243 protein-coding genes, 1 tRNA gene, 1 other RNA gene, 3 pseudogenes and 2 riboswitches (2 of these 250 running past the window's edge) are annotated in these 230,686 nt (G+C 35.3%); of the genes and pseudogenes, 29 read left to right on the top strand and 219 right to left on the bottom strand.

Translation table 11 applies throughout. The features are described from left to right. From COB47_RS06465 to COB47_RS06555, 19 genes are all read right to left on the bottom strand, one after another. On the bottom strand, positions 1-90 hold the 5' portion of the coding sequence (locus tag COB47_RS06465) for a diacylglycerol kinase (protein WP_013290573.1). 609 nt of this gene lie to the left of the window's left edge; 90 of the gene's 699 nt are visible here — the first part of the coding sequence; it begins with the start codon at positions 88-90; its stop codon lies off the left edge, out of view. Beyond that, complete coding sequence (gene ybeY, locus COB47_RS06470) at positions 87-503, bottom strand: rRNA maturation RNase YbeY (protein WP_408605200.1); 417 nt, start codon at positions 501-503, stop codon at positions 87-89. The genes COB47_RS06465 and ybeY overlap by 4 nt, the downstream gene beginning before the upstream one ends. A gap of 28 nt (positions 504-531) precedes the next feature. Further along, positions 532-2,043, bottom strand: coding sequence for an HD family phosphohydrolase (locus COB47_RS06475; protein ID WP_013290575.1), 1,512 nt, complete (start codon positions 2,041-2,043; stop codon positions 532-534). Between the two features lie 2 nt (positions 2,044-2,045). Further along, the gene (locus tag COB47_RS06480; RefSeq protein ID WP_013290576.1) at positions 2,046-3,023 is read right to left on the bottom strand and encodes a PhoH family protein; all 978 of its coding nucleotides are present in this window, start codon (positions 3,021-3,023) and stop codon (positions 2,046-2,048) included. A 22-nt stretch (positions 3,024-3,045) separates the two neighbouring features. After that, complete coding sequence (locus tag COB47_RS06485) at positions 3,046-4,191, bottom strand: sporulation protein YqfD (protein ID WP_013290577.1); 1,146 nt, start codon at positions 4,189-4,191, stop codon at positions 3,046-3,048. A gap of 7 nt (positions 4,192-4,198) precedes the next feature. Further along, on the bottom strand, positions 4,199-4,495 hold the full coding sequence (gene yqfC, locus COB47_RS06490) for a sporulation protein YqfC (RefSeq protein ID WP_041742467.1): 297 nt from the start codon (positions 4,493-4,495) through the stop codon (positions 4,199-4,201). 139 nt (positions 4,496-4,634) lie between these two features. After that, entirely contained in the window at positions 4,635-5,075 is a 441-nt protein-coding gene (locus tag COB47_RS06495) for a GatB/YqeY domain-containing protein (protein WP_013290579.1), read from the bottom strand. A gap of 19 nt (positions 5,076-5,094) precedes the next feature. Then, on the bottom strand, positions 5,095-5,271 hold the full coding sequence (gene rpsU / locus COB47_RS06500) for a 30S ribosomal protein S21 (protein ID WP_011917352.1): 177 nt from the start codon (positions 5,269-5,271) through the stop codon (positions 5,095-5,097). A gap of 98 nt (positions 5,272-5,369) precedes the next feature. Next, a complete protein-coding gene (locus COB47_RS06505) occupies positions 5,370-5,789 on the bottom strand; it encodes an acyl-CoA thioesterase (RefSeq protein ID WP_013290580.1) in 420 nt (139 codons plus the stop codon). A gap of 28 nt (positions 5,790-5,817) precedes the next feature. After that, positions 5,818-7,569, bottom strand: coding sequence for a pyruvate kinase (pyk, locus tag COB47_RS06510; RefSeq protein WP_013290581.1), 1,752 nt, complete (start codon positions 7,567-7,569; stop codon positions 5,818-5,820). Positions 7,570-7,590: 21 nt separating this feature from the next. Beyond that, on the bottom strand, positions 7,591-8,559 hold the full coding sequence (pfkA, locus tag COB47_RS06515) for a 6-phosphofructokinase (protein WP_013290582.1): 969 nt from the start codon (positions 8,557-8,559) through the stop codon (positions 7,591-7,593). Between the two features lie 24 nt (positions 8,560-8,583). Next, positions 8,584-8,775, bottom strand: coding sequence for a hypothetical protein (locus COB47_RS06520; RefSeq protein WP_013290583.1), 192 nt, complete (start codon positions 8,773-8,775; stop codon positions 8,584-8,586). Between the two features lie 19 nt (positions 8,776-8,794). Then, positions 8,795-9,043: a trp RNA-binding attenuation protein MtrB gene (mtrB, locus tag COB47_RS06525; protein WP_013290584.1), complete on the bottom strand. Its 249-nt coding sequence runs from the start codon at positions 9,041-9,043 to the stop codon at positions 8,795-8,797. A gap of 47 nt (positions 9,044-9,090) precedes the next feature. Next, positions 9,091-12,513: a DNA polymerase III subunit alpha gene (locus COB47_RS06530; protein WP_013290585.1), complete on the bottom strand. Its 3,423-nt coding sequence runs from the start codon at positions 12,511-12,513 to the stop codon at positions 9,091-9,093. A 31-nt stretch (positions 12,514-12,544) separates the two neighbouring features. After that, the gene (locus COB47_RS06535) at positions 12,545-13,615 is read right to left on the bottom strand and encodes an HD-GYP domain-containing protein (protein WP_013290586.1); all 1,071 of its coding nucleotides are present in this window, start codon (positions 13,613-13,615) and stop codon (positions 12,545-12,547) included. Next, entirely contained in the window at positions 13,596-14,195 is a 600-nt protein-coding gene (locus COB47_RS06540; protein WP_013290587.1) for a 5-formyltetrahydrofolate cyclo-ligase, read from the bottom strand. The genes COB47_RS06535 and COB47_RS06540 overlap by 20 nt, the downstream gene beginning before the upstream one ends. Before the next feature lie 105 nt (positions 14,196-14,300). Continuing rightward, entirely contained in the window at positions 14,301-14,477 is a 177-nt protein-coding gene (rpmF, locus tag COB47_RS06545; RefSeq protein WP_013290588.1) for a 50S ribosomal protein L32, read from the bottom strand. A 6-nt stretch (positions 14,478-14,483) separates the two neighbouring features. Next, entirely contained in the window at positions 14,484-15,005 is a 522-nt protein-coding gene (locus tag COB47_RS06550; protein ID WP_013290589.1) for a YceD family protein, read from the bottom strand. Positions 15,006-15,070: 65 nt separating this feature from the next. Then, complete coding sequence (locus tag COB47_RS06555; RefSeq protein WP_013290590.1) at positions 15,071-15,730, bottom strand: helix-hairpin-helix domain-containing protein; 660 nt, start codon at positions 15,728-15,730, stop codon at positions 15,071-15,073. A gap of 148 nt (positions 15,731-15,878) precedes the next feature. Between COB47_RS06555 and COB47_RS06560 the strand changes: the two genes are divergently transcribed. Further along, entirely contained in the window at positions 15,879-17,234 is a 1,356-nt protein-coding gene (locus COB47_RS06560) for a D-alanyl-D-alanine carboxypeptidase family protein (RefSeq protein ID WP_013290591.1), read from the top strand. 33 nt (positions 17,235-17,267) lie between these two features. On the opposite strand, the gene leuS is transcribed toward COB47_RS06560, so the two are convergent. The 5 genes from leuS to nadD are packed head-to-tail and all read right to left on the bottom strand — an operon-like array spanning position 17,268 to position 22,496. Then, entirely contained in the window at positions 17,268-19,721 is a 2,454-nt protein-coding gene (gene leuS / locus COB47_RS06565) for a leucine--tRNA ligase (RefSeq protein WP_013290592.1), read from the bottom strand. 46 nt (positions 19,722-19,767) lie between these two features. Continuing rightward, complete coding sequence (rsfS, locus tag COB47_RS06570; protein ID WP_013290593.1) at positions 19,768-20,100, bottom strand: ribosome silencing factor; 333 nt, start codon at positions 20,098-20,100, stop codon at positions 19,768-19,770. 22 nt (positions 20,101-20,122) lie between these two features. After that, complete coding sequence (locus COB47_RS06575) at positions 20,123-21,334, bottom strand: LCP family protein (RefSeq protein ID WP_013290594.1); 1,212 nt, start codon at positions 21,332-21,334, stop codon at positions 20,123-20,125. Continuing rightward, positions 21,331-21,909: a bis(5'-nucleosyl)-tetraphosphatase (symmetrical) YqeK gene (yqeK, locus tag COB47_RS06580; RefSeq protein ID WP_013290595.1), complete on the bottom strand. Its 579-nt coding sequence runs from the start codon at positions 21,907-21,909 to the stop codon at positions 21,331-21,333. Before yqeK ends, COB47_RS06575 begins: the two co-directional genes overlap by 4 nt. Then, on the bottom strand, positions 21,906-22,496 hold the full coding sequence (gene nadD / locus COB47_RS06585) for a nicotinate (nicotinamide) nucleotide adenylyltransferase (protein WP_013290596.1): 591 nt from the start codon (positions 22,494-22,496) through the stop codon (positions 21,906-21,908). Before nadD ends, yqeK begins: the two co-directional genes overlap by 4 nt. 149 nt (positions 22,497-22,645) lie before the next feature. Between nadD and COB47_RS06590 the strand changes: the two genes are divergently transcribed. Both COB47_RS06590 and argH read left to right on the top strand, forming a co-directional pair. Further along, positions 22,646-23,857: an argininosuccinate synthase gene (locus tag COB47_RS06590; protein ID WP_013290597.1), complete on the top strand. Its 1,212-nt coding sequence runs from the start codon at positions 22,646-22,648 to the stop codon at positions 23,855-23,857. 1 nt (position 23,858) lies between these two features. Further along, positions 23,859-25,235, top strand: coding sequence for an argininosuccinate lyase (argH, locus tag COB47_RS06595; RefSeq protein WP_041742751.1), 1,377 nt, complete (start codon positions 23,859-23,861; stop codon positions 25,233-25,235). A 111-nt stretch (positions 25,236-25,346) separates the two neighbouring features. On the opposite strand, the gene COB47_RS06600 is transcribed toward argH, so the two are convergent. From COB47_RS06600 to COB47_RS06675, 16 genes are all read right to left on the bottom strand, one after another. Beyond that, complete coding sequence (locus COB47_RS06600; RefSeq protein WP_013290599.1) at positions 25,347-25,949, bottom strand: 50S ribosomal protein L25/general stress protein Ctc; 603 nt, start codon at positions 25,947-25,949, stop codon at positions 25,347-25,349. A 49-nt stretch (positions 25,950-25,998) separates the two neighbouring features. Further along, a complete protein-coding gene (locus COB47_RS06605; protein ID WP_013290600.1) occupies positions 25,999-26,937 on the bottom strand; it encodes a YesL family protein in 939 nt (312 codons plus the stop codon). A gap of 14 nt (positions 26,938-26,951) precedes the next feature. After that, positions 26,952-27,458, bottom strand: a complete 507-nt coding sequence (locus COB47_RS06610) for a CarD family transcriptional regulator (RefSeq protein WP_013290601.1) — start codon at positions 27,456-27,458, stop codon at positions 26,952-26,954. A gap of 82 nt (positions 27,459-27,540) precedes the next feature. Beyond that, positions 27,541-28,878 (bottom strand): LCP family protein, encoded by a 1,338-nt coding sequence (locus COB47_RS06615; protein WP_013290602.1) that lies wholly within the window; start codon positions 28,876-28,878, stop codon positions 27,541-27,543. A 31-nt stretch (positions 28,879-28,909) separates the two neighbouring features. Then, a complete protein-coding gene (locus COB47_RS06620; protein WP_013290603.1) occupies positions 28,910-30,010 on the bottom strand; it encodes a glycosyltransferase family 4 protein in 1,101 nt (366 codons plus the stop codon). Positions 30,011-30,012: 2 nt separating this feature from the next. Next, on the bottom strand, positions 30,013-31,296 hold the full coding sequence (locus tag COB47_RS06625) for an O-antigen ligase family protein (protein ID WP_013290604.1): 1,284 nt from the start codon (positions 31,294-31,296) through the stop codon (positions 30,013-30,015). Then, on the bottom strand, positions 31,280-32,470 hold the full coding sequence (locus COB47_RS06630) for an O-antigen ligase family protein (protein ID WP_013290605.1): 1,191 nt from the start codon (positions 32,468-32,470) through the stop codon (positions 31,280-31,282). Before COB47_RS06630 ends, COB47_RS06625 begins: the two co-directional genes overlap by 17 nt. Then, positions 32,436-33,176 carry an acyltransferase gene (locus tag COB47_RS06635; protein ID WP_013290606.1) on the bottom strand — a complete coding sequence of 247 codons (741 nt, stop codon included), beginning with the start codon at positions 33,174-33,176 and terminating at the stop codon, positions 32,436-32,438. The genes COB47_RS06630 and COB47_RS06635 overlap by 35 nt, the downstream gene beginning before the upstream one ends. Further along, positions 33,173-34,297: a Gfo/Idh/MocA family protein gene (locus tag COB47_RS06640; RefSeq protein ID WP_013290607.1), complete on the bottom strand. Its 1,125-nt coding sequence runs from the start codon at positions 34,295-34,297 to the stop codon at positions 33,173-33,175. Before COB47_RS06640 ends, COB47_RS06635 begins: the two co-directional genes overlap by 4 nt. 29 nt (positions 34,298-34,326) lie before the next feature. Further along, positions 34,327-35,640 carry a nucleotide sugar dehydrogenase gene (locus COB47_RS06645; RefSeq protein WP_013290608.1) on the bottom strand — a complete coding sequence of 438 codons (1,314 nt, stop codon included), beginning with the start codon at positions 35,638-35,640 and terminating at the stop codon, positions 34,327-34,329. Next, positions 35,640-36,749: a DegT/DnrJ/EryC1/StrS family aminotransferase gene (locus tag COB47_RS06650; protein WP_013290609.1), complete on the bottom strand. Its 1,110-nt coding sequence runs from the start codon at positions 36,747-36,749 to the stop codon at positions 35,640-35,642. The genes COB47_RS06645 and COB47_RS06650 overlap by 1 nt, the downstream gene beginning before the upstream one ends. A gap of 43 nt (positions 36,750-36,792) precedes the next feature. Further along, positions 36,793-37,578 carry a hypothetical protein gene (locus tag COB47_RS06655; protein ID WP_013290610.1) on the bottom strand — a complete coding sequence of 262 codons (786 nt, stop codon included), beginning with the start codon at positions 37,576-37,578 and terminating at the stop codon, positions 36,793-36,795. Between the two features lie 18 nt (positions 37,579-37,596). Beyond that, positions 37,597-38,484 (bottom strand): ComEC/Rec2 family competence protein, encoded by an 888-nt coding sequence (locus tag COB47_RS06660; protein WP_013290611.1) that lies wholly within the window; start codon positions 38,482-38,484, stop codon positions 37,597-37,599. A 32-nt stretch (positions 38,485-38,516) separates the two neighbouring features. After that, positions 38,517-39,521, bottom strand: a complete 1,005-nt coding sequence (locus COB47_RS06665; RefSeq protein ID WP_013290612.1) for an electron transfer flavoprotein subunit alpha/FixB family protein — start codon at positions 39,519-39,521, stop codon at positions 38,517-38,519. A 35-nt stretch (positions 39,522-39,556) separates the two neighbouring features. After that, positions 39,557-40,345 (bottom strand): electron transfer flavoprotein subunit beta/FixA family protein, encoded by a 789-nt coding sequence (locus COB47_RS06670; RefSeq protein ID WP_013290613.1) that lies wholly within the window; start codon positions 40,343-40,345, stop codon positions 39,557-39,559. Between the two features lie 32 nt (positions 40,346-40,377). After that, complete coding sequence (locus COB47_RS06675) at positions 40,378-41,523, bottom strand: acyl-CoA dehydrogenase family protein (RefSeq protein ID WP_013290614.1); 1,146 nt, start codon at positions 41,521-41,523, stop codon at positions 40,378-40,380. Between the two features lie 189 nt (positions 41,524-41,712). Here COB47_RS06675 and COB47_RS06680 point away from each other — a divergent pair, with 189 nt between their 5' ends. Beyond that, complete coding sequence (locus COB47_RS06680) at positions 41,713-42,915, top strand: nucleotidyltransferase (RefSeq protein ID WP_013290615.1); 1,203 nt, start codon at positions 41,713-41,715, stop codon at positions 42,913-42,915. Here the strand turns inward: COB47_RS06680 and COB47_RS06685 are convergent. Then, positions 42,904-43,662 (bottom strand): patatin-like phospholipase family protein, encoded by a 759-nt coding sequence (locus tag COB47_RS06685; RefSeq protein ID WP_013290616.1) that lies wholly within the window; start codon positions 43,660-43,662, stop codon positions 42,904-42,906. The two genes, COB47_RS06680 and COB47_RS06685, sit on opposite strands and share 12 nt — an antisense overlap. A 67-nt stretch (positions 43,663-43,729) precedes the next feature. On the opposite strand from COB47_RS06685, the gene COB47_RS06690 reads away from it, so the two are divergent. Further along, on the top strand, positions 43,730-44,707 hold the full coding sequence (locus COB47_RS06690; protein WP_013290617.1) for a nucleoside recognition protein: 978 nt from the start codon (positions 43,730-43,732) through the stop codon (positions 44,705-44,707). Here the strand turns inward: COB47_RS06690 and COB47_RS06695 are convergent. The 26 genes and pseudogenes from COB47_RS06695 to COB47_RS12305 all read right to left on the bottom strand — a co-directional run bounded on the left by COB47_RS06695 (position 44,702) and on the right by COB47_RS12305 (position 67,993). Further along, positions 44,702-45,160: an ATPase gene (locus COB47_RS06695; protein ID WP_013290618.1), complete on the bottom strand. Its 459-nt coding sequence runs from the start codon at positions 45,158-45,160 to the stop codon at positions 44,702-44,704. The two genes, COB47_RS06690 and COB47_RS06695, sit on opposite strands and share 6 nt — an antisense overlap. Continuing rightward, positions 45,160-45,666, bottom strand: coding sequence for a pantetheine-phosphate adenylyltransferase (gene coaD / locus COB47_RS06700; protein ID WP_013290619.1), 507 nt, complete (start codon positions 45,664-45,666; stop codon positions 45,160-45,162). Before coaD ends, COB47_RS06695 begins: the two co-directional genes overlap by 1 nt. Next, on the bottom strand, positions 45,663-46,217 hold the full coding sequence (rsmD, locus tag COB47_RS06705; protein WP_013290620.1) for a 16S rRNA (guanine(966)-N(2))-methyltransferase RsmD: 555 nt from the start codon (positions 46,215-46,217) through the stop codon (positions 45,663-45,665). Before rsmD ends, coaD begins: the two co-directional genes overlap by 4 nt. Positions 46,218-46,340: 123 nt before the next feature. Then, entirely contained in the window at positions 46,341-46,538 is a 198-nt protein-coding gene (locus COB47_RS06710; RefSeq protein ID WP_013290621.1) for an alpha/beta-type small acid-soluble spore protein, read from the bottom strand. A 98-nt stretch (positions 46,539-46,636) separates the two neighbouring features. Continuing rightward, positions 46,637-48,676 (bottom strand): ATP-dependent DNA helicase RecG, encoded by a 2,040-nt coding sequence (gene recG, locus COB47_RS06715; RefSeq protein ID WP_013290622.1) that lies wholly within the window; start codon positions 48,674-48,676, stop codon positions 46,637-46,639. A gap of 7 nt (positions 48,677-48,683) precedes the next feature. Continuing rightward, complete coding sequence (locus tag COB47_RS06720; RefSeq protein ID WP_013290623.1) at positions 48,684-50,324, bottom strand: DAK2 domain-containing protein; 1,641 nt, start codon at positions 50,322-50,324, stop codon at positions 48,684-48,686. 21 nt (positions 50,325-50,345) lie between these two features. Beyond that, the gene (locus tag COB47_RS06725; RefSeq protein WP_013290624.1) at positions 50,346-50,696 is read right to left on the bottom strand and encodes an Asp23/Gls24 family envelope stress response protein; all 351 of its coding nucleotides are present in this window, start codon (positions 50,694-50,696) and stop codon (positions 50,346-50,348) included. A 12-nt stretch (positions 50,697-50,708) separates the two neighbouring features. Beyond that, the gene (locus COB47_RS06730; protein WP_013290625.1) at positions 50,709-51,293 is read right to left on the bottom strand and encodes an ECF transporter S component; all 585 of its coding nucleotides are present in this window, start codon (positions 51,291-51,293) and stop codon (positions 50,709-50,711) included. Between the two features lie 24 nt (positions 51,294-51,317). Further along, the gene (locus COB47_RS06735) at positions 51,318-52,019 is read right to left on the bottom strand and encodes a pseudouridine synthase (protein ID WP_013290626.1); all 702 of its coding nucleotides are present in this window, start codon (positions 52,017-52,019) and stop codon (positions 51,318-51,320) included. 2 nt (positions 52,020-52,021) lie between these two features. Further along, positions 52,022-53,389: an RsmB/NOP family class I SAM-dependent RNA methyltransferase gene (locus COB47_RS06740; RefSeq protein WP_013290627.1), complete on the bottom strand. Its 1,368-nt coding sequence runs from the start codon at positions 53,387-53,389 to the stop codon at positions 52,022-52,024. A gap of 26 nt (positions 53,390-53,415) precedes the next feature. Beyond that, positions 53,416-54,585: a class I SAM-dependent rRNA methyltransferase gene (locus COB47_RS06745; protein WP_013290628.1), complete on the bottom strand. Its 1,170-nt coding sequence runs from the start codon at positions 54,583-54,585 to the stop codon at positions 53,416-53,418. A 21-nt stretch (positions 54,586-54,606) separates the two neighbouring features. Continuing rightward, a complete protein-coding gene (locus COB47_RS06750) occupies positions 54,607-55,203 on the bottom strand; it encodes an NUDIX hydrolase (RefSeq protein ID WP_013290629.1) in 597 nt (198 codons plus the stop codon). Then, positions 55,166-55,762, bottom strand: coding sequence for a molybdenum cofactor guanylyltransferase (locus COB47_RS06755; RefSeq protein WP_013290630.1), 597 nt, complete (start codon positions 55,760-55,762; stop codon positions 55,166-55,168). The genes COB47_RS06750 and COB47_RS06755 overlap by 38 nt, the downstream gene beginning before the upstream one ends. After that, positions 55,759-57,690: a molybdopterin-dependent oxidoreductase gene (locus COB47_RS06760; protein ID WP_013290631.1), complete on the bottom strand. Its 1,932-nt coding sequence runs from the start codon at positions 57,688-57,690 to the stop codon at positions 55,759-55,761. Before COB47_RS06760 ends, COB47_RS06755 begins: the two co-directional genes overlap by 4 nt. Positions 57,691-57,713: 23 nt before the next feature. Continuing rightward, positions 57,714-58,550, bottom strand: coding sequence for a carboxylating nicotinate-nucleotide diphosphorylase (nadC, locus tag COB47_RS06765; RefSeq protein ID WP_013290632.1), 837 nt, complete (start codon positions 58,548-58,550; stop codon positions 57,714-57,716). Then, entirely contained in the window at positions 58,551-60,167 is a 1,617-nt protein-coding gene (gene nadB, locus COB47_RS06770; protein ID WP_013290633.1) for an L-aspartate oxidase, read from the bottom strand. It lies immediately after the preceding gene. A gap of 23 nt (positions 60,168-60,190) precedes the next feature. After that, the gene (nadA, locus tag COB47_RS06775) at positions 60,191-61,102 is read right to left on the bottom strand and encodes a quinolinate synthase NadA (RefSeq protein WP_013290634.1); all 912 of its coding nucleotides are present in this window, start codon (positions 61,100-61,102) and stop codon (positions 60,191-60,193) included. Between the two features lie 83 nt (positions 61,103-61,185). Further along, a pseudogene (ruvX, locus tag COB47_RS06780) lies at positions 61,186-61,601 on the bottom strand (Holliday junction resolvase RuvX). A 33-nt stretch (positions 61,602-61,634) separates the two neighbouring features. Then, entirely contained in the window at positions 61,635-62,582 is a 948-nt protein-coding gene (locus COB47_RS06785; RefSeq protein ID WP_013290636.1) for an aldo/keto reductase, read from the bottom strand. Continuing rightward, positions 62,569-64,080: a hypothetical protein gene (locus tag COB47_RS06790; RefSeq protein WP_013290637.1), complete on the bottom strand. Its 1,512-nt coding sequence runs from the start codon at positions 64,078-64,080 to the stop codon at positions 62,569-62,571. The genes COB47_RS06785 and COB47_RS06790 overlap by 14 nt, the downstream gene beginning before the upstream one ends. Then, a complete protein-coding gene (locus COB47_RS06795) occupies positions 64,028-64,282 on the bottom strand; it encodes an IreB family regulatory phosphoprotein (protein WP_013290638.1) in 255 nt (84 codons plus the stop codon). Before COB47_RS06795 ends, COB47_RS06790 begins: the two co-directional genes overlap by 53 nt. Positions 64,283-64,353: 71 nt before the next feature. Next, on the bottom strand, positions 64,354-65,166 hold the full coding sequence (locus tag COB47_RS06800; protein ID WP_013290639.1) for a TrmH family RNA methyltransferase: 813 nt from the start codon (positions 65,164-65,166) through the stop codon (positions 64,354-64,356). 43 nt (positions 65,167-65,209) lie between these two features. Further along, a complete protein-coding gene (gene rplT, locus COB47_RS06805) occupies positions 65,210-65,569 on the bottom strand; it encodes a 50S ribosomal protein L20 (protein ID WP_013290640.1) in 360 nt (119 codons plus the stop codon). A 34-nt stretch (positions 65,570-65,603) separates the two neighbouring features. Further along, positions 65,604-65,801 (bottom strand): 50S ribosomal protein L35, encoded by a 198-nt coding sequence (rpmI, locus tag COB47_RS06810; RefSeq protein ID WP_013290641.1) that lies wholly within the window; start codon positions 65,799-65,801, stop codon positions 65,604-65,606. Between the two features lie 27 nt (positions 65,802-65,828). Beyond that, positions 65,829-66,329 (bottom strand): translation initiation factor IF-3, encoded by a 501-nt coding sequence (gene infC, locus COB47_RS06815; protein WP_013290642.1) that lies wholly within the window; start codon positions 66,327-66,329, stop codon positions 65,829-65,831. Positions 66,330-66,613: 284 nt separating this feature from the next. Then, positions 66,614-67,993 carry a transposase gene (locus COB47_RS12305; protein ID WP_013290643.1) on the bottom strand — a complete coding sequence of 460 codons (1,380 nt, stop codon included), beginning with the start codon at positions 67,991-67,993 and terminating at the stop codon, positions 66,614-66,616. Positions 67,994-68,261: 268 nt separating this feature from the next. On the opposite strand from COB47_RS12305, the gene COB47_RS06825 reads away from it, so the two are divergent. Further along, the gene (locus COB47_RS06825; RefSeq protein ID WP_013290644.1) at positions 68,262-69,101 is read left to right on the top strand and encodes a 5'-methylthioadenosine/S-adenosylhomocysteine nucleosidase family protein; all 840 of its coding nucleotides are present in this window, start codon (positions 68,262-68,264) and stop codon (positions 69,099-69,101) included. Beyond that, positions 69,070-70,080 carry an SPL family radical SAM protein gene (locus COB47_RS06830; RefSeq protein WP_013290645.1) on the top strand — a complete coding sequence of 337 codons (1,011 nt, stop codon included), beginning with the start codon at positions 69,070-69,072 and terminating at the stop codon, positions 70,078-70,080. The genes COB47_RS06825 and COB47_RS06830 overlap by 32 nt, the downstream gene beginning before the upstream one ends. 34 nt (positions 70,081-70,114) lie before the next feature. Here COB47_RS06830 and COB47_RS06835 read toward each other — a convergent pair whose 3' ends face one another. From COB47_RS06835 to COB47_RS06870, 8 genes and pseudogenes are all read right to left on the bottom strand, one after another. Next, positions 70,115-71,362 carry an L-lactate MFS transporter gene (locus COB47_RS06835; protein WP_013290646.1) on the bottom strand — a complete coding sequence of 416 codons (1,248 nt, stop codon included), beginning with the start codon at positions 71,360-71,362 and terminating at the stop codon, positions 70,115-70,117. Then, positions 71,362-71,889, bottom strand: a complete 528-nt coding sequence (gene purE, locus COB47_RS06840; protein ID WP_013290647.1) for a 5-(carboxyamino)imidazole ribonucleotide mutase — start codon at positions 71,887-71,889, stop codon at positions 71,362-71,364. Before purE ends, COB47_RS06835 begins: the two co-directional genes overlap by 1 nt. Before the next feature lie 5 nt (positions 71,890-71,894). Continuing rightward, a complete protein-coding gene (locus COB47_RS06845) occupies positions 71,895-73,106 on the bottom strand; it encodes a 5-(carboxyamino)imidazole ribonucleotide synthase (protein ID WP_013290648.1) in 1,212 nt (403 codons plus the stop codon). 49 nt (positions 73,107-73,155) lie between these two features. Continuing rightward, the gene (locus COB47_RS06850; protein WP_013290649.1) at positions 73,156-75,024 is read right to left on the bottom strand and encodes a DUF4914 family protein; all 1,869 of its coding nucleotides are present in this window, start codon (positions 75,022-75,024) and stop codon (positions 73,156-73,158) included. A gap of 32 nt (positions 75,025-75,056) precedes the next feature. After that, positions 75,057-75,482: a hypothetical protein gene (locus tag COB47_RS06855; RefSeq protein ID WP_013290650.1), complete on the bottom strand. Its 426-nt coding sequence runs from the start codon at positions 75,480-75,482 to the stop codon at positions 75,057-75,059. A gap of 143 nt (positions 75,483-75,625) precedes the next feature. After that, positions 75,626-75,983, bottom strand: a pseudogene (locus COB47_RS06860) (DUF2294 domain-containing protein). Positions 75,984-76,229: 246 nt separating this feature from the next. Beyond that, positions 76,230-77,880: pseudogene (hcp, locus tag COB47_RS06865) on the bottom strand (hydroxylamine reductase). Positions 77,881-77,929: 49 nt separating this feature from the next. Next, a complete protein-coding gene (locus COB47_RS06870) occupies positions 77,930-78,658 on the bottom strand; it encodes an ATP-binding protein (RefSeq protein WP_013290651.1) in 729 nt (242 codons plus the stop codon). A 111-nt stretch (positions 78,659-78,769) separates the two neighbouring features. On the opposite strand from COB47_RS06870, the gene COB47_RS06875 reads away from it, so the two are divergent. Beyond that, positions 78,770-79,450, top strand: coding sequence for a Crp/Fnr family transcriptional regulator (locus COB47_RS06875; RefSeq protein WP_013290652.1), 681 nt, complete (start codon positions 78,770-78,772; stop codon positions 79,448-79,450). 36 nt (positions 79,451-79,486) lie between these two features. On the opposite strand, the gene ftsY is transcribed toward COB47_RS06875, so the two are convergent. The 20 genes from ftsY to COB47_RS06975 all read right to left on the bottom strand — a co-directional run bounded on the left by ftsY (position 79,487) and on the right by COB47_RS06975 (position 98,663). Next, on the bottom strand, positions 79,487-80,392 hold the full coding sequence (gene ftsY, locus COB47_RS12125; RefSeq protein WP_013290653.1) for a signal recognition particle-docking protein FtsY: 906 nt from the start codon (positions 80,390-80,392) through the stop codon (positions 79,487-79,489). 6 nt (positions 80,393-80,398) lie between these two features. Next, positions 80,399-83,932 (bottom strand): chromosome segregation protein SMC, encoded by a 3,534-nt coding sequence (gene smc / locus COB47_RS06885; RefSeq protein ID WP_013290654.1) that lies wholly within the window; start codon positions 83,930-83,932, stop codon positions 80,399-80,401. A 174-nt stretch (positions 83,933-84,106) separates the two neighbouring features. Then, positions 84,107-84,808, bottom strand: a complete 702-nt coding sequence (locus COB47_RS06890) for a hypothetical protein (protein ID WP_013290655.1) — start codon at positions 84,806-84,808, stop codon at positions 84,107-84,109. Between the two features lie 259 nt (positions 84,809-85,067). Further along, entirely contained in the window at positions 85,068-85,328 is a 261-nt protein-coding gene (locus COB47_RS06895; RefSeq protein WP_013290656.1) for a stage V sporulation protein S, read from the bottom strand. Positions 85,329-85,432: 104 nt separating this feature from the next. After that, positions 85,433-86,275, bottom strand: a complete 843-nt coding sequence (gene pstA, locus COB47_RS06900; protein ID WP_013290657.1) for a phosphate ABC transporter permease PstA — start codon at positions 86,273-86,275, stop codon at positions 85,433-85,435. Beyond that, on the bottom strand, positions 86,272-87,126 hold the full coding sequence (gene pstC / locus COB47_RS06905) for a phosphate ABC transporter permease subunit PstC (RefSeq protein WP_013290658.1): 855 nt from the start codon (positions 87,124-87,126) through the stop codon (positions 86,272-86,274). Before pstC ends, pstA begins: the two co-directional genes overlap by 4 nt. Positions 87,127-87,157: 31 nt before the next feature. Further along, positions 87,158-87,976: a phosphate ABC transporter substrate-binding protein gene (locus COB47_RS06910; RefSeq protein ID WP_013290659.1), complete on the bottom strand. Its 819-nt coding sequence runs from the start codon at positions 87,974-87,976 to the stop codon at positions 87,158-87,160. A gap of 124 nt (positions 87,977-88,100) precedes the next feature. Further along, complete coding sequence (locus COB47_RS06915; RefSeq protein ID WP_013290660.1) at positions 88,101-89,126, bottom strand: elongator complex protein 3; 1,026 nt, start codon at positions 89,124-89,126, stop codon at positions 88,101-88,103. Next, positions 89,123-89,791, bottom strand: a complete 669-nt coding sequence (gene rnc, locus COB47_RS06920; protein WP_013290661.1) for a ribonuclease III — start codon at positions 89,789-89,791, stop codon at positions 89,123-89,125. The genes COB47_RS06915 and rnc overlap by 4 nt, the downstream gene beginning before the upstream one ends. A gap of 95 nt (positions 89,792-89,886) precedes the next feature. Continuing rightward, on the bottom strand, positions 89,887-91,125 hold the full coding sequence (gene fabF, locus COB47_RS06925) for a beta-ketoacyl-ACP synthase II (RefSeq protein WP_013290662.1): 1,239 nt from the start codon (positions 91,123-91,125) through the stop codon (positions 89,887-89,889). An 81-nt stretch (positions 91,126-91,206) separates the two neighbouring features. After that, positions 91,207-91,443 (bottom strand): acyl carrier protein, encoded by a 237-nt coding sequence (locus COB47_RS06930; RefSeq protein WP_013290663.1) that lies wholly within the window; start codon positions 91,441-91,443, stop codon positions 91,207-91,209. A 56-nt stretch (positions 91,444-91,499) separates the two neighbouring features. Then, positions 91,500-92,246, bottom strand: coding sequence for a 3-oxoacyl-[acyl-carrier-protein] reductase (fabG, locus tag COB47_RS06935; RefSeq protein WP_013290664.1), 747 nt, complete (start codon positions 92,244-92,246; stop codon positions 91,500-91,502). 41 nt (positions 92,247-92,287) lie between these two features. Then, positions 92,288-93,199 carry an ACP S-malonyltransferase gene (fabD, locus tag COB47_RS06940; protein WP_013290665.1) on the bottom strand — a complete coding sequence of 304 codons (912 nt, stop codon included), beginning with the start codon at positions 93,197-93,199 and terminating at the stop codon, positions 92,288-92,290. Between the two features lie 18 nt (positions 93,200-93,217). Further along, positions 93,218-94,204: a beta-ketoacyl-ACP synthase III gene (locus COB47_RS06945; protein ID WP_013290666.1), complete on the bottom strand. Its 987-nt coding sequence runs from the start codon at positions 94,202-94,204 to the stop codon at positions 93,218-93,220. Positions 94,205-94,207: 3 nt separating this feature from the next. Continuing rightward, complete coding sequence (gene plsX, locus COB47_RS06950; RefSeq protein WP_013290667.1) at positions 94,208-95,212, bottom strand: phosphate acyltransferase PlsX; 1,005 nt, start codon at positions 95,210-95,212, stop codon at positions 94,208-94,210. A 21-nt stretch (positions 95,213-95,233) separates the two neighbouring features. After that, positions 95,234-95,812: a transcription factor FapR gene (gene fapR / locus COB47_RS06955; RefSeq protein ID WP_167317450.1), complete on the bottom strand. Its 579-nt coding sequence runs from the start codon at positions 95,810-95,812 to the stop codon at positions 95,234-95,236. 128 nt (positions 95,813-95,940) lie between these two features. Then, positions 95,941-96,849 (bottom strand): UTP--glucose-1-phosphate uridylyltransferase GalU, encoded by a 909-nt coding sequence (gene galU / locus COB47_RS06960; RefSeq protein WP_013290669.1) that lies wholly within the window; start codon positions 96,847-96,849, stop codon positions 95,941-95,943. A gap of 113 nt (positions 96,850-96,962) precedes the next feature. Then, complete coding sequence (locus COB47_RS06965; RefSeq protein ID WP_013290670.1) at positions 96,963-97,262, bottom strand: DUF1292 domain-containing protein; 300 nt, start codon at positions 97,260-97,262, stop codon at positions 96,963-96,965. An 84-nt stretch (positions 97,263-97,346) separates the two neighbouring features. After that, positions 97,347-97,664, bottom strand: coding sequence for a hypothetical protein (locus COB47_RS06970; protein WP_013290671.1), 318 nt, complete (start codon positions 97,662-97,664; stop codon positions 97,347-97,349). Positions 97,665-97,745: 81 nt separating this feature from the next. Then, positions 97,746-98,663 carry an NAD-dependent epimerase/dehydratase family protein gene (locus COB47_RS06975; protein ID WP_013290672.1) on the bottom strand — a complete coding sequence of 306 codons (918 nt, stop codon included), beginning with the start codon at positions 98,661-98,663 and terminating at the stop codon, positions 97,746-97,748. Between the two features lie 128 nt (positions 98,664-98,791). Here COB47_RS06975 and COB47_RS06980 point away from each other — a divergent pair, with 128 nt between their 5' ends. Further along, complete coding sequence (locus tag COB47_RS06980) at positions 98,792-99,382, top strand: hypothetical protein (protein ID WP_013290673.1); 591 nt, start codon at positions 98,792-98,794, stop codon at positions 99,380-99,382. On the opposite strand, the gene COB47_RS11970 is transcribed toward COB47_RS06980, so the two are convergent. The 11 genes from COB47_RS11970 to COB47_RS12260 all read right to left on the bottom strand — a co-directional run bounded on the left by COB47_RS11970 (position 99,326) and on the right by COB47_RS12260 (position 108,970). After that, entirely contained in the window at positions 99,326-99,508 is a 183-nt protein-coding gene (locus COB47_RS11970; protein ID WP_013290674.1) for a pro-sigmaK processing inhibitor BofA family protein, read from the bottom strand. The two genes, COB47_RS06980 and COB47_RS11970, sit on opposite strands and share 57 nt — an antisense overlap. A 73-nt stretch (positions 99,509-99,581) precedes the next feature. Continuing rightward, positions 99,582-99,830 carry a hypothetical protein gene (locus COB47_RS06985; RefSeq protein ID WP_013290675.1) on the bottom strand — a complete coding sequence of 83 codons (249 nt, stop codon included), beginning with the start codon at positions 99,828-99,830 and terminating at the stop codon, positions 99,582-99,584. A gap of 72 nt (positions 99,831-99,902) precedes the next feature. Next, the gene (recR, locus tag COB47_RS06990) at positions 99,903-100,502 is read right to left on the bottom strand and encodes a recombination mediator RecR (protein WP_013290676.1); all 600 of its coding nucleotides are present in this window, start codon (positions 100,500-100,502) and stop codon (positions 99,903-99,905) included. An 18-nt stretch (positions 100,503-100,520) separates the two neighbouring features. After that, entirely contained in the window at positions 100,521-100,862 is a 342-nt protein-coding gene (locus tag COB47_RS06995; protein WP_013290677.1) for a YbaB/EbfC family nucleoid-associated protein, read from the bottom strand. Positions 100,863-100,911: 49 nt separating this feature from the next. Next, the gene (locus COB47_RS07000; protein ID WP_013290678.1) at positions 100,912-103,485 is read right to left on the bottom strand and encodes an AAA family ATPase; all 2,574 of its coding nucleotides are present in this window, start codon (positions 103,483-103,485) and stop codon (positions 100,912-100,914) included. Positions 103,486-103,512: 27 nt separating this feature from the next. After that, the gene (locus tag COB47_RS07005) at positions 103,513-104,775 is read right to left on the bottom strand and encodes a metallophosphoesterase family protein (protein ID WP_013290679.1); all 1,263 of its coding nucleotides are present in this window, start codon (positions 104,773-104,775) and stop codon (positions 103,513-103,515) included. Positions 104,776-104,801: 26 nt separating this feature from the next. Next, entirely contained in the window at positions 104,802-106,466 is a 1,665-nt protein-coding gene (locus COB47_RS07010) for an ATP-binding protein (RefSeq protein WP_013290680.1), read from the bottom strand. A gap of 7 nt (positions 106,467-106,473) precedes the next feature. After that, the gene (locus COB47_RS07015; RefSeq protein ID WP_013290681.1) at positions 106,474-107,067 is read right to left on the bottom strand and encodes a hypothetical protein; all 594 of its coding nucleotides are present in this window, start codon (positions 107,065-107,067) and stop codon (positions 106,474-106,476) included. 17 nt (positions 107,068-107,084) lie between these two features. Then, complete coding sequence (locus COB47_RS07020; protein WP_013290682.1) at positions 107,085-108,257, bottom strand: DNA double-strand break repair nuclease NurA; 1,173 nt, start codon at positions 108,255-108,257, stop codon at positions 107,085-107,087. 70 nt (positions 108,258-108,327) lie between these two features. Then, entirely contained in the window at positions 108,328-108,801 is a 474-nt protein-coding gene (ispF, locus tag COB47_RS07025; RefSeq protein ID WP_013290683.1) for a 2-C-methyl-D-erythritol 2,4-cyclodiphosphate synthase, read from the bottom strand. Beyond that, positions 108,794-108,970 (bottom strand): Nucleotidyltransferase substrate binding protein, encoded by a 177-nt coding sequence (locus tag COB47_RS12260; RefSeq protein WP_013290684.1) that lies wholly within the window; start codon positions 108,968-108,970, stop codon positions 108,794-108,796. Before COB47_RS12260 ends, ispF begins: the two co-directional genes overlap by 8 nt. Positions 108,971-109,113: 143 nt before the next feature. Then, positions 109,114-109,297: riboswitch (Lysine riboswitch) on the top strand. 137 nt (positions 109,298-109,434) lie between these two features. Between COB47_RS12260 and COB47_RS07030 the strand changes: the two genes are divergently transcribed. From COB47_RS07030 to COB47_RS07060, 7 genes are all read left to right on the top strand, one after another. After that, the gene (locus COB47_RS07030; RefSeq protein ID WP_041742755.1) at positions 109,435-110,418 is read left to right on the top strand and encodes an aspartate-semialdehyde dehydrogenase; all 984 of its coding nucleotides are present in this window, start codon (positions 109,435-109,437) and stop codon (positions 110,416-110,418) included. Between the two features lie 54 nt (positions 110,419-110,472). Continuing rightward, positions 110,473-111,360: a 4-hydroxy-tetrahydrodipicolinate synthase gene (gene dapA, locus COB47_RS07035; protein ID WP_013290686.1), complete on the top strand. Its 888-nt coding sequence runs from the start codon at positions 110,473-110,475 to the stop codon at positions 111,358-111,360. Positions 111,361-111,397: 37 nt separating this feature from the next. Beyond that, the gene (dapB, locus tag COB47_RS07040) at positions 111,398-112,156 is read left to right on the top strand and encodes a 4-hydroxy-tetrahydrodipicolinate reductase (protein ID WP_013290687.1); all 759 of its coding nucleotides are present in this window, start codon (positions 111,398-111,400) and stop codon (positions 112,154-112,156) included. Positions 112,157-112,168: 12 nt separating this feature from the next. Continuing rightward, positions 112,169-112,636, top strand: a complete 468-nt coding sequence (locus COB47_RS07045) for an ACT domain-containing protein (RefSeq protein WP_013290688.1) — start codon at positions 112,169-112,171, stop codon at positions 112,634-112,636. Between the two features lie 239 nt (positions 112,637-112,875). After that, complete coding sequence (locus COB47_RS07050; protein WP_013290689.1) at positions 112,876-114,450, top strand: IS200/IS605 family accessory protein TnpB-related protein; 1,575 nt, start codon at positions 112,876-112,878, stop codon at positions 114,448-114,450. 42 nt (positions 114,451-114,492) lie between these two features. Further along, positions 114,493-117,858 (top strand): reverse gyrase, encoded by a 3,366-nt coding sequence (gene rgy, locus COB47_RS07055; RefSeq protein WP_013290690.1) that lies wholly within the window; start codon positions 114,493-114,495, stop codon positions 117,856-117,858. 92 nt (positions 117,859-117,950) lie between these two features. Continuing rightward, positions 117,951-119,666, top strand: coding sequence for a methyl-accepting chemotaxis protein (locus tag COB47_RS07060; protein ID WP_013290691.1), 1,716 nt, complete (start codon positions 117,951-117,953; stop codon positions 119,664-119,666). Positions 119,667-119,728: 62 nt separating this feature from the next. Here COB47_RS07060 and purB read toward each other — a convergent pair whose 3' ends face one another. From purB to ruvC, 16 genes are all read right to left on the bottom strand, one after another. Next, a complete protein-coding gene (purB, locus tag COB47_RS07065) occupies positions 119,729-121,159 on the bottom strand; it encodes an adenylosuccinate lyase (RefSeq protein ID WP_013290692.1) in 1,431 nt (476 codons plus the stop codon). Between the two features lie 60 nt (positions 121,160-121,219). Continuing rightward, positions 121,220-122,413, bottom strand: coding sequence for a pyridoxal phosphate-dependent aminotransferase (locus COB47_RS07070; RefSeq protein ID WP_013290693.1), 1,194 nt, complete (start codon positions 122,411-122,413; stop codon positions 121,220-121,222). 129 nt (positions 122,414-122,542) lie between these two features. Continuing rightward, positions 122,543-123,436, bottom strand: a complete 894-nt coding sequence (locus tag COB47_RS07075) for a dipeptidase (protein WP_013290694.1) — start codon at positions 123,434-123,436, stop codon at positions 122,543-122,545. 30 nt (positions 123,437-123,466) lie between these two features. Beyond that, on the bottom strand, positions 123,467-124,189 hold the full coding sequence (locus tag COB47_RS07080; protein ID WP_013290695.1) for an MBL fold metallo-hydrolase: 723 nt from the start codon (positions 124,187-124,189) through the stop codon (positions 123,467-123,469). Further along, the gene (gene metX, locus COB47_RS07085) at positions 124,186-125,331 is read right to left on the bottom strand and encodes a homoserine O-acetyltransferase MetX (protein ID WP_013290696.1); all 1,146 of its coding nucleotides are present in this window, start codon (positions 125,329-125,331) and stop codon (positions 124,186-124,188) included. The genes COB47_RS07080 and metX overlap by 4 nt, the downstream gene beginning before the upstream one ends. Before the next feature lie 122 nt (positions 125,332-125,453). After that, positions 125,454-126,731, bottom strand: a complete 1,278-nt coding sequence (locus tag COB47_RS07090) for an O-acetylhomoserine aminocarboxypropyltransferase/cysteine synthase family protein (protein ID WP_013290697.1) — start codon at positions 126,729-126,731, stop codon at positions 125,454-125,456. Between the two features lie 111 nt (positions 126,732-126,842). After that, a riboswitch (SAM riboswitch) is annotated at positions 126,843-126,968 on the bottom strand. A gap of 72 nt (positions 126,969-127,040) precedes the next feature. Next, entirely contained in the window at positions 127,041-127,328 is a 288-nt protein-coding gene (locus COB47_RS07095) for a YhbY family RNA-binding protein (protein WP_013290698.1), read from the bottom strand. A gap of 105 nt (positions 127,329-127,433) precedes the next feature. After that, positions 127,434-127,619 carry a hypothetical protein gene (locus COB47_RS07100; protein WP_013290699.1) on the bottom strand — a complete coding sequence of 62 codons (186 nt, stop codon included), beginning with the start codon at positions 127,617-127,619 and terminating at the stop codon, positions 127,434-127,436. Positions 127,620-127,727: 108 nt separating this feature from the next. Next, a complete protein-coding gene (obgE, locus tag COB47_RS07105; RefSeq protein WP_013290700.1) occupies positions 127,728-129,011 on the bottom strand; it encodes a GTPase ObgE in 1,284 nt (427 codons plus the stop codon). A 106-nt stretch (positions 129,012-129,117) separates the two neighbouring features. Further along, entirely contained in the window at positions 129,118-129,417 is a 300-nt protein-coding gene (gene rpmA / locus COB47_RS07110; protein WP_013290701.1) for a 50S ribosomal protein L27, read from the bottom strand. Next, positions 129,401-129,742 (bottom strand): ribosomal-processing cysteine protease Prp, encoded by a 342-nt coding sequence (locus COB47_RS07115; RefSeq protein ID WP_013290702.1) that lies wholly within the window; start codon positions 129,740-129,742, stop codon positions 129,401-129,403. The genes rpmA and COB47_RS07115 overlap by 17 nt, the downstream gene beginning before the upstream one ends. Positions 129,743-129,757: 15 nt before the next feature. Beyond that, a complete protein-coding gene (gene rplU, locus COB47_RS07120) occupies positions 129,758-130,069 on the bottom strand; it encodes a 50S ribosomal protein L21 (RefSeq protein ID WP_013290703.1) in 312 nt (103 codons plus the stop codon). 127 nt (positions 130,070-130,196) lie between these two features. Next, positions 130,197-130,772: an epoxyqueuosine reductase QueH gene (locus tag COB47_RS07125; protein ID WP_041742476.1), complete on the bottom strand. Its 576-nt coding sequence runs from the start codon at positions 130,770-130,772 to the stop codon at positions 130,197-130,199. Continuing rightward, positions 130,769-131,785 carry a Holliday junction branch migration DNA helicase RuvB gene (ruvB, locus tag COB47_RS07130; RefSeq protein ID WP_013290705.1) on the bottom strand — a complete coding sequence of 339 codons (1,017 nt, stop codon included), beginning with the start codon at positions 131,783-131,785 and terminating at the stop codon, positions 130,769-130,771. Before ruvB ends, COB47_RS07125 begins: the two co-directional genes overlap by 4 nt. A 31-nt stretch (positions 131,786-131,816) precedes the next feature. Continuing rightward, positions 131,817-132,410 (bottom strand): Holliday junction branch migration protein RuvA, encoded by a 594-nt coding sequence (ruvA, locus tag COB47_RS07135; RefSeq protein ID WP_013290706.1) that lies wholly within the window; start codon positions 132,408-132,410, stop codon positions 131,817-131,819. Further along, the gene (gene ruvC, locus COB47_RS07140) at positions 132,407-132,907 is read right to left on the bottom strand and encodes a crossover junction endodeoxyribonuclease RuvC (protein ID WP_013290707.1); all 501 of its coding nucleotides are present in this window, start codon (positions 132,905-132,907) and stop codon (positions 132,407-132,409) included. The genes ruvA and ruvC overlap by 4 nt, the downstream gene beginning before the upstream one ends. Positions 132,908-133,065: 158 nt before the next feature. On the opposite strand from ruvC, the gene COB47_RS07145 reads away from it, so the two are divergent. Further along, a complete protein-coding gene (locus tag COB47_RS07145; protein WP_013290708.1) occupies positions 133,066-133,548 on the top strand; it encodes a GNAT family N-acetyltransferase in 483 nt (160 codons plus the stop codon). A gap of 93 nt (positions 133,549-133,641) precedes the next feature. Here COB47_RS07145 and melA read toward each other — a convergent pair whose 3' ends face one another. Both melA and arfA read right to left on the bottom strand, forming a co-directional pair. Continuing rightward, positions 133,642-134,958 (bottom strand): alpha-glucosidase/alpha-galactosidase, encoded by a 1,317-nt coding sequence (gene melA / locus COB47_RS07150; protein ID WP_013290709.1) that lies wholly within the window; start codon positions 134,956-134,958, stop codon positions 133,642-133,644. A gap of 164 nt (positions 134,959-135,122) precedes the next feature. Beyond that, a complete protein-coding gene (gene arfA / locus COB47_RS07155) occupies positions 135,123-136,640 on the bottom strand; it encodes an arabinosylfuranosidase ArfA (RefSeq protein WP_013290710.1) in 1,518 nt (505 codons plus the stop codon). A gap of 477 nt (positions 136,641-137,117) precedes the next feature. On the opposite strand from arfA, the gene COB47_RS07160 reads away from it, so the two are divergent. Beyond that, positions 137,118-138,032: an ArsR/SmtB family transcription factor gene (locus COB47_RS07160; RefSeq protein ID WP_013290711.1), complete on the top strand. Its 915-nt coding sequence runs from the start codon at positions 137,118-137,120 to the stop codon at positions 138,030-138,032. A 62-nt stretch (positions 138,033-138,094) separates the two neighbouring features. On the opposite strand, the gene COB47_RS07165 is transcribed toward COB47_RS07160, so the two are convergent. The 20 genes from COB47_RS07165 to COB47_RS07260 all read right to left on the bottom strand — a co-directional run bounded on the left by COB47_RS07165 (position 138,095) and on the right by COB47_RS07260 (position 154,805). Continuing rightward, entirely contained in the window at positions 138,095-138,610 is a 516-nt protein-coding gene (locus tag COB47_RS07165) for a coiled-coil domain-containing protein (RefSeq protein WP_013290712.1), read from the bottom strand. Between the two features lie 70 nt (positions 138,611-138,680). Beyond that, the gene (locus COB47_RS07170) at positions 138,681-139,346 is read right to left on the bottom strand and encodes a DUF2225 domain-containing protein (RefSeq protein WP_013290713.1); all 666 of its coding nucleotides are present in this window, start codon (positions 139,344-139,346) and stop codon (positions 138,681-138,683) included. 18 nt (positions 139,347-139,364) lie between these two features. Then, positions 139,365-140,741 (bottom strand): VanW family protein, encoded by a 1,377-nt coding sequence (locus COB47_RS07175; RefSeq protein WP_013290714.1) that lies wholly within the window; start codon positions 140,739-140,741, stop codon positions 139,365-139,367. Between the two features lie 8 nt (positions 140,742-140,749). Beyond that, positions 140,750-141,289, bottom strand: a complete 540-nt coding sequence (locus COB47_RS07180; protein ID WP_013290715.1) for a 2-oxoacid:acceptor oxidoreductase family protein — start codon at positions 141,287-141,289, stop codon at positions 140,750-140,752. 2 nt (positions 141,290-141,291) lie between these two features. Beyond that, entirely contained in the window at positions 141,292-142,032 is a 741-nt protein-coding gene (locus tag COB47_RS07185; RefSeq protein WP_013290716.1) for a thiamine pyrophosphate-dependent enzyme, read from the bottom strand. A gap of 39 nt (positions 142,033-142,071) precedes the next feature. After that, positions 142,072-143,124 (bottom strand): 3-methyl-2-oxobutanoate dehydrogenase subunit VorB, encoded by a 1,053-nt coding sequence (locus tag COB47_RS07190; RefSeq protein WP_013290717.1) that lies wholly within the window; start codon positions 143,122-143,124, stop codon positions 142,072-142,074. A 3-nt stretch (positions 143,125-143,127) separates the two neighbouring features. Beyond that, positions 143,128-143,331, bottom strand: a complete 204-nt coding sequence (locus tag COB47_RS07195) for a 4Fe-4S dicluster domain-containing protein (RefSeq protein ID WP_013290718.1) — start codon at positions 143,329-143,331, stop codon at positions 143,128-143,130. Between the two features lie 24 nt (positions 143,332-143,355). After that, on the bottom strand, positions 143,356-144,045 hold the full coding sequence (locus tag COB47_RS07200) for a hypothetical protein (protein WP_013290719.1): 690 nt from the start codon (positions 144,043-144,045) through the stop codon (positions 143,356-143,358). A 33-nt stretch (positions 144,046-144,078) separates the two neighbouring features. Beyond that, a complete protein-coding gene (hypE, locus tag COB47_RS07205; protein WP_237698868.1) occupies positions 144,079-145,077 on the bottom strand; it encodes a hydrogenase expression/formation protein HypE in 999 nt (332 codons plus the stop codon). Beyond that, positions 145,077-146,132, bottom strand: coding sequence for a hydrogenase formation protein HypD (gene hypD, locus COB47_RS07210; RefSeq protein WP_013290721.1), 1,056 nt, complete (start codon positions 146,130-146,132; stop codon positions 145,077-145,079). Before hypD ends, hypE begins: the two co-directional genes overlap by 1 nt. After that, positions 146,119-146,346, bottom strand: coding sequence for a HypC/HybG/HupF family hydrogenase formation chaperone (locus tag COB47_RS07215; RefSeq protein ID WP_013290722.1), 228 nt, complete (start codon positions 146,344-146,346; stop codon positions 146,119-146,121). Before COB47_RS07215 ends, hypD begins: the two co-directional genes overlap by 14 nt. A 15-nt stretch (positions 146,347-146,361) precedes the next feature. Further along, positions 146,362-148,629, bottom strand: a complete 2,268-nt coding sequence (gene hypF / locus COB47_RS07220) for a carbamoyltransferase HypF (protein ID WP_013290723.1) — start codon at positions 148,627-148,629, stop codon at positions 146,362-146,364. A gap of 12 nt (positions 148,630-148,641) precedes the next feature. Further along, positions 148,642-149,304: a hydrogenase nickel incorporation protein HypB gene (gene hypB, locus COB47_RS07225; RefSeq protein ID WP_013290724.1), complete on the bottom strand. Its 663-nt coding sequence runs from the start codon at positions 149,302-149,304 to the stop codon at positions 148,642-148,644. Between the two features lies 1 nt (position 149,305). Next, complete coding sequence (gene hypA / locus COB47_RS07230) at positions 149,306-149,647, bottom strand: hydrogenase maturation nickel metallochaperone HypA (RefSeq protein ID WP_013290725.1); 342 nt, start codon at positions 149,645-149,647, stop codon at positions 149,306-149,308. A gap of 51 nt (positions 149,648-149,698) precedes the next feature. Further along, complete coding sequence (locus COB47_RS07235; protein WP_013290726.1) at positions 149,699-150,079, bottom strand: 4Fe-4S binding protein; 381 nt, start codon at positions 150,077-150,079, stop codon at positions 149,699-149,701. Between the two features lie 29 nt (positions 150,080-150,108). Next, complete coding sequence (locus COB47_RS07240) at positions 150,109-151,188, bottom strand: hydrogenase large subunit (protein ID WP_013290727.1); 1,080 nt, start codon at positions 151,186-151,188, stop codon at positions 150,109-150,111. A 7-nt stretch (positions 151,189-151,195) separates the two neighbouring features. After that, positions 151,196-151,567, bottom strand: a complete 372-nt coding sequence (locus COB47_RS07245) for an NADH-quinone oxidoreductase subunit C (RefSeq protein ID WP_013290728.1) — start codon at positions 151,565-151,567, stop codon at positions 151,196-151,198. Then, the gene (locus tag COB47_RS07250) at positions 151,551-152,015 is read right to left on the bottom strand and encodes an NADH-quinone oxidoreductase subunit B family protein (RefSeq protein ID WP_013290729.1); all 465 of its coding nucleotides are present in this window, start codon (positions 152,013-152,015) and stop codon (positions 151,551-151,553) included. Before COB47_RS07250 ends, COB47_RS07245 begins: the two co-directional genes overlap by 17 nt. Positions 152,016-152,037: 22 nt before the next feature. Continuing rightward, on the bottom strand, positions 152,038-152,898 hold the full coding sequence (locus COB47_RS07255; RefSeq protein ID WP_013290730.1) for a respiratory chain complex I subunit 1 family protein: 861 nt from the start codon (positions 152,896-152,898) through the stop codon (positions 152,038-152,040). After that, positions 152,895-154,805: an NADH-quinone oxidoreductase subunit 5 family protein gene (locus COB47_RS07260; RefSeq protein ID WP_013290731.1), complete on the bottom strand. Its 1,911-nt coding sequence runs from the start codon at positions 154,803-154,805 to the stop codon at positions 152,895-152,897. The genes COB47_RS07255 and COB47_RS07260 overlap by 4 nt, the downstream gene beginning before the upstream one ends. A 175-nt stretch (positions 154,806-154,980) precedes the next feature. Between COB47_RS07260 and COB47_RS07265 the strand changes: the two genes are divergently transcribed. Beyond that, complete coding sequence (locus COB47_RS07265) at positions 154,981-155,835, top strand: Cof-type HAD-IIB family hydrolase (RefSeq protein ID WP_013290732.1); 855 nt, start codon at positions 154,981-154,983, stop codon at positions 155,833-155,835. A gap of 47 nt (positions 155,836-155,882) precedes the next feature. On the opposite strand, the gene COB47_RS07270 is transcribed toward COB47_RS07265, so the two are convergent. Then, entirely contained in the window at positions 155,883-157,991 is a 2,109-nt protein-coding gene (locus COB47_RS07270; RefSeq protein WP_013290733.1) for an N-acetylmuramoyl-L-alanine amidase, read from the bottom strand. Between the two features lie 168 nt (positions 157,992-158,159). Between COB47_RS07270 and argC the strand changes: the two genes are divergently transcribed. Next, positions 158,160-159,191, top strand: coding sequence for an N-acetyl-gamma-glutamyl-phosphate reductase (argC, locus tag COB47_RS07275; RefSeq protein ID WP_013290734.1), 1,032 nt, complete (start codon positions 158,160-158,162; stop codon positions 159,189-159,191). A gap of 28 nt (positions 159,192-159,219) precedes the next feature. Next, positions 159,220-160,101, top strand: coding sequence for an acetylglutamate kinase (gene argB / locus COB47_RS07280; RefSeq protein ID WP_013290735.1), 882 nt, complete (start codon positions 159,220-159,222; stop codon positions 160,099-160,101). 60 nt (positions 160,102-160,161) lie between these two features. Here argB and rlmH read toward each other — a convergent pair whose 3' ends face one another. The 19 genes from rlmH to COB47_RS07370 form a co-directional block, all read right to left on the bottom strand. After that, positions 160,162-160,626: a 23S rRNA (pseudouridine(1915)-N(3))-methyltransferase RlmH gene (gene rlmH, locus COB47_RS07285; protein ID WP_013290736.1), complete on the bottom strand. Its 465-nt coding sequence runs from the start codon at positions 160,624-160,626 to the stop codon at positions 160,162-160,164. Further along, positions 160,623-161,087 (bottom strand): low molecular weight protein arginine phosphatase, encoded by a 465-nt coding sequence (locus COB47_RS07290; protein WP_013290737.1) that lies wholly within the window; start codon positions 161,085-161,087, stop codon positions 160,623-160,625. The genes rlmH and COB47_RS07290 overlap by 4 nt, the downstream gene beginning before the upstream one ends. A 2-nt stretch (positions 161,088-161,089) precedes the next feature. Further along, on the bottom strand, positions 161,090-162,136 hold the full coding sequence (locus tag COB47_RS07295; protein WP_013290738.1) for an L-threonylcarbamoyladenylate synthase: 1,047 nt from the start codon (positions 162,134-162,136) through the stop codon (positions 161,090-161,092). Beyond that, complete coding sequence (locus tag COB47_RS07300) at positions 162,133-162,900, bottom strand: ZIP family metal transporter (RefSeq protein WP_013290739.1); 768 nt, start codon at positions 162,898-162,900, stop codon at positions 162,133-162,135. Before COB47_RS07300 ends, COB47_RS07295 begins: the two co-directional genes overlap by 4 nt. 64 nt (positions 162,901-162,964) lie before the next feature. Further along, positions 162,965-163,738, bottom strand: a complete 774-nt coding sequence (locus tag COB47_RS07305) for an OmpA family protein (RefSeq protein ID WP_013290740.1) — start codon at positions 163,736-163,738, stop codon at positions 162,965-162,967. A 7-nt stretch (positions 163,739-163,745) separates the two neighbouring features. After that, positions 163,746-164,543 carry a flagellar motor protein gene (locus COB47_RS07310; RefSeq protein ID WP_013290741.1) on the bottom strand — a complete coding sequence of 266 codons (798 nt, stop codon included), beginning with the start codon at positions 164,541-164,543 and terminating at the stop codon, positions 163,746-163,748. A 65-nt stretch (positions 164,544-164,608) separates the two neighbouring features. Next, on the bottom strand, positions 164,609-165,676 hold the full coding sequence (prfA, locus tag COB47_RS07315; protein ID WP_013290742.1) for a peptide chain release factor 1: 1,068 nt from the start codon (positions 165,674-165,676) through the stop codon (positions 164,609-164,611). A gap of 24 nt (positions 165,677-165,700) precedes the next feature. Further along, on the bottom strand, positions 165,701-166,567 hold the full coding sequence (gene prmC / locus COB47_RS07320; RefSeq protein ID WP_013290743.1) for a peptide chain release factor N(5)-glutamine methyltransferase: 867 nt from the start codon (positions 166,565-166,567) through the stop codon (positions 165,701-165,703). Next, positions 166,557-167,498, bottom strand: coding sequence for a DUF1385 domain-containing protein (locus COB47_RS07325; RefSeq protein WP_013290744.1), 942 nt, complete (start codon positions 167,496-167,498; stop codon positions 166,557-166,559). The genes prmC and COB47_RS07325 overlap by 11 nt, the downstream gene beginning before the upstream one ends. 81 nt (positions 167,499-167,579) lie before the next feature. Next, positions 167,580-167,789 carry a 50S ribosomal protein L31 gene (rpmE, locus tag COB47_RS07330; protein ID WP_013290745.1) on the bottom strand — a complete coding sequence of 70 codons (210 nt, stop codon included), beginning with the start codon at positions 167,787-167,789 and terminating at the stop codon, positions 167,580-167,582. A gap of 140 nt (positions 167,790-167,929) precedes the next feature. Next, positions 167,930-169,000 (bottom strand): MFS transporter, encoded by a 1,071-nt coding sequence (locus COB47_RS07335; RefSeq protein WP_237698872.1) that lies wholly within the window; start codon positions 168,998-169,000, stop codon positions 167,930-167,932. Next, complete coding sequence (locus COB47_RS12615; RefSeq protein ID WP_237698873.1) at positions 168,957-169,199, bottom strand: hypothetical protein; 243 nt, start codon at positions 169,197-169,199, stop codon at positions 168,957-168,959. Before COB47_RS12615 ends, COB47_RS07335 begins: the two co-directional genes overlap by 44 nt. A gap of 35 nt (positions 169,200-169,234) precedes the next feature. Further along, the gene (locus tag COB47_RS07340) at positions 169,235-169,939 is read right to left on the bottom strand and encodes a PrsW family intramembrane metalloprotease (RefSeq protein ID WP_013290746.1); all 705 of its coding nucleotides are present in this window, start codon (positions 169,937-169,939) and stop codon (positions 169,235-169,237) included. 30 nt (positions 169,940-169,969) lie between these two features. Further along, entirely contained in the window at positions 169,970-170,824 is an 855-nt protein-coding gene (locus COB47_RS07345; protein ID WP_013290747.1) for a DNA-3-methyladenine glycosylase family protein, read from the bottom strand. A gap of 93 nt (positions 170,825-170,917) precedes the next feature. After that, positions 170,918-171,490, bottom strand: coding sequence for an N-acetylmuramoyl-L-alanine amidase family protein (locus COB47_RS07350; protein ID WP_041742759.1), 573 nt, complete (start codon positions 171,488-171,490; stop codon positions 170,918-170,920). Positions 171,491-171,664: 174 nt separating this feature from the next. Next, complete coding sequence (gene rho / locus COB47_RS07355; RefSeq protein ID WP_013290749.1) at positions 171,665-173,332, bottom strand: transcription termination factor Rho; 1,668 nt, start codon at positions 173,330-173,332, stop codon at positions 171,665-171,667. Between the two features lie 246 nt (positions 173,333-173,578). Continuing rightward, complete coding sequence (locus COB47_RS07360; RefSeq protein ID WP_013290750.1) at positions 173,579-174,802, bottom strand: NAD(P)-dependent malic enzyme; 1,224 nt, start codon at positions 174,800-174,802, stop codon at positions 173,579-173,581. Positions 174,803-174,851: 49 nt separating this feature from the next. Then, complete coding sequence (locus COB47_RS07365) at positions 174,852-176,177, bottom strand: replication-associated recombination protein A (protein ID WP_013290751.1); 1,326 nt, start codon at positions 176,175-176,177, stop codon at positions 174,852-174,854. 11 nt (positions 176,178-176,188) lie between these two features. Continuing rightward, positions 176,189-177,442: a serine hydroxymethyltransferase gene (locus COB47_RS07370; RefSeq protein WP_013290752.1), complete on the bottom strand. Its 1,254-nt coding sequence runs from the start codon at positions 177,440-177,442 to the stop codon at positions 176,189-176,191. Positions 177,443-177,664: 222 nt separating this feature from the next. On the opposite strand from COB47_RS07370, the gene COB47_RS07375 reads away from it, so the two are divergent. Further along, a complete protein-coding gene (locus tag COB47_RS07375) occupies positions 177,665-178,417 on the top strand; it encodes a threonine/serine exporter family protein (protein ID WP_013290753.1) in 753 nt (250 codons plus the stop codon). An 18-nt stretch (positions 178,418-178,435) separates the two neighbouring features. After that, positions 178,436-178,891, top strand: coding sequence for a threonine/serine exporter family protein (locus COB47_RS11975; protein ID WP_013290754.1), 456 nt, complete (start codon positions 178,436-178,438; stop codon positions 178,889-178,891). A 40-nt stretch (positions 178,892-178,931) separates the two neighbouring features. Here COB47_RS11975 and COB47_RS07385 read toward each other — a convergent pair whose 3' ends face one another. The 25 genes from COB47_RS07385 to COB47_RS07505 form a co-directional block, all read right to left on the bottom strand. Next, complete coding sequence (locus COB47_RS07385) at positions 178,932-181,037, bottom strand: polyribonucleotide nucleotidyltransferase (protein ID WP_013290755.1); 2,106 nt, start codon at positions 181,035-181,037, stop codon at positions 178,932-178,934. Between the two features lie 60 nt (positions 181,038-181,097). After that, on the bottom strand, positions 181,098-181,364 hold the full coding sequence (gene rpsO, locus COB47_RS07390) for a 30S ribosomal protein S15 (RefSeq protein ID WP_013290756.1): 267 nt from the start codon (positions 181,362-181,364) through the stop codon (positions 181,098-181,100). A 118-nt stretch (positions 181,365-181,482) separates the two neighbouring features. Continuing rightward, positions 181,483-182,400 (bottom strand): bifunctional riboflavin kinase/FAD synthetase, encoded by a 918-nt coding sequence (locus tag COB47_RS07395; RefSeq protein ID WP_013290757.1) that lies wholly within the window; start codon positions 182,398-182,400, stop codon positions 181,483-181,485. After that, positions 182,387-183,259 (bottom strand): tRNA pseudouridine(55) synthase TruB, encoded by an 873-nt coding sequence (gene truB, locus COB47_RS07400; RefSeq protein WP_013290758.1) that lies wholly within the window; start codon positions 183,257-183,259, stop codon positions 182,387-182,389. Before truB ends, COB47_RS07395 begins: the two co-directional genes overlap by 14 nt. Next, complete coding sequence (locus COB47_RS07405; protein ID WP_013290759.1) at positions 183,256-184,212, bottom strand: DHH family phosphoesterase; 957 nt, start codon at positions 184,210-184,212, stop codon at positions 183,256-183,258. The genes truB and COB47_RS07405 overlap by 4 nt, the downstream gene beginning before the upstream one ends. Beyond that, positions 184,209-184,607: a 30S ribosome-binding factor RbfA gene (gene rbfA / locus COB47_RS07410; protein ID WP_013290760.1), complete on the bottom strand. Its 399-nt coding sequence runs from the start codon at positions 184,605-184,607 to the stop codon at positions 184,209-184,211. The genes COB47_RS07405 and rbfA overlap by 4 nt, the downstream gene beginning before the upstream one ends. A 27-nt stretch (positions 184,608-184,634) precedes the next feature. Then, a complete protein-coding gene (gene infB, locus COB47_RS07415; protein ID WP_013290761.1) occupies positions 184,635-187,139 on the bottom strand; it encodes a translation initiation factor IF-2 in 2,505 nt (834 codons plus the stop codon). Between the two features lie 25 nt (positions 187,140-187,164). Then, entirely contained in the window at positions 187,165-187,428 is a 264-nt protein-coding gene (gene rnpM, locus COB47_RS07420; RefSeq protein ID WP_237698874.1) for an RNase P modulator RnpM, read from the bottom strand. 17 nt (positions 187,429-187,445) lie between these two features. Beyond that, positions 187,446-188,516: a transcription termination factor NusA gene (gene nusA / locus COB47_RS07425; protein ID WP_013290763.1), complete on the bottom strand. Its 1,071-nt coding sequence runs from the start codon at positions 188,514-188,516 to the stop codon at positions 187,446-187,448. A 27-nt stretch (positions 188,517-188,543) separates the two neighbouring features. Beyond that, positions 188,544-188,999, bottom strand: a complete 456-nt coding sequence (locus COB47_RS07430) for a ribosome maturation factor RimP (RefSeq protein WP_013290764.1) — start codon at positions 188,997-188,999, stop codon at positions 188,544-188,546. 166 nt (positions 189,000-189,165) lie between these two features. Continuing rightward, on the bottom strand, positions 189,166-189,831 hold the full coding sequence (rpe, locus tag COB47_RS07435; protein WP_013290765.1) for a ribulose-phosphate 3-epimerase: 666 nt from the start codon (positions 189,829-189,831) through the stop codon (positions 189,166-189,168). A 16-nt stretch (positions 189,832-189,847) separates the two neighbouring features. Continuing rightward, positions 189,848-190,720 carry a ribosome small subunit-dependent GTPase A gene (gene rsgA, locus COB47_RS07440; RefSeq protein ID WP_013290766.1) on the bottom strand — a complete coding sequence of 291 codons (873 nt, stop codon included), beginning with the start codon at positions 190,718-190,720 and terminating at the stop codon, positions 189,848-189,850. A gap of 2 nt (positions 190,721-190,722) precedes the next feature. Next, positions 190,723-192,606, bottom strand: coding sequence for a Stk1 family PASTA domain-containing Ser/Thr kinase (pknB, locus tag COB47_RS07445; protein WP_013290767.1), 1,884 nt, complete (start codon positions 192,604-192,606; stop codon positions 190,723-190,725). A 34-nt stretch (positions 192,607-192,640) separates the two neighbouring features. Next, complete coding sequence (locus COB47_RS07450) at positions 192,641-193,378, bottom strand: Stp1/IreP family PP2C-type Ser/Thr phosphatase (RefSeq protein ID WP_013290768.1); 738 nt, start codon at positions 193,376-193,378, stop codon at positions 192,641-192,643. A 3-nt stretch (positions 193,379-193,381) separates the two neighbouring features. After that, positions 193,382-194,416, bottom strand: coding sequence for a 23S rRNA (adenine(2503)-C(2))-methyltransferase RlmN (rlmN, locus tag COB47_RS07455; RefSeq protein WP_013290769.1), 1,035 nt, complete (start codon positions 194,414-194,416; stop codon positions 193,382-193,384). A gap of 5 nt (positions 194,417-194,421) precedes the next feature. Next, on the bottom strand, positions 194,422-195,717 hold the full coding sequence (rsmB, locus tag COB47_RS07460; protein WP_083771538.1) for a 16S rRNA (cytosine(967)-C(5))-methyltransferase RsmB: 1,296 nt from the start codon (positions 195,715-195,717) through the stop codon (positions 194,422-194,424). A gap of 2 nt (positions 195,718-195,719) precedes the next feature. Next, complete coding sequence (locus COB47_RS07465; RefSeq protein ID WP_013290771.1) at positions 195,720-196,415, bottom strand: zinc metallopeptidase; 696 nt, start codon at positions 196,413-196,415, stop codon at positions 195,720-195,722. A gap of 21 nt (positions 196,416-196,436) precedes the next feature. Then, positions 196,437-197,357: a methionyl-tRNA formyltransferase gene (fmt, locus tag COB47_RS07470; protein ID WP_013290772.1), complete on the bottom strand. Its 921-nt coding sequence runs from the start codon at positions 197,355-197,357 to the stop codon at positions 196,437-196,439. Between the two features lie 46 nt (positions 197,358-197,403). Next, complete coding sequence (def, locus tag COB47_RS07475) at positions 197,404-197,904, bottom strand: peptide deformylase (RefSeq protein WP_013290773.1); 501 nt, start codon at positions 197,902-197,904, stop codon at positions 197,404-197,406. 27 nt (positions 197,905-197,931) lie between these two features. Then, on the bottom strand, positions 197,932-200,106 hold the full coding sequence (priA, locus tag COB47_RS07480) for a replication restart helicase PriA (RefSeq protein WP_013290774.1): 2,175 nt from the start codon (positions 200,104-200,106) through the stop codon (positions 197,932-197,934). A gap of 41 nt (positions 200,107-200,147) precedes the next feature. Further along, on the bottom strand, positions 200,148-201,350 hold the full coding sequence (coaBC, locus tag COB47_RS07485; protein WP_013290775.1) for a bifunctional phosphopantothenoylcysteine decarboxylase/phosphopantothenate--cysteine ligase CoaBC: 1,203 nt from the start codon (positions 201,348-201,350) through the stop codon (positions 200,148-200,150). Further along, positions 201,334-201,567: a DNA-directed RNA polymerase subunit omega gene (gene rpoZ / locus COB47_RS07490; RefSeq protein WP_013290776.1), complete on the bottom strand. Its 234-nt coding sequence runs from the start codon at positions 201,565-201,567 to the stop codon at positions 201,334-201,336. The genes coaBC and rpoZ overlap by 17 nt, the downstream gene beginning before the upstream one ends. A 7-nt stretch (positions 201,568-201,574) precedes the next feature. After that, positions 201,575-202,174 carry a guanylate kinase gene (gene gmk, locus COB47_RS07495; RefSeq protein ID WP_013290777.1) on the bottom strand — a complete coding sequence of 200 codons (600 nt, stop codon included), beginning with the start codon at positions 202,172-202,174 and terminating at the stop codon, positions 201,575-201,577. Further along, on the bottom strand, positions 202,171-202,461 hold the full coding sequence (gene remA, locus COB47_RS07500; RefSeq protein ID WP_041723413.1) for an extracellular matrix/biofilm regulator RemA: 291 nt from the start codon (positions 202,459-202,461) through the stop codon (positions 202,171-202,173). Before remA ends, gmk begins: the two co-directional genes overlap by 4 nt. Positions 202,462-202,492: 31 nt before the next feature. Further along, positions 202,493-203,374: a YicC/YloC family endoribonuclease gene (locus COB47_RS07505; RefSeq protein WP_013290779.1), complete on the bottom strand. Its 882-nt coding sequence runs from the start codon at positions 203,372-203,374 to the stop codon at positions 202,493-202,495. 177 nt (positions 203,375-203,551) lie between these two features. Here COB47_RS07505 and COB47_RS07510 point away from each other — a divergent pair, with 177 nt between their 5' ends. Continuing rightward, complete coding sequence (locus COB47_RS07510; RefSeq protein ID WP_013290780.1) at positions 203,552-205,192, top strand: hydantoinase/oxoprolinase family protein; 1,641 nt, start codon at positions 203,552-203,554, stop codon at positions 205,190-205,192. A 21-nt stretch (positions 205,193-205,213) separates the two neighbouring features. After that, positions 205,214-206,530: a histone deacetylase family protein gene (locus COB47_RS07515; RefSeq protein ID WP_013290781.1), complete on the top strand. Its 1,317-nt coding sequence runs from the start codon at positions 205,214-205,216 to the stop codon at positions 206,528-206,530. 17 nt (positions 206,531-206,547) lie between these two features. Here the strand turns inward: COB47_RS07515 and COB47_RS07520 are convergent, their stop codons facing one another. Beyond that, positions 206,548-207,435: a damage-control phosphatase ARMT1 family protein gene (locus COB47_RS07520; protein ID WP_013290782.1), complete on the bottom strand. Its 888-nt coding sequence runs from the start codon at positions 207,433-207,435 to the stop codon at positions 206,548-206,550. A gap of 119 nt (positions 207,436-207,554) precedes the next feature. On the opposite strand from COB47_RS07520, the gene COB47_RS07525 reads away from it, so the two are divergent. Next, positions 207,555-207,629 (top strand) — tRNA-Thr (locus tag COB47_RS07525). Between the two features lie 153 nt (positions 207,630-207,782). Here COB47_RS07525 and COB47_RS11980 read toward each other — a convergent pair. The 10 genes from COB47_RS11980 to iorA form a co-directional block, all read right to left on the bottom strand. Continuing rightward, positions 207,783-207,977: an N-terminal phage integrase SAM-like domain-containing protein gene (locus COB47_RS11980; RefSeq protein WP_237698875.1), complete on the bottom strand. Its 195-nt coding sequence runs from the start codon at positions 207,975-207,977 to the stop codon at positions 207,783-207,785. 32 nt (positions 207,978-208,009) lie between these two features. Then, positions 208,010-208,594 carry a Uma2 family endonuclease gene (locus COB47_RS07530; protein ID WP_013290783.1) on the bottom strand — a complete coding sequence of 195 codons (585 nt, stop codon included), beginning with the start codon at positions 208,592-208,594 and terminating at the stop codon, positions 208,010-208,012. A gap of 204 nt (positions 208,595-208,798) precedes the next feature. Beyond that, a complete protein-coding gene (locus COB47_RS07535) occupies positions 208,799-209,194 on the bottom strand; it encodes a CoA-binding protein (protein ID WP_013290784.1) in 396 nt (131 codons plus the stop codon). A gap of 11 nt (positions 209,195-209,205) precedes the next feature. Beyond that, positions 209,206-209,850 (bottom strand): hypothetical protein, encoded by a 645-nt coding sequence (locus COB47_RS07540; protein WP_013290785.1) that lies wholly within the window; start codon positions 209,848-209,850, stop codon positions 209,206-209,208. A gap of 75 nt (positions 209,851-209,925) precedes the next feature. Next, the gene (locus COB47_RS07545; RefSeq protein ID WP_013290786.1) at positions 209,926-210,306 is read right to left on the bottom strand and encodes a DUF4363 family protein; all 381 of its coding nucleotides are present in this window, start codon (positions 210,304-210,306) and stop codon (positions 209,926-209,928) included. A gap of 7 nt (positions 210,307-210,313) precedes the next feature. Further along, positions 210,314-210,988: a YetF domain-containing protein gene (locus COB47_RS07550; RefSeq protein WP_013290787.1), complete on the bottom strand. Its 675-nt coding sequence runs from the start codon at positions 210,986-210,988 to the stop codon at positions 210,314-210,316. Between the two features lie 63 nt (positions 210,989-211,051). Further along, positions 211,052-212,029, bottom strand: a complete 978-nt coding sequence (locus COB47_RS07555) for a hypothetical protein (RefSeq protein ID WP_013290788.1) — start codon at positions 212,027-212,029, stop codon at positions 211,052-211,054. Positions 212,030-212,036: 7 nt separating this feature from the next. After that, positions 212,037-213,284 (bottom strand): phenylacetate--CoA ligase family protein, encoded by a 1,248-nt coding sequence (locus COB47_RS07560; protein WP_013290789.1) that lies wholly within the window; start codon positions 213,282-213,284, stop codon positions 212,037-212,039. Between the two features lie 61 nt (positions 213,285-213,345). Further along, on the bottom strand, positions 213,346-213,906 hold the full coding sequence (locus COB47_RS07565; RefSeq protein WP_013290790.1) for a 2-oxoacid:acceptor oxidoreductase family protein: 561 nt from the start codon (positions 213,904-213,906) through the stop codon (positions 213,346-213,348). Further along, a complete protein-coding gene (gene iorA / locus COB47_RS07570) occupies positions 213,899-215,695 on the bottom strand; it encodes an indolepyruvate ferredoxin oxidoreductase subunit alpha (protein WP_013290791.1) in 1,797 nt (598 codons plus the stop codon). The genes COB47_RS07565 and iorA overlap by 8 nt, the downstream gene beginning before the upstream one ends. Positions 215,696-215,844: 149 nt before the next feature. Between iorA and COB47_RS07575 the strand changes: the two genes are divergently transcribed. From COB47_RS07575 to COB47_RS07585, 3 genes are all read left to right on the top strand, one after another. Beyond that, a complete protein-coding gene (locus COB47_RS07575; protein WP_013290792.1) occupies positions 215,845-216,216 on the top strand; it encodes a hypothetical protein in 372 nt (123 codons plus the stop codon). Positions 216,217-216,282: 66 nt separating this feature from the next. Then, positions 216,283-216,834: a stage V sporulation protein T gene (gene spoVT / locus COB47_RS07580; RefSeq protein WP_013290793.1), complete on the top strand. Its 552-nt coding sequence runs from the start codon at positions 216,283-216,285 to the stop codon at positions 216,832-216,834. Positions 216,835-216,978: 144 nt separating this feature from the next. After that, positions 216,979-218,319, top strand: coding sequence for an MFS transporter (locus COB47_RS07585; protein ID WP_013290794.1), 1,341 nt, complete (start codon positions 216,979-216,981; stop codon positions 218,317-218,319). Positions 218,320-218,370: 51 nt separating this feature from the next. Here COB47_RS07585 and rnpB read toward each other — a convergent pair. The 19 genes from rnpB to COB47_RS07675 form a co-directional block, all read right to left on the bottom strand. After that, positions 218,371-218,722: RNase P RNA component class A (rnpB, locus tag COB47_RS11840), an RNA gene on the bottom strand. Between the two features lie 39 nt (positions 218,723-218,761). Next, positions 218,762-219,661 (bottom strand): polyprenyl synthetase family protein, encoded by a 900-nt coding sequence (locus tag COB47_RS07590; RefSeq protein WP_013290795.1) that lies wholly within the window; start codon positions 219,659-219,661, stop codon positions 218,762-218,764. Further along, a complete protein-coding gene (locus COB47_RS07595; protein ID WP_013290796.1) occupies positions 219,658-219,918 on the bottom strand; it encodes an exodeoxyribonuclease VII small subunit in 261 nt (86 codons plus the stop codon). The genes COB47_RS07590 and COB47_RS07595 overlap by 4 nt, the downstream gene beginning before the upstream one ends. Beyond that, positions 219,911-221,275 carry an exodeoxyribonuclease VII large subunit gene (gene xseA, locus COB47_RS07600; protein WP_013290797.1) on the bottom strand — a complete coding sequence of 455 codons (1,365 nt, stop codon included), beginning with the start codon at positions 221,273-221,275 and terminating at the stop codon, positions 219,911-219,913. Before xseA ends, COB47_RS07595 begins: the two co-directional genes overlap by 8 nt. Then, positions 221,265-221,708, bottom strand: coding sequence for a transcription antitermination factor NusB (gene nusB, locus COB47_RS07605; protein WP_083771539.1), 444 nt, complete (start codon positions 221,706-221,708; stop codon positions 221,265-221,267). Before nusB ends, xseA begins: the two co-directional genes overlap by 11 nt. A 24-nt stretch (positions 221,709-221,732) precedes the next feature. Further along, positions 221,733-221,942, bottom strand: a complete 210-nt coding sequence (locus COB47_RS07610; protein WP_013290799.1) for a DUF2273 domain-containing protein — start codon at positions 221,940-221,942, stop codon at positions 221,733-221,735. A 10-nt stretch (positions 221,943-221,952) separates the two neighbouring features. Next, entirely contained in the window at positions 221,953-222,492 is a 540-nt protein-coding gene (amaP, locus tag COB47_RS07615; protein WP_013290800.1) for an alkaline shock response membrane anchor protein AmaP, read from the bottom strand. Between the two features lie 52 nt (positions 222,493-222,544). Further along, the gene (locus tag COB47_RS07620; RefSeq protein ID WP_013290801.1) at positions 222,545-222,931 is read right to left on the bottom strand and encodes an Asp23/Gls24 family envelope stress response protein; all 387 of its coding nucleotides are present in this window, start codon (positions 222,929-222,931) and stop codon (positions 222,545-222,547) included. 86 nt (positions 222,932-223,017) lie between these two features. Beyond that, positions 223,018-223,554 carry a SpoIIIAH-like family protein gene (locus tag COB47_RS07625; protein WP_013290802.1) on the bottom strand — a complete coding sequence of 179 codons (537 nt, stop codon included), beginning with the start codon at positions 223,552-223,554 and terminating at the stop codon, positions 223,018-223,020. Beyond that, a complete protein-coding gene (locus COB47_RS07630) occupies positions 223,551-224,105 on the bottom strand; it encodes a hypothetical protein (protein WP_013290803.1) in 555 nt (184 codons plus the stop codon). Before COB47_RS07630 ends, COB47_RS07625 begins: the two co-directional genes overlap by 4 nt. 5 nt (positions 224,106-224,110) lie before the next feature. Then, complete coding sequence (locus COB47_RS07635) at positions 224,111-224,605, bottom strand: stage III sporulation protein AF (protein ID WP_013290804.1); 495 nt, start codon at positions 224,603-224,605, stop codon at positions 224,111-224,113. Between the two features lie 4 nt (positions 224,606-224,609). After that, complete coding sequence (locus COB47_RS07640) at positions 224,610-225,719, bottom strand: stage III sporulation protein AE (protein ID WP_013290805.1); 1,110 nt, start codon at positions 225,717-225,719, stop codon at positions 224,610-224,612. Positions 225,720-225,731: 12 nt separating this feature from the next. Beyond that, the gene (locus COB47_RS07645; RefSeq protein ID WP_013290806.1) at positions 225,732-226,118 is read right to left on the bottom strand and encodes a SpoIIIAC/SpoIIIAD family protein; all 387 of its coding nucleotides are present in this window, start codon (positions 226,116-226,118) and stop codon (positions 225,732-225,734) included. 21 nt (positions 226,119-226,139) lie between these two features. Continuing rightward, a complete protein-coding gene (spoIIIAC, locus tag COB47_RS07650) occupies positions 226,140-226,340 on the bottom strand; it encodes a stage III sporulation protein AC (protein ID WP_013290807.1) in 201 nt (66 codons plus the stop codon). A gap of 22 nt (positions 226,341-226,362) precedes the next feature. Beyond that, positions 226,363-226,845 (bottom strand): stage III sporulation protein AB, encoded by a 483-nt coding sequence (locus COB47_RS07655; RefSeq protein ID WP_013290808.1) that lies wholly within the window; start codon positions 226,843-226,845, stop codon positions 226,363-226,365. Continuing rightward, positions 226,838-227,779 carry an AAA family ATPase gene (locus COB47_RS07660; protein WP_013290809.1) on the bottom strand — a complete coding sequence of 314 codons (942 nt, stop codon included), beginning with the start codon at positions 227,777-227,779 and terminating at the stop codon, positions 226,838-226,840. Before COB47_RS07660 ends, COB47_RS07655 begins: the two co-directional genes overlap by 8 nt. A 129-nt stretch (positions 227,780-227,908) precedes the next feature. Continuing rightward, positions 227,909-228,688 (bottom strand): TIGR00282 family metallophosphoesterase, encoded by a 780-nt coding sequence (locus COB47_RS07665; protein ID WP_013290810.1) that lies wholly within the window; start codon positions 228,686-228,688, stop codon positions 227,909-227,911. A 92-nt stretch (positions 228,689-228,780) separates the two neighbouring features. Further along, positions 228,781-230,346: a ribonuclease Y gene (gene rny, locus COB47_RS07670; RefSeq protein ID WP_013290811.1), complete on the bottom strand. Its 1,566-nt coding sequence runs from the start codon at positions 230,344-230,346 to the stop codon at positions 228,781-228,783. Positions 230,347-230,441: 95 nt separating this feature from the next. Beyond that, positions 230,442-230,686, bottom strand: the 3' portion of a protein-coding gene (locus tag COB47_RS07675) for a regulatory protein RecX (RefSeq protein ID WP_013290812.1). The gene runs 358 nt beyond the window's last position; only the last 245 of its 603 coding nucleotides appear in the window; the start codon falls outside the window, past its right edge; it ends in the stop codon at positions 230,442-230,444.

A 230,686-nucleotide genomic window follows, 5' to 3' on the forward strand; every position in this document is an offset into this window, starting at 1 on the left:
AATCTTCATGTTTCTTTGGGTTTTAAATGCAATTATTATGCCGTTTATTGCATTGTCAAAGCTCTCCAGCAAGGTTCTTCTTTTGTTCATCTTGTCAACCCCATACTATCTAAAATCTGTTCTTCATATTTTCTCATTACTTTTCTATCATCTTCTTCTATGTGGTCAAAACCTAAAAGATGCAAAACAGAATGCACAGTTAAATATGCAACTTCTCTTTCCAATGAGTGACCAAATTCTTTCGCCTGCTGCAGTGCCTTTTCGATAGAAATTACAATATCGCCAAGAGGAATCTCATCCTCCACAACTACTATATCTTCCTGCAATTGACCATTTTTGAATTCAAATATAGGAAATGATAGTACATCTGTCTCTTTGTTGACATTTCTATAATTTCTATTTAGCTCCTTTATGAAGTTGTTGTCAACTATGAGCACGCTGACTTCAAAGTTCTCTTCTTGCAAGAAAATCTTAAGGGTATTTGCAACCGAATCCTCAATTATCTTTGAGATGTGTTCATCAACATCAACCTTATCCTGCTGATTTTGAATGAATATTTTCACTTCTTACCATCACCTCATCTGCTTTGTTTGAAGAGTCTTCAAAGATATTATAACTAACCCTCTTGTGAAAAACACCAGTTAAAACTTTAATAAAACTTTCAGATATAATTTCCAGTTCTCTAAAGGTCAAATCACTGCTATTTAGCTGCCCATCCAGAAGCTTTTCTTGTATGACATTTCTTATGGTAGCCTCAATTAGTTGAGGTGTTGGAGAAGAAAGAGCCCTAACAGCTGCTTCAACAGAGTCAGCCAGCATCACAATTGCAGCTTCTTTATTTTGAGGAATAGGTCCATCATGCCTAAATTTTTCTTCGCTCACTTGTTGATTTTGGTTGAGTGCCTTTCCATAAAAAAACGCTACTTTAGTAGTCCCATGATGTTGTTTTATAATGTCAAGAACCTGCCTCGGCAGCCTATATTCTTTTCCAATCTCTACACCATCTTTTGTATGCGAAATTATTATAAGAGCTGAGAGGGTAGGAGTTATTTTGTTATGGGGGTCTTCTTCAATAATCTGGTTTTCTTTAAAATAAAAAGGCCTTTTTAGTTTTCCTATGTCGTGATAATAAGCACCTATGCGGGCAAGGAGGTAATTGCCACCAACCGCCTCACAAGCAATCTCAGCTAAATTACCCACTATTAAACTGTGATGATAAGTTCCTGGTGCTTCAAGTAAAAGTCTTTTCAACAGCGGATGGTTAGGATTAGATAGTTCCATAAGTCTAATCGGTGTTGTAAAATCAAATAAGTATTCCCACAAAGGTAAAGTTCCATATGCAATAACAAAAGAGAGTGCTGTTCCGATAAAAGAGTTTACTGAAGTGTTCAACACCTCAGTGTCGTTTATTTTAAATACCAATTCGGCTGATAAAACAAAAAGTGAGGACATTAAGCTCGCCAAAAATCCGTGAGATATAAATTGCAATCTGTTATGAATACTGTGTGATACAATTGCACACAAACTTCCTGCTACAAAAAGATAAAGAGCGAAACTGAGATTATCTGTCCCCACAATTAGCAGTGATACTATTGAGAGTACCATATTAAAAATAATTGAAACCCTAACGTCAATCAAAAGAGAAATCAAAATAACCCCTACAAACACTGGTAAAGCAAATGTTGGTATGGGAAGAAGAAATTTTATTAATAGCAGATTTAAAACTATAATAGCACTTGCTGCTGCCATATCCCTGCAGCTGTCTATAAATTTTCTTTCAAAAAGATAAAAGTACACTCCCATTATGAGAGAAAGTATTAAAATCAATAAAATAGCTGCTGACAAATCGCTTGCTGTTTTAAAATTAGAGTATTTGCCCTCAAAATTAAAAGACCGAAAAACTTTATCTAAAATTATGGGCGTTTCTCTTTTCTTTGACAGTGCTATAAGGAGCAATGAGGTTACAAAAAACGAGCAGAAAAGAACAAATCGGTACAAATATATTCTCTTTCTTTCTTGCCATCGTCCAAAGTTTTTAAACATATCTATACCTTTTGTTTCTCCTTTCGTTTTTCTTCGTACCTGTTGTAAGCATTTATAATTTTCTGAACCAGCTGATGACGAACAACATCCTGATATGTTAAAAATACAAATTCTATTCCTTCAATATCCCTGAGTATCTTTGTTACTTGAACAAGACCTGATTCTACACCACTTGGCAAATCAATTTGAGTAATATCACCAGTCACCACTGCTTTTGAACCAAAACCAAGCCTTGTTAAAAACATCTTCATCTGCTCTGAAGTTGTATTTTGGGCTTCGTCCAGGATGATAAAAGCATCATCTAATGTTCTTCCTCGCATGTACGCAAGTGGTGCAACTTCAATTACTCCTCTTTCCATATATCTTTGATACGTTTCTGTGCCGATTAGGTCGTGCAGCGCATCATAAATTGGCCTTAAATAAGGGTCCACTTTTGTTTGCAAATCTCCCGGCAAAAAACCTAATTTTTCTCCTGCCTCAACAGCTGGTCTTGTGAGAATAATCTTGCTTACCTCCTTCTTTTTAAGGTAGTGAACAGCCATTGCCATAGCCAAATAAGTCTTTCCGGTACCAGCAGGTCCAATGCCAAAAACAATAGTGTTGTTCATAATTGCACTTATATATCGTTTTTGTCCAAGGGTTTTAGGTTTTACCTGTTTGCCTCTATGAGTTATAAAGATAACATCGTTTTCTAAGCTTCTTATCTCTTCATCTTCTAAGGTCTCCACTATATAACGGATAGTATGCTCGTCAATATCTAACTTCTTCCTTTCCATGTCATGTAATATTTTTATTGTTTTTTCAGCCTTATTTATATTTTCTGGACTGCTGCCTATAATTTTTATGCTGTTGTCTCTAAAAACAATATTTACGTTCAAAAGTTCTTCTAATGTTTTCACTTTAGAATCAAACTCTCCAAAGATATTCCAAAATTCTTGAGTATCTTCAATATTTACAGTTGAAACAAGTCTTTCCTCCAAATATTTCTGACCTCCTACGATTTTATTTTTTTATAGCAATCTCCTCCAAGCATTCGTAATCTCTTTTGCATTCAATCAGTCTTATCTCATTTTTTTCTTTTTTGACTTTAATATATGTTCGTATTGACAAAACATTCAATATTTTCTTGCTTTTTGTAATGGCTGCAAACTTCACATCACACTCTTTCTGAGCCTTCTCTTTTATCTGTTCTAATGTAGGAACAAATTTTTTTAATTTATATCTTTTGATTTCAAATATTTCCACCTTAATGGGCAAAGGAGAAAGTTTATACTCTTTTATTTTAATTTTATCACAATTCTCGTTTTTAGTAACCACATTTTTGAGTTTAATTTCACGGTCTCCTAACACTATATACGGAAGTGTAGTTTTTGAAATGTACTCTTTCTGATATAAAGGAATGGAAAAAGCTGTAGAAACATTGTAAAATGTAATTGCTTCAATCTGAGCGTTGGCATCCTCATAATATTCAATTCCATCTTTAGAAGTTACTTTATTGTCTACAAGAAGCTGACCAAAAACCACCGTGTCACCTTCTTTAACAAGTAAGTTTCCTGATTTTAGTACTATTCTTTTAATAATTCCACTACTTGCTGCGAATATCCTTCCTTTCTTGTTCTCAATTTGCACTGTTTCTCTCTCTACGTATTCCACAAACAGACGAGCACCTTCCCTTTTCACCTTCACCCACATCAAATCGTTCAAATCAGCAAGAAGTTTGGTTTCAAGCTTTTTCTCGTCAATTTTATTTTTCAGCATAAAAGGCTTTACATCATACTGGTAAAGTTTTTCTTTTATCTTTTTATTTAACAATACGTCTGTGGATCCATGATTTATAAAAACTATGTCAAAAATAAATTGATTAAAAATTATCAAAAAAAGTATACATAGTACAACTGTTATCATTTTACATAGCGTTATCTGTTTTAAATAAAAATATATTCCCTTTTTCTCTACAATACTTACCTTGCATTTTGTCCTCTTTGCTATCTTTGTTACTTTTCTAAAATATCTAGTCGAAATGCTTATAATAACAGAGTTGTCTTGCTTAGAGTGTAGTTTCAACAAAATTTTGTTGAAAATGAGTATGTTTAGAAATTTGCTAAGATTTTCTCCATCTACTTTTAAAATGAGTTTGCCACTGCACATTCTTTAATCACTTCTCCTTGCCTGCTTCCAGAAAATATTTAAGTGATCTTACCTCTCCTCTTACAACAATTGTTTCATTGTCCATCCTCTCAATTACAAGTTTATGCCCCTCAATTAAAAGAGGAGAAACCTTTGTGTTTATCTTAACAAAAGTATCCTCATACCCAATAACTCCTTTATGGTTTTCAACAACAATTTCATAATCGCCTATAATAGTAATCCTTGGCTGGTCTGTTATCACTTCTGGTGGAAGCTGAGACAACAAAGCAAGCTGTTTTAGATCTTTCTTCGACCTCTTTAGCATAAAGGCTTTATCACAAAAATTAGGGTTCACATCTATTTTATTTTTCTTGAAATTTTTTTATAACTTATCCAAAACAAAAAAGTGACCCTCTCATTTATTTTCAGAAGGTCACTTTCTATCTTTAATTATTCTATTCCCTTTACAAATATTTTTTAACAATCTCACTTACAACTTTTCCTTCTGCCCTTCCACTCACCTTTTTTATAACCTCTTGCATAACCTTACCCATATCTTTCATTCCATTAGGTTTTATAATTTCTATAGTTTCCTTTACAAGCTGCTCTATTTCTTCTTCGCTGAGCATGGGTGGAAGGTAAGAAGTCAAAATCTCAATCTCTCTATTTAACTCATCAATCAAATCCTGTCTGCCACTTTTTATATATTCAGGTAAACTGTCTTTTCTCTTCTTAATCTCCTTCGCAATGACACTCAGCACACCATTGTCGTCAAGAACCACCTTGTTGTCCTTTTCAAACTGCAATATAGCAGCTCTCACCATACCAACAACATTTTTTCTGACAACATCCTTTTCTTTCATAGCAGTTTTATAATCTTCAAGGAGCTTATCTTTGAGACTCAACAAAAACGCCTCCTACTCCTTATCTGCGCTTTCTCCTACGTGCAGCTTCTGATTTTTTCTTTCTTCTAACGCTTGGACTTTCATAGTGCTCTCTTTTTCTGAGCTCAGCTAAAACCCCAGCTTCTGCACATTTCTTTTTAAATCTTCTGAGGGCACTATCGAGTGATTCGTTCTCACCTACTCTTACTTCTGACATCAATTTCCCTCCCCTCAAACCAGGCTCAAAAACACTATCTCAGGATTATGGTATTATTATAACTCACTTATTTAAGATATGTCAAACAGTTTTAAATATTACAATTTGTCTTCCACCCACAGCTTTTCAAAATTCAAAAACAAATCCCTGTTTTTTTTCTGCAGATTTATTGGTTTAAAATTTTTATCTACAAAGGCATGTTCTGTAAAACCTGTTGCACACAAAACTCCATCTTTTTTAACTTCATAGTAAAATTTTATTCTCGTAGGTGTTAAATTATTAACCCTTGCACTCACCGTTATTCTGTCTTCGTAAAAGCAAGCTCTCTTAAAATCGCAAGAACAGCTTATAAGTGGCAGATACACTCCAAATTCTTTTTCAATCTGAGAATAAGAAATTCCCACCTTTTTTATAAGCTCTGTACGAGCTGCTTCAAACCACACAAAATAATTTGAGTGATGTGCAATACCCATTCTGTCTGTTTCAACATATCTGACTGTTATTTCTATTTCTGCCATTATTTATTACCCCTAACGTCTTTTATTCTTATACCTTCTGTTCTCCACTAAATACAATGCCTTTTTGAGTATCAATTGTAACCACAATCCCTGTTTTTAATATCTCTAATGCATTTTTAGCATCTGTAATTACAGGGATATCAAGTGCAGCACCTACAATTACAGCATGAGAGTTCTGTCCACCTTCTTCTGTGATAATTCCAGATGCTCTTTTCATATATGGTATAAACTCGTTATTTGTTTGATTTGTAACAATAATATCTCCATCTTCAAAATTCAGCTTTAAATCATTAATGGTTTTTACAACACAGACCCTGCTTGTTACCTTTCCACTTCCCCAGCCACGTCCTTCAACCAGAACATGTCCTACAACATGAACTTTAAGTATATTTGTTGTTCCACTCACACCAACAGGAACTCCGGCAGTGATAACAACTAAATCTCCATTTTTTACAATCTTGGATTTCACAGCTATCTCAACAGCATGGTCAAATATATCATCGGTTGAACTCTTGTACTCTGCCAGAAATGGATATACACCCCATGACAAATTCAACTGTCTTCTTACCTTCTCACAAGGTGTGGTTGCAATAATCGGACAAGCAGGTCTGAATTTTGACACCATTCTTGCAGTGTTACCTGACTTTGTCACTGTTATAATAGCCTTTGCGCCAAGGTCATGTGCGGTTGTACAAGTTGCGTGCGAAATAGCATTTGTCACATTAACAGGCATATCAAATACCTGAGATTGAAATCTCTTGATATAATCAATCTGATTTTCTACTCTCTCGGCAATCTTTGCCATTGTAGCAACACTTTCAACGGGGTACTTGCCCATTGCCGTCTCGCCAGAGAGCATTATTGCAGAAGTGCCATCAAATATGGCATTGGCAATATCGCTAACCTCTGCCCTGGTAGGTCTTGGATTTCGTATCATAGATTCAAGCATCTGGGTTGCTGTTATGACAGGCTTTCCTGCTTTGTAACACTTCTCAATCAGCATCTTTTGAACAAGGGGAACTTCCTCAAAAGGAAGTTCTACCCCTAAATCTCCTCTTGCAACCATAATCCCATCTGCAACCCTTATTATTTCGTCGCAGTTGGCAACACCTTCTTGAGTTTCTATCTTGGCAACTATTAAAACATCTTTTCCACCATTTTTGTTCAGAAACTCTCTGATTTCAACAACGTCACTTGCCTTTCTTATAAATGAGGCTGCAATAAAATCTACATCGTTTTCTATTCCAAACAGAATATCCTCTTTATCCTTCTGGGTAAGTGCAGGAAGTCTTATGGGTATACCCGGTACATTTACCCCTTTCTGGTTGGTTAAAACTCCTCCATTTTTTACCTTGCAGATTATATTCTTTTCTGTCTTGTCCTCAACAATAAGCTCAATAAGTCCATCATCTATCAGGATTTTATCACCTGGTTTTACATCCTCAATAAGTTCTTTATAAGTTATACTCACAATCTCTTCATTTCCCAAGATTTCTTCTGTAGTCAGCACAAATTTCTGGCCCTCTTTTAGTTCTACTTTGCCATCCTTAAAAAAGCCTATTCTTATCTCTGGACCCTTGGTATCAAGCAAAATGGGAATAGGCTTGTCAAGTTCTTCTCTTATTTTTTTTACCATGTCAATCTTTTTCTTATGCTCTTCATGAGTACCATGAGAAAAATTTAATCTCACAACATCCATTCCATTTTCAACAAGCTTTCTTATTATCTCCTCTGAGTCGCTCGCTGGACCCAATGTACAAATTATTTTTGTTTTTCTCAAACTCAAACCCTCCAAAAAAAGTTATAAAGAAAGGATAGTAGCTAAGTTGTACATGTATTCATCAATTGACTTTTGCATAGAAAGTGCTTCGTCAATATCATAATCAACAATCTTACCATCCTTCATTGCAATTATCCTATTCTGCTTCCCTTCTTTAATCACCTCAACAGCTTTTGCCCCCATCAAACTCGCAACAACTCTGTCATATGCAGTTGGTGAACCACCTCTCTGGATATATCCAAGGATGGTCGCTCTTGTCTCTATTCCCGTTGCTTCTTCAATCTCTTTTGCAAGCTCTGTTGCTCCACCGATTCCTTCAGCTAATATAATCAAGTTGTGGAGCTTTCCTTTGTTTTTGCCATCAATTATTCTTCTGATTATCTCATCCTTATCAAGACCTTTTTCAGGAATTACTATTGACTCTGCTCCTCCTGCAATCCCACTGTAAAGTGCTATATATCCAGCATGACGCCCCATTACTTCAAGGATACTAACTCTTTCATGGGAGGTTGCTGTATCTCTTATCTTGTTAATTGCATCCTGTACAGTATTCAATGCTGTGTCAAACCCTATGGTGTAATCTGTACATGCAATATCATTGTCGATGGTTCCAGGAATTCCAACAACATTTATGCCAAATTTACTCAGGTCTCTTGCACCCCTGAAAGACCCGTCTCCGCCAATTACAACAAGAGCATCAATCTTGAATATCTTGCACATTGAAGCAGCTTTTTTGAGCCCATTTTCTGTCATAAACTCAGGAGACCTTGCAGTCAAAAGTATTGTTCCACCGCGTTGGATTATATCTGAAACAGACCTCAGGTTCATCTCAAAAATGTCGCCTTCAATAAGACCATTATACCCGCGTCTTATGCCCATCACTCTAAATCCATAGTATATACCCGTTCTTACAACAGCACGTATAGCAGCGTTCATTCCTGGTGCGTCTCCACCACTTGTCAAAACACCAATAGTTCTCACTTCTGGCATACTTTGTACTCCTTTCTTTTGAGTTTAAAATCCTTTTTCGATTATTATATTGTGTGCTTCATTGACGTCTGTTTCTGGCACTATTATTTCAAAATAACCTTCTTTGCCTTCCTGAGAAATAGATTTGACCTTTGCAAGAATCCCTACCTTCTCAAGCTCCTCTTTGATTCTGTTGGCAATCTCACTATTGGAGGTTATATAAACCACTTCCCACATAAAAACACCTTCTACACTATCATTTATTCTGGGACTCTGAAACAATAAGCCCAAACTTTGTATAGATCTCTGCCTTACCTCTTACCTTAATTGCCGACGTAACTTCAGTAAATTGAGCAAGTAAAACTTCACCACTGTCAAGTTTTTCTGTGTGATGAAGTTTTGTGTCCTTGCCTCTTGTAAGCCCTATTACATTTACTCCATTTTCAAGTGCCTTGACTACTATATAGTCACCATTTTTGTATTCGTATACATTTTCATTTTCCATATTTCATCTCACCTCTTTTCAAATATTATAACAAAACAGTCTAAAAATCAAGAATCTATATCTTCTATCCAAACATTTTCCTCGCCAAACCATTCTTTGAGTTGTTCAATCACCGTAGGATTTATTTCTATACACAAACTTGACTTGGAAATTAGCCTTTTTTGATTATAATAAAGAACTATTTTAGACTTTCCTGCAAAGAATTTTAAAAACGCTAAGAATTTCTTTGACTTTAATATTGTATCATCACTTACCCTTATTGCAATGGCTTTTTCTCTGCTGTTTTGAGTTTCTTCAGGTCTATCGCTGCCAAGCCTATCTACTTTTTTAGCAATAACCTTTACCCCCTCGTCCTCTCTGAAAGTTGCCTTTGCCTCAATTAATACAATCATATCTTCTTTTATTAGATGAGAATACTTTTCATAAACGCTTGGAAAAAACAATATCTCAACCGAATCTGTTAAATCTTCTAACTTTGCAAATGCCATTGTCTGGTTGCTCTTTGTAAGTTTTACTTTTACCTCTTTTAATATCCCGCACACAAGTATTTGCTCAAACTTGTATTCATCTTCTTCAGACATAGTAGATATCTCAGAAAGAGGAGTTACATTGTATCTTGAAATTTCCTCTGTGTACCTTTCAAGTGGATGACTGCTTATATATATTCCAATAGTATCCTTTTCCATTTTCATAAGCTCCTGAGCAGTTGGTTGTGGTAAGCTTTTGTACTCAAAACTTTCATTTTCGTTGCCGGATATCTCAAAAAAACTAAACTGATTTGCATTCTTCTTTTTAGCTTGTTTTAGCACAAGAATATCTTCCACTGAAGCTAAAAGCGAATTTCTGTTGATTCTTGTAAAGTCAAATGCACCCGAGCGTATTAAATTTTCAATAATTCTTTTGTTTACAGTATTTGTGTCAACTCTCATTATAAAATCATACAAATCCTTAAATTCACCTTTTTCCTCTCTCTCTTTTAAGATGTGGGCAATTACGTTCTCTCCCAAGCTTTTTATAGCTCTTAGTCCAAATCTTATACTATTTCCTTCGATTGTAAAGTCATAACTACTTTTGTTTATATCAGGCGGCAAAATAGTTATTCCAAATTTCCTGCACTCTTCAATATACATTCCAACCTTCTCATTCGAGTTCATAACACTTGTAATTAAACTTGTCATAAACTCTATGGTATAATACTTTTTTAAATATGCAGTCTGATATGCTAATATAGCATATGCAGCAGCATGTGATTTGTTAAATGCATAACTTGCAAAATCTTCTATAATAGCAAAAATCCTTTCAGCTGTTTCTTTTTTCACTCCATTTGCCACTGCTCCTTCAATAAACCTATCCTTTTCTTCCATCAAAATGTCGGCTTTTTTCTTGGCCATTGCTCTTCTCACAAGGTCAGCTCTTCCAAGCGAATATCCAGCAAGTGTTCTGAAAATCTGCATAACTTGTTCTTGATACACAATACATCCATAGGTGACATTTAAAATTGGTTCAAGGCTGGGATGGAGGTATTCAATTTTTTCTCTGTTATTTTTGTTCTGGATATAAACTGGAATCTGGTCCATTGGTCCAGGTCTGAATAGGGATATTCCTGCAATAATATCCTCCAAGTTTTCTGGTTTGAGTTCTTTCATAAACTGTTTCATGCCACTGCTTTCAAGTTGGAACACACCATTCGTGTTTCCTTCTGATATAAATTCATAAACATTTTTGTCATTATAGTCTATCCTGTCTAAATCAATCTCAATACCTCTATTTTTTTTCACAAGCTCCAACGTATTTTGAATGACAGTGAGTGTTCTCAAACCAAGAAAATCCATCTTCAAAAGCCCTAGTTCTTCTAAAGTTGTCATTGGAAATTGAGTGACAATAGCATCATCAGTCCTTGCCAACGGCACCAAATCTGTAATTGGAGAGTTTGAAATCACAACACCGGCAGCATGAACAGATGCATGTCTTGGCATACCTTCAAGATTTCTTGCTGTATCAATTATTTTTCTTACCGTATCATTTCGTTCATAAATCCTTTTAAGCTCATGGTTTATCTCAAGTGCCTTGTCAATGGTCATCCCAGGAGAAAACGGAATCATCTTCGCAATTTCGTCCACCTGAGAATATGGAATTCCCAGAACCCTTCCAACATCTCTGATTGAAGCTCTTGCAGCCATTGTCCCAAAGGTTATTATCTGACTTACTCTATCCTCTCCATATTTGCGAGTGACATAGTCAATCACTTCTTGTCTTCTTTGATAACAAAAGTCAATATCTATGTCAGGCATAGAGACTCTTTCTGGATTTAAAAATCTCTCAAAAAGAAGGTCATACTTTATTGGGTCAACATTTGTAATACCCAGACAGTATGCAACAACACTCCCAGCTGCAGAACCTCTTCCAGGACCTACCATTATGTTGTTTTGTTTAGCATAGTTTATAAAGTCCTGAACTATCAAAAAATATTCGACAAATCCCATATCTTTTATCACTTGAAGCTCCATCATAAGCCTGTCATATGCAGTTTTGTTATTTTTTGAATATCTTTTCTTGAATCCTTCTAAAGCCAACTCTTTAAGGTATTCAAAAGAATCATTTTTGCCTTCTGGCAGTTGAAATTTCGGAAGGTTAATCTTACCAAACTCAAACTCAACGTTGCATTTTTCAGCAATCTCCAATGTATTTTTTAGTGCTTCTGGAATGTAACCAAAAAGTTGGTGCATCTCTTCAGATGATTTGAGATAGAATTCATCGGTTGGAAATTCCATTCTGTCAGAATCGTTTATAGTCTTTCCTGTTTGAATACAAAGCAAGATATCATGAAGGTTTCTATCTTCTTTCTTCAAATAATGAACATCATTTGTTGCCACAAGCGGAATTTGATATTTTTTTGATAGTCTCATAAGTTCATTATTTACAAATCTTTGCTCGTCAATGTAATGATATTGAAGTTCAAAGTAAAAGTTTTCTCCAAACACCTCTTTATAAAAACTAATTGCATCATACAGTTTTTCCTTTTGCTCTCTCAAAATCAGCTTGGGAATCTCCCCCGCAAGACAACTTGTAAGTGCCACAAGCCCTTTTGAATACTTGCTTAAGACTTCTCTGTCAACCCTTGGTTTATAGTAAAATCCTTCAACAAATCCAATTGAAACTATCTTGGAAAGATTTCTGTAACCATCATTGTCAATAGCAAGAAGGACAAGATGGTGGATATCATTATCGATATTTGGTTCTTTATCAAAGCGAGTCCGTGGAGCTAAATATACCTCACATCCAATTATAGGTTTGATACCATTTTCCTTGGCAGCTTTATAAAAATCTATAACACCATACATTGCTCCATGGTCAGTTATTGCCACAGCATTCATATTTAGCTCTTTTACTCTTTCAAAAAGCCTATCAATCCTACAAGCGCCGTCCAACAAACTATATTCGGTATGAAGGTGAAGATGAACAAAACTCATTTCTCTTTTGCACCTTTCTTCTTTCCTGGTTTTATATCTCTAAATCATCTAACACATCAACAATATAATAGTGGAAATTCAAAGCCAAATCTATATCCTTGCGAAATGCAAGCCTTTTACCTTCACTATCATAAAAAATTCTAACAATTGGTCTGGATGGAAACTTAGGATTGTTGTGCACAACTATTCCTTTTTCTCGAGTATTGAGCACAACAGGTGTTCCTATCTGAAAAAGAGAAATAAATGTGACAAACTTGGAAACGATATAACTATCAAAATGTGTTGAACATGAATTTAGCAGATATTCTATTGCCATGTGAGGTTTTAATCGCTTTCTAAATTCTCTGTCACTAACTAAAGCGTCAAACACATCTGCCACAGCTACAATTTTAGCCATTTGCGGGATTTCATCTCTGGTTTTGCCAAACGGATAACCACTGCCATCTAATCTTTCGTGATGGAAAAGTGCAATCTCTGCAACATTCTGTTCAAATTTGTACTCAGAGCTCAAGATATCATATCCAACAATTGTGTGCATCTTTATCATCTCATATTCCTTTTCCTGAAGAGGTCCTCTCTTGCTCAAAATATTTTTGGGAATTTTTATCTTACCAATATCATGAAGTAAAGTGCCCATACCAAGTACCATGAGTTTATCAAAATCATATCCCAGTTTTATCCCAATCAGAATTGAGAGCACTGTTGTGTTGAGTGAATGAAAAAGTGTATAGTTCCCAACTGTACGTATATCACATAGGTTTAAAATAATCTCTTTTTGGTTTAAAAGAGAAGAAATTATTTTGCTAACAAGCTCCTTAATTTCCGGAGTAACTTCTTGAGTATTTATATATTTTGATGAAAAAACATCATTTACAATCTCAAATGCTTCTTCTTTTATCTCTTTGGTTATAACATCCTCTATGTAAATCTCGGTATTGTCATCTACAATGTAAATGTCATAAACTCCAAATTCTTTTAACCTTTTTATAACACCATTTGTGAGTTTCTGACCACTTGCAATCAAAACCTTTCCATCCTCACTGTATATGTCCCGTGCAAGCACCATACCCTCTTTTGCATTTTTAAGTAGTATCCTTCTCATCATATTCTCCCCTATATGAATTTTTTTGTAACAAGACAAGCCTGTCAGTCACAATCACATCAAGCTTTACATCATGCTCCTCTGCTCTGATTTTTTTTACCTTTTGAAAATGGTAAGCAACCCCAACCTTTACACAATGTTGAGCTGCCTTTTTCAAAAACCTATCGTAGTAACCCTTGCCAAACCCCACCCTGTTTAAATCCTTGTCAAACGCAACAATGGGTACAATACAGACATCTATTTGTGATGGAGGTATCTGCTGTGTGCTTGACGGTTCTAAGATACCAAGCTTATTTCTGTGAAGTTTATTTTCTCCTTTATACTCACACGCCACCATTTCTGCACTATTTACAACTTTGGGTACATACACCTTTTTATTTTTTTTGAGAAGATATTCCATAATTCTTTTGGTATCAACTTCATATGGAAGGCTCATGTAAATGAAGATGGTTTGAAACTCAAAGGTTGAAAGAAGTTTTTTTAGGTTTCTGTATACCAATATATCAAGATATAACTTTTTCCTTGGTTCAACTAATTTTCGCCTGATTCCTATAACCTTTCTTATTTTTCGTTTGACCAGTTTTTATCACCCTTTTCTATTAATTTATCACTTTTTTATTACAATTGAAATACCTTTTATGTACTCAAAGTAAAATAGCCCTGAAAATAAATCAGGGCTATTTTGTTAGTCTTGGTTTACAACTTTTCTATTTCTATAATATCCACAATTTGGACATACTCTGTGAGGAAGTTTCATCTCATGACACTGTGGACACTCTACAAGATTTGGAATTTCCAATTTCCAATTTGCTCTATGTTTATGTGTTCTTTGTTTTGACCATCTTCTTTTTGGTTGTGCCATTTCCTTTCACACCTCCTTTTTCTCATCTGTATCCAATTGATTGATAAGAGTTTTTAAAATGCTCAGTCTCGGGTCAATATCATCTTTTTCACATGAACATGAACTCACATTTAGGTTTGTCCCACACACCGGACAAAGCCCCTTGCAGTCTTCTCTGCACAAGTACTTCATTGGCAAATACAAAACAATTGTTGCAACAATGCTATCATCAAATTCAATGACATCATCTTCAAACTTAATTACTTCATCATCTGTAGTATCTTCTCTATTGGAGTACTCTTCATAAAAAGGAACGTCAACTTCAACATAAGCATCATCTGTACATCTGTAACATATAGTTTTTAGTTTTGTTTTAACATTGCCACTGACCTCAATTAAATTTCCCTTCTTTGTAGCTACTCCATAAAAATAGACAGGTTCAACAAAAAATAAAATATCACCTCTAAATTCGAGCTTTTCCCAAGATTCACAAAATTCAAACTCTTCAGAGTCACCATTTGTTTTTAATTTTGATACATCTAATCTCATCTTTACAGTCACCTCGTATCATAACGGTTGTATTATAAACTTTTATTTGAGTTTTGTCAATTGATTTATTGCACTGTGATGAAATCCTTAATACTCTCGAATATCTTCTCCCCGATACCGTTCACGTTTTTTATCTCCTCAATACTTTTAAAAGGACCATGGTTTTGTCTATATTCTATTATCCTTTCAGCAAGTTTATCACCAATTCTATCAAGAGTTTTCAACTCCTCCTTTGTGGCAGTATTGATGTTTATTTTTCCTTCACCTGCAGACACAGTCTCTTGTGCTGTCCCATCTGTAGAAGAAGACAAACTGCTTTGCGACTGCACTTCGCCCATCTTTGGAATATAAATCTTTTGCCCATCAGAAATTTTCTCGGCAAGATTAATTGAATTCAGGTCACTTCCAGGCAAAGCTCCACCCGCCAAAATCAAGGCATCGTTTATTCTGCTGCCTGGCAAAAGCTCATAAACTCCTGGATTTTTTACGTTTCCGCACACATAGACAACATATTTTTGCTGAGAATCTTGGATATTTGTCTCAGCTGTCTTTCTACTCTCATTCTTCACAATGTCATTGTCGCCTTCTTGCGCCTCAATGGTAACCACTTCTCCGGTGCTTTTGTTCGAAAAACTATTGTGTGTAAAATACTGGTATATATTGAGCATAAGAAGTACAGCAATAATCACAATCATAACTTTTTCTTTTTTTGTAAATACAGACATTTTGTATCACCTTCTTTTTTGATTGTGGTACCTGACAGGATAATAAAAAGTTTTGCCAGAAGTCCAGCAATTGACATAAAAGCTGGTCATAATATATACTTATTTTATCACATGCACACAAAACTTTTAAAGGCGGTGACAGTATTTAATGTCTCAGTTTCTAAAAAAGGTAGTCTTATATCTAATTATCTCAGCACTTTTTTTTGCAATACTTTTTACATACCCCTTGTATACATACTCACAGCAAGAGTCCACAGACAAACTTGGCTTGAGCGCAAAGTCAGCCATTTTAGTGGAAGCACATACGGGGCAGATTTTATTTGAAAAAAACCCTAATCTAAGATGCTTTCCTGCAAGCACTACCAAGGTTCTCACAGCACTTGTTGCTATATCATATGAACATGATCTTAACAAGATATTTAAAGTTTCTTCAAAAGCCACAATGATTGAACCAGGAAGTAGCAGTTATTATTTGAATCCAGGTGAGACTATATCTTTCCAGGACCTTCTTTATGCAATGCTTTTGATATCTGCAAATGACGCAGCTAACGTGATTGCTGAAAATATAGCAGGTAGTATCCCCGAATTTGTAAAGAAAATGAATGAATATGCCAAAAGTATTGGAGCTAAAAATTCTCATTTTGTAAATCCAAATGGACTTCATTCGCCTGAACACTATACAACTGCTTATGATTTGAGCCTTATTGCAAGACAGGCTTATCAAAATGAAATGTTAAGAAAGATATTTTCTACAGTTGAATATAGAATAACAACTGCCTCAATGCATAAAAAACCTGAGTGGCAGATAATTTATAATATAAACAAGCTTTTGCGAAAAAACTCTAAATATTATTACCCATATGCAACAGGAATAAAAACAGGGTATACAGCCCAGGCAAAAAGATGCTTAATTGCCTCTGCTAAAAAAGACGACATAGAACTTATTGCTATTATTCTCTTTTCTGAAGATGCTTTTTCAGACGCAATTAAGCTATTTAATTACGGCTTTAACAACTTTAAAAGAGAGAAACTTTTTTCAGAGAATCAAATTGTCGGAAAGGTATTAATAGACGAAACAAACCATAAATGGCTGGATGGGTATCTCAAAATCCCCGTTTATGTTCTTCAAAATGTTTATTCTCCAGCAGAATCCAATTTTACTTATACTGTAGATTTTTCAAAAGACCTTAAAATTCCTATATATAAAGATACAGTAATTGGAAATGTATATATATACAGCAAAGGGCATCTTATAAACTCAATTCCTGTGTTATCATATGAGAGTTATGAGATACAGCCTGCAAAGAAAATTCTCCAGAATGTAAAAAAAGGGTTGATAAAGGGCACTAAAATAGTGATAGAACTTTTGATTGGAGCTATTTTACTTGTACTCCTTTTCACAATAATAACCATAATTAGATTCAAGCGCAGAAGAGCCCGACTTAAGCTCAGAGCAACAAAAACGATAGACTTTTCAAACTTGCACAACAGAAGATTAAAATAAAAGAGGGCATATCTCAAAATGCCCTCTTTTATTTTATTTCACCACGATGTTAACAAGTCTATTTTTTACGTACACAAATTTCACAATTTCTTTTCCATCCAAAAGTGATTTCAGTTTTTGGTCATTCAAAACTGCCTGTTTTACTTCATCTTCGGTCATATCTACAGAGATATTCATCCTCGACCTCACCTTGCCATTTACCTGAATAGCAATCTCTACGTTCTTTCGAACAAGAGCAGCTTCATCATACTGTGGCCAGCTTACCTCTTCAATGTCCTCACCAAACCCCATAATCTCCCATAGCTCACATGCAATGTGAGGTGTAAATGGATAAATCAATATTAATAAATTCCTGAGTGTATCTATAATCAAATCTTTATTTAATTTTTCACTCTCCTTATACTCATACAAGAAATTTAAAAGTTCCATGATAGTACTGATAGCAGTGTTAAAGTTGAACCTCTCTCCTATATCCTCTGTGACCTTTTTAATTGTATAATTTAATCTATATCTTAGTTCATCGTCAAGTTCAGACTCACCAACAAGATTATCATCTGCAAGTTTATTTTTAAGTTCTATATAAAGTCTCCACAGCCTATTTAAAAACCTAAAACATCCTTCAACCCCTTGGTCTGACCACTCTAAATCTCTCTCTGGCGGTGCAGCAAAGAGTATAAACAGCCTTGCTGTGTCAGCTCCATACTTTTCTACTATGTCTTCAGGACTGACTATATTTCCAAGCGATTTTGACATCTTTGCTCCATCTTTTAACACCATGCCTTGCGTCAAGAGGTTCTTGAAAGGCTCTTCAAAAGGTACATAGCCAAGGTCATATAGCACCTTTGTAAAGAACCTCGAATATAGAAGATGCAATATAGCATGTTCAACCCCGCCAATATACTGGTCAACAGGAAGCCAGTAAGAAACAAGCGATTTTTCGAAAGGTTTTTGATCATTTTTGGGGTCTGTGTATCTAAAATAATACCACGAGGAACATATAAACGTGTCCATCGTATCAGTTTCTCTCTTTGCAGGTCTTCCGCACTTTGGACATGTGGTGTTAACAAACTCTTCACAGTAAGAAAGTGGTGACTGGCCTGTTGGTTTGAACTCAACATTGTAAGGTAGCAAAACAGGCAAATCTTCCTCAGGTACAGGAACAATCCCACATTCATCACAATATACAATAGGAATTGGAGCTCCCCAATAACGTTGCCTGGATATTAACCAGTCTCTGAGTTTATACGTTACGCATGCCCTGCCAAAACCTTTTTGTTCCAGGTACTGTGTTATCTTTTTCATAGCATCTGTGTTTTTAAGCCCATCAAAAATTCCAGAATTAATCAAAACACCCTCATCTTCATAAGCACTCTGAAGATTTTCAATGTCAACACCTTCACCTTTTATCACAACTTTAATAGGAAGATTATACTTTTTAGCAAACTCAAAGTCCCTCTGGTCATGAGCTGGAACACCCATTACAGCCCCTGTTCCATAATCAACCAGCACATAGTTTGCAATGTATATTGGCACTCTTTCACCTGTTAGAGGATGGATAGCATACCCACCAGTAAACCTTCCCTCTTTTTCTGTCTCTGTAGAAGTTCTTTCAATCTCATTTAGATATTGCATCTTTTCAATAAACTCAAGACACTCTTTCTCCTGAGGTTTTCCTGCTATTATCTCCTTTGTTAAAGGATGTTCTGGAGCCAAAACAAGGTATGTGACACCAAAAAGGGTATCAGGCCTTGTAGTAAACACTTTTATTTTCTTACCCAAGCCTTCAATTTCAAACTCAATCTCTGCACCTTCACTTCTTCCTATCCAGTTCTTCTGCATTATTTTTACTTTCTCTGGCCAACCATCAAGTTTTTCTATATCACGTAAAAGCCTTTCGGCATAGTTAGTAATCCTAAAAAACCACTGCTCTAAATCTTTTTTACCAACAAGTGATTTACATCTTTCACATCTTCCATTTACAACCTGTTCATTTGCAAGCACTGTCTCACAGGATGGACACCAGTTCACATATGACCTCTTTCTATAAGCAAGTCCAGCTTTATAAAACTGCAAGAACATCCACTGAGTCCATTTATAATAATCCGGATGACATGTAGCTACTTCTCTATCCCAATCATAGCTAATTCCAAGTTCTATAAGCTGCCTTTTCATATTCTCAATGTTTGACCATGTCCAATCAGAAGGGTGAATTCCGTGTTTTATAGCAGCATTTTCAGCGGGAAGACCAAACGCATCCCAACCCATCGGATGCAAAACGTTGTAGCCCTTTAACCTCATAAAACGTGCAAAAACATCACCAATTGAATAGTTTCTCACATGCCCCATATGAAGTTTTCCTGAAGGATATGGAAACATCTCAAGGACGTAATATTTTGGTTTTGGACTGTCCTCTGATACTTTGTATTTGTTCTGTGAAAACCATTTTTGCTGCCACTTCTTTTCAATCTCTTTAAAATTATATTCCATTTCTCATACCTCCATTGATTTTTTCATTTGAATCAGTTAGTTATTACTACAATGCTGCAATCTCAAGCTTTTGAGCATCTATCCATAATCGTTCAAGGTTATAAAATTCTCTCTCTTTTTCGTGGAAGATATGAAGAATTATATCGCCAAAATCTACAACAACCCATCTGAAACTCTCTTTGCCTTCAATTCTCAAAATATGCACTGGTTCTTTTTCTTCTATCTCATCCACAATGGCTTTCACGTGTTGAACATTCGAAGCACTGCATATAATAAAATAGTCTGCTATTATGGTTAGCTTTGAAATGTCCAAAACCACTATATCCTGAGCTTTTTTGTCAGATAAGAGTTTTACAATCTCATATATTTTTTGTTCCAATTTACTTTTTTCACCCCTTTTTTTATTTTACTTTAATATAAATATCATACTTTTCCTCATAGTCTGGTGAATAAACCACCTGAAAAGTTGAAAGATCAATGTCATTTCTTAATTGCTCAAAATATTTTCTGTTAATTCTCTTTAGTTCAATTGTAGCATTTTGAATACTCTTTTGACTCCCCAACCCAACATTTACATACCCTTTTGATTCAAGCTCGCTTTTGAGCAAAGCTGCCTTTTCGCTGCCACTTTCTCCTATCACTTTTATCTTTATATTTTCCTTTATTATCTCTGGTTCATTTAGATCCTCAATTAGTTGTTTGCTCTTTTCTTCATCCAATATATAGTAAGAAACATTATCAATATACTTAGGGTAGCCAGGCAGCACAGCTGTCATTATATTTTGGTTACTGAACTTACCTGCATTTTGGATAAACCAAACCATTTCATCTCTTGTAAAACTGTGATCCACGTATTTTGTAGCTGTCTGGATAATACTTGGAAGTTTTATAAGGTTTTGTGGTTTTAATACCTTCTCAATCAAAGCAAACACAAATTTTTTCTGCATCTCAATCCTACCCAAATCCCCGCCTCTGCCATACTCTTTGCCGTTTGAGTTGTGTCGCCAGCGCAAAAACTCAACTGCTTTTTCACCATCTAAATGCTGAAGACCGGCAGGGATATCTATAAAAAGCTCTTTGCCCGGTGTTGTATCTTTATAGTATAAATGGAAAGGAACTTCAACATCCACTCCACCAACTGCGTCAACAATTTTTTTGACCGCTTCATAATTTAGGGCAACGTATCTGTCAATTTTTATGCCCAGAAGATCTTCTACAGTTTTTATGGCCAGCTTTGACTTGCCATAGGCATATGCAGCATTGATTTTTGAATATCCTCTTATACCCTCTATCTTTACTCTTGTATCCCTTGGAATAGAAATAATAACTGGTTGGAAATCTTTCTGGATACGGACAAGCATTATGGTGTCTGACCTTCCACCTTCTTTTTCATCTCCTCCAAGAACTAAAATGTTCATTGGCAAATTATTCTCAAGCCCGTTTGTCTCAGTATTTGTAACCTTTTCAATGAGACTATTTATTATTGGCGGAAGTGTTTTTGTGTTTTTGTAATATAAAGCTGTAGCAAGAATAAGCAAAAATATAACTGCTACAGTAGCCAAAAAAGATGCCAAAAACATTTTTGCTTCTTTCTTGATTCGTATCTTCTTCACCTTACTTCCCCGCTTTCTCGTAATATAAGCCAATTTCTCGCATATATAGTATTGGGATGTATTAAACCTCCACATTCAATTACATACTTTAAAGTATTGTCCATGGCCATCACAACAGCTTTTTCTAAATCTTCAAATGATTTTTCCCTCAACCTATCTACATGTTCAAATTGTCTTGAAGGTTCAATCAAATCAGCCACATATATTATCTTTTCTAACTTTGACATATTTTCTCTTCCCGTTGTATGATATGCAATAGCATTTAAGATGTCAACATCTTCTATCCCAAAGAGCTGTCTTGCTAAATAGCTTCCAGCAGGACCGTGCAAAAGTTCTATTTGACTGCGCATAATGTTATCTATAACTATACCAGATTTCAAGGCACAATTCAACAACTGCTGCTTATCAAGGCACTTCGCAACATCATGAACAAGTCCTGCAATCATTGCTTTTTGCACATCTTCGCCAAACCTTTCAGCAAGCTTTACCGCATACTCCATTGTTCCAAGCGAATGCAGATACCTTTTTTCATCTAATATCTCTTTTAATTTATCTTTAATCTGCTCAATTTTCACCTTCTGTAAAGCCCCTTTCTTTTAATATATTCTTCCACCTTTGGATGAACCATATATCTTATACTTTTGTTCTGGCGAATTAGTTTTCTTATCTCTGTTGAAGATATATCAACAATAGGCATCTGAATCAAAGTAATCTCTTGAGCATATTTAGAAGAAAGCTTTTCTATTTCCTTTTTTATCGCACACAAATCTCTTTCTCGTGGAAGAACAATAAGAGAGTATCTTCTTAAAATCTCTTCTGCCTTGTACCAATTTACTATCTCTGAAAGATTGTCGCTTCCAATAATAAAACACACTCTTTCATAAATAGATGAAAAATACTTAAGCGTATCTATAGTCCAGCTTGGTCCACTTTTTTTGATTTCAAAGTCGCTTATATCAAAATATGGATTATCTTCTATTGAAATTTTTACCATTTCGAACCTGTCGCTCGCATCTGCTACATCTTCAATCTTGTGCGGAGGATGTCCATTGGGAACAAATACAACCTTTTGCACTTGTGAAAAATTCAAAACATATTGCGCCATAATTAAATGTCCAATATGAATGGGATTGAAAGTACCACCAAATAGAGCTACCCTCATACAAAAACTCCTTGAAAAATACGTTATATCTAAGATATTATAATAAAATAAATCCCTTTAAATCTCAAGAAAATTTGAATCGCCTCATTGCATAATTATTCATTTAGGTGTATAATTTTATAAAATCAATTATGAAGGGAGATAAGAGCATGAAACTTAACAAGGTAGTTTTAGCATATTCAGGCGGACTTGACACCTCAGTTATTATTCCCTGGCTCAAAGAAAACTTTAACTGTGAAGTAATTGCTGTTGTTGTTGATGTAGGACAGGAAGATGACTTTGAAACCATAAAAGAAAGAGCTTACAAGACGGGTGCTTCAAAGGTTTACATTGAAGATGCTAAAGAAGAGTTTGTGAATGAATATATATTCCCCACTTTGAAAGCTGGAGCTATTTATGAGGGCAAATATCTTCTTGGAACATCAATGGCAAGACCTTTAATTGCCAAGAAACTGGTCAATATCGCAAAAAAAGAAAACGCCGAGGCAATAGCACACGGTGCAACAGGAAAAGGAAACGACCAGGTAAGATTTGAAGTGACAATTAAAGCGCTTATGCCACAAATAAAGATAATAGCTCCTTGGCGAATATGGAATTTAAAATCGCGCGAGGATGAACTAAATTACCTTGCTCAAAAAGGCATAGATATTCCTTTCAAAAAAGAAGAAAGTTACAGTATGGACGGAAATATATGGCATCTTTCTCACGAGGGACTCGACTTAGAAGACCCTTGGAATATGCCTGACTTCGATAAGGTGTTAAAAATTACAAAAAATCCTCTTAAACTTGTTGACTCTCCAGAGACTGTGGAGATTGAATTTGAAAAAGGAATTCCTGTGAAGGTAAACGGGCAAAAAATGAATGGAGTTGAACTTTTGAAAACTTTGAACAAAATAGGGGCAAATCATGGAATTGGCATTGCGGATATAGTTGAAAACAGGCTTGTTGGAATGAAATCGCGCGGCGTGTATGAAACACCTGGCGGAACAATTCTTTATTATGCTCACAGGGAATTGGAATACCTCTGCCTTGACAGAGCTACTTTGCATTTCAAAGACATGATTGCAATTAGGTTTGCTGAACTTGTTTATGACGGGCTTTGGTTTTCACCGTTAAGAGAAGCACTCTCAGCATTTGTTGACAAAACCCAAGAAGTTGTAAATGGCACAGTAAAACTTGTGCTGTACAGAGGCAATATTTACTCTGCTGGTTCAAAATCACCAAACTCATTGTACATCAAAGACCTCGCAACATTTGAAGAAGACCAGATGTATAATCAAAAAGATGCAGAAGGATTTATTAACTTATTTGGCTTGCCTTTGAGAGTATTTGGAATGGTAAACAGAAAGGAGGATGAGTAAACTGAAGCTCTGGGAAGGCAGGTTCTCAAAGTCTACATCGCAGATTTTTGACCTTTTTAATGCTTCTATCATGACTGATATAAAACTCTTTGAATACGACATCCTTGGGTCTACTGCCCACGTTAAAATGCTTGCAAAGTGTAATATTATCCTTGAGGATGAGGCAAAACTTATCATAGATGCTCTCTATCAAATATTAGAAGACTTTAAATCAGGAAAAATCAAATATGAAATTTCTGATGAAGATGTACACATGCTTATTGAAAAAGAACTAATAAAAAGAATAGGAGAGGTTGGCAAAAAAGTCCACACAGCCAGAAGCAGAAACGACCAAGTTGTTCTTGACGAGAGATTATTCTGTCGTGAAAAGAATTTACATCTTCAAGAACTAATAAAAATGCTAATAAACACTATTGTAAACTTAGCTGAAGAAAATATTGATGTAATTATGCCAGGGTTTACTCATCTGCAAAAGGCTCAGCCCATACTTTTTTCTCACTACATTCTTGCATATGCCCAAATGCTAAAAAGAGATTTGTTAAGATTAAGACAAAACTACAGCATAATAAACATCAGTCCTCTTGGCAGTGCTGCTTTGGCAGGGACCACATTTGATATAGACAGATTTTTTGTGGCAAATGAACTTGGTTTTGAGAGCGTGACAGAGAACAGTATTGACACTGTCTCTGAAAGGGATTTTGTTCTTGATATGTTATTTTCACTTGCCATGATTCAGATGCATTTGTCACGACTTGCAGAAGATTTTATTATTTTTAATACTGATGAATTTAAATTTATTGAACTTGACGATAGTTTCTGCTCAGGCAGCAGCATCATGCCTCAAAAGAAAAATCCGGACGCTTTAGAGTTAATCCGCGGCAAGACAGGAAGAGTATATGCAAACTTGATTGGACTTTTAACAGTACTAAAAGGTCTGCCTCTTTCATACAACAAGGATTTGCAGGAAGACAAAGAATTTTTATTTGATTCCATCGAAACAGTAGAAATGAGCTTAGTAATAATAAATGAAATACTCAAAACTCTCAAAGTTAACAAAGAAAATATGGCAATATCGTGCAAATCTGGATTTATCAATGCAACAGACCTTGCAGATTACTTAGTTACAAAAGGAGTAGCTTTTAGAGATGCCCACTTTATTGTAGGAAACATTGTAAAGTACTGTATTGAAAGTAGCAAAACATTGGAAGACTTATCGTTAGAGGAATATAAAAGATTCTGTGAGAAGATTCGGGAGGATGTGTATCAATATATAAAGATTGAAACCTGCGTAAACCGGAGAAAAAGCTATGGCGGAACTTCGCTGGAGAGTGTAAAAAGGCAAATTGATAATCTAAAAAAATTTTTGAAATCATTATAAATAATATGGTATAAAAAAGAATAAAGGGGCTGTCCAGATACCTGAAAAAGCCCCTTTATTTTTTTGTATTGCTGATTTTTGTAGTTTATACTTTCACTTTTCTTTTTTACTTCATCCGTTTGAAGAAGTCTCTTCTTTCTTCTCCTCAGCCTCTGCTTCTTCTGTAATTTCACTTACGTCAATTACTGCAACAACCTCATCTAAATCTTCTGTTATTTTGATTCCCTCTGGAAGTTTTATATCTCTCAACTTTATAGCTGTAGGCTTTTCATAGCCCATCAAGTCAATTACCAAATGCTCTGGAATATCCTTAGGAAGCCCTTCTATTTCTACTGTGTCCATCTGTCTTTGAAGCACAAGTCCTCTTGATTTCAAAATCTCTGCGTTCTCAAATATAATTGGCACCTCAACATAGATAGGCTTGTTTTCAGAAAGTATTTGAAAATCCACATGAATTATATTCCCTTTTGTATAATGTGTCTGAACCTCTTTTATAAGAGCAGTTCTCTCTTTCCCATCAATTGAAATCTTTATCTTACCGGCCAAACCTTTTTGATGATATAATTTTTCAAACTCCTTTTTAGAAACATACCCAGGAAGGCTCTTTATGTCATCACCATACGCAACAGCAGGGATGTATCCTTCTTTTCTGAGTTTGTTTAAATTGCTCTTTGTAAATACGTCCCTTCTGTTGTAGACAAGTACTGGTTCCATAAAGAAACAACCTCCCTTCGCATATTAAATTTTTGCGCAGTATTATATATTATACACTATCTTTGCTGTGACTGTCATCATCTTTGTCGGAAGAAAGTTCAGTATTTTCTTGACTTTCATGCTGCTCTTCATTTTCCTTTTGGGGATTGAGATATATTCCAAAGATATAGTTTGTGTAGAAATTTTGGGCAAGCCCAATTATGCTCACCCATATCAAGGGATAAAGAAGTAGCACCGGTATAAATCGTGTCACAAATAAAAGTAGGAAAGGAAGCAGCCATACTGTTGCCAACAACAAAAACATTCCGATAGTATGAGGAAGTTTTAAAATGGTGAAGATAAAAGCATTTTTATAAATGTGTCTCACTTTCAGGTTGTATGTTACCATCATGGGATAGATATATATGTGCATCATGAAATAGATAAAAAGTGTAAATACCAAAAAGTACTTTATAATTCCTACACTGGGATATTTAAGACTTTGAACTGAATAAAATCGTATAGCTACAGAAAATATCCACAACACCAACAAATCTGTTATAAAACTTATTATTCCTTCTTTGAGGTTCTTTTTTGTATGTTCAAAAAAATCACTTGTAACCCACGCATGTTCTTCCCTTGCAAAGTTCCTCACAATATACGTAAAACCTGCAGTTGTTGGTCCTATACCAAACACCATAAATCCACTTAAAAGTGTCAAGCCGAAAGCTGTCATCAAAAAACCTTGAAGTGACTGAATATCTTTTATGTTTCCAGCTCCTTTTGTTGCAGACTGGATAATAGGAGCTATATAATTGCCAATTATAAAGTAGAGCAATATTAATATTGGTAATGAAACAAGAAAGTATAAAATATTTAACCAGCACAGTTTCCAAAACTTTCTCGCAAGTACTTCAAAAAATACTATAAACTTTGATTTTGGAGGCTCGTTTTCTGGTACACCCGGCCCAGGCTTTGTATAATCAAAGAATCCAAAAAATCCTGCCACCAAAAACTTCCCCCTTACTCTGCCGTCTCAAGCTCAAATAAAATACTGTCAACTATCCTCTCAACTTCTTCCATGTCAAGACCTTTCGCAAGTCCAAGCTCACTTACTAAAATCTGTTTTGCAGTGTTGAACATCATCTTTTCGTTTGTCGAAAGTCCTTTTATTTTTTCTCTCATTGCAAGCATCTTTAAAACTTCTACAACGCAGTAAATATTTCCGCTCTTTAGCTTTTGCTGATTTTCTCTTATTCGCTTGTTATAATTTCCACAGCTGTTTATGTCAACCTTAAAACTGTTGTCTTTCAAAAGTTCAAATACCCTGTTTGCTTCCTCTTCAGAAATCACGTTCCGAATACCAATCTCTGATGCGCTTTTGACAGGCACCAGTACCTTCATTCCATTGTACAATATTTTTACCACATAATATTTCTGAACACTATCGAAAACCTTCTCCTCAACTATCTCAACTATCCTGCCTGCTCCATGCAAAGGGTGTATTATAGTATCTCCTACCTTATACATTCATTGCCACCCCATGCTATCTTACAATAACTTTACATAAATAAAGTATATCCAATTTAAAAGTTTTTGTCAAAAATTCTTACTACCTGCCCTCACTATAAACATTTGTATTTACATCTGAGTTTGTAGAGGGTGAAGAATCACTTTGGACTGCTGAAGTCTGACCTTGATTTTTGTACAAGCTATCTTGAGTATTTTCGGGTGGCAAAGTTTGCTGACTTTCCAGTGCTTGCGAAGATTGCTGGGTCTGGGCAGTAGTATTCCCAGTTGAAGGATTATCTGAATTTTGTGCAGGCAAGGAAGTATCAATTGAACTACTTTGCTGAGTTTGCTCTTCTGTTGTTTTCTGGTGTCCTTGGCTTGTAGTCTGTAAACTTTGCTTTACAGTTTTTGGGGAAGAATTACTGGTCTTATGTTTTACAATTCGCGGTGTATATTTAAATCTTTCAGGAAGCTGAAGGTCTATTTCAATGTCATAGCCAAGAAGGTCCTTTACAAGCTTTTTTATCCCTTCATAATCTGGTTTCCAGTAGCTCACTCCGGCATAGTTAAAATAAGTGCCAGGAATACTCTCAAATATCATATCTTCTTTGTTCATGCTCTGGGCAAAATAAGCAAGCGATGTTATCTGCTGAAGAGAAAGATTGGTAAAAAAGTGTTTTCTTATCTTCCAATATATTTCTGGCAGTTTTATTATCTTATTACTTTCTTTAAGCTGCTGAAAAACCGAAAGAATTAGCTCTTTATCTCTTTTTATCCTGTCTATGTCACCACCAGGAGTTTTTCTCCAAAGCGCATAATAAAGAGTTTCTATGCCATTCAGTTTCTGATACCCCGGTTTTAAATCAATGTCCACCCACTTTGTTTTTACCCTCACTGGTACCTCAACATTGACATAAACACCGCCCAATATGTTTACAACCTTTCTTATAGCATCAAGGTCAAATCCAACGTAATAATCAACCGGCATCCCACCCAAGAGTTTGCTCACAGTTTCCATTGTATATATAAAACCTTCTTTTTTCTCTCCTCCTCCATAACCAAATGCACTGTTAATCTTGTCCCATTTTTCAACTTTGTATATTTGCGTAAGTGTATCTCTTGGAATAGAAATTCCTTTAACTTTTTTATCTTTGAAATTAATGTTTATAAACAAAATTGTGTCTGTTCGGTGCATATCGTACAATGTTCTGTTGCTTGCCTTGTCAAGTCCCACAATCAAAATGTTCACACTACTGTCATCAAAAGGATACTTTAAAGAGGAGATTTTAGATGTTTGCGTTTTTTTTGTGAAAACCTTCTCAATATGTTTTGCATCAATAACAAAAACCTTGTAAATGTACCCACCCACAGCTACACATATAAGCAAAATTGAAATTATAATTGAAATCACAATCTTTTTATTTCTTGTCCTTTCCATACCAATCTTGTTTCTCCTTCCCCGCACTTTTTCAATACTCTACAATTCTTTCGTAAAATTGAAAAAGTTTTTTCTCCTCTTTTGCCCAGTTGTACTTTTCCATAAATGCCTTATGACCATTTAAACCTTTCTTTATTATCTGGTCTCTGTTGTTGTAAAAAAACAATATAGCTTGACAGATAGACTGAATATCTGTAGGGTCAACTAAAACACCACAGTCTGCTTCTTCAACTATTCTTCTCCAAAGTTCAAAATCTGAAGCAATAACAGCTACCTTTGCAGCCATGTATTCAAAAAGTTTCAAAGGAAGTGAAGTTTTATACCGCGAAAGAGGCAAAAGCGTTACAAACCCAACATGTGCATTTTTTAAAATTCCAGGAATATCTTTTTTAGGAACTCTCCCCCATATCTTTATTTTTTCATCTTCGTATTTCTTTATCTCTTCAAAGTATTTTTGATTTTCAGCAGGACCAACAATGTCTAATCTTATGTCAAGTTCATGCAAACTTTTCACTGCTAAGATCAAGTTTGTTATTCCTCTGTTTTGCGAAACGCTTCCTATATATATGAGGTTTAAGGTTCCATCAACAGTGTCATCTTTTTCTTCCAAAAATGTCTCAGCAACAGGATAATTTTTGATAACCTCCTTGTTCTTGCAATTAAATTTTAAATATATGTCTTCTGTAACAGTCACAACACCGTCTAAAAGTCTGCTTATAGTTTTTTCGGCAAGATTAAAAAGTATTGAAAACAGCATGGTAAACGGCCCTGGAAAATATCTTCTGTCTTTGAAAGCCAAAGGATAGTCCTCATGCACGTCATATATCACTTTTTTCTTTAAGAAAAACTTAAAGTACAAGGATAAAACCAAAAGGTCAGGGTCATGAAAGTGAATGATGTCAGGTTTAAATTCCTTAATTATCTTTATGATTTTTAAATAATTTTTATATCTTCTTGAGCGGGGTAATTTTGGAAGTCCAAAAATCTTTATTTGGTCCACTTCAAAAAATTGCTTGTCTGCAACAGCACATAGGGCTGTTTCATACTTTTTCGAAAGACTCTTGGTTATCTTGTTGAACACTCTTTCATCATCCCATGGATGGGCAGAAGATAAAACCAGCACCTTTTTCAAACTCAATACTCTCCTTCTTCTTTTTTTGACTTTGCTAAAACAAACAGCGAAAGTGCAAATACAAACCACATTATCCTCATCTCAATCATCTTTGATGAACTTATGCTTGATATAAAAAAGGCAGAAATAGAGCTTATTAAAGGGATTGTTGGTAGGTTTAAAGTATTACTGCTCTTTTTTATTTTAAAAAGATTGTAAAGTATATAGACTATCCAAATAAGATACAAGATGAATATTATCACGCCGTAACACACAAGAACATCCAAAAACCAATTATGAAGTTCAACATTTACAGTATACTGTTTTACCTTTTCCATCAAAACCCTGCTGTTGCCTGAACCAACTCCAAAAAAGAGATAGTCATACAAAAACGAAAGACCATACACAATCAAAAGTTCTCGCCGCACATTAGATGAAAGATAAGCCTGGGAAAAATCAACAAGCGAAGAAATCTGAATTTTTATCATTTCAACTGCCTTATTAAACGCTCCAAAGTCCAGTCTAAAACCTGTTATAAGCATTAAAAAAAATAAAAATATAGCCCCATACTGTAGAAGACTCTTTTTCTGGTCTTTACCAGCTAATAGAAAATAAATAAACAAAGCTAACAAAAATCCTATGTAATTTGCTCTGCTTGTGGTAAGAATCAAAAGTGGGATAGCCAAAACTGCGCCTAAAAAGGCTGCCCACTTTTTGAAAAAATTATTATCACTCTTGTTTACCGCAACAGCTAAAATAAAAGGCAAATATAAAACTAAATAAGTTGCAAAATCGTTTGGATTTGCAAAAAAGGTTGAAGGAGTTCTATGAAGATTATATAAAGGTACCTTAGATGTCCACAAATGTTTGTCAGTCACTACTTCTAAATAGCCTACAGCAAGATGGATTATAAATGAAATCAATATTATTTTTTCAAAAACATCCCATCTAAGATATTTTGAGTAATACATAAATATCAATATCACAAATATATTGATTGTTAAAAAAATCTGGTCCCTCACTGCACTTTTTACATTCTGAGCCCATAAAAAACTTAAAAGTGAGTAGGCACACCACCCTATTAGAAAAAAAGTCGAAAAGTTAAGAAAACTTTTCAGCTCAATCCCATTTAACATCAAGTCAATAAAAATGAAAAAAAACAAAAATGCCAAAAATATTCTATATGCAAAAAGGTAGCTCAACTTTGGATACGCAAGCGTACTTCCAAAAAAACCACTCAAAAAGGTCAAGTACAAAATAGCTGGAATAACCTGCTGCTTCAATCTAACTCTAAATGCATTCTCCATCTGTAGCTCTCCACCTTTTAAATCTGTAAATAGGCAAGAAAAGATAAAATGTATATAACATGTTAATTAACAGCATCCTACTATTTGTAATTTCAGCCATATCAAACATCTGAAAAATGGTTATAAGAATAAATCCAATAAGAATATTTCTATCATATTCTTCTTTGTGTTTAAAAAAATTATATGCAGAAAGAAAAACCGAAAAATAAACTATAAAAACCAAAATCATATATCCTATTATACCATATTCAATGAGGGTATTTAAAAACAAATTATGTGCCGAGTGAAGTGCAACTATACCCGGCGCTTTTAATTTTCTAAAAAATAATTCAAATTGACCTGCTCCTATTCCTTCGAACAAGCTTTTGTGTGAAAAATATCTTAAGACAAACTCAATTACAAAAACTCTCTGCCCCACAGCTGTCTTAGGATTTGTTATATCATTTAGTTTTGGAATTCTGTAAAGAATTTTAGGTAGAAAAATAGTCACTATACCAGTCAGTGCCAAGAAAACTGGTAAGATATTTTTTCTAATAAGGTAAATATTTATAAGAAGAAACTCAAATATATATACTACAAACCCTGTCCTTGACCCAGAAAGTAAGATTTCTATAAATATTAAAAGTGATAACAAAAGTTTTGACTTTTCGTCTTCTAACTTGTTTATCACAAGCGGATAAACCATAACTAAAAAAAACGCAAATATATTTGGATTAAAAAAGATTGAAATAGTTCTCTCTCTAAAACTTTTGAAAGCTATATAGTATAAAAATTCAAAAATACATACAACTGAAGCAATTGCTAATAAAAACAACCATATTTTTTCTGTTTTCAAAATGCAATCTTCGTTACATGAAATGAGGAAGATATAAAATATTGCTGGGAATACAAAAGCATTTATTACACCTATAATAGCCTTGTCCTTGTCTAAACTGACATTTAGTAACAAGAGAGAAATCAATGCAAGGCCCACATAAAAAAACATAGGAACAAAATTCAAAATGTCAAATTTTATTTTCAGTTTATAGACATAAAAGGCTGTAAAAAATACCACCAAGAAGAACAAATATACAGGAAAATACGAATATCTAACAAATTGCATAGTAGCAGCAGCACCTACAGCAAGCAAAAATTCATACTTATTGGTTTTCAAGTAACTGATCAGCCGGCACATCTTTTATCTCCCTTGCAGGATTTCCCACAACAATCTTTCTTGGCATGACATCTTTTGTAACAACACTACCGGCACCTACAAACCCTTCTTCTCCAATAACCTTGCCGGGAAGCACAGTTGCATTTGCACCTATCCTGCCACCTCGTTTCACTGTAACACCTTTGAAATACTTTGCCCTGTCCTTCCCTCTTCCCGCAAAATTATCGTTTGAGGTAACAACACACGGTGCAATAAACGCCCAATCTTCAATCTCTGAAAGAGCAGTGATATATGCATTTGTCTCTATTTTGCAATAGCTTCCAATAATTGTTTTGTTTTCTATGCTAACACCACGACCTATAATGGTGTATTCACCAATACTTACATTTTCTCTTATTGTCACAAGATCAGCTATAAAGACATTGTCTGAAATAAAAGCACCTCTATAGATTATGCTATTTGCTCCAATCTTGACGTTGTTGCCTATTTTAGCGGGTGGAAGAACAATTTCTTCTGTGGTTTTGCTCGCAATAGCCTTTTGAGGAGATTTTCCTATAATTGTCCCATCAGAAATTTCGACATTGTCTCCTATAATGCTTCCTTTTTTTATAATTACGTTGTGACCAATCTTGCATCCGCTACCTATCTTAACATCATCTTCTATCACAACAAAATAGCCCATTTCAACGTCTTCAGCTATTTTTGCTTTCTCACTTATAAATCTCATCTTACTAATCTCTGCCTTTCATAACTGTTTTTCATATTCATTGTTGAAAAGTTGGTAACAGGCAGTTTTACAGGTCTTTTCTCAATTGCTGATTTATAAATACCCAAGATTATCTCAAGCGACTTTTTACCTTCCTCTCCAGTTACCAGTGGATTCCGTCCGCTTTTGATGGCTTCAATAACATCCCTGAAAAGAGGAGTGTGACCAAACCCGTATACATTGTCTGGATTTTCGGCAAACTTTTCTAAAGCCTCTTTTTCATCCTCATCAGGCACACGCCACACAACAATTCTGTTAACCGATGTACCACCAAGCACTGCTGTGCCTGTTTGACCAAATACGCTGAGCGTCTCTTCCAAATTTGAAGGCCAAACACATGTAGTCCCTTCAACAATTCCTCTTGCCCCACTTTTGAATTTCAAGATAGCAAATCCTGTATCTTCTGCTTCAATCGGTCTTAAAAATGTTTCTATATCACCATAAATCTCGTCAACCTCAGAACCTATTATCCATTGTAAAAGGTCAATGTTGTGGGTACATTGGTTCATAAGCGCACCACCATCTTGTTCCCATGTGCCTCTCCAGCTATCTTGTCTGTAGTATTCATTGTTTCTATTCCATCTAATACTTGCAACAGCGTACAGTATCTTGCCGAATTTGCCACTGTCGATGGTACTTTTAAGTTTTTGCACACTTTTATTAAACCTGTTTTGCAGACATACACCAAGTACTTTTTTCTTTTCTCTTGCTTTTTTAATCATCAAATCTGCATCTTCTATTGAAAGTGCCATGGGCTTTTCTACAATCACATGCTTGTTAAAATCCAAAGCAACAAGTGTCTGCTCAGCATGGCATCCACTGTATGTTGCTATGTCAACTACGTCACATTCTTGATCTTTTAACATCTTTATATAATCGGTGTATATGGGTATATCCTTTTTTATTTCAATTCCTTTGGTTGCAAGCAGTTCATAATACTTTCGTCTTGTCCTCAAAGCTTTCTGGCTATCTAAGTCACAAAATCCCACAACCTCAAGCTGGTCATAGTTGTTGGCATAAGCCTCAGCATGTTTGAATGATATTCTCCCACATCCAACAAGACAGATTTTTAACTTTTCCATGTAACAAATCCTCCGTTACCTTGTATTTTTTATAGTTTATAAACCTTGTCTGATTTTATGCCTTTTGTTGCGTTTCTTGTATCAAAAATGAGGTTAGCATTCTCTACGATAAACTTATAATCATATTTTGAGTGGTCTGTTGTGATAACAACTATATCATACTCTTTGAGCGACTCTGCTGTAAAATCTACCGAGAAATATTGTTTGCCATTATAAGTAAAACTCGGTACATATGGGTCATTGTATTCTATCTCTGCATTCTCTTTTTCAAAAATCTCGATAATCTTCAAAGCAGGTGACTCTCTTATATCATCAATATCTTTTTTGTATGCCACGCCTAAAATTAAAATTTTTGAGCCGTTCAAAGGTTTCTTGAATTTGTTGAGGATTTTCATAACTCTTTCAACCACGTACTCTGGCATATAGTTGTTTATCTCACCAGCTATCTCAATGAGCCTTGTATGATAATCATATTCACGCGCTTTCCAAGTAAGATAAAACGGGTCAATCGGTATGCAATGACCACCAAGCCCAGGTCCAGGATAAAATGCCATAAATCCATATGGTTTTGTCTTTGCTGCTTCAATGACCTCCCAAATATCAATGTTCATCCTTTCGCACAAAATAGCCATTTCGTTTATAAGGGCAATGTTTATATTTCTGAAGGTATTTTCTAAAATCTTTTCCATTTCTGCAACTCGTGGAGAACTAACCTTGAATACCTCTCCTTCTAACACATTCTCGTAAAGCCTTGCAGCTATCTCAGTACATGCTTTTGTCACACCGCCTACAACCTTTGGTGTGTTCTTTGTGTTATACACCTTGTTGCCCGGGTCAACTCTTTCAGGTGAAAAAGCTAAGAAGAAATCCTCACCGCATTTTAGCCCACTTTCTTCCAAGATAGGTTTTACCACTTCTTCAGTTGTCCCTGGATATGTAGTACTCTCTAAAACAACCAACATCCCTCTGTGAAGGTATTTTGCAATCTCCCTTGTAGAATTTACAACGTACGAAATGTCTGGCTGTTTGTATTTATCAAGTGGAGTGGGAACACATATAGCAACAGCATCAACATCACTAATTTTGCTGTAGTCAGTTGTGGCAAAGATTCTACCTTCCTTTACAAGATCAGCAAGTTCTTTGTCCACAACATCGCCTATATAATTTTGGCCTCTGTTTACCATGTCAACTCTCTTTTGCTGTATATCAAAACCAATAACCTTGTACCCTGCTTTTGCCTTTTCGACAGCAAGCGGAAGTCCTACATATCCAAGCCCTACAACTCCAATAACTGCTGTTTTGTTCTCAATCTTCTCAAGAAGTTTTTGTGCAATTTCATTCATTATAAACTCCCTCCAAATTGATTTATTGAAGTTGTTATATACTCTATCTCTTCATCTGTTAGTTCAGGAAACATTGGAATTGCAAATGATTTTTTGCAAAGCCTTTCAGCAACTTCAAAATCACCTTCTTTATATCCCAAAAAGCTCAAGGCTTTAGTTAAATGTAGTGGTACAGGATAATATATACCTGTTGCAATTCCTTTCTGGGCTAAATATTCCATTATAAGCTCTCTTTTTTCATGTTGTAGAACATACAGATGATATATGTGTCCAAACTCATAATTATTACTTTTTTTGGGAGTAACAAGTCCATCAAGCTTAAGCTCTGTAGAAAACTTTTGAGCTATTTCTATTCTTCTTTTATTCCAATTATCAATATATTTGAGTTTAACGAGAAGTATCGCAGCCTGCACTTCGTCAAGCCTGCTGTTAAATCCTATCATCTCATTGAAATACTTCTTTTTAGAACCATGTTGTCTGAGCATCCTTGCTCTTTCCGCAATCTCGTCAGAATCTGTTACAATCAGACCACCGTCACCAAACCCGCCTAAGTTCTTTGTAGGAAAGAACGAAAAACATCCCACATCTCCAATTGTACCTGCTTTTTTTCCTTCAAATTCAGCACCAAATGCCTGGCAGGCATCTTCGATAATATACAAGTTATACTTTTTGGCAATTTGTACTATTTTCTTCATGTCGCACACTTGACCAAATATATGGACAGGAATAATAGCTTTCGTTTTCTCCGAAATCTTTTCTTCTATCTTTTCAGGGTCTATGTTGTACGATAAAGGCTCAATGTCAACAAAAACGGGTTTGGCACCCACCCTCACTATTGCCTCAGCTGTTGCAAAAAAGGTAAAAGGAGTGGTTATAACCTCATCACCTTTTCCTATACCAAGGCTTTCAAGTGCTATAACAAGGGCGTCTGTACCATTTCCAACACCTATAGCATGCTTTACATTTAGATATTCTGCACACTTTTTCTCAAACTCTGTAACTTTTGGTCCCAAAATATACTTTCCGCTTTCAAAGACTTCTTTCACACTTTCTATTATTTCCTGTGAAATACTTTTGTACTGTCTTTTCAAATCAATAAGCGAGATCATTTTTAAGCCCTCATCTCCATTCTGATTTATTATTATGGAAATATTACAAATTTTGTATGATATATTTTCTCTCCCTATATATTACATACAAAATTGCAATAATCACACCTGCCAGCATTCCAGCAACAACTCTCAATGCCTTTTCAAACTTGCTTCCAGCAGACTCATATACCTTTACTTTTCCATATTGATAAATAGCACTTTTTAAGTCAACCATTTTACTGTAATGAGAATTTACCCATTTTATAAGACTTATAGCAGCTGAAATTTGACTGAGTTGCTCTTGCTCACTCAAATTTAGTTTTGTCTTTTCATACTTACTTTTTTCAAGCAAAAGCTCATCCAAAAGTTTTTGAGCAGCTTCTGACTTACTTTTCAAATCTGAGATTACCTGATTATCTAAACTTTTGAGATATTCATTTAGCATATTCTGTGCAGCAGCCTGTGAATCAGCTACAGCTTTTATAACAACATAGTTTATCCCGCTTTTTGAAGCTTTAGGTTCAATAAAAACTCCAAATCTCTCATCTTCACCATATCTGCTTGTGACATAGTCAATAAAGGGTGGATTTAGTGCTACCATCTCTAAGTATTCTTTGTTCAAGTCCAATGCAGTCACGTTGGAATACAGACCTTGTACTATATTGGAAACGTCGGGTGATGAAGTATTGAAGTTGAATGGATTTAAAAGATTATTATCAAGCCTTAGGTTTGTCTCAGCCGTCCACAAAGTTTTTGTAAAAAATTGTACAGTCACAGCTGATAGTATCAAAAATAATACAACTATTACTACTATATCCTTGATTCTCTTTTTGAATATATAAATCATTTTTGGCTTTTCTCCTTTCTATCTCTGGGTGATGAGTTTCAATGTGCCATCTGGGAATATCAGTGCAACAATGTTGCCATTTTGTTCTGTTGTAAATATTTTAACTTTAAATTTCTCCAATCTCCTTATTGTGGATGAGTGTGGATGACCGTACGGATTGTCTTTTCCCACACTTATGATAGCCACTTTGGGATTTACCTTTTCTAAAAATAAACTTGAAGTTGCAGCATAACTTCCATGATGAGAAACCTTCAAAACATCTGCCTTTATATCATGAACATTTTTTACTATATCGTATTCTACATTCTTTGAAATATCACCTGTAAATAATACTCTTTTTCCCGCAAATTCAAGCATGACAACCACACTTGAATCATTCAAATCATCATAATCTTTAAGAGGTGATAAAAAAGTTAATGTAACACCATTTAATTTCAGTCTATCAAACGGTCTTGCAATTGAAATTTTTAGGTTCTTTTTCTTCAGTGCGTTTAGCATATCCTCAAATGTCTGAGTATTTGTTGTTTTATTGGTTGTATAAAATCTTTCTATGTCATATTTAGAAATAATCTTGTCCATATTGCCAATATGGTCCTCATGCGGATGAGTTGCAATCACCACATCCAATTTTTTGACATTTAATCTATCTAAGGTTTGTAAAACATCCTGTTCAGCAGAATTCGGCCCTGAGTCAATCAATACAAACTTATTTTCGGGTGTTTTTATCAGTATACTATCTCCCTGACCTACATCCAAAAAAAATACACTACATACTTGCTTATCTAAAAACTGGGCTGAATTTGTTCCCCAAAAGTCAGAAGTTTGAAATAGATACGAACATCCACTTAAAAAAAGAAAGAAAGCAATTGTTACTAAAAGAACATATACTGAAAATCTTCTTTGCATTACTTAAACTTCCTCCAGTGCACCTCAAAAAATCAGCAGCCTTTGAGCCTACTTTTAAAAGCTTTTATAAAACTTTTCATAATAGAGGTAGCATCTGCTACAATCCCGTAATGAGCAATTTTAAAAATCTGCGCATCTTTGTTTTTGTTAACTGCTATTATAAGTTTTGGATTGCCAATTCCACAAATATGATGGGCTGCACCTGAAATACCAAAAGCAAAATATATCTGTGGTGATACAATCTTACCACTTTGACCAATTTGATATTCTTTGTCAAGCCAGCCCATGTCAACAAGTGGTCGTGTGACACCCACTGCACCGTTTAGGAGATTTGCAAGTTCAAAGGCATATTTTAAATTTTCCTTGTCTTTAATTCCCCTTCCTACACCAATAACTATTTTAGCACTTTCAAGTTTGTTATCAATATTCTCAGCTAAATTTTTTTCAATAATCTTTACTCTGTCAGAAAAAGGTTTAAGGTTCTCAAAAAGATTTGAGACAATTTCTACTTTGCTGTCAACAGTCTCAAAAGAACATTCAGCTACATTTTTTATTTTTAAGGTAGCAAAGACAATAGAAGAATTTTTGACTGAAATCTTAGCGTTTATATTTCCTGCATATGCAGGCTTCAAAAAACTGTAGTTGTGAGTACTATCATCAAAAATAAGGTCTGTACAATCAACTGCAAACCCGCATGAAAAGCGTGCAGCAACTCTTGCTAAAACTGACTTTATAAAATCGCTTGAAGTTGAAATGACGGCATGAGGTTTTATAGTATTTATATGCTGGGTTATAGCTTCGATGTAAGGCTGTTCCCAGTCTGAAAAAAGGTCATTCTCATAGATGACAATTTGACTTACTGGAAGTGTTTTCAGGTAATTTATATCTTTATTCTCCACTTGCCTATTCGAATATAGGTGTAAAATAATCTTTTTATCTTTAACTGCAATTCTGCTATCAATGAAAGAAAGAAGAGAAACAAGCTGTGAGATTTCATCAACATGATAAATTGCCGGTACAAATATCACATGTTCCATTTCTCTTTTTAGTCCCCCTTATGAAATTGAAGTTTTTATAGGAATCTTGTAACAAGGTCAGCTATACACTCTATTTGAGCATCTTCAATCCCTTCATAGATTTCACATTTAACCTCTTCAAAGTTTTGCTCCATAAACTCATCCACAGAAGTCTTTGAACCTTCTGCTCCTACTTTGCTAAAATCAAAGTTTTCTAAATCATCTAAACTCAAGACTTGAGGTGTATAAGAAAGAGCTTTTATCATGAAGCTTAGTTTTGGAAGCCTAAGATAGCTACTTTCTTTTTTAACAGAAATTAATGCCGGCAGGTTTACCTCAAACTTAAACACTGTATTTTCAACTTTTCTTTCAACTTCTATTCGCTGCAGCTCTAAAACCTTTATATTACTTGCAAATGCTATGTGAGGAATATTAAGATATTCTGCTATCTGAGGTGGGACAATAGATGTCTCACCATCTAAGGAAGACTCACCACACAGTATCAAGTCAAAGTTGCCAAGCTTTTCAATAGTCTTTGCCAGCGCATACGCAGTAGAATACGCATCAGAGCCAGCAAGTCTTCTGTCACTTAAAAGCACACAGCTATCACAACCCACTTCTATAAGTTCTTTTATTTTGCTCTCACATTCTGAAGGACCCATTGAAAGAGTGGTAATATGCACATCTTTATAAACATCTTTTATTCTAAGAGCAAATTCTAAAGCGCTAAGGTCTGCAGGATTGTTTATTAAATACTGAGCATTTCTTTTTATAGTTTTGGTTTGAGGATTATACTCCACCTTTTCTGGAGCAACCACTTGTTTTATACATACAAGAATTTTCATTTTTCAAGAACTCCCCCTAAAGTCTTAAAGATTTAATACTCTTTTATGATTTCAGACGCGATAATATTTCTTTGAATCTGATTTGCACCTTCAAATATCTGAGTTACTTTAGCATCCCTCATCATCTTTTCAACCGGATAGTCTTTAACATATCCATTTCCACCCATAATCTGAACGGCATCAGTGGTGACCTTCATAGCCACATCAGATGCGAAAACCTTGCACGCTGAAGACTCCTTTGAAAAATCCTTTGCACCACTATCAATCATTCGGCATGTTGAATAAAGCATAGCTCTTGCAGCTTCGATGTTTATGTACATGTCAGCCAGCATATGCTGAATTGCCTGAAAGGATGAAAGAGGTTGTCCGAACTGGACCCTTTCTTTTGCATACCTGATTGCATGCTCATATGCACCTTGAGCAATCCCAACAGCCATTGCAGCCACTCCGGGACGTGTCCTGTCAAACGTCTTCATTGCAACAATAAATCCTGTACCTTCCCTACCTAAAAGATTTTCTTTGGGAACTTTACAATCTTCAAATATAAGCTCTGTAGTAGAAGACGCTCTTATACCCATCTTGTCTTCTTTTTTCCCACAATAAAATCCTTCGTACTCCTTTTCTACAATGAATGCTGAAATTCCGCGCGGTCCTTTCGATTTGTCGGTTACTGCAAATACCACATACACGTCAGCTTCACCGCCGTTTGTAATCCAATGCTTGCTTCCGTTTAAAATATAATAATCTCCTTTTTTCTCTGCAGTCGTCTTTATACTGCTCACATCACTTCCAGCATCAGCTTCTGTCAATGCAAACGCGGCTATCAACTCTCCTTTTGCTATCTTGGGTAAATACTTTTTCTTTTGTTCCTCTTTGCCATAAAGAATTATAGGATATGCGCCCAGAGCTGTTGCAGCGTATGATACCGCAACACCTGCACAATTTCTTGAAAGCTCTTCTACAACAAGGCACATTTCCATAACACCGCCACCAAACCCACCGTACTCTTTAGGAATGTATACACCAGTGAGCTCTGTGTATGCTAAAAGGTCCAATATATCTCTTGGGAATATGCCTTCTTTGTCATATTTTATTGCAACCTTCGACACGTACTCATCTGAAATTCTCTTTGCAAGTTTCTTTATAATCTTTTGTTCTTCACTTAAAAAATATTCCACCTTAAAAATTCGCCCCCTACTTTTGCAGTATCCTTCTTCATAGTTTATCAGATGAAATTCTCTATTGTCAAACAACCAAAATTTTTTACATTGATGGGGTTATTTTGTAACAATAATTGTTGTATTGCGTTATTATTTTTTGATATCATACTTCATATAAAAAAAACTGTCCTGGGGAAGGACTACAAAATGAAAGTTGCTGGAATAGTAGTAGAATACAACCCTTTTCACAATGGACACCTGTACCATCTGCAAAAAACAAGAGAAATAACAAATGCAGACATAGTTGTGGGCGTAATGAGCGGTAACTTTATTCAAAGAGGAGAACCTGCGATTGTAAACAAATGGGCAAGGACAAAGATGGCTATTTTAAACGGGGTAGATGTCATTTTTGAACTGCCGTTTGCATATGCCTGCAACAGTGCCGAAATATTTGCATATGGCGCAATATCCATTTTAAACCAGCTCGGCGTTGACTTTGTTGTTTTTGGTTCAGAGTGCGGTGATATTGATAAGCTTAAAGAAGCTGCTAAATACTTGGCATTTGAAGAAGATGATTTCAAGTCAAGTTTGAAAAGTTATTTGAAAGAAGGGTATTCCTTCCCAAAAGCTCGTGAACTTGCCCTTATCAAAACATGTAAAACCAATATTGAATTTTCTTCTAACAATATACTTGGAATTGAATATATCAAATGGATTTACAGATTAGGCTCAAAGATTAAACCACTAACCATAAAAAGGATAGGTGCATTTTATAATGACCCTAACCTCACACAGGACATATACTCTTCAGCTACTGCTATAAGAAGAAACATAAATAACTTGCAGGCGATCAAAAACAAAATGCCATCTGCTTCTTATGAAATACTGATAGAAGAATTTGAAAGCGGAAGAGGCCCTGTGTTTCTTGAGGATTACTTTAAGCTCTTTATCTACAACGCCATCGTTGTACCAGATTTTTTGAAAAACAAAATTGATGTCAAAGAAGGGCTTGAAAATAGATTTGAAAAGTACATTTTCAATTCTCCATCAGCTAAAAATCTTCTTGAGAATGTAAAAACTAAAAGATATACCCTTACAAGACTTCAGAGAATATTTATACACGCTGTTGTAAGAAACAATTTTGACCAAAAGACTCTTCTTTCCATTACACCTTATGTAAGAGTTTTGGGATTCAACCAAAAAGGAAAAGAATATTTAAATAAGATAAAAGACAAAATTGAGTATATCACAAAACTAAATCAGCAGTGGTTAAAAAACCTTCAATACAAAGAGCTTCTTGAACTTGAAATAAGGTCTTCAATGCTGCATGCTCTGCAATATAAAGATTTTCACAAATATCTGCAGACAGAATTTAAATCATCTCCTATCTATATCAGTTCAAGAAGCTAAATTCTTTAAGTTTCCTAACTCCTCTTCTGCCCTTTTCTTTCCTCTTTGATACGCCTTTTCTACATCAGCAAGGGTATATGGATTTATATCCTCAAGATTAATCTTTATAAGATAATCAAGATATCCTTGTTTTAGCCTGAATATCTCCTCACCCATGATATCAATTGTGGTCATTATCATTTCTAAAATATTCTTGGGTTCTTTTAGCAAGCCTTTGCCTGAAACATCAACTCCAATTACAAATTCACAGCCGTTTTCTCTCAAGACCTTCCCCGGCACTTTGTCTACTACCGCTCCATCAACCAGCACAGTATCCCCTATTTTATATGGTGGAAGAACTCCGGGAATAGATATGCTGCTTCTTACAGCATCATATAAACTTCCCTCGCTGAAGACCACCTGCTCACCCTTTAAAAGGTCTGTTGCAACAACATAAAATGGATATTTTAAATCGGAAAATTTTTTATCTCGTAGGAAAAGCTTTAAAATCTCTTCTATATTTTTACCTGAAATGAGTGCATTCTTTCTAACTTTAAAATCTATGAGTATGTCATTTCTTATTTGCTTTGCCACCTTGTATATAAGGCCAAGGTCATATCCAAGACAGTAAAATGCGCCTATAACAGCACCAATGCTTGAACCTGAAAAAGCTTCAAATTTAAACTCCTTTTCCAACACTTCTATAACTCCTATGTGTGCAAACCCTCTCATTGCACCAGAACCAAGCGCAAGTGAAACTTTTTTCATTTTACCCTCCATACAGTAATATTATTTTAAGTAGAACGCCATTTATTTATGTATTGGAGCAAAGTACTTGAGAGAGATATTTAACTTTACCGTAATAATATTATGTATACTTTATTTTTTATCTATGTTTTTAAATCCTCAGCTTATCATTCAGTCAACAACAAAATCAGCAATCATATGGTGGAAAAAAGTCCTGCCTTCTCTTTTCCCGTACTTTTTAGTCATAAATATACTTATAGAATCGAAATTAATAAACTTTATTTCATATATATTTTTTTGGCCATCAAAAAAATTATTCAAACTTTCACCTAATGGCTTTATAGTAATGATAATGGGAATGCTGACCGGCTATCCTGTCGGTAGTAAAATGGTATGTAACTTATATAGTCAAAAATTAATCGACAAAAAGGAAGCTTTAAGACTTCTCTACTTTGTAAATAACTCTGGTCCTCTTTTTATCATTGGAACGGTTGGAATCAATCTGTTGGGTTCTAAAAAGTACGGATATATGCTATTTTTTGCTCATATACTCGCAAGCCTGATAATAGCTTTTTGTACTTCTCGGCTTGCACAAAGTGAAATCCTGTCAGCTTCCACACCTTACAAACTTTTAAATTTTGACATTGGAAAGGTTCTATCAAAATCAGTCAAAGACTCAGTTGAGTCCATACTCATTATAGGCGGTTTTATAACTCTCTTTTTCAACTTGAATAACGTTCTCGAATATTTCAAAATTTATCATTCAATATGTAGCCTTTTCAGATTTACAGGTGCAGATGCTACTCTTATAAAAGGACTTTTATATGGCTTGTTTGAAATAACAAACGGTAGTGTGCAAATTAATACAAACTCTCTTCCTATCTGGCAAAAATTGATAGCATCTGAGCTTATTATTTCCTGGGGCGGACTTAGTGTACACTTTCAAACCATATCCTTTTTGAACGCAACAGGTTTGCAATCTTTCCATTATATCATTGGAAAATTGATTCAGTGTGCTTTAGCTACAGCTATTATTTGCGTGTTTCTAATAATTTTACCACTATGAGTTTTTCTGTCTTATTTGGTCAATATTATCATTTAGTTCTTTTACAATATTTTCAATAGTTTTCTTTGTCTGCTCTAAAAGCTCAATGGTATAACTTTGGGCCATAAGTCTATATTCTTTTGCATGTTCTTTTGCTTTTTGGATAATCTCCTCTGCCCTCTTCTCTGCCAATTTGACAATTTCTGTCTCATCCACAAGACCTTTTACTTTGCTCTCCGCATCATTTATGATTGCTTCTGCTTCCTTTTGAGCTCTCTCCAAAATCTTCTTCCTCTCTTCTTTTGCCCACTTGACTTGAGAAAGTTCTTGCGGCAGCAAAAGCCTTATTTCTTTTATTATCTCTAAAAGCTCATCCTTTTCCACCATAACCTTTGATGTAAACGGTATTGATTTGCTATTTTCTATTATTTCCTCCATTCTCTCTAAAAGCTCTAATATGCTCAGCTCACCCATCACTTATTTTCCTCCGTTTCTGCATATTTCTTATTCAATTTCTTCATTACCTTTTTAGCAATCTTTTCAGGAACTAAGTCCTCTATGCACCCGCCAAATCTTGCAACTTCTTTGACCATGCTTGAACTGAGGTATGAATACTTGCTATTTGTCATCATAAAGATTGTTTCAATCGAAGGTTCAAGTTTTTTGTTCAAAAGTGCCATCTGAAATTCATACTCAAAGTCGGACACTGCCCTCAATCCCTTTACTATAACTTTCGCATTTTCCTGTTTCATGAAATCAATTAAAAGACCTTTAAAAGCTTTTATCTCAACATTCGGCAGATGCTCTGTTGTCTCTTTTAAAAGTTCAACCCTCTCTTCAATGTCAAACACAGGGGTTTTATTTGGATTGACCAGAACAGCCACAATTAATTTATCAAAAATTTTCGAAGCCCTTTCAATTATATCAAGGTGACCATTTGTAACAGGGTCAAAACTTCCCGGATATACTCCTATCTTCAACTTCTCTTACCCCCAAAACAAAAAATTGTAATTTTAGTATCACCATACTCTCTTTCTCTCAAAATAGAGAGGTTTTCATCTTCATACCGAAACTCTACATTAGATTCAACAATTATAAGACCATTTTCATTGATTCTGTTATTTTCTATTATTTCAGAAATACACTCTTTTGCATAACCAGACTTGTACGGGGGGTCTAAAAAGATAATATCAAATACTGGACAGTTTTTAGACTTTAGAAATCTTATTACATCAGCTTTTATTATCCTCGCCCTTTTCAACAAATTTAAGTTTTTAAGATTTTCCTTAATTAGATTAATGCACCTCACATCTTTTTCAACAAATACAACCTCTTTCGCACCACGCGATAAAAACTCAATCCCCACATTTCCCGTCCCTGCAAAAAAATCAGCTACAATAAGCTTTTCATTCAAAAAAGGTGCTATCATATTAAAAATAGCTTCTTTTACTCTATCTGATGTAGGTCTTAACCCTTCAATATTTGCACTTTTTAATTTTCTACCTTTTTGCTGGCCGCTTATAACCCTCATCTTTTAAGCAACTTCTTACAATTTGTTTATATATTGATTATATAAAAATCACTCTAAAAAAACAACAACGAAGAGACTCAAAAAGTCCCTTCGTTGTTGGTAAATTTTAAACACATCGCGGGGTTATTTACCTGCTGCTCTATTTTCATAATCCTGAATCATTCTCTTTACCATATAACCACCAATTGAACCTGCTTGTTTTGCTGTCAAATCACCATTGTAACCTGGTTTCAACGGAACACCAATTGAGCTTGCTACCTCTGCCTTTAATTGGTCAAGAGCCTTGGTTGCTTCCGGAACAAGCTTTCTATTTCTTGCCATGGCCTTCAACCCCCTTTTTTTGTTTGAGACTTTTCTTTTTTCACTATTTAATATGCTCTCTTTTTAAAAATATTATAACAAGAAATATTTGAAAAGGGTTAAAGGCCAATATTTTCTATATTATTGTAAAATTGTTTGTTGATTTTCTCTAAAAGTTTGTTATCAACAAGATTGAGTCTAATAGTCTCTTCTGCAGCTATTCTCGCTTGTTTTAAAATATCCATATCATTTATGATATCGGCTACTTTAAAGTTCATAACACCGTGCTGTTTTGTCCCAAACAAATCACCAGGTCCTCGAAGTTTTAGATCCATTTCAGCAATTTCAAATCCGTTCTGACTTCTGGTTATAGCTATCATCCTTTTTTTGGCAATTTCTGAATCGCTTTGATTAAACAAAATACAGTACGACTGGTGCTCGCCTCTGCCAACTCGCCCCCTTAGCTGATGCAGCTGGGCAAGTCCAAATCTTTCAGCATTCTCAATCACCATTACTGTCGCATTTGGAACGTTTATTCCAACCTCAACAACTGTAGTTGAAACTAATATATGAATGTATCCATCTTTAAAATCATTTAAGATTTTGTCTCTCTCTTTTACAGAAAGTTTTCCGTGCAGACACCCAATATTGTAGTCTTTAAAAAATCCTTCTTTTAAGGATTTCGCAAATTCAACTGCTGATTTTGCATTCAAAGTTTCTGACTCTTCAATCAGAGGACATATCCAGTAAACCTGCCTTCCTTCATCTAACTGTTTCTTTATAAAATTATACACCCGCTGGCGAAAACTCTCATCAACAGCGTATGTCAAAATCTTTTTTCTGCCGGGAGGTAACTGGTCAATAATAGAAATATCAAGGTCTCCATACAAAACCAAACTCAAAGTTCTGGGTATTGGAGTTGCTGTCATAACAAGAATGTTCGGCGAACTTCCTTTTTTTGTGAGTTCTACCCTTTGGATAACTCCAAATCTGTGTTGTTCATCAGTGATTGCTAAGCCAAGGTTTTTAAATTTTACTTCATCTTGGATAAGAGCATGAGTTCCAATGACCATTTTGCAAAGTCCATGTTCAATCTCTTTTAAAATTATTTCTTTTTCTTTTTTTGGAGTTGATCCAATCAAAAGTCTTACGTTAAATTTATTCCCAAAATACTTTTTACATTCGTTATAATGCTGCAAAGCTAAAACCTCTGTTGGTGCCATCAGTGCAACCTGATATCCCGCTTTTATTGTTGCATATGCGCTTGCCAAAGCTACAACCGTTTTCCCGCAGCCAACATCGCCTTGGATGAGTCTGTTCATCTGTTTTGTACTCTCTAAATCCTGTGCAATCTCTGCCAGCACTCTTTTTTGTGCCTCGGTCAACTCAAACGGCAGAAGCTTTTCAAACTCTTTTAAGCTACTTTGTGCATTTTCAATTTTTAATCCTTCGTTTTTTTCTATGTTTTCTTTTAGAAGCAAAAGGGAAAGCTGAAGAAGATAAAATTCTTCAAACACAAGCCTTTTCCTTGCAAGTTCTAAGCTCAATTTGTTTTCTGGAAAATGAATATTTTTTATTGCAAAATTGATTTCACTCAAATTATATTTTTGCCTTATATAAGGCGGAATTATATCTATAAGTGCTCCATCAACTTGCTGCAGAAGATTGTTCACAATATTTCTAATCACCTTTTGAGAAAGACCTTCTGTAGAATTGTATACAGGAACAATCCTGCCTGTATGAAGAAGATGTTGGTCATATTTCTCAAATTCGGGATTTTTGACCTCAATATAAAAGCCTTTTCTCTCTATCTTCCCAGAAAAGCAGAATATCTCTCCTTCCTTCAAAACGTTTTTTATATAGTCCTGGTTAAACCATACTGTTGTAACAACGCCTGTACTATCTTCAACAGGAATTTTTATTATCTTTACTGACTTTGTCTCTATCTCCACAGGCTTGCCAGCAACTTTTGCAACAAATGACTCTATTTCACCATTGCAAAGCTCTCTTATTTTCTTTAGCTTACTATAATCAAGATATTTTCGGGGTATGTGCCAGAGCAAATCCTCGGCTTTTTTTATACCCAGCTTTTTAAATAGCCTTTCTCTGTTTTCTCCAACACCTTTTAAGAATCTTATGTCTTTTTCAAGAACATTCATTTTATCATCACATCTCAGCCACAATAATTAATTGATAAATTTCATTTCCACTTTCATAGCTCTCAATGTCAATTTTCGGGTATCTTTCTTGTATGTTTTTAACAAGCACCTCTATATCTTCTAAGGCCACATCTTTGCCATAGTAGATACTCAAAATCTGGGTTGTAGAATCAACAATTTTTTCCACACAAGCCAGAGCTACTTTTTGCATATCTTTGTCGCATGCCACAATTTCTTTTTTTGAAATCCCTATAAAATCGCCTTCTTCAATCTCAAACCCGTTTATTTTTGTATTTCTCACTGCCTTAGTAACTTCTACAACCTTTACTGAGTCTATAGCTTCTTGCATGAGCTTTTTATTTTCTTCAATACTCTTGTTCAAATCAAACTTTATCAGCGCAGCAATGCACTCGGGAATGTTGGTTGTCTTCATAATCACTACATTTTTATTTGTATTTACCAGCTGCAGAGAAAGTTCTGCGGACATAATCACGTTTTTATTGTTCGGGAAAATAAATACATTTTTGGCTGGTACATTCTTTATAGCATTTACAAAGTCCTCGGCACTCGGATTCATAGTCTGTCCACCTTCAATTATATAATCAACACCCAACCCTTTTAATATTTCATTGAATCCTTCTCCCTGTGATACAGCTACAAAACCATATTCTTTTGTGATAACTTCATCTTGTGTTTGAACTTCTGTTTCAAAGTCTTCTCTTTTACTTATAAACTCTTGGTGCTGATATTTCATATTATCAATCTTTATATTTATAAGCTCACCATACTTTAAAGCCTTCTCCAATACCCTGCCAGGTGAATTTGTGTGAACGTGAGTTTTGAGAATGTCGCCATCCTGGATTACAATAATTGAATCACCAATTGTCTCAAGATAATCTTTAAATTCTTTTTCAATATTCTTTTTCAAACCAGTGATAAAAAACTCTGTACAGTAAGTAAAGTTAATATCTTCAGGTTTAAAAGTGATGGTTGTATAAACTTCCTGCTGTGATGGTTCTTCAAATACCGCCCCTTCTTTTAAGAATTTATACATCCCTTCAAAAATTATGACAAGACCCATACCACCACTGTCAACTACATTTGCCTCTTTTAAAATGGGAAGCATCTCTGGTGTTTTTGCAAGCCACTTTTTGCCGCTTGAAATGCACACTTCCAGTAAATCCTCTATTTCACTCACAATACCTTCTGCCACTTCTTTTTCAACATCCTCTGCAATCCCGCGTGCAACTGTGAGCATCGTGCCTTCTGTTGGTTTCATTACTGCTTTATAAGCACTTGCAGAAGCAGATTTCAAACAAGCAACAAATGTTGGTATATCTATAACATCCTTGCCTTTCAGTTCTTTGGCAAATCCTCGCAGAAGCTGAGAAAGAATAACTCCAGAATTGCCGCGTGCACCTTTTAAGCTGCCAAAAGCGACTGCATTCATAAGTTTATCCACATCTTCAAAAGTTTTCCCGTTTATCTCTTTTATGCTACTGTCAAAAGTGGCAGCCATATTGGTACCTGTGTCCCCGTCTGGAACTGGAAATACATTTAAAGAGTTTATCTTATCTACGTGCAGTTTCAAATAATTATTCGCAGCTTTTAACATATCTTTTAACACATCTGCAGTTAAAAATTTCATAGTCCAATCCTCCTCAGCAAGTTACAAACGAATACCATCTACAAAGATATTTATAGCCCCCGGTTTTAGACCTGTGTATTTTTCAATAGCATATGAAACTCTTTCTCTGATGTTTTCAGCAACAACAGGAATTCTGGTGCCGTATTCCACAATTATGTGAATATCAACATTTACAATTCCATTTTCTGCTAAAACCTTTATGCCTTTTTGCAAGTTTTCCCTGCCAAGAAGTGTAACTATCCCGTCTGCTACACTCTTTGATGCCATACCAACAACTCCATAGCTTTCCATACATGAAAGCCCAATTATAGTAGCAATACAATCATTGGTAATCTCTATCTTTCCAAATTCATTTTCAAAATGAACACCCATAATCTTCATCTCCTATCTTTTTACTATCTTCGATAACCTTTTATAAAGGACAAAAGTAACCACCGAAATAATTGTACCCTTAACCAAATTAAATGGAATTATGGAAAACAAAATTAATGTAAACTTATCTGTTACAAGACTATTTACTTTTGCAGCAATTTTTATTATTTCTGAGATTGGAAATTTCAAAGCCTTTTCGTAAAGAGGAAGAAGCACAAAATAGTTTAGCAAGCCTGCCCAGATAGAAAATGCAATGGTAGAAATAATAAGAGCTACTGCAGCACCTTTTTTAGTTCTATTCTTGGCATATATGTATCCCGCAATGTACACAAAAAAGCCACCAATCATAAAGTTAGCAAACTCGCCTATTCCAGCCGTTTTGGTAACGAACAGATGAAGTACATTTTTCAAAAATTCAACACCCACACCCCAAGCAGGTCCAAGAGCAAACGAAATTATCAATGCTACACAGTCACTAAAATCAAGTTTTAAAAAGTCCGGAAAAATCCCTAAAGGAAACTCTATAAGCATTATAACAAATGCCAAAGCACCAAAGATTGAAACCTTAACAAGATTTTTTAACTCAACCTGTTTCATCTTTCAATTACCTCTCCTCTCTTTTTACTTACCAAACACCAAATAAGCCTCTTCTTCTTTCATCACCCTGTATTCACCCGGTTTTAAACTTTCGTCTAAATTAAGACCTCCTATTCTCCGGCGTTTTAAGTCCACCACCTTATTTCCAATTGCTTCGAACATTCTTTTAACCTGATGATACTTACCTTCATATATACACAATTTGACTGTGGTACTATCAATAATAGTATATTTTGCAGGAAGTGTCTTATAACCATCATCTAAAATAATACCATTTTCAAACTCTTTTAATCTTTCCTCATCCACCTCTTTTTCAAGCCTTACTAAATACTCTTTTTCAATTCTTTTTTTGGGTGAGATAACTCTGTGCGTGTATTCACCATTATCTGTAATTATCAAAAGTCCTTCCGCATCTTTGTCAAGTCTTCCAACTGTATGCAAATCTCTATGCTTTAAATCATCAGAAATGAGTGAGAACACTGTAAGTGACATCGGGTCCTCATTTGAACACACATAACCTTTCGGTTTGTTCATCATGATATAAATCCATCTACTGAACTTTACAACCCTGCCATCAACTTCTACTACATCTTCTTCGGGATTAATCTTAAAATCAACTTCTACTATTTGTTTTCCATTTACAGTCACGATTCCTTCTCTTATTAGTTTTTTAACTTGAGTCCGTGAACCAAAACCGCAGTGGGTTAGAAACTTGTCAAGTCTCATTTTTATTCCAATCTCCATCCTTTTGGAAAATAGTTTTTTATTATATGTCCTTCTGCTTTACCCCATCCAAGAGTAAAACCATCTACACATATTCCTACAAATCCATTTAGATTTTCTTTATTCTCTATTGTCTCACCTTTTAAATACCTCCACAGCCTTTCATCATCTTGAGAAAAGTTAATAGCAACCTTCAGATTTTCGCCCTTTAAACTCGCAATCAAATGAGCAGAAGGATAAAATCTTCCTTTGTAAACTTCTCCCAGCAAAAGACCATTTCGAAGCGGTGTTATTTTATCAAAAGGTCCGTCAAAACCCAAATATAATTTACTTGCTTTTTTATAAAACAGCCTATCTCCAAAGTGACTTAAGTCTATGTTTAAGTATTTATCGCAAAACTTTTCAAAAATTTTTAAATCCTCGCTGTCCACCTCAAATCTTTGTGGCTGAAAAGTCCACTCAGCTCCGCTTTCTTTCACCTTTTTTAGCTTGCAAATAAAATGTCCCTCGCCTCTGACCCTGTGTGGGTAAATTCTCACCGCTTTTTTCAAATTTTCATTGCCATTTATCTCAATCCCATCCGAAAAACCCTCATATTTTTTTATCTCAACAACTTCATAGTTTTTATGTTTTTTCAAGAACCAGTCAATAATTTCTTCATTTTCTTCTATTTCAAACGTACAGGTAGAATATACTATCTCGCCACCCACTTTTAAAAGTTCATCTACCTCTGTCATGATACTTCTCTGCAGATTAACATACTTTTCAGGGTGATTGGAAGTCCATTTCTTTGCTGTCGTCGGGTCTTTGCGAAACATTCCCTCACCAGAACAAGGTGCGTCAACTAAAATCTTGTCAAAATATGCGCCATAGCTTTCAGCTATCTCTTTCGGCTTGTTGTTCAGAACTACAACATTTGTAAGCCCGAGATTTTCAACATTCTTTACAAGCGCTTTGATTCTTGTTGGTTTTACATCATTGGATACAAGCAAGCCATTTTGTCCAAGCCTTGCTGCTATCTGAATGCTCTTCCCACCGGGTGCAGCACACAAGTCTAAAACTTTTTCACCTTCTTTTACATCCAAAGCTTCAACTGGAAACATAGCTGAGGGTTCTTGTATATATATAAGACCAGCAAAATAGTATGGGTGTTTACTCAGTTTTATCTCTTCAGTGTAATAAAAACCATCTTTGCACCATGGAACTTTTTCAAATTCAATTCCCATTTTCTCTACAAACTCTTCAACTGAAACTTTGGCAGTGTTAACCCTAAAACCTTTATAGCTATCAAACTCGTATATCTTTATAAACTGTTCAAACTCTTCTTTCAAAATTTCTTTCATCTTTGACAAGAATTCTTCTGGCAAGTTCAATTTGAAGTTAGACCTCCTTGTAAATCTTATAAAACCTGAAAAATAAAACATTTGAGGTACAAAGACTCTTCATAGTTAATAAGATATGGATGGTCTTTTGCCTGTGTTCTGTACTCAATAAGCCTTAAGGTTTTTTTTGCATCTTTTGCTGCATCTTTAATAACCTCAAAAAATAGGTCTGGTTTCATATAATGTGAACATGAACAGGTCACAAGAATTCCACCTTTTTTGAGTATCTTCATGGCTCGCAAGTTTATTTCTTTATATCCTCTTTTTGCATTTTCCAAAGTGTGCATGCTTTTTGCAAATGCAGGAGGATCAAGTATTATCATATCATATTTTTCTTTTTTGTCATCAAGTTCATTCAGATAATCAAAAACATTTGCAACCACAAATTCACATTTTGATTCAACCCCATTTAACTTAGCATTTTTTACTGCCTGTTCAATAGCCGTATCTGAGATATCAACACCTATGACCTTTGACGCACCAAACTTTGCTGCGTTTATTGTAAATCCTCCTGTGTGACAAAAACAGTCCAAAACTACTTTATTCTTTACAAAATTCCTTATTGCAACCCTGTTCTCTTTCTGGTCCAAAAAATATCCTGTTTTTTGTCCATTTTCTATATCCACTATCATCTTAATACCATTTTCCTCTATCTCAACTTCCACAGGTGAACTGCCATATAAAAATCCTTTTCTCAAATCCAGTCCTTCAATTTCTCTCACTTTTGCATCGTTTCTCTCATATATAGCTTTGGGATTTACAACCTCAACTAATATTTCTACCAGCTTATCTTTATATCTGTCAACACCTTTTGACAAAGTCTGCATTACAAGTACATCCCCAAACTTGTCAACAATAAGCCCTGGCAAAAAATCAGCCTCAGCAAATATGAGCCGGCAATTTTGTGTATAGCCTATACTTTTTCTGTAATCCCATGCATCTTGAATTCTTTTTTTAAAAAAGTCAATATTAATCTCCTCATTTTTTCGTGTAAGAATTCTTACAAGTATTTGAGACTTGGAATTAATAAAACCTTTCCCTACAAATTTCCCTTTAAAATTCACTACATCAACAATCTGACCATCCTCGAACTCCCCATCTATCTTCTGTACCTCATGCCTGAAAACCCATGGATGACCACTTTCCACTCTCAGTCCTTTTCCTTTTGCCAAAAACACTTTCGCCATACTCTAAACAACACCTCTTTTTTAGTTTATTTTCTTTCGTACAAGGTACTCATATACAAGAGAAGTAGAATAGAACCTAAACTTGCCCCAATCACCCCAAAAACCTTTTTGTTCTTTCAAGATATCACAAAGATTTTTTAATTCATCCAAAGACACCTTTATTACCTCTGAAATCTCACCATCAGTTTTTGCAAGATTATCCTTTTCATATTTTTCAATTAAAAATACAAATGAATAAAAATCAAAATGTTCTTGCAGCCAGACAAGATTGTATTTTATAACTCCAATCAGCAAAAAATCCTTAATATCCAGCGCAAGTTCCTCTTTTACTTCTCTTTCTAAAGCCTCATCCACATTCTCGTTAAGACCGATACCACCAGAAGGTATCCTGTAAATTTTATCAGGATATTCTTTTTGTCTTACAACAAGCACTTCTTCTCCATCTCTTATTGCAAACACCACTTCACCTATTCTATCAACATTTATTTTGCTTTTAAGATATTCAAAGAACTCTCTATCTTCTATTGTTACAGTAACTTCTTTAACACTTAAATCTGAAGCAATTGGTGTTCTTTCTAAATCAAACCTGGTTTGAAAGAACTCTTCTAAATCTTTCATTTGCTGCCTCCAAATCAGATTGAGTATTTATATTTTTAAAGCTTTCAAGATAAGGGTCAAATCTCAATATTTCGTTAATTTCAATCTTCTTTATATTTGAGCTTTGTAAGATAGCAGAAAGAGAAAATTCACCCTTGTTTATAAAATCCAATGCTTTTTCCAAAAATGCTTTGCTGTATACACAAAAAAGAGGCTCAAAATAGCCATTGTAATAAGGAACAATTGCATCGTACCCATTAAACCCAAGCATATACTCTACAAGTTCTTTCTTGGCAAACGGCATATCGCATGCTATTATAAAATTCTTGTTTGTTCTGCTTACCATCAAACTTGTTAATACACCTGCAACCGGTGCATCTATTTCAATTCTATCTTTTATTACTTCAAAACCTTCAAATTCTACATACCCATTTTTTACTACAATAAACTTTTTGTCAAAAAGACTCCCTATACTCCTGTCTATTATTTGTATAACCCTCTGGTTACCAATCTTAAGATTTAATTTGTCAAATCCGAGCCTTTTTGACTTTCCACCCGCCAAAATAAATAGATTTTTCATGTTGTCACCTTTTTCACAAATACAAAATTTGAATTAAATGCTGCTTGACTGTCCATCTCTGCCGTTTTGGAAAAGATGCAAGAGTTTATTGTCTCAATCTTCTGGTTTTGAAAGCCCTCTTCAACTATTATATACCCTCTTTTTACATCCCGCCTCAGTACTGCCTCAACAACAAAACCTCCACAGCCATTGTAAAGAAGCACTTTATCGCCGTTTCCAATTCCAAGTCTTTTTGCATCTTCGATATTAAAAATAGCAACTGGTCTTCTTTCAAAAAACTCCTGAGAATGTAGCGTTTTTTGAGAATGAATAGTCACAAGTCTGAGCTGGTTTTTTAATACTCTTTCTTCATCTGTAGATGGCACAGCTACACCCATCTTCTCGTTTTCAAATTCAAATTTTTTGCTCTTAGTTAAAAATACTTTATCTTCCCACGGAACATCCATTTTGGCTGCACGCACAAAGTGCTTGTCAAATTTAATGTTTAGAGCTTTTTCAAGATGAGTCTTTACACATTCTACCCATTCTTTTTCCGATTTTATAGGAAAATCTAAATCAAGTCTTTTTGCAAGCTGGTTTATTATCTCAACCTCTGATTTTGACTCACCGATGTTTTCAATAACTTTCTCAGAAACCCCAATGTAATCATGCCACATATTGGGGACAAACACATCCTCTTTCTCAAGAAAACTTGCAGCAGGAAGTATAATGGTTGATGCTTGTGTTGTTGCTGTCAAAAACATGTCAACAACCACTACAAACCTTTTTTGAAGTTCTCTGAAAACTAAATCTGAGTCAGGACACTGTGAAACAGGATTTCCGGCAGATATATAAACCATCTCAATCGGCGGATTTTGCTGGTCTTTTAGATATTCACCAAGTTTTGCTCTGTTATAAAAGCGCTTATTTACAGCTCTAAAATCATCTTTGAAAACGGAAGCTATATTTTTAGTGAACCTGTGAGCAAAGTTTGAACCTCCACCTTTTATGCCAACATTGCCCGAGATTGCAACAAGATAGTCAATTGTTCTTATTGTATTTACTCCATTTGTATATCTTTGCGGACCATAGCCAATAAAAGTTGACACAGGTCTTTGAACATAAACATTTGCAAGGGTCTCAATAACCTCTTTCTTTACACCGCAATTTCTTTCTATCTCTTCATATGTCAATCTATTTGCAATGTCCTTTACTTTTTCAAAACCAACAGAATACTTTTCAATAAACTCTCTGTCTTCCTTCCCGTTTTCAATTATATACTTTATTGCTCCGTAGGCAAGATAAGAGTCAGATCCAGGATTTACAACCAAACCAATATCAGCAATCTTAAATGTTTCAGTCGGATAAATGTCAATTACCACTACCTTTTTGCCCTGTTTTTTGGCCATATGGACAAAATAAAAAAGGTGGAGGTTTGTCCACAGAGCGTTTCTTCCCCAAAGAACAATCCAGTTAGAATTAAAAATATCAAACGGCGAATGGCAAAGCGAATTTCCAAAATCCATTTTCTGAGCAAAAAGACCTGCTCCCCAGCACAAACTTCCTTCCGAATACGTTGCACCACCCAAATAGTCAAAAAATAACCTTTCAACATTTCTCAAATACCCTTCATACCCATCTCCGCTATAGTATAAAATGGAACTTGAGTTGTGCCTTTTTAGAATATCTTTTATTTGCTCTGCAATCATGTCAAGAGCCTGATTCCATGAAATTTGGTGAAATTCATTCTTGACTCTCAAAAGAGGAGTGGTTATCCTCTCTTTTGAATAAACCTTCTCAAGCAATTTATAACCTTTCGGACATAAAAAACCATTAGTGATAGGGTGGTCTTTATCACCATAAAGCTTTACTGCTTTCCCATCTTCAACTTGAGCAACAATCGCACAGCTGTCAAAACAGTCAAGAGGACAAAAGGTCTTTTTTTTCATAAGAGTTTGCCCCCCAAAAAATTTTAATCTACAAAATCAAGGCTAATATCAAGGCTTTTTACTGAATGCGTAATGCTCCCAACAGAAATAATGTCAATACCTGTTTTTGCAATCTCTTCAATGTTATCAATATTTATATTTCCAGATGCTTCTATCAACACTCTTCCCCCAGCTTTTTCAACAGCCTTTCTCATCTCATCCACCGTAAAATGGTCAAGCATAATTATATCCGCACCTGATAACAATGCCTCTTCAAACTCCTGCATATTACGCACTTCTATTTCAACCTTCATTGTATGTGGAACATTCTCTTTCGCCCTTTTTATAGCCTCTGATATGCTTCCAACAGCCTTTATATGATTATCTTTAATTAACACCGCATCAGATAAGGAGTATCTGTGATTTTTGCCACCACCAACAAAAACAGCGTATTTATCAAGCATTCTCAAAAGAGGAATGGTCTTTCGAGTATCAGTCACAGTCGCCTTGTACCCTTTTATCTTTTGCGCAAGCATATTTGTAAATGTTGCAATCCCGCTCATCCTTTGCAACAAATTTAAAGCAAGCCTTTCGCCCTTCAAGATTGCCCGGGTGCTACCATCTATTTTAGCCAAAACATCACCCTTGTTTATAAATTCTCCATCAGCTTTTAACTTTTCAAATTTTATGTTGCCATCTAGTATCTCAAATACCCTCTTTGCCACATCTATCCCACATAAAATTCCATTCTCTTTAGCCAATAAAACAGCATTTGATGTGCTCTCCTGCGGAATTAATAAATCTGTAGTAATATCCCCATATGGCATATCCTCTATCAGTGCATCCTTAATAATTTTATCAATCACCAAAAAATTCAGCATTTAAAAGATTTCCTCCCATCCGCAAGTCTTTGAGTATACCAAATGCTTTTTCCAGTTGACATCATCTTGATACGGGAAATCTTTTCTGTAATGAGAACCTCTGCTCTCTTTTCTCATCAGCGCAGCATTTGCCAGAATGTATCCTATTATGAGCATATTGTAATATTCTATCTCTTTTTGCGAGCCAAGCTTCATTGCATTTAACATCTCTAACCTTGAGACAATGTAATCAATCAACTTTTCAAGTCCTTCTTTTGTTCGCACAATCCCTGCATGCTCACTCATTTTACTTCTCAAACCTTCAATCTCGGTGGCTACGTTCAAATCAAAATCCTTTTTACTCAAGCTTCTATGGCAGATTGCTATATGTTTCACATTTTTTTGTGACCTGCTGTTGATATATTGAGCTATTCTTCTTCCAAAAACAAGACCTTCTAAAAGTGAATTTGATGCAAGCCTGTTTGCTCCATGAACACGTGTCCCTGCTGCCTCACCACATACAAAAAGGTTTTCCACAGTGGTTCTGCCAAACTCGTCAGAAAGCACCCCGCCCATACTATAATGCTGCGCAGGTGCAACAGGAATTCTCTGTTTTGTAATATCGATACCAAGTTCCAAACATTTTTGATATATATTAGGAAATCTCTTTCTTATAAAGTTAGCATCAAGATGAGTAATGTCGAGAAATACGTTTTCAGAACCTGTCCTTTGCAGCTCAAAGTATATACTACGAGAAACAATATCTCTTGGTGCAAGCTCTGCAAGAGGATGATACTTAGGCATAAACCTTTCACCAAAACTATTGTAAAGAAGACCGCCTTCGCCTCTTACTGCCTCGGATATTAAAAAGCTCTTATTTCTTTCATGATAAAGCACTGTGGGATGAAACTGCACAAGTTCCATATCCACAACCTTTGCTCCACACCTTACAGCTGCAGCACAGCCATCGCCTGTTGTCACCTCAGGGTTTGTTGTGTATTTGTACAAATATCCATAGCCACCAGATGCCAGAACAATGTTGTTTGAAAATAAAATGACCTTCTTATTCTTTATCTTTAGCAAAACTCCTATGGCATTGTTCTGTTCATCGGTGAGTATATCAACCAGAAAAGCATTTTCAAATATTGTAACGTTTTTATACGACTTTACTACATGTCCTAAATGCTCAGACACAATTCTTCCTGTTGCATCTCCACTTGCATGGATAATCCTTCGTCGGCTGTGTGCTCCTTCCTGACCTAAAATAATTTCACCCTCGTCATCTAAATCAAACGGAATATTCATCTTAAGCAGAATATTTATATTTTCAATAGCCTCATCAACCAAAATTCTTACCATATGCGAATCACAAAGACCACTGCCTGCTCTTATTGTATCCATATAGTGTATGTCAGGACTGTCATCATGACTAAGCGGTGCTGCAATCCCGCCTTGGGCTAAATTGGTATTGCTAACCTGCATGGTTTCTTTTGTTACAAGAGCAGTTTTTAGTCTTTTGTCAAGATTGACTGCAGTGTATAACCCTGCAACACCTGTTCCAATAATCACTACATCAAAATTTAAAACCTCATCACTATTAGAGTCAAATTCAATGCAAAACCTTTTAAACTCTGTCAAACTGACCATCTCCAATTTACAAATTAACCCATTTCAAGCATCTTAGCAAGTGCTTTTTTCGCACCTTGCATAATTTCTTCTTCAACTTCTATCTGGTATCTCTCATACAATAGAGCATCTCTTACCGATTGCAAGGTATTCTTCTTCATATTAGGACAAATCATCCCTGGATGAAGAATATAAAACTTCTTGTCGGGATTCAGCTTCTTTAAACTGTACAGTACTCCCATCTCTGTTCCGATAATAAACTCTTTTTCTTTTGAAGCAGTAGCAAAATCTATTATCTGTTTTGTACTTCCGACAAAGTCAGCAAGCTCAACCACTTCTGGTCTACACTCAGGATGGACCAAAACCAAAGCATTTGGATGCGCAGACTTCGCTTTTTCAACATCTTCTTTTTTAATCTTGTAATGAGTAATACAAAATCCTTCCCATAAAATGATGTCTTTTTCAGGCACCTGTTTTTTAACAAAACTTCCTAAGTTTTTGTCTGGCAAAAAAATTATTTTGTCATTGGGAAATTCCCTTACAATTTTCACAGCATTTGATGAAGTACAGATAACATCTGATTTTGCTTTGACAGAAGCAGGAGAGTTAATATAACACACAATTGAATAATCAGGATATTTCTTTTTTAAATTTTCAACATCTTCTGCAGTCACCATATCAGCAAGAGGACATCCAGCATCTATCTCTGGCAACAGCACCTTTTTATGTGGCGAAAGTATCTTTGCACTCTCAGCCATAAAGTGAACTCCACAAAATACTATAACTTCTTCAGGACGTTCAGCGCACACTTTGCTAAGATAAAAAGAGTCGCCCACAAAATCAGCAATCTCCTGCACTTCATCAATTTGGTAATTGTGAGCAACTATCAAAGCGTTCTTTTTTCTCTTGAGCTTGTAAATTTCATTTTTAAGCTCTTCTATATTCAATAATATCACTCGCTTTTCTTGGTAAGATTTTTATCATTAATATACCATTTAAGAAGACCAAAATCAACATACACAAAAGATTCTTAGCTTCCATTATAAAAGTCAAGATACCCCTGGAGAATATAAACTGCTGCAACCTTGTCAATTGCCTTCTTCTTTTTTTCCAGTTCAGCTCTTCATTCATTACCCTTTCAACAGCTTTTGTTGAAAATCTCTCATCCCATTTTACAATCTCTACATTGTATCTACTTCCAATTCTGCTGGAAATCTCATCAATTTTTTTTAGCTTTTCATCCTTCAGGTCAGGATGCAGCTTAGAAAGAGGATAACCTATCACAACTTTTTCTATATTATATGTGTGAAATATTTTGTCAAGCTCATCAAACAAATCTTTATTTTTCAGCTCAATTGTCATAAGCGGCTGAGCAGTAATTTTGAGTGGGTCTGAAATTGCAACACCAACTCTGCTGTTACCTATGTCAAGACATAGAATCCTCAATTTGCAACCACCTTTCTACTTTTCCAATTTGCTTCAGATTACTTTCAAAGCAAAAAGCTTACAATAGCTGCTGCAGTATCCACAGCAAAGACATCTGGAGTAATCAACAACCACCTTTCCATCTTTCACAGACAATGCATTTTGGTGGCAATGCAAGGCACACTCTCCACAGCCTTCACACCAGCTTTCAACATGAAGCTTTTTTGTCTTTACATTCTCTAATAATTCTTTGTTCAAGTAAACCTTCTTTTCTTCAAAGCATCTAATATTATAGTCAACCTCAAATATACTTTGCATACCAATTGCAACAGAATGAAGATAAGGAAAGTCAAATATAAATTCAAGCGCTTGCCTAAAATTAGAAAGGAGGTTGCCCCCACCAAATATTTTCATAGCAAAAATTCCTTTGCCATGTATGTAGGCTTGTTTTATCGCCTCAGCCATCTCATCAACTGTACCATCTACAATTCCGATTCCTTTGTAGTTAAATATTGGATGGATAACTTCAATTTCTGGATATTTGATAGCATCTTTTACCGCCTTTACATAGTGGGTAGAAATGCCAAAATGTTTTATATACCCTTTCTCTTTTGCTTTTAAAAAATACTCAACTGCTTCATAATGTCCTTTGAAAGTATGCTCACCTTCTTGTTCATGGAGCATAAATAGGTCTATGTAATCAACATCCAGCTCTTTCAAAGCCTTATATAAAGAAAACTCTGCTGATTTTTTATCATAAGCATATGATTTTGTAGATATCACAGGTCGTATTCCGCTTATCTGGATTGACTTTCTTATATACTCATAAGTCTCATACAGCTCAGCAGTATCAACAAAATTTATACCCTTTTGATACGCATACGCTAAAAGCCTTGCTCCATCTTCAACTGATAATTTTTTTTGAAGCGGTCCGATCGTAAGAGTACCGAAACATATTTTGCTTACATAAAGTGAGGTACTTCCAAGTTTAATGTACTGCATAATCTTTCACCAGCTTTGTAAGGTATATACTCAAGTTTAAAAATCCTAATAACAGACCAGCAATTATTGTACCTGAATCGTTCAAAAGCCATGCAAACATAGTGATTATAATAAACAATTTTATCTTTTCTCTTTCAAGTGAGCTCAAAACCAAAATTTTATTTTTGGTCAAAGCTAAGATACTTAAAATCACAAAGCAACTAACAAGCAAAATTGTCAATGGATAGGATACAAAATAAGAAAGGTTCATGAGCATTTTTCTTTTTATTGTATCAAGTAAAACCTCAGTGTTTGAAAAAACATTAAATAGATAGCTATTCTTGAAGATAGCAAAAACTATCAAGATTGCAACTGGTAACAACAAAAAAATCATCTTTTTTTTATTTTCTGATTTTATAATTGAAAATAAAGTAAAACCTAAAAGGATGGAAACAAGCCCGCCAAAATTTATACCATAATATGGAATCGCCAAAAATATAGCTAAGGCTCCGAGTATTATATAAACATTTTTTAAAGGAATTTTAGTTGCAACCGAAAATACAAATGCAAAGCCCAATAAATAAGCAAAAAACTCATTGCCTATGCCATAAAACCTATTTGCAAATGAAGGATGATATCCTGCAGTAGAAATAAGCTCTAAATAGTTGTCATAAAAAATAGCCTGAATCAAAATAGAGAGGATTCCTGCCAAAGCAAGTCCAGCTTGAGTTTTTTCTAAACTGAAGTATGATAATATTAACGAGGTTGCAAAAAACAGTAATAAAAATACAAAAACATGGTTAATATACTGAACTATTATCGGTGAGTAGATAATAAAAAGGTACGAAAGCAACACAGTGGTAGGAAGCAATTTTAAAATATATATATGTATAGCAGCGTTTGATAAGTTTATTTTAATATTTCCAAAATAAACTATTGCTTCTAATATTGAGAAAATAATGATAACAGCAAAAAGAACTATTAAATACCTATTAAGATACATAAGCTGATAATTCAATATCCAAAAAAACTTCCACAAGTGTTGTAAAAAGTTATTTGTTACTAATATTTTAGTATCCTCATTAAACCTGCCTTCTAATATATCCATAAATTCACTGTCCAGTACAAGTCCAGCTCTTTTAGTGTGAACTGATTCGAAAGTAAAAAAGCCTTCATCAGAAAAGTTATTGAATACAAAGATTAACCTACCATCACCACTGTATAAAAAAAATAGACCCTCTTTTTTCTTTTTCATCTGTGATAGATTACTAATATTTGTCCCTTTTTTCCCAAGATATTCTTTAATCTTTTGACTTCTTTCTTCATCTTTTAAAACTACAATCACTGCCCAACCTTTTTTGCTACTTGAAATAACTTCTTTTACAGTAGCATAAAAATATTTATCGCTAAACTCTTTTCCTTCAAACTTGTAGAAACTAAATGCAAAAGCTGAACTGAAAATTAAACTACTCAATATTATTATCAATATAAAACTTAACAATTTCTTCCAATATTTCATCTCTTTCAATTCTCCTTATTATAGAGCGGGCATTCTTATGATTAGTAATATAAGTTGGGTCACCTGATATTAAGTATCCTACAAGCTGGGCAATCGGATTGTAACCCTTTTCTTTCAGCGCATTGTAAACCTCACTCAATATCTCTTTAACCTTTTTGTCCATACTTTCTTCAAATGAGAAATGCTGAGTTTTATCGTTCATTTCTTATACCACCTTTTAATTAATTTTTAAGCCCTCATCCACAATTTTAACTCTGGATGAAGGCTTAAATTCTATCTTTTTCTCAATTCATACAACACAATTGAAGCTGCCACCGCCGCATTTAGAGACTCTGCTTTGCCAGCCATAGGAATTTTTATCTTTCTTGCTGCCACCTTTGCAAAAGAATCGCTAACCCCTTCAGACTCATTACCAATAACAACACAAAATTTTTTGTCAGGAACAACTTTTGAAATTTCAATATCACCATAGGGCGTTGCCACATAAACTGCAAAGCTATTATCTTTTAGGATTTTGATTAATTTTCCCTCTTCAGCCTCTCTCATAATCTGTAGATGAAAAAGTGAACCCATTGTGGCACGTATTGTCTTGGGATTGTAGATATCAACTGTCCCCTTTGTTGTTACAACAGCATCAAATCCAAACGCGTCAGCACATCTAATCAGTGTCCCTAAATTGCCAGGGTCCTGTAGCTTATCAGCTACAACTACTCTTTTAAGATTTTTTATAAAATTTATGTCTTTGTCAACAAAGTTACACTCAGCTAAAATACCTTGCGGTGTAGAAGTTGTAGCAATGTATTCAAACAACTTATCAGGAACCTCAATAACTCTTTTTATTTTCCCATCTTCTAAAAGACGCTTGCACTCCCAGTAAAATTCTTGATACCTATCTTTCGCTTGTTGAGAAAATATCACCAAGTTTATACATTCAATCTGATAGTTAATAGCTTCTTTTACCAGTTTTAAACCTTCAATTATGAAAGACCTAAACTCTTCTCTGTACTTTTTATCATTCAGCTTTTTTACTCTCTTTATACATTCGTTCTCTCGACTGCTAATAAACTCAACTTTTTTTGTGAACATCTTACCAATAGCCCTTGCTTAAAAGAATCAAGATGTAAATATATTACTGAGCATTTATTTGTTTTTTAGCAATCTCAACCAGCTCAGCAAATGCTTTTTGATCATTTACAGCCATATCCGCCAAGACTTTCCTATTAAGATTAATGCCTGCTTTTTTAAGACCATTCATAAACTTGCTGTACGAAAGACCATTTTGTCTTGCTGCCGCATTAATTCTTGTTATCCACAGCCTTCTAAAATCTCTCTTTTTTAGTTTTCTACCAATATATGCATATCTTAAAGATCTCATTACAGCTACATGTGCTTGTTTAAAAATCTTGCTCTTTGCACCAAAATAACCCTTTGCAAGTTTTAGCCATTTTTTATGTCTCTTTCTTGCCCAAACACCATTTTTTATTCTCATTTATTGTTCTACCTCCTGTTTAAAATTGTTGTTTTTATAGATACGGCAAAAGTTTCTTAACTGCTTTTACGTTAGTAGCATCGACAACTACAGTCTTCTTTAAATTTCTCTTTCTTTTTCTTGTTTTTCCACTTAAAAGATGACTTTTGCCAGCTCTCTTTCTCAAATATTTTCCACTTCCGCTCATTTTGATTCTTTTTGCAAGTCCTCTATGTGTTTTTAGCTTCGGCATCAAAAAACTCCTCCCCATCAAAAATTTTTATTGCTGTTTTGGCGCAATGACCGCTGTAAGGTTCTTACCATCCAATTTTGGCTTTTTCTCAACAATTCCGTACTCTTTTATCTTTTCTATGAACTTGTTTATAATCTCTTCACCTATTTCAGGATGCAAGACTTCACGACCCCTAAAGCGAATAGATACCTTTACTTTGTCTCCATCCTGTAAAAACCTAATTGCATTTTTTACTTTTACGTTAAAGTCATGTTCTTCAATTGTAGTTGTAAGCCTGATTTCTTTTACGTTAATAACCTTTTGATTTTTCTTTGCCTCTTTCTCTTTTTTGGCAAGTTCAAACTTATACTTGCCATAATCCATTATCTTGCACACAGGCGGATTAGCATGAGGAGCAATCTTAACTAAATCAAGCTTTTTCTCCTCAGCAATCCTCAGTGCCTCTTTTATGCTCATAATTCCAAGTTGAACACCGTTCTCATCAATAACTCTTACCTCTTTGTCTCTTATCTGCTCATTAATGAGCAAATCTTTATTATTTATATTAAAACACCTCCTGGAAATAAATAACCCTAATTCCTAATTTAAACAAAAAGTGGATAGAAGCATAGCCTATCCACTCTCTTAACTCTTTTTGAGCCATATTAAATGGCTCAAAAAGCACTATTGACCCTCCGAGTCATTTCTCGGAAAGGTGAGAAGCGATAGACTTCTACTTCTTTTTCACCTCTATAAGGATACCATATATACTTTGAAAATGTCAATATCAAAAACCTGCAATTCGGAATTTGAACAACAACTCCTTTTTCATGTTATACTTTACCCAGAATCGAATCTAAGCGCTGCTTCACTTCTGCGTTGCATGACGCATACAACTGAATAAACTCCAGAAATCCAAAGATACCAAAGTACTGTCCAGCATATACAATAACCGATTTTGGCCCCTCTTCCACATACTTCTTTGCTGCTACAGGCAAACTTTTTCCCTCACATCTCTTCCCTTCTTCCATATCTCTGTATAGCTGGAAGAACAAATATCCTATCAGTACCATCACAATATGAAATGCTATAAAATTGTACTTCGTGCTCTTAAAATCTTCAATCTTCCAAAAATCCTTGATCTGTCGGTAATCTTCCTCAATCTCAGGCCTTAATTCATATGTCTTGATTATTTGTTTTGCTGTCTTCCCAAGATCTGTAGTCACAATTACAAAATATTCATCCGTCTTTGTGTCATGTACTACACACCCATTTATCTGTACGTCATCTTCAGGCTTGGCACTCCTCCAATAACTACCCAGTGATTCTACAAAAGCAATCTCCTGCCTCTTCCTTTTTTTGTTCGGGTGAGCTTCCCACTTGTTTTCTTCTTTTGCTATCATTACTGCCTGCTCATATGCCTCCATATTGCTTTTCAAAGGAATGTACGTATCCACTCCTCTCTTTTGTTTTAACTGGTTCATAAGCTCCCTCGAAATAAATCCACGGTCATTAATTAAAATGTCCCCAAATTTTAACATTTTGCTTTTTAGTACCATCTCTCGGCTTAATTCAAGGTCATGTACGTTAATACTACCTATTTTGATTTCTTCCAGTATACCATTATCACCTGTAATACCTCGTAGTGTAGACATCTTATATCCTCTACGCATTCCATCTTTATCTCTTACCACTTCTGAACCTTCATAATTGCTATTCTCCAGTAATACTTCAAGCTCAGTACAATCAAGAATATGAATATCAGGTACTATCTCCTTCTTCGGAAATACATACTCTTGAACATATGTATTATATCCTTGTATTAACTCTTCCACCGTGTATTTCTTTACTATGTTACGAAGGGTACCTTCGTCCATCAGCCCTTCTTTCAACCCTCTCTTATTGTCCCATATGTTCCAGCCAATTTCTGATAATGTCTCCGCATTGCTTATAGCAAAGGGTACATCTGTCAAACTGGTCTTTAGCTTCATCTTCGCTGTAATGGCTAATGTCAGCAATATGTGAAAAGGTATATTCTTATTTGCTGATCGTTTGTCCAAAAACGCATGCTCTAATAGCTCTATTATCCCTTCTCGTTTCATTTTAAGAATTATTGCATCTATCAAATTAGGAAAGCTTAAATCCGCTGCATCTATTGCACCTTTTCTAATAGCTTCTAATACTCTTTCTTTGTCTTTTTTACTTATTACCATATAATGAAACCTCGAAATATTATTCTTAAGAATTATCTTAATACTATATTCCTATATTGTCCAGTTATGCTATCCCTAATTACTTCTAATATGCTTAAAATAGCAGCTTTAAGCTCTCATTTCCTTTATTTAACTCCAAATTCCGAATTGAAGATCAAAAATCTTCTTTAACCTTGTATTCAAATATTTTTTTCTTTGTGGTATTGTATTATTTAAAATAACTTTTAAATTCTTCGAACTTCAACAGCAATAGGGGAGCGAACCTTTAATGATATACCTCATCACTGCCTTTTATCCTGAAGCAAAGGCTTTGATAGACTACTTCGGACTCAAGAAATTATACGAACCATCAAAATTTCAAATTTTTTCTGGCGATGAAATTCTTCTTATAGTGAGCGGAGAGGGAATTTTACAAGCTGCAATAGCAACCACATTTGCTTTGACAAAGTTTGGAACAAGTGATAAATGTATAGCCCTGAATGTAGGAATTTGTGGTGCAAAGAAAAAAGATCTATCAAAAGGCGATGTCCTGCTGTGCAACAAGATAATAAATCATCACTCAAAAAGGACATTTTACCCTGATATTCTGATAACTCACCAGATGAAAGAAGTCTCTCTTGAAACTTTTTTATTTCCTGTTAAGAAAGATACCTTTACTGGTGAGATTGAAGGGGATATAGTTGATATGGAGGGAGCAGGATTTTTTGAAGCAGCCTTAAGCTTTTTAGCCCCTCACAATGTCCACTGTATTAAAATCGTTTATGATTTTTTGGAATATGAGAAGATAGAACCACAAGAAGTTACAAATCTTGTAAAACAAAGCATACCTTTTATAGAAAATTTTATAAATACCCTTGTTGATCTGAATCTTGAATTTTGCACCAACATGATTGAAGAGGAAAAACTAAGAGAAGTGATTGAAAAGCTTAAAAGTAGTCTGCGTCTTACTACTTCCATGACATATCAACTTGAGAAATTGTTAAAGAGTTATATTATAAGACATGAAAATCTACCAGAAGATATCTCGGAGTTTTTCAATATAAATGTAAACTCAAAAAAGGAGGGCAAGCAATACTTTGAAAAACTTAAAAAACTCTTTATTAGCTAAACATTTTTCTCATATATACATTGAAAGAGAGATTATTTTCCATCCGATTACAAAAATAATTTTAGATAAATTTCCTAACTCTGTTTTAGTAGAAATAGATAACTACAAAGAAGTTTTCTCAAGACCAAGACAAAATTATAAACTTCAAGAGATTAGTAAAAAACTAATACTTGCTAAAAAGAAGGGTGAATTTTTATATCCTGGTCCTCCCCTGTGCCATGATTTTGGATACAATCATTTTTATTATACCAGTCTCATTTTTAATTGCATCTTCAGCTGTGACTATTGTTTCTTGAAAGGAATGTACTCTTCTGCTAATATAGTAATATTTGTTAATATAGAAGACTATTTTGAAGAGATTGATTCAGTTTTAAAAAGACATCCCCTGTACCTATCAGTGTCTTATGACACTGACATTATGGCATTAGAAAAAATTGTACCCTTTTTTAGCATGTTTATTGAATATGCAACTTCAAGAAAAGATTTGACAATTGAAATCCGGACAAAGACTGCAGATTATGAAGTTCTGCAAAGTCTAAAACCCTCCGAGAACGTAATTTTAGCATGGACCTTATCACCCCAAGAAATTATAGAAAAGTTTGAACATAAAACTCCCAGTTTGTCTGCAAGACTTGATGCAATCAAAAAGGCTATAGAAAATAGGTGGAAAGTAAGACTTTGTTTTGACCCTCTTCTGTTTACCGAAAATTGGAAAGAGATATATTTAAAATTTTTGAATCGGGTCTTTGAAGAAGTAGAACTTTCTAAAATTTTAGATATTTCCATTGGTGTATTCAGAATTCCAAAGGATTATCTCAAGAGAATGAAAAGGGTATTCGTAAATGAAATTACTCTATTTCCCTATGAAGAAGAAAATGGTGTTTTTACTTATTCTTATGAATTAAAAAAAGAGATGATGGACCTCTTCATTCCAAATTTGAGTAAATTTGTTCCCAAATCAAAGATTTTTGTGATATAAAAAAATAGCCCCCACACTCGGGGTGCATTTTTTTTCAAACTTTTATCTTAAAATTAATTATTTTTTGATTTTTGAGTGGTTTTAAGTAAAAAAGAGCAATCAAAATACCAACAATAGAGAGAATAGCTGTTATATAGAAGTTAAACACATAACTTTCAAAAATATCTCTAATCTTTCCAGATATTAAGTTTCCTAAAATAGCCCCCGCTCCATAGCCGGTAAATAGAATACCATAATTTTTACTATAATGAAGTGTTCCAAAAAACTGTGCAGTTGCAGTCGGAGCAATTGAGAGCCATCCACCTAAGCAAAGCCACAACAAACTAAAAGTTATCATAAACAAAAGAGTCATTCCCTCTTTTGCAAAAAGCATACCCAACGACGCTAAGAACATTAAAGAAAAATTAATTATTGCCGCAAATCTTGGTGTAATTTTATCAGTAAGCCATCCAAAAAATGGACGTCCAATTCCATTAAAAATAGCAAAGATAGAAACTGACACAGCAGCAGCTTCAGCTGATAATTTCATTATTTCCTGCCCAACAGGACTGGATATTCCAATCGCCATCAGTCCACTCAGTGTCCCTATAACAAAGCAAAACCAAAGAGCCCAGAAGGTTTTTGTTTTTACCATCTCAGAAGGAGAATAAGAAAGTTTATCTTTTTTGGTCTTAAATCCTTTATCAGTTTTCACTTCTCTAAATGGAAACTTTAATGGGATTGATAACAAAATAATAACAATCAGAAAAACTACTCCTAATATTCTAAATGTTAAAAGAGGACCATACATCTCTATAAGTTTTCTTGCAATAGGTGCTGTAATAAGAGGTGACATGCCAAATCCTAAGACAGTTAATCCTACCGCAAATCCTCTTTTGTCTTCAAACCATTTCGCAGAAACTGCAATTGGCACCCCATACGCAATTCCCACGCCAGTTCCAGCAATAATTCCATATCCCAGAATCAGATTTATCAAACCATTAGAAAAACCTGCCAAAATCCAACCGATACCAACTAAAATTCCTCCAACTATAGATACCATCCGAGGTCCAAACTTATCTAAAACCCTTCCCGCAACCGGCATCAAAATAGCATAAAATACAAGAAAAAACATGTATGGCAAACTACTTTCAGTTGCACTCAGTTTAAATAGTTGTTCCAGCGGTTTTCTAAACACACTCCATGAGTACACAGAACCAAGGCATAAATTAATAATAAGCCCCAATAATATGTAAATATAACGCCTTTTGTTGGCTACAAAATTTTCAGGATGATTTTTCATCACCCACCTTGCCTCCTTTTAAGATATTCTTCATACCCAACGCTTTCTAAGTCATTGGCTTTTTCTTCTACTTCTACTCTCATTTTTTCCTTATATTCAACCACCTTTTGTCTGATATTGGGATACTTTATACTCAGGATTTGAGCTGCTAAAATTCCGGCATTTTTAGCATTATTAATTGCTACAGTTGCAACAGGCACTCCCGCTGGCATCTGCACAATTGACAAAAGAGAATCCAGACCATTTAAAGAAGAAGTTTTTACTGGAACGCCAATAACCGGCAAAGATGAAATCGAAGCAACCATGCCAGGAAGGTGTGCAGCACCGCCAGCCCCAGCAATAATTACTTCTATCCCCCGTACTTCTGCCTCTTTTGCATACTTGAACATCCTCTCAGGAGTCCTGTGAGCAGAAACAATTGTTATCTCATACTCTATCCCAAAATCTTCTAAAACTTTTGCTGCCTCTTTCATAACAGGAAGGTCAGAATCGCTCCCCATAATAATCCCAACAAGTGGTTTTTTCATTTAATTTACACCTCCGCTTTAATTTTGAGCACTTCTTTAACTCTCTTTGCTTTTTCAATTGCTACTTCCAAGTTGTCATCAACTATTGTTACATGTCCCATTTTCCTAAAAGGTGCTGTCATCTTCTTACCATAAAAATGAAACGAAACTCCTTCTACAGACAAACTTTCTACCAAGCCCTCTATCTTTGGCCTTCCTTTATAACCTTTTTCGCCCAAGAGGTTTATCATGACAGCCGGTGATAGTTGCTTTGTACTACCAAGCGGCAAGTCACAGATTGCTCTCAAGTGCTGTTCAAACTGACTTGTAACACATGCTTCTATTGTATAGTGGCCAGAGTTATGTGGTCTTGGAGCAACTTCATTTATCAAAATTTCGTCATCTTTTGTCAAAAAAAGTTCAACTCCAAACACACCAACACCATCCAGTGCTTCAACCACTTTGATTGCTATTTCTCTTGCTCTTTGTGCTATCTTTTCGTCAATCCTTGCCGGTGCAACTAAAAAATCAAGAATGTTTGCTGACTGCTCAAAAACCATCTCAACAACAGGATAGCTTTTCACATCTCCTCTTTTGTTTCTCGCCACCATCACCGCCAATTCTTTTTTTATGTCGACTAACTCCTCTACAAAAGATTCTGTCTCAAGTACCTTATTTAAATCTTCCTTGCTCTTTATTACAACAACACCTCTTCCATCATACCCGCCTTTTGAAGCTTTCTGGACACATGGAAAACCAAATTTTTCAAAAAAAGATGCATTTAAATGAGTTACTTTTTCAAATCTTGGTACGGGAAGGTTAGCATTTTTGAACATTTGTTTTTGTTTGAATTTGTCTTGAATAATCTCCAAACAATAAGGCGATGGGTAAATGTGGTATCCTTTATCATAAAGGTCTTTTAACACTGCTGTGTTGATATGTTCTATTTCATAAGTGGTGATATCGCTTTTTCTAACTAGCTCTTTTAACTTTTCAGGGTTGTAAAAATCACTTACAATCAGCTCATCAGAAACCGAAGCTGCAGGACACTCAGGGCTGGGATCTAAAGAGATGACATAAAAGCCCATCTGTTTTGCCTTTTGTGCAAGCATCTTTCCCAGCTGTCCGCCACCAATAATTCCAATTTTTTTTATGGGAAAACCAAAAGTGCTGTGATGCATATCTCTTTTCATCTCTCCTTTCCAAATATAGTTTACCACAAACTCTTCAAAAAACAATAAATGACCTCCCCACAAAAATATTCTTTGCAGGGAGGCATTGTTTTGTCTATTTTATCAAAGATACGTAGTCATCAAGGCTTCCATCATCCAAGCAGCATTCTATAATTTTTCTTCCAAGGGGATGTAAATCCAATGTTTTGAATTTTATAATCTCTTTCTTAAAAAATTCTGTCAAAATCTTTGCACCTTCCATATAGCCTTCTTCTCCAACCTCTTGCTGAAGGTCAACCTGGAGTAAAAACTTTGGTATATAAGTTCCTTCAACTTTCATATATTCAAGTGCCCATCCCAAAAGCGGCAGCTTTGCAGGCTTTAGCTGGTCAGGTCTTAATTTTACATTTCCTCTTTTTGCTAAATACTCTCTTGTTATCCATTGTGGCATAAAGCCAACCTTGTATGCACCTATGTGCTGATTTGGAATGAGAATATACTGGGTCTTTGTAAACTGCAAAATCTGTTCAAGCAAAAGATTCGCTTGCTTTACCATAAGTCCTGTTGCAAATGGCCAGTAAGAACCAACACCTTCAGAACTCAGCGCTTCTGCCTGTGTTATGCTTGGATTTGCATGGCCGCGAGGGCTGACAAGCCTCCACAGCCATGCCAATGCAGGTGGTAAAAGGTGAAACATCCCTACAATACCATAAGTCGGCTTTTGTTTAGTGCAAGGTGGTGTTCTCACTCCAAAGCTTCGTATGTCAACCTCAACAGGTTCATCTACAATGTTTGGAATAAACCTGCGAGGCAAAATAACTCTTGGATTAGGGCAAGGCTTTCCTGGCTCATCCATTGTGTGTTCCCATATAAGACAGGTTGAACCAGGCACACCCTCTAAATTTAAGAATATTAACGGCTCGGGTGGGTGAATGCAAAGCCTTTCAAGCTGTGGGTCAGTACCATAATGCGGAATATTATCAAGTCTTACAAACCAACCTTGTTCTGCGTCTTTTACAACCATTTTTGAACCCTTTTGAAGGCTGGGATGAACAAGTGCAATATCGTCTGTAACTGGATGTATCTCGCAAGATTCTTTTATCTCAAGGTAAATTTTTTCTTTGGTTAAAATATTTTCTCCAAGCAAGACTCTATTGTCTTTTTCTCTATGCATCTGCTGGCACATTTCACTCTTTCCGCCACCACTTGCTCCCTCGTGCATGATTGTTATCACGTTGTCATATGGTGTAACAATCCTGACTGTTGAAGCATGAGCTGCAACCCAGCCTTCCATTTCACCGATGTTCAAAAGCACACCATATACTCCCTTTTTAGCACTTGGTCCTGGGTACAAGTTATATGAAAATATTTCATGGACGCCATTTAACCTATTGTGCACAACCACTTGTTTTCCGTTAAAATGTGTATGTCTAAAAGGTGGAGCTACATATATCACTGCTTTTGGTTCAAAAACATCAATCTTTTCAAATTCGCTTTTAGGAATAAACCCCTGGATATCAGCAAGCGCAAATCCAAAAAATGCAGCATTCAGCGGAGCTATAACCAAAGCAGGATAACCATATTCCTTTCCTCCTGCATAGAAGCCATACACTATTAATTCTTGCTTTTTTAACCACTCAAATGTTTCTTTTCTTACGGCTTCAAAATTATCTCCATAAATATCTTTGTATCTCTGCTTATCAGTTTCACCATCATCACCAATAATTAAGCTATCTGGGTCTCTTCTTCTCATGTACACATCAGGATAATTCACAACAATACCATTTTTACATCTTGTAACTATCGCCTCAACCATTTCGCCTTTACCTTCTACCTCATATTTCACCTCAAACACCATGTTATCTTTTCCACCAAGGGATAAATCTATAAAATCAAGTCTCTTTTCTGGCATAATTATTCCTTTGCAGCTGCTTAAAATTTCATACACTTCATCCTTTGCCTTCAAATTTAAAAGCTTGATCATCGCAATATATACCTCCTATCAAGAAGAATTTTTCAGTTACTCTCAATAAACTCAATCTTCTCAATCAAAAGTTTTAGAAGATATCTGTAGTTTTCAATTACTTCTTTGGTTTGCCTGAAATACTCTCCATTTTCTTTGAAAAATTCCACAACATAATACTCCAAACATTGCACAACAATTTTCAAGTCTTTGAGAAAATTTTTATCTTTCCTTATATAAAAGTTAAGGGTTTTGGTGTTAAGTCGAAATACATCCAACAAAACAAGTGGCAAGGCCCACAGGTCAATGTAGCTTCCGTCCCAAAAATATTTATAAAAGAAGGCTGTCAAAAATGGATTTGTCTCACAGTATTCTTTGAAAAATTTCTCTATGAGTATAAAAAATGTTTTTCTTGTGAAGAGCTTCGACGCTAAGTCCTGAGTCTTGTGGAGGTTTGCCTCATAAATTTCAGCAAACAATACAAATACCTCCTTAATTTGTATTTATCACCTCTGCAGGGCATCAAAAAAGGCCAATATTTGCAAAGCCTTTTTTGCCCTGCAAATATTGGCCTACCTTGCAACTGGCCAATTTATTGGCCCTTTGCTTGGTCTGCCAAATTTTACTGACTTAATTTTTTTTCTAAGTTTTCATTTAGGGTTATTACAATTACTTTTTCACCATTTACTGTGTTCACATCTGAGTAGATGCCCGCAATATCAACATCAATTACCTGTTTTATTAAGTTTGCCAAATCATCTTTTGCATTCTCAAACAAAGTTGCTCTCACCTTTTTGATAAGTTCAATGCCTTCCTTAGTTTGTGCAAGCTTTTTTTCTGTAGGACTCAAAAAACCAATTAGTCTTACTACAATAATGTCCTCTGTAATTATAGTTTTTATTTGTTTTGGTCCTCTGCCCATATACTCTAAACTTGCTTACCGCCTCGCTGATTTTTGCCTCTACCTGCCCCTTGGTCATTTTGTTTTTATAAAAACCATCCCTGCTTTGTTTAACTTCTTTTTTTAGTATAGCAAAATGAAATTTGTATGTCAATATATTTCAATTAAATTTTTCTGTATGTTACTAACCCATTGATTATTCTAAATTTTAAAAGCTCGAGCTTATATAAATTGCAAGTTTGACTTTTCCATTATGCACCTTGAGATAATAAAAAAGCAGGGCTGTGTGTTTTTTTGCACAGCCCTGCCTTCCGTCTCACTTTACTTATTTTTTTGACAAAATTTCGTTCAAATCATTCTCTGGGTTTGAAATAGGTTTTATATTGAATCTCTCAACAAGTACCTGCAGAATATTTGGTGAAACAAATGCTGGCAGTGATGGACCCAAGTAGATGTTTTTAATACCAAGGAATAGCAGTGTCAAAAGTATCGCTACTGCTTTTTGTTCAAACCACGAAAGGACAAGTGTAAGCGGCAATTCATTTACATCAACTCCAAAAGCCTTTGCAAGTTCAATTGCAATGATGATTGCAGAATATGCATCGTTGCACTGACCAACATCTAAAAGTCTTGGAAATTCAGCAACTCTACCAAAGTCTTTTTTATTGAATCTATACTTTCCACATGCAAGCGTCAAAATAAGTGTGTCTTTTGGAGTTTTTTCAGCAAACTCTGTATAGTAGTTTCTACCTGGCTTTGCACCATCGCATCCACCAATTAAGAAGAAATGCTTGATCTGACCACTTTTTACAGCCTCAATTATCTTGTTTGCAACACCAAGCACAGTATTGTGAGCAAATCCAACAAGGATTTTCTTTTCTTCTTCGTCTTCCTGCCAACCACCAAGTTCTAATGCCTTTTGAATAATTGGTGTGAAATCCTTTTTGCCATTTACTTCTTCAATGTGTGCAACACCATCAAACCCGACAACACCCGTTGTAAATATTCTGTCTTTGTAACTATCGCGTGGTTTTTGTAGACAGTTTGTGGTCATCAAGATACAACCTGGAATGCCGTCAAATTCCTTCTGCTGGTCTTGCCATGCACCACCATAATTACCAACAAGATGTTTATATTTCTTTAGCTCTGGATAACCATGTGCAGGAAGCATCTCACCGTGTGTATAGATATTTATTCCTTTTCCTTCTGTTTGCTCTAAAAGTTCTTTTAAGTCTTTCAAATCATGTCCAGAGACAATTATAAATGGTCCTTTTTTCTTGGAAATCAAAACTTCTGTTGGCTGTGGATGACCAAAAGTCTCAGTGTGAGCTTTGTCCAAAATTTCCATACATCTAAAATTCTTCTTTCCAAGTTCCATACAAAGGTTGTAAAGCTCATCTGTTGACAAGTTACTGTCCAGCGTTTTTGCAAGCGCCGTAAAGAAAAAATTGTTCACATCATCATCCTTGTAGCCAAGCCTATATGCATGATGAGCATATGCAGCCATTCCTTTTAAGCCAATAAATAAGGAGCTCTCTTAAAGACCTGATATCCTCATCAATGTCATCTGCCAGAATTCCAACCTTTTTCCCATCTGTTATCATCTTTTCAACATCTTCTGGTGGTCGATAGTAAACGGCAGCCGGTAGATTATCTAAGTTTGAAATTTGATTTTTTAGATTTTCTTTCACGCTGTCTGCTTCAAGAATATACCTTACAAATCTTTTCTCATCAAAATTTACATTTGTAAGGGTAGAAAATAGAGCATCCATCATGAATTTGGTTGTACCTTCGTCAATCTTTTTTCCTTCAGCTAAAATTTTGCTGCCCAAGTATGCAATGCCTTTTAGCTGGTACAAGAGCAAATCCTGAAGTGTAGCAACTCTGCTGTCTTTCCCACAAACACCTACCTTTGTGCAGCCTTTCCCACCTGCTGTCTGCTCGCATTGGAAACAAAACATATCAGTTTGAATCATCACAATATAGCACCTCCTAAAATATTATCAATTTCTATTTACCCAAAAATTATTCTTTTATACCACCATCGGTGGTAATTGTTACCTCTTGATACGGCAAAATCTTCTGTGCCTGAAGCATGGCCTTTTTAACTATGCTTGCAATACCGTTGCAACAAGGGACTTCCATCTTGACAACTGTGATGCTCTTTATGTTATGATTCTGAATAATTTCTAAGATTTTTTCATAGTAATATTCAATATTGTCAAGCTTCGGACATCCTATTATTGTCACTTTTCCTTTCATAAAATCTCTGTGGAAAGACGCATATGCATAGGCAACACAGTCAGCAGCAATGAGTATATGCGCGTTATCAAAAAACTTTGCATAAGGATTTATTAGATTTAGCTGTACCGGCCAGTTAACAAGTTCAGAAAACTCTTCTTTGGTCTCTTCTACCTTTTGATTTTTTCCCTCTGAAACTGGATTTGTGCTACTTCTTTCAATTACTCTCTCCTGAGAACCAGGGCACATACATGAAAACTGCTCACGCTGTTTTTTCTGTTCAAGTCTTTCTTCCACAGCCTTTTCATTGAATGGTTTTGCTTCAGCTTCAACTATCTCAATTGCCCCTGTTGGACAAACAGGAAGACAGTTACCAAGTCCGTCACAGTATTCTTCACTGACAAGTTTTGCCTTGCCATTTACAAGCTCAATCGCACCCTCAATACAAGCATTCACACACAGTCCGCACCCATTGCACTTTTCCTCGTTGATCTTTACAATTTTTCTTATCATTTTCAATCATCCCTCTCTGTTTACTTGCAATTATATTTTATATGGTTTAGAATATATTTGCGGTAACATATGTTACAGTTTTATATGCATTTTAAAGAAGGTGAAAAACAAATGCAGTATGAAAAGGTATGTCAAAGCAAGCTGTTTAAGATGATGGACCAAAGCGAAATAAAAGAGATATTAGATTCCTTTCATATTCTTAAAAAGGATTTTGAAAAAGACCAGGTAATTGTACTTGAAGGTGACGAATGTAACTTTATAGGACTTATACTTAGCGGAATGGTCGAAGTGAAGAAAAGCTCTGTCTCAGGTAAAGAATATACCATAACTACATTGTCACAAGGCGATACGTTTGGTGAAGCTGCCATATTTTCTTCGGCAAACAGTTTTCCTGCGACAATTGTTTCAAAGACTAGAACAGAGGTTATATTTATTCCAAAGCATGCCATAATTGAGATGTGCAAAAAGAACGAAAAGTTTTTACACAACTTTTTAAACCTTCTTTCAGATAGAATCCTTCTCTTGAACACTAAACTTAAAGAAAATACCCTCTCTACTTTGAGACAAAAGATTTGTAATTTTTTAATTGAAGAGTACAAAAAACAAAAAACTACAAAATTAAAACTTAATTTGACAAAGCAAGAGCTTGCTAAAATTTTTAATGTGCAAAGGCCTTCACTTTCAAGAGAGCTTATAAAAATGAAAGAAGATGGACTAATTGATTTTTGGGGAAAAGAGATCTGGATCAAAAATTTAGAAAAGATAGAGGATTATCTTTACGAAGATGCATAAAAGGCTGGGCTATTTACCCAGCCTTATTGATTTTTATTAGTTTTCAAAAAGAGCATCTACAAATTCTTTTGCGTTAAAATACTGAAGATCATCTATCTTTTCACCCACACCTACAAACTTTACCGGAATCTTGAGCTCATCACAGATGGAAATTACGATACCACCTTTTGCTGTACCATCAAGCTTTGTAAGTACAATTCCAGAAATATTGACTGCCTGGTTAAATTCTTTTGCTTGATTTAGCGCATTTTGACCGGTTGTTGCATCAATTACAAGCAAAGTCTCCTTGTTGGCTTCTGGCATTTGCTGATTTATCACCCGGTTAATCTTTTTTAGCTCCTCAATCAAGTTTTTCTTGGTATGAAGTCTTCCAGCCGTGTCTACTATTAAAACATCAGCTTTTCTTGCCCTCATTGCTTGGATACCATCGAACACAACAGCTGCCGGGTCTGCACCTTCCACATGCTTTATAATGTCACACCCAACCCTTTTTGCCCAAATCTCAAGCTGTTCTGCAGCTGCTGCTCTAAATGTGTCTGCTGCCACAATTAAAACCTTTTTACCATTTGATTTTAAAAGATTTGCAATTTTACCTATGGATGTTGTCTTACCCACACCGTTTACGCCAACCATCAGGATTATGAGGGGATACTCTTCATTTAATTTGTTTTCAAGATCAATAATATTGAGCATCTCTTCTTTTAAAATTTCTTTTATAGCCTGGCTATCAGAAATTTTTTCTTTCTTAACTCTTTCTTTAAGATTTTCTATTATTTTTTGAGATGTTTTAACACCAACATCTGAGAGTACCAAAATCTCTTCAAGTTCTTCAAAAAGTTCATCGTCTACTTGCTTGAATGATTTTAATAAGCTTTCGACTTTTTCAGTAAAATTCTTTTTGGTCTTTGAAAGACCTTCTCTAAGTCTATCAAAAAATCCCATCTTCTATCATCCTTTCTGTATTTTTTCTATATTCAACGATAAAATTTTTGAAACACCGCGCTCTTCCATTGTAACACCATATAGAATGTCGGCAATTTCCATTGTGGGTTTTCTGTGGGTAACAATAATGATTTGGCTCTGGCTATTTAAATTCTTTATATACTGGGCAAACCTTTGAACATTTGCCTCATCCAAGCTTGAATCTATCTCGTCTAATATGCACAAAAGAGAACCTTTAAACGTCAAAAAGGCAAACAAAAGTGCAATTGCTACTAAAGCCTTTTCTCCACCCGAAAGAAGATTTATATTTTGGAGTTTTTTGCCTGGAGGCTTAACATCAATATCTACACCAAGTTCTCCATCCTGACCTATGAGCTTTAAATCACAACTTCCTCCGCCAAAAAGTTCAAAAAATATCTCAGAAAACAAACTCTTTATTTTTTCAAAGTTTTCTAAAAATATCTCTTTCATATTTTTTTCAAGATGACTAATAAGTCTTTTTAACTCATCTGTTGTCTTTTGCAAATCTTCAATCTGTTTTTGCAAAAATTGCATTCTTTCCTGTAGTCTTTTCTCCTGATCGATTGAATATAACTTTACTTCCCCCAGTTCAGAAAGCGCTGCTGTGCACCTTTCAAGCTCATCTTCCTTCTCTTTTGACCAAAAAATTTCTCTATTTGAAGTATGGATTTCTTCATTAAATGTTTCAAAATATTTTTCTTTTATATTCTTCATGTAGTTTTCATGATCATGCTTTTCAAGAGCAATTTGTCCAAGTTTTTTTTCTATCTCTTGAATTTTACTTAAAGTTTCACTTAACCTTTTTTGTTCAGAATTGTATCGCTCAGAAAGTTCTAAATAATCTTTGTCAAACGACTGTAAACTGCTCTTAAACTCTTCTACCTTTTTCTTTTTCTCCTCAATCTCTGCAGAAGTGTGATAAATCTGTTCCTCAATATCTTTTATCTCCTTTTCACATTTTTCTTTTTCATTAAAACAACGTATTTTTCTATTTTCCACTTCAGCCATGCTGTAGCTCTGAGTTTCAAGCTTATGGTTCAATATAGAAATTTCTGCTTCAATTTTGTTCTTATCTTCTATCGCTTTAGTAAATTTACTATCCAAAATATTATAATCTTCTTTTAGTTTGTTCAAGACAGTTTTAAGATTTGAGGTATCTTTTTCCAATTCTTCTTTTGATTTCTTTAGACTTTTTAAATTTTCCTGCGAAGACTTTATGTCATATTCAAGTGTTATGAGTTGCTCAAATATCAAATTCTTTTCGTTTTCTAAAGCATCTTTGTTTTGGGCAAGCTGTTTTATTTTGTAGTCATACATATCAATTTCTCTTTCAAGCTCATTCATTTTCGACAATAAATCATTTAAGTTTTCTTCCGCTTCTTGCTTCGCAGTTTTCAGATCATACAATACTTTGCTACTTTCTACAATCAATTTATCCATTTCCTCAAGCTTGGACAAAAGGTTCTTGACATCTACTTCCAACTCTTCTTTTTCCACTTTCCTTCCCAGAAGAGAAAAATCAGCTTTCTTCTCACCACCAACAAAAACTCCACCGGGAGAAATCAGCTCTCCCGAAAGTGTAACACACCTTGCCTTATATCCTACCTTTTTTTGATATTCTATAGCTTTGTCAATAGTATCAAAAACTAAGGTACGACCAAGTAAAAATTCTACTACCTTTCTCAATTCGTCATTTACATCAACGAACTCATCTGCAAAGCCCAAAAAACCATCTGCATTAATATCTTCTTTTTGAGCCAAAACCGAAATAACATCAACCGGAATAATTGTAACCTTACCAAGTTTTTCGTTTTTTGCTATCTCTATTATTCTTTTTGCATCATCTTCATTTTTCACAACAAGGTGTTGCAAAGAAGTGCTCAGTGCTGTTTCAATAGCTTTTAAATACTCTCTTTTAACAGATATCAAACTTCCCACTGTTCCATACAGGCAAATGGGAAGATTTTTTACTCGTTTGAAAATTTCCTTGATTGTTTTGCTGTATCCTTCATAACTTTCTTCCATCATTCTTAAAACACTTAATCTTTCCTGCTTTTTTATCAGCTGTTTTGAAAGATCATCTACTAAATTTCTGATGTTGGCAAGATGACCCTCTTTTTCTGATATCTGCTGGTTTAAATCTTCAAGTAAAATAACAAGCTTTTTCCTTTCATTATCTAATTCCATAAGTTTTGATTTTTTTGTATCTTGTGCAACAGTCAATTTTTCAAGTTCACTTAAAATAGCATTTGTCTGCTCAATTATTTTCTCTTTTCTATTTTCTAAAGTAGTCGACAAATGCAAAATCCCATTTAATTTTTGGTTAAACTTTTCTATCTGGGATATGCATTCAATTAACTCAGTTTCTTTCTTTTGGATTTCTACTTCTACTTCTGTAATATTTTCTTTTAAAGCTGCAATCTGCTTTTGTAATTTTGTATGAACTTCTAAAATACTTCTATGCTCTTCTTCTTTTTCGGAAATACCTTTTTGTAATTCCTCAATGCTCTTTTTTAATTCCTCCTTTTGCCTCTCAAGCTGTAAAATCTGACTTGATAAATCCTCCTTAAGTTGCTGCTTGTTTTCAAGCTGCTTTTTTAGAAATTTCAGGTGAGTAGTAGCCTCTGTAAGTTCATTTTTTATATCATTATAAGATAGTTTTGTTTGTTCTATATGCTTATTTAGCATATCCATTTGCAACTTGCTTTGATTTATACTTTCTTCAAATTCTTTTCTTAAGTGTACAAACTTTTCAAGTTCTTCATTTAATTGCTTTTCTTTAAAGAGCAAATCATTATATCTTCTGCCTGTCAAGTTATACTCATAAACATACTTTTCTTTTTTCAAACTCTGAAGTTTTTGATTTATTTGAAGATATATCTTTGCTTTTTGCACATCAGGCTTAATTTCCTCCAGCTGTGTGCTCAGTTCAAACATTACATCTTGAAGTCTTTGAATGTTCTCCTCTGTGGTTTTAAGCTTTCTTTCTGTTTCTTCTTTTCTGTACTTATACTTTGTAATTCCACACGCTTCTTCAAAAATCCTATACCTCTCAACAGGCCTCGCATTTATTATTTCGTCAACCTTACCTTGAGATATAACAGAATATCCGTCTTTTCCCAGCCCGGAGTCAAGAAAAAGTTCATATACATCTTTCAATCTGCAAGGAGTTTTGTTTATAAAAAATTCGCTCTCACCACTTCTAAAAAGCCTTCTTGTTATCACAACTTCTTGATAATCAATGGGAAGAATCCCGTTTGAGTTATCAAAACATATAGAAACCTCAGCAAAACCCTGAGATTTTCTTTTTTCTGTGCCGGCAAAAATAAGGTCTTCTTGTTTTGCTGCACGCAAAATTTTTAAACTCTGCTCGCCCAAAGCCCACCTTATTGCATCAGTAATATTGCTCTTTCCACATCCATTAGGTCCAACAATAGCTGTAATTCCTTTTTGAAGTTCAATTCTTGTTTTTTCGCAAAAAGACTTAAAACCATAGATTTCAAGCCATTTTATGTACATCCCAGATCTTCCCCCATAAAGATTAAAACAACAATTATTTTAGCAAAAATATAGGGATAATTCTACATTACTGTTCAAAACAATTATTTAAGATAAACTAAAAGAGGCTATCCACTTGTCTTTTTTGGATAGCCCCTCTCAATTTTTATATTAAATATTATATTTTTGTAATTTTTAGGGCTCATACCCAGGGAGAAAATTGAAAGTTTCTGAAGTTATTTTCCACTCTCCGTTTTCTTTTGTTAAGTTGAAACCATACCGTTCACCAAATTTTACTTTATACTCACGTATTTTTTTTGGTAATTTCTCAGCTTTTTCGATATACCTTTTCTGTTCTTCAGGTGACATTTTATAACCTTTAGCATTACTTATTTCATTCAATTCAGAAGGTGGTATTTTATCACTATCAAAAGCCAAACCTACAGATTTATATTCACCAAATACGTCTACAACAACTGTTGCTTTGTCTCCATCGATTTTTATTTCTAAAAATTTTATATCGGTCATTTTGTGTTCAACAGGTTTAAATGAAGAGGGATATGCATCAGCAAGTACAGCATTCTTATAAACTTCCAATCTATTTGCCATCCAGCCGTATTTATTACTATAATACTTTTCACATGCTTGAGAAATTTCCTTTAATTTTTTATTAACAACTTCTTGAGGAATCTGTATGTCAGGGGATTTTGTATATTCTGCAGGATAGCAAAGCATTTCCTTTTCTAACTCTAAAGCCCCTATTACTGTTTTCTTTATTTCCTGTTCATTATCTAATTGTTGATTACTTTTTACATTAATAGCAATAATTATTGTGCTGCACAAAATCAGTATTGTTATTAAAGAAATAATTAAAGAGAAAATTTTCCTATCATTCACTTTCAACACCTCTCTCATCTCATTTTGGACGAATTGCTACTATTGTGGTAGTATTAGCCTTGTCATTGTATGGTTTTAAATGCTAAATTGCATGAAATCTAATAGTTGTTATAGATATAATTGTTATTGTTGTAATTAAACACATGCTTAATTAAACTGAAAGGTAGGTATTCAGAACACCCACCCCAACTATTGACATAGAGCCAATAAAGAAAGCAGGTAGTTTATTCTACCTGCCTACTTTAAAAAGTCTCCTTTTTTATCTTGCTTGGACTATAAACTTTATTGCCGTTCTTTCTTCACCGTCGATATCAATCTCTGAAAACGCAGGTATTACAATCAAATCAATACCATTTGGCGCTACTTTCCCTCTTGCAATTGCAATAGCCTTGACAGCTTGGTTTACAGCACCTGCTCCAACTGCTTGAAGCTCAGCAACTCTTTTTTCCTTTATAACTGCAGTCAGAGCTCCTGCCACTTTTTGTGGTTTTGACGTTGCTGCAACTTTTAGAACTTCCATCCTTTTTTATACCTCCTGAATATGATGTTGTGACATTATTTAAACACAAAACAAATTGTCTACTATATATAATTCTACACCATTTTAAAAATTCCTTCTTTAATTTATCCTCTTCCCAAAATTCTGTTATACCTTCGAATTATCATGTTTGCAAATGTATTTATTACAAACACAATTACAATAAGCAATGTCGCAGTAGCATATGAATTTAATTTTGAAAGCCCTTCTGAAGACAGAATATAAAGATGAACGGACATGGTTCGCGTTGGACTAAATATGCTTGTGGGGAAATTTAGCGAACTTCCAGCTGTTAACAGCACTGCTGCAGTCTCACCTATTGCCCTTCCCACACCCAAAATAATTCCTGTCAATATCCCAGGCATCGCAGGTGGAACAACAACCTTAGCTATTGTCTGCCACTTTGTTGCACCAAGTGCAAGGCTACCTTCTCTGAAAGATATCGGAACAGTTTTTATAGCCTCTTCTGAAGTTCGTATAATGGTAGGCAGAATCATTATCGAAAGTGTAAGTGCACCTGATAAAATGGACCATCTAAATCCAAGTGCAATTACAAAAAATGCAAATCCGAAAAGTCCATAAATTATAGAAGGTATTCCAGCTAAGGTTTCTGTACCAAATTTAATAAGCTCAACAACTTTTCCTTTTTTGGCGTATTCAGTCAAATAAATTGCTGCTAATACCCCTACTGGTGTCGCAATTATGACTGCAAGCAAGGTTACATACAAAGTTCCTACAATAACAGGAAATATTCCTCCGCTTTTACCCATCTCCTCAGGATACTGAAGAATAAAACTCAAACTTATACCTTTTAGTCCGTTAGAAATAATGTGAAATACTATAACAATTAATATTATCATGGTGATTATCGTAAAAAGTCCAATTATAGAAAATACAATGCCCTGTATAACTTTATTCTTTCTTATCATTTCTCTTCACCAACTCTTCTTGCAATTACATTTGCAATCGTGTTTAAAATCATAATAATTACAAAAAGAACAATTCCAGTTGCAAAAAGTGCCTGAGCATGTTTACCAGACGCATACCCCATCTCAATTGCTATATTTCCTGTCAAGGTTCTTACCTGATCCAAAATACTATTTGGTACTTTTGGACTATTGCCTGCTACCATAATAACAGCCATTGTCTCGCCAATTGCCCTTCCCATGCCAAGAATTATTGAAGCAATGATTCCAGACTTTGCAGCAGGCAAAATAACCCCCTTAATTGTTTGCCAGTGAGTTGCACCAAGGGCTAAAGACCCTTCTTTATACTCTCTTGGTACAGACCTTATTGAAACTTCTGAGATGTTTATAATCGTTGGCAAAATCATAATTCCCAAAATTATAGAAGATGCCAAAATAGAAAAACCAGACCCACCTAAATATTTCCTTATCAAAGGAACCACAACAACAAGCCCATAAAAACCGTATATCACAGAGGGAATTCCTGCCAATAGTTCAACAAATGGTCTTACAAATCTTGATATCTTTTCACTTACAAGTTCACCTAAAAATATTGCTGTTGCAACACCAATTGGCACCCCTATTATAATTGCTCCCAACGTAACATAAACCGAACCTAAAATCATTGGAAAAATTCCAAACTTGCCACTCAAAGGTGCCCATTTTCTGCCCAAAATGAAATTCCAAAGTCCATACTCTTTTATGATTGCAAAACCTTCTTTAAAGATAAAAATGGTGATGAGCAGCACAGAAACTACCGAGATAGCAGCAGCTACAAACAAAACCATTTCTATGGCACTTTTCTTCTTAGGCATAATAAATCTTACACCCCATTACAATAAAATACTACTTCACTTTGATATAATGGTGTTTTTTTACAATGGCTTGTCCTTCTTCACTTAAAGTAAAATCAATAAATTCTTTTACAAGACCTTTTGGTTCATCCTTGGTCAAAAACAGAAAAGGTCTTTGAAGTTTATACATGCCATTTTTTACATTGTCCTCTGTAGCTTCCACTCCTTCTATTTTTACAGCCTTTACACTTGAATCCAACACACCCATTGAGATATATCCTATTGCATTAGGGTCTTGCGAAACAGACTGTTTCACAGCACCTGTTGATGGCTGAACAACTGCAGAATCAGAAATTGAACTGCCACCCATAACAAGTTCTTGAAAGGCACCTCGTGTGCCCGAACCTTCTTCACGAGTGACAACAACAATCTCTGCGTTTTTGCCTCCAACATCTTTCCAATTTTTTATTTTTCCTATATATATATCTCTTATCTGATCTATTGTAAGATTCTCAATTGGATTTGAAGGATGCACAACAACTGCAATTCCATCTATTGCTATTCTATATTCATGAAGACCCTTCTCTTCTGGTTTTAGCTCTCTTGAAGATGTACCAATATCGGCAACACCGTCTCTGGCTGATTTTATCCCAACACCAGAACCTCCGCCCTGGACTTCAATTTTGGTGTCTGGGTGCTTTTCCATAAACGCCTTTGCTAAATCATCTGCTAATGGCTGAACAGAGGTTGAACCCGCAACCGTAATCGAATTTTTAGATTTCTGAGCTTCATTTCCCACATTTTTGCATCCAAAAAGAAGTAAACTCAAAAGAGATAATACAACTACAAGAGCAAAAGATTTTTTGAACATTCTTCCACTCCCCATTATAATTTTTTACATATTATTTTTACCCTTATTCTTTCTTCATATTATGATTTTACACAACTAATGTTAAATCAAATTAAAATCAATGTTAAATCTATGTTAAATACTCTCAAAGTCTGCTAATATCAACTACTGTCTCATTAGACTCTGTAATTATTTTTATCCTGCCAACCTGCTCGCTGTTACATAATACTTCAATTTCAGCATGGGAAAAAAGTTGTTTGAACCTTGTGATATTGCTTTTTTTCTGTCCTACCAATTTTGAGTAGTTCTTAGGATGTACCATAAACAAGATTTTAGAATACTTTTTGCCATGTAATCTTTCTACAACCTTTCTAAATATTATCTCTGAGTCTACAAGCTCCCCAAATGAAGGATGAAAAGGTCCTGCCAAAACTTTTGCATTGTAATTTATCTCTTCTGTTGGCTGAAGCCCAACTCTAATAACATTTACACCCTTTTCTATAAATATAGATTTTATCTGACTGCATCTTTCTACTGCCTCGTTTAAAGAAAGAGGCTCATATTCTCCTCTTTGGTACATTTTTGCAAGATAAGTACCCTCTATGACAAGAGTTGGATAAACCCTTGCAATGTCTGGTGAAAAACTGGTCAATATCTTTGCCGTTTCAATATCCTTCTCAAGTGTTGATTTTGGAAGCCCCACCATAACTTGAACCCCAAGTAAAAACCCAAACTTTTTTATCATTGCCATTGCATTTTTGCTATGCTGAGCAGTGTGTCCTCTCGCGCACGCATTTAAAACATCGTCAAACATGCTTTGGATTCCAAGTTCTATTGTTTTTACATTGTAGAGTTTTAAAAATCTTAATCTTTCCTCATCAATACAGTCCGGCCTTGTGGAAATCCGAATACTCTTTATTTTCTTGAAACTATTAGCAAGTTCAAGCAATTTTTTTTGAAAATCTATATCGATGGCAGTAAAATTGCCACCATAATATGCAAGCTCAACATGCTCATCTGAATTAATTTTAAGCCCTTGTTCAATCTGCCTTTTTATCCTGTCCAAGCTTACCTCTTCTTTTTCTCCAGATATTATTTTTTGATTGCAAAATATACAGTTAAAAGGACAGGCATACTGAGGAATAAATATGGGCAAAATCCTCTGTTTCACTCCTCTTGCTCCCCCATTTCAAGCAAGAATTTATACGCTGCATCCTGCTGAGCTTCTTTTTTTGAGGTTCCGTATCCTTCAGAAACCTTTTTCCCTTCTATGAAAAGCTCTGACTTGAAATATTTCTTTTCAAGTATCTCGCAGTCTTTGTACACAATCTTTTTTTGCCCTTCCCTTTGTACAATCTCTTGAAGTTTTGTTTTGTAATCGTAAAAAAGCTTGCCTGCTACAGCTTTTTGAATGTAAGGTTTAAGCAGATTAACAATAATCTTCTCAACTGTATCGAAGCCAGATTCAATAAAAATTGCTCCAAATAATGCTTCAAGTACATCTGCTAAAATTGATTTGTTCTCATGAAATTTTTCCATTTTTTCGCGTTTCCCAAAAATTATATGATTTTTAAGATTTAGTTTTTCTGCAACCTTAGATAATGTCTGACTGCACACAACTGCAGCTCTTATATTTGTAAGCTCACCTTCAGAAAGCTCAGGAAAGTAAACATACAAATATTTGCTCACAGCAAGTTCTAAAGCTGCATCACCAAGAAATTCAAGTCTCTCATAGCAGTTTTTGTTACTATGCGTTGCTGATTTATGAGTAAGCGCAAGCTTCAACAGATTTTTATCCTCGAATTTGTATCCCAAAGCTTTCTCTATTTCTTCCATCCTTACTTCTGCTTTCCCCTTTCGTCAAAAATCTTTTATTAACAAATACAAAATGCCCCAATTTCTTTTTTTAAAATTGGGGCATCTTTCTTTTTCTATTCTTCGTATTTTTTAAGAACAAGAACTGCGTTGTGACCTCCAAAACCAAAAGAGTTTGTCATAGCATATTCTATAGGCCTTTCTCTGCCCTGGTTAACAGTATAATCCAAATCGCACTCTTCATCTTTGGTAGCATAATTAATTGTGGGTGGAACAAATTGGTTATATATTGCCAATGCAGTTATCAATGTTTCCACTGCACCTGCAGCGCCAAGCCAGTGACCTGTCATAGACTTTGTGGAGCTTATTGAAAGTTTATATGCATGTTCTCCAAATACCTTCTTAATTGCAAGGGTTTCGTATTTATCATTATAAGGTGTAGAGGTGCCGTGAGCGTTTATATAATCTATTTTTTCAGGAGATATTGCTGCATCTTTTATTGCTTTTTGCATTGCAAGCATAGGCCCTTCTCCTTCTGGGTCAGGCGCTGTAATGTGATATGCATCATCTGACGCACCATATCCCACAACTTCAGCATATATTTTAGCTCCTCGCTTTTTTGCATGTTCAAGCTCTTCTAAAATAAGTATCGCTCCACCTTCGCCCATAACAAAACCGTCTCTATCTTTATCAAATGGTCTGCAGGCAGAATTTGGATCTGGGTTTGTTGACATCGCCTTCATAGCACAAAAACCTGCAAATGAAAGTGGAGTGATTGCCGCCTCAGACCCGCCAGTGACTATCACATCAGCATAGTCTTGCTGAATCATTCTAAATGCTTCTCCAATTGCATGTGCAGATGAAGCACATGCTGTAACAATGGTTTCATTTATACCTTTGAACCCATACGTTATTGCAATATGTCCTGCTGCAATGTTTGCTATCATCATCGGAACAAAGAACGGACTTACCCTTGATGGTCCTTTTTCTCTCAAGATATTTGCCTGCTCTTCTAATGTCTCAATTCCCCCAATACCACTTCCTATTACCACACCAACATTTGTCTTGTCAATGTTTTCTAAATTGAGTTTGCTATCTTCAAGTGCAAGTTTTGTTGCCGCTAAAGCAAAGTGTGTAAACCTATCCATTCTTCGTGCTTCTTTTTTGTCTATGTAATTTGTAGGGTCAAAATCCACAATCTCTGCAGCAACTTTTGTAGGGAAGCTTGAAATATCAAATTTCTCTACAACCTTAATCCCATTTTTTCCGCTCTTAATGGAATTCCAGAATGTATCTATATCAAATCCCAAAGAGGATATAACTCCTAAGCCAGTTATTACAACTCTTCTTTTCATTCAAGTTTACCTCCCAAATATTTAAAAGTTGAATACTTTACCCCTGCTTTTGAAATTCTTAAAAGCAGGGGTAAGTATTTTTTATTGATGCTCTTCAATATATTTTACCGCATCTGCAACTGTTCTAATCTTTTCTGCATCCTCATCCGGAATTTCAATGCCAAACTCTTCTTCAAGTTCCATGATAAGCTCAACAATGTCCAGTGAGTCTGCACCAAGGTCGTCCAAAAAGGAAGATTCAGGTGTTATCTTGTCTTCTTCAATGTCAAGTTTGTCTGCTATGATCTTTTTTACCTTTTCAAAAATTTCGCTGTTCACAAAAAACACCTCCAAAAATTTTGTATTTTTAATAATCGCCCTACTTAAGAATATTATTACATAATCATCCCACCGTCAACAACAATAACTTGCCCAGTAATATAGGATGAAAGGCTTGAGGCAAGAAAAAGTGCCACGTTTGCAACCTCATCAGCCTCGCCAAATCGACCAAGTGGGATGGAAGAAAGCATGGTCTCTTTTACCTTATCACTCAAAACCTCTGTCATGTCAGTTTTAATAAAGCCTGGTGCTATTGCATTTACTCTGATATTGCGGGACGCAAGTTCTTTTGCAAGAGACTTTGTAAGACCTATTATTCCTGCTTTGGACGCTGCATAATTTGCCTGACCAATATTGCCTGTAATTCCTACAACAGAGGATATATTAATTATATTGCCAAACCGTTGTTTTACCATCATTTTAGCTGCTGCCTTTGCGCACAAAAACGCTCCTTTCAAATTTATTGCAATAACCTTATCAAAGTCTTCCTCATTCATTCTAAGAATTAGTCCATCTTTTGTAATTCCAGCATTGTTAACAAGTATATCAAGCCTTCCAAACTCCTTTTCTATCTGTGAAAACATCTGATTTACCTCATCAGAATTTGAAACATCGCATTTTATTATCATTGCTTTTGTTCCTATTTTCTCTATCTCTTCTTTTAAATTTTCGGCTTGGGACTGACTCGACGAATAGTTAATAATTACATTTGCTCCGTTTTGAGCAAACTTTAAAGCGATTGCTCTTCCAATTCCCCTTGAAGCGCCTGTGATGAGCGCAACTTTATCTTTCAAAAGTTCCATAATTTAAAATCCTCCTACAACAGAATCTTATGAACGCAAAGTTAAAGATTATTCATGTCTTCAACCTTGTTAATGTTTATAATTTTAACATCCTTTTTTATCTTCTTTACAAGACCACTTAAAGTGGTTCCAGGTCCTATCTCTACAAATGTATCAAACCCATCTTCCAAAAGCCTGTCTACACATCCAAGAAAGTTTACAGTAGTATAAACCTGTTTTTCTAAAAGGTCTATTATATCCTCTTTTTTCATATAATCTGCTGTAACATTCGATACAACAGGGATTTGCGGTTCTTTTATGTCAATTTCTAATAAATGTTTTTTCAGTTTCTCTCCTGCACCTTTTATAAGGCTGCAGTGAAATGGCGCAGAAACGTTAAGTTCCACACATCTTTTTGCTCCCTTTTGCTTTGCAATCTCCATTGCAAAATAAACAGCTTGTTTTTCTCCGGAAATAACTGTCTGTTCAGGTGAATTAATATTGGAAATCTCAACAACTCCCTTCTCTTTTGCTATTCTACAGACTTCTTTTACATCTTCTACTGACAAGCCCAAAACCGCTGCCATTGCTCCTACACCTTCAGGCACCTCATTTTGCATATATTCTCCTCTTTTTGAAACAAGCCACACAGCAGTTTTAAAATCAATACAACCAGATACAACAAGAGCAGAGTACTCACCTAAACTCTGACCAAATACAGCTTTAGGTTCCAGTTTGTCTTTCACAACTTCATATATTGCAATTGAGGTTGTAAGAATCGCAGGCTGAGTAATTCTTGTAAGTTTTAGCTCCTCTTCCGGACCATTAAAGACAATGTTTTTCAAATCGAAATCCAAAGCTTCATTTGCTAAATCAAAAATCCTTCTGGCAGACTCAAAATTTTGATAAAAATCATAACCCATGCCAACAAATTGCGCACCTTGACCAGGGAACATAACTGCCAACTTTCCCACTTTTTATACCTCTCCTTTCTATATCCATTTAACAGCACAAGATGCCCATGTAAGGCCTCCCCCAAATCCAACAAGCACAATCTTGTCACCTTTTTTTATTTTTCCTTCTTCTATTGCCTCATCAAGTGCAATTGGGATTGATGCAGCAGATGTATTACCATATTTGTGCAGGTTAACAAACACCTTTTCCATTGGAATTTTGAGCCTCTTTGCAGCACTCTCAATTATCCTTATATTTGCTTGATGGGGTATAAAAACATCTATATCTGAAGAAGAAAGCCCAACCTTTTCCAAAACTTTTTCAACTGCGTATGGCATTATTTTAACAGCAAACTTATAAACCTCATTGCCGTCCATATAGATTTTTCTAAAATTTGGCATATCTTTGGACTGAGAATAGCTTAAATCACTGAGCCCAAACGCATGACAGTAAAGTAAAAGCCCATTTTCGCCATCACTTCCAAGCTCAAACCCTAAAATACCTTCTTCGTTTGAAGCTGTTAAAATAGCAGCACCTGCCCCATCACCAAAAAGCACACATGTGGACCTGTCAGACCAGTTAGTTATCTTAGAGAGTGCTTCTGCCCCTATCACAAGAGCAGTTTTACAAAAGCCGTTTTGAATAAATTGAGTAGCAATTGCCATACCATATATAAAACCTGAACATGCAGCGGATATGTCAAAAGCAAATGCATTTTTAAGTTTTAACTCTTTTTGAACAAGGCATGCTGTTGAAGGAAAAAACATCTCAGGTGTTACTGTCGCAACAATCACAACATCGATTTCATCCGGTGAAATCCCTGCCTTTTGCATAGCATTTCTTGCTGCTTGGACTGCTAAATCAGTTGTTGAGGTTCTTCCGTCAACTATTCTTCTTTCTTTTATACCTGTCCGCTGGGTTATCCATTCATCAGTTGTTTCAACCATTTTTTCTAAATCATGGTTGGAAAGAATTCTTTCGGGCACAAATCTTCCTGTTGAAAGAATCTTGACATTCTGTTTCATTTTTTAGACCTCGCTTTCGGCTGTGATTTCTTCTTTAAGTAACGCTAATATGTTATTCTTATAAAAAGACTTTGCTTGATGTATTCCGCTGAAAATTGCCTGGCTATCTGATGCACCATGACATTTCACTATTATTCCATCTATTCCTAAAAGAGGAGCTCCTCCTACTTCCTTGTAATCATATTTACCTTTTAACCTTTTAAGGTATGGTTTTAATAAAAGTCCACCAATTTTTGCTCTAAAACTTGATTTTGCAATATCTTTTAGTATATCAAAAAACAAAAGTCCCATCCCCTCTGTAAGCTTCAAAACTATATTACCAACAAATCCATCACACACAACTATATCAGGTGGTGAGAATGGCAAGCTTCTTGCCTCAACATTCCCTACAAAGTTTATGTTTTTTGCACTTTTTAGAAGGTCATACGACTGTTTTGAAAGGTCATTACCTTTATTTTCTTCTGTACCTATATTCAAAAGCCCAACTGTTGGGTTTTGCTTGCCAAGCACCTTGCTTACATACACTGTTGCCATCTGAGCAAACTGCAGGATATTTATTGGTCTGCAGTCTGTGTTAGACCCAACATCAATTAAAAGGTACTGCCCATCTTTGTAGGGAAGCCGAGTTGTCAAGGCAGGCCTGTCTATCCCTTTGATTCTTCCAACAATTAAAAGTCCACCTGCCATTAAAGCACCAGTGCTACCTGCTGATATAAAAGCATCAATCTCGCCTTCTTTCAAGTACTGCAAGCCCACTACGATAGATGAGTCTTTCTTTTGTCTTATTGCCTTTACTGGCTCATCTTCAAATTCTATCTTTTCCTTGCAGTCTACTATTTCTACTTTATTGAACTGTCTTATTTTTTGAGCACACTCTTTTCCAATAATGTCTTTGTTGCCAAAAATCACTACTTCATCGTCTTGGTTCTGATTTAAATAGAGCGCAACACCTTTTATAACTGCATCTGGAGAATTATCCCCACCCATTGCATCAATGCCAATCCTCATATTTTTCTACACTCCCATTTCCTATTGCGCTGAATTAATCTCTTCATTCAAAGCAACGAGAATAAATTTGCCCCTGAAAACTTCTTCGTTATTTCTCTTGATAAATACCCATACTATATATTTGTTGTTTCTTTTCTTTTTCAGCTCTGCTCTTGCAACAAGCCTATCATTTGCAAAAACTGGTGTTTTATACTTTATATTTGCTACCCCAATCAACGCTGCTTTTGCATCAATAACAGACATGGCAACCGACTCAGCAAAAGCATAGATGTATTGGCCTTTGACCATATTACTATTGGCAAAGGTCATCCACAGCTCTGGCTCAAATGTTGCAATAGCAAAATTCTCAAGCTCTATGTCAATAATCTCACCCACAACATCGCGCGGCGAGATTGTCTTGAGTTTAGATATACTCTCTTTGGCCATATCCTTTATTCTTTCTCGGACTTCTTTAATATCTAAAATTGCCCTGTCAAGCCTTATTGTCTGTACAGAACATCCAAACTCACTTGCTAGTTCCTCATCTGTTATAAAAGGATTCTCTTTTATTCTTTGAAGCAGAAGTCTGTGTCTTTCTTTCCTTGATAGTTTTGCCATAATTTTATCACCATGATTTAATATTTGATATTAATATCAGGTATTAAATTCTTATGCCAATATTATATATAAATATGACTTAATTTTCAATAACAAAAAAGCCACTATTTAGAAGTGGCTAAAAACTTATCTTAAATTTTTTCTAACTCATTTAGTTTTTCTTTATAATTCTTAGCATTTAGAAGAGTAACAAGATAGTTATAAAAATCTTTACCAATATCTTCTCTTGAAAGAGCAATCTCTACCGTTGCCTGAAGGAACCCAAGTTTGTTGCCCACATCATATCTTTTTCCTTCAAACTCATAAGCATACATAGCTTCTTTTTTTGAAAGTTCTCTCAAAGCGTCAGTCAACTGTATTTCTCCACCAACACCCTCTTTTGTGTGCTGTAGGATATTTAATATCTCAGGAGTGATGATATATCTTCCAAGGACAGCAATATTCGAAGGTGATTCTTCTTTTTTAGGCTTTTCTACAAGATCTTTTACCTTGTAGATTCTATCTTCTATTTGCTTACCTGCAATAATTCCATACTTGCTGACATCATCCTCTGGCACTTTTTGGACACCCAAGATGGTTGTTCTGTACTCTTCATACACCTCTATTAGCTGTTTTAAACATGGTTTTTCGGAAATGATGATGTCATCGCCAAGTAGAACTGCAAAAGGTTCATTGTCAATAAAAAGTCTTGCACAGTATACTGCATCACCAAGGCCTCTTGGTTCTTTTTGGCGTATATAATGGACATTGTAGTCTGCTATCTTTCTTATCAGCTGAAGATTGTCATAATCTTTTTTGTTTTCAAGAGCAACTTCAAGTTCAAAAGACTTGTCAAAATGGTCTTCAATTGCTCTTTTGCCACGCCCTGTGACAATTAAAATGCTCTCTATCCCCGATTCTAACGCCTCTTCAACTATGTATTGAATTGTTGGCTTGTCCACAATGGGAAGCATCTCTTTTGGCTGTGCTTTCGTTGCCGGTAAAAACCTTGTACCAAGTCCTGCTGCAGGAATGATTGCTTTTTTGATAAGTCTTTTCATTAATTTGTCACCTTCTTTCAAAAATTCTATTTCAATTAACTCCATTATACCACAAATTGAGATAAAAAAATAAAGCACGACCTTAAAAATTAGTCGTGCTTTATTTTTTTCACCTATTCTTCATCTTCGTCATACATATCAAAATCTTCATCGTCAAATCTAGACTGGAAGATTTCAAATACATTTTCAAGCTCTTCCTCGTCCTCTACACCTACATATACTTCTTCACCGTCTCTGTCTTCAATCCTCAGAATTACAACCTCAGCCTCTTCGTCTTCTTTTTCCATCTCTTCTAAAGGAAGAAGGACTATATAGTCATTACCATTGTAATTGACCTTATCAAGCATCTCAAAAGATATCTCTCTTCCTTCTTCATCTACCAATGTTACTATATTGTCCGTAAACATATCCATAATGAATTCACCTCTTTTCTAAATATAGACTATTGTAATACAAAAATTGGCACGTGTCAACCACTAAATTCATCTACTAATATATTATCCCCACCAGATTTCATCATAACCATCTTCTTGGTCTTTTGGCCCTTCGTAAAAGTCCAAATAGCAAATCTTGCCTGTCGATTTCTCAACCATTTTCAATCTAAACATAAAATCTGGATGCTCTATCTTATCAACTGCATCAAAGTTTTTCGCATCTTCCCCGGCAACTTCAAATCCATAGCTGCTAAGGTCGCTAATGACTTCTTTAATCTCATATTCAAAATCAATATCAATCTCAGGGATATTCCCTTCTTTTAAAAGCCTTGCAACCTCACCAATTTCGCCTGTTTGATATCTAAAACCTCTTTTGATCATATTCCAAACAACCCCTTTTCAATGACATTATAAATATATGCTTTTATATTATGATATAATGATACCCTGTATAAAAAGTGGTTAAACAGATTTAGCCATAAAATATTCAACTGTCTTTTTCAACCCCTCCAAAAGAGAAAATTGTGGTGAAAATCCAAAGACATTCTTCAAAAGATTATTGGAAAGACAGCTGTGTGCAATATCCCCTGGTCGTTTTGACTGATAAACTGGAACTCTTTTGTATCCTGTCAAGCCAGAAATAATCTCAAATAGTTCATTTACCGACACATTTTTAGCAGTGCTCAGATTAAATGTTCCTGACACAGAACTTTCCAGTGCAATACAGTTTGCTTCAGCGACATCTTCAACATATATAAAGTCCCTTGTCTGAGTACCATCTCCAAATATAACAACATCTTTGTTATTTTGCATACGTTTACAAAAAATTGATACAACCCCGCCTTCCCCGAACGGGTCCTGCCGTGGTCCATAGACATTTGAATATCTGAAAATAACATATTCAAAATTAAAATTATGCGCAAACATCCTAACATACTCTTCTGAAGTAAGCTTAGACAGCCCGTAAAAAGATTCTGGTCTTAATGGATGATTTTCATCAATTGGAATATACTTTGGTTCTCCATAAACTGCAGCCGAGGATGCAAAAATAAACTTTTTCACTTTATATTTAACACAGTATTCAAGAAGATTAACCGTGCCCAAGACATTTATACTGCAATCAAGCCAAACATCTTCCATAGACTTTGCAACACTCACCTGAGCTGCCTGGTGTATGCAATATTCAATTTTGTTTTTTTCAAATACTTGTTCTAAATTGTCGCGAATGTCAAGTTTATAGAACTTGGCTTTTGGATTGATATTATGAGCATTTCCAGAAAGAAGATTGTCTACAATGCATACATCATATCCTCTTTCAATAAGCTTGTCGACAATATGCGACCCTATAAAACCAGCACCGCCTGTCACAAGAACTGCCAACAGATTTTGCACTCCTTTTTTATAAACTCATATAAAAAAAGTATATATCTAATTTATTTTAATTGCAAACTCTGATATAATTAAAAAATAAAAAACTCTAAAAACATCAGGGGGTTTTAAAAAAACAAATGAATGCAAGAAAGATATTATTCTATGCTCTCCATATTTTAAGAAATCATTTTTTGACAACAGTAATATTTATTGCATTTATGTATCTATATTTTTCTCTTTTTAGAGGTACCACTTCACAGTTTATAAGTGGTATAATCATTTGTATACTTTATATTTATGGCAATTTTTCAAGTGGCAGGTTTCACGCAAAAAAAAGAAATGCACTGTCTTTTTTAGAAGGATCCTTGGCTATAGTTATTGCTTCAATACCTACAATAATTTTAGCAATATTGGCAACCAGTCATGTTTCTTTAAATGAAAAAGGATTTTTAAATTCTCACTGGGCAAATGTAGTATATAGACTTTGGAACTCTCCTTTTATCGGAATATACTCATACGCAGACGAAATTGCAAAAAATAAACATTCAGTAGATACAATAATAACAACTTACTGGATAACTGCTTTGTTTTTACCAATTTCTTCTTTAATAGGTTATTTAATTGGGGTTTTGGAAAAACAGGGATTAATTAAGCTTCCTGAATACAATATTTTACCTAAAAAGAAGAGCCAAAATAAAAAGCAAGGCAAAACCGGGAAATCCTATTAAAGTTCCAATCGCAAGGTTTATTATGTTAAATCCAATATGAACACCATATGGTTCACACAAGAGATTAAAAAGGATAATAAAGCATGTTGTAAGAATGAATCTTATAACTAAATCAAAAAGTTTCATATTTGGATTACCTCAAATTTGGTTTTTCTAAATATAATTTATGTCAAACCAGAAACAAAAAGAACCCTCTTTTCTAGTGAGGGTTCTGCTTGAGAACTTTATACAGGTAGTTTAACCATTTTTCAGCAAGAATTTGCTGATAGATGGCTATCTCTATAAGGTCTTGGTCAGAAGCGAAATTAAAAAGGGTGTTTGCCGACGCGAGCAAGCCTTTTACATATCTAAGTAAAGATTCATAGTCATTTATTCTTTGCACATTCATCTCTCTGTTCACTTCATCTGCAAATTGGTCTAATACTACATTTAAAATATCTACTTTCATTTTAATTTACAGTTACTCCATTTATAAAGCTTCTTTTATATATTATGCACCAATATTTTATTTAATATACTACTAAATTTCTCTTCTTCCTTCTATTGCTTTGAGAATTGTGACCTCATCAGCATATTCAATGTCACCGCCAACAGGAATACCCCTGGCAATTCTTGTAACCTTGATACCCATTGGTTTTATAAGCCGCGCTAAGTAGGAAGCGGTTGCTTCACCGTCAACATCAGGATTTGTAGCAATTATAACCTCTTTTATTGCTGGGTCAGAAAGTCTCTTTAACAGAACATCAATTGTAAGCTGTTCAGGGTATTTACCTTTGAGCGGGGATATTGCACCGTGGAGTACATGATAAAGTCCTTTATATTCCTTTACTCTTTCAAGCGCTGCAACATCCTGTGGCTCTTCCACAACACAGATAATGCTTCTATCTCTCTTTTCGTCTTTACATATAGGACATACTTCATCTTCTGTAAAGTTACAGCACACCCTGCACAGTTTTGTGCTAGTTTTAGCACTCAAGATAGCATCAGCAAGTGCTTTGACATCTTCAGTTTTCATATTTATGATGTAAAACGCAAGTCTCTGGGCGGTCTTCTGACCAATACCTGGAAGCTTTTCAAGCTGCTGAACGAGTTTTGATATAGAAGTTTCTTTATTCTGCATCTTTATCTCAACCTCGTTTTAAAAAAGGCCTGGGATACCAAATCCTGTAACTTTTTGCATCTCTTCTTCTACCATCTTATCAACCTTTCTTATAGCTTCATTTACACATGCAACTATCAAATCCTGTAAAGTTTCTACATCTTCAGGGTCAACAACCTCGGGTAATATTTGAATGCTTTTTATCTCTTTTTTACCATTAATAACAACCTTGACAGCACCACCGCCACTACTTACCTCAATCTCCCTTTGATTTAATTCCTCTTGCAATTTTTCTATTTCCTCTTGCATCTTTTTTGCCTGTTTTTGGAGCTGATTTATATTGAATCCACCACCAAGCCCAGGAAACCTATTTTTTGCCATTAAAGTTTTACCTCCTTGTTCATCATTTATTTCAGGAAATACTTTAATATTATATAACAAAAATTTTGGAGCCTTCCATATCTTTTTTAACAACAATCTTCTGGTCGAACGCATCCAATAAATCCTCAATGTGGGTTATAACAAGTATAGTGTCAAACTGGTCTTTGATTCTATTCAGACACTCAACAATGTGGTCTTTTCCCTCTTCATCCTGAGAACCAAATCCTTCGTCTAAAATCAGCATTCTTATGGAAGCACCTGATCTTTTAAGCAGTACCTTTGAAAGGGCAATTCTGATCGCAAAATTTATTCTGAAAAGTTCGCCACCTGAAAAAAGTTCATAGTTTCTTGTACCATTTGCATCAGAAATTTCTATTTGGAGTGTTTCTATTGTTTTGCCAGATGCTGTTTCTCTTTGAGTTTTAAAATCTATTGAAAATGCTCCATTTGTCAGGATCTTCAAAAGTTTGTTTGCCTCATCTCTTATTTGCGGCAATGTATTTGCAATTATCTCGTTTTTTATTCCATCAGGCCCGGTGATATCAATTATTATATCGTATATTTCAATCTTTTTTTTCATCTCTTCTATTTCACTTTCAAGCCTTGAGAGCTTCTCTTTTGCCTCTTCAATCTGATTTAGTTTCTGCTCAAGGATTCCCAATTCTTTTAAAACAGAATTGAGACTTTCTTGAAGATTTTTTATCTTACTTTCACAGGTCAGAATATCTGACTTTACCTTTTCAAGCATTACAGCATGTGCAAAAGTAGATAAATTTGCTATCTCCTGCTTTAAATCCTCAACCTTTTTCAAAATCTCTTTTTCCTGTTCTTGATACTCAAGTATCTCCTTTTTTAAATTCTCAGCTTTCACCTTGTTCACAGTAAGCTCGCTAAAAAGTCTCTGATATATTTCAAGTTCTTTTTCTCTTTGCAAAAGCTGGGTATAGTAATTCTCATCAAAGTTTAAAATTGAAATTTCTCTTTTTAGGTATGTCATCTCTTCTTTTAACCTTTCTATTTCTTCTTCACAAAGCTTTATGCTTTGGTTTACCTGAACTATTGAATTTTGTAGATTTGAAATATTTTGTGTTTTTTGCCCCATCTTAGCCTTAAGATTTTCTAACATTCCGTGAAGCTTCTTTTCTCTTGTCCTCAGAACTTCTTCATTTTTTATTTTTTCTTCAAGCTCAGAAAACTCTTTTCTCAGAATTTCAAGTTTTTTGGTCAAACTATCTCTTCTTTGTTTAAATTCTTTTCCTTGGGCTGCAATTTCATTTTTTATATGTTCTTTTTCTTCCTGGCCATTAATTTGACGCAAGCATACTGGGCACCTCCCCTGATTTGCCTCTATAAGTCTGTAACTTGAAGCAAGCTCTTTTAATTTGTTCTCCACTACCTCTAAAGATTTCTCATGTTCTACAATTTCCTCTCTTTTTTTCTCTTGTTCCTGTTTATACTGCTTTACTTTTCCCAGCTCATTTTCGATCTTCGAAATTTCTACCTCCACTTTTTTCATCTCTTCCTCATACTTTGAAATCTCAGAAGTTTCTTTATTCAGCTGTAAATTACTCTCTTCAATATTCTTTTCAAATATCTTTTTCTGCTCTATTTTGCTTTTTATATCTCTCTCACACAAAACCATTTTGTTTTTGAGCTCAAGATACTTTTCATAATCCTTTCTCTTGAGTTCAACCTCTTCTTTTATCATCTCGTACTCTTTAACCATTGCAGTTATCTTATCTTCTTCCTTTAATTTTTCTTCAATTTTTAAAAGCTCTTTTCTTGCAGTATCAAATTTATACCTTATCTCCTCAGCTTTTCTTTGAAGTTCTATCATTTCATTCTTTTTCTGATTTAATATATCAAGTTTTTGTTCTATTTCAGACCTCTTCGAAATAAGGGTATTTAGTCTATTTCTCAAACCGTTTAATTCAGCTTCTATCGTGGTTCTCTTCTTTTCCAAATCAGCCACCAAAGATTTTATAGACTCTTTTTCTGATAAAATTTTATTTTCTTCCTCTATTTCTCTGTTTTTTATATCTAGCAAAACCTTTTTTTCTTTTCGTTTTTCTTTCGCAAGTTCGTTTATCCTGTCATATATACTCAGGTTCAATATCTTTGCAAAAACTTCACGCCTGTCTTCAGGGGATGACAACAAAAAATCTTCTGTTCGTTTTTGAGAAAGATATGCTGAGTGCAAAAATACGTTAAAATCTATCCCCAAAATATTCTGAAGCTTTACTTGAGTCTGGGTATAAGTTGCTTCATTTATAGGTATGAGACTGTCTCCTTTTCTAACAAAGAGTGAAAGATACTTTTTGCCTTTTCTGTCAAGTCTTCTCACAACTTTATATATGGTCTTATTCAACTCAAATTCAAATTCAACCTGCATATAATCCCTATGTGAGTTTATATACTCTGTTTCTGCAACTTTTCCTCGTTTTCCTGTTTGAAGTCTTTCAAACTCGCCAAAAAGCGCCCAGGCAATTGCCTCAGCAATAGAAGATTTCCCATTGCCATTTTTGCCTATGATACAAGCAACCTTTATATTGCTAAAATCAATTTCGTTCTGAGTATCCTTATATGATTTGAAATTTTCAATCCTCAAAAAAAGAGGTCTCAAATCTCATCCCCACCTCTTGCTGTGCTTTCATTTTTCTTGAACTTCATACAAAAGCTTTTTAAATTCTGATACAACCTCATCTTTATTCTCTATACCCCTGTATTTCTGGCTTGCTGATAAAAACTTTTCAAATGCATCAACAGGGTCTGACTTTTCATCAACCTCAGCAATTCTAAAATCTTTCTTTGAGTCAACTACCTCAATTTCGATAGGCGCTAAAACAAAACATCTGTCTCTCAAAAACCTTTCAACAAGTCCAACATCAATCTTTTCTTTTATCAAACTTTGAGTTTTTATTATGAGCTTTACAACCGACACCTGAATACTATTTGAAGTATTTTGCTCAAACATTTGTACTTTCTCTTCTATTTTGTCAAGAAGCTTTTTGGTGAGATTTTCTACTTCGTCTTCAAACACATCAATCTCCAACTGGCAAAAAGGTCTTACCTTAACGGGTTGAAACTTAAACCTAAAGCTCTCTTTGTCTATCTCAAACACAACAAACCCCTTGCTGTCGTTTGCTTCAGAAAAATCTATCCTGTCAGGCGAGCCACAATACAACACAGTAGGGTTTGCTGCATGCAAAATTTGAGGTTTGTGAATGTGACCCAGGGCAACAAATTTTAACTTTGGATTTAAAAGGCAAGAAAGAGGCACCTTTATGTCTTTGCCAAGCATAATTGATCTTTCACTGCCAATCTGCGCCTCTACTACAGTAAAATGTCCTGCAAGAATTGTAGGAATATTATCTTCTGAAGAGTCCAAAACCTGGCTTAGTTTTTTCTCAAAAAAATTGGCTGCTATCATATCAATCTCTTCTGTCTTTTGAGGAAATGTCTCATCCACAAACCTTTCAAGATAAAGGTAAGGCACAGCCACAATGCGAAGTTTTTCACCTCTTATTTCAAATTCTCTGGTTTCAAAAGGTCTATCCATCACAACAATGTTTGGCTGGTCGAATATTTCAAAAACCCTCACAGAATGATCTTTTGTCTCAAAAGGATGCATATCATGATTACCTGGCACTATTGCCACCAAAACGCCTCTTTTTGAAATATCCACAACCCTCTTGTAAAACATATTCCTCAGCGTAGAGTTTGGTTCTCTGTCTTTAAAAATATCGCCTGTTATAAGCAAAAGATCAATACTGTTTTCTCGTATAAACTCCAGTATCCTGTCAAATGTTTTGAAAAAATCATGTACACGTGAGCCAAGCCCATCCGGGGTTTCGCGGCTGTAAGTTGTTACACCAAAATGAAGATCAGCTGTATGAACTCCTCTTATTGCCATTTTATTCTCCCTCTTTAGAAAAATTTTTAATAGTCCATCTCATCAAGCCACTTCTTAGATACCTCTATCGTTTTTTCGTACTTTTCGTCCACCTCATGTTTTGGGGCATAAATTGAAACAAAATCATAAAAGCTATTATCATACCCTCTCGTCTTTATTGCAATTGGCATAGGGACTGCATGACCTACAAGTAAAGCCTGCTGTTTTGAATCAAGTGACTCTATAATTGACCTTAGTTGTTTACTATTTTTCATACCAGCAAGTGCACTTGTAATATCAGCTTCATCAGAAAGAGATAAAATAACCCTTGTTCCAATTTGTGATGCAATCTCACTGTCTATCTGAGAAGGTCTCTGGTCTATACACATAAGGCTTACCTTTGCCTTTCTCATTTCTCTTGCTATTGTTCCAAATATTGTCTGTTTTGCAACATCGGGCGATAAAAATCTGTGTGCTTCTTCAATTGCAATCACAAGTGGCCTTGGAGGAGAATACTTTTGTCTGTTTGAAATATACCTTTCATACATCTCCATATATCTTTGGTAAATACGCCTTGATAAGACGTTTGTAACAAAGAGATAGTTAAGTAATTTATCACTTTTGCCAAATGTTATATCAACACTGATACCTTTTTGAAGATAATTCAAAATAATATCAATTGAGTTTGTGCCAGGTCGTCTATCATATCTAAGGTAGGGTAATTCTTTTAACACAGAAAGCTTTCTGATAAGCGCCAAAAGAGAACTTCTATTGACCACAGCTTCGCTGTCTTTAAACCTCTCTGCCAAGTCCTCACCATTTATAAGTATCTCTTCAAGCCAGTGTTTACCTTCTGTTTCTAACCTGTTTTTAAGTGCAATCATAACCTGTTGTGCTGTCTCATTGAGGTTTAGCTCTTCTGCAATTGATAAAATATCCTCGATCTCAACATCTCTAACATCAATCTCAATCGGCAAAACACCTGTCATTGATGAGAAATTTTCAGTTGCCATTATCTGGACTTTGCTTCCAAAAAGACTTTTAAGCCCTTTAACATGCCGGTTTTCCTCATCAACGCTGTCAGGTCCATGGTCTGAGTGAGCATCAAAAATGAGAAGCGATGCCTTATCACAAAGGATAATCCCTGCCATCAATAATCTTGCAATAAATGATTTTCCTGTACCAGTCCTTCCGTAAATGCCACTGCTTCGTTCAATAAATCTTTCCATGTCTATGCATACTGTAGAGTTTTCGTCCATGTCAAGAACACTTCCAACTGGAAAATAACGTTTTGGATTTTTTTCAAAACTCCCAAATACATCTGAAATATCATCATAGGTAGCTCTTCTAACACTTGAAGCATGAGGTGGTATGTTTCTTATAGGCTGATTTTTCTTTTCCTCAAGGTCGTAAGAAAGAACTGGCTGTGCCTTGAACACAGTATAAATAGAAGTCCCCCTTGTAATCCTGTTCAAAAGCAGGCTTGAGTTTCCTCGCGGAAGTTCTGACAAAGCTTGCTTGTTCATGCCCTCTATTACCATGTCGGTAAGCATACAGTAGTACTTTCTCTTTTCTGTTTGGCTAACAAGAATTGCCCCAATCCTTGTACTTTCCACCACAGAATAATCCTCGACCTTTATTGCAAGACCTTCTGAGTACGAACCACCTATGATTTTGCCAATTCTGTTCTCTTCATACATACTACTTGCCATATTTCAATCACCCTTCTTGTACAGTCATTATTAGATTATCTAACCTCTCAATTATAGGCTCAAGAAGATTTAGATCATATTTAAGATAAGCGTTCAAGCTTTTTCCCATCTGTTCTATATAATAATAGTCTTTTCCTCTTGCAAGATATGCAAAAAAAAGCATCCACGGGACAACTTCAATGATATCAATATCTTTAGTCTTTAGCACAGAATTTAGAAAAAGGCTGTTTTGAGTGGCAAGAAGAATTTCTTTTTGTGTTGCCAGCTCAACTAAACTGTGAAGTCTTATACTTTTGTCAGGAAGACAGCCGACAAACTTGCCATTTACTATGTATCCAACAACCACACATTTAAAATATCCCTTCAAAATCTGGTCAATCTGAGGATAATATTTTTTTATTTCCTCAGGTGACTTCCACAAAGCTCTCGGATATCCTCCCTCGGATATGCTGCCAACGTCATATCTTGTGACACATCCTATCACCTTGTAATCATCTAATTCAAACTTTATAAACCTGCCAGGTGTAGGTATATTGTTCCAATCTCTTGCTTCACAGGTAAGTTGAGTAAAAGAAATATCTATTATCTCGCCCACTATCATTTCAAATACTACTCCTTCTATACTATTCTTTTCATTTTATTGTTCTTTTTAGCAGAATAGCGCATAAGATCATCTTCAAACCTATATAGCATACTTTCTACTGCATCCTTGTCGCCTTTAGAGATAACAGAAAATTCATGTGCATGGGTCAAAGATATGGGATAACCAAACCCAAGCTGACACTGATGGTAAATAGCACCAAGGCTCTTTTCAAACCAGTCTTTATCGTTTGCTATATAGAGTGGAAACTCTATTCGTGCTATCTCGTAACCTGTGTTCAAATAAACAAAGCCTATATCGGTCTTTTCAAACTCATCAAAAGCTCTACCTAATGTGTAAAAGATGTTTGAATACTCTCCTTCCCTAAGGCCGGAAAATAAAACGACATCCTTTATTCTGCCTATCTTTTCACACTCTCTTTTTTTCTCCTTAGGACACTCTCTACAGTTTATCCTCGGTTTTTCACACATATATATTTTGTAAATGTTAGAAATAATTGAGTTTTTGGGAACAGAAATAAAACCACACACGGCTATTTTCTTTCGCTCTGCCAGGATGAATATCCTTTCAAGAATAGCATTTGCTTTTCTGCCAAAACGCATGCCTTGCCTGTCTTGCGACCAGTCAACAAGATTGCCATCGTAAAGTACTATTTTGAGCTGATCTGTTTCACCGCTTCTTTCCACATACTCTAAAATTGCCGCAAACTCTTTTTCCTGTCTTTCTTGTGAAATCTCAGAAGAATTTTTAAAAGTAATATCATCTTTGTCAGAATAAAGTTCTTGGTCAAGATAAATATAGGGAAAAGTTCTGTACCAAAATTTACTTTCTCTCTGTCCATAGACAATAGAAACACAGGCAATGTTCAACACATAATAAGGTGTTAGAATATGCCTATCTATTTCTGTATTGCTGCCATCTACTGCAAAAACTTCATAGTCAGTATTCAAAGAGCATCTGTGAGATTTCAAAAATTCATCGTAATTGCTATAGTATGGAAGGCAGAACAAAATCTCATTCTTCTCATCCTTGCCAGGAATTTTCGAGAGAATATTTTGAATTTTCTCTCTATCTACCGAATTTAAAAACGCAAACATATCCTCAACATTTGATTTTAACTCTTCCTCATGCTTTGCTAAAACCTCTTTCTTTTCACTTATCTGTGCAGACAATCTGTAAAGGTCTAACATCTTATCACATCCAAAAAGTTATTCTTAATAATTTAAAATTATATCTCTTTCTTACTATTATATCAAACATTTATTCGCAAATCAAAACAACTGCATATGCTGAAATTCCTTCTTCTCTTCCTTCAAAGCCCAATCCTTCTGTTGTTTTTCCCTTGATGTTTATCTGAGTACTGTCAATCTTAAGGCAATCTGCAATTTTATTTTTCATCTCATTAGTATATGGAGAAATCTTAGGTCTTTGGCTAACTATGGTAGAATCTATATTTACTATTTTCAAGTTTTTCTCTTCTAAAAGCTTTGCAACTTCTTTTAAAAGAAGCAAACTGGAAATGTCTTTATACTTAGGGTTACTGTCCGGGAAAAGCTTTCCAATATCATTTTCCCCCATAGCACCAAGAATAGCATCAATTATGGCGTGGACCAAAACATCCGCATCTGAATGTCCCAGAAGTCCCTTTTCAAAAGGTATTTCAACTCCGCCCAATATAAGTTTTCTTCCCTCGACAAATCTGTGAACATCATATCCAATTCCCACTTTAAACATTTGATTTAAACTCTCCTTTCAAAGAAGTAAATTCAAATCTTTGAATAGCACCATCATACAAAAGAGGATTATCGCTTCTTTCTTCTACTGCTTCCTTCAATCTTAAAAGTGCTTTTTGAAAGTTAGCAAAACTTTCTTTAATTTTTTTCCCAAATTTTTCATCCTCCATTTTCTTTTTGTCCTTTTAACATCTCGATATTTAAATTATATCACACATGAAAAAGAACTCTTAGTCTTGCAAAAAAATTTGACATACAAAGAATCTTAATGTTATTATTAAATAAACACCACAATCGAATAGTTCATAATATATTAATAGATAGAGGCGCGTCTTTTAAGAGTAGGCAGGCGGATGTGAAAGAAGACACAGATGAAACCTGCTGAAAGGAAAAGACGCCGAAGGGAGTTTCTTTCTTCTTGGAAACTTCCCTGGGTGCATGGAGAATATCCATGCAACTGTCACCAATTGTAAAATTGGTGGAGCGCTATCTGTTAATATATTGTATGGCTAATATACAATATATTAACAGAAGCTGGCTCGAAAACCAGCTTTTTTTAGTTTTATAAATACATTAAAGCACAATTTCAATTTTTGAAGAGGAGGTTTACAGTAAAGTGGCAAAGAAAATTAGAATGGCAATAGTTGGCGCAACAGGTATGGTTGGAAGAACATTTTTAAAGGTCTTGGAAGAAAGAAAATTGCCGGTTGAAGAATATTTCCTCTTTGCATCAAGCAGGTCAGCAGGGACAAAAGTTGAGTTTATGGGAAAAGAATACACAGTTGAAGAGTTAAAAGAAGACTCATTTGACAGGGGCATTGACATTGCTTTGTTCTCTGCCGGCGCTTCAACATCTCTTCACTTTGCTCCAATTGCAGCATCGAAAGGGTGTATTGTAATTGACAATTCAAGTGCATGGCGTATGGAAAAAGACGTTCCTCTTGTTGTACCAGAGGTCAACCCGGAAGATATCAAATGGCACAAGGGAATTATTGCAAATCCCAACTGTTCAACCATTCAGGCAGTTGTTGTTTTAAAACCTTTGCACGACAGATACAAAATAAAAAGGATTGTGTACTCAACATACCAGGCAGTTTCAGGTGCAGGATATCAAGGATATTTGGATTTAGAAGAAGGATTAAAAGGTGCTCCGCCAAAGAAGTTCCCATACCCAATTGCAGGAAATGTCATTCCTCATATTGACGTATTTTTAGAAAATGGATATACAAAAGAAGAGATGAAGATGATAAACGAGACAAAAAAGATTTTACATGACGACTCTATAAAGATTACTGCAACAACTGTGAGAGTACCTGTTTTCAACGGTCACAGCGAATCAATAAATGTGGAATTCGAAAAGCAGTTTGATTTAGAAGAGTTAAAAGAAATTCTCAAGAATGCTCCAGGCGTGGTTGTTCAGGACGACCCTGCAAATCTTTTATACCCAATGCCAATTTATGTTTCTGGAAAAGATGAAGTCTTCGTTGGAAGAATTAGAAGAGATGAATCTGTTGAAAATGGGGTCAATTTATGGGTTGTTGCAGACAATATAAGAAAAGGAGCAGCAACAAATGCTGTTCAGATTGCTGAAAAGGTAATAGAATATTTCTTTAGCTAATTGAAAGGTGGCTATAATTAAAAAGTTTGAATAAATTGGGAGGTTTTATAGGCTATGGCACTCTTTAAAGGCTCAGGTGTTGCTTTAATAACACCTTTTAAAGACGAGGAAAGTGTAGACTTTGAAACTCTTGGAAGGCTTGTTGACTTTCACTTAGAGCACAAGACTGACGCAATCATTGTATGTGGTACAACTGGAGAGCCTTCAACAATGCCAGATGACGAACATTTAGAAGTAATTAGATTTGTAATTGACAGGGTAGCTGGTAGAAAACCTGTTATTGCTGGTGTTGGTAGCAATCATACAAAACATGCAGTTTATCTTTCCAAAAAAGCACAGGAGCTTGGCGCAGATGGTCTTTTGCATGTAACACCATATTACAACAAAACAACTCAAAAAGGATTGATCGAGCACTTTCAAAGAATAAATGATGCTGTATCAATTCCTATTATTGTTTACAATGTACCGTCAAGGACAGGGCTAAATGTCTTGCCTGAAACCATGAAAGAACTTGCAAAACTGCCAAACATAAAAGCGATAAAAGAAGCAAGTGGCAACATCACACAGGTTGCTGAAATTGCTATGCTCTGTCCTGAAATTGATATCTATTCTGGAAATGATGACCAGATAGTACCCATTCTCTCTGTGGGTGGAATCGGTGTTATTTCAGTGCTGGCGAATATTCTGCCTGATGAAACACATGACATTGTTGAATATTTCTTAAACGGTGAAATTGAAAAAGCAAGACAGCTTCAGCTAAAGCTTCTTCCTATAATCAAAGCACTCTTTATTGAGGTAAACCCAATTCCTGTAAAAGAAGCTATGAACATGATGGGATTTAATGTTGGAAAACCAAGATTGCCGCTTGCTGCCATGACAGAAAAGAACAGGGAAATTCTTAAAAAAGCACTTGTTGACTATGGCATTTCGATAAAAGAATGAGAATAAAATAATAACAAGGATTGGATGTGAGACACAAATGATTAGCATCTTACTTAATGGCTGCAATGGTAAAATGGGTCAGGTTGTGAGCAGAGTTGTTAAGAACTATGACAATATTAAAATTGTCGCAGGGGTTGACTTAAACACAGTCAAAAACTTTGACTATCCTGTTTACCAAAGTCCAGAGGAAGTGGTTGAAAACTTTGATGTTATAATTGACTTTTCCCTTCCTGAAGCAACAATGAAAATTCTTGAGTTTGCAAAGCAGAAAAACAAACCAGTTGTAATAGCAACAACAGGCTTTACATCTGACCAGAAAGCTAAAATTTTAGAATATTCAAAACAAATTCCTATTTTCTGGTCTGCCAATATGTCTTTGGGAGTAAATCTTGTTGCAGAACTCATTCAAAAGGCTTATAAGGCTCTTGGTCCTTCATTTGATATTGAAATCATTGAAAAACACCACAACCAGAAAATAGATTCACCTTCTGGCACAGCCTTGATGCTTGCTGATGCAATAAATGAAATTGCAAATAATTCCTATGAGTATATCTATGACAGGCATACAAGGAGAAAGAAAAGACAGCAAAACGAGATAGGAATATCATCTATACGCGGTGGAACAATTGTAGGTGAACACAGTGTCATTTTTGCCGGCCCTGATGAGATTATTGAGATAAAGCATACAGCACTCTCAAAAGAAATCTTTGCTAGTGGTGCAATCAAGGCTGCAATGTTTATGATAGGCAAAGGCGCGGGTATATATAATATGAAAGATTTGATTAACTCAATGTGAGGTGTTTTAAATTTGAAGCCTGTGACAAATTTAAATGTCACCCAGAACGTTGCCATGATAACCCTTGACAATGTTCCAAACAAGATTGACCTGATAGCCTCCATCTTTAATGAAGTGGCAAACCATGGGATAAATATTGATATGATAAGCCAAACAGCACCTTATAAAGGAAACATAAACCTATCATTTAGCCTTGACGAAGAAAATGTACCAAAGGCAATCTCAGCACTCAGCAAGTTCAAAAAAGAGATTCCTCACCTGAGAATTGATATCGTGTCGGGCTTAAGCAAGCTTTCTATCTTTGGTGAGGCAATGAAAGACCTTCCCGGCGTTGCTGCATCACTTTTTACCACTTTAGCTGAAGCAGGTGTTGAACTTAAGATGGTAACAACAAGTGAGGTTGACATATCATATTTGATTGACCAGAAAGACGAGGAAAAAGCTGTTCAGATTATAAAAGAAAGGTTTGATTTAAAATAAACTTACTTACATGCTGCCACAAAACAGTATTTGTGTTTTGGGCAGCTTATTTTTTTTGCAGTATTGAATTTTGCTGTTTCACCTAGTATTATTGAAAAATAGAAGTTTTTAAACTTAAACATCAGGAGGTTCTAATAGTTGACAACAACAAGGCAAAAAGGTATAACTTTTTATTAGATAGAGTTAGATGATACTATTAAGTGTATAAAATACCAAAATTAATTCGAGGTGTTAAAAACATGATAACCATCCAGGCTAAGTTGATTTTTGGCAGCAGCGAGGATAAGCAGAAGGTATTGGACCTTATGAGAAGATGGACGTCCTGCATGAGGTACGCATACAAAAGGCTGCTGGAAGGACATAAGAGAAATGAACTCAAAAGACAACTTCAGGGGATTTTCAATCTGAACTCCCGATACGTCGACGATGCGATAATGAAAGCCAAAAGTATTAAAAAATCCTGCGAACAGAAGGGAGAAAATCCCAAAAAGGTCATATTTGGCGGTAGAGAACTTTTTGAAAAACTCCAGAAAAGGCACATAAACGGCAGAGCATACAGGGAACTTCAACGTGAGTGGCAGGAGAAAAGGAAAGGAACCCTCTATTCAAGAGGAGACAGGAGCAAGAAAGGAAATCTCAACACAAGGATTGAGATAGATGGTTCCTTAACAAAACTCAGAATTAACGTGGGAGAAAAGGAGTATGTATATGCGACGATAAAGCCTGGATGGAAAGTAAAGGGTGGAACGTACACAGACAGGAATCAACTGCTGCAGGCGATAAGCACTTTGGGAGAACCCTATTCTGTTGAGCTGAAACTCAAAAACAGTGTAGTATATGCCTACTTCACCGTTGAAGAGATTTTTCCAAAGTCTGAGATAACAAAATCAAACGGCGTTATAGGGATAGATCCGAACGCATATCCAAAGCATATGGCATGGGCAGAAACAGACAGTAGCGGTCAGCTTCTGAGCTACGGTGAAATACCAATGCCAGAGCTTGAAAGTGGAAACTCAAGCAAGAGGGAGTACTACAGGTGGCAGTACGCACACATGATAGTGCAAATGGCAAAAGATAATCAAAAAGCCATAGTAATTGAGAAGTTGAACATAAAGGACAAAGGGAAAAGAGGAGACTTTTCAGGTAGAAAATCAAGACGGATAAGGCACTATTTTGGATACAGGTCACTTTTGGAAAAGGTAAAACTTTTAGCAAAGCGAGAAGGAGTAGAGGTTATAGAGGTAAACCCTGCGTATACTTCTGTGATAGGTATGCTGAAGTACGCACCGCAGTTTATGGTGAGCAAGGACATTGCTAGCTCGTATGTGATAGCAAGAAGAGGGCTTGGATTAAAAGAAAGGATACCGCACAACTATATGCTACTTCTCAGTAGTTTTAATGTAAACAGTCTGGAAGAACTGAAGGGGTACGTGAAGAAGGCAGTCAAGAATCCATACGTTAGGAAAAGACAACTCAGGGAGATAGATTGGGCGATAAAGCTTCTACAAAGCTCTGGGAGTGAGCCAGGGAGGCTATCCGAGCCTCTGGACGGAACAAGCAAGGATAGTCACAGGAAATTATCCTGTAATCTTTGGCGAGTTCTCAGGGTAGCGGTGGTAACACCACTCTCCCCTGACAGAGTCCTGCGTGATATGTCTGTCCTGAAATCACTTTTAGTTTCAGGGCAAGTGGGGAAGACCTATAAAGGGCGCAAGTTCCTGTTTCTTGGGACAGGGGCTATGGTTGTTCCAAATACCGCCTGCTGGGTCTGGAACAACCTGAAAAGGCGGACTACAAATAGCCCAGCCATCTAAACTTGTGCTAATGTGCACAGTTTGGATGACCAGGAGTGCTGATTGGCAACAGGAGCAAAATACTATCATTCCTGCATAAATTGTGGTGGGATAAATACAGATACAAGAAATGAAAATGGATTACCCTGTGAACAGTGCCTCAGCCAGAAACAGATAAACGATATATACAAATCTTTAAAAAAGATGGGTACATTGAAGGATTATCAGTTATACTGGAACTTTCAGCAAAATCTTAATGCGTTCAAAATGTTCTTTGAACACATTTTTCAAAAACCATTGACAGGATACCAAAGAACATGGGCAAGACGGTTTTTGCTTTCAAAAAGTTTCACGCTTGTTGCCCCAACAGGAGTTGGTAAAACTACGTTTGGACTTGTAGCAAGCCTTTTTTTAGCGCTAAATGGCAAAAAGTCAGCTCTTGTATTCCCTACAATCTCACTTGCACAGCAGTCTTTTGAAAGACTTGAAGAGTTTAAAGCAAAATTAGAAAATGCAAACACTGTGAAAATCTTATTATTTAACTCTTTGATGACAAAAAGTAGAAAAGAAGAGTTTGAAAAAAGGTTTTTATCTTGCGACTTTGACATACTCATAATAACCACTCAGTTTGTTTCAAAAAGAAAAGATGTTCTATCTAAAATGTTTTTTGACCTTGTATTTGTGGACGATGTGGACGCTATTTTGAAATCATCAAAGAATATAGATACACTGCTTCAAATGATAGGCTTTTCAGAAGATGAGATTGAAAAAGCAACCGAAAGATTGAGAACCAAAAATAAAGAAAATGGGCAAGATACAGTTTCAAATGGTTCTAAAAATAAGGGAATGCTCATAGTATCCTCAGCAACAGCAAAGCCGCAGGGACTAAAGCCACTTCTTTTCAGAGAACTTTTAGGTTTTGAAATCGGCAGATTTACATTTAATATAAGAAATATCACTAATATAAGAATCAAAAAGAAGTCAAAAGAAAAATTGCTTGAAATAATCAACATCTTAAAAGATGGTATACTTCTCTTTGTCAATACCGAAGAAGAAGGAAAAGAAATTGTTAAATTTCTCGCAGAAAATGGTATTAAGATCGGAACTACATGGAGCAATTTTGATGAGGAATTTGAACTTTTCAAAGAAGAAAAACTAAATGTCATTTGCGGAGTTTCATCTTATTATGGAAAACTCATTAGAGGAATCGATCTTCCTGAGCGTATAAAATACTGCATTTTCTGGGAAACTCCAAGATTTAGATTTTCGGTTGATATGGACAAAGCTCCTCGATTTGTACTTGAAAGAGTTTTTGTTGAGTACCTTGAAGATCATCCCAAGTTAAAAGAGTATTTTAAGAATGTCGAAATCTTGCAAACAGAAAAGTTGAGACAGCTTGTCTTAAAGTATATATCCGCAGAGAGCTACAACAAAATTGTACAGGAAATATTCTCGCACTTGAAGATAACTGATGATGGCAAGCTTGTCATTCCAGATGTTCCAACATATATCCAGGGATCTGGCAGAACCTCGAGAATGTTTGGAATGCGTCTGACAAAAGGGGTATCAATCCTCTTTGAAGAAGATGATACTATATTCGAAAGCCTAAAGTCACGGCTTATGTTTTTACTGGACGAGGAATGGATGGAGGAAAATGAAGTAGATTTTGAAAGTCTTATGGAAGAAGTAAAAGAAAGCAGAAAAATTCAAAACAATGATTTTTATCAAATTGACACAAAGTCAAGACTTATGATAGTTGAATCTCCAACAAAGGCTGACACCATTTCAAAGTTTTTGGAAAAAGCCTCAACAAGAAGATATGGTAAACTCTCTGTATATGAATCGATAACACCGGAAGGAATTTTGCTTATCACCGCATCAAAAGGACATGTGTACGACCTTGAGACAAAAAAGGGTTTACACGGTGTTGAGTACCATGATGGAAAATTCATTCCCTATTACAACTCTATTAAACGCTGCATGAAATGCAATACTCAATTTACCGATGAGCTTGACAGCTGTCCTAAATGTGCATCCAATACAATTGAAGATAAAAAAGAAATTTTAAAAACATTGCGCGAGCTTGCACTTGAGGTTGACGAAGTTTTGATTGCAACAGACCCTGATGTTGAAGGAGAAAAAATATCATGGGACATTTCACAGTATATAAAGCCTGCAAATAGTAACATCAAAAGAATTGAAATGCATGAAATTACACGCTATGGACTTGACAGTGCCTTGAAAAATCCACGACAGTTTAACATAAACCTTGTAAAATCTCAAATTGTGCGAAGAATAGAAGATAGATGGGTAGGATTTGAACTTTCTTCAAAGCTTCAGGAAAATTTCCAAAGTTACAACCTTTCTGCCGGGCGCGTGCAGTCAACCATCCTTGGCTGGATTGTTGAAAGAGAAAAGGAATATGCAAAAAGTGAAAGAACATTTACAATGCTAAAACTTGAAAATGGGTATAATCTTGAAATTGAAGGAGAAGAAGAGTGCAAAAGAGTAAAAGCAGAAGTTGTTGATCAGAAAATAGAAGAAATACCTGCACCTGCCCCATTTTCGACTTCTTCTTTGTTATCCTTAGCTTCACAGAAATTAAATTTGGGTGTGCAGCAAATAATGGAGATTTTGCAGTTTTTGTTTGAGCATGGCTTTATCACTTATCACAGGACAGATTCAACAAGGATTTCTGTGACAGGACAGAACATTGCAAGAATGTTTTTAGAAAAGGTGGGCAAAAAGGAATTCTTCTTACCAAGAAGTTTTGGTGACGAAGGAGCCCATGAAGCAATAAGACCTGTAAAACCCATATCACCTGAGGAATTAAAAGAACTAGCCTATGAAAAATATGCACAGGGTATCTCACAAAACCACATAAGAGTATATCAGCTTATTTTTAACAGATTTATGAGCAGCCAGATGAAAAATCCTAAAGTTTTATTCCAAAAAGTTTGTTTTAAAATAGCTGATAAAGAGATTGTTAAAGACATTCCTGTTAAAATTGAGGAGGAAGGATGGTTGCACTTTCTTTCTATGCAAATTTATCCTTTATTTGAAAATAAAGATTATAGTGTAACTGACAGACGAAGCTACAAGAAACACACCATTCAGCTTTACACTCAGTCAAGCCTTATTGACGAAATGAAACAGAAAAACATAGGGAGACCTTCAACATATGCAAAGATGGTAGAAACACTTTTCAAAAGAGGGTATGTGTTCGAAGATAGTTTCAGAAGAATAAGGGCAACATCCCTTGGCAAAAAGGTATATTCTTATCTTTCACAAAAATATGGTGAATACGTAAATGAACAAACCACACGTGAGCTTGAAAAACTCATGGATATAGTAGAAGAAGGAAAAAGAGATTATCAGGAAATCTTGCAGGAACTTTATAATGATATATCCGAGCTTTTAAATAAGTAAAGAGAATTATGTTTTTCTTTTTTAATGTTGGGTAAAAATATATTAAAAATTTTAGAAACTCTTATTTTTTTCAGAAGAGGAGGGTATTTGTCTTGTTTAAAAATGTCAAAATAAGAACAAAGCTTATATTTCTTTTTTTGTTTGTGTTTTTAGCATTCATCATTACATTAGAAGCCTATATTATTCCATCTGTCATGACAACTATTGAAAATCAAGTAAAAAATAAACTTAAAAACATTGTTCAAGTAGCAGTTTCTATTTGCGAAAATGAATATCGATTACAACAATCAGGTAAAAAATCAAAACAGCAAGCTCAGGATACTGCAAAAGAGATAATCAGAAATCTAAGGTATAACTTTGCAGACTATATATGGATAAATGATTTTCAACCAAAAATGGTAATGCATCCTTACAAAAAAGAATTAGAAGGACAGGATTTGAGCAATTACAAAGATCCAACAGGATTTAAACTTTTTGTTGCAATGGTTGACATTGTCAAGAAAAAAGGAGAAGGGTTTGTAAAGTATCAATGGGAAAAACCAAACACAAAAAAACTTTACCCTAAAATGTCATATGTTGCGCCTTTCAAACCATGGGGCTGGATACTTGGTACAGGTATTTACATAGATGACCTGGTTGAATATCAAAACAAAATCAAAATGACAATTAACTTAATCACAGGTTTAATACTTCTAATAGCTATGCTTTTTATTCTCACAATAACATTATCGCTTGCAAGAAGGCTTTCACAGGTTGAAAAGATGGCAGACTTACTTTCGCATTTTGACCTGTCTAAAACAGATGATTTTAAAGCCGTTAGCTCAGATGAAATTGGAAAGGTAACAAACGCTTTTATTACGATGAGTAAAAATATAAAGGATGTTATAAAACAAATAAAAGATGTTACAAGTTCAATTTTAGATGCCGCAAAAGAACTTACATCTGCATCAAGTGAAATTGCAAACGTCTCAGAACAAATAGCACTTGCAATTTCTGATGTTGCAAAAGGAAGTTCTGAACAGGCAAATTCAATCGAAAAATCAAGTGAGAAGCTATCTGCTCTCTCAAATTCTGTACAGGACATTTATGAAAAAATGAAAGAGGCTTATTCTTCAGTTCAAACTGTATATCAGAGAATCAATAATGGTCAGGAATTAATCATATCCCAGGAACAAAACATGAACAGCGTAAAGGAAATATGGCAAGATGTACAAAATATGATGACAAGATTTTCTGAGATGAGCAACGAAATTGTTAAGATATCCTCTTTTATAACAAACCTTTCAAAAGAAATAAATCTTCTTGCTTTGAATGCATCAATTGAAGCGTCAAGGGCTGGTGAAGCTGGTAAGGGTTTTATGGTGGTTGCAAATGAGATAAGAAAACTTTCCGAGCAGACATCAACCTCTGCGAAACAAATAGGAACACTCTTAAAGGATATCTACGAAAATATCCAAACAATTTCTAATCAGTTTGAAGTGTTTAATAAAATATTAGAAACTCAAGATGATATAACAAAACAAACTAAAGATGTTTACTTGCAGATTTTGCAGTTCTCAAAGGACTTGCTTGAAATGATAAATAATGTTACAGAAAGTACGAAAATAGCAAGTAATAGCATCTCAGTAATATCTCAAGAAATTACTAACATTGCAAGCATCGCTCAAGAAACCGCAGCTGCAACCCAGCAAACTGCTGCTTCAACACAAGAACAAACTGCAACAGCTCAAACAATAGCATCAACAATGAAAAATTTAGAAACCCTTGCTCAACAAATGGCTAAAAAAGTTGAAATATTCAAGATATAGAAATTCAAAAAAGAAGGGGCTTTTATTCTTCTCTGATTTCATCAAGGATAAAAGCCCCTCTTTTATATATCAACCTGTGACTCAAAATTAAGTTCATCTTTATACTTTTCAAGTATTGGCTTTACATACTCATCATAGTATTCCTGTACCTGGGAAGGAGCCCTTCCCACAAATTTTTTGGGGTTTAAAATAGCTTCAATTTCTTCTTTTGAAAGTTTGAAGCTTGGGTCATTTGAAATAAGTTCTATAAGATTATTTTCTTTTCCAAACTCTTTTACATTTCTTCCGGCTTCCATGGAATACCTTCTTATTTTCTCATGCAAATCCTGCCTGTCACCGCCACGCTTTACAGCTTCCATCAATATATTCTCTGTTGCCATAAAAGGCAGTTCTTGCTGTATATGCCTTTCTATCATCTTTTCATACACAACAAGCCCGCTTGCTACGTTGTGATAAAGGTTCAAAATGCTATCTACTGCCAAAAACGCCTCCGGGATTGATATTCTTCTGTTTGCTGAGTCATCTAACGTCCTTTCAAGCCACTGAACAGATGCTGTAAACAGCGGATTTTGAATATTCACCATGACATATCTTGCTAAGGCACAGATTCTTTCACTTCTCATGGGATTTCGTTTGTAGGCCATCGCAGATGAACCAACTTGAGTTTTCTCAAACGGCTCTTCAATTTCCTTTAAGTGTTGCAAAAGTCTTATATCGTTTGCAAACTTGTAACTGCTCTGTGCAATTGAAGCTAAAACCGACAAGACCAAAAAATCATATTTTCGTGGATATGTCTGTGATGTCAGCGGAAAACTTTTTTCAAACCCCATCTTTTTGCATACAAGCTTGTCAAGCAACTTGACCTTTTCTTCATCGCCGTCAAAAAGTGCCATAAAACTTGCTTGAGTACCAGTTGTCCCCTTGACTCCTCTTAGATAAGTATGATCTAAAACATACTCCAAAAACTCTAAATCCATAACCAAATCCTGAACCCAAAGCATAGCTCTTTTGCCCACAGTGGTTAGCTGTGCAGGCTGAAAATGCGTAAATCCAAGTGTAGGCATATCTTTATACTTTAGAGCAAAGTCTGCCAATACTTTTATACAATTTACAAGTTTTTTTCTGATAAGTTTCAATGCTTCATACATAATGATAATATCTGCATTGTCTGTAACAAAACAGCTTGTCGCACCAAGATGAATTATTGGTCTTGCCTTTTTGGCCTGCTCACCAAATGCATGAATATGCGCCATCACATCATGCCTTAGCTCTTTCTCCTTTTGTCTTGCTACCTCATAGTTTATATCCTCTGCATATCTTTTCATCTCTTCAATCTGCTCATCTGTAATATCAAGACCAAGCTCTTTTTGTGCCTCTGCCAGTGCAATCCAAAGTTTGCGCCAAAGCTTAAAACGTGTATCGTTTGAAAAAAGTCTCTTCATCTCATCGCTTGCATATCTTGAATTTAGTGGTGTCTCATAAATATCGTTCACCTTGCTTCACATCCCCACACTAATCAATTCTCTAGCATTTTGATACCATATATTATACTACTAACTTAGTTTTTCAACAAACCTCTTGATTCTTTCAAGCCCTTCTCTTATATTCTTCTCAGATGTTGCATATGAAAGTCTTATATGATTTTCCATTCCAAATCCTTCACTTGGAACTACAGCCACCTTTTCATTCTCCAAAAGAAGTTTTGCAAACGTGTTTGCTGAGTCTATTAATTTGTCTTCGAACCTTTTCCCAACAGCAGCTGATATGTCAACCCAGATATAAAATGCCCCTTCTGGTTTTAGTGCAGATAAAAATCTGATACTATTTACAAGGCTATAAATCAAGTCTCTTCTCTTTTCAAATTCGTATATCATCTTTTTTACGCTATCCTGTGGCCCTACCAGTGCTTCATACGCAGCATATTGAGCAATTGAATTTGGGTTTGAGGTTGTGTGGCTCTGAAGGTTTGACATAATCTTTGCAAGTTCCTTGTTTGAAAGGGTATAACCAATTCTCCATCCTGTCATCGCATATGATTTTGAAACACCGTTTACAACAATTACAAACTCTTTTGCCTTTTCATTTATTGTCGCTGCGGATATGTGCTTTTTACCATCATAAATTAACTTGTCGTATATTTCATCAGAAATAATGAATATTTCTCTTTCAACACAAAACTCAACAATTTGTTTTAGTTCTTCATATGTATAAACCATACCAGTCGGATTTGAAGGTGAATTTAATACAATTGCCTTTGTTTTTGATGTTACATATTTTTCAATGTCAGATGCTGTTATTTTATAGTTCTTTTCTTTTGTTGTCGGAACAACAACTACCTTTCCACCTGCAAGTTTTATAAGCTCTGGATATGTAACCCAATATGGAGACGGCAGAAGTACCTCGTCATCATCGTTTAAAAGTGCCAAAAACACATTCATAAGTGAATGCTTTGCACCATTTGAAACAACCACTTCATCCGGAGAATAATCTACTGCATAATTCTCCTTGTAATACTTTGCAACAGCTTCTTTTAAACAGCTAATCCCTGAAACTGGTGTGTATTTTGTATACCCTTTTACAATAGCTGAAATTGCAGCATACTTAATATTATCCGGAGTATCAAAATCAGGCTCACCAGCACCAAATCCAATTACGTTTTCACCAGCTTCTTTTAATTTTTTTGCAAGGCTATCGATGGCAAGTGTTGGTGACGCTGAAATATTCAGTGCCTTTTGAGAATATTTCATTTTTTATCGCTTCTCTCCTTCAAATCATTTTTGCAATACTATATCATATTTATATGCATTTTTCAATAGTACTGGTACAGAAAACTGAGAATTTTTCAATCAAAAACGCAAGATACAGCTGCCAAAATTTCATTTTAAAAATTTTTCTGTAAACCTCACAAGGTTTAAATAGCAAATATTCTCAATTTCTTTCTCTGAAAACCCCAATTTCCCAAGTTCCACTTTTATATTTGGCAAATCTTCAACATCTCTCAAGTCTTCTGGAAATTCATCTGCCCCGTCAAAATCAGACCCAAACGAAATGTACTGTGTACCAATTAGCTCTGCAATATATGCTATGTGCCTTAGAACATCATTCAAATTAGCTTTACCTTTATCTTTAACAAACGGAGAATAAAAATTAATTCCTATTATGCCATTAAAATCTCTTACAATTTTTATCTGCTCATCTGTAAGATTTCGCGGGTGCGGGCATAAGCTAAAACAATTAGAATGACTCACAATAAAAGGTTTATTTAGATGCTTTACAACATCAAAAAAAGTCTTCTTTGATGCGTGTGCAAGGTCTATGATAAAGTTTTCTTCAAGTAGCTTTTTTAAAACTTCTTGTCCGATACTTGTCAAACCTTTATCTGAATATGCACCACCGCAAAGTTTATTTTCGTGATTCCAGGAAAGTGTTGCACTTTTTACCCCTCTTTGTTTTAAAACTTCTATCTCATATGTCTCATTTATAAAAGATATATCCTCGATTGAAAGTAAAACGTTTATCATACCATCTTCGATTTTTTTGCTCAAAGCCACATTGTTTATTTTATACTCATTTATTCTATCCAAAAAATAAAAGGCATTTTTCAAAAAATCAATGCCTTCTTGACGTGTGTCTTGCCAAATTGCCATGTACTGAAGTTTTAAATCAACTTTATTTGCTCTTTCAAAGTCAAACTGGCAGGAATTTTTATAAAGATTTTCACCTTTTGAAAATGCAGTAGTTAAAGTATCATTATGAGCATCTGCAAACATTATTAATACCCTCTACTAATTTTTTTTACATTAAAATTCTATTACCTCCATATTAGTTCCAAGAACAATGTTTTCAAAAACCTCTTTTGCAGACATAAGATGTTCTTTTTCGTTGCACTCAGGCTTTAAATGTGTCAAAACAAGAAGCTTAGCATTTGCTTTTTTGGCAATTTCAGCTGCCTGTTTTGGACTCAAATGGAATCTCTTTTCAGGTTCAATTTTCTCAACTTCCTTGTCTGTGTATGCTGCGTTTAGCAAAAGCAGATCTGCTTCCTTGAAAAATTCTATCAGCTCTTCTTTAAATCCTGTATCACCAGAGAATCCAAAAACCTTGCCATTCTCTTCAATTCTCACTGCAAAACTTTTATAAGGATGCTGACCTTCTAAAAACTTGATTGAAAGATTTCCTATTTCTATTTCCATATTATTTTCTATTTCCTTGACCCTGTACACTCCTTTTCTTATCAAATTATACTCCTCTTTTGGCTCAGATGGAATATAAAGGTCTATCTCTTTCCCTCTTGATGCAAGATAGTACCTTAAAACTCCCAAATCGCTTGTGTGGTCAGCATGAAGGTGACTACAAATGATAAAAGAAATATCATCAAAAGAAATAAAATTCAAAAGCCTTGTCAAAACTCCACTTCCACACTCTATCAATATATTAGCCTCTTTTGTCATCAAAAGATATCCTGATGTAGGCTCACCTTTTGCCGGATAAGGTCCTCTTGCCCCCAAGATATTTAATATCATCTTATCATCTCCTTGTTGTATAGTAATTCTAAAAATTCAGATATAATATCTCTGTACTTTTCTTCTTCTACTAAAAAAGAATCATGACCATAATCAGACTCAATTTCTTTGTAGACAAGGTCAACTCCTGCTTCTAAAAGCTTGTCTCTCATATATCTCATCTGAGACAGTGGGAAAAGTATATCCGATGTTATAGCAATTAATAAGAATTTTGCCTTTATTCGTCTTAAAGCTTCCTCTTCGCTGCCATATGTCCTGCCCAAATCATAAAGGTCCATTGCACGCGTGAGGTAAAGATACGTGTTCGCATCAAACCTCTGAACAAGTTTCATTCCCTGATAATGTAAATAACTTTCAACTTCAAACTCGGTGTTAAACGACTCAAAAAAGCTCTCAACAGGGTCTTTCATTCGACGATTAAACTTTCTGTCCATGAGCTTGTCAGACTGGTATGTTATCATACCAAGCATTCTGGCAATTGAAAGTCCCTGAGAAGGTCCTGTCTTGTCATAGTAGTCTCCTCCGTGCCAGTTTGGATCTGCCATTATAGCTCTTCTCATAACTTCATTGAAAGCAATGGACTGCGCATTAAGTTTCAGCGGTGATGCAATGTTTATAACCCCGTCCATAAAATCTGGGTAGCTCACAGCCCACTCCAATGCCTGCATACCACCCATAGAACCGCCAACAACACACAATATATGGTCTATATTTAGAGCATCTAAAAGCTTTTTCTGAACGTTTACCATGTCTTTTATGGTTATTATAGGAAACCTGGCACCATAAGGTTTTCCTGTCTCAGGATCAATGGAAGAAGGACCTGTTGTCCCCTGACAGCCTCCGAAAACATTTGAACATATTACAAAATATTTATTTGTGTCAATCATCTTGCCAGGGCCGACAAACTTGTCCCACCATCCGGGTTTAGGGTCGTCTTCTGAATGCTTTGCAACATGAGAGTCACCTGTCAATGCATGGGTTATAAGGATGATATTATTCTTTTCTTTATTTATTTCTCCATAGACTTCATATGCGACTGTGATTGGTCCAAATGTTTTTCCACTTTCCAATACAAAATCCTTGTTGTGAGCAAATCGTACAAATTTTTTGTAACCCTCTTCCCAGAACTCAAATTTTTCCAACTTTTTTACCCCCACCAAAAAAATATTAATTAAAATGAAAGATTGCCCCATTTTGTATCAATAAACCTTGACTTTTGGAGCAATCTTTCATTGCAACTTGAAATGTCAGCTTAAAAACTATTTTACACTTTATTGAGTGCACTCTCAATATCATATATTAAATCTTCAATATCTTCAATACCAACAGAGAGTCTAATCATTTCTGGCAAAACTCCAGCTGCTCTTTGCTCTTCTTCTGTTAGCTGTTGATGGGTTGTTGATGCAGGATGAATTATAAGCGACTTTGCATCACCAACATTTGCAAGGTGTGAAAAGAGCTTTACATTGTTTATAATCTTTTTCGCAGCTTCATATCCACCTTTTGGTCCAAATGTGAAGATTGCACCCGGCCCTTTCGGAAGATACTTCTTGTAAAGCTCATAATACTCGTTACCTTCTAAAGCTGGATAGTTTACCCACTCCACCTTTGGATGGTCATTTAGAAACTTGGCAAGTTTCATTGCATTGTCAACATGTTTTTGCATTCTCAAAGAGAGCGTCTCAACACCAAGAAGTATCAAGAACGAATTAAACGGTGATAGGCAAGCACCAATGTCCCGCAAGAGCGTAAGTCTTAGTTTTGCAATGTATGCAGCATTCCCAAACTCTTTTGTGTAAACAAGTCCATGGTAGCTTGGGTCTGGCTGAATCAAATCTGGAAATTTTTCGTTCCACTCAAATTTGCCAGAGTCAACAACAATCCCTGCAATTGATGTTCCATGCCCGCCTAAAAATTTTGTCATTGAGTATACAACAATGTCTGCTCCATGTTCAATAGGACGAAATAGATACGGTGTTGCAAACGTGTTGTCAACAATAAATGGAATCCCATGCCTGTGAGCAATCTCAGCTATTGCTTCAAAATCAGGTATGTTTATATTGGGATTTCCAAGAGTTTCTACAAATATAGCCTTTGTCTTGTCTGTGATTGCCTTTTCGAACTCTTCTGGATAATCAGGATTGACAAACTTAACTCTAATTCCAAGTTTTCTAAGAGTGTGAGCAAAAAGGGTGTATGTCCCGCCGTACAAAGTTGATGCTGCAACAACCTCATCCCCACTTTTTGCGATGTTCAAAATTGCATAAGTGATAGCAGCCTGCCCTGAAGAGGTGGCAACAGCTCCAACACCACCGTCCAGTGCTGCAATCCTTTTTTCTAATACATCTGTTGTGGGGTTTCCTATTCTTGTATAGATATTTCCCGCTTTTTTGAGCGCAAACAGGTCTGCTGCTTCTTCAGGTGTCTCGAAGATGTAAGAGGTTGTCTGGTAAATTGGAACAGCTCTTGATTTTGTCTCTTTGTCAACAAACTGCCCTGCATGAAGTTGAAGAGTATCAAAACCATATTTTCTTTCTTCCATCTTCTCTTTTCCCCTTTCGTTAATTTTATAATATCTTGGTTTTCAAAAAAGATAAAAAAATAGTCTTCCTGCAGATAAGCTACAAGAAGACTTTTTTCAAAATCTTCTTACTTCTTATCTGCCAGGTATTTTAAAAAAATACCTGCTGGAATTGGCACCAAGAAAAAGGATTGAAGCTTTCCTTTTTCCGGTTGCCGGGCTTCATTGGGCCAGTCCCTCCGCCACTCTTGATAAGAAGTAATTTTCTGATATTCAATTTTGTTGTTTAGATTATACCATTTAAAAATATATCGGTCAATACTCTACTTTTTAAATCTGAATTCTTGGATTTTCTTCAGACATTCTATAAATCACAATCTTTCTTCCTATTACCTGCACAGGCTCTGCATTTAGTTTTTCGCATATATAAGTTATCGCTTCTCTTGGTTCTATCTCGCAGTTTTTCTCAAGCGCAATTTTTATAAGCTCTCTTGCAGTGAGTGCTTCATCTATTTGCCTGAGTACTCTTTCTGTAATCCCTTCCTTGCCAATTCGAATAATTGCATCCATTGTATTTGCCATACCCCTAAGTTTTGCTCTTTGTTTGGATGTTAGCAAGATATTTTTCACCTCTTTTTGAATTTAATTTTTGATAAAATATTTCTTTTTCGCTATTTATAAACTAAAACGGCAGAAAGGCAAAACCCTTTCTGCCGGCATTTTTTATACCTCTACTTCTTTTCGAGACCTACGCCGCTGTTTCTCGTATTCTGGATCCCCCTTTTTCCAACCGCTTCTTACCTTTTCAACAACCTTCTGTTTTGACACATCTACCACAAACCCGTTTTCCTTAAAACAAAAGTATGTGGTATTACCCATCTTGCAGTTCCCACAATTGATGCACTCCATTTAGAAAAGATAACCTCCAAACCTTTTTATAGTTTCTTTTTGCTTGTCAATTATTTTAACCCATTTTTGCTGTTTTGTCTATATCCAATTTTATGATAAATCTAAAACTTATTCATAATACTCAAACTCAACATCAAGTATCCTCACAATGTCGCCATCCTTGATTCCCATTTCCCTCAGTTTGTCAAATACTCCAAGTTTGTTTAAGAAATTTTGAAAATATCTGAATGAGTCATGGTCATTTAAAACTATGTTTCTTGCAACCTTCTCTACAACTGTTCCTTCTACAACATATACACCATTTTCTTTTCTGATAGTCAGTGGCTTTACATCTTTTTTCTTATAGTACACAAATGTTCGTAGCTTTGCATCCTCTTCGACATTTTCAGCTGCTTTTTGCTCCTTTAAAATTTCATAAGCCCTCTTCAAAACCTCTCTCACACCTATACCAGTTGCAGCAGAAACAGGATACACTTCATACCCCATCTTTTCAATCTCTTCCTTGAAAAGTTCAAAATATGCCTGGGCATCAGGAAGGTCCATCTTGTTTGCTGCGACAATCTGTGGTTTTTGTGCAAGCTCAGGACTGTATTTTTTGAGTTCTTCATTGATTGTTATAAAATCCTCAACAGGCTCTCTTCCTTCGCTTCCCGACACATCAACAATATGAATCAAAACCTTTGTCCTTTCAACATGTCGCAAAAACTGATGTCCAAGACCTGCACCTTCGCTTGCACCTTCAATAAGCCCCGGTATGTCTGCCAATACAAAGCTCTCACCCTCGCTGATATATACAATTCCAAGGTTTGGATACTTTGTTGTAAACGGATAGTTTGCTATCTCAGGTCTTGCGTTTGTTGCAACAGACAAGAAGGTTGACTTCCCAACATTGGGATAGCCGATAAGCCCAACATCTGCTAAAACTTTGAGCTCCAATATCACCCAAAGCTCATCGCCTTTTTCCCCAACCTCAGCAAATCTTGGCACCTGACGGGTTGATGTTGCAAAGTGGGCATTGCCCCTGCCGCCCCTTCCACCGTGTGCAACAATTGCTCTGTCACCTTCTCGTGACAGGTCAGCAATTATCTCACCAGTTTCAGCATCTTTTATTACAGTTCCAACAGGAACCTTTATTATCAAATCTTCACCGTCTTTGCCGTGCATATTGTTAGGTCCGCCACGCTCACCGTTTTGTGCCTTGTAATGTCTTTTGTATTTAAAATCAAGCAGAGTATTCAGCTCCCTGTCTGCAACAAAAATAACATCTCCGCCTTTCCCGCCATCGCCACCTGCAGGACCTCCTGCTGGGACATACTTTTCACGTCTGAACGCAACTATGCCATCTCCACCGTCTCCTGCTTTGACATAAATCTTTGCTATGTCCACAAACATGAAAATCTCACCTCTTTTAAGAACAACTAAAAGATACAAAAAAAAGAGACAAACCTCTTTTGTCAGTTTGCCTCTTTGTGAAAAGCGTTAAACCATTCATAAATTTTTATTGAACAGCAACCATCTCTTCAGCTGGAATAACAGACACAACTTTTCTTCCTCTCTTGTTTTCAAACTTTACATACCCTGTAACTAAAGCAAAGAGAGTATCATCTCCACCACGACCGACATTCTTACCTGGGTGGAATTTGGTTCCTCTCTGTCTTACCAAAATATTTCCTGCCAAAACAAACTGACCGTCTGACCTTTTAACACCAAGTCTTTTTGACTCGCTGTCTCTTCCGTTTCTTGTTGAACCACCAGCTTTCTTATGTGCAAAAAGCTGAATATCAAATATTAGTTTCATCTTCTTTCACCTCCACTTTAATATATTTAGGATACTGAGATTCTATCTCTTTCAAAGCTAAATATGCTGTTTGAAGAAGAAGCGAACAGTTCTTTGTTACTTCTTCATTGTTATTTAGCACTTCAAACTCTAAATAGCCTTCTTTTTGTTCTAACAAATGCTCAGCTTTCAATATCTCAATGCAGCCATTCACATTTGCAAGTACTATTGAAGAGACGGCACTGCAAACTATGTCTTTACCTTTTGGGGCAAAATGGCTGTGTCCTTTTACAATTATTTTATAATACCCTTTTTTTCGTGATTTTAAAAAAGTAGCTTCAATCATGGTTGAGAATTTAACTTACTTTGCTATTTTTGTTATCTGAATCTTTGTATACCACTGGCGATGTCCAAGCTTTCTGTGATAACCTGTTTTTGATTTGTAAGTAAATACTATGATTTTCTTATCCTTTGCATGTTCCAAAACCTTCGCTTCAACATATGCGCCATCTAAATATGGCTTTCCAACAACAAAACCATCGTCGGACGAAATTGCCAATACCTTGTCAATCTTTACCACAGAATCAACATCAGCTTTTAATTTTTCAACCTTTAAAACATCGCCTTCTTGTACTTTATATTGCTTTCCACCTGTTTCAATTATTGCATACATCCTCTTTTCCATACCTCCTGCTTTTAAGAAATTTCTTAAATTCTGCCTGCACGCCGCTACGGGAGCATTTGCCCTTTGCGAGCGCTCATAAAACAACATTTAATATTATAGCATTGAATATTGCCCATTACAATAGCAAATTTTCCTCAAAACCCTTTGTGTCTTTTTGTTTTGTTTCCTTGTAAAACCTCTCTTTTTCACTGTAAATGCAGCCGCAATACTTTTGCATATAAAGTCCTATTTCTCTTGCTTTTTGCCTTCCTTCTCTAAATCCTTCCCTGAAATCTCTATAATAAAACTCAATATCGTACTTTTTTGAAATGGCTGTTCCAAGTTCTTTTATAAGTTCATGCTTTTGATAAGGACTTACCAAAAGAGAGGTTGTAAAGGCATCAAACCTACTTTTTTTAGCAACCAAAGCGGTTCTTTCTAACCTTACAGAATAACAATAAATACACCTTGCATTTTCTCTAAAAGCACAGCTGCGCAAAAACTCTTCCAAAGGGTACTCTTCTATAACAATAAGTTTTTTACCACGCAGACCATAAAAAAGCTTTGCTGAATCTAATCTGTTTTTAAATTCTGTATAAGGATGAATGTTAGGATTGAAAAAAAGCCCAAAAACTTCATGTCCCTCTTCACTTAGCTTTTCCAAAGGGTACACACTACAAGGGCCACAGCATGTGTGCATAAGTAACCTCATCTTTTATCACTGCTCCCTTTGAGCCTAAACTTTATCTTTGCTATGTGATTTATGGCTTTTTGAGTTGCAACTCTTCCTCGCGCAGTTTTTACTAGAAAGCCTTCTTGAATCAAATAAGGCTCATATATATCTTCAATTGTCCCTTCATCTTCTCCAATGGCAGCTGCAATTGTAGAAAGTCCAACAGGTCCTCCGCCAAACTTGTAAACTATTGCTTCTAAGATGTTTCTGTCCACAAGGTCAAGTCCATACTCGTCCACCTCAAACATCTCAAGTCCATTCTTGGCAACCTCGTATGTTATACTTCCTGTGTGCTTTACCGTGGCATAATCTCTAAGTCTTCTAAGTAGCCTGTTTGCAACCCTCGGAGTTCCTCTTGAGCGCTTTGCAATCTCTATGCATGCTTCTTTTTCTATATCGCACTTTAAAATGCTGGCAGACCTCATAACAATCTGGCTCAGCTCTTCAACTGTGTAATAGTCAAGTCTTTCTATTATTCCAAACCTGTCTCTCAGCGGTGATGACAAAAGACCTGCCCTTGTTGTTGCTCCAATGAGTGTAAAAGGTGGCAAAGTCAATCTTATGGTCTTTGCAGACGGACCTTTGCCAATCACAATATCAACCTTTTTGTCTTCCATTGCAGGATATAAAACCTCTTCGATTGTCCTGTTCAATCTGTGAATTTCATCAATGAATAGAATATTATTTTCACCAATATTTGTAAGAATGGCAACCAGGTCGCCTGCTCTTTCTATTGCAGGGCCAGATGTTACTTTTATATCAACTCCCATCTCATTTGCAATGATGTTTGCCAAAGTCGTTTTTCCAAGACCAGGCGGACCATATAAGAGTACATGGTCAAGAGGTTCTTTTCTTTTTTTGGCAGCTTCAATAAAAATTTTTATTTTTTCTTTCACTTTTTGCTGACCTATATAATCTTCAAGTGTCTTTGGTCGAAGTGTTTCCTCATGAACATCTTCAACAGAAAATTTATTGTCAAGCAGTCTTTCCATTTTATTTCATTCCTCTTTGAATTGTTTTTTCTCAAATCTTTGATAACTTTTTCAAAGCAAGTTTTATTCCATCTTCCAAAGAAAGTTCAGAAAAATCTCCGGATGAAAGAACCTGGTTGACTTCATCAATGTCATACCCCAAGGATAAAAGTGCTAAAGATATTTCTTCAAGTTTTTCGTAAGTTTTTTCTTCTTTACCTGTAGTGGCAGCCACTTTAAACTCTTTTTTGAGTGTCTCTTTGAGCTCAAGAATTATCCTGCTTGCAGTTTTTTTCCCAATTCCTTTTACCTTCTCAAGTCTTGCCACATTTCCTTTTGCAATCTCAACAATAAGCTCTTGAAAGTCTATTGAGGAAAGAATCTGAAGAGCTAATTTGCTACCAACACCAGTTACCTTCTGAAGCTTTAAAAAAAGTTCTCTTTCCTCTCTTGTCAAAAAACCATAACATTCAAGCTCTGATAAATTTTCATTAAACTTTAGGCTAACATACACTCTCTTTTCTTTGCCTAAAAATTCAGAAAATTTTGCGCCATTACAATGTATTTTTATGTATAAATTGTTATAATTGAGGATAATATAGTTACTAAATACCTCTTGGATGGTTCCCATAATAGAATCTATCATATTTCATCCTCCTGATAAAGTACCGAAGAGCTTGACAGTATATGACACATTGCAACAGCCAAAGCATCTGCAACATCATCTGGTTTTGGAATTTCAGATAATCCCAACAAACTTTTGACCATTTTCTGTATTTGAGTTTTATCTGCTCTACCATATCCAGTTATCGATTGTTTTACCTGAAGAGGAGTATATTCATAAACGCTCAGGTTATTCTGAATACATGTGAGAATAATAACACCTCTTGCTTCACCAATTGTAATGGCAGTTTTGGAGTTTTTGTTGAAAAAAAGTTCTTCAATTGCAACAACATCAGGCTGATACAGCGAAATTATGCTGCAAAGTTCAGTATAAAGATGTAAAAATCTCATTGACTTTTTGAAACTGCTCGAAGTTTCTATTTTTCCATAGTCGATTACTTTAAACTCTGAGCCATTTTTAGACTCTATAATTCCATAACCAGTCAGCGCAATTCCAGGGTCAATACCAAGTACTCGCAATTTCTCAAATCCCTTCTTTGATATTTCTAATCTTTAATTTCTACAAACATTGATTCTTTATTCATTTTAGCACAATTTAAATTTTTTATCCACAAAATATTGCTTGCATTTTTATTCTTTATAATTTATAATTATGCATTGAAGGAGGAAGATATATGATGGAATTTGTTGTTCGAAGAGCAACCTATGATGATATCAAAGCTATAAAAGAAATAACAAAAGAGGCATTTACAAAGTATTGTGAGCTTGCAGGTATTGACCCTGCCAAAAATCCAGCTGTAAACGAAACAGAAGAGGATATAAAAAGGGATATTGAAACAAAAGAGGTTTATGTTGCTTTTATGGACGGAATAATTGTGGGCACTATTAGAGTAGAGATATTCCCTGATAAAACGGCGTATATAAGCAGATTTGGAGTAAGACTCAACTATCAAAACAACGGTGTTGGAAAAGCCTTAATGAAAGTAGTAGATGAGAGATTAAAAGAGCTTGGGGTCAAAAAGGTTTATCTTCACACCGCATCTAAGGTGAGAGATTTGGTTCGATTCTACTATGCAAGAGGTTTTTATATTGTATCAACGTCAAACGAAAACGGGTATATTAGAGCACTTTTGTGTAAAGAGTATGATGAAGAAAATTAAAGGGCTTTGCAAGGATTATTGTAACATGCCAATCTTGAGCCTTTTCTGCATGCAAAGCTCTTTTTGATTTTTATTTTATTTTTATTGTAAAAATTACCTATAAAACCCTTCTGGCAGCCATTCTTTTTCAGCTTCAAACATCTCATCAACCATCTGACGTATCTGGTCCAAATCCAAAACAGCACTTGTGAGAGGATCCATCATAATCGCATGATAAACTGCCTCCCTATCACCTGTCAAAGCTGCAATCACAGCAAGCTCTTGAACATTTATATTTGTTCTGTTCAAAGCTGCAAGCTGTGGTGGAAGATCCCCTACATAAGTTGGCTGAATACCATTTCTGTCAACCAAACATGGTACTTCTACGCAGCATCCTTCAGGTAAATTTGTTATCAAACCCTTATTCTCAACATTACCATTTATTACGCTTGGCGTATTTGTCTCTATTGAATGGATGATAGTTGCACAGTATTCGCTACTTCTTTTAGGGTCGATGTAGTCTGCCTCTGCCATTTTCTTCAGGTCTTCAAGTAAAGTTTTCGCAGCATCTAAGCAGCAATGCAAATACATGCCATTGTAATGTTCTTTGTGCCATGAATGGGTTTTATGGATTCTATTTATCCAATCGTCACTCTTTCTAAAATAGGGAACATATTCAGACATGTGAAAACTTGACTCAGTTACATAATATCCAAAATGCTTTAATATCTCGAATTTTGTAACATCCTGGGTATAAATCTCGGGGTCATTTGCTTTTTCTCTTATAAGAGAATATGCATCTTTCCCATTCCACTCAAATTTTAAAAACCATGCCATGTGGTTTATACCTGCACATAAGTATGAAATCTCTTCCATCTTTGCCCCAATAATCTTTGCTAAAAATTCTGCAGTTCCTTGAACACTATGACAAAGCCCTACATTTTTTATATTCGTAGCCTTATTTAATGCCCAGCAATTCATTGCCATTGGATTTACATAGTTAAGAAGAAGAGCATCTGGACACAGCTCTTCCATGTCCTTTGCAATGTCAAGCAAAACCGGTATTGTTCTAAGAGCCCTGAAAACTCCCCCTGGACCTATTGTATCACCAACTGCCTGTTTTACACCGTATTTTAGAGGAATGTAAATGTCATATTCGTAAGGTTTTAAACCTCCAACTTGTATTGTGACAATCACATATTTTGCACCTTTTAGAGCTTCTTTTCTATCAGTTGTGGCTTCAAGCCGGGTAGAATACTTTTCCTGATCAATGAGTTTTTGCAAAGCTTTTCTCATAAATTCAAGTCTTATACTGTCAATGTCCATAAGCGCTATTGTACAGTCTCTTAACTCTGGGTACGACAAAATGTCTCTTACCAGGTTTCTTGTAAAAACTCCACTTCCTGCACCTATGATAGCTATTTTGAGCATACCCTCATCTCCTTCCATATGAATATATATTTTATTTTAACCTTTTGGCTGCTGTATTTAAACTTATAATTTTGAAACTTATATTAGATTTTATAAAACAAACAAGACAGCTTCTTAAAATTTTATACTCTTTAAGAAGCTGTCTTGCCTGCTAAGCAATACAATTAATTTTCTTTCTTCTTTAACCTGATTACATTCCATGAGAACTTGGGCAATATGGATGTTAAAATATTGCCTTCTATCTTTGAATTTCCGCCTTTGTGAGGCACAACATTGTCAGGCTTATCCGGAGTGTTTCCTTTATAAATATCATCACTTTCATATACAATGTGCTCCATAACCTCAAAACCTTCAAAACCATCAAGCTTAAATTCAACCTGCATTTCCTCTTCTAAATCTCTGTTGACTGCAAAAACAGTTATTTCATCCTTTTCCTCATTGTAAGTTGCAACTGTTTCAATGTATGGAACATCAGTAAAGTCTTTTGAGTCATATTTAGGAGAATTTACCTTGGGAAGCAATGCAACTCCATGTCCAAAGTTTGCAGCATGCATAAAAGGATAGTAGATTACTTGTCTGTAAGCAATTCCACCCTTTACAGTGGTAATTGGGGCAATTACATTTACAAGCTGTGCCATGCACGCTATCTTGACTCTATCACAGTGTTTCAAAAGTGCAATTAGCATACATCCCACCAAAATTGCATCCTCGAACACATAATCTTCTTCAGCAATTGGTCGAACCAAAGCCCACGGCTCAGCTTTTTGGTCTTTTCCCTCTGTGTGAGCATGATACCAAACATTCCACTCATCAAACGAGATATTGACAATCTTTTTGCTTCTCTTTTTAGCCTTTATATAGTCAATTGTTGATATAACTGTTTTGATAAACTCTTCCATTTCAAGCGATTTTGCAACAAAGTTCTTTGTGTCCTTTTCAGGATTTCCATAGTACACATGTAGAGAAACATAATCTACAAGGTCATATGTGTGGTCCAAAACAATTGCTTCCCACTCAGGAAATGTTGGCATTTTGGGACCTGAGCTTCCCGCTGCAACAAGCTCAATACTTGGGTCTACCCACTTCATAACCTTTGCTGTCTCTCTTGCAAGCCTTCCATACTCATATGCAGTTTTGTGACCTATTTGCCAGTCACCATCCATCTCGTTCCCAAGACACCAAACCTTTATGTTGTGCGGCTGCTGATAACCATGCTGACGTCTCAAGTCGCTGTAGTATGTGCCGCCTGGAAAGTTGCAATACTCAACTAAGTTTCTTGCAGCGTCAATTCCACGTGTGCCAAGGTTTACTGTCATCATAACAGAGGTGTTTGCTCTTTTTGCCCATTCAACAAATTCATTTACACCAACCTCATTTGTCTCGATGGCTCTCCACGCAAGCTCAAGTCTTCTCGGTCTTTTTTCTTTTGGACCAATACCATCTTCCCAGTTATACCCCGACACAAAATTGCCGCCAGGATACCTTACAATAGGAACATTAAGCTTTCGAACAAGTTCTAAAACATCCTTTCTAAACCCCATTTCATCAGCCTGTGGATGGTCTGGTTCATAGATTCCTGTGTATATTGCTCTTCCCATGTGTTCCAAAAACGAACCATAGATTCTCTTGTCTACTTGCCCGATTACAAACTCCTTATCATAGATGACTTTTGCTTTTTTCATGTTTCTTTTCATCCTCCCTTAAAGTTTAGTAATGATTTTAAATTTATTTTCGGCTTTATTTTCAAAGAGTCACACCCCGCAAACTTTTTTAAACTCGTATGACTCTTTACAAGCTCTTTATTTTACTTAATCTGTATACCTTTCAAATGACATACCAATCCATTAAACAAATGTTTTATTGTCAATTTTACTTCTCATTGTTTGTTTTTATTGACCTTTATTAATTTTATTTAGTTATTGCTAAAATATTTTACATTAATTTTTGAATTTAATTATATAAACGTTTATCAAAAAAATCAAGTTGCTTCTTAAAATTTTTAATAATTCTTGTACATATACAAGTTAAATATAGCTAATTAATTTTAAATCTTTTAAAAATCAACATATTTTACACATCACTACTTCCTTCTTGCAAAGTATTTTAAAACCAGCTAAAATAAAAATGTTCAAATCTACAAAAAAGGTGGATTAAAAGTCATGAAACAAATAGACAATCTCAAAGAAGCAAAAATTCTCTTTGAAGCTTTATCATCTGATGCAAGATTAGAGATTATAAACCTTCTAAGCAAACATCGCGAAATGAATATGAACGAAATTGCACAGAAATTGGGGCTCACAAATGGCGCGGTTACTCAACACATGAAAAAGCTAATTGCTGCTGGGATTGTTACAATCAGTGCAGCTGCAGGAAAACATGGCAATCAAAAGATTTGCCGTCTTGTTGAAGACAAGATAATTATTAACATTGTCACAAAGCATCCTCAAAAATTATATGAGTGCGAAATCAAAGTCGGTAATTATTCTATCTTTGAGGTTTATCCAACCTGCGGACTTGCTACAAAAGACAAGTTAATCGGAGAGGTGGATGACCCCAAATACTTTGCTCATCCTGAACATGTTAACTGTGATATTATCTGGTTTACAAAGGGTTATGTAGAATATATAATCCCCAATTTTCTGCGTCAAAATCAAAAAGCTGTTGAAATTCAGATTTCATTTGAAATTTCTTCAGAAGCCCCGGGTGTTAGTGAAAACTGGCCTTCAGATATATACTTTTACTTAAATGGAGTTGAGCTTGGTTACTGGACAAGCCCAGGGGATTTTGGAGGAGAGACTAAAGGAATCTTTACACCTGACTGGTGGTTTCCTAACTGGAACCAATATGGGCTCTTAAAACTTCTTTCAGTTTCAGAAGATGGGACATATATAGACGGATTTAAAATTTCTAATGTCACTATAAAAGATATTGATATTGAGTCCAAAAATGAAATAAGGTTCAGAGTTGCTGTACCTGATCACGCAAAGAACATTGGAGGAGTTACTCTTTTTGGAAGAAATTTTGGAAACTACGACCAGGATATAAAGTTCCGAATATTTTATGAGGAAGTATAAAACAAAAGAGGGGATTTTCCCCTCTTTTGAACTTTCATGTTTTTAATTACTTTCTATGTAAACTATGAAGCTCTTACAACTTTTTTCAAAAACCGAATATCAATTTCATGCTCAACTGAGATGTCACGTAAATATTCAAACCCTTCTTTCAATCTTCCGGTCTGCTGCTCTAAATTGTCAAATCTCTTGTACACCTCATCTCTGAACATAATCATCTCTGTTCGAAATTCTGTCAAGAATGCAACCTGGTCATATACAGCATTCATTCTTCTTGTCAGTTCTTTGTTACTTTCTTTTAATATAACAATATCTTGTTTAATAACCAGAACATCTTGCTCAAGCTTTGCAACTCTTTGCTCCACTATATCAAGTCTTTGCTCAACCATATCAAGCCTTTGCTCAACCTTGTCAAGCCTTTGCTCAACCTTGTCAAGCCTTTGCTCAACTTTGTCAAGTCTCTGCTCAACTTTGTCAAGTCTTTGTTCAATCTTATTTAATCTTTCCTCGATAACTTCAAGTCTCCCATTAATCTTTTCAAGATTCGTAACTATAGCTTGTAAAACATCATTTTCTGGCATTTTTGCCTCCTGAGTTTTAAAATTTTATAGTAAGATTATATCACATTTTTTCTAACAATTTTCTTGTATTTTACTCCATATCTTTCATAGCCTGGATCTGGTCTCTTGCAAGTTCAAGAATGTGAGGATTGTTTCGAGCTTCTTTGCTTGATATAAGCCTTGAAAACCATTTTCTTGCCTCGTCAATTTCACCTACTCGTCTCGAAAGCTCACCTATCAAATACATAACAGTAGCCATATCTATTTCCTCAGTGGAGCCTTCCTCATGTTCAAATGCATCCTTATATGTTTGAAGAGCAAGTTTTTGAAATTCAAGTTCCTTCTCCTTATCTTGACTTAACCTGTAGAGCCATGAAATTCTTAGTAAAATTCCTGCAACCTCATATTTGTTGACTTTTCTCTTAGATGTTGCTGTAATCAAAGCTAACTTGTACAATGTAATGGCATCATCTACAGTCCTTTCAAATGGAATTTCTCTTTTTACCCACTTTGAAGAAACTTTTTCTTTTAATGATTCTATATCCCATTTTGTAAGTTTTCCAAAATTTTTACTAAGTGCTGCATAACCACATCCCCCGCAAACAATAACATCATACAAAAGAGGATTAACGCCCTTGTAGTAAACACAAAGGTCAGTATCCCTATCTTCTACATAAATTGCTGAACTTTTTACAAACGGTGCTTTGATTGGGCTGCCACATACAGGACACTCTAATGTCTTTTCATAAACGTCCATTTTTCTTATCCTCTCCCCTTACTCATAAACAGATGAAGAGACAGTCTCTTTCGGTTTTGTTCCAACCAGTATCACAGCATTTACAGGTTTATAATAGTCATAAGACAAAAACTTCTTTTCTATTAACTTGCCATCTTTATAAACAAGCATATATGTCTTTACCTTCAAGCCATTCTGAGGTTTATTGGAAAGCTTTTTTACTCCTTGAGGAAGTGTTGGATCATTTTTGTAGACTTTTTTATAAGGTACCTTTTCAATTATTTCCGATTCGAATTTTACAATTTCAGCCTTATGATTGTTTTTGCCATAGAGGTTGACTGTCACAGTATTTTTGGAAGTATAACTTTCAACATAGATAGGCGCATCTGTAGTGTTCCTGAATTTAAAATCTATTGAACCTGAAGCAATTGTTGCATCTCTGCCAGGTGGCACATACGAAATCAGAGCTGAATGTGGTACTCTTTCCACAACCTTCAGCTGAGCCATCAAAACAGCATTGTACAAAGTTGTTGCTATTTGACAAAGCCCGCCACCGACACCGTCTACAAACTCATTATTGACTATTACTTTTGCAATTTTGAAACCATTCTCAACTGTTACAGGTCCAATTGCCTTTGACAACGAAAATATTTCGCCCGGCATTAATAATTTACCATTTATCTTTTGTGCAGCCACCCTTATATTTTCGCTTCTTGCAACATTCGAACTATCAAACTTAGTGGTAAATGATCCTATTATTTCCTTTACCTTCGAAAGCTCACTTGCTGTGATCCGCGGAACTATTTCTAAAAACTTTGCATAAATCTTGCCTTCTTGCTTGTTTTTAATCATATCTTTTAATTTACTCAAAAGATAGCCATAATCAAGTTTTTTCCCTATTCTCTCTGGAGTTATAACAAACTGGTCTCCTACTTTTTTGATACTTGCATTAACAGGCGATTGATAGTGTGTGTTGAAAAGCCCATCTACAAACTTTTTAAGTTTATCTGGGTCATACTCAAAATTAAGTCTTATTATAACTGGATTTTCATAAACCTTTTTTATCTCTTTAAACCGTGTTGCAAGGTTACCCTTTCTGCCAATTGAATATGCCTTTTCTACTGCCTTGTCTATATCCATCTTTACTCCAAGTGAAGAATATTCAAGAAAATAGCTTTTGTCTTCAACTATAACTTCAATTTTTTTGTTCTGCAGTGGCTCAAAATAGGTCTTTTTTAAAAGCTCAAAAGCCTCTTCTGTGGTAAGTCCACCCAAATGAACACCCTCAACGTAAACACCCTTATAAATCCTATCTGTGTCAAGAACTTTTGTAACATTGTTATAAAGACTATATCCCAAAACTGTGCTTGCTATCAAAAGTATTACTATAATCCCAATTAATATATACCTTCTCACCCCAAATTTTACCCCCGTCCAGCAATTGCTTCAAAGCCCTTTTCAAGAGCTAAACAGTTTAAATTATAAACTTCCTCTGTTTTTGAAAACTCTCTCAATACATCTTTTGCCTCATCAAATGGAAAATTCTGCTTTATTGCCAAATATGCGCCAAACATTACGATGTTTGTAACTCTAACATTTCCTACACTTGAAGCAATCTCAGTTGCCGGAATATAATGAACATTTACATCTTTTCTATTTGCACAGATATCCACAAGAGAACTATTTACAAGTAAAAGCCCACTTCTCTTTATTGCAGGTTCAAATTTTTCAAGCGATGGTTTATTTAAAACAAATAATGTATCGGGATTAAACACAACAGGAGAACCAATCATATCACTTGAAATTATAACACTGCAGTTTGCTGTTCCACCCCTCATTTCAGGTCCGTACGATGGGAGCCATGACACATTAAACCCCTTTTTCATTCCAAGATGGGCAAATACCTGGCCTAAAAAAAGAACACCCTGACCACCAAATCCTGCAATTAAAATCTCCTCTGTCATCTTCAAATTCCCCTGCCTTTATCCTTGAAAATTCCTAAACTGTAGTATTTTAGTACCTCATTTTCTATTCTCTTCATACTCTCACAAGGCGAAAGCCCCCAGTTTGTAGGGCAGTTTGAGAGCACTTCTATAATAGAAAAGCCTTCATTGTTCATCTGAACTTCAAAAGCTCTTTTTATCGCTTTTTTCGTAAACTCAATATTCTTCAAATTATGTATTGAAGTTCTTGCAACAAAGGCAACACCATCAAGTGGCACAAGCATTTCACAAAGTTTTATATGATAACCTTGTACTTTTGGGTCACGTCCATATGGAGATGAAACTGTCACCTGTCCAGGAATTGTTGTCGGAGCCATCTGACCACCTGTCATAGCATAAACTCCGTTGTTGACAAATATAGCTGTAAAATTTTCCCCCCGGGTTGCTGCATGTATGACCTCAGATGTTCCAATGGCTGCAATGTCCCCGTCGCCTTGATATGAAAACACAAGAGCGTCTGGAATACTCCTTTTTACACCAGTTGCAGCGGCTGTGGCTCTCCCATGAGCTGCTGCCACAAAGTCAAAATTAAAATAGTCATATATAAAAACTGCACAGCCAACAGGTGCAACACCTATTATTTTATTCTCTTTGTAATCCTCGTCAATAACCTCAGCAATCAATCTGTGAATGATTCCGTGACCGCACCCTGGGCAATAATGCATACTTTCTTTTGTCAAACACTCTGGTCTTTTGAACCCCATCCTAATCATCTTCCTCTCAAATTTGGTGTAATCTACTACCTACTTTTTAAGAGAATAATAAAAATCCATTATTTCCTGAATTGTGGGAACCACGCCACCTGTTCTTCCATAAAAATGTACTGTTTTTTCCCCTTCCACAGAAAGCTTAACATCCTCAAGCATCTGTCCCAAATTCATCTCAATGTCAATAAAAAATTCTACTTCCTCTTTTGATGCATAACTTTTTAGCTCATTTTCTGGAAATGGCCAAAGCGTAATTGGCCTTACAAGCCCAACCTTCTCGCCAGCTTGTCTTAAACTGTTTACAGCACTTTTTACAATCCTTGCACACATCCCAAATGAGACAAAAATAACCCTCGCATCGTCTGCCAAGTACTCTTCAACCATTACTTCGTTTTCTTTTATTTTTTTATATTTCTCCCTTAGCTTAAAATTATGCTTTTCAAGTTCCTCTGGAACAATATAAAGTGAATTTGTCACTCTTTTTTCTCTATTCCTGTCACCCGTCACTGCCCATGGTTTTTCTACCTTTTGTGGTTTATAATTTTTGTCAAACTCTACAACCTCCATCATCTGCCCAAGCATTCCGTCACCCAAAATCATGACAGGATTACGGTACTTGTCTGCAAGGTCAAACGCCTTCATTGTGAGCTCTACAGCTTCTTGCACAGAAGATGGAGCAAGCACAATCACCTTATAATCTCCATGTCCGCCACCTTTTGTGGCCTGAAGATAATCAGACTGAGCAGCGTTTATATTACCAAGCCCCGGTCCACCTCTCATAATGTTTACAATTACGCATGGAAGTTCCGCACCTGCTAAATATGATATGCCTTCTTGTTTTAAGCTTATCCCCGGTCCAGATGATGATGTCATAACCCGCTTGCCACAGCTTGATGCCCCATATGCCATGTTAATTGCTCCAACTTCGCTCTCTGCCTGGATAAACACACCACCACTTTTTAAAAGCTTTTTAGCCATATACTGCAAAAGTTCTGTCTGAGGTGTGATTGGATACCCAAAAAAACATTCACAGCCAGCTCTTAGTGCTGCCTCAGCAATGGCTTCATTTCCTTTCATAAGAATTTTCAAAGTTTACTCACCTACCTCAAACACTATATCAGGACAAATCTTATAGCAGCTTCCACAGCCAATACATAAGTTTTGGTCTTTTACTTCAACAGGGTTATACCCTTTTTTGTTTATTCTGCTCCTGTCTATATACAAGATTTTCTTAGGACAGATTTCCACACAAAGTCCACAACTTTTGCACTTATCATATTCGATTTTGAGTTTCAACTTTTCAACCTCCAAAATGGCTTCTTATCTTATTATATACCTTTTAATGGCATATACAAGAGAATATTTTTTTATCTCTTCTAAAAGCTCCTCTTCAAATAGATTTTCTTCTACCACAGTAAGAATATAGGGAATATCTTTTTTGTCAGCTACGTTTTGGATAATTTTGAGGCTTCTTATAACATCTTCTGGATTTGTTTCTGAAAGAAGATGAGAATTATTTATAATAGCTGTAATGTTTATTCCCAGAATTTTTTCAATTTCTTGCATATTTTGTAAGATCTCTTCTTCGTTTGAATTGAACGGCCTGTATATGTTGGCAACATAAAAAACACTGTAACCTTTTTTGTCAAGCAACTCTTTGAACTGGCCAACAACTCTACTGCCAAGCTCATCTCCACCTACATCTATTATGTTGACTCCGTTTGAACTGCTCAGCGCTTCAAAAACCCTGCCAGAAAGAACCGGAAGGTCTATGCTTTTGTCCTCAAAGTGTGTGGAAATAAAATTTATATTTTTATTCTCAATAATATGCTTAATACTTCTCAGGTTATAATAAAAATTTATTACATCTGCATCGATTAAATTCACGTTGAAAAACTCCCCAAGCTCTAAAGAAACATTCAGAGCTATCTCACTTTTGCCACTTCCCGCCGTCCCAACAAAGATGTTTGTTTTCCTGTTGACAAAACTCAAAGGTACCGTCATGCACATTCCTTTCACCCTCATCCCCGTCACAAATTCTTCTTAGCAAATCCTTGGTAACATCTCATAATAAAGCATGTCCAAAATTCTCGTGCCGCCAAAGGTGGTTGACAGATATACTCTCTTTTCCATACCCTCTTCTACAGTTCCAATCTCACATGCACACTTATTGTATTTTTTCAAAATCTCAATAGCTTTTTCTTTTTCATCCCTATTTACAATCGCAACAAACCTACCTTCACAAGCAAGATAATAACTATCCAGCCCCAGAATATCGCACAGAGCTTTTACCTCATCTGCAACAGGTATCTTTTCTTCCTCAACTTTTATATCAAAGCCAGACTTTTGGACAATCTCATTTAAAGCTGTGGCAAGCCCACCTCTTGTAAGGTCTTTCATGTACGCAACGTCTACCTCTTGCATCAGCTCTGAAATTACATCTAACAAAAGCCCACAATCGGATTCTATCCTGTCTTCAAACCCAAGGTCTTCATTGTGAGAATATATGCACGCTCCGTGTCTTCCTATATCCCCACTGACAATCACAACTTGACCACTTTTTATCTTTGAAATCGAAGGCATTTTTTTTGCATCTTTTGCAATTCCCAACCCGGTTGTATTTATAAATATTCCATCTGCCGCACCTTTTTCTACCACCTTTGTATCCCCTGCAACAATCTCAACTCTTGCTAAATCAGCGTATTTCTTGATTGACCTTGTAATATTCTCTAAATCATCCATTGAAAATCCTTCTTCGATTACAAAAGAAATGGTAATATATTTTGGTTCAAGTCCTGCAACAGCTAAGTCATTTACTGTCCCACATACCGAAAGCTTTCCAATATCTCCTCCTTTAAAAAAATATGGTTTTACTACAAATGAATCTGTTGATATTCCCACTTTCATACCGTCTAAAGAAAATACTGTTGAATCATCACCGCTTTTCAATATTTCAGAACCAAATATTGGCTTGAAAAGGCCGTCAATCAGCTCATATGTCTGTTTTCCTCCATTGCCATGTTCCTTGCGAATAGTCCTCATCATTTCCACTTCCCATATCTAAAGTATGCATTGCAAGAACCTTCTTGAGATACCATACACGCACCCTTTGGTGTCTGAGGTGTGCACACCTTTTCAAAAAGAGGACATTCAAAGGGCTTTAATTTGCCTGTTAGCACATCTGTACATCTGCAAGCAGAATTAGATAAACTTTCATATTCATATTTAAGCTGGACTGAAAAAGCAGAATACTCACTTTTAAGTCTCAACCCACCCCCCTCAATCAAACCAAGTCCTCTAAAATACGCATCAGTTCTTTCAAAAAACCTTTCAATATACCTTTTAGCAACTGTGTTACCCTCTTTTTTTACAACTCTCTTGTACTCATTTTTTACAGTGAAATCATTATTTAAGATACTTTGTGTTAAACTTAGCAAAGAAAACAGAATATCATACTTTTCAAATCCAGATATAACAGAAGGAAGCTTAAATTCCTCAACAAACTTAAATCCATCAACACCCAAGATTGTTGCAACATGGCCTGGCAGGATAAGTCCGTCCACTTTTATGTGATCTTTTAAGAGAACTTTTAGCGGCTGGTCAATGGTTTTGAGCTCACATGCAAACTTGACATTCTTCAAATCCTTTTCCAATACCTTTTCCAAGCTCAGAGCAAAGACTGGAACTGTTGTCTCAAACCCCACTGCTGCAATTATTGCTTCTTCATCTGCAGAGATATTCTCAACAGTATCAACCGGTGAGTACATAATTTTAATTTTGGCGCCTTCCGCTTTTGCCTCAGCTAAAGACATATTCTTTCCTGGAACTTTCAGTAGGTCTCCAAAAGTGTAGATAGTATAGTTCATTTTTGCAAGCTCAATGAGATTATCTATATACCCTTCATGAGTTACGCAAACTGGGCAGCCAGGACCTGAAATAAAATCTATATATCCTTTAAAAAGAGTATGAAAACCGTTTCGGTAAATTGAAACAGTATGAGTGCCACACACCTCAATTATTCTTAGCTGCCTGCCAATCTTTTCAATGTTGTTTTTTATTGTGTTAACAATAGCATTTACAGCTTCAAGAGTTTGCATCTCTTACCTCACCAAAAAGTTTTTCTATTTCCTCGGCTTCTTTTTCATCTATTTTTTCAATTGCAACTCCTGAGTGAATAAGTAAATAATCACCCTCAGCAAGCTCTTTTATGAGAGACACATTTACAGTTTTTTTCAAGCCTAAATAGTCAACAATAGCTTTCTTGCCATTTTCTAAAATTTCAATCACTTTTGCAGGATAGCCTAAACACATATTTTTAAAACTCCCTTAACAATTTTTTAATAATTGGATTGTATAATATACTTGTCCAGCTGAAATTCCCCCATCGTTTATAGGGAAAAAAGAATTAAAATACACCTTAAAGTGCTCTTTCTCAAGCATAGACACTGTCTTTTCAAGTAAAAGTCTGTTTTGGAATACTCCACCAGATAGTACTACAATGTCTTTATTATAATTTTCTCTCAACCTCTTTGCCACTTCAACAACTATTTTTGCAACGGTGTTGTGAAATTTCGCAGAAATCAAGCTTCTGTCAGCCTTTCTTTTAATATCATTAATGATTTGTTGTAATATATACACAATATCTATTTCAATTTCATATTCAAAATTCATAACAAAATCATAAAACCCTTCTTCTGTCTTATCAGCAATACTTTCTAAAACCATTGGAATCTGTGCTTCAAAATTGTTTTTCTCACCACACCTTAAAAGCACACCAACAACATCAAATATTCTTCCAAAACTTGAGCAAAGAGGGTAATTCAGTAACCTTGCTGCCTTTACAATTTTTGAAAGAAAATTAGAATTTGCAAAATATTCCTCTGCAAAGCTTTTATCAATTTCATATGCAAAATAGTATGCCAGTCTCACAGGTTCTTTTATAGATTTTTCTCCACCCACTAAAGAATAGTATTTCAAATGAAATACCCTTTTCACATTGCTTTTATCAATTAGAAATCCTTCACTTCCCCATATGTTCCCATCCAATCCCAAGCCTGTTCCGTCAAATGCAAAGCCTATACAGCTATCTAAATTATTTTCAAGCATACATGAAAACACATGAGCTATATGATGCTGAACATACACAACTTTTTTTGCATATTTTTCGGCCATTTCCTCAGCAAGGACGGTTGAAAAATAGTTTTTGTGCAAATCACAGGCAATATAATCATATTCTAAGTTGTAAAGAAAAAGCAGGTCACTTAGCGCAGACTTGTAAAAGTCTATATACTCTTTTGTGTCAAGGTCACCCAGGTATTGACTTACAATAACCTCATCGTCTTTTTTTAAAGCAACTGTAGCTTTTTCATGACCTCCTAACGCTAATATATTTTTTTCTACAAATTGTGTTGAAGAAAGTTTTAGCCTCAGAGGAGCAAAACCTCTTCCCGGTCTTGTCAGTACAAATTTATCTTTTACTACAAAACCAACACTGTCATCGCACCTTCGAACTATTTTCCTGTTGTGATAGAGCACATAGTCACAGATACCCTCAAGTTTGTAAATAGCCTCGCCTTCGTCAATAATCATTGGGATTCCTGAAAGGTTGGCAGAGGTTGCAATTAAAAAGTCTCTGCCAGTTTTTTTTAGAATATAGTCCAAAATAGGGGTGTAGGCCCTCATTATACCAAGGGTGTGAAGATTGCCATTCACGCGCGAAAATTGCTCAGTCTTTTTTTCAAAAAGAATTATAGGACATCGTGGAGAAGAAAAAATATCTTCTTCCATCTTATTGACATGGCAATATTTTTTTACTACTTCAATGTCCCGAGCAACAAGTGCTAAAGGCTTGCCTTCTCGTCTTTTGCTTTCAAATAGTCTTTTGACTATAGTTTCATTGTACGGATCACACACCAAGTGAAAGCCGCCTATTCCTTTTATTGCAACTATATATCCCTCTAAAATTTTTTGAGAAACAAAATCTAAAAGTTCTATTGCCTCTCCATGGATATGTTTTTTTTCAGCGAATGAAAAAAGAAAAAGTCTTGGTCCACAAACTTGGCAGGTTGTTGACTGTGCATTGAATCTTCTGTTGTCTGGAGTAGAGTACTCCCTTTCGCACTCATTGCAAAACTTAAATTGCTTCATAGATGTATTTTCTCTATCATATGGCAAAGTCTCAATAATTGTGTATCTTGGTCCGCAGTTTGTACAGCTAATAAATACATTGTGATAGTGTCTGTGAGATTCATCATAAAACTCTTTTCTACAATCCTCACACACCCCTAAGTCATAAGGCAGAACTGTTGAAATCCTATTTTTTTCACTTTCAACAATGTAAAATCCTTTTTCACTTTCTACCGGTTCAATCTCATAAACCTCTATTTCTTCCAAATAAGCATTTTTAGGAAGGTGGGCTATAATATACTGTGTTATTTGCTCTGAAGTTGTATCCCCTTGAAACTCTGCTAAAACGCCTTCACCAGTATTTTTAACGAACCCGGTAAGTCCAAGTTTTCTTGCAATACTATAAATAAAGGGTCGGAAACCGACCCCTTGCACAAGTCCTTTGAACATAAATCTGTACCTTTTCATAAGCATTTTCCCCTACTTTTTGAAATATGAATCTAAAAGGGTATAAAAGTAATTAATAATATCTTCCGAACCTTCTTTTGTCTTAAACGATACCTCAAACAGTTTTAAATCTTTGTCTTTTATAGCTTCTAAACCCTTTTTGTATCTTTGCATATCAAAACCAATAGCATCCACTATATCAATCTTTGATAGAACAACAATATCAGCTTTTTCAAACATTATAGGATATTTATATGGCTTGTCATCACCCTCTGCAGCAGAAGATACAACAACCCTCAAATTCTCTCCCAAATCAAACGAAGATGGACAAATGAGATTGCCAATGTTTTCAACAAAGATCACTGTTTTAGAAAAAGGCTTAATAGTATCTATTGCTTCTGCAATACTGTCTGCAACTAAATGACAAGCACCACCTGTATTTATCTGCAAAACCTTAACTCCATAGCTTGCAATTTGCTCGGCATCAATTGTTGATGCAACATCACCTTCAATCACTGCAATGTTAAATGTATCTTTAAGATTTTCTATCATGCACTTAATGAAAGATGTCTTACCTGCACCAGGTGACCCCATCACATTTATAATATACCATTTATTCTCAACTGCTAACCTTCTTATATTGTCAGCTGCGTTTTGATTCCGCTCTAAAATGTTTTTTATTACCTTTATTTCCATCTCAATCATCTACCTCTATAGACTCAATATAAAATTCCTTGCCGTGTTCAGTAAGTTTACCTAACGACAAACATTTTGGACAGGTAAAGTCTTTTGTTCTTTCAAAATATTCACCGCATTTTTGACAGTACAAAAGAGCCTTTTTAGTAACTATTTCAAGTTGAGCAGTTTCTAAGATTGTTCCTCTTGTTAGGATGTCAAAATAAAATTTCAGCGACTCGTCAATAATTCCGCTAAGTTCGCCAACTACAACTTTAATTCTTGTGACCCTTTTAAAACTGACATCTTTTAATTCATCTTCTGCAATCTTTACAAGCTGCTGTGTAACAAAATACTCATGCATTTTATCATTTTCCTTCCAATTGTACTTTGGGCTTAAGCCAAAGTCTCCTATTTAACCTTTAGTTGCAGTAGCCTGTGCCTTTGGCTGCACCTCATCTTTTACTTCCTGCTTTTTGATGTAAAACTCTTTATAAGTGGTTGGAACGTTAAATTGCTCTTTTGAAATTAAACACTTTTTAGGACAGGACTCAACACATACATTGCAGAGTACGCACTTGTACTGATTTAGCTGCCATGTCCTTGAATTTCTATCCACCACTATCGCATTTGAAGGACATTTTCTCTGGCAGATACCACAAAAGATACATTTCTCTATCTCTATCTCAAGACTTCCTCTTGTATCCTTAAAAAATGGTCTCTTTTCCTTCGGGTAAAGCCTTGTTACAGGCTTTGAAAACAAGTTATCTAACACATTTCTAAGCATCCCAAACATTTTACCATCCCTCTTTTACAAAAACTTTTTTACCTTTCGGTACACGAAATACATGGATCAATTGTCAAAACAAGCATCGGAACATCTGCAAAATCCACGCCCTGAAGCATCTTCACAAGCGCAGGAATATTTGCAAATGTTGGTGTTCTGATTCTGAGTCTTTCCAAGTTCTTTGTCCCGTTTGCCTTTATATAATATACATCTTCCCCTCGTGGCTGTTCAACCCTTGAAATAACCTCACCGTTTGGAAATCCTTTAACCGGCGTTGAAATCTCGCCTTCTGGCATCTTAGAAATAGCTTGACGAATAAGGTCAATCGACTGATAGCATTCACGAAGTCTAACTTTCAGCCTTGCATAGCAGTCTCCATCGTTTTCTATGACTGGTTCAAAGTCAAGTTCACCATATGCTGCATATCCAAGGGTTCGCAGGTCCATCTTTATACCGCTTGCCCTTGCCATTGGTCCTACACACCCAAGTTCATAAGCTTCTTGCTTGGTTAAAACACCTACACCTACAAGTCTTTTCTTGACTGTATAATCGTTCAAAAATGAACCTTCAATTTTCTTTAGTTCCTCTTCCAATTTTGCAAGGTTCTCTAAAATGAACTTTTGCTTATCAAGGTCTATATCTCTTCTAACCCCACCAATTATATTTGTGGAAATTATAACTCTTGAACCTGCTGTTGCTTCCATAAGGTCCATCACAAGCTCTCTATTTCTCCAGCACTGCATAAAAAGGCTCTCAAACCCGAAAGCATCAGCCAATAGCCCAAGCCACAAATGATGACTGTGAAGCCTGTGAAGCTCTGCCCAAATAACTCGCAAATACCTTGCTCTGTCGGGCACTTCAATGCCCATTAGCTCTTCAATTCCCTGGCAATAAGCCAAAGCCTGTTGAAAACTGCATATACCACAAACTCTTTCAACCACATATATGTTTTGATTTATATCCTTTTCCTCAGCAAGCTTTTCAAGTCCTCTATGAACATAACCTATTGCAGGTATCGCTTCAACAACTTTTTCGTCCTCTAAAACAAGCCTAAGCTGCAGAGGTTCCGGCAAAACAGGATGCTGTGGACCAAACGGAACTATTGTTCTTTTCCCCAAAGCCTTCTTACTCTCCTTTCTTTACTTTTACAACTGGCTTTTTGCGCATAGGAGATTCTAACTCTTCTGTTATCATGAACTTTCCTTCGTAATCAATCAAAAGATTTTCAAATTCTATGCCAAACAAATCTTTTATCTCATTTTCAACAAACACAGCTGCAAAATATATGTCTGAAATAGAAGGAACTTTTTCTTCAGACGCTATAGTAACTCTTATATTTGTTAGTTGGTAATCCTTATCAAAGTGATAGATTATATCAAATCTTCCATCGCCCAAATCAACACATGTTGCTGTGACAAATCTATACCCATCTGCTTTTAAGGCTAAAACTTCTTTCCTCAAATCCTCTTTCTGAAGTTCTTTAAGATTTTGCAACATTCAAAATCTCACCCTTTTTCATATTCTTTTTCTTCTCTTCTAAAAGCTGTGCAGCTTTTAAGATTCCTTCCATGATAGCTTCTGGTCGCGGAGCACAGCCAGGAACGTATACATCAACAGGAACAACTGTATCGGCACCGCCAAGGGTATTGTAACATTCTTTGAATATCCCACCGGAGCACGCACATGCTCCAATTGCTACAACAGCTTTTGGATGTGGCATCTGATCATATATTGTCTTTAAAACTCTTGCATTTCTGTGGTTAACAGAACCTGACACAACCAATATATCAGCATGTTTTGGATTACCTACATTTATAATTCCAAATCTCTCGACATCATATACAGGTGTTAAGGTTGCCAGTATTTCTATATCACAGCCGTTGCAGCTGTTACAATCATAGTGAACAATCCATGGAGACTTTTTCAATGCCTTTCTGAATAACACTTTTTATTTTCACCCCTGTTTTTTATAATAACCTATACTTTATATATACCCAAATGAGATTGACAAGCGCAAAACCAAATGCTACTGACCAAGTAAGTCGTAGCATTATCTTCCATGTAAGCCTTGCTGAGATGTTGTCAATCACAATCTCTAAAAAGTAGCAAATCAGAATTGCTGCTATTGCTACAAAGATATTTTTTGCAAAAAATAACCATACAAAAAGAAGTAAAAGCACAAGTTCGTACCAGTGACCAAGTTCAATCAAGCCAAGAACAGGTCCTGCAAACTCTGTTGTAATACCTTTTACAAGTTCTTGATGACCATGGTGTGAAGTTGACAAATCAAACGGAGATTTTCGCAGTTTAATAGTCAAAACATAGGTAAATGCTACGAAGATAAATGGCAAATCCAATATCAACAAACTATTGTGTTTCAAAATATCTTTTATATTGAAACTCCCAGTTACAAAGTAAATTGCTACTATCATAGCAATTAAAACAGGCTCATATGCAAGTACAGATATCAATTCCCTGTGAGCACCTATCCTTGAATATGGCGAATTTGTTACCATTGCTCCAAGAATGAGCGCTGTTGTAGCAAATGCAAGAATAAATAAAATCAAAAGAAGGTCCATCTTAAGCACAAACATCACAACTGCAACAATGTTAAATACCAAGAACAAAAATGCATACAAAATCTGAGTGTTCAAAACAACAATGGTCTCTTTTGAAAATAGTTTAAAAAGATCATAAAAAGGCTGCAGAATAGGCGGTCCAAACCTGTTCTGCATCCGCGCAGTTATTTTTCTATCAATTCCCGTTATAACTCCACCAACTAAAGGTGCAACTATAACAGTTGCCAGTGTAATCCATATTTCTTTCACTTTAAAATCACCCCAAACATTATTGCGATTAATGCCATTGAAAGCACATTTACAATAAGTGTTACTGTTTTCTCATTTGTCAGTGTCTCAAAATAATAATTTTTGAATTCAAACGGCACAACTTTATCTTTTTCACCTCTGAAAGCAAAATTGTCCGAGTTTTCACATGACATATACACAGGCACATATCTTTTTGGCTTAAATAACCTATATATTAGAGCTCCCAGAACAACTGCTGCTATCAGTACACCAAAAAATACAAGCGGATTAAATCCAAAGAAATCTTTCACATACAATTCTTTTATATTTCTGCTGCTAACTCCTGAATACCTTGCAAATGAAGATTTGAAAAACGGCACAACAAATGTATTTGTAAACTGTATCAAAAAGATGCTTACCAAAACTACCAGTATTGAAATAGTCGTCAACGGAATATGCTTTACAAATTCAAATTTTTCTATCTTATTTTTATCCTTTCCATCAGAAAGAATCTTGCCTATAAACTTTGTCCAGAAAACAACCGTAAAAGCACTTCCCAAGATTATTTCAAGCATTGCCACAATGTTTTGAGTTGACACCTCAATAGCAATCCATTTTGTAATTAAAACACCAAACGGAGGAAGTAGCATTGACACACTTCCCAAAAGGGTCAAGAAAGCAACAATTGGCATTTTATACTTGATTCCGTCCATATCCTCTATGTTTCGGGAACCTATACCCTGTTCTATTGAACCAACGCACAAGAACAAAAGCGCTTTAGACACACCATGCAAAACTATCAAAAGTGCAGCTGCATATATCGCATACACATCTGCTATGGAAGACAATGCAATTATAAGACCCAAGTTAGAAATTGTTGAGTATGCCAACACTCTTTTTGCATTTGACTGAAAGATGGCTAAAAGTGCTGCTGATACAAAAGTAAAAGCACCTGCCACCGCAACTATTTTTGACAGCCATGTATCAACAAATACCGGTGATAATCTCAAAACCAGATAAACACCTGCTTTTACCATTGTGCTTGAGTGAAGCAGAGCAGACACAGGTGTTGGTGCCACCATAGCACCAAGTAGCCAGCTCTGGAACGGCATCTGCGCAGACTTTGTAAATGCTGCAAGTGCTAAAAATGCAATTGGTATCATCAAAATACTGCTGTCTTGTGAAGATATAATTTCATTCAAAGCAACTGTGCCAGATTTATAGTACATAAATATTATACCTATAACAAAGCTAAGCCCACCTATCGAATTTAAAAGAAGAGCTCTTGTTGCATTTTTAATGCTCTCTTCATTCTGGTCATGAGAAATTAGTAAGAACGAACAGAGTGTAGTAATCTCCCAGAAAAAGTATACCCACAATATGTTGTTTGAAATTACAAGACCATTCATTGCACCTAAAAATAGCATTATTATTGCAAAAAATATATTCTGTCTGCTCTTTTCAAGATGAAGGTGTTTCTCATGCTCATCCATATAAGAAAGTGCAAATATTGCAATCAGCGGTCCTATTATGTTTATTAAAAGAAGCATAATAAAGCTTAAATGATCAACAAAAAATATATTTTCAACTTCTAATTTACCTACTTTAAATTCAAACACGAACATAAAAACAAACTGCAAAATAGCAAGAAGGCTAATGAGCTTGTTCTTAAGTTTTATACCAATCAAAAAAATGATTGCTAACAGAAAATAGTCGGCAAATGTTATGAGATATTCAAGTGCAAAATTTAAAGAATGCGAAAGTCTCAGTAACCTGTCACCCTGTGAAATAGAATAGATACTTGCGCTAATTAACACTGCAGACATCAAAAAAACAATAGCTTTTCTAAAGTTGCTATTGTTAATAAGGTAGACAAAAAGTGCTGCTATCATGGGTAAAAATATTAGGAGTAAATAGATATTCACCATCAGTTTCTTCCTTGCCCCTTTCTATTTGTGATGATAAACTATTGCTATTAAAGATTATAACATATGATCTTTGTCTTGTATACAGTATGCAAAAGTTAATTTGTTAACAAACTCCAGAATACTTGAAAAATAGCTGCTATTTTTTGTTCAATATTTTAAAAAAAGGTGATCAGTCTTGATAAAATTAATTGCGCTGGATATTGATGGAACCCTTTTAAATGATTCAGGTTCTATTCCTCAAATAAACAAGGAGTTTTTAAAAATTGCTGTAGAAAAGTATAAAATTGAAATAGTACTTTGTACAGGAAGAGGTGCTTCGGCTTTTAAAATTACAAAAGACCTGAATTTGCCATGTTCACTAATCTCGGCAAATGGCGTTTATGTTTTTGAAAATCCTGATTTTCCTCCCATCATAAAAAATTATCTTACAGAACGTCAGAAGAAAGTATTAATTGAGTTTCTTGATAATAATCATTTTGACATAGACTATTATATCGTACTGGGATATGACCAAGATTTTCACATGATTTATAAAAAAAGAACAAATCATGACAATTATTTTTTAAACTTTGTAAACGGCCGCAAACAATTTAAACCTACATACCCAGCAAAAAAGCTTTTAAAGTTTTTGGAATATCCTATTAGCCACATTGGAATTGTAGGCAAATACGAAAAACTTAAAGAGATTAAAGAAACCCTTAAAACCCTTGAGACTAACTGCAATATTATTCTCTACTATGCATCAGACAACAAAGAATATGGTTTTTTAGAAGTCTTGAGCAATGATGCATCAAAAGAGAAAGCTCTTTTGCAATTTATGAATTTTAAAAATGTCTCATCTGAAGAGTTGATATCAATTGGCGATAACTTCAACGACGTTGGAATGTTTAAAATCTCTGGTATAAGCGTGGCAGTTGCAAATGCACCGGAGGAAGTAAAAAAAGCTGCAAAGTTTGTAACCTCCAGAACAAATAATGAAGGTGCAGTTGCTGAAGCTATTGAAAGGTTTATAATAAAGAGGGATGAGTAAAAGGCTTACTTTCTCATCCCTCTTTTTTATTACTTGCCAATAATAATTTATCTGTTGTAATTTGTATTTATATACTCAACAGCATCAGCTATAGCTTTTGCAACAGCATCTTTAAAACTATCGCTCAAAAGAAGGTCCAAATCTTGAGGGTTTGTCCCAAATGCAACTTCAACGAGTACAGCAGGCATATTTGATGTTCTCAGCACAACCAAATTAGGTCTTTCTACAATACCCTTGTTCTGCGTACCAACTTGTTTTATTATGCTGTCAAGTACTATCTGGGCAAACTGCTTGTCTGGAATGATCCCATTTTGCTGTTTCTCTTTATACAAAACCATTGTTCCACGCACAGATGAATTATCAATTGCGTTGTTGTGAATGGAAATAAACAAATCTGCATTTAAACTATTTGCCATCTTTGTTCTGTCATAAAGATCCACAAACTCATCTTTTTCACGCGACATAAAAACTTCATAGCCACGGTTTTTGAGCTTTTCCTTAAGTTTTAATGAAATATCTAAATTAAAATCTTTCTCATTATAAGTTACTTTTTTGCCATCTACTACTTTTGTGTATATGGCACCTGGGTCCGACCCCCCATGTCCAGGGTCAATAAATATTTTCAATTTCTTTTGTGGTTTTTGTAATTTTTGTAAAAAACTTATTATAATATTACTTCCGTTTTTGTTTATATTTGTTACGCAATCAGGATTAATTTGGATATAAACAACACACTTATCCTCTTGATAAACCGAATACACAGTAGTAATAACCGAACCCTGCAAAGAATACACATCGTCTGCAATAGTGATAGGATATTGGCTTTCAAGTTTTATTATGTTACTGTTCTGGTCGTAAAAATAGTTTATCTGAGAAACAAAAGGCGAACTCAAAACAAGGCTTGAGGGCGGATTTAGTCTTAAGCTTGAATACTGGTCAGCAAACACCACTTCTAACTTTCCATCAAGTTTGTTTAAAACAAAAACCTTTGCCTTCGACGAAAAGATAATCTGGCTATTATTCTGATCAATGTTTGAAAGAACATAAAAATCCACTCTACCATCGTTTACTTGGTAAAAATTATTATTTTGAACCGAAAATTGAGCTCCCTTTAAATTCAAAACTACAAAAGACTCATCAGCTCTGTAAATATCACTTACAACTGTCGGACTAATTTCAATTTTGGCAAGAGTAAAGCCATCAGAAGGTATAACATCTATTTTTTGAATCATATATATTTGAGAAGAAGCATTTGAACTTTGAGAATCTTTACTTTGGTAAACCTCGCTACTGTCGATATTTGTTTTTGACTCTATAACTTTTGGTAAATCTATTTCAATTTTGACTTGGTTGCCATTGTTTAATATCTTGTAATCTTTTATCAAACTTGAATCATAATCTATTACAATGCGCGAAAATTTGTTGCCACTTGAATCAATATTTTGTGCATGTCTTATTCTAAAGACGCCATTTTTATTTATTTCTATTCTATTATTTGGTAAATTATCAATACTATTTAAAACATCCAAAACTATTCTATCAGGATTAAAAAGTTTGTAGGTCTTATAAGACAAAGTTTGGGTTGCCGAAACAATCAGGATAAATTTATTATTTTCTATGGTATATCTTATGTCGGCAATATAATTCGACTCCTGCACAGTTCTTGGCAAACTGCTTCTTGAGGTCAAAGTATTTGATGGTTGTTTTTTTGAAGAACTTGAGTCTGAAAATTGCAACTTTTTGGTATTCAAGCTCACCATGTTTTTCATTTTATCAATTTGAATGAGATAACCAAAAATCAATGCTATATCCTTTGCTAAAATATAAGATTTACCTCCATTTATAAAAACTTTGGTTGAAAGAGTTTTTTTGTTTTTGTTATAATAATAAAATGCTTTGTCAACATAGAACTGATATGTATCTTTAGAATTTTTGCCTAAGACAGATTTAGTTTTTGAATTATAAGAAACTTTAAATCCTTTCAGCCTGAGAAAGTCAGCAAGTGCAAGGTAAACATTCCCTTTGTTTTCTAAAATTTTAACTGAAGAGATTAGCTTACCATCAACATAGAGTTTGTATGAGGTGGCTGCAAAAGCAGAAATAAAAATTAATAAAAATATTGTAATCACTGCTACCAAGTTTTTTATTTTGTTCATCACAGATCTACCCCGCAAAAAATGTAATTTATAGGTATATAATACCCCATTTTGTCGAACAAATCAATTTAAATATTTGCCAATGTATTGTATTTTTATGCACCGTGGTGTATAATTATTTGCATAGTTAAAAACAATACTTTAAATAATAAAGAGGAGATGACCAAGTTGATAAAAGCAAGCATTATAGGAGCGTCAGGATATGTGGGATTAGAGCTCATTCGGCTCTTGTTAAAGCACCCTGAAGTTGAAATTATCTCTATCATATCATCAAGTAGCAACCAACTTTCCCTTGATAAAACAAACCCTCAATTTAAAAAGGTTTCAAACCTTGTATTCGAAGAATTTAACATAGAAGCATTAGAAGAAACAGATGTGATATTTTGTGCTTTGCCACACGGTATTTCACAGGAATATGTCAAAATAGGATATGACCTTGGCAAGATTGTGATTGATTTAAGTGCTGATTTTAGATACAAAGATCTGCAAAGATATGCAAAAGATTATAGTCAGCACAAATACCCTGAGCTTTTGAGCAAAAGTGCTTATGGACTTTGTGAAATAAACAGGAAGGAGATTAAAAAGGCTCAGATTGTTGGAAATCCAGGATGTTACCCAACAAGTGCAATATTAGGGCTTGCTCCTCTTTTGAAAAACAAACTTGTAGATAAAAATAGTATTATAATAGATTCGAAGTCAGGTGTTTCTGGAGCTGGTAAAAAATCTGATTTTGCATATAGTTTCTGCGAACTTGATGAAAATTTCAAAGCATATTCAGTTGCAAAACATAGACATACAAGCGAAATTGAAGAGAAGTGCAGTTTGCTATTTGGCGAAGATTTGAATTTATCATTTACACCACATCTTCTGCCTGTAAAAAGAGGAATACTCTCAACTATATATGCAAACCTTATAAAAAAGATTGCTAAAAACGACCTTGTTGAAATTTACAACGAATTCTACAAAGACGAATATTTTGTTCGTATTTTTGAAGATGAACTACCTGAACTAAAGTACGTAAGAGGAACAAACTTTGTAGACATTGGATTTGAGATAGATAAGAAGACAAACAGAGTTATCATAATCTCATGCATTGACAATCTCATAAAAGGTGCTGCCGGCCAGGCAATTCAAAATATGAATATAAAATTTTCTCTTGATGAAAAAACGGGACTTATAATGGTGGGAGAATATTTTTAAAAAATAAAATGAAGGGATGACGGTTTATATGTACGAAGAAATGGACACTCTGATTGAAAAAGCAAGTATATTAATAGAAGCTCTTCCTTACATACAAAAACTTTATGGTAAGACTGTTGTAATAAAATATGGCGGGAATGCTATGATAAATGAAAAGCTTAAAAACTGGGTTATGGAAGATATAACTTTGCTCAAATACATTGGTGTAAATCCAATAGTTGTTCATGGCGGTGGACCTGACATAAATTCAGTCCTCAAGAAACTCAAGGTTGAAAGTCAGTTTGTCAATGGGCTCAGAGTAACAGATATGCAAACCATGGAAGTTGCTCAAATGGTCCTTGTAGGAAAGACAAATAAAGAACTTGTATCAATGCTAAACCAAAAAGGTGGAAAGGCAATAGGTATTTGCGGAATTGATGGTAATTTAATTCAGGCACGAAAACATTATGAATATGTAAATGGAGAAAAAATTGATTTAGGTTATGTGGGAGAGGTCGTGTCAATAAACGCAAAGGTTTTAGAAATGCTTGCTAAAGATGAATATATACCTGTTGTTGCACCAATTGGTGTTGGGGAAGATGGTACAAGTTACAATATTAACGCAGATACTGTGGCGGCTGAAATTGCAAAGGCAATAAAGGCTGAAAAGCTAATGTTTATGACAGATGTTGAAGGATTAAAATATGATAAAAATAGCAAGGAAATAATCTCAGCAATAAGTGCCGATGAAGTTTTGAAGATGATTGACGAAGGAAAGATTGATGGCGGGATGATTCCAAAGGTGTTAGGATGCATAGACGCACTAAAGCACGGTGTCAATCGTACACACATCCTTGATGGAAGAATTCCACACTGTATTTTGCTTGAGATATTTACAGATAAAGGTATTGGAACAATGATTCATCTGTAAAAACTTTTATATGTCAGTATAAATAAACGGGGCTTTAGTTGTCTAAAAACATAGCCCCGTTTATTTATGGTACTTTGTCCCATAAATAATCGAAAATCCTCTGTAAATCTGTTCATAAAGTAAAACTCTAAAAAGCTGATGAGGAAAAGTAAGTTTTGAAAATGAAATAAGTAAATCAGCTTTTCTTTTCACTTCATTTGAAAGTCCATTGGAACTGCCAATTATAAAAGTAATATTTTTACCACTATATATATTTTTTCTTAGAATCTCAGAAAATTCTTCTGAGGAAAACTCAAAACCATTAACGTCACATACGATTATAAATTCATCTTCCTTTATGAATTTTAAAACCTTATCAGCTTCTTTTTCTAAAAGAGTTTCAATATTAGAATATTTATTTTCATCTTCTTCTTTAATCTCTATTTCTTCTACTTTTACCCACCGCGAAAGCCTTTTTTTGTACTCTTCACATGCCTGCAAGAAATACTTCTCTTTTATTGTTCCAACACTGATTATTTTTATCATATATCATCCACTTTCGACAAAAGTTTATCAATAAGTTGATTAAGTTCATCTCTGCACCTTCTGTACTCTTCAATATCTCCACCATATGGGTCAACAACATCCAAATCTTCTTTGGTATTCATTACATACTCCTTTAAAGTAAACACCTTGTCGGCAGTACCAGGATACATCTTTGTAATTACCTCTTTATGATACCTTTCCATTGTCAAGATAAGAGTACTTTCTTTTATCATATCCTCATTTACAAGTCTTGATACGTGCGACGAGATATCAATACCAACTTCATTCATTACCAATATAGCATTTCTGGAAGCCTTCTGTGGAAAAAATGCAGAAAGCCCAGCTGATTCAACTTCAACATTATCAATTTTCATCTTCTTAAGCTTTTCCTTTAAAAGATGCTCTGCCATTGGACTTCTGCAAGTATTACCTGTACACACAAAAAGTATTTTCTTCTTCAATATCACAACACCTCAACAATATTGTTTGCCGCTGCTTTATAAAGTCTATTTTCCAGCGCAAGAAATTCTAAGTTAAATTCTCCCCATTCACAAAGTATATAATCAACACCAAGTTGGTTAAATTTTCTCAACAGCGAAAACAGATTTCTTCCACACTCTTTTGCATCAAACATGCTTCCTAAAATGAGTTTGTACTGGGAATCAAAATTATGGGCTGTCTCATAAAAGCACAATATGCCAACCCTGTAACCTTTCAATTCTAATTTCTTTTTCATCTCATTTATCTTGTCAATTCTTTTATCAATTCTTCCCTTTACTATTATAAGTTTGGCATCAGGTGCATAGTGCTTATATTTCATACCAGGTGACCTTGGAACACTCCCACTTAGTCCTTCCACCACCGCTTTGCTGTACTCTATATTGCCAAGCACCTCTTTCAATGCATAATACGAAATAGCGCCTGGTCTCAAAATCACAGCTTCGCCGCCACTCAAATCCACCACAGTTGACTCAAGTCCAAATGAACATTTACCACCATCTATAATGACATCCACCTTATTCATCAGGTCCTCTATCACATGCTTGGCCTCTGTCGGACTTGGTTTTCCAGAGACATTTGCTGATGGTGCTGCCACTGGTACACCAGAAAGTCTTATTAGCTCAAGCGCGATTTTGTTCGCAGGCATTCTAACACCAACTGTGGAAAGACCTGCTGTAACGTTGTCAGCAACCACATTTTTTTTGGGTAGAACAATTGTAAGTGGTCCTGGCCAAAATCTTTCTATAAGCACATAAACCTTTTCATCTGTAATTTCAGCACACATTTCAAGCATCTCTTTTGAAGATATATGAACGATTAACGGATTGTCCTGAGGTCTTCCTTTAGCCCAAAAAATCTTATCCACCGCATCTTTTAAAAGTGCATTCGCTCCAAGACCGTACACAGTTTCTGTTGGAAAGGCGACAAGCCCGCCTTCTCTTAATATTAAAGCTGCTTTTTCAAGCTTTTCATAATCTATACCTTCTTTTGCATCAATGATAATTGTCATAATTCCAACCACTCCAAAAGTAGTAGTGCTACAACAATACCTATCATATTTGATACTGTTGCCATTTTTAAATTCTCTTTTCGACTATACTCTGGAATAAGCTCATTTATCACAACATACAGCATTGCGCCTGCTGCACAAGCAAGACAGCCTGCTACTACATATTTGTTAATATAGCTTATCACACTTCCAACCAAACACCCAATACCTGTTGGAACTCCTGACAATATTGCATATCTTAATATTTTCTTTTTACCTTGCTTGGCTATCTTAAAAGGCAACGAAAGAACAAATCCTTCTGGAATATCATGAATTATTATCATAATCCCTACTAAAATTCCAAAGCTCTTTTCTACAGCAAAGCTACTTCCTATTGCCAACCCCTCAGGAAAGTTGTGAAGAGAAAGTGCAACTAAAATCAGTATTCCACTTTTGAGATATTTGTTCTGGGAAAGTAAATATCTTATTGTCAATGCTTCTTCTAATATCCCAATCATAAAGTATGAAGCAATCAATACTAAAATACATTCGAGCAAGTTTGAAATACTCACAGCTTCAGGGATAAGTCCAAAGCAAATTAAACCAAGCATTAGTCCCGATGTAAAACCAATTAAGGAGTCTTTTATCTTCTCATCGTTTAAAGGGAAGACCAAACCCGCCAGAGCACCAACAAATGCTCCAGTTATCCCACAAAAAAAAGCAAAAAGGTTGAAAACTAAAAAATTTATTTCCAACAAAGTAACTTCAAAATCAAATATTTTCATTTAAATATTATGAGAAAATCAGCCCTTTTATAAACACTCTAACCCAATATTTGAGTAAAATCTTTTACCTCACAGGTTCAGCTTTGCTATATACTGTTCTCAGTATCACAATTGTAACTCTTCTGTTGAGGGCTCTTCCTTCTGGTGTCTTATTAGAAGCAATTGGTCTATACTCACCATAGCCAACAACAGAAAATCTCTCGGGTTTTACCTTTGAAACTCTTAAAATTTCCTGCAAAACAGATGTAGCTCTTGCTGTCGAAAGCTCCCAGTTAGAATAAAAGTATTTATTGTGAATAGGGACATTGTCTGTGTGTCCCTCAATTCTTATGTTATTATTTGGCACTTTTTCTAAAATCTTTGCAATCTCATGCACAACTTCTTTTGCCTGGGGTGTAAGCTTTGCGGAACCTGTATCAAATAACACATCTTTAAGTAAAATTGATAATCCTCTCTCTTCCTGTATCACAAGCACTTTACCTTCAATACCATGTTCTTTTATAAGCCCTAAAACCTGTTTCTGTATATCATTTATGAGTTCTTCTTCAGTCATCTGCCTATTTTTTGTTGCCCCACCAACATCAGTGTTTGTTCCTTTAACATTTTTCCCTGATAATCCTTCTAATATAGATGGACCAGAATTTTCAAAAATGTAAGCTGTACCTTTCAAAACAGATGTTAGGGATTCTGTGAAGTTTTTAAATTTGTCCATGTCAAGTTTACTCATAGAGTACATGACAATAAAATATATGAGTAAAAGAGTAATCAAATCTGCATAGGTAATAAGCCATCGTTCATGGTTCTCATGGGCTGGTTCTTCCATACGCTTTCTTGACATCTACTTTTTACCCCCCAACAGTTGCGCCTGCTGGCTCTTGAGCTTGACTTTGCTTCTGACCAGCTTCTTTTAACATTCCGCCAATCTTTTCCCTGAGTATTCTTGGGTTTTCACCAGCTTGGATTGACAAAAGGCCTTCCACAATTATCTCATTTAACATTCTTTCTTGCTTTGCTTTTGTTTTTATCTTCTTACCAAAGTTAAGCCAAATTAGGTTAGCAGATGAAACACCATACAAAGTTGCAACAAATGCAACAGCTATAGCAGGACCAAGTTCATCTGGATTTGTCAAGTTCGAAAGCACAGAAATAAGTCCCATAACAGTACCAATAATACCCATTGTAGGAGAATATCCACCTGCAGCCTCAAATACTTCTGCTGCTTCTTTAAGCTCATCTTCTGCAAGGTAAACTTCCCTGTCTAAAATATCTCTAATCACTTCACCTTCAATACCATCAACAACAAGTCCTAAACCTTTTTTCAAAAGCGGATTCTGGAGGTTTGGAATCTCTTGCTCTAAAGCCAAGAGACCTTCTTTTCGCGCCCTGTCAGAAAGTTGCACAAGCTGTTCAACCACACTTGCAAAATCAATTTTCTTATCCATAAAAACCATTTTTATGTGTTTTACTGCTATTTTTATCTGTGACATGGGAAATGAAACAAGTACTGCCGCAATTGTTCCACCAAAAACAATCATAGCGGCTGAAATCTGCAAAAGCTTTGCAGGATTACCTTTTTCAATTATAAACGCAGTCAAAAGAGAACCAAAACCCAATATCAACCCGCCAATTGAAAGAATATCCATCTTCTATCATCATCCTTTTTCTGGTTTATAATTTTTGCGTAATTATCATTATAATTATCGGCATTTTAGCCTACTTCTTTTAATTTCTCTGTCTGAAAATGAGTAATCAAAGCATCAATAATCTCATCAAGATCCCCATCTAAAACTTGTTCGAGCTTGTACAAAGTAAGACCAATCCTATGGTCTGTCACACGCCCCTGAGGAAAGTTATATGTTCTTATTCTCTCACTCCTGTCACCTGTTCCAACCTGGCTTCTTCTCTGACTTTCTATTTCTTTTTGCTGCAGACTCTGATAGTAATCATAAAGCCTTGCCCTGAGTATCTTCATTGCCCTGTCCCTGTTTGCATGCTGCGACCTTTCGTCCTGGCAGGTTACAACAATTCCTGTGGGCTTATGAACAATTCTAACAGCCGACTCTGTCTTGTTTACATGCTGACCTCCTGCACCGCCTGCCCTGAACGTGTCTATCTCAAGGTCCTCTTCTCTTATTTCTACCTCAACATCTTCAACTTCTGGCAACACTGCAACAGTTGCTGTTGATGTATGAATTCTTCCACCTGACTCTGTCACAGGTACTCTCTGAACTCTGTGAACACCACTTTCATATTTGAGCCTGCTATATGCACCTTTTCCGCTTATCATGAAAATTACCTCTTTAAACCCATCCAAATCACTCTCACTTGTCGACATCACTTCAACTTTCCAGTTTTTCCTTTCTGCATATCTTGAATACATCCTGAAAAGCTCGGCTGCAAAAAGTGCTGCTTCTTCACCACCTGCACCTGCTCTTATCTCCATTATAACATTTTTTTCGTCGTTAGGGTCCTTTGGCAAAAGTAAAATTTTGAGCTGCGTTTCAACAATCTCTTTCTGTTCTTTTGCCCGATTTAGCTCTTCTTTTACAAGTTTTTCAAAGTCCTCGTCAAGGTCTGTATCTAAAAGCTCTTCAGCCTCTTTGATAGTATTCAAAATTTTTTTGTATTCTCTGAATTTTTCTACAATTGGTTGAAGATTGCTGTGTTCTTTCATGAGTTTTTGCCATTCCTGAGTCTGGCTTATTATCTCAGGGTCTGCAATCTTTTTCTCAAGTTCTAAATATTTTTCCTCAATTACTTGAAGCTTCTCTATCATTCAATCACCCCATCCAATATATTTTTACCCATTTATTGCAAAGATACATCTTTCAATATTATTCAAATCCTTTCTTGACTTTATATTCTCATAACCGTTTTGCTCTAAAATTCTCTTGACTTCTTCAGCTTGAGAAAATCCTACTTCAAAAATAATATAACCACCATCTTTGAGATATAGCTTTGCTTTGCTTGCAATTTCTTTGAAAAACCAAAGTCCATTTTCTTTTGAAAACAGAGCTATATGCGGCTCTTTTAAAACTTGCTTCTCAAGTTTGAACCTTTCACTTTCAGAAATATAAGGTGGATTGCTGAGTATGGCATCAAATCTAAGATTTTTGGGAATATCTTCAAATAAGTTGCTTCTTACAAATGAAATCCTATTTTCTACACCATTCAATTTTGCATTCTTCCTTGCAACCTCAAGTGCTCTTTCTGAAATATCAACAGCTAAAACCTTGCAATCTAAAAATTTGCAAAGAGCCACCGCAATACAGCCACTACCCGTGCCAATATCTAAAAAGTATAGATTTTTTCTATCTTTAAAGATTTCTATAGCAACCTCTACCAAAACCTCTGTGTCAAATCGTGGAATCAAAACATTCTCATCAACATAAAACTCAAGACCCATAAAGAAAGCCTTATTCGTACAATATTGGAGAGGATAGTCTTGCAAATATTTGGAAATAGCATTTACAATCTTTTCATATTTGTCTTGTCCTACAGGTAAACCTTTATTTAGAATAACCTCTGTTTTATCAATATCAAGTATCTGCGAAACCATCATAAGAGCAATATTCTTATAGTCTTCTTCTTTATTTTCACAATAATCTCTTAACATCAAAGCAGCTTCATTCAAAACCTCGCCAATGGTCTTTAACCTACCACTCATCAAGCTTTCTGTCCTCCGGCACTACCTCTTTTAATGCCTCAATTGCAACTTCTATCTGTTTTTCATCAGGCTCTTTTGTTGTAATGTTCTGAAGCCAAAGCCCAGGATATGAAATTATCCTTGCTAAAATACTTTCACTTTTTCCAGCCCATCTTATTATCTCATATGATATGCCAATAATTACAGGAAGAAGTAAAAGCCGTAGTAAAGTCCTCATAATAACAGACTGCCAACCAGAAATAGTAAAAATAATTATACTGATAATTATTACAATAAATAAAAAGCTTGTTCCACATCGCGGATGGTGTGTAGAATATTTTTTTATGTTTGGAATACTTAACTCTTCACCATTTTCATATGCAAAGATTGTTTTGTGTTCTGCTCCGTGATACTCAAAAACCCTTTTTATTTCTTTCATCTGGGATGCAAATAAAAGATACAAAATAAAAATTATTACTCTTACTATTCCTTCTATCATATTTTTCCAAAAACTACTAAGACTAAAACCTTTGAATACTTCAACAGACCAAGTAGGAATATAAAAAAATAGAAGTATTCCGAGAACTATGGATACAACTACAGAAAAATAAATAGCTATATCGGTAACACCAATCTTCTGGAAAAATTTCTTTTCAAAAAGTTTGTCCACAAAATCTTTTTGTTTTTCTTTTTCTTCATCTGGCAACTCTTCTAATGCAATGTCAGCAGATTTCATCAAAGCTTTTGTCCCAAGAATCATTTGCTCAAATAAGATAAATACTCCTCTTATAAAAGGAATCTTTTTTAGCTTGTTAGTATCGTCTATGGCTAAATCCTTTACCTCTTTGTAAAGCTCACCATTCGGTTTTCTTATAACAATGGAAATTTTTTTAGGTCCTTTCATCATTATACCCTCTATGAGAGCCATTCCACCGATAGTAGTTTTTTTCATACTCATCTTCCTATCTTTGCTATTTTGTAAAATAAAAAGGATTAGCACAGGCTAATCCTCTTGAGAAGCAACACTCTCTTTCTATTTCTGTTCAAGCCCATATTTCTTCATAAATCTTTCTACTCTACCTGTTGTATCAACAAACTTTTGTTTACCTGTAAAGAATGGATGGCACTTTGAACAAATTTCTACATGGATTTCTTTTTTAGTAGAACCAGTTACAAATGTCTCACCGCATGCACATCTGACAACTGCATCGTGATAATATGTTGGATGGATGCCTTCTTTCATCACTTTCACCTCCTACAAGATTTATACAAATTTTTGTTATTTTCCAAAATCATAACTTTCCCATACTCATAAAGGTGCAAAAATATTTTACAACAGCTACTCTCTTTTTACAAGAGTTTTTTCAAAACCAGATTGAACAATTACTCCTCTTTTACTAAGAAACATAGAATAAAAAATCCCAACACCATGCAGCTAAACGATATTAGAAATAAAAGATTTTTGCCAAGTATATCAATTATACTACCTGCAATTATTGAATTAAACGCAAAAAATGGTCCCATTAAAAAGTTTCTAAGCCCGATATATGATGGTTGTTTTAATGGGTCCTTGCAAAGTTTTGCAGCCATATTACTTTCGTTTACATTTCTTGCACTTTGGGCAATCCCAAACAGGGCAACAGAAAGATAATATATTTCTACAGAGCTCATAAGGTATGTAAAATATATTGCAGGCAAAAATATCAGAGCAGAAATTAAAAGAGTACTTTTAAACCCGTATTTTGAACCAATTAATCCCCAGAGCATATATCCTACTGTTTGAGAAAAAAGCAATATTGTGGTTGCCACTGCAACATGTTGGGTTGAAATACTCAGGCTATTTTTTGCAAATATTGTTTGAAAACCAAACGGCATCTTACCCAGTGCACCAATAAATAAAACTGAAAAAAGATAATATACAAAATTTCTATCTTCTTTTAGTATCAAAAACATGCTCCTAAAATAATGCTTATTGTCAATCTCCTTTTTTGGTTTCTTGATAGGAATCTCTTTCATCATAGAAGCTATGTACAATGAGAGCATCATTATCAAAAACGAAATTAAAAATAAAAGACCATAGTTATAAGGAAAGTGTAAAAGTCTCAATATTCTTCCCATCAAAAAGGCTCCAAATGTCTCACACAGTCCCCCTATCGATGACCTTATCCCAAAAAACTTGCTCCTTTGTCTTTCAGGAACAAGCTTTAGTATAAGATTGAACCATGTTATATTGGCAAATGAAGCAAAAAAACCTTGAAGACTAAAAATTATGTAAAAAAGAATTATAAATAAGAGCTCATTCTTAGCAGCAAATACAAACACATCAATAGCAAGCAAAAACCACATAAGCCTCATAAGCAAAGCAACTTTTATAAAATATTCTTTATATGTTTCAAGCATCTCAAGTTTTTTAGCAACAAGTATCTGCGGAGAGTTTGACAAAAGTACATTCAAAGTTGTCAAAAGACCAATTAGTGTATTTGAATGGACATAGTTTGAAATAATAAACTATCACAGTAGAGACTGGAAGCATACCACTTCCAACTGCAAACACTGCTCCATCTGCAATTGAAATGATAGAATTTTTTCTTAAATTTTTATAAGCAAAAACTTCAAGTTTTTTAAGTTCTCGTTCTTGGTCTTCAGATGTCACTTCAAACTCATCTCCTTAATAGAATCCTCTATGCCTTAAAAATACAAATTGGAAATTTCTTGACTTTTTCTAATTAATCTCAAGCAATAAGCAAACAATAAAATCTCATACAAACCAACTATGACCAGCGCTCCATAGACATTTAGCATGAGCACAAAATCATAAAATCCATGCAAAAGCATAGGAATAATAAGAGAAGCCTTAAAATACCAGTAACTTCTGCTCTCGGGCGCAAACTTTGCAAAGCCTAAATAATATCCCATTACAATTCCAAACATAGCATGTGCAGGTACTGCCATCACACCTCTTAGAACAAGAACTGAAACTGCAGCGTCGGGGGATGCCTGAAAAGTTTGATACACATACCCTACATTCTCTATTGCAGCAAACCCAACTGCAGAGAATACACAGTAAACTATGCCATCAAATGGTTGATTGAAATGAGGACTGTCAAAAGCCACCCTTAGCACAACAAGTCTTTTAAAGTATTCTTCTGTAAGACCTGCAACAATAAACGCTTCAAATACAATGAATGAAAGCCTGCTTGAAGCAGAAATGCTGCCATATGCCATTAAAAAATATTCAATTGGAACAACAATAGAGCTAATAAGTATCCCCCATACAAAGGTTTTCAAAAGAAGATGAAGAGGTTCTTTTTCAAACTTGTCTCTAAAATAGATATAAAGAGCTATGAACAAAGAAGGAGCTATGCTTAAAATAATCAGTTTGTAAAGTGTCACAACAATTTACCTCCATTTGTTCATTTGAGTTTATTTATTGATGTTCCTAATATAGTGAAATAAAAAAAGCTGAGCGTATCCTGCAAGTTCACCAAACGAATTTATAAACTGTCTCAGCTGTTTTGTATTTTCAATTCCATAATATTCTCTCAAGGCACGTTTCACCCACACATCCACAGGAAACACATCATACTTTTGCAGTGAGTAAAGCAATATACAATTAGCAACCTTGTCTCCTATTCCTTTTACCGTTTTTAAAATCTTCCTTGCTTCATCAGAACTCAAAGACTCAAGACTTTCAAAGTCTATTTTACCTTCATCTAATTTAGCAATTGCATCTTTGATATACTCTGCTCTATAACCTAACCCTAAGCGTTTTAATTCTTCTGTTGAGATCTTTTTTAAGTTCTCAATTTCTGGAAATGTCCAAGAAGAAAATCCTCTGTATTCTATTTTTTCCCCATAAGCCTGGCAAAGTCTTTCCACTAGCATTTGAATTCTTTTTATGTTGTTATTCTGAGATATAATAAAAGAAATCATACATTCAAAAGGTTCTTGATTTAAAAGTCTCATCCCTCTGTACTTCTCAACTGCCTTTTTCAAAATCTCATCATGCTCAGAAAGTTCTTTTAAAATCAAATCATAGTCTTTATCCAAGTCAAAATACCAGTAAAAAAACTTTTTAAACTCTTCAGGTGAACAGTTGTATATGTCAAAAGTATTACTATCCTGCGGATATACTAAAACTATTTTTCTATTTACAACTCCTATGTATCCACCATCTACCTTTTTCCATCTAAAACACTGTCCGCTAAAAAATGTTGCGTCAAAATCAATCTCTACTCCACTTATGCGAAGAAAATCAGTATACTCTTTTATGTTCAAAAAAATTCATTCCTTTCCAATTATTTATGTGGTAAAACAAAAAGAGCCAACTTCTTCTTGGCTCTATTTTTAATTATAAGAATACAGCATTTTTTAAGCTTTATCAACATTTTTTTGATAATTCACAATTCCCTTTGCAATTGCTAAAGCTATTTGAGTTTGGTAGTTTTGATTATTTAGCATCTTCTCTTCTTCTGGATTACTTAAAAAACCGCATTCTGTCAGAATTGCTGGCATTTTAGTAGCCCTTAATACATAAAAGTCTGCAAATTTGACTCCGCGATTTATCGTTTTAACTGCCTCAACTATACTTTTTTGCACCTCCACAGCCAGTAAAAATCCTTTCTGGCTGGTCTTGTAATAAAAAGTTTCTATACCTCTTGCAGAGTCATTTTTGCTGCTGTTGCAGTGAATGCTGACAAAGACATCTACCAAATTTGCATTTGCTATGTCACACCTTGCTTTTAAGTCTTCTTTTACACTTTTTTCTCCCCACGGCAAAATATCAGAGTCTCTTGTCAAAATCACCTTGGTGTTTGTGCCATCTTCCAATATGAATTTTAATTTTTTAGCAATTGCAAGTGTTATATCTTTTTCTTTGGTGTTGTTTTTTCCTATTGCTCCAGGGTCCTTCCCTCCATGACCAGGGTCTATACATACCTTCATCATTTTCACCTCCTTAAAATCAGTGTATTCCAAATTCCTCATATTTGTGAAATTCAAAAAAACGCCCAGAAATAAAAAAGTAGCTGCTATTTTGTCCAAAATAGCAGCTACTTCCTCCAAAATATCAATTGGATTTGTTCAAATCTCAATTTTTTTTAAAATTACTTTCTACTTTCATCTCAAATTTTGTAATATCTTTCTTATGAATTCTTCATTTGACTTTGTCTGAGAAAGCATGCTTATAATTCTTTCTGTAGTTTCAGCTGTTCCAAAATTAGAAAGTGCTCTTCTGATTGCATCAACAGCTGCTTTTTCTTCTTCAGACAGCAAAAGCTCCTCTCTTCTTGTCCCTGACTTGTTTATATCAATAGCAGGGAATATTCGCTTTTCAGAAAGTTTTCTGTCAAGGTGCAGCTCCATGTTGCCAGTGCCCTTGAACTCTTCAAATATGACATCGTCCATTCGTGACCCTGTTTCAATCAATGCTGTTGCAAGGATGGTAAGGCTGCCACCCTCTTTAAGGTTTCTTGCAGCACCAAAAAACTTTTTAGGTTTGTGAAGAGCGTTCGGGTCAAGACCACCAGAGAGTGTTCTGCCAGATGGTGGTTCAACCAAGTTATAAGCACGTGCAAGCCTTGTCAAGCTATCTAACAATATGACAACGTCTTTTTTACACTCAACAAGTCTCATAGCCCTTTCTAAAACCATTTCAGCAACCTTGATGTGATGTTCAGGCGTTTCGTCAAATGTTGAGTAATGTATCTCTGCTTTAATTGAGTCCTGCATATCAGTGACCTCTTCAGGTCTTTCATCGATGAGCAGTACAATCAAATGCAAATCATCATAGTTTGTGAGAATACTATTTGCTATTTTCTTTAATAGTGTAGTTTTACCTGCTTTTGGTGGTGCTACAATTAATCCTCTCTGGCCTCTTCCAATTGGCGCAATAAGGTCTATGAGTCTAACCGCTAAATCCTTAGGTTCATTTTTATTTTCCAAAATTATTCTTTTGTTTGGGAAAATAGGGGTAAGGTCTTCAAAAGGAGTGCGTTTTGCAACTTCTTCTGGTTTCATATCGTTGACGCTCTGAACATACAAAAGTCCTGCAAACTTCTCATTTTCTTTTGGAAGTCTAATGGGACCTCTAATTTTATCACCCGTTTTGAGATTGAATTTTCTGATTTGAGATGGCGAAACATATATGTCATTTGGGCCAGGAACAAACGAATCGTCGCGCAAAAATCCGTAGCCACCGCCGCCACCAGGTTCATAAATTATCTCCAAAACTCCTTCTCCTATACCACCTATCTCAACTTTACCTTCAAGTTCTTTTAATTCTGGTGGAATTTCTATCTGCATCTTATCCTCTCTTTTTTCTTCTTTTTTAGGTTTTAACTCTATTACCTTACTCTCTTCTTTGTTCTCCTCATTCAAACTAACATCTACAGGCTTTTCAGTTTTTTCTTCTTTTTGTGTGTCCTGCGACAAAGTTTGCTCTTTTATGTTATCTTCTTCTTTATTTTCCATTTCATCTAGGCTTGCCTCTTCCTTTTCCTCAGTCTCTTCAAGCTTTGATTCTTGCTCCTCGCTCTTTAATTCAAAAGTCTGCTGAACTTCTGCAGTTTCTGATTTCTTCTTTCTTCCTCTTCTACCTTTTTCTTTTTTACCTATGCCTTCAAGAACTGTCGCATCTTCTTCTGAACTTCCTAGAAAATTTTTAATAGCTTCCATCAACTCACCTTTTTTGAGCAAAGAATATTTTTGAATACCCAGACTTTTTGCTATTTCTCTAAGTTCAATAATAGACTTTCCTTTTAAAAACTCTTCAAGTGACCCAGGCACTCTTTTCCCTCCTTGTCTACTGACTTCTCATTTCTTGCACTTATATTCTATTAACTTCTGTCTGGGGAAGTTAATTGCAAGAGATGACGTTTAACCTGACACCTTTTATTTTAAAAGTCCAACACTGCTTTGTCAATAGTGACATTGTTGATTAAATACAATGTTTCTATTTACAATGATCAGAACGAGAAAATAAAAAATCAGAGTTAGGCACCAAAAATTTTACCTAACTCTGTTCTTGACCCTTTACATACTTAACATAGACAAAATCCTTGATGTAAGCTCATCATCATTTAGATACAGCCGTGCAACCTTTTGTTCCATTGCCTTTTTTGCAACTGCTAAAGCCACCTCAAAGGCTACTTTTTTGTCAAAAGGCTTTGGAATTATATAATCTTCTGAAAGTTCTTCCTCTGCAACCTTAGCTATAGCCTCTGCAGCTGCTATTTTCATCTCATCTGTTATCCTTGTTGCCATGACATCAAGCGCTCCTCTAAAAATACCTGGAAATGCCAGCACGTTATTGACCTGGTTATTAAAATCAGACCTTCCTGTGCAAACAATCCTTGCTCCTGCCCTTTTTGCAATATCTGGCATAATCTCTGGTATCGGATTTGCCATTGCCATCACAATTGCATCATTTGACATCTTTTTGATATCATCTTCATTCAGGACATTTGCAACAGAAAGACCAATAAATACATCAGCACCTTCAATTGCTCTGTGTAGCGAACCTTTTATTCCTTCTTTATTAGTAATTTTTGCTATTTCTTCTTTATACTTATTCATATCTTCTTCTCTTCCTTCGTATATAGTCCCGCATTTATCACAAACAATAATATTTTTTGCTCCATACTTTAATAAAAGTTTTGCAGTTGCAATTCCTGCAGCACCAGCACCGTTTATGACTATTTTGACCTCTGATATTTTTTTCCCAACAATTTTAAGAGAATTTATCAGAGCAGCTAATACCACTACAGCAGTTCCATGCTGGTCGTCATGAAACACAGGAATATCAAGGCTTTCTATAAGTCTTTCTTCAATCTCAAAACATGCCGGCGCACCTATATCTTCTAAGTTTATCCCTCCAAAGGATGTTTCAATAAGCTTTACCGTCTTTACAATCTCATCAACATCCTTTGAAGCTATGCATATGGGGAATGCATCAACTCCGCCAAACTGTTTAAACAAAATTGCCTTGCCTTCCATAACAGGCAAAGAGGCATCCACACCAATGTCTCCCAAACCCAAAACAGCTGTACCATTTGTTACCACTGCAACCCAGTTGGATTTAGATGTATACTCATACACAAGAGACTTATTTTTTGCAATTTCTCTGCAAGGTTCTGCAACACCAGGTGTATAGTATATACTGAGGTCGTGCTGATTATCTACACTAACTTTGCTTTTGAGGGAAATCTTTCCTCTGTGTTGTCTGTGAAGCTGCAGTGCAAGCGTTTTTATATCCATTTTTATTTTCTCCTCTCACGCTTTTTTTGTGCGTGCAAATTTCGATTCTTTAGCTATCAAGCTGTTCTTTCAACTTCTTAATATATTCAGCTATAAACTTTTCTTTTCCCATCTCAGTTGGATAATAGTATCTTTTGCCAATAAGTTCATCAGGTAGATACTGTTGAGAAACCCAGTGATTTTTATAGTCATGAGGGTACAAGTACCCAATGCCATGTCCGAGCTTTTCTTCTCCATGTGTTGCCATTCTAAGGTGCATAGGAATACTTTTTATACTCACATTTTTAGCATCTTCCAAGGCTTTTTCAATTGCCAAATATGCAGAGTTGCTTTTTGGAGCACATGCAAGATAGATCGTCGCCTCAGACAAAATAATTCTTGCTTCAGGCATTCCCACAAATTCACATGCCATTGCTGCAGAAACTGCCATTGTGAGTGCCATCGGGTCTGCCAAGCCAATGTCTTCTGCTGCCAATATTATAAGTCTTCTTGCAATAAATTTTATGTCCTCTCCACTGTCAAGCATCTTTGCCAAGTAAAACAGCGCTGCATCCGGGTCAGACCCTCTTACACTTTTTATAAAGGCAGAAATAGTATCGTAGTGCATATCCCCCGTGGCATCATAATTAACAGTTTTTCTACTTGAAAGATTTATAACAGATTTCTGAGAAATATAAATCTTGCCATCATCTTGAGCGGAAGAAGAATACACTACAGCCTCTAAGATGTTCAAAGCAACTCTTGCATCTCCACCTGAGAGCTTTGCTATGAGCTTTTTAGCATCATCATCTATTTGGATATTCAGTTCACCAAGTCCATTCTCTTTATCCGAAATTGCTCTTTCAATGATCTTTAATATATCTTCCTCCTTAAGTGGAAAAAGTTCGAATACTAAAGACCTTGATACAAGCGCTTTATTGACTTCATAAAAGGGATTTTCAGTTGTTGCCCCAATTAAGATTATTATTCCTTCTTCAACAGAAGGCAAAAGTGCATCTTGCTGAAGTTTGTTAAACCTGTGTATCTCGTCAATAAAAAGAATGGTCTTTTTACCTGTTTGAGAAAACTCAATCTTGGCTTCTTCAATAATCTTTTTTATATCGTTTACACCTGCAATTGTAGCATTGATGGTTTTGAAAGTCTTACCTGTAGCATTAGCAATCACATGCGCAATTGTAGTTTTTCCAGTCCCGGGCGGCCCATAGAGAATTATTGAAGTAAGCCTATCGTTTTTAATTAAGTTATAAAGAGGTTTGCCCGGGCTCAAAATATGTTCTTGTCCCACAATCTCCTCAAGGCGTTTTGGTCTGAGTTTATAAGCAAGAGGTGATTCTTTTTTCAACCTTTTTTCACCAAGATATTGGAAAAAGTCCATTTCAATTCACCTTAAGCTTGTTCATCAAATTCTTTATACAAAGGATGTTTTTCGCAAAGAGCTTTCACCCTGCTCAAAATATTCTCTTTGGTATCAGAATTTGTCAAAGCATCATGGATGATATCTGCAACCTCAACCATATCTTCTTCTTTAAACCCTCGGGTTGTCACAGCCGGTGTTCCAAGTCTTATCCCGCTTGTTATCATTGGACTTTGAGTATCAAAAGGAATTGCGTTTTTGTTACAGGTTATATTGTGCTCATCTAATATCTTTTCAGCATCTTTTCCTGTGATACCTTTATTTCTCAAGTCTACCAGCATTAAATGATTATCTGTACCACCGCTCACAAGCCTGAATCCTCTTTCGATGAGTCTTGTGCTCAGAGCCTTTGCATTTTTCAATATTTGAACCTGGTAATTTTTGAACTCTTCTGTCATCGCCTCTTTGAGAGCAACAGCTTTTGCAGCTATTACATGTTCAAGCGGTCCACCTTGAATACCAGGGAAAATGGTCTTATCAATCAGTTTTGCATATTTTTCTTTGCAAAGAATAAGACCTCCACGAGGACCTCTAAGCGTTTTATGTGTTGTGGTTGTAACAAAATCGGCATATTCAACAGGTGATGGATGAAGCCCTGCAGCAACAAGCCCAGCAATATGAGCCATATCTACCATCAAATATGCTCCCACTTCATCAGCTATCTCTCTGAACTTTTTAAAGTCAATCACCCTGGGATACGCTGATGCTCCTGCTAAGATAAGTTTTGGTCTGTGCTCCTTTGCAAGTCTTAAAACTTCATCATAATTAATTGTCTCTGTTTCAGGGTCAACCCCATATGAAACAATATTGTAAAGCTTTCCTGAAAAATTCACAGGGCTACCATGAGTCAGATGTCCACCATGCGAAAGATTCATCCCAAGAATGGTATCACCTGGATTCAATACTGCAAAATATACAGCCATGTTCGCCTGTGCACCTGAATGTGGCTGAACATTCGCGTGTTCAGCTCCAAACAGCTTTTTAGCTCTCTCAATTGCTATAGATTCAACAACATCAATATATTCGCATCCACCATAATATCTTTTTCCTGGATATCCTTCTGCATATTTATTTGTCAAAGGTGAACCCATTGCTGCCATTACTGCAATTGATATAAAGTTCTCAGATGCAATAAGCTCAATTTTATTCTGCTGTCTTTTAAGTTCGCTTTTTATTGCTTCAGCTATTTCTGGGTCTGTGTCTTTTACTAAATTGTAAAAGTACATCTTCATCTCCCTTTCCGAATGTTTTGTTGCAAAGATATTCGAACGTTCATACTTTATGATTATACATCAATTTTTTCTTTGTGTATATTATATTTTAGCCCAATTTTAAAAGTCAACCATTTGAACATATTTGTGCACAAAGTTTAATGTTCACACATAAGCACAAATACTATATAATCTTACTGTAAAAAATCAAGGGGATGGAGGATATATATTTCTGAAATGATGAACTCAAAGCAGCTTATAGAAATTGCGCTCTTAGCAGGTGAGATAATGCTCACAAACGGCGCTGAAACGCACAGAGTGGAAGATACAATGGTTCGGATATGCTCAAAAGGAAAATTAAAGTTTGCTGAAAGTTTTGTAATTCCAACAGTAATTGTTGCAACAGTTGCAGATGAAAACAATAATCTTGTTACTGTCTCAAAAAGAATAAAAAATAGAACAATTGATCTTAATAAAATCTCTCTTGTAAATCAGTTCTCCCGCGATTTTCAAACCCATGAATATACTTATGAACAAGCAATTGAAATCTTAACCAATATCAAAAATAAAAAAGGATATTCTTTCTATTTGCTACCATTTGCGGCAGCACTTGTTTGTTGTTTTTCCACAATTTTGTTTGGAGGAAATTTAAAAGATGCAATCTCAGCATTTTTTGTAGGTTTTGTCACTCAAACCATTTTGAATTTTATGAACTTCAAAAACTTTTCTTATTTTATCTCTTACATCATTGGAGGAGCTATAACTGCTTTGATAGCTATCATCACAGTAAACCTCAATATTGGTGTTCATTTAGATAAAATAATCATCGGTTCTGTAATGATAATGACACCAGGTGTTGCAATTACCAATGCAATAAGAGACACTATTGCAGGCGACCTTTTATCCGGGGTTGCAAGAGGAATTGAAGCTTTTTTAATAGCTGTGTTCATTGCAACAGGAGCCGGTATTGCGCTCAGTCTTTTTAGATAAATCTCAAAAGGAGGAAAAATGTTGGAAAGAAGTTTAGTGTTTCAATTAATTTCAGCATTCATTGTAAGTTTTTCTTTTGCCATCCTTACAAATTCCCCAAGTAAAAGTTTGTTATATTGTGGAATAAATGGAATGTGTGGCTGGTTCGTCAATATATTATTGTTACGATTTGGATTTACACAAATTTTATCAGTTTTCTTTGCAGCACTTGCTATAAATGTACTGTCAGAAATATTTGCAAGATTTCTCAAAAAGCCTGTGCCAATTTTTCTTATCCCGGGATTGATACCACTTGTGCCAGGAGCTGGCATGTATAATACAATGACAGCACTTCTCAAAAGCCAGTTTGAACTTGCTATCAAAACAGGTATGCAAACCCTGCTGATTGCAGGTTCAATTGCAGTGGCAATAATGCTTGTAACATCATTTAATTGGGTATTCTCAGCCCTTAACAAAAAAGTAAAGTTAAAATAAAAGAAAGCATAAGCCACTTGCAAATGGTTTATGCTTTCTTTTATTTTGCTTTTCTTGAGTATGTGACATTCAGTGCTTCTTTTCGTGAAAGTGAAAGTCTGCCAAGCTTGTCAATCCCTATTACCTTTACAAGCACCAAATCTCCAACTTTTACAACCTCGTCTACAGACTTTAATCTTCTCTCATCTAATTGAGATATATGCACAAGTCCTTCCTTGCCAGGATATATTTCAACAAATGCTCCATAAGATGCAGTTCTTGTCACCTTGCCAAGGAAAAACTGCCCAACCTCAATCTCACGACCAATTCCCTCAATCATGCTAATTGCCCTGTTACCAGAAATATCATCAGGTGCCGCAACAAATATTCTTCCATCAGGTTCTATATCAATCTTTACGTTTGTCTCTGCGATGATTTTATTTATCATCTTTCCACCAGGTCCAATTATGTCTCGAATCTTTTCAGGATCAACTGTAGTTTTGAATATCTTTGGAGCATAAGGGGAAAGCTCGCTTCTTGGCTTGTCAATTACAGTTTGCATAAAATCTAAAATTTTAAGTCTTGCTTCTTTTGCCTGATAGAGTGCCTTTTCGATAATTTCTCTTGTAAGTCCATGGATTTTTATGTCAAGCTGAATTGCAGTAATACCTTCTCGGGTCCCTGCTACCTTAAAGTCCATATCTCCAAAGAAGTCTTCTATACCTTGAATGTCAGTAAGTAAAATAAAACTGTCGTCGTCTTTTGTAATAAGGCCGATAGAAATTCCTGCAACAGGCGCTTTAATTGGCACACCAGCATCCATAAGAGCAAGAGTACTGCCGCATACACTTGCCTGTGATGTTGAACCGTTAGATGTCAAAACCTCAGATACAAGTCGAATTGTATAAGGAAATTCATCCTCTGAAGGAATAACAGGTTCAAGTGCCCTTTCAGCCAATGCACCATGTCCAATCTCTCTTCTTCCTGGACCTCTTATAGGTTTTGATTCACCTGTAGAGAATGGTGGGAAGTTATAATGATGCATATACCTTTTTGCCTCTTCTTCTTCAAGACCGTCTAAAAATTGCATCTCACCTTTTGTCCCAAGAGTAGCAACTGTCAAAACTTGAGTGTAACCTCTTTTAAACAGCGCAGAACCGTGAGTTCTTGGCAAAATACCAACCTCAGCATACAGCGGTCTTATTTCGTCAAACTTTCTACCATCAGGGCGTTTCCCTTCATCTGCAATCATCTTTCTTACAATCTCTTTTTCAAGGTTATAAAGCGCATCATCCACAAGTAAAAGAGTTTCTTCTGTTTCACCTTCGAAAGCTTTGAACACTTCTTCTTTAAGCTCATCAAGCTTCTTATCCCTTTCAACCTTGTCAGGTATCTGCACATACTGATAAACCTTGTCATATGCAATCTCACGTACCTTTTGTTTTATCTCCTCTGGTACAACCCTCTTTTGATACTCCATTTTCGGTTTACCAACTTCTTTTACTATTTCCTCAATAAACTCAACAATCTTTTTAATCTCTTCTTGTGCTATCAATATAGCCTCAATCATAATGTCCTCAGGAACTTCTTTCGCACCAGCTTCTATCATCATCACCCTGTCTTTTGTCCCCGACACAACAAGATGAAGCTTGCTCACTTCTCTTTCTTTAGCCGTAGGGTTTATAACAATCTTTCCATCCACATACCCAACAAGCACAGAACCAGTTGGCCCTTCAAATGGTATATCAGAGATTGACAGTGCAACAGATGAACCAAGCATTGCAAGAACATCCGGTGGATTGTCAGGGTCAACCGACAGTACTGTGGCTATAACAGAGACATCATGATAAAAATCTTTTGGGAAAAGCGGTCTTATAGGTCTGTCTATCAGCCTTGCAGAAAGAATTGCTTTTTCTGACGGTTTGCCTTCTCTCTTTATAAATCCGCCCGGAATTTTCCCAACCGAGTACAACCTTTCCTCATAGTCAACTGTAAGCGGGAAAAAGTTTATACCTTCTCTGGGCTTTTCAGAAGCACATGCAGTGACAAGCACAGCTGTGTCACCATATCTTGCAAGCACAGCCCCGTTTGCCAAAAGAGCATATTTCCCAATCTCAAAGCTGAGCTCTCTTCCCGCAAGTTCCATTTTGTAAATTTTACTCTCCAATCCCTACCACCTCTTTCTAAAATAATGGAGCGGAATAATACCGCTCCACTTTTCTGCCATTTATTTTCTCAGTCCTAATTTTTCTATAAGCTCACGATATCTGTTGATGTCATACTCCTTAAGGTAATTAAGAAGTTTTCTTCTCTGCCCTACCATCTTTAAAAGACCTCTTCTTGAATGGAAATCCTTTTTGTGAATCTGAAGGTGTTCGTTGAGTCTGTTAATTCTTTCGGTTAAAAGTGCAATCTGGACTTCTGGTGAACCCGTATCAGATTCATGAAGTTGATACTTTTTGATGATTTCTTCTTTCTGCTGTTTTGTGAGCATCTTTTTACACCTCCCTTTTCTCTAAAAATGCCTGAATCTTTGTCAAAGGCTGGGAGCATCCTCTGACAATGACTCAGGTTAGCACATAGCATATTGTAGCAAAAATCTTTGCTTATGTCTATATATTTGCTTTGCAAAATAAAGTTTTTACATATTCAACATCTTTCGCTATTTGATTTTTAAGTTCATCTATATTTGAAAATTTTTTCTCTTCACGCACAAAATCGATAAATTCTATTTTAACTCGCTTGCCATACATGTTCTTATCAACACTCAATATGTGCGTCTCTATTTTTATATTCTCTGATGCTGAAACAGTAGGATTTGTCCCTACATTAGTTATAGAAAGATACCTCTTATCGTCGATAATTGTATTTGTAATATATACACCTTTCCTTGGTACAATCTTTTCTTTATCAAATTTTATATTAATAGTTGGAAACCCTATCTTTTTCCCCAACCTGTTACCTCTTTTAACAGTACCATTAATAAAAAAGTTAAAGCCAAGCATACAATTTGCAAGTTTTATGTTCCCCTCAAGTATTAACCTTCGAATTAGCGTGCTGCTCACAATGTGCTCTTGGTACATCACCGGGTCAATCACTATACACTTTCGACCAAACTGGTGAAGTTTTTCACATAGATACTTGCTATCACCCTCTGCCATGTATCCGAACGTAAAGTCATACCCTACAACTACCACTGATACATTTAACTTATCAATTAGAATTTCCTCAATAAACCTATCTTTATCCATCTGCATTATCTTTTTATTAAATTCTATAAAATACACATCATCTATGCTATAATTTCTGAAAAATTCTAATCTTTCCTCATTTGTAAGTATATACTTTATATTAAAGCCAAGAAGGTTGTCAGGATGATTTTTAAAAGTAAAAACAACTTTTTTTCTACCCCTGGCATTTGCATCTAAAACCTCAAACAGCTTTTTATGACCTATATGAAAGCCGTCAAAAAAACCAAGCGCAACAGCCGGGGTATCTCCCCTTTTCGCCACCATTTCATAAACATTCATCTGTAGTTTCCACCTTTAAAACATATTTGAATACATCCTTTTCTCTTTTGTAGATAAAGACAGCCTCATCAACACAAATTTTATAAAAGTCTGCAAATGCAGTGTCTATATCTATAATATCTTCTATGTCCTGGTTTACGAGTGGATTCCCATTTAAAATTTTCTTATATGTTTTTCTACCTACTTTTATCTCATTTTTAAATAACCTACATACAGGAATTATACTTTCTGCCCTGATATCGCTCAAAGTAACTGCATCTTTCAAATCAAAAAAACCGCTTCTTATCCTTCTTAGCTCAGAAAGCAGACCTACCGTCGAAAGATTTTCTGCGATTTTTTCTGCCAAACTTCTTATATACGTTCCATGGCTGCATCTAACTTTAAATTTAAGATACGGATAGGAAAAGCTTATTATCTCTATATTATATATGATACTCTTCACCTTTGGAATTTCAATATTTATTCCTTTTCGTGCATACTCGTAGAGTTTTCTACCATTGAGTTTTTTGGCAGAAAAAATTGGAACATTAAGTTCGATTTCTCCTTTTAAAATTTTAAAGCATTCTTCTATCTCTTTTTGTTCAACAATTATCATATTCTTTTCTTTGATTTTACCAGTTATATCAAGTGTGTCGGTTCTTATACCAAACTGCATTGTTGCTATATATGTTTTTTCCTGACTGGTAAAGAAAGAAGAAAGCTTTGTAGCCTCCCCAATCAAAATGACCAAAAGCCCTGTTGCAAACGGGTCAAGCGTTCCTGCATGCCCAGCTTTCACGTTGAACACTTTTCTGACAAATTCAACAACATCATGTGAGGTAATTCCCACTGGCTTGTCAACAAGTAAAACTCCATTCATCTCAGATCACTTTTCAATCTTTTTATCAGGTTTTCCTTTAAAGCATCTAAAGAAACATTTCTACTTGTAAAACCAGCTGCTCTGAGATGCCCACCTCCGCCAAATTCCTTGGCAACCTGAGCACAGTCAATATAGTATTTTGATCTCAGGCTTACCTTAATTTTGTCTTCTTCTTCAATAAATATTGCAGCTACTTCAACATCTTCGATGTTTCTTGCAAAATTTATGAGATTTTCCGTCTCATCTCGTGAGGCACCATTTTTAATTAGCATCTCTCTTGTTACTGTTAAAAAGGCAATCTTGTTTTTCTCAAAAAGTTCTAACGTCTGTAAAACATCTTTCAAAAGATTGAACTTTGAAAGGCTCATCTCATCAAATACCTTGTTGATAATATATACAAAATCAATTCCAGTATTTATTAAATCACCTGCAATCTGATGGGTTATTGAAGTAGTATTTGAATATCTAAATCCACCTGTGTCAGTAAAAACACTTGTGTAAAGACAAGTTGCAATTTCCTTGTCATTGTCAATGCCCATCAGTTTGACAATCTGGTATATAATCTCACCTGTTGCAGCAGAGGAAGAATTTATATAAAACAAATCGCCTATTCCTTCGCTTGTAACATGGTGGTCTATGTTTATTAGCTTTGAATAACAATTTTCAATGTTTTCAATCCCTGTCCTCTCAAGTTCGCCTGTATCAAGCAAGACAAGAACATTAAATTTTTCGTCAATTCTGTCTACCACCTCTATTTTTTCCGCTGCAGGTAAAAACCTCAAATTCTTTGGAACATTATTTTTCAAGAACATTCTTGCATCTTTACCTTTTCTTTTAAGTGCAATATAAAGTGCAAGCATAGAACCGATGCAATCCCCATCCGGATTCTCGTGCGAGACAATAGCAATCGAATCTGATTTCAAAAGCTGCTGAATAATTTTATTTTCTATCAATTTTCTTCTTCACCTTCACTTTCCTCAATATTTTCATCTTCTTTTGAAATATTCAGCTGATTCAAAATCTGGGAGATTCGTGCTCCATACTCAATTGAGTCGTCCAGTTCAAATGTTATCTCTGGAGTAAATCTCAAGCTTATTCTCCTTGATATTTCCCTTCGAATATAAGGCTTTGCATTTTCTAACGCTTTCATTGTACTTTCAACCTTTTCTTTGTCTTTGTCAAATATGCTAACATAAACCTTTGCATATCTCAAATCCTTGCTCATATTCACCTTTACAACGCTTATAAGCTCTGCACAAAGGCGAGGATCTTTGAGCTCATGTTGAATTATATCACTCAGTTCCTTTTTTATTTCCTCAGAGACCCTATCTGATCTCTCAAACTGCATACTGTCCCCCTCACCTCTTTTATAAATTTAGTTTTCTACTTTCTGCATCTCATATGCTTCCACAATATCCCCTTCTTTTATATCGTTAAACTTTTCAAAGGTCATACCACATTCATATCCGGCTGCAACTTCTCTCACATCATCTTTAAAACGCTTGAGCGACGCAAGTTTCCCTTCATATACAACAACACCGTCACGAATAATTCGCGCATTTGCTGTCCTTGTTATCTTGCCATCTAAAACATAACATCCTGCAATTGTACCAACTGCAGATGATTTGAATATTTGCCTTATTTCTGCATGTCCTATTACCACTTCTTTATAAACAGGTTCAAGCAACCCTTTCATAGCAGCTTCAATATCATTTATGACATCATAAATAATTCTGTACATCCTCACATCAACCTTTTCTTTTTCAGCAAGTGACATTGCACCAACTTCCGGTCTGACATTAAAACCTATTATTATAGCATCTGATGCAGAAGCCAAAGTAACATCAGATTCAGTAATTGCACCAACCGCAGCATGTATAACCTTGACAGTGACCTTGTCGTTTGAAAGTCTTTCAACAGCAGATTTTAACGCTTCCACCGACCCTTGAACATCAGCTTTTATTATAACCCTTAGTTCTTTCAACTGACCTTTTTGAATTCTCTCAAAAAGTTCATCAAGAGATATCTTTGTACTTTGCATCTTCTCTTCTTTGAGCTTTTCCTGTCTAATCTGGGCAACTGTTTTTGCTGTCTTTTCATCTTTTACACATACAAGCTCGTCACCTGCAACAGGCACATCTTCAAGTCCCAAAATTTCAACAGGCATGGAAGGTCCTGCTTCCTTTATTCTCTGACCTTTGTCATCCATCATTGCTCTAACCCTGCCCCATGTGTTTCCAACAACAACATAATCCCCTACTTTTAGTGTTCCTTTTTGAATCAAAACTGTTGCAACAGGTCCTCTCCCTTTATCAAGTTTTGCTTCAATTACCCTGCCGCGGGCAGGTCTGTTCGGATTTGCTTTGAGCTCCATAAGGTCTGCAACAAGCAAAATCATTTCAAGCAGATGGTCAATACCTATCTTTTTCTTTGCAGAGACATTTACAAAAACTGTATCTCCACCCCACTCCTCTGGAATAAGTCCATATTCTGATAGCTGCTGCTTTACTCTTTCGGGATTTGCCTCTGGCTTATCGATTTTGTTGATTGCAACTATGATGGTAACATTTGCTGCTTTTGCGTGGTTGATAGCTTCTACCGTCTGTGGCATAACACCATCATCAGCAGCAACAACAAGTACTGCTATATCAGTAACCTGAGCGCCTCTTGCTCTCATCGCAGTAAACGCTTCATGTCCAGGGGTGTCTAAAAAAGTTATCTTTCTGCCATTTATCTCAACAACAGATGCACCTATATGCTGTGTAATTCCACCCGCTTCTTTTTCAGTTACGTTAGTTTTTCTTATAGCATCAAGTAAGGATGTCTTTCCATGGTCAACATGACCCATCACAACAACAACAGGTGGTCTTGGTACAAGGCTTTCTGGTGGATCTTCCTGGTCTTCCAAAAGAATCTCTTCCTCAGTTTTTATAATCTCCTTTTCAACTTTAAATCCATAATCTTCTGCTATTAAAGATGCAACATCAAAGTCTATTTCCTGATTGATATTTGCCATTATGCCAAGCATTATTAGCTTTTTAATAATCTCTGCTGCAGGTTTTCCTATCAAATTTGCAAATTCCCCAACTACAATCTTATCTGGAATCTTTATTACTTCCTCTTTCTTCTCCTGAGAAGTCTTTGTCTGGAGTTTCAAAACCTCTTTTTGCTCTTTCGACTTCTTCTTTAATTTTTCTTTTCTACCACGTCTGATATGCTTTTCTTGCAAGTATTCTTCTTCTAAAAGGGTATCTTCTACTTCTCTGTCAACTTTTTCAAGCTCTTCTCTGTCCAATAGCACATCATGATGTTCTTCCTCAACAGCAAAAACTTGTTTTCTGTGTTTTGGAGCTTTTTCTTGTTTTTGTTTTGCCTGAGACTTATCCTGAAACTTCTTTTCTATTTTCTGCTCCTTTGCAACCTCGTACTTTGGTTTTGAAATCTGTTTTTTCTCTACTTCCTGCTGAAGAACAACATCTGTAATTTTTCTACCACCTTCATCAGTTTCTCTTTTTACACTCTCGACCTTAGCAATTGGCTGCTTTACTGGCCTTTGTTGTTTTCCTTGTTCTTTCCCTTCTGGCTTTCTTTCATGACGAGGCTTTTCGTCAAACCTTCTTGGTTTTCTGTCTTCTGGTTTTTGCCTCTTTTCTTGCACCTGTGGCTCCTTTGAAATAGGTCTTCTTTCTGCTTTTCTATCTGTTTGCTGTTTGTCCTTCTCTTGTAAAATATATTCCAGCACAAGATTTATATCATTTTCTTCAAGAGCACTCATATGATTCTTATGCTCAATATTCAACTTGTTAAGTACATCCATCAAATCTTTATTTTGCATGTCCAATAACTTCGCAAATTCATATATTCTAAGCTTATTAGACATTCCCACACCTCCGCATAAAAGCTTTTTATTGCCCATCTTTCAAAAATCTCTCAAGTTCCTCATAGAAGCTTTTTGGAATATTAATCTTCAGCGACTTTTCTAACCCCTTTTTCTTTATAGCAAGTTTTAAACACTCTAAATCTTTACAAATATATGCTCCTCTCCCTTGCATCTTCTGTTTTGGATCAATAAAAATCTCCTCATTTGTTTTGACTATTCGCAAAAGCTCTTTTTTTGGCTTTATGCTCATACATCCGACACATTTTCTATGCGGAATATACTCTTGCACCTTTTCACCCCAATCAATCATTTACCCTTAATATCTATCTTCCAGCCAGTCAGTTTTGCTGCAAGCCGAGCGTTCTGTCCCCCCTTGCCAATAGCAAGAGACAATTGGCTATTTGGAACAAGGACAAACGCTTTTTTTTCAATTAGATTCAAATCAATATGCACAACCTCCGCAGGACTGAGAGCATTTTTTATAAACTCGCCAATGTCACTGCTCCATTTTACAATATCAATCTTCTCACCATTCAAATGCTTTAGTACATTCTGGATTCGTATACCCTTTTCACCTATACAAGCTCCAACAGGGTCAACCTTTAAACTATTAGAATAAACTGCCACCTTTGACCTTGAACCTGCCTCTCTCGCAATTGCCTTTATTTCAATTATACCCTCTTGTATCTCAGGTACCTCATTCTCCATAAGTCTTTTTATCAAATTTGGATGGGTTCTTGAAAGATAAACAATGGGCTCTTTTTCTTTGGGTGGAATTTTAACCTCAGTAATATAAAATTTCATCATTACCCCTGGTTTATATTCTTCACCAGGTATCTGTTCTTCCATGGGAAGAATTGCTTCAACTTTTCCACCCTCAATCTCTACAATAACGTTTTTCTTGTCAATCCTCTGGATAATACCCGTTACAATATTATCAACTTTTGAAGAGTAATCTTCAAAGATAATACTTTTTCTTTTTTCTCGAATCTTCCCAATAACTGTCTGTCTGACTGTCATTGCTGCTTTTCTACTAAACTGTGAAATTGGAACCTCTATCACTACAATATCCCCAACTTTATATCGCTTATCAATTTTTTGTGCATCTTCAAGAGAAATTTCACTTTTTCTGTCTTTAACATTTTCAACCACTTTTCTGTACTCATAAATTTTAACACTTCCTTTTTCTGGTTCGATAGAAACCTTAACATTGGAAAGATTTTTGTCCTTTATTCCTTTCACCTGCTTATAAGCAGTCAGAAGAGCTGATTCTAAAACTGAGTATATATAATCCCTTTCTATCTTATATTCTCTCTCAAGCTCATCAATTGCCGAAAATAATTCCTGAAAATCAAGAGTTTGTTCTTTTTTTGGCATTTTTTGAAATCCCCCTTCATCCCATAGTTAAAATCTTATCGCAAGTTTTACCTTCTTTACATTTTCAACAGGTATATCTATCTTCTCCTTATCCACAATCAAAACTAAGGACTTCTCATTCTTCTCCACAAGCTCTCCTGTGATTTTTGTGCGGTTTAAAAAAGGCTGTTTCAAAAACACATCCACAACTCTTCCTTTGTTTCTTATAAAATCTCTATCAGTAACAAGAGGTCTGTCCACACCTGGCGATGAGACCTCTAAATAATAGCTAAAAGGAATAGGATCAGCAATATCCAATTTATCAGAAAGTTCTTCACTAACAAGCTGACAGTCATCTATTGTAATTCCGCCGGGTTTGTCTATATACACTCTCAAAAAATGACTTTTTCCTTCCTTTTTAAATTCAATATCTACCAAATCAAAGCCATACCTTTCTAATATAGGTTTTACAAGTTCCTCCACTTTCTTTGTTATTTTTGACATCAGTATACCCTTCCCTTCGATTAAAGCTTTTTCCCTATGAAAACTCCATAAACAATATTAAAGAGTGGGGGATACCCACTCTCATGCTAATTTACTTTATGTCAGCACCTCTGATTATAAATATTATACCACCTTAATTTTATTTTAACAAGAAGCGCAAAAATTATTACCTCAAACTCTGAATTTTACTTCTCAAAATTTCAATAGATTTTGAGACATCACCACTGTCAAATACATATGAACCAGCAACTATCACGTTTGCCCCTGCATTGACACAATCAACAATTGTCTCCTCGTTAATACCACCGTCAACTTCTATCTCAAACGAAAGTCCTTCCTTTTCTCTAAGGTTTGCCAATATTTCAATCTTTTTTAGAGTATATGGTATAAACTTCTGCCCTCCATACCCAGGGTTTACAGTCATAATTAAAACCATGTCAACAATACCAAGTACATTCTCTATCATGTATACAGGCGTTGCAGGATTTAGTGCAACACTTGCTTTTTTGCCAAAACTTTTTATCCTGTTGATGATGGCATCCAAGTGGTAGGTTGCCTCTGCGTGGACGGTAATATTATCAGCCCCGCTTTGGACAAACCTTTCGATATGTTTTTCGGGATGTACAACCATTAGATGTACATCAAAAAAAAGTTTGGAGTTTTTCCTTAAGCTACTTACAACTGGTGCACCAATTGTTATATTGTCCACAAAATTTCCGTCCATGACGTCTATATGAACCAAATCGGCTCCAGCCACTTCGAGTTTTTTAAGTTCGCTTTTAAGGTCTGCAAAATCAGAAGATAAAATGGACGGTGCAATCTTTATTGGCAACTTTTAATCCTCTCCTTTAACTGTACTCTTTTTGTGCAGGAAGTTGCATAAATATCTGCTTGTACCTCTCATACCTTTCAAAATTTATTTTTTTCTCAGTCACAGCAGCTTTCACCATACAGTCAGGTTCAAATATATGGTTGCATCCTGGAAACTTACAGCCTTCATATTCATAAAACTCTGGATAATAATATTTGAGCTCATGTCTTAGAAGCCCCATTATCTCAATTGAACTGAAACCTGGTGTGTCTGCAATGTAGGTATCATCCCCTGCACGTAAAAGTTCTACCACCCTTGTTGTGTGTCTTCCCCTCTCAATCTTTTTAGAGATTTCACCAACTTTTAAATTAGCTCCTGGAATTAAACAGTTTAGTATAGAACTTTTCCCCACACCAGATTGCCCAGCAAAAACTGAGATTCTTCCTTGGATGTAATCTTTGAGCTCATGAATACCTTTTCCAGTCCTTGCAGACACACCTATCACATCAAACACAGTGTATTGGGATTTTATCATCTCAAATGTTTTCCCACCATCTAAATCAATTTTATTTACACAAATTACAGGCTTTACTTTTTCTTTCAACACATTTACTAAAAGTTTATCCAGAGCAATTAAAGATACTTCAGGCGACACTGACGCTACTACCACAATAGCAATGTCTACATTTGCAATTGGTGGACGAACAAGCTGATTTTTTCGTGGTAAGATCTTATCTATAACATATGCACCCTTGCTTTTCTCTACAATAACAACATTGTCACCTACAAGCGGAACTATGTCATCCTTCCTAAAAACTCCTCGTGCTCTGCATTCATATACATTTCCTTCATGGTCATAGACATAATAAAATCCAGCAATTAGCTTCCCAATCACCCCATTTATTTGCATAGCTACTCCACCGTCTCCTCTGTTGATAATTGGTCATTTATATACATTCTGATTGTAGATGGTCCAGTAATAGGAATTTTCACTTGCAAAGGAGTTTCTTCCTTTTTCACTATCCTATCAAATACAATGCTCTCATTACTATTTGAGACAACCACTATTTTAACATTTGCTTCTTCTAAATCAGAAGGTAAAATTACTGTTTTTATAATTATCTTAGTGGTACTTTTTGGCTCAACCTTTTTGGTCACTATCAAATCCACATTGCTTCCTTTTACAACCTGCTGTCCGTAAGATGGTGATTGGCTGATAACAATATCAGACTCTCTGTCTGTAACCTCTTTATAAGTTATGTTCCCGACGTTAAGTCCGTTTTTTTGTAAAACATCCTTGGCATCAACTACATTCATTCCTGTAACGTCTGGAACTGCTACTTTTTCTATTTTTGGACCTAAGCTTACAGTCAAAATCACAGTACCGTTTTTTTCTATGAGCTGGTTTGCGGAAGGCTGCTGTTCAATAACCGTATCCACCGGCTTGTCAGAATAATCTCTCTTTATCTCAGCGCTCAAACCACTGTTATCAAGCTCTATTTGAGCATCCTTGATATTGAGTCCAACCACATCAGGCACTTTGATCATCTCTGGTCCTTTGCTTACCGTAAGTCTCACAGTAGTGTCCTTTTTTACTTTGATACCCGCTGCAGGGTCTTGATTAATCACTGTACCTTTTTCAGCCTGATCGTTTTGCTCTTCAACTGTATATTTGAGCCCCAGCTCATCAAGCTTGGCTTTTGCATCATCAATCGAAAAACCAACAAGATCTGGCATTGTTATGTCATTTTCTTGATAAGTCAGACTTTTCCCAATAGCATTATAAAATATAAGCCAGCCTATTGCAACAATAATAAGGGCAGTTAAAATTCCTGCTACCACATAAATCCAATCTTTTCTTTTTTCTTTTAGCTGTTTCTTTTCGTTCAAAGCAGTATCACCTGATTTTATCTGGTCAAACTGAAACTGTTTTGTGGGAACATTTTCATGAGATTCTATCTTGACAAAATCACCCTCTGGTTCAACAAGTGAATTTTTCAAATCTTGAATCATCTCGCCAGCAGACTGGTATCTCAGCAGAACGTCTTTTTGCATTGCTTTCAAAATTATTGCTTCCAAGCTTCTTGGTATATTGGGATTGTAAAGTGTGGGTTTGACAGGCTGTTCCTGCAAATGCTTCAGTGCAATGGAAATTGGAGTGTCACCGTCAAACGGCAAAACTCCCGTCACCATTTCATAAAGTACAACTCCAAGAGAGTACAGATCAGACCTGTTGTCTACATATCCCCCTCTTGCCTGTTCCGGCGAAAAATAATGGACAGAGCCAATGGTGAGATTTGTATTTATTATGGTACCTGTTGAAACTGCACGCGCAATGCCAAAATCTGTTACTTTGACAATTCCATTTTCGTCAATCAAGATGTTTTGTGGCTTTATATCCCTGTGCACAATGCCTTTTTTATGAGCATGGTCCAAAGCTCTTAAAACCTGTATAGCAATGGTTGTTGCATCTTTTGGACTGAGCCTGCCCGTTTCTTTCATAAACTCTTTTAGAGTTTTGCCGTTTACATATTCCATAACTATGTAGTACATCCCATCCTGTTGCCCAACGTCATAGATAGATACAATGTTAGGATGCGAAAGAGATGCAGCTGCCAGCGCCTCTGTTCTGAACCGTTGCAAAAATTCCTCATCAGCTGCAAATTCGGATCTTAAAACTTTTATGGCAACATATCTATTTAAAATTGCATCTTTGGCTTTGTACACAACCGACATTCCACCGCTTCCTAACTTCTCTTCCACTTTATATCTGTTGCCTATTACAAAATCATCCATATGGCATCATCACCCTCACCACGTCTTTTATTCTTCATACCAAAAGATAGATAACGGTTATATTGTCAGTTCCACCTGCCTCAAGGGCTTTTTCTATCAATGTCTTCCCTATTTCATCAAAACTATTCTCCTCAAATATCTTCTGTATGTATGACTCAAGTACCATGTTGGTAAGCCCATCTGTACACAGCAAAAAGTAGTAGTGCTGACTTTCATCTCTGGTCAGCTCATAAATATCAACTTCCAGATCCTCTTCAATGCCAACCGCTCTTGTTATAATGTTTCTCTTAGGATGGGTGTAAATTTCCTCTTTTGTAATTTTTCCATCTTTGAACATCTCATAAACCAGAGAATGATCTTCTGTAATTTGTCTAATTTCGTTGCTATCTACGATGTAAACTCTTGAGTCTCCAATATTGCTTATAAATATCTTATCCCTGTAGCAAAATAGTCCCGCTAAAGTGGTCCCCATTCCATACAAAATGGGGTTTTTTATCTGATGGTGTATAATCTTTTGGTTTGCGTATTTGTAAGCTTCTTTTATGGTCTCCTTTAAAGAATATTCTAAACTTTTCTGATTCAATAAAATATAGTCCAGTACATACTTGCAGGCAAGGCTACTTGCCACCTCACCTGCACTGTGTCCACCCATCCCATCAGCTATTAAGAAAACATTTAGTCCATCTTCCCCTGTGTAAACAAGATAATAATCCTCATTGTTTGCCCTTACATTTCCTTTTTCTGTGAGTGCAACGTATTTCACACACTTCATCCCCTAGTTCTCTGAAATGTTAAAATACCGTCTTCTCAGCTGTCCACACGCTGCAGATATACTACTACCAAGCTCTCTTCTGATTGTAACTTGAATCTGATATGATCTTAAGGTTTCAAAAAATGCTTTTATTTTTTCTTTTGAAGGTCTTCTAAACCCCTTTTCTTCAACAGGGTTTACAGGAATCAAATTTACATGTACAAGCTTACCCTTTAGCATTTGTCCAAGTTCTTCAGCGCACTCAATAGAATCATTTACTCCATCTATCAAGGCATACTCAAATGTGACTCTTCTGTTGGTTTTTTGGATGTAGTAGTCGACTGCCTTCATGATGTCTTCAACAGGATATTTTTTGTTCATCGGAACAAGTTTATCTCTCAGCCTATTATTCGGAGCATGCAGAGATATTGCAAGGTTTACTTGTTTTGGAAAATCACAGAGCCTATAAATTCCTTCAGCTATGCCAACTGTGGAGATTGTGATATGTCTCGCCCCTATGTTTTTCCCCTCTTTTGAATTTATTATCTCTATAAACTTAAACACATTTTCAATGTTGTCAAATGGCTCGCCACTTCCCATCAGAACGACATTGGTTATTCTTTTGCCTGTAAAGTTTTCTACGTTGATTATCTGGTCAACCATCTCCCCTGCCGAAAGGTTTCTTACAAACCCGCCTATGGCAGAAGCACAAAACCTGCAGTTCATTCTGCACCCAACTTGTGTTGAGACGCATATTGCATTTCCATATCGATAAGGCAAAAATACACTTTCAATCCCATTTTTATCGCCAAGTTCAAACAAAAATTTTATACTCTCTCCATCACTTTGATGTTGCAAAATCTGTAAAGAGTTTATCAAAAACTCATCACCAATCTTTTCTCGAAGTTCGAGTGGTAGATTGGTAAACTGCATTACATCAGTAGCATTTTTCTTGTAAAGCCACTCAAAAATCTGGCTTGCTCTAAAAGGTTTTTCACCAATATTTTCGAGCCACTTTTTCAGCTCATCAAACGTCAAATCTTTTATAAGTTTTTTCATCTTGTTTATACTTCGCCCTCTTTCCTTAGTTTAGCTATATAAAATCCATCACATTTAAACTCGTCAGGGAAAATGGTTGTTTGGGATACCAATGAAAAATCTTTGTGTTTATCTAAAAACTTTAAAACTGTCCCTTCATTTTCTTTTCTTCCAAGCGTGCATGTGGAATAAAAAAGAAGTCCTCCTCTTTTTAAGTAACTTGCCGCATTATCAAGTATTCTTACCTGTAGCTCATGAAGATTCTCAATATCCTGATAACTTTTGTTCCATTTGATATCAGGCTTTTTCCTGATTGCACCAAAACCAGTACATGGAAGGTCCGCAATCACAATGTCAAACCGCCCAGCAAAATCAGGGTTAAAGACCTCAGCGTCACTTTTTGCAACAATAATATTATCAAATCCCAGTCTCAGAATGTTTTCTCTCAAAACGTCAAGCTTATGATCGTTTATATCACATGCCACAACAAATCCGTCTATAACCTCTGCACAGTTAAAAGTCTTTCCACCTGGTGCAGCACATAGGTCTATTACTTTTCTTGCCTCTTTAAAATCTTCTTGGTTTAACTTCACCACAAGTGAGGATGCCAAATCCTGAAAATAGAAATAACCTTTTTTATAAAGCTCTGTTTCCTTTATGTTGCCCTTCAAAACGTAGATTACTTCTTGGTTGTAAAAATTGATTTCATACTCAAAACCATTTTTGTCAAGCTCTTGTATTAAAACCTTTACATCCGTCTTTTTAGTATTAATCTTTATACTCTGAGGAGGTTTTGTATTTAAAAATTCTAAAATTTTCAAAGTTTTTTCAAATCCATAACTCTCTTCTAAATAATCTATCAAAAATATTGGATAAGACAGCTTTATTGAGATATAACTTTTATAATCCACATCCTTTATTTTCTCCAATGACTCTTGTATTTGATTTTTGTTTCTGATTATATTCCTCAAAATTGCATTCACGAAAGCTTTCAAATGTGGACTTATTTTACTTGCAACCTCACATGCTTCGTTCACAGTTGCATACTCTGGAATCTTTTCAAGAAAAAGAAGTTCGTAAGTTGCAACTCTTAAAATGTTTAATATCCTTTTATCCTTTACTCCTTTTTTTGTAACAAAATTAATATAGTAATCAATAAGGTTTTTGTATCTCAAAACACCATGAACCAGCTCAACAAACAAAGCCCTGTCCTTTTCATTTTTTAACTTTTGGTGGAATTTCTCCATCAAAGAGTCCATGCCAGAAAACTTTTTCTTTTCAACCTCAAAAAGTGTCAAAAAAGCAGCTTCTCTCGTATTAATCTTTAATCATCCCTTCTTCGTTGAACTAAGCTAAGATAATATAAAAGCTGAAGTATAGCAACAGATACCGCTGCAACATATGTCATAGCAGCCGCTCCAAGCACTTTCTTTATTGCTATTTCTTCATCAGGAAGGATAACCCCTGCTACTTTTAACGCATCCACAGCTCTTTTGCTCGCATTCAATTCAACAGGCAGCGTAATTAAGGTAAACATAACTGCTAAACTAAAAAGCAAAATTCCAAGATTTATAAATATATCTCCATTCTTCAGCAAAAGCCCTATCAAAATGAGCGGAAAAGCCAAATTTGATCCTATATTCACAACAGGTACCATGGCAGTTCTAAGAACAAGCCACGGATATTTTTGGTAGTGCTGAATAGCATGCCCTGCCTCATGTGCAGCAACTCCAATTGCAGCAACAGAATTGGAATCAAAAACACCCTGTGATAGTCTGAGCACTCTAAATCGCGGGTCGTAATGGTCTGTCAAAAGTCCTGGTACATACTCTACTCTGACATCATAAATACCGTTAGACCACAATATATTTTTGGCAACCTCGGCACCTGTCAGCCCTGAAAATGTTCTGACTCTGGAATATTTTGAAAAAACTATTTGTACTCTCATCTGTGCTATTAGAGATATCAAAAATGCAGGAATAGCAAACACAAGATACAAAGGATCAAAATAGTATAACACTTTTTATCCTCTCCCTTAAAGTTAGGCTAAAACATCTCCTCTTTTTATTTTATACCCATTGACAAAGTCTCTTGCACCAATCTTTTTCCCACCCTCAAGCTGAAGAAGTTTAAGTCTTATCAGTCCATCTCTAACTTTTATTATAATGCTGCTGTCATCTATCTCAACCACAGTACCATTTGGTACATTACTATTGATATTGTATTGAGCAATTTCCATATCATGAATTTTTAAAAGTTTTTCTTTGAAAGTTGTAAAAATCCCAGGCCATATCTTAAGAGCTCTGAATCTGTTATAAATTTCCTTTGCACACATATCCCAGTCAATCTTTCCTTCTTCCTTTTTTATAGGAGGTGCATATGTTGCTCTGCTGTGATCCTGTTTTACAGGAGTTATATTTTCAATATTTTTCAAAGTTTCAACTAAAAGTTTGCCACCTACTTCTGCAAGCTTTTTTGAAAGTGTCAAAATGTCATCATCATTTTCAATTTCAACTTCTTTTTGAAGAAGAATATCTCCTGTGTCTAATCCCTCGTCCATTTTCATAATGGTAATACCTGTATATTCCTTGCCATCCATAAGCGCTCTTTGAATTGGCGCAGCTCCTCTGTACTCTGGTAAAAGGGAAGCATGAACATTTATGCAGCCATGCTTGGGTATCTCAAGTACTTCTTTGGGAAGAATTTTCCCATATGCAACAACTACGATTGTATCAGGATTTATCTCTTTTAGAAGTTCAAAAAACTCCTCGTTATTCTTTAGCTTTTCAGGTTGAACAACTTCTATTCCAATCTTTTGAGCAAACTCCTTGACAGCTGGTGCTGTTAATATTCTTTTTCTCCCAACAGGTTTGTCAGGTTGGGTCACAACAAGTTTTAAATTGACAAAAGGCTCTTGAATCAGTTTTTGCAAAATATCAACTGCAAAATCCGGTGTTCCCATAAACACAATGTCCAATTCACTTTCCCCTTTCTAAAACTCACGCAATTTATTCTAAATCCATCTTATCGCCTCTTGAGCGCCTTTGCTCGATCTCCTCTTCAGATACAAATCGTATAACCTTGTCAACAAACAAAATACCATCAAGATGATCTATCTCATGACACACCGCCCTTGCTAAAAGTCCCTCTGCTTCGAGCCTAAACTCATTCCCAAACCTATCTTGAGCATTTACTACCACTTTCTGAGGTCTTTCAACCTCGCCCCACACATTTGGAACAGAAAGACACCCCTCTACATCTACAACACTTCCTTCACTGTATTCTATCTGTGGATTGACAAGTTCAATTGCGCCTTCTCCTATATCAATCACAACCGCTCTTTTGAGTACTCCCACCTGGGGCGCTGCAAGTCCAATGCCGTTTGCCTCATACATGGTGTCTTTCATATCGTCAAGAAGTTGATGAAGTCTCTGATCAAATTTCTCAACAATCTTTGATCTTTTGCGCAGTATCTCATCTTCATATATTTTTATCTTTCTCAGTGCCATTTGTCTGATTTAAACCCTCCTATTTTTTTAAAGTGTATCTAAAGGATTTACATCGATGATAAGCGATGCATTATTATAATTATATCTTTCTTTGATTAGATTTGCTATACAAATCATTTGCCCAGCCCTTTTAAACTTCACCAGTATGTGATACCTGTACTGATTTTCTACTTTAAAGATAGGATTTTCACTTGGACCATAAATCTTCATGTCATTTTCCTTTTCATACTCCTTGAGAATAGCATATACATGTTCTATTCCTCTTTTTGCTATGTTTTGTTCCCTTGCTACTGTAACAAAGTTGACTACATAAGAATACGGTGGATATTCCATCATTTTTCTCAGTTTCATTTCCTGGACATAAAAGCTTTCATAGTCGTGCTTTGAAGCAAACACAATGCTATATTCTTCAGGGTTAAAAGACTGAATTATAACTTTTCCTGGCTTTTCCCTGCCAGACCTTCCTGCAACCTGTGTAAGAAGTTGAAATGTTCTTTCTCTGCTCCTGAAATCTGGCATGTTCAAAAGAATATCTGCATCTATCACACCCACCAAGGTCAAGTCAGGAAAGTGCAAACCTTTTGCAATCATCTGCGTACCAACAAGAATATCTGCCTCTTTTTCCCTGAACTTTTTCAAAATCTGTTCTGTCGCATCTTTTTTTGAAGTTGTATCACTGTCCATACGCAAAACCCTTGCATCTTTAAAATACGCTTTTATCTCTTCCTCTATCTTCTGGGTACCACTACCATATTGTCTGACATACCTGCTGTTACATTTTGTACACACACCCCTATATTCCTCTTTATACCCGCAATAGTGACATTTTAAATATCCCTCTTTGTGGTATGTAAGTGAAATACTACAATTTTTGCACATAAAAACATAGCCGCACTCACGGCATATAACAATTGGAGAATAACCTCTCCTGTTTAAAAAAAGGAGAATCTGCTCTCCTTTTTTCAAGTTGTTCTCTATTTCACTAAGTAAAAGCCTGCTAAAAATGGACTTGTTACCTTCTAAGATTTCTTTTTTCATATCAACAATCAAAACTTCTGGCAGATTCTTGTTTATTCTATTTTTCAACATACAAAGGAAATATCTTCCTTTTTGTGCATAAAAATAATGCTCAATAGATGGAGTTGCAGAGCCAAGTATAATGGGTATATTATTTATCTTAGCCCTCATCTGGGCAACCTCAACAGCATTTATCCGCGGCGATTTTTCAGATTTATAGCTTGGTTCATGCTCCTCATCAACAATTATAAGACCAAGGTTCTTGACAGGGGCAAAAACTGCTGATCGCGGACCAATCACCACAACCGCCTCTTTGTTTCTGGCAGTAAGCCAGCTATTTAGCCTGTCTATACTTTTCATTTTGCTGTGATATACTAAAACCTTGTTGCCTATTCTGCTTTGAACATTTTCTATCATCTGTGGTGTGAGTGATATTTCTGGCACCATGAATATGACACTCTTGCCTTTTTCAATTGCATATTGTATCGTTCTTATATAAACCTCTGTTTTTCCACTTCCTGTGACTCCAAATAAGAGAATATTTCTGTATCCTCCTTCATCAAACGCAGAGATTATACTATTTAGTGCTTTGTGCTGTTCTTCAGTTAAATTATAATCAGGTTCTACCAATGGCAATTTTTTTTCACTATCTTCTTTTATATCAAAATTCTTCAAATCAAACTCCAAAAGCCCTTTTAAAAAGAGCTTTATTATTTTTTCTTTATTCTCCTTCACAAGTTTTGAATTTACGCTTACCGGTTTTTTCAAAATACTTTCATACAACTTTTTTAAATCATCATCCAGGTCCCTATTTTCTTCATGCTTTTTTGCACAGATATTATATATCTGTTTGCTACTCACAAAAGGAGGTATAACAAGCGACAAAGCCTCGCCCAGATTTAGCGCATAGTAATTCTTCATTGAAAAAGCAAGTTCTATCTGTTCCTTTGAAACAACTGAAAACTTATCAATTACAGCAAGTACACTCTTGATCTTATTTTCCTCTATATCAGTAGTTTGCTTTATCCCAACAACAAGCCCTTCAACTATTCTGTTTGAAACTCCAAAGTTGACATATACTCTCTTCCCTATCTCAACGCTATTTTCAAGATGTGTTGGTACCAAATAATCAAACACCTTATCAACATTAGCATCATGGTAGTTGATACAAACCTGAGCTATCATCTTAAAACTCAAACTCCATCCATTAAAAATTATTACCTCTGCTACATTTTGCAGAGGTAAGTCAATACATGGTCAAAAATTCTTTCAGCAACTTCACTTTTGCTCATTTTCGGAAGATTTTCTATCTTTTCTTTTGATATGAGTGTCACAATGTTTGTGTCAACGTCAAACCCTGCCCCTTCTTCAAGCACATTGTTTGCAACAATCAAATCAGCATTTTTTGTTTTTAATTTTTCTTGAGAATTCTCTATAACATTTTCTGTTTCGGCAGAAAACCCAACAATTATTTGCCCCGGCTTTTTATTATCTCCTACAAACTTCAGAATATCTGGATTTTTAACAAGTTCAATAGCAAGTTCATCCCTGTTTTCTTTTTTAATCTTATTTTCACTTACAGACTTAGGTCTATAGTCTGCCACAGCTGCAGAAAAGATTAGTATATCATACTGCATATAAATATCTTTTACCTTGTGATACATCTGAAAAGCAGTCTGTACGTTTATAATCTCTATATCAGCATAGGTATTTATATTTACTGGTCCTGAGATAACAGTTACTTTAGCCCCTCTTTTGTATGCCTCTTCAGCTAAGGCATAACCCATTTTGCCAGATGACCTGTTTGAAATAAACCTGATGGGGTCTAAATATTCCCTCGTAGGTCCTGCAGTAATGAGAACTTTCTTTCCTGCCAAGTCTTGACTGCAGAGAAGCTTTTCTATCTCAATCAATATCTTTTGATTTTCTGGATATCTTCCCTTGCCATACACACCGCAAGCCAAAAACCCTGATTCAGGCTGTACAAAGTTTATCCCAACCAATTTAAGCTTTTGAATATTCTGCTGAACAATAGCATTTTCGAACATGTTCGAATTCATTGCAGGCACAATCAGCACAGGTTTGTCAAATGCTAAAAACGTTGTGGTCAGCAAATCATCAGCAATACCATTTGCAAATTTCCCAATTATATTTGCAGTTGCAGGAACCACCACAAGAATATCTGCCCATGTTGTAAGAGAGATATGTTCTATATCATACGAATACTCGCTTTCAAAAGTATCTGTATAAACCTTATTTTGGGAAAGAGTTTGCAGTGTCAAAGGAGTTATGAACTTTTGGGCATTTTCTGTCATTATTACCTTTACGTTTGCTTCATTTTTCTTTAAAAGTCTTATAAGCTCGCATACCTTGTATGCTGCTATCCCACCGCATACTCCTATTAATATGTTTTTATTTTTTAACCTCATTCTTTTTCACCGGCTTCACGTATTTGTAAGAAATCTTCCCAGAAGCAACTTCATTTACTGCCATTGTAACATACTTGTCAGAGTTAAAATTGGTAATGTCAACCTTTTTTTGTGCCTGCTGAAGAAGTTGTCTTGCTCTTTTTGCAACAAGTACAGAAAGTGTGTATTTATTGTCCACATACTTTAAAAGCTCATCAAGCCCTGGTCGCAAAAGCATTCTTCATTCACTCCTTCAAAAATCTTTGTATATCAAATCTCCTACTCTTTAGCTTTTCAACTTCAATAATCTTTTGTATCTTTTCAGTAGCATCATCCACATTGTCATTTATAACACAATAGTCATACTCAGGCACAAGTTTTATCTCGTTCTTGGCAATCTCAAGTCTTGCCTTGATTTCATCTTCAGACTCGGTACCTCTTTTTACAAGTCTTTTGTAAAGCTCTTCTATGGATGGGGGCAGTAAAAATATCAGTACTGCATCCGAAAATACTTTTTTAATCTGAAGTGCTCCTTTTGTCTCAATCTCCAAAATTACATCAAAACCTTTTTCCAATGTTTCAAAGACAAAGTCTTTGGGCGTACCATAATAGTTGTTGTTATATTCAGCATATTCTAAAAACCTTTCGTTTTTAATCTCTTCTTCAAATTGCTCGCGCGAGACAAAAAAATAATTCATGCCTTCTTTTTCCCCTGGCCGTGGTTTTCTGGTCGTCTTGGAGATTGAAAGCTTGATATTAGGATTTTTCTCAAGAAGCTTTCCAACAACTGTACCCTTTCCAGTTCCTGCAGGCCCTGATATTACAATCAAAAGTCCATTTCTCATTTTTTATCATCCTCATCTTCAACTTCAATATCTTCTTCTTCAAACTCTTCTTCTGGTTCTATAATTCTGTGTGCTACAGTCTCTGGCTGAACAGAAGAAAGTATTACATAATCAGCATCAGTTATTATTACCGCTCTCGTTCTTCTACCATATGTGGCATCAATCAGCATACCTCTTTCTCTTGCTTCCTGGATTATTCTTTTTATAGGTGCTGAATCAGGACTGACTATTGCTATCAGCCTGTTTGCTGAAACTATGTTACCAAACCCTATGTTAATAAGTTTTATATTACCGCTACTGCTCAAAACAAACTCACCTCTATTCAATATTTTGAACTTGTTCACGAATTTTTTCAAGCTCATCTTTAAGACTTACAACACATTGGGAGATTTCAAAAATAGTAGCTTTGGCACCAATTGTATTTGTCTCTCTGTTCATCTCTTGAACTATAAAGTCAAGTTTTTTGCCCACACTTCCTCCAGCTTCTAAACACTCTCTAAACTGACTTATATGACTTTTTAGTCTCACAAGCTCTTCTGTTATATCGCTTTTGTCAGCAAATAGAGTTATCTCCAGCATAAGTCTGTTTTCATCAATGTTCTTTAAATCGAAATATTCACTTACCCGTTTGTAAAGTTTTTCTCTGTAATTTTCAACCAAATCCTTTGAATACTCTTCTATTCTCCTCACCAAAGCTTTAATGTTTTCTAATCTCATCAGAATATCCTTTTTAAGATTTTCACCTTCTGTTTTTCTCATTTTATCTAAATTCTGAAGTGCCTCTTCAACACAATCCAAAAGCTCAGACTTAACAGTACCAAGGTCAAGTTCTTCAGTCTCAATCACAAGAGCATCTGGAAGTTTTATGAAAGTCGAAAGACTAAAATCGTCTTGAATTTCTGAAAAGTTTTCTCTAATCCTATTTATTGCTTCCAAGTACTGCTTCATTATCCCTATGTTAGGAATAATCCTATAATCTTTTTCACTGAAGCTTTTAAAATTAATATATATATCAACCTTTCCACGGCAAATATATTGCGAAACCATATTTTTTATCTCATTTTCAAATTTGATAAATTCTTTAGGCATCTTCAAGTTCATTTCCAAATATCTGTGGTTTACACTTCTTATGTCCACGCTGTACTCTCTCTCATTTATTATTCTTTTACATCCACCGTAGCCTGTCATACTTTTAATCATGATAATGCAACCAATCCTTTCAATGTTATTGTTAAAAAAATTTTAAAATCAAAGAAAAAACAAAAAATTTCTACTTAACTACTATCTATTTTAAAGTATTTTTACCCATAAAATCAAGAAAGGGTTATAATATTAGTTGAAGTAAAATACACTTTTGAAAAGCAAGGTGAAGTTAAAATGATAATAGGCCTTGATGTTGGTGGTACAACCATCGACACAGTGGCAATAGAAAATGGAAAGGTTGTTGCATTTAAAAAATTCGAACGTGGTAGAAGCTTAATAGACTCTGTGTTAGAAAGTTTAAACCAGTTTATATCTAAAGAGATGATTTCGAACCTCGAAAGAATAACACTCAGCACAACCGTCACCACTAACGCAATAGTTCAAAATAATTTAGATAAAGTGGGAATGATAATAGAAAACGGTATTGGAGCAAATCCTGAATTTTTGATGTGCGGCGACATGAATTTCTTTGCAGATGGATATATAAATAACAGAGGCATAGAGGTAAAATCACTAAATATCGAAAGCGTAAAGAACGCTTTGCAAAGCTTTAAACAAGAAGGTATAGAAAACTTGGGCATTGTTGGCAAGTTCTCTGTTCGAAATTCACAGCATGAACTTGCTGTATATGAAGCAGCTAAAGAATACAACTTTAAATTTGTGTCAGTTGGCTACAAACTTTCTGGCAAACTCAACTTTCCCCGAAGAGTTTTTTCCACATACTTGAACTGTGCAGTCTACAGTACATTTAACATGTTCTATAAAAGTATTTTAACATTTTCACAAGAAAGAAAAATTCCTCTTGAAAAGATATTTATTCAAAAGCCAGATGGCGGTATTATAAATTTGTATGATATTGAAGGTTTCCCAATATTCTCTGTTATCTCAGGTCCAGCTGCATCCGCTCAAGGTGGATTTGTTCTATCAAATTCTGTGAAAAATGCAATCATAATTGACATTGGTGGAACAACAACTGACATTGCGTTCTTGTCAAACGGCAATCTTGTTCTTGAACTATATGGAGCAAAAATCGGAAAGTATCCTACACTAGTAAGAGCAATATATTCACGATCTGTAGGGCTGGGGGCAGAAAGTATTGTTAAAATAGTAGATGATACAATTAAGATAGGACCTAAAACAAAAAGATGGTATGAACAGGACAAAAATGAGTTTGCTACTTTGCATGATGTTCTTCAATTTTCAAGTTCATACCGTGAAAATCCTGTAAATGCTCGTTTAAAGTCTTTATCTTCTCAGCTGAATATGAGCCAAGAAGACTTTTGTAAATTGGTGATAAGCAGGGCAGTTTCGATGATAGAAGAAAAAATCAAAGAGGGAATTGAGTACATTAATAATCTTCCAGTTTATACTATAAATAAACTCTTGTACGGAGAGAAATTCGCACCTCAGAAGATAATTCTAATTGGTGGACCGGCAGAACTTTTAAAACCTCATTTAGAGAACGAGCTTAAAATAAAAGTTGAAGTCCCAAAACATTACATGGTTGCAAACGCAATTGGTTGTGCGATTGGCTCAATCTCAAAAGAGTACAACTTAGTTGCAGACACTATCCAGGGCAAGATGGTAATCCCAGAGCTAAATATATATCAAAGTATTCCTGCAGATTTTACTATTGACCAGGCAAAGAAGGTTTTAATTGAAAAGGTCTTAGAGTGCAGAGAAGCTAAAAATCAAGACGATGTAGAGATTGTGGATGAAAGTTCTTTTAACATGATAAGAAGTTTTAGATTCTGCGGAAGAATGATTAGAATTAAAGCCCAGTTAAAACCAAAGCTTTTAAATTTGAGAGATTGATTTTTTGGGGAGTGAAACAAGATGTTAAAAGCAAAAAATAGTTTAGGGCTCATACTATTTCCTGCCTTTGACTGGAGAATTTCTCCAACGCATCCTGAAAGAGAAGAAAGACTTTTGTATACAATTGACCAGATAGAAGAAGAGGGGCTTTTTGACTATGAAAATGTAGAAATTTTCAATCCCGAAATAATTGAGTCAAAATATGTAGAGATGACTCATTTTTGCATCCCCGACATTTCTTCAATTGTTACCGTATCTCACAAGATAGCTGCAGGCTCAGCAATAACTATTGCTAAAAAGGTTCTGTCAAAAGAAGTAGAAAAAGGATTTGCTCTCATCCGACCACCCGGTCATCATGCACACAGAATAACATATGGCGACAGAGGATTTTGTATTATAAACAATGAGGCGATAATGGTGGAATATCTAAGAAAAGAATATAAAATTAAAAAGATAGCAATAATAGACACTGACTGTCATCACGGTGATGGAACGCAGGATATCTTTTGGAACGACAAAGATGTCTTGTTTATTTCTCTGCACCAAGATGGCACAACCCTATATCCCGGCACGGGTTTTACTGACGAAATTGGTGGACCGTCGGCAATTGGTTATACTTTAAATCTCCCCTTGCCACCCTATACATCTGATGAAGGATTTTTGTACTGCTTAGACAATCTTATCATTCCTGTTTTAGAAGAATTCAAACCTGACATCATAATAAACTCCGCAGGGCAGGACAACCATTATTCTGACCCGCTGACAAACATGAACTTTTCTGCTCAGGGATACGCAAAACTTACAGAAAAGCTAAGTCCAGATATTTCTGTTTTAGAAGGCGGGTATTCTATTGAAAGTGCTCTTCCTTACGTCAATTTGGGTATAATATTTGCACTTGCGGGTATTGATTATTCGAACATAAAAGAACCTGATTACAATCCTGAAAGACTTAAACAGTCTCAAAGAACAACTGATTACATCAAACGGCTTTGTGAACATGTATACAGTATATGGAAATCAAAAGAAGAAAGAGAATACAAAATCAAAACGGCAAATCAAGATTATTTCGTCAGAAAAAAATCTATTTATTATGACACAATGGGATTCAGAGAAAATCAGCTTGAAAAAATAAAGAACTGCAAAAAATGCTCAGGTCTAATATTAATAGACTCCCTTTGTTTGGGATACAGGGTTTTAGCCATAGTAATTCCACACGATGCATGTAATGACTGCCAAAAGGAGGGTCACAAGCTCTTTGAAAATACTGCGGTTGGAGACTATTCTCATATACTTTTGCAGGATAAAAAGAGTTTTGAGTTTTTTAGAAAAACATCATAAAACTTCTTTGGTTTGTTTTATTTTAAAAGGTATTTCTCTTTTAATTTCTCACCATTTATGAGCACCAAGCTGCCCTGCTTGAATTTTAGTTTTTTGGCTAAGTATTCACATTTAATCTTCAAAAGATAAAAAACATTTTCTTGAACATCTTCAAAGTCATCCACAGTCTCAAAGTTTGCCTGCCCTTTTGAAATAATCACATCAGCAGTAGATATAAGATTTTTAACCTGCTCAGAGATAAAATCTTTGGAGACTCCTAAAAGCGCTGCTCCGCTCTCAATCACATTTGCTATTTTACTCATTGAAACTTCTTCTGCATCTTCCTTAGTTGCATCGTTGAGGACAGGCCCTGACTTTACAATGTAATAAACATTTTTTCCTATTTCATTTAGAATCTCTACCAATATCTTATCAAATACAATCTCACCTGCATTATCACCGATAATAACTACATTCTTCCCTCTTTCAATTTTTTCCTTCAAAAGAGGATAATCATCTATCCAAAATCCAAAATCAAATGCATGCTCAAGTTCTTTATCAATATTAAAGTCTCTTTGAATCCCTAAATCAATCACATTTCCTGCAACAGAAGCTTTTAAAGCTTCATATAGAGCATCAGATGCTCTTGAAACCTTCTCTTTGAGTTTTGGATACAGTTCAAGCGCCAACTTATTCGAGGATTTTTTTGCTTCATAGTATGGATCTGAGTTATTAATAAACTCATATGTTTTAAGTAGAACAAGTGAAGAATTATACGCTGGTGATGCAGAAGGATCTAAAGTTTTTATATAATCCATAAGATTATATAATATTTCAATCTTTTTTTCATCGGGAACTTTTATCATCTCCATGCATGAAACTGCCTGTTTTAGATAGCAGTGAATGCAGTCAACAAGACTTTTCAACTTTTAATTCACTCCTTTTGAAATTAAATTTTTCAGCCAAACCACTGCTACTAAATAAAGTATTAATAACTCTTGATTTATTGTCAAGAAGAATATTATAATTGTATATGTCTAAATGAGCTCCATTAGCTCAGTGGCAGAGCAGTCGATTCGTAATCGACCGGTCGGGGGTTCGAATCCCCCATGGAGCTCCAATAAAAACAAGGGGTTTGGGGATAGGTAAAATTTTAGGGTAACTACTCCACTATCTCAGGAGTGGTTACCCTTTGTTTTTATATCCTCGAATAAGCTGTTTAATTTCATTGCAGCAGCTTTCTTTATCTCAGGCATAACATGAGAATAGATATTTAACTCAAACCTTCTTGATATTTGGTATTATACAAAGCTTGAAGATACTCAAGCCTCAAATCTTTTAGCTTATAATGACCAATGGCAGAATTTATATGTCTTTCTATATAGCACAAATAATCTTTAAACGTTGAATGTCGCAATGTTTGTTTTTTGTATTCCCAAAGCCAAGTATGAAGCCAGTCTTTTTTCATTATTCCCTCTCTTTTTTGTCTTTGCAGGCATGTTATAACACCTCTTTAATTTGAGCAAAGTCTATTATAAGGTCTTCAAAAATACCAACCTTGACCTTGTCATTGAAGGTGTAAGCTACTGGTGGCAAATAATCTTCTTCATTGTCTTTGAGCCTGTATACCAAAATTGTTTGGTTGTTTGGATTTACAATCCAATATTCCTTGACTTTAAACTGTGTGTAAAGATTGAGTTTTCGAATATAATCATGTGAAAAATTACTTTCAGACACAACCTCAATTATCATCTCAGGAGCTCCAACACAGCCTTTATCAGTAAGCTTTCTCTTGTCGCAAATAATTGAAATATCAGGCTGGACAACGTTGATTGCCTGTTTTTCATCCTGTCCTTCCTCTATTAGGACTATATCAAATGGAGCTGTGTATAACTTGCAGGACTTATTAGAAGATTTGAGATAATTTTTTATCAATGTTGCAAGCTCTATTACAATTTCCTGGTGTACCCTTGACGGTGCAGGGCTCATATCATAAATAACACCATCAATAAGCTCTACCCTTGTGTCTTCAGGCAGCTCAAGGTAATCTGCATAGGTATAAACCTTAGGTATCCTTACTTTCATTTAAATCACCTTTTTCTTAGATTTTGTTCATAATATTTAAATCATTTATCAGCTCTACTTTCCATAATGGAATTACATATCTTAAAATATTCTATCACATTGTAAAAAGTTTGTCTTCATCTTCACCTACTCAAAATATTCTAAAAACAAAAACCGCCATCTTATTTGAATTTACAACACAGATGGCGGTAAATCTTTTAAAAGTTATTTTTTGTGGTTTAACGCAACCAAAACACATGCGTTGTAAATTGGAATTATACTATTCTTCTTACATAGCTCAATAAGCTCATTGCTTTCAGCTCCTGGCTGAAACCAAACATACTTTGCTCCTACTATGGCTGCTTGTTCAATATACTTCTTTCCTCTTTCTGGTGCAATAACCATACTCACACAATCTACTTTCCATTCTAAATCCAACAGCGTTTTGTATACCTTGTTATTCTCAATCTCATCGTACAAAGGATTTACAGCAAACACATTGTAACCTTTCTCTTTAAGTTTTTTGAAGACCATGTATCCATATTTTTTCTTGTTTGGTGTTGCACCAACCACAGCCCAGTTTTTAAAACCCAAGGCTGACTCAATAGTTTTTGAGTCCATATTTTTCCTCCTTATTTTCTGCTCATAATAAAGTTATAAACCACATCCAGCCTGCTATCGTCAAATTCAAACGTGTCTTTCCCAATTGAAATCAAAAGTTTGTTACCCACAACGTTCATCCTCAGGTCCTCACCGTACTTGTCTTTATACATCTTCTTAAGGCTGAGCATAAACTGCTTCACATTCTCTTTTCTGTACTCAAACAAGAACTCATCAACAGCATCAACAATATCGTATTCTTTTACAACTACTGGGTCACGCAGAACACCTTCTCCTCTTATTTCAACAGAGTTTGATTTTCGATCATATATAATCTTAAACTCGTTAGCTTTAGTTTCGTACATCAGCTCTTTAAACCCTTCTGAAACATTATAGGTAATGACAGAGAAGAATCTATCCGACGGATATATTATCCGGGAAATATCCACACATGCCTCAATAATATTATCTATCAAATAAGCATCCAACTTTTCTGCTAAAGCTGCCTCTTTAAATTTTATTGCAAACTCATTATAATCTTTGTAGGGAATATTAGTAAATTTGTCTTTTTCAAGCTCTTTTAAGTCTTCTACGAAAAAGTAAGCAAAACCCGCGTTACCATTTTCAATGTCATATTCCTCAAAGGAGTAGCCCATAACTAAAGCGTACCTTTTCATGGCTCTCCCCTCCATTCAAAAAACATTTCTTATATATTATATACCACTCAAACGCACATTTGTATTAAAAATTTTTTAAAAAATATTTTCAATCTTGAGTAAAATCATCTCTCTGACATGACTAACATAAAATTTAAGAAGACTTATTTCGCTAAGCAAAAGAGTTTTATCTTGTTCGAAGAGATATTCTTTTATTTTCGTGAGCTCTTCATCTATCTTGTCTATTTCTTGATGTTCAATCAACATAGCCCAACTTTTTTTGTATTCATTCCATTTCTTCACAATATCCAAGTAGTTTGACCTTGCGAGATTGTAATTGTTTTTAACAACATTTTCATACAAGCCAGACAGGTCATTTTCAATCTTATTAGTAGCACCTAATATTAGCAGGGTTGAAATTAGTGTAAACATAACTATTAAGATAACAAAGCAAACCACTGTCACCCATACCTTCACTTGCCTTTTACCTCCTTTTTTGAACAAACCAATTGCCCTCAGGATCAATGCAGGCAAGAAAAACATCCTGTATATTATCTATCCCTCTTTTTCTAATTTCGGTAAGCACCTGTTCTAATGTTAAATTGACATATTTCAAAGACTCTTCTTTTACCTTGCCATCGACTATAACACTTACTGGAATTCCTTCATATTTTGTTGGTATTCCCAAATCAGCAGGTGTAACATATCTTTTCTGCGACTTTGGAATCACCGAAATATCTCCATCGGTTTCCAGTATGGCATACTCTATATCATGAATATTGAAAAATCCTTTTATTCTTAGTTGTTCCATAAGGTCATTCAAGCTATACTGTGTTTTTCTGAGTGCATCTTCTAAAATTTTACCTTTTGCTATTAAAATAGTAGGGCTTCCACATACAAGTCTTTTTATAAAATCAGATTTCAAACTTCCAAATGTAATTAACGTTTGTAAAAATAAAAGGGTTAAAATAGGAATGATACCGTTTATAAGAGGGACACCGGTGTTTTGCATTGGAACAGCTGCAAGTTCAGAAATCATTATTGTAATGACAAGTTCAAATGGTTGAAGTTCACCCATCTGTCTTTTTCCCATAAGTCTCATAACCAATACAACCAGCACATATAAGATTAACGTTCTAATAAAAATGGTTATAACCATAAAAATACCCCTTTCTTTGGAATTTATATTTACTATCCTTTCCAAAGAAAAGGGATTTTATTCTTAATTTTCTTTTTGCGGGCTATGTTTATACATCACCTTTTTGAACCATTCCTTATTTGGTCTGCAAAATCCAATTGTAATCAAATATTTCTTGAAAACTTTGAGCTTAGGATAAAAAGAGTTTTCTCTTCTTCCTCCTTCAAAACATTTTATAAGATAGAATATTTTTCTTTTTTCTATGCCTTCATATGTCAAAAACCTTATCTTCCTTTTCAACTGGTTGATATTACCATACTCAAGGATTATCTCAAACAGCTTATAAGCACTTTTTAGCTCATGGGAATTCAGAAGATGAAAGTACAAAGAAATAAGAATATCGACAATCTCTCTTAAATAGCTATTTTCATTCTTTATTTCTGATAAAACTTTGATGGTTTCGTTACTTAGAAGTATAGGTTCCAACAGATTTTGATTAAAACGATAAGGGTAATTTTGAAGAAACTGTTTTAAAATTAAAAGTTTTTCGTTGATTTCTTCTTTATTGCTTTCTTGTACAGCCCTTTTCAAAGCTTTTAATAGCGCATTGAGAAAATTTGCAGGATAACTATTTTGATATAATATCCAAAAGTAAACAATAACTATAATTAGGTCTGCTACTGAAAGCATGATATCAAAGTTTATACCTTTTACTACCCACTTGTATGAAGTTCCTATTGTATTTACTATTGTCAGCATAAATACAATATGTGCAGCTGTAAACAGCATCGTCAGAATCAGCATATCGTTTAAACAAAGAGAAAAGATAAACGAACAAACCTTTTGAGAATATTTTACTCTCAGTACTCGCAGTACAAATGAAATAGTAATTGCCACACCAAAGAAAATAAATAGCTGCAACGCAAAAAGCCATGTAAGCAATCTATTTGCACTGAGTTTGTCAAAAGAAACAGAGATTGGAGATAATAAGTAAACAACTCCAACAAGCAAAATAGAGGAAAGCAGCTGCTTTCCTCTACTTGTCTTAAGGTTCTTTATCATTTTGTCTTCAGCCTCTCAAATCAAATATTCGTTTGGTCTTCTTTTCACTACGAGGAAGTTCACCTATCCTACACAATACAACTTCAGGTGATACTCCTATCTTATTTTTAAACTCATGAGAAATTAACTCTTTCATCTCAGAAATAAAATATTCATCTTCAACTTCAACTTTTAATGTAAGTTTATCCCTGTAATCAATCCTTTCTATAATTACCTGATATTCACTTCCAACACCCTTTATATCCTTCAAAAATGTGTCTATCTGAGCAGGGAAGATATTAACACCTTTGACCTTTACCATATCATCAGTTCTGCCAACAATTCTGTCAATTCGTGGATACTTAGAACCACATGGACATTCACCTGGAATTTTTCGTGTAATATCCCTTGTTCTGTATCTTATAAGGGGAGCACCTTCTTTTTTCAAGGTAGTAATGACAAGTTCACCAAACTCTCCATCAGGTACATTTTCGCCTGTTTGAGGGTCAATTATTTCAAAATACAGAAAATCATCAAAATAATGAAGACCTGTATGTTCTTTGCAATCTATCGCAATTCCCGGTCCGTAAATCTCTGTTAGCCCATAAATATCAAAACTCTCTATACCCAGATACTCCTCAATAGTTTTTCGCTGTTTTTCTCCCCATCTTTCAGATCCAAATATTCCAACTCTCAAATGTATCTTGTCTTTTAACCCTCTTCTGGTTACCTCTTCAGCAAGCAAAAGAGCATAAGATGAAGTTGCAACAATTACTGTTGACTTTAAATCCACCATCATTTGAAGCTGTTTTTCTGTATTCCCTGGTCCCATAGGAATTGTCATCGCACCAAGAAACTCTGCACCAAGCTGAAACCCAATACCTGCTGTCCACAGCCCATACCCAGGAGTTATCTGAATTCTATCAAGCTCTGTAATACCTGCAAACTGATAACACCTTTTCATCATTTCCTTCCAGTCATCAACGTCTTTTTGAGTATAAGGAATAATTACTGGCATTCCTGTTGTACCTGAAGAAGAGTGGATTCTTACAATCTTCTTTTCATCTGTAGCCATAAGCCCTAACGGATAAGCCTCTCTCAATTCTTCTTTGGTTGTAAATGGAAGTCTTTTAATATCTTCTAAATCATTTATATCATTAAGGCTTATCCCTGCTTCCCTGAACTTTCTTTGATAAAATGGGCTATTTTTAAAAACATTTTCGATCTGGTTCAAAAAAAGTTCATTTACACTTTCTCTCATCTCAACACTTTCCATAGTCTCTTCTCCTCTCTTCTTTTCTCTTCATTTTGATTGCTAATATATATATATTAAGATTTTAATACCTTTCGTAAATATTTTCAACCAAAATTTTATTTATTTCATACATTTTAGAACTTAAAACCTGCTCTAATGCTTTCAGAATCTCTTCTTTAGAAAAAGGTAAAATTCCATATTTGCATACCAAAGCAAGCATTGCAATGTTTTCTGCCTTTGGTATATTCAGCTCAATAACAATATCATGAACTTTAAATATTCTCAACTTTGGATAGTTTTCTACAAAAAATTTAACTATTTGACTCTTTTTTAAATCTGAACTTTTGGGTCTTATAAATCTATCATTCAAAACAACTACAGAATCTTTATTAATTTTACTAACATTCCTTGCAGCTTCACACAACTCAAGCCCAATTAAAACATCAGCCTTACCATCCGGTATAATTGGTCCTACATCTTCTCCTGCCCTTATATAACTTACAACAGAGCCGCCCCGCTGGCTCATTCCAATATTCTCTGCTGATTTTACATCAAAACCTTTATTCATAAAAAGCTGACAAACCACTCTTGAAAGAAGAATATTTCCCTGCCCACCTGTTCCGGCAATTATGATATTAATCATCTTTTATCACCTTCTCTATTGCTGAATACCGACAAAAACTCTTGCAAAGTCCACAACCATTGCATAAGGTTGAATCTATGAAAATATTACCATTTTCGTCCTCATTTAAAGCTGGACAACCTGTTACTTGTAAACACACTTTACAATTAGAACAATTCTGATTTATTTTAAAGTAGCTTTCCCTTGATTTTAGGTTAGCACATTCTCTTCGAAAGACTATCACCCCAAGTTCGTCGTCCTTCAAAAATTCTCTGACTTTGTCTACATTCTCGGTGAAATCTGAATAAGGGTCAATCACCAAAATTCTTTCAACACCTATTCCTTTTGCAATACCTTCAATGCTTACCTTCCTTCCTTCTTCCCCATAAATCTTCTTGCCAGTTCCAGGATGAGGTTGAAACCCTGTCATGCCAGTTGTCAGATTGTCCAAAATGCATATGGTTATATTGTGCCTATTGTAGTAGCTATTTACAAGACCTGTAATGCCGCTGTGGAAAAAGGTTGAATCTCCAATAAAAGCGATAACCTTTTTTGATCTATCTGCAATTTTAAGACCTTGTGCCATTGTGATGCTTGCTCCCATACAAAGGCAGGTATCAGTCGTTGAGATTGGTTTAGCAAATCCGAGCGTGTAACACCCAATATCTCCTGTAAAAATCACATCTTTACCCTTCATTGCATATTTTACAATCAAAAACGAGTTTCTGTGAGGACATCCAGCACAAAGTTGTGCCTGCCTTTTTGGAATTTGCAGACCATCCGTAAATGTATTTTTAACCAAAAATCCTTCATCAGTAAGTATTTTGTAAAAAATGCTTCTTACCTTGTCAACATCAAGTTCACCTGCAAACGGGACATAACCATTTCGTTTTCCATATGTAGAGATGATTCTGCCATTTTCAAAAAGTATTAGTTTTACTTCTTCTTCCAAAACAGGGTCAAGCTCTTCGATGAATATTAGCATTTCTTTATCCTTTGCAAATTCTAATATAAATCCTTCATCTAAGGGATGTGCAACTGTAATCTTTAAGATTGAAAATAAATCTTCAAAACCTTTTATAGCTTCTTTGACGTAAAAATATGAAATGCCACCTGTTACAATCCCTATTTTTCCCCTGCCTTCAATTCTGTTGTAAGCAGAAAGCTCTTTTTTCATGTCCTGAAGTTTTTGTTCAAGTTCCATATGTTTTATGTACGAAAGTGCCGGTAAAATAACCCACTCTGGCTTTTTCTCGAACCCTTTAATCTTCCTCTTTTCTCTTTTGAATTCAAACTCAATTGACTGGTTCGAATGACAAACTCGTGTTGTCATCCGAAAAAGCACAGGCAACTTGTATTTTTCTGAAATCTCAAAAGCAGGTTTTATGAGTTCAAATGCCTCTTTCGGAGAAGAAGGATCAAAAACTGGCAAGTTACAAAATCTTGCAAAGTTTCGTGTATCCTGTTCTGTCTGAGATGAATGAGGTCCAGGGTCATCTGCTACAAATACAATAAGTCCTCCTTCTACACCTACAACTGAAAGAGACAAAAGAGGGTCTGCCGCAACATTCAACCCTACCTGCTTCATAGTAGCCACAGTTCTTGCACCTGCAAGACTTGCACCTGCTGCTATTTCAAGTGCTACTTTTTCGTTTGTAGACCATTCAACATAAAAATCTTCATCCTGAAAATCTTTCAACGTTTCTATTACCTCTGTTGAGGGTGTGCCGGGATATCCAACAACAACATTTACACCATTTATAAAAAGAGAATATGCTACAGCTTCATTTCCCATCAAGACTTTTTTCATAATTTCATTTTTCACCCTTTCTCAATATAAGCTGGTTTGTACTCTATTATACAGCAATTTTAGTTTGATTTAAAATCATTTTTTAGATTAAAAATATATTAATTTGCAAAAAATACTATATAGAATAACTCAATCAATAAGGTGAAAAAATGAAAGATGACTTTTATATCAACAAGCGCAGATTTGCTCATTTTAAAAATCTTATCGAAAATTATACACGTACCAAACGTCATCTTGAGGAATATGGTGAAATTTTGCCATATGAAAAGATTCAACAGGTTATTCAAAAGCAAAGACGGAGAGAAGAGCAAATAGAAAATATTCAGAAAGCAATACTAAATGAACATGACAAAGAAAGTGAAGTTAGAAACTTAGTAAAAAACTACCTCCATACAGAAGGGTATTTAAAACACTACAGAGACAAACTACCAAAACAAATTGTGAATAATATGCTAAAAAAGCAGGTATTTAGAAAAATACAATTAGAAAATTTAATAAAAAAGGTTGACGAAGAAAAGTAAAGAATAAGGCTACAAGGAATTATTAAAACTAATTATAGAAATATTTTAAAAAGGAGTTGAAACAATATGAAGGCAACGGGAATTGTTAGAAGAATTGACGATTTAGGAAGGGTTGTAATTCCAAAAGAAATAAGAAGAACTCTTAAAATCAGAGAAGGTGACCCGCTTGAAATATATACTGATAACGAAGGGGAGGTAATATTAAAGAAATATTCTCCAATTGGCGAAATGGGGGCATTTGCTAAAGAATATGCTGAAACTCTTCATCAAGTAAGCGGTCATATTATAATCATCACTGATAGAGATAGAGTAATAGCTGTTGCAGGTGCTTCTAAAAAGGATTATATGGATAAACCATTAAGTCAAGAATTAGAAAGGGTTATGGAAGAAAATTCTATTATTGTGGTAAAATCTGAAAATGATATGAGTAGCATACCAATTGTTGAAGGCGATACAACAAGATATACTGCTCAGATAGTAAGCCCTATACTTTCTGAAGGAAGTGTAATCGGCAGCGTGATTATGTGTTCAACACAATCCCATGTTGTTATGGGTGACTCAGAGTACAAGCTTGTTCAAGCTGCAACATCTTTCTTTGGAAAACAACTTGAGCAGTAGTTGTTTTTGACAAAATTTTAATGGTTGGCTGTAGGTTTTTAAACCTACAGTTTTTTTTAATGAAATATTGGAGTATAATAAACTGTGTGAAAGAAAAATGAATTTACAACAAAGTAAATAATGCAGCTTGTTGGGGGTCATTAGATGTTCAAATTAAACGCAGACTTGACATCAGACAATTCTTTGCGCAAGAGTCTCAATTTTGTAATACTTGGTATTACATTTGGCATAGTCTTTTTTAATGTCACAACAGGGTCACCGGTTGCTGGATTTGCAAAAGCAATAGGATTTGGCGATCTGATGTATGGTGTAATGCTTGCACTGCCAGTACTTGGCGGTGTAGCGCAAGTTTTTGCATCTTATTTTCTTGAAAAATCAAAAAAAAGAAAGCTCATATTTTTAATAAGCGGATTTCTCCATAGGTTGCCGTGGGCGTTGATTGCCATTTTGCCGCTGATTTTAGGAAAAGGTTCGTATATCTTGCTGTTTTTCTTAATACTATTGATGACAATATCATCAATTTCTAACTCATTCACAAATGTTTCTTTTTGGTCGTGGATAAATGACTTAGTTCCAATGCATATAAGAGGCAGGTTCTTTTCAAGAAGAGCAACAATTTCCACCATAGTGGGAATGCTCAGCGGACTTGCCATTGGAAAATATTTAGATTTGCATAATAATCTCAAGGGATTTTCTATAATTTTTGTATTTGCTGCTATAATGGGAATGCTGGATATAGGTTGTTTCTTCTTTGTAAAAGATATTCCTATGAAAAGTCAGAAACAGCAAATTGATTTGAAAATGATGTTTATTTCTACCCTCAAAAATGATTACTTTAAAAAATTTATGTTCTTTTTTGTAATTTGGAACTTTGGACTTAGCATTGCAGGCCCTTATTTTAATATGTACATGATAAAAAACCTTAAAATGAGTTATTTTGATATAATTCTCCTGACCCAAATTGTAAGCAATATTGTAACCATAATAACATTGCCATACATAGGAAGAGTGGTAGATAAAATAGGTAATAGACCCATGCTCCTTTTGGCAGCAAGTCTTCTTTCTTTATTGCCGGTTGTGTGGTGTTTCACCAACGAAAACAATTATAAGTATTTAGTGACTTTAATAAGCATATTTGCAGGAATGCTCTGGCCTATAATTGATATGAGCAATAACAACCTAATTTTGAAATTATCTGACCAAACTCAAACGTCTATGTATGTTGGTGTTATAAATATGTTCAACGCAATATTCGGAACAGCTATTCCCATTATACTTGGAGGCTACCTTATAGAAGATATTGCACCACATGTTGTTGCCTTTGCAAAAAATTATATGCATTTAAATATAGCTACATACCATGTTGCATTTTTTCTCTCAGGATTTTTAAGATTCTTAGCTGTGATTTATCTTAAAAAGAATGTAAAAGAGCCAGGTGCAATGAGCCTTAAAAGCGTTATCAAAAGTAAAATCAAAAGAGTATAAAAATGCCCAGGCTTAATTTAAACCTGGGCATTCTGGAATTATCTATTTTTATGTGCGACCAGGTCTGTAAGCCGAGTTCTGTCGAGAACGGCTATTTCTCTTTGGGTCTGACGTTACCATCAGACCTCTTGCGACCAACCCGGGAACGCAGCGGGCCACTGCATTGTTCCCCTATTTGGTCTTGCTCCGGGTGGGGTTTGCACAGCCAGTCAGTCGCCTGACTGCTGGTGAGCTCTTACCTCACCTTTTCACCCTTACCATCCTTGCAAAAATGGATGGCGGTTCTTTTCTGTTGCACTTTCCTTGGAGTCGCCTCCACTGGGTGTTACCCAGCACCCTGCCCTGTGGAGCTCGGACTTTCCTCACAAGGGTTATCCCCTTGCGCAGCCGTTCGACCTGCTCGCATATTCTATTATAAATTTTATTTAAATTATGTCAACTGCTACTTTTCTCTGTTTATCAAATAATTGGTAAGTTCTATAAGAAGTTCTGAATTATCGTATTTTTTTATCACATCTATAGCTTTTTGAGAATAATTTTTAACAAGCTGCTGTGCTTCTTCCAACCCATAAAAAGTTACAAAGGTATTCTTCTTTTCCTTTATATCCTTTCCTATGCTCTTGCCCACTTTTTTACTGTCACCAATAACATCCAAAACATCATCTCTTATTTGAAAGGCAAGACCAAGATTTTTCCCGTATTCCTCCAAGTCAGATACAACACTATCTTCTGCACCTGCTACAAGAGCTCCGCATACGCACGATGCCTGAATCAATCTTGAGGTTTTCTTCAAGTGCATCTCAAACAAAAGCTCTTCACTTTTAATATCCTGTCCAGAGTTCGTTATATCAATAACCTGACCACCTATCATACCTTCGACGCCAGATGCCCAGAACAGGTATTTTGCAGCTTTTACTAAATTCTTTTCGCAACCGTAGTTTAAAATCCAATTCAGGCAAACTTCTGCTGCCAAATTTAAAAGTGCATCACCTGCTAAAATTGCAATAGCTTCTCCAAACACTACGTGACTTGTAGGTTTTCCTCTACGCAAAACATCATTGTCCATTGCTGGAAGATCATCATGAATTAGAGAGTAAGTATGAATAAGCTCTATTGCAGATGCTATATCTAAAATTTTCCGATCAATTTCTTTGTCTTTTGAAACCATTTGATATGAAAGCAAACACAGCAAAGGTCTCAACCTTTTTCCTCCCGCAAAAACACTATATCGCATAGCCTGATATATTATCTCTGGGGACTTTTCTTTTAAAATTTTGTCTAAATGCTCTTCCACATTCTTTTGTGAAAGGTTTATATACTCCTCTAACTTTCTACTTATCATTCTTTTTGACCTAAACCTCCATAAATATCATCGGTAATGTCATCTTGAATATATTCTCCATTTAGTTTTTCAATTAACACTACTCTCTTTTCCACGCTCCGGAGTATATCATTGCAAATCTTTGTCAGTCTAATTCCTTCTTCATAAAGCTTTATAGCCTCTTCAAGAGAAAGATTGCCATCTTCCAAGCTCTTTACAATCTCCTCTAATCTTTTCATCGCATCTTCAAATTTTATATCTCTCTGTAGTTCACACATCACTTTCAGCTCCTTCTTTCTTGAAAAACACCTTAGACTTTATTATACCATCTGAAAGCTGGGTAACTATCTCATCTCCATTATTTACTTGTGCAATGGTGGTCAAAATCTTAGAATTATGTAATGTTATAGAATATCCCCTCTTCAAAACATTCAAAGGATTTAAAGCAATCAACTTTTCTAAGTTGACTTTATACATGAATTCTTTTTGCTGAAAAATCTTCTTAAAAGCTTCCCCAAGCCTTCTGCTACAGTTATCAAAATTTGTTCGCGCAATCGAAAGCCTTGATTCAGGATTTGCATCAGCCAATCTCTTCTCAAAATTCTTTAAATTCTTATGAACTTCATGGAGCTTTCTACTAATTGCAAAAGAAAGCTTGTTGCAATACAAATCAATATCCTGTGCACGTTTTGCAATGGTATTTGCTGGCGAATTTTGGTATAATTTATATTGAAGTATTCCTACCTTCTCTTTGACTATATTAAATATCTTTTCCATCGCACTTTTCATTCTCTTATGATATTCATTTAGCTTCTCCAGTGCTTTGTTCTGAAAACTTACCACTATTTCGCCGGCATTGGTGGGAGTTATAGCTCTCATGTCCGCAACAAAATCACTTAAAACATAGTCCCTCTCATGCCCTACCGCCGATATAACAGGAATTTTAGATTCAAATATCTTTCTTACAACCATCTCACTGTTGAACGCCATTAAATCTTCAAATGCGCCGCCACCACGTCCAACAATAATAACCTCAACAGGCTCTGCCGTGTTGAAATATTCTATTCCCTCGCAAATCTCATATGGAGCGTTTTGTCCCTGAACTGAGCAGCTGTAAATATATACCTGAATGTTTTCAAATCGGGTATAAATTGTATTGAGGATGTCCCTGATTGCTGCACCATTTTTTGAGGTGACTATTCCTACTTTTTTAGGATAACGTGGTATTTCTTTTTTGTACTTTGAATCAAAAAGTCCTTCTTGTTTCAGCTTTTCTTCAAGTTGCTTTAATTTTACAAATAGCTCACCAAGCCCTATATCCGTAATTTCAGTTATCTTTAGCTCGATTATTCCTTCTTTTTCATAGAAAATAACATTTCCTTTTACAAGTACTTTTGAGCCATGCTTTATTTCTACACTTTTATCAAACCAAAAAAATACACATTTTATCTTTGCATCATATTCTAAATCCTTAAGTTCAAAATAAAGATGGTCACCTGAAACTGAAGGTCTTATAACTTCACCTTTTAGATATATGTTTTTCAAAAGAACATCCATTTCAACTTTTTTCTTTAAATAACTTGTAAGTTCATAAACGCTCCATTCTTTCTTAGAAACTACATTGTTAATCATCATGATTTTTACTTCTTTTCACCTCATTTTCAGCTATCCTACCAAGAATACCATTTACAAAGCTTGGAGCTTTTTCTATCCCGAATATACTTGCCATATCAACAGCCTCATCAATTGCAACAGAAACAGGTACATCCTCCTCAAACAAAAGTTCATATACAGCTATTCTCATAAGTTCAAGTTCAACCATTGGAAGCCTGTTCAGTGGCCAGTCTTTTGAATACTTTGCAATTAGATTATCTATTATCTGCTGATTTTGTATAACCCCTTTCAGTAATTTCTCAAGATATTTCTCATCTACATCTTTGAAATCTTCATTTTGATTTAATTCTCTAAACCTTTTGTAAAATTCTATAATATCTTGCTGCATATTTTCAAATCTGTAGGCATACAAAATCTTCATGCAGAGTTCTCTTGTTTTCCTTCTTCTGTGCATTTTATTTAATTTTCAACCCCTTTTTTACCATGGTAAGTGTTTGTCTAAAAATTCAATCAGTTTTTTCTTTTCAAAATATCGTCCACCTATAAAAATTCCAACACCTATACAAATGAATATAAACAACGTTTTAAAAAATCCAAAAATCAGCACAAATATTGCAAATACAAGACCTATCAACCCACCTATTATTTCTCCCGTGTGTTTTATCAAAAATTCCTTTATCAAATCCATTTTAACACCCCTACCTCAAATGAGTAATAGGTACTTGCGGGGCAACCATATCTTTTACATGAAAGTTAATAGACTTAACAGGAATTCCTATCGCCACTTCCACATGACTCTTTATAGCATTTTGAACCTCTTTTGTCAACTCAGGAACGTTAACATCACTTGTAACAACAGCATCAATGTAATATATAACTCCACTTTCGTCAAACTCTATCTCAACCGAAGTATCTTTTAGCCCTTTTATATCCCTTAATGCATTGTACCCTGCCGATTCAAATGTTTTTGGCGAAATTAAAAGATTTCCAAACTCGTTTGTGTGAATTATTCCAAGCCTTGCTTTTTTCTTCTTAACACCAATAAACATTACTGAAAACCCCATTACTATCAAAAGTAGCGGTATGATGGCATATACGGGTGTGTTCATATAATCATATACCGCAGCCTGAACAGTATCTACATCAAAGATGTTGAGTGGAAGTAAAATAGCAATTACAGAAAGAAAAATTACAATCAATGTAAATATAGTCAAAAGTATTCTCTCACCGATTTTCATCTGTCCCTTTCCTCCTCACAAAAATGAGAGTAAATCCCTGAAGACCAGAGATTTACTCTGCCACCTCTTCCTTTTGCTCTTCTTTTTCAAACTTAATCCCTTGAACATGTATATTCACTTCAACAACTTTTAAACCTGTCATACTCTCAACAGCATTCTTTACTCTCTCCTGAATCTCCCATGCAACCTCTGGAATTCTGACACCATACTCCACTGTTATGTAGATGTCAATAGCTGCTTCTTTTTCTCCTACTTGAACTTTTACACCTTTTGCTAAATTCTTTTTTCCAAGAGCTTCTGTAATATTTCCAGTCCAAGACCCAACCATAGATGCAACACCTTTTACTTCAGAGGCTGCAACCGCTGCAATTATAGCCACAACTTCTTCAGCAATCTTTACAACTCCACCCATTGTTTCGCCAATAGTGTTTTCTGACATATTAAAATACCTCCTCAATCTTTAATGAGAATTTTCATTCTATGTTATATATTATACCCTATACTTTTTTGTTTTAACAACATCAGTTAATTTAAGTTTTTACTTTGAGACACTCTTATTTTGTTAAAATCCACTTTAAATACGTTCATTATCACATTTTGAATCTGAATTAGATCTCTTTTTTCAAGTTTCTTTTGTACCACAACATATATTGTATCATCTGTGTAAAATACTGCACACTCTCCCAAACCCTTAGAACTCAAAACATTTTCGCATGTCATTTCCTTGTTGCTGATATCAATAATTTTAGCTATCTTATCATCAATCTTTTTCTGAATATTTGTATCAGTTTGCTCATCTAAAAGAGACTTTAAAAGATTTATCTCTTTAGAACGTTCTATTTCTCTTTTTAGCTTCATTTCATCAATTGTCCCTTCTTCAGCATTGTTTTCACTTTTGTGTACAGTCGGGTTACTTACTTCAATTACAGAAGGGTTTATCTTCTTTTTATTTCCAAGCTCCATTCTTGAATTTATAATTCCTGCTACTATAAGCAAGATGACAAGCGAAATTATCATAAGCTGTCTTTTGCTGTATACTTTTACAAATATCTTCTTGTTCACTTAACAAACACCTCCACTTTATCAGGAGTTATACCAAGCACAGTTGCTGCAGCCTTAACAAGTCCTATATATACCCTCTTATCCCTTGCTCCTTTGGAAACTATAGCCACTCCTCTGACTTTTGGGTATATCCTTTTTACCACAAAAGGTTTTGATTCACCTTGCTGTTGCAACACCACTACTTTGCTATCTATTTCTTCTTCAGAAATTGTTGTATTTTGGTTTTGTTTTTCACTTCGCCTGTTCTCTCTTGTTTCAGTAGCAAGCACGTACTCATAGCAGTCGTCAAAAGTTATCATCACTGAAACATCTCTTGTTGGGTCTATTTCCTTTAATATACCCTCAAGTTTTTTCTCAATTAGCTGTTCATACTGCTGCCCGTCCTCTTGAATTTCTTGTCGTTTTATAGTAGCACTTGTTTGTTTTGAAGATGTAGAAAAATTTGAAGAAACTACAAGAAGAAATATTCCACATACACCTAAAAAAATAATCAAATCTTTGTTTTTCGTAACATTTTCAAGCAAATCTTTTATTCTTCTCAAATCAGACATCTTTTTCACCTCAGCTTTTGAAAATAAATTCTATCCTTGGGCACGTGGTATTTGTTTGAAATTATTTCAACCACCTTTCTATCATACTCACCTTCAATTTTTATCTCTTTAAGCCTACCAAAATCATGTGAATCAATATCTTCATAGATACTCATGTTAACAACTTGTATCTCTTTTCCACATATCTCCCTTACATTATCTTCAATATCATCTTTTAATTTGTTTTTATATTCTTGTACAAGAGCTTGTCTATAAATATCTTGAGAATAAACTCCCTGCTGGTTGAATTCACTCTCTATCTTCTTCAGGTTTTTCTGAAACTCAAACTTTAAAAATTCAGAGTTTTCCAAAATAGGTGTTATCAATACCATGCTTGCTGTCAGTCCCAGAAAGACATTTATGTACTTTTTGTAGTTTTCATTTACCAAGTTTTCTATAAAAATTGCAATTATTACTATATAAAATAGAGAGAGTGCAACCTCGTTGAGAATCTCCTGCATACTCTCACCTTCCAACCTGAAGCAAAAAGAGGGATGAGGAAAATGCAACAACAAACATACACAAAGCTGCAAATGCTATTGCAAAAATCAAAATGAGTACATCCGCATAGTCATCCAAAAACTGGGCAAGCTTTGCATCCCCAATCAAACCAACAAAAATAGCTGCTACTCTGAAAACAACAAATACAACCAAAATTTTTAAAAGCGAAATTCCAATCCCTATAAGCAAAACTATTAGACCCACAACACCCAGAGAATTTTTTACTATAGCAAGGCTTGTGGCGAGAGTGTCCGCAGCATCGGATAATATCTTCCCTACAAACGGCACAAAGTTACCAACACTGTATTTAATTGATTTTGTAATTAAGCTGTCCACTGTAACATTCGCAATACCTTCTACAGACACAATAGCAACAAATACAACAATGCCAATCACTATACACCACATCAATATAGTTTTACAGAAACCCAAAATCCTTCTCAATCCCAATCTTCCACTATCAATATTTGATAAAATACCGATAAGTATGTAAGTGTACGCAAAGGGCGAGATGATGTTTTTCAAAAATTCAGACGAGAAGACAATGGCAAACATTATCTTTGGGCTCATTACAGCTGCATATGTTGGATATCCCATAGAAGCTATCAGAGAAACAAAAAGAGGAAAAAATACTTCAGCAAAATTGCACGCATTTTGAACTGTCTGCTGGGCATCTAAAAGAACATCTTTTAAATTTTGAAGTACAATCAAAACCTCTGTAAATAAAAAAGCCAAAAACGTTACATTTGCAACCGACTGATTCTTAAGACCTGTTTGAACGCTTGCAATGAGTATATATAATAGGGCTATAATAATTATCAAACTTATTTGACGAAAAGTAGAAAAAATTTGCCCCAATATCTTTTCCTTCAAAACATTCACTATATCTAATTTCGGGCTTTTTTGTTCTATAATATCCTCTAAATAACTTCTTATATCTTTTTCAGTGTAATCATTTAAAATTTCTTTTGTCTTTTTAATGTATTCTTGCGAAAACTGTGATGCTTGGCAACATTCAAGTGCTATTATAAAAAATACAAATACACACACTGAAACTAAACTCTTTTGTCCCATCATTCATTCCTCTTATCTTAAAAATTTGGTAATCAAATCAAATAGGCTCATTATTAAAGGAAGTGATAAAAACAAGATTATAATCTTTCCTGCAAATTCCACCTTTTCAGCAATTGCACTCTCACCGCTGTCTTTACACACGCTTGCTGTATACTCTGAAACCAGTGCAATACCAGTCATTTTTATTAACGTCTTTACATATCCACCTGCAAATGAAACTTTGTTACTCATCTCAATAATCTTTTCCACAACATATACAAGTTTATCAATCATCATTAAAAAAATCAGTATCCCAACTATGACTGCCACAGCAAGTCCAATCTCTTTTTGAGTTCTTTTTAATATACTCACAACAAAAATTGAGACCATGCAAAGCGCAATGATATTTAATATTTCCATTTTTCGTAGTCCCTCAGTATCTTAGTAAAGATTGAAAACTGATTTAACAGTATCAAAAAACCTTCTTATGAGATCAATTATGAGAAAAAGTACAATTATAACTCCTACAAGGGTTGTCATCATCGCAAGTTCTTCCTTTTCAGCTTTTATAAGCACCTGATTTACAAGGTACAGGATGATACCTATTATTGCTATCTTGAAAATCAAATCTATTCCATTCATCAATTCTTACACCTCAACCCACTTACAGAAGTAATATGCAAAGAGATACTCCACAAAAAATCCCAAGCACTGCAAACAATTTGCTATTTTTTTTGTACTTTAGTTTGTAAACATCGTAGTATTCTCTAAGTTCTCTAATTCCTTCATCCAAAACCTTTTCTATTTCGTTTATAGAATAAAAAGCTATGACATTAAAAAGACTAATAAGAAGCCTATGAAGATTCTCATCAAGTTGATAAATATTTTTAACATCACTTTGGTTTTTCCCTATGGATAAAAAGTAGTATTCAATTACCTGATTAAACTTACTTTCCTCTTTGAGCTTGAAATTTTCCAAAATCTCGGCAAACGTCAAACGTGCTGAAATTACATTTGCTTTTGCATATGTAAAAAACACTATCATATGGTTTACAATCTTTACCTGCTGCCACAACTTCAAGGTTTGATAGTACCCAATCATGCAAGATGAAAAGATAATCAAAACCGAACCAATTACCTTAATCACCATTTCTCTCTTCACCCAGCGACAGTATTTTTTCAATGGTCCCGGGACCGTTTCTGGAACTTAAGACAATCACCTTTTCAAAAACACCCTGATTGATTATCTTTCTTGAAAACTCTCTCATATAAATGTCTTTTACCGACTCTGCATGCATTGTTGCAATTATCTTCACACCCATCTTTGACGCTTCACAAACTGCCAAATAATCAGAAGGCGACCCGAGCTCATCCATCGCAATTATCTGAGGATTTAAACTTCTTACAGCCATTAAAACCCCTCTGAGCTTATCCACCCCGTCCAACACAAAGGTTCTGATACCAATCTCCCTTCTGTCATTATCTACCATGCAAATCTCAGACCTTTCATCAATTACCACTACTCTAAATCCTCTTCCTGCCAAAATTCCTTCACCAGAACTCAAGATTCTTACAATGTTCCTGAGAAGCGTAGTCTTCCCGCAACCAGGCGGGGAGATTATGAGAGTGTTATAGATACTAACAAGATTTTCTTTCACTGCATGTTTTAAGATTCTCTCAGGTTCAATTCTCACCGTTTTAGAAATTCTTATATTAAGCCCACTGATTGAGTTAACAAACCCCTGTTTGCTTCCATTTTCAAAGGTGAATTTTCCGGCAACTCCCACTCTATGTCCACCATCAACTGTGAAATATCCCTGGAGTATGTTTTTTTCATATGTAAACAGAGAGTTGTTTGTCAGCCTGCTTATACATTTGTTTAAAATTTCTTTTGTAATTATCAAACTTTCAAAGACATACTCTCTTTTACCAATTACAATTAGTGGACAGTTCAAGTTTATTTTTATCTCACAAATTTCATGAAGATTTTCTTCAAAGGTTGTTTTGATTGTGTAAACAATCTCGGCAGGAAGTCTGTCAAGGAGTTTTTCAACTTCTGTATTTACACTTGCAACTGCCATTAAGACCTCACATTCCTTTCTCATTTGTTCTATATTAAATTATTATTATGTTACCCAGAAGATTATGAGAAAAAAATAAGAGCTGCAAATTTTGATTCTTTGCAGCTCTCGCAAAGCCTTTACAAATATTTACTCTTCCAGTGTAAAGTTTATCCTCTCTATAGAAACTGCTTTGCCGGTGTTGTTATCAACTTCAAATACGATTCCGTTGAACTGAGCTTTACCTTTGGCAACCTCAAATCTGACAGGAAGAAGGGTTGTGAATTTTTGAATTACAATATCCTTGTCAACACCCAACACAGAGTCATACGGCCCTGTCATACCAATATCCGTTATATAGGCTGTACCGTTTGGAAGTATTTTTTCATCTGCTGTTTGCACATGTGTGTGAGTCCCATATACGCAAGAAACACGACCATCAACATAAAAACCAAGGGCTATTTTCTCTGATGTGGCCTCTGCATGAAGATCAACAATGATTATCCGACAATCTATTTTTTTTAAAATCTCATCTATTTTCCTAAACGGACAGTCCAAGTTTTCCATAAAAACTCTACCACAGAGGTTAATAACTGCAAATTTTATATTATTTTTCTCAAACACATTATATCCTCTTCCGGGGGTTGTTCCCTCGGGATAATTTGCGGGTCTTATTATCCTGGTCTCACTTTCTATGAAAGAAAAAATCTCTTTATTTGCCCACACATGGTTCCCCATTGTCATAACATCAATTCCTATAGAAAAAAGCTCATCAGCAACCTTTTTGGTAAGTCCATTACCGCCTGCAGCATTCTCACAGTTGGCAATTACAACATCTATCTTGTAGTTTTCCTTGAGTTTAGAGAGGGTGCTCTTTAGAATGTTTCTCCCCGGCCTTCCAACAACATCTCCTATAGCTAAAAATCTCATTCCATACCTCCAGATATTTTCCAGAATAAATTTATAAAAAGCGTGTCTTGTTCAAAGCTTTTAAAAGCCATGAACAAAACACGCTTTTTTTCTCATTTTGCATATTCAACTGCTCGAACTTCTCTGATTACATTTACCTTTATCTGACCTGGATAATCAAGCTCACTTTCAATTCTCTTTACTATCTCTCTTGCCATTATAACAATATCATCGTCACTCACATGGTCAGGCTTTACCATTATTCTTATCTCTCTTCCTGCTTGAATTGCATAAGCTTTTTCAACACCATCAAAAGAATTCGCAATTTCTTCAAGCTTCTGAAGTCTTTTGATATAAGACTCAAGAGATTCTCTTCGAGCTCCTGGTCGTGCCGCTGAAACAGAGTCAGCAGCCTGAATTAACACATTGTAAATTGACCTTGTTTCCATCTCACCGTGATGCCCACCAATCGCTTCAAGGACATCCGGGTTTGTCTCCTTGTATTTTTTAGCAAGCTCATAACCAATCAGGGCATGTGACCCTTCCATTTCATGGTCAACTGCTTTGCCAATGTCATGCAAAAGCCCTGCACGCTTTGCAATACTCTGGTCAAGACCGAGCTCTGCTGCCATGATACCTGCTATGTTTGCTACCTCAATAGAATGTGCAAGAACATTTTGACCATAGCTTGTTCTGTACTTAAGTTTCCCTACGAGCTTAATGAGTTCTGGATGCAAGTTGTGAATTCCAAGCTCAAATACAACCCTTTCTCCTTCTTCTCGAATCTTATTCTCAACCTCTCGTTTTGCTTTTTCGTACATTTCTTCAATTCGCGCAGGATGTATTCGCCCATCTAAAATAAGCTTTTCTAACGTGAGTTTTGCTATCTCACGCCTTATCGGGTCAAACCCTGATAATATTACTGCCTCGGGTGTGTCGTCAATTATAAGGTCAATTCCTGTAACAGTCTCAAATGTCTTAATATTTCTACCTTCTCTACCTATGATTCTACCTTTCATCTCATCATTTGGGAGTGTCACAACAGAAACAGTGTTTTCTGCAACATAGTCTGATGAATAGCGCTGGATAGCAGTAGCAATAATTTCTCGGGCTTTTTTGTCAGCTTCTTCTTTCGCTTGCTGTTCAAGCTCTTTTATCATGAGCGCAACATCATGTTTGACATCCTGTTCAACACTCTTGAGTATAATTTGTTTTGCTTCTTCCTGAGTGAGCCCAGAAATTCTTTGCAGCTCTTCCTGCTCTTTTTGTTTTAAAAGTTCGATCTCCTCTTGAAGTTTTTGAATATCCTTCAGCTTCTGATTGAGCTGCTCTTCTTTTTCCTCTACAGACGCCATCTTTTTGTCAAGCATCTCTTCTTTTTGAATAAGTCTTCTTTCGAACCTCTGAAGCTCTGCTCTTCGCTCTCTTACTTCCCTGTCGAATTCGCTCCTTGCTCTGTGTATCTCTTCTTTTGCAAGGAGTGTTGCCTCCTTTTTGTATGCCTCGGCCTGTTTTCTGGCCTCCTCAACAATTCTTTGGGCTTCTTGTTCAGCACTTTTTATGGTCTTCTCAGCAATCTTCTTTCTATATAAATAGCCCAAGAAAAAGGCAACCATTGATGCTACCAAAGCAATTACTATAGTAACTACAAGTTTCAATGTCTCACTAATCTTTTGCACCTCCTTTGTGTTGAATAAGTTAATGATAGATTATAAAAAACTGTTTCAATTAAATTTTATTACTTTTTGCACACAGTGTCAACAATGGCGGCTTCTCAATAATCTAAGAATTCTCTAATTTTTTCAACCACCGTATTGTAGTCATATCCTCTTGCCACAAACCACTTAATAACCTTTAAAATCTCTTTGCTATCCTCTTTACTTATTCTCTTTAACTTCTTTTGCAAAAGCTTTACAAGAATTTCTTTATCATTTTCAGACTTTAAATTTAGCTTTGAAATTGTGGATGATTTGAACCCATTTTTCCGCAAAAGCTGTAATAACTCAAAGCTTGACTTTC

Source organism: Caldicellulosiruptor obsidiansis OB47, assembly GCF_000145215.1.
Classification (GTDB): domain Bacteria; phylum Bacillota; class Thermoanaerobacteria; order Caldicellulosiruptorales; family Caldicellulosiruptoraceae; genus Caldicellulosiruptor; species Caldicellulosiruptor obsidiansis.

Excerpts from the sequence above, each read along its gene's own strand:
- COB47_RS11980 (WP_237698875.1), bottom strand. The coding sequence starts at position 207,977 with ATGAAAAAAGACTGGCTTCATACTTGGCTTTGGGAATACAAAAAACAA.
- COB47_RS06720 (WP_013290623.1), bottom strand. The coding sequence starts at position 50,324 with ATGAAATTTTTAACTGCAGATGTGTTAAAAGATATGTTAAAAGCTGCG.
- COB47_RS07640 (WP_013290805.1), bottom strand. The coding sequence starts at position 225,719 with ATGGGACAAAAGAGTTTAGTTTCAGTGTGTGTATTTGTATTTTTTATA.
- COB47_RS07235 (WP_013290726.1), bottom strand. The coding sequence starts at position 150,079 with ATGTTTGGGATGCTTAGAAATGTGTTAGATAACTTGTTTTCAAAGCCT.
- xseA (WP_013290797.1), bottom strand. The coding sequence starts at position 221,275 with ATGATGATTAACAATGTAGTTTCTAAGAAAGAATGGAGCGTTTATGAA.
- prmC (WP_013290743.1), bottom strand. The coding sequence starts at position 166,567 with ATGAGTGGTAGGTTAAAGACCATTGGCGAGGTTTTGAATGAAGCTGCT.
- COB47_RS06625 (WP_013290604.1), bottom strand. The coding sequence starts at position 31,296 with ATGGAGAATGCATTTAGAGTTAGATTGAAGCAGCAGGTTATTCCAGCT.
- COB47_RS07215 (WP_013290722.1), bottom strand. The coding sequence starts at position 146,346 with ATGTGTTTAGGCTATCCTGCAAAAGTGATTGAAATTTTAGAAAATGGC.
- COB47_RS07305 (WP_013290740.1), bottom strand. The coding sequence starts at position 163,738 with ATGTCAAGAAAGCGTATGGAAGAACCAGCCCATGAGAACCATGAACGA.
- COB47_RS06475 (WP_013290575.1), bottom strand. The coding sequence starts at position 2,043 with ATGTTTAAAAACTTTGGACGATGGCAAGAAAGAAAGAGAATATATTTG.
- rsgA (WP_013290766.1), bottom strand. The coding sequence starts at position 190,720 with ATGCAAATAAATGGGGTGATTGGGAAGCTAATTGCTGGATTTTATTAT.
- COB47_RS06825 (WP_013290644.1), top strand. The coding sequence starts at position 68,262 with ATGATATACCTCATCACTGCCTTTTATCCTGAAGCAAAGGCTTTGATA.
- COB47_RS07540 (WP_013290785.1), bottom strand. The coding sequence starts at position 209,850 with ATGAAAAGGTACGCTTTAGTTATGGGCTACTCCTTTGAGGAATATGAC.
- COB47_RS06970 (WP_013290671.1), bottom strand. The coding sequence starts at position 97,664 with ATGATCAAAAGAGGTTTTAGATATCAAACAGGCGAAATTGGTGAGGTT.
- mtrB (WP_013290584.1), bottom strand. The coding sequence starts at position 9,043 with ATGGAAAATGAAAATGTATACGAATACAAAAATGGTGACTATATAGTA.
- COB47_RS06695 (WP_013290618.1), bottom strand. The coding sequence starts at position 45,160 with ATGGGTGAGCTGAGCATATTAGAGCTTTTAGAGAGAATGGAGGAAATA.
- COB47_RS07505 (WP_013290779.1), bottom strand. The coding sequence starts at position 203,374 with ATGATTAAAAGTATGACAGGCTACGGTGGATGTAAAAGAATAATAAAT.
- COB47_RS07325 (WP_013290744.1), bottom strand. The coding sequence starts at position 167,498 with ATGAAAAAAACTACTATCGGTGGAATGGCTCTCATAGAGGGTATAATG.
- COB47_RS06650 (WP_013290609.1), bottom strand. The coding sequence starts at position 36,749 with ATGATCTCGCTTATTGATTTGAAAAGACAGTACAAAAGTATTTCACAG.
- COB47_RS07200 (WP_013290719.1), bottom strand. The coding sequence starts at position 144,045 with ATGTGCATGACGGTACCTTTGAGTTTTGTCAACAGGAAAACAAACATC.
- COB47_RS07660 (WP_013290809.1), bottom strand. The coding sequence starts at position 227,779 with ATGGCAGTTGCAAGTGTAAATACAGAAGTTGAAAAACTCCTTGACAGA.
- spoVT (WP_013290793.1), top strand. The coding sequence starts at position 216,283 with ATGAAGGCAACGGGAATTGTTAGAAGAATTGACGATTTAGGAAGGGTT.
- COB47_RS06645 (WP_013290608.1), bottom strand. The coding sequence starts at position 35,640 with ATGAATGAAATTGCACAAAAACTTCTTGAGAAGATTGAGAACAAAACA.
- leuS (WP_013290592.1), bottom strand. The coding sequence starts at position 19,721 with ATGGAATATAATTTTAAAGAGATTGAAAAGAAGTGGCAGCAAAAATGG.
- COB47_RS06630 (WP_013290605.1), bottom strand. The coding sequence starts at position 32,470 with ATGTGCCGGCTGATCAGTTACTTGAAAACCAATAAGTATGAATTTTTG.
- COB47_RS06795 (WP_013290638.1), bottom strand. The coding sequence starts at position 64,282 with ATGAACGATAAAACTCAGCATTTCTCATTTGAAGAAAGTATGGACAAA.
- purE (WP_013290647.1), bottom strand. The coding sequence starts at position 71,889 with ATGAAAAAACCACTTGTTGGGATTATTATGGGGAGCGATTCTGACCTT.
- COB47_RS07395 (WP_013290757.1), bottom strand. The coding sequence starts at position 182,400 with ATGAATGTTTATGAAATGGTGGCGAAAAGGGGAGATACCCCGGCTGTT.
- rplT (WP_013290640.1), bottom strand. The coding sequence starts at position 65,569 with ATGAGAATAAAAAATGGTGTTTGGGCAAGAAAGAGACATAAAAAATGG.
- hypA (WP_013290725.1), bottom strand. The coding sequence starts at position 149,647 with ATGCATGAGTATTTTGTTACACAGCAGCTTGTAAAGATTGCAGAAGAT.
- yqfC (WP_041742467.1), bottom strand. The coding sequence starts at position 4,495 with ATGCTAAAGAGGTCGAAGAAAGATCTAAAACAGCTTGCTTTGTTGTCT.
- COB47_RS06655 (WP_013290610.1), bottom strand. The coding sequence starts at position 37,578 with ATGATTTATATATTCAAAAAGAGAATCAAGGATATAGTAGTAATAGTT.
- COB47_RS06725 (WP_013290624.1), bottom strand. The coding sequence starts at position 50,696 with ATGGGTGTTCATTTTGAAAATGAATTTGGAAAGATAGAGATTACCAAT.
- COB47_RS07090 (WP_013290697.1), bottom strand. The coding sequence starts at position 126,731 with ATGGAAGAAAGAAAATATGGTTTTGATACTCTTCAACTTCATGCAGGG.
- COB47_RS06755 (WP_013290630.1), bottom strand. The coding sequence starts at position 55,762 with ATGAAAAATCTATTTATTTTGGCGGGTGGAAAGTCAAAAAGGCTCGGA.
- COB47_RS11975 (WP_013290754.1), top strand. The coding sequence starts at position 178,436 with ATGTTGGAAAGAAGTTTAGTGTTTCAATTAATTTCAGCATTCATTGTA.
- COB47_RS07295 (WP_013290738.1), bottom strand. The coding sequence starts at position 162,136 with ATGACAATTATCATTGATGCAAAAGAAGGTATAGATTATGAAAAGCTT.
- COB47_RS06995 (WP_013290677.1), bottom strand. The coding sequence starts at position 100,862 with ATGGCAAAAAATAGGTTTCCTGGGCTTGGTGGTGGATTCAATATAAAT.
- rpmA (WP_013290701.1), bottom strand. The coding sequence starts at position 129,417 with ATGAAACTAATATTTGATATTCAGCTTTTTGCACATAAGAAAGCTGGT.
- plsX (WP_013290667.1), bottom strand. The coding sequence starts at position 95,212 with ATGAGGATTGGCATTGATGCAATGGGTGGGGATAATTCTCCAGATGCA.
- dapB (WP_013290687.1), top strand. The coding sequence starts at position 111,398 with ATGATTAGCATCTTACTTAATGGCTGCAATGGTAAAATGGGTCAGGTT.
- COB47_RS06685 (WP_013290616.1), bottom strand. The coding sequence starts at position 43,662 with ATGAAAAAAGTTTCACTTGCGCTTGGTTCTGGTGCAATGAGAGGGTTT.
- COB47_RS07010 (WP_013290680.1), bottom strand. The coding sequence starts at position 106,466 with ATGGCAAGTAGTATGTATGAAGAGAACAGAATTGGCAAAATCATAGGT.
- COB47_RS07595 (WP_013290796.1), bottom strand. The coding sequence starts at position 219,918 with ATGTGTGAACTACAGAGAGATATAAAATTTGAAGATGCGATGAAAAGA.
- COB47_RS07100 (WP_013290699.1), bottom strand. The coding sequence starts at position 127,619 with ATGGAGTGCATCAATTGTGGGAACTGCAAGATGGGTAATACCACATAC.
- COB47_RS07530 (WP_013290783.1), bottom strand. The coding sequence starts at position 208,594 with ATGAAAGTAAGGATACCTAAGGTTTATACCTATGCAGATTACCTTGAG.
- COB47_RS06530 (WP_013290585.1), bottom strand. The coding sequence starts at position 12,513 with ATGAGTTTTGTTCATCTTCACCTTCATACCGAATATAGTTTGTTGGAC.
- COB47_RS07610 (WP_013290799.1), bottom strand. The coding sequence starts at position 221,942 with ATGGATTTGATAAAGGAATTTTTGATAAAACACACGGGAGAAATAATA.
- spoIIIAC (WP_013290807.1), bottom strand. The coding sequence starts at position 226,340 with ATGAATGGAATAGATTTGATTTTCAAGATAGCAATAATAGGTATCATC.
- ruvB (WP_013290705.1), bottom strand. The coding sequence starts at position 131,785 with ATGGAAAGACTGCTTGACAATAAATTTTCTGTTGAAGATGTTCATGAG.
- COB47_RS06800 (WP_013290639.1), bottom strand. The coding sequence starts at position 65,166 with ATGTTCACAAAAAAAGTTGAGTTTATTAGCAGTCGAGAGAACGAATGT.
- COB47_RS07300 (WP_013290739.1), bottom strand. The coding sequence starts at position 162,900 with ATGAAAATATTTGATTTTGAAGTTACTTTGTTGGAAATAAATTTTTTA.
- COB47_RS07015 (WP_013290681.1), bottom strand. The coding sequence starts at position 107,067 with ATGATAGTGGGCGAGATAATAGATATTTCTTTTACTCAACTTACCTGT.
- nusB (WP_083771539.1), bottom strand. The coding sequence starts at position 221,708 with ATGCACAGAAGAAGGAAAACAAGAGAACTCTGCATGAAGATTTTGTAT.
- smc (WP_013290654.1), bottom strand. The coding sequence starts at position 83,932 with ATGTACATAAAATGGCTTGAAATCTATGGTTTTAAGTCTTTTTGCGAA.
- iorA (WP_013290791.1), bottom strand. The coding sequence starts at position 215,695 with ATGAAAAAAGTCTTGATGGGAAATGAAGCTGTAGCATATTCTCTTTTT.
- COB47_RS06555 (WP_013290590.1), bottom strand. The coding sequence starts at position 15,730 with ATGTCTGTATTTACAAAAAAAGAAAAAGTTATGATTGTGATTATTGCT.
- def (WP_013290773.1), bottom strand. The coding sequence starts at position 197,904 with ATGGCACTGAGAAAGATAAAAATATATGAAGATGAGATACTGCGCAAA.
- COB47_RS06680 (WP_013290615.1), top strand. The coding sequence starts at position 41,713 with ATGAAAGTTGCTGGAATAGTAGTAGAATACAACCCTTTTCACAATGGA.
- COB47_RS07005 (WP_013290679.1), bottom strand. The coding sequence starts at position 104,775 with ATGGCAATAAGAGGAGTTCATACAGCTGATCTTCATTTTGGTGTAACA.
- pfkA (WP_013290582.1), bottom strand. The coding sequence starts at position 8,559 with ATGCCAGAAGTGAGAACTATTGGTGTTTTGACAAGTGGTGGAGACGCA.
- COB47_RS07450 (WP_013290768.1), bottom strand. The coding sequence starts at position 193,378 with ATGAAGTGTGTGAAATACGTTGCACTCACAGAAAAAGGAAATGTAAGG.
- recG (WP_013290622.1), bottom strand. The coding sequence starts at position 48,676 with ATGAATGTTCTTGAAAAAGACATAAGATTCTTAAAAGGTGTTGGAGAA.
- nadC (WP_013290632.1), bottom strand. The coding sequence starts at position 58,550 with ATGCTGAATTTTTTGGTGATTGATAAAATTATTAAGGATGCACTGATA.
- COB47_RS06730 (WP_013290625.1), bottom strand. The coding sequence starts at position 51,293 with ATGAAACAGGTTGAGTTAAAAAATCTTGTTAAGGTTTCAATCTTTGGT.
- COB47_RS07185 (WP_013290716.1), bottom strand. The coding sequence starts at position 142,032 with ATGGGGTTCAAAAGACCAGAGTGTTTGACAAAAGAAAGTATGCATTAT.
- COB47_RS07585 (WP_013290794.1), top strand. The coding sequence starts at position 216,979 with ATGTTCAAATTAAACGCAGACTTGACATCAGACAATTCTTTGCGCAAG.
- COB47_RS06535 (WP_013290586.1), bottom strand. The coding sequence starts at position 13,615 with ATGAGAAGGATACTACTTAAAAATGCAAAAGAGGGTATGGTGCTTGCA.
- COB47_RS07245 (WP_013290728.1), bottom strand. The coding sequence starts at position 151,567 with ATGTTGCAAAATCTTAAAGAACTTCAGAAAGAGGATTTGAGGAAAGAA.
- infB (WP_013290761.1), bottom strand. The coding sequence starts at position 187,139 with ATGTCTAATAAGCTTAGAATATATGAATTTGCGAAGTTATTGGACATG.
- COB47_RS07080 (WP_013290695.1), bottom strand. The coding sequence starts at position 124,189 with ATGATATTAAATATCTTGGGGGCAAGAGGACCTTATCCGGCAAAAGGT.
- COB47_RS06710 (WP_013290621.1), bottom strand. The coding sequence starts at position 46,538 with ATGGCAAGAAATAGAAAGCTTGTTCCGGAAGCAACCAAGGCTCTTGAC.
- rpmI (WP_013290641.1), bottom strand. The coding sequence starts at position 65,801 with ATGCCGAAGCTAAAAACACATAGAGGACTTGCAAAAAGAATCAAAATG.
- COB47_RS06610 (WP_013290601.1), bottom strand. The coding sequence starts at position 27,458 with ATGTATAAGGTAGGAGATACTATAATACACCCTTTGCATGGAGCAGGC.
- COB47_RS07165 (WP_013290712.1), bottom strand. The coding sequence starts at position 138,610 with ATGCCAGAAAATGATGTTTTACAAGCTATAGTTACGAATCTTGAAAAG.
- COB47_RS07350 (WP_041742759.1), bottom strand. The coding sequence starts at position 171,490 with ATGAAGGTATGTATAGACCCTGGTCATGGAGGGAAGGACCCTGGAGCA.
- COB47_RS06750 (WP_013290629.1), bottom strand. The coding sequence starts at position 55,203 with ATGAAAGATTTAGAAGAGTTCTTTCAAACCAGGTTTGATTTAGAAAGA.
- melA (WP_013290709.1), bottom strand. The coding sequence starts at position 134,958 with ATGCTCAAAATAGCTATCATAGGTGCAGGAAGTGGAGTTTTTACAAGA.
- pstC (WP_013290658.1), bottom strand. The coding sequence starts at position 87,126 with ATGCCTAAGAAGAAAAGTGCCATAGAAATGGTTTTGTTTGTAGCTGCT.
- dapA (WP_013290686.1), top strand. The coding sequence starts at position 110,473 with ATGGCACTCTTTAAAGGCTCAGGTGTTGCTTTAATAACACCTTTTAAA.
- rnc (WP_013290661.1), bottom strand. The coding sequence starts at position 89,791 with ATGGAAGAAATAGAGAAAGCTTTGGGATACAAATTCGAGGATAAAAAT.
- COB47_RS06785 (WP_013290636.1), bottom strand. The coding sequence starts at position 62,582 with ATGCAGTACATTAAACTTGGAAGTACCTCACTTTATGTAAGCAAAATA.
- truB (WP_013290758.1), bottom strand. The coding sequence starts at position 183,259 with ATGAATGGAGTTTTACTTGTTGACAAGCCAGTGGGAATTACCTCACAT.
- COB47_RS06875 (WP_013290652.1), top strand. The coding sequence starts at position 78,770 with ATGCAGTATGAAAAGGTATGTCAAAGCAAGCTGTTTAAGATGATGGAC.
- fabF (WP_013290662.1), bottom strand. The coding sequence starts at position 91,125 with ATGAAAAGAAGAGTTGTAATAACTGGCTTAGGAGTTATATCCTCTTTG.
- hypE (WP_237698868.1), bottom strand. The coding sequence starts at position 145,077 with ATGAGGACTATTCGCAAGGAACATGGCAATGGAGGAAAACAGACATAT.
- COB47_RS06660 (WP_013290611.1), bottom strand. The coding sequence starts at position 38,484 with ATGCAAAGAAGATTTTCAGTATATGTTCTTTTAGTAACAATTGCTTTC.
- COB47_RS06745 (WP_013290628.1), bottom strand. The coding sequence starts at position 54,585 with ATGGCGAAAGTGTTTTTGGCAAAAGGAAAAGGACTGAGAGTGGAAAGT.
- COB47_RS07125 (WP_041742476.1), bottom strand. The coding sequence starts at position 130,772 with ATGAGGTTACTTATGCACACATGCTGTGGCCCTTGTAGTGTGTACCCT.
- COB47_RS12260 (WP_013290684.1), bottom strand. The coding sequence starts at position 108,970 with ATGGAGGATGAAAAATTTGGGAAAAAAATTAAAGAAAGTTTTGCTAAC.
- COB47_RS06870 (WP_013290651.1), bottom strand. The coding sequence starts at position 78,658 with ATGATAAGAAAAATTGTAAAGATCAACGAGGAAAAGTGCAATGGGTGC.
- COB47_RS06985 (WP_013290675.1), bottom strand. The coding sequence starts at position 99,830 with ATGAAAGTAGATATTTTAAATGTAGTATTAGACCAATTTGCAGATGAA.
- rpoZ (WP_013290776.1), bottom strand. The coding sequence starts at position 201,567 with ATGCTTTTGCGACCAGGGCTTGATGAGCTTTTAAAGTATGTGGACAAT.
- COB47_RS07430 (WP_013290764.1), bottom strand. The coding sequence starts at position 188,999 with ATGTCAAAAATAACAAAGAAAGTGGAGGAACTTGTAAAACCTATATTA.
- COB47_RS06600 (WP_013290599.1), bottom strand. The coding sequence starts at position 25,949 with ATGGAACCAGTACTTGTCTACAACAGAAGGGACGTATTTACAAAGAGC.
- COB47_RS07535 (WP_013290784.1), bottom strand. The coding sequence starts at position 209,194 with ATGGACTCAAAAACTATTGAGTCAGCCTTGGGTTTTAAAAACTGGGCT.
- priA (WP_013290774.1), bottom strand. The coding sequence starts at position 200,106 with ATGATAGCTCAGGTTTGTATCAACTACCATGATGCTAATGTTGATAAG.
- COB47_RS06790 (WP_013290637.1), bottom strand. The coding sequence starts at position 64,080 with ATGAAATATTGGAAGAAATTGTTAAGTTTTATATTGATAATAATATTG.
- COB47_RS06520 (WP_013290583.1), bottom strand. The coding sequence starts at position 8,775 with ATGTGGGAAGTGGTTTATATAACCTCCAATAGTGAGATTGCCAACAGA.
- pstA (WP_013290657.1), bottom strand. The coding sequence starts at position 86,275 with ATGATAAGAAAGAATAAAGTTATACAGGGCATTGTATTTTCTATAATT.
- obgE (WP_013290700.1), bottom strand. The coding sequence starts at position 129,011 with ATGTTTGTGGACATAGCAAAGATTTATGTCAAAGCAGGAGACGGTGGA.
- COB47_RS06505 (WP_013290580.1), bottom strand. The coding sequence starts at position 5,789 with ATGGCAGAAATAGAAATAACAGTCAGATATGTTGAAACAGACAGAATG.
- COB47_RS07555 (WP_013290788.1), bottom strand. The coding sequence starts at position 212,029 with ATGATAAAGAACCTTAAGACAAGTAGAGGAAAGCAGCTGCTTTCCTCT.
- galU (WP_013290669.1), bottom strand. The coding sequence starts at position 96,849 with ATGAAAAGACTTATCAAAAAAGCAATCATTCCTGCAGCAGGACTTGGT.
- ispF (WP_013290683.1), bottom strand. The coding sequence starts at position 108,801 with ATGTTTAAAGTGGGAATTGGATATGATGTTCACAGATTTGTCGAGGGA.
- COB47_RS06965 (WP_013290670.1), bottom strand. The coding sequence starts at position 97,262 with ATGGATATGTTTACGGACAATATAGTAACATTGGTAGATGAAGAAGGA.
- COB47_RS07180 (WP_013290715.1), bottom strand. The coding sequence starts at position 141,289 with ATGACAGAGGAGATTTTAATTGCAGGATTTGGTGGTCAGGGTGTTCTT.
- COB47_RS07365 (WP_013290751.1), bottom strand. The coding sequence starts at position 176,177 with ATGGACTTTTTCCAATATCTTGGTGAAAAAAGGTTGAAAAAAGAATCA.
- rsmD (WP_013290620.1), bottom strand. The coding sequence starts at position 46,217 with ATGAGGGTTATAAGCGGCCAGCAAAAAGGTAGAAAATTAAAAAGTGCA.
- rpmE (WP_013290745.1), bottom strand. The coding sequence starts at position 167,789 with ATGAAAGAAGGCATCCATCCAACATATTATCACGATGCAGTTGTCAGA.
- COB47_RS06590 (WP_013290597.1), top strand. The coding sequence starts at position 22,646 with ATGAAACTTAACAAGGTAGTTTTAGCATATTCAGGCGGACTTGACACC.
- COB47_RS06485 (WP_013290577.1), bottom strand. The coding sequence starts at position 4,191 with ATGTGCAGTGGCAAACTCATTTTAAAAGTAGATGGAGAAAATCTTAGC.
- COB47_RS07375 (WP_013290753.1), top strand. The coding sequence starts at position 177,665 with ATGATGAACTCAAAGCAGCTTATAGAAATTGCGCTCTTAGCAGGTGAG.
- COB47_RS07260 (WP_013290731.1), bottom strand. The coding sequence starts at position 154,805 with ATGGTGAATATCTATTTACTCCTAATATTTTTACCCATGATAGCAGCA.
- COB47_RS07645 (WP_013290806.1), bottom strand. The coding sequence starts at position 226,118 with ATGGAAATATTAAATATCATTGCGCTTTGCATGGTCTCAATTTTTGTT.
- amaP (WP_013290800.1), bottom strand. The coding sequence starts at position 222,492 with ATGAAAATCGGTGAGAGAATACTTTTGACTATATTTACATTGATTGTA.
- COB47_RS07145 (WP_013290708.1), top strand. The coding sequence starts at position 133,066 with ATGGAATTTGTTGTTCGAAGAGCAACCTATGATGATATCAAAGCTATA.
- rpmF (WP_013290588.1), bottom strand. The coding sequence starts at position 14,477 with ATGGCACAACCAAAAAGAAGATGGTCAAAACAAAGAACACATAAACAT.
- COB47_RS07510 (WP_013290780.1), top strand. The coding sequence starts at position 203,552 with ATGATAATAGGCCTTGATGTTGGTGGTACAACCATCGACACAGTGGCA.
- rlmN (WP_013290769.1), bottom strand. The coding sequence starts at position 194,416 with ATGAAAAAACTTATAAAAGATTTGACGTTTGATGAGCTGAAAAAGTGG.
- rpsO (WP_013290756.1), bottom strand. The coding sequence starts at position 181,364 with ATGCTCACAAAACAGCAGAAAGAAGAAATCATCAAAAAGTATCAACTT.
- COB47_RS07310 (WP_013290741.1), bottom strand. The coding sequence starts at position 164,543 with ATGGATATTCTTTCAATTGGCGGGTTGATATTGGGTTTTGGTTCTCTT.
- COB47_RS07160 (WP_013290711.1), top strand. The coding sequence starts at position 137,118 with ATGAAACAAATAGACAATCTCAAAGAAGCAAAAATTCTCTTTGAAGCT.
- COB47_RS06980 (WP_013290673.1), top strand. The coding sequence starts at position 98,792 with ATGAATGCAAGAAAGATATTATTCTATGCTCTCCATATTTTAAGAAAT.
- COB47_RS07075 (WP_013290694.1), bottom strand. The coding sequence starts at position 123,436 with ATGTTTGCAGATGCTCATAATGATACTTTAACTACTGCATTTTCAAAA.
- recR (WP_013290676.1), bottom strand. The coding sequence starts at position 100,502 with ATGCAGAATAAAGAAACTTCTATATCAAAACTCGTTCAGCAGCTTGAA.
- COB47_RS06635 (WP_013290606.1), bottom strand. The coding sequence starts at position 33,176 with ATGAGATTTATAAGTGAGAAAGCAAAAATAGCTGAAGACGTTGAAATG.
- COB47_RS07270 (WP_013290733.1), bottom strand. The coding sequence starts at position 157,991 with ATGAACAAAATAAAAAACTTGGTAGCAGTGATTACAATATTTTTATTA.
- fabG (WP_013290664.1), bottom strand. The coding sequence starts at position 92,246 with ATGGAACTTTTGAAAGATAAAGTTGCGCTCATCACAGGCGCTTCAAGG.
- COB47_RS07370 (WP_013290752.1), bottom strand. The coding sequence starts at position 177,442 with ATGTACTTTTACAATTTAGTAAAAGACACAGACCCAGAAATAGCTGAA.
- COB47_RS07665 (WP_013290810.1), bottom strand. The coding sequence starts at position 228,688 with ATGAGATTTTTAGCTATAGGAGATGTTGTTGGAAGGCCGGGGAGAAAC.
- COB47_RS07560 (WP_013290789.1), bottom strand. The coding sequence starts at position 213,284 with ATGGAAAGTGTTGAGATGAGAGAAAGTGTAAATGAACTTTTTTTGAAC.
- COB47_RS06945 (WP_013290666.1), bottom strand. The coding sequence starts at position 94,204 with ATGAAACAGAATGTCAAGATTCTTTCAACAGGAAGATTTGTGCCCGAA.
- coaBC (WP_013290775.1), bottom strand. The coding sequence starts at position 201,350 with ATGAGGTTAAAAAATAAAAACATATTAATAGGAGTATGCGGTGGGATA.
- rbfA (WP_013290760.1), bottom strand. The coding sequence starts at position 184,607 with ATGCAGTTTGAGAGATCAGATAGGGTCTCTGAGGAAATAAAAAAGGAA.
- COB47_RS06835 (WP_013290646.1), bottom strand. The coding sequence starts at position 71,362 with ATGAAAAATCATCCTGAAAATTTTGTAGCCAACAAAAGGCGTTATATT.
- hypB (WP_013290724.1), bottom strand. The coding sequence starts at position 149,304 with ATGGAAATAAAGGTAATAAAAAACATTTTAGAGCGGAATCAAAACGCA.
- nadD (WP_013290596.1), bottom strand. The coding sequence starts at position 22,496 with ATGAGGGTAGCTCTATTTGGTGGTACTTTCAATCCCATTCATATTGGA.
- COB47_RS07030 (WP_041742755.1), top strand. The coding sequence starts at position 109,435 with ATGGCAATAGTTGGCGCAACAGGTATGGTTGGAAGAACATTTTTAAAG.
- COB47_RS06665 (WP_013290612.1), bottom strand. The coding sequence starts at position 39,521 with ATGGAACATGTGATATTTGTACCGGCAATTTATCATGTTGATGAAATC.
- COB47_RS06895 (WP_013290656.1), bottom strand. The coding sequence starts at position 85,328 with ATGGAAGTTCTAAAAGTTGCAGCAACGTCAAAACCACAAAAAGTGGCA.
- COB47_RS07515 (WP_013290781.1), top strand. The coding sequence starts at position 205,214 with ATGTTAAAAGCAAAAAATAGTTTAGGGCTCATACTATTTCCTGCCTTT.
- COB47_RS07630 (WP_013290803.1), bottom strand. The coding sequence starts at position 224,105 with ATGTCTGATTTGAGAAGAATAAAAGATTTGCTTGAAAATGTTACGAAA.
- COB47_RS06850 (WP_013290649.1), bottom strand. The coding sequence starts at position 75,024 with ATGATCAAGCTTTTAAATTTGAAGGCAAAGGATGAAGTGTATGAAATT.
- COB47_RS07170 (WP_013290713.1), bottom strand. The coding sequence starts at position 139,346 with ATGGACGTTTATGAAAAGACATTAGAGTGTCCTGTATGTGGCAGCCCA.
- COB47_RS12305 (WP_013290643.1), bottom strand. The coding sequence starts at position 67,993 with ATGGTAATAAGTAAAAAAGACAAAGAAAGAGTATTAGAAGCTATTAGA.
- pknB (WP_013290767.1), bottom strand. The coding sequence starts at position 192,606 with ATGGATGATTTTGTAATAGGCAACAGATATAAAGTGGAAGAGAAGTTA.
- COB47_RS07020 (WP_013290682.1), bottom strand. The coding sequence starts at position 108,257 with ATGTTAGACCTTTACAGATTGTCTGCACAGATAAGTGAAAAGAAAGAG.
- rlmH (WP_013290736.1), bottom strand. The coding sequence starts at position 160,626 with ATGATAAAAATAATCAGTGTTGGAACAATAAAAGAGAAGTATTTCTTG.
- COB47_RS06640 (WP_013290607.1), bottom strand. The coding sequence starts at position 34,297 with ATGGAAAAGTTAAAAATCTGTCTTGTTGGATGTGGGAGAATATCATTC.
- COB47_RS07635 (WP_013290804.1), bottom strand. The coding sequence starts at position 224,605 with ATGCAGGAGATTCTCAACGAGGTTGCACTCTCTCTATTTTATATAGTA.
- COB47_RS06550 (WP_013290589.1), bottom strand. The coding sequence starts at position 15,005 with ATGAGATTAGATGTATCAAAATTAAAAACAAATGGTGACTCTGAAGAG.
- hypD (WP_013290721.1), bottom strand. The coding sequence starts at position 146,132 with ATGCAAACTCTTGAAGCTGTAAATGCTATTGTTAACACAATAAAAAAC.
- COB47_RS07620 (WP_013290801.1), bottom strand. The coding sequence starts at position 222,931 with ATGTCAGAAAACACTATTGGCGAAACAATGGGTGGAGTTGTAAAGATT.
- COB47_RS07565 (WP_013290790.1), bottom strand. The coding sequence starts at position 213,906 with ATGATTAATATCATAATTGCCGGAACAGGTGGGCAGGGAAATATTCTT.
- COB47_RS06670 (WP_013290613.1), bottom strand. The coding sequence starts at position 40,345 with ATGAAAATTCTTGTATGTATAAAACAAGTGGTTGCTCCAGAAAAGGTG.
- nusA (WP_013290763.1), bottom strand. The coding sequence starts at position 188,516 with ATGCCAAAAAAAGAACAAACTCTTGATTTTCAGGAATTATTTTCGGCA.
- COB47_RS07575 (WP_013290792.1), top strand. The coding sequence starts at position 215,845 with ATGAAAGATGACTTTTATATCAACAAGCGCAGATTTGCTCATTTTAAA.
- COB47_RS07550 (WP_013290787.1), bottom strand. The coding sequence starts at position 210,988 with ATGGTTATAACCATTTTTATTAGAACGTTAATCTTATATGTGCTGGTT.
- hypF (WP_013290723.1), bottom strand. The coding sequence starts at position 148,629 with ATGAAAAGGTACAGATTTATGTTCAAAGGACTTGTGCAAGGGGTCGGT.
- COB47_RS07070 (WP_013290693.1), bottom strand. The coding sequence starts at position 122,413 with ATGAAATATTCTCAAAAGGCACTGAATATTTCAGCGTCACCAACACTT.
- COB47_RS07590 (WP_013290795.1), bottom strand. The coding sequence starts at position 219,661 with ATGATAAGTAGAAAGTTAGAGGAGTATATAAACCTTTCACAAAAGAAT.
- COB47_RS07115 (WP_013290702.1), bottom strand. The coding sequence starts at position 129,742 with ATGATTGAAGCTACTTTTTTAAAATCACGAAAAAAAGGGTATTATAAA.
- ftsY (WP_013290653.1), bottom strand. The coding sequence starts at position 80,392 with ATGGGATTTTTTGATAGACTTAGAGAAGGTCTTTCAAAGACCAAAAAG.
- arfA (WP_013290710.1), bottom strand. The coding sequence starts at position 136,640 with ATGAAAAAAGCAAAAGTCATCTATGATAAGGAGTTTGTAATCGGGCAA.
- COB47_RS07050 (WP_013290689.1), top strand. The coding sequence starts at position 112,876 with ATGATAACCATCCAGGCTAAGTTGATTTTTGGCAGCAGCGAGGATAAG.
- COB47_RS06735 (WP_013290626.1), bottom strand. The coding sequence starts at position 52,019 with ATGAGACTTGACAAGTTTCTAACCCACTGCGGTTTTGGTTCACGGACT.
- fmt (WP_013290772.1), bottom strand. The coding sequence starts at position 197,357 with ATGGGAACACCGGATTTTGCAGTTGATATTTTGCAAAAACTGATTCAA.
- rpsU (WP_011917352.1), bottom strand. The coding sequence starts at position 5,271 with ATGTCAGAAGTAAGAGTAGGTGAGAACGAATCACTCGATAGTGCCCTC.
- COB47_RS07360 (WP_013290750.1), bottom strand. The coding sequence starts at position 174,802 with ATGGATATAAAAACGCTTGCACTGCAGCTTCACAGACAACACAGAGGA.
- COB47_RS06760 (WP_013290631.1), bottom strand. The coding sequence starts at position 57,690 with ATGAAAAAAAAGACCTTTTGTCCTCTTGACTGTTTTGACAGCTGTGCG.
- COB47_RS06615 (WP_013290602.1), bottom strand. The coding sequence starts at position 28,878 with ATGGAAAGGACAAGAAATAAAAAGATTGTGATTTCAATTATAATTTCA.
- COB47_RS11970 (WP_013290674.1), bottom strand. The coding sequence starts at position 99,508 with ATGAAACTTTTTGATTTAGTTATAAGATTCATTCTTACAACATGCTTT.
- argB (WP_013290735.1), top strand. The coding sequence starts at position 159,220 with ATGTACGAAGAAATGGACACTCTGATTGAAAAAGCAAGTATATTAATA.
- COB47_RS06910 (WP_013290659.1), bottom strand. The coding sequence starts at position 87,976 with ATGTTCAAAAAATCTTTTGCTCTTGTAGTTGTATTATCTCTTTTGAGT.
- rplU (WP_013290703.1), bottom strand. The coding sequence starts at position 130,069 with ATGTATGCAATAATTGAAACAGGTGGAAAGCAATATAAAGTACAAGAA.
- gmk (WP_013290777.1), bottom strand. The coding sequence starts at position 202,174 with ATGAGAAATGGACTTTTGATTGTAATATCAGGGCCTGCAGGAACTGGA.
- COB47_RS06560 (WP_013290591.1), top strand. The coding sequence starts at position 15,879 with ATGTCTCAGTTTCTAAAAAAGGTAGTCTTATATCTAATTATCTCAGCA.
- ruvA (WP_013290706.1), bottom strand. The coding sequence starts at position 132,410 with ATGATAGATTCTATTATGGGAACCATCCAAGAGGTATTTAGTAACTAT.
- prfA (WP_013290742.1), bottom strand. The coding sequence starts at position 165,676 with ATGATAGAGAAGCTTCAAGTAATTGAGGAAAAATATTTAGAACTTGAG.